Annotated in this window: 145 protein-coding genes and 6 pseudogenes; 72 read left to right on the forward strand and 79 right to left on the reverse strand. The window is 67.8% G+C overall.

Features of this window, described 5'->3' with window-relative positions:
* The first annotated feature begins 513 nt into the window (after nucleotides 1–513).
* Together WS69_RS05420 and WS69_RS32980 are read left to right on the forward strand one after the other, a co-directional pair.
* Nucleotides 514–822: an H-NS histone family protein gene (locus tag WS69_RS05420; protein ID WP_059469901.1), complete on the forward strand. Its 309-nt coding sequence runs from the start codon at nucleotides 514–516 to the stop codon at nucleotides 820–822.
* A gap of 119 nt (nucleotides 823–941) precedes the next feature.
* Nucleotides 942–1623, forward strand: a pseudogene (locus WS69_RS32980) (transposase); the annotation flags it as partial.
* A 212-nt stretch (nucleotides 1624–1835) separates the two neighbouring features.
* On the opposite strand, the gene WS69_RS05430 reads toward WS69_RS32980, so the two are convergent.
* On the reverse strand, nucleotides 1836–3230 hold the full coding sequence (locus WS69_RS05430; protein ID WP_059469779.1) for an amidase: 1395 nt from the start codon (nucleotides 3228–3230) through the stop codon (nucleotides 1836–1838).
* Nucleotides 3231–3644: 414 nt separating this feature from the next.
* Nucleotides 3645–4616: a LysR family transcriptional regulator gene (locus WS69_RS05435; RefSeq protein WP_059469780.1), complete on the reverse strand. Its 972-nt coding sequence runs from the start codon at nucleotides 4614–4616 to the stop codon at nucleotides 3645–3647.
* A gap of 158 nt (nucleotides 4617–4774) precedes the next feature.
* Between WS69_RS05435 and WS69_RS05440 the strand changes: the two genes are divergently transcribed.
* From WS69_RS05440 to WS69_RS05460, 4 genes and pseudogenes are all read left to right on the forward strand, one after another.
* On the forward strand, nucleotides 4775–6283 hold the full coding sequence (locus tag WS69_RS05440; RefSeq protein ID WP_059469781.1) for a M81 family metallopeptidase: 1509 nt from the start codon (nucleotides 4775–4777) through the stop codon (nucleotides 6281–6283).
* A 280-nt stretch (nucleotides 6284–6563) separates the two neighbouring features.
* Nucleotides 6564–7593: pseudogene (locus WS69_RS05450) on the forward strand (alpha/beta hydrolase).
* Between the two features lie 287 nt (nucleotides 7594–7880).
* Nucleotides 7881–9959, forward strand: coding sequence for a carbon starvation CstA family protein (locus WS69_RS05455; RefSeq protein WP_059469783.1), 2079 nt, complete (start codon nucleotides 7881–7883; stop codon nucleotides 9957–9959).
* 10 nt (nucleotides 9960–9969) lie between these two features.
* A complete protein-coding gene (locus WS69_RS05460) occupies nucleotides 9970–10176 on the forward strand; it encodes a YbdD/YjiX family protein (protein ID WP_059469902.1) in 207 nt (68 codons plus the stop codon).
* A gap of 133 nt (nucleotides 10177–10309) precedes the next feature.
* Here WS69_RS05460 and WS69_RS05465 read toward each other — a convergent pair whose 3' ends face one another.
* The 12 genes from WS69_RS05465 to ispH all read right to left on the reverse strand — a co-directional run bounded on the left by WS69_RS05465 (nucleotide 10310) and on the right by ispH (nucleotide 22519).
* Nucleotides 10310–10735: a transcriptional regulator gene (locus WS69_RS05465; RefSeq protein WP_059469903.1), complete on the reverse strand. Its 426-nt coding sequence runs from the start codon at nucleotides 10733–10735 to the stop codon at nucleotides 10310–10312.
* A gap of 173 nt (nucleotides 10736–10908) precedes the next feature.
* Entirely contained in the window at nucleotides 10909–11403 is a 495-nt protein-coding gene (locus WS69_RS32985) for a hypothetical protein (protein ID WP_156437953.1), read from the reverse strand.
* Nucleotides 11400–12758, reverse strand: a complete 1359-nt coding sequence (locus WS69_RS05470; RefSeq protein WP_059469784.1) for an aspartate aminotransferase family protein — start codon at nucleotides 12756–12758, stop codon at nucleotides 11400–11402. Before WS69_RS05470 ends, WS69_RS32985 begins: the two co-directional genes overlap by 4 nt.
* 332 nt (nucleotides 12759–13090) lie before the next feature.
* Entirely contained in the window at nucleotides 13091–13528 is a 438-nt protein-coding gene (locus tag WS69_RS05475) for a hypothetical protein (protein WP_059469785.1), read from the reverse strand.
* Nucleotides 13529–13601: 73 nt separating this feature from the next.
* Entirely contained in the window at nucleotides 13602–15080 is a 1479-nt protein-coding gene (locus tag WS69_RS05480; protein WP_059469786.1) for an efflux transporter outer membrane subunit, read from the reverse strand.
* Nucleotides 15081–15089: 9 nt separating this feature from the next.
* Nucleotides 15090–16004: a biotin/lipoyl-binding protein gene (locus tag WS69_RS05485; RefSeq protein WP_059469787.1), complete on the reverse strand. Its 915-nt coding sequence runs from the start codon at nucleotides 16002–16004 to the stop codon at nucleotides 15090–15092.
* A gap of 16 nt (nucleotides 16005–16020) precedes the next feature.
* Nucleotides 16021–16215, reverse strand: coding sequence for a DUF1656 domain-containing protein (locus tag WS69_RS05490; RefSeq protein WP_059469788.1), 195 nt, complete (start codon nucleotides 16213–16215; stop codon nucleotides 16021–16023).
* Nucleotides 16205–18259, reverse strand: coding sequence for an FUSC family protein (locus tag WS69_RS05495; protein WP_231747079.1), 2055 nt, complete (start codon nucleotides 18257–18259; stop codon nucleotides 16205–16207). The genes WS69_RS05490 and WS69_RS05495 overlap by 11 nt, the downstream gene beginning before the upstream one ends.
* Before the next feature lie 162 nt (nucleotides 18260–18421).
* Nucleotides 18422–19345 carry a LysR family transcriptional regulator gene (locus WS69_RS05500; RefSeq protein ID WP_059469904.1) on the reverse strand — a complete coding sequence of 308 codons (924 nt, stop codon included), beginning with the start codon at nucleotides 19343–19345 and terminating at the stop codon, nucleotides 18422–18424.
* 186 nt (nucleotides 19346–19531) lie between these two features.
* Nucleotides 19532–19885 carry a DOPA 4,5-dioxygenase family protein gene (locus tag WS69_RS05505; protein WP_059469790.1) on the reverse strand — a complete coding sequence of 118 codons (354 nt, stop codon included), beginning with the start codon at nucleotides 19883–19885 and terminating at the stop codon, nucleotides 19532–19534.
* Between the two features lie 519 nt (nucleotides 19886–20404).
* Nucleotides 20405–21565 carry an adenosyl-hopene transferase HpnH gene (gene hpnH, locus WS69_RS05510; protein WP_059469791.1) on the reverse strand — a complete coding sequence of 387 codons (1161 nt, stop codon included), beginning with the start codon at nucleotides 21563–21565 and terminating at the stop codon, nucleotides 20405–20407.
* 12 nt (nucleotides 21566–21577) lie between these two features.
* The gene (ispH, locus tag WS69_RS05515) at nucleotides 21578–22519 is read right to left on the reverse strand and encodes a 4-hydroxy-3-methylbut-2-enyl diphosphate reductase (protein ID WP_059469792.1); all 942 of its coding nucleotides are present in this window, start codon (nucleotides 22517–22519) and stop codon (nucleotides 21578–21580) included.
* A gap of 381 nt (nucleotides 22520–22900) precedes the next feature.
* Here ispH and WS69_RS05520 point away from each other — a divergent pair, with 381 nt between their 5' ends.
* Nucleotides 22901–24091, forward strand: coding sequence for a glycosyltransferase (locus WS69_RS05520; RefSeq protein WP_059469793.1), 1191 nt, complete (start codon nucleotides 22901–22903; stop codon nucleotides 24089–24091).
* Nucleotides 24092–24555: 464 nt separating this feature from the next.
* On the opposite strand, the gene WS69_RS05525 is transcribed toward WS69_RS05520, so the two are convergent.
* The 3 genes from WS69_RS05525 to hpnA all read right to left on the reverse strand — a co-directional run bounded on the left by WS69_RS05525 (nucleotide 24556) and on the right by hpnA (nucleotide 27797).
* Complete coding sequence (locus WS69_RS05525; protein WP_059469794.1) at nucleotides 24556–25914, reverse strand: hypothetical protein; 1359 nt, start codon at nucleotides 25912–25914, stop codon at nucleotides 24556–24558.
* 263 nt (nucleotides 25915–26177) lie between these two features.
* On the reverse strand, nucleotides 26178–26519 hold the full coding sequence (locus WS69_RS33995; protein ID WP_197419208.1) for a hypothetical protein: 342 nt from the start codon (nucleotides 26517–26519) through the stop codon (nucleotides 26178–26180).
* 270 nt (nucleotides 26520–26789) lie between these two features.
* Nucleotides 26790–27797, reverse strand: a complete 1008-nt coding sequence (hpnA, locus tag WS69_RS05530) for a hopanoid-associated sugar epimerase (protein ID WP_059469795.1) — start codon at nucleotides 27795–27797, stop codon at nucleotides 26790–26792.
* A 162-nt stretch (nucleotides 27798–27959) separates the two neighbouring features.
* Between hpnA and WS69_RS05535 the strand changes: the two genes are divergently transcribed.
* From WS69_RS05535 to WS69_RS05545, 3 genes are all read left to right on the forward strand, one after another.
* A complete protein-coding gene (locus WS69_RS05535; protein ID WP_059469796.1) occupies nucleotides 27960–28256 on the forward strand; it encodes an acylphosphatase in 297 nt (98 codons plus the stop codon).
* 437 nt (nucleotides 28257–28693) lie between these two features.
* Complete coding sequence (locus WS69_RS05540) at nucleotides 28694–29809, forward strand: OpgC domain-containing protein (RefSeq protein ID WP_059469797.1); 1116 nt, start codon at nucleotides 28694–28696, stop codon at nucleotides 29807–29809.
* Nucleotides 29810–30222: 413 nt separating this feature from the next.
* Nucleotides 30223–31902, forward strand: coding sequence for a phosphodiester glycosidase family protein (locus WS69_RS05545; RefSeq protein ID WP_059469798.1), 1680 nt, complete (start codon nucleotides 30223–30225; stop codon nucleotides 31900–31902).
* Between the two features lie 41 nt (nucleotides 31903–31943).
* On the opposite strand, the gene WS69_RS34000 is transcribed toward WS69_RS05545, so the two are convergent.
* The 3 genes from WS69_RS34000 to WS69_RS34005 all read right to left on the reverse strand — a co-directional run bounded on the left by WS69_RS34000 (nucleotide 31944) and on the right by WS69_RS34005 (nucleotide 34189).
* The gene (locus WS69_RS34000; protein ID WP_059469799.1) at nucleotides 31944–32147 is read right to left on the reverse strand and encodes a hypothetical protein; all 204 of its coding nucleotides are present in this window, start codon (nucleotides 32145–32147) and stop codon (nucleotides 31944–31946) included.
* A 111-nt stretch (nucleotides 32148–32258) separates the two neighbouring features.
* Nucleotides 32259–33761, reverse strand: a complete 1503-nt coding sequence (locus WS69_RS05555) for a peptide MFS transporter (protein WP_059469800.1) — start codon at nucleotides 33759–33761, stop codon at nucleotides 32259–32261.
* The gene (locus tag WS69_RS34005) at nucleotides 33758–34189 is read right to left on the reverse strand and encodes a hypothetical protein (protein WP_197419209.1); all 432 of its coding nucleotides are present in this window, start codon (nucleotides 34187–34189) and stop codon (nucleotides 33758–33760) included. The genes WS69_RS05555 and WS69_RS34005 overlap by 4 nt, the downstream gene beginning before the upstream one ends.
* Here WS69_RS34005 and WS69_RS35455 point away from each other — a divergent pair.
* The 8 genes from WS69_RS35455 (at nucleotide 34169) to WS69_RS05590 (ending at nucleotide 42393) form a co-directional block, all read left to right on the forward strand.
* Complete coding sequence (locus WS69_RS35455; RefSeq protein ID WP_082715967.1) at nucleotides 34169–34414, forward strand: hypothetical protein; 246 nt, start codon at nucleotides 34169–34171, stop codon at nucleotides 34412–34414. The two genes, WS69_RS34005 and WS69_RS35455, sit on opposite strands and share 21 nt — an antisense overlap.
* Entirely contained in the window at nucleotides 34398–34979 is a 582-nt protein-coding gene (locus WS69_RS05560; protein WP_059469801.1) for a cupin domain-containing protein, read from the forward strand. Before WS69_RS35455 ends, WS69_RS05560 begins: the two co-directional genes overlap by 17 nt.
* Nucleotides 34980–35168: 189 nt before the next feature.
* Nucleotides 35169–36788, forward strand: coding sequence for a peptide ABC transporter substrate-binding protein (locus WS69_RS05565; RefSeq protein ID WP_059469802.1), 1620 nt, complete (start codon nucleotides 35169–35171; stop codon nucleotides 36786–36788).
* Nucleotides 36789–36800: 12 nt separating this feature from the next.
* Complete coding sequence (locus WS69_RS05570) at nucleotides 36801–37739, forward strand: ABC transporter permease subunit (protein WP_059469803.1); 939 nt, start codon at nucleotides 36801–36803, stop codon at nucleotides 37737–37739.
* A 12-nt stretch (nucleotides 37740–37751) separates the two neighbouring features.
* Nucleotides 37752–38654 (forward strand): ABC transporter permease, encoded by a 903-nt coding sequence (locus WS69_RS05575; protein ID WP_059469804.1) that lies wholly within the window; start codon nucleotides 37752–37754, stop codon nucleotides 38652–38654.
* 1 nt (nucleotide 38655) lies between these two features.
* Nucleotides 38656–39645, forward strand: a complete 990-nt coding sequence (locus WS69_RS05580) for an ABC transporter ATP-binding protein (RefSeq protein WP_059469805.1) — start codon at nucleotides 38656–38658, stop codon at nucleotides 39643–39645.
* On the forward strand, nucleotides 39642–40775 hold the full coding sequence (locus WS69_RS05585; protein ID WP_059469806.1) for an ABC transporter ATP-binding protein: 1134 nt from the start codon (nucleotides 39642–39644) through the stop codon (nucleotides 40773–40775). The genes WS69_RS05580 and WS69_RS05585 overlap by 4 nt, the downstream gene beginning before the upstream one ends.
* Before the next feature lie 157 nt (nucleotides 40776–40932).
* The gene (locus tag WS69_RS05590; RefSeq protein ID WP_059469807.1) at nucleotides 40933–42393 is read left to right on the forward strand and encodes an OprD family porin; all 1461 of its coding nucleotides are present in this window, start codon (nucleotides 40933–40935) and stop codon (nucleotides 42391–42393) included.
* 154 nt (nucleotides 42394–42547) lie between these two features.
* On the opposite strand, the gene WS69_RS05595 is transcribed toward WS69_RS05590, so the two are convergent.
* From WS69_RS05595 to WS69_RS05605, 3 genes are all read right to left on the reverse strand, one after another.
* Nucleotides 42548–43537 carry a DedA family protein/thiosulfate sulfurtransferase GlpE gene (locus WS69_RS05595; RefSeq protein ID WP_059469808.1) on the reverse strand — a complete coding sequence of 330 codons (990 nt, stop codon included), beginning with the start codon at nucleotides 43535–43537 and terminating at the stop codon, nucleotides 42548–42550.
* A 158-nt stretch (nucleotides 43538–43695) separates the two neighbouring features.
* Nucleotides 43696–43968, reverse strand: a complete 273-nt coding sequence (locus tag WS69_RS34010) for a hypothetical protein (RefSeq protein WP_059469809.1) — start codon at nucleotides 43966–43968, stop codon at nucleotides 43696–43698.
* Between the two features lie 338 nt (nucleotides 43969–44306).
* Nucleotides 44307–45710 carry a GntP family permease gene (locus WS69_RS05605; protein WP_059469810.1) on the reverse strand — a complete coding sequence of 468 codons (1404 nt, stop codon included), beginning with the start codon at nucleotides 45708–45710 and terminating at the stop codon, nucleotides 44307–44309.
* 285 nt (nucleotides 45711–45995) lie between these two features.
* On the opposite strand from WS69_RS05605, the gene WS69_RS05610 reads away from it, so the two are divergent.
* From WS69_RS05610 to WS69_RS05625, 6 genes are all read left to right on the forward strand, one after another.
* The gene (locus WS69_RS05610) at nucleotides 45996–47537 is read left to right on the forward strand and encodes a sigma-54 interaction domain-containing protein (RefSeq protein WP_059469811.1); all 1542 of its coding nucleotides are present in this window, start codon (nucleotides 45996–45998) and stop codon (nucleotides 47535–47537) included.
* Nucleotides 47538–47616: 79 nt separating this feature from the next.
* A complete protein-coding gene (locus WS69_RS05615) occupies nucleotides 47617–48249 on the forward strand; it encodes a BON domain-containing protein (RefSeq protein ID WP_231747080.1) in 633 nt (210 codons plus the stop codon).
* 55 nt (nucleotides 48250–48304) lie between these two features.
* Complete coding sequence (locus tag WS69_RS34525) at nucleotides 48305–48604, forward strand: hypothetical protein (protein ID WP_226382988.1); 300 nt, start codon at nucleotides 48305–48307, stop codon at nucleotides 48602–48604.
* 102 nt (nucleotides 48605–48706) lie between these two features.
* Nucleotides 48707–48997 (forward strand): H-NS histone family protein, encoded by a 291-nt coding sequence (locus tag WS69_RS05620; RefSeq protein ID WP_059469812.1) that lies wholly within the window; start codon nucleotides 48707–48709, stop codon nucleotides 48995–48997.
* Nucleotides 48955–49356 carry a hypothetical protein gene (locus WS69_RS33000; RefSeq protein ID WP_156437955.1) on the forward strand — a complete coding sequence of 134 codons (402 nt, stop codon included), beginning with the start codon at nucleotides 48955–48957 and terminating at the stop codon, nucleotides 49354–49356. Before WS69_RS05620 ends, WS69_RS33000 begins: the two co-directional genes overlap by 43 nt.
* 1157 nt (nucleotides 49357–50513) lie before the next feature.
* Complete coding sequence (locus WS69_RS05625) at nucleotides 50514–52868, forward strand: bifunctional acetate--CoA ligase family protein/GNAT family N-acetyltransferase (RefSeq protein ID WP_059469813.1); 2355 nt, start codon at nucleotides 50514–50516, stop codon at nucleotides 52866–52868.
* A 596-nt stretch (nucleotides 52869–53464) separates the two neighbouring features.
* Here WS69_RS05625 and WS69_RS05630 read toward each other — a convergent pair.
* The 3 genes from WS69_RS05630 to WS69_RS05640 all read right to left on the reverse strand — a co-directional run bounded on the left by WS69_RS05630 (nucleotide 53465) and on the right by WS69_RS05640 (nucleotide 56478).
* A complete protein-coding gene (locus tag WS69_RS05630) occupies nucleotides 53465–54016 on the reverse strand; it encodes a hypothetical protein (RefSeq protein ID WP_059469814.1) in 552 nt (183 codons plus the stop codon).
* A gap of 131 nt (nucleotides 54017–54147) precedes the next feature.
* On the reverse strand, nucleotides 54148–55551 hold the full coding sequence (gene iaaH, locus WS69_RS05635; protein WP_059469815.1) for an indoleacetamide hydrolase: 1404 nt from the start codon (nucleotides 55549–55551) through the stop codon (nucleotides 54148–54150).
* Between the two features lie 102 nt (nucleotides 55552–55653).
* On the reverse strand, nucleotides 55654–56478 hold the full coding sequence (locus WS69_RS05640; RefSeq protein ID WP_059469906.1) for an IclR family transcriptional regulator: 825 nt from the start codon (nucleotides 56476–56478) through the stop codon (nucleotides 55654–55656).
* Between the two features lie 564 nt (nucleotides 56479–57042).
* Here WS69_RS05640 and WS69_RS05645 point away from each other — a divergent pair.
* Nucleotides 57043–57891: an ureidoglycolate lyase gene (locus tag WS69_RS05645; RefSeq protein WP_059469816.1), complete on the forward strand. Its 849-nt coding sequence runs from the start codon at nucleotides 57043–57045 to the stop codon at nucleotides 57889–57891.
* A 163-nt stretch (nucleotides 57892–58054) separates the two neighbouring features.
* Here WS69_RS05645 and WS69_RS05650 read toward each other — a convergent pair whose 3' ends face one another.
* From WS69_RS05650 to WS69_RS05690, 9 genes are all read right to left on the reverse strand, one after another.
* On the reverse strand, nucleotides 58055–59362 hold the full coding sequence (locus WS69_RS05650) for an O-acetylhomoserine aminocarboxypropyltransferase/cysteine synthase family protein (RefSeq protein ID WP_059469817.1): 1308 nt from the start codon (nucleotides 59360–59362) through the stop codon (nucleotides 58055–58057).
* A gap of 231 nt (nucleotides 59363–59593) precedes the next feature.
* On the reverse strand, nucleotides 59594–59986 hold the full coding sequence (locus WS69_RS05655) for a VOC family protein (RefSeq protein WP_059469818.1): 393 nt from the start codon (nucleotides 59984–59986) through the stop codon (nucleotides 59594–59596).
* A gap of 593 nt (nucleotides 59987–60579) precedes the next feature.
* Nucleotides 60580–63543 carry a salicylate synthase gene (locus tag WS69_RS05660; RefSeq protein WP_059469819.1) on the reverse strand — a complete coding sequence of 988 codons (2964 nt, stop codon included), beginning with the start codon at nucleotides 63541–63543 and terminating at the stop codon, nucleotides 60580–60582.
* A 15-nt stretch (nucleotides 63544–63558) separates the two neighbouring features.
* Nucleotides 63559–64326, reverse strand: coding sequence for a thioesterase II family protein (locus tag WS69_RS05665; protein ID WP_059469820.1), 768 nt, complete (start codon nucleotides 64324–64326; stop codon nucleotides 63559–63561).
* Complete coding sequence (locus WS69_RS05670; RefSeq protein WP_059469821.1) at nucleotides 64323–65441, reverse strand: Gfo/Idh/MocA family oxidoreductase; 1119 nt, start codon at nucleotides 65439–65441, stop codon at nucleotides 64323–64325. The genes WS69_RS05665 and WS69_RS05670 overlap by 4 nt, the downstream gene beginning before the upstream one ends.
* On the reverse strand, nucleotides 65438–75193 hold the full coding sequence (locus WS69_RS05675; protein ID WP_059469822.1) for a type I polyketide synthase: 9756 nt from the start codon (nucleotides 75191–75193) through the stop codon (nucleotides 65438–65440). Before WS69_RS05675 ends, WS69_RS05670 begins: the two co-directional genes overlap by 4 nt.
* Nucleotides 75186–76418 (reverse strand): MFS transporter, encoded by a 1233-nt coding sequence (locus tag WS69_RS05680; protein WP_059469823.1) that lies wholly within the window; start codon nucleotides 76416–76418, stop codon nucleotides 75186–75188. Before WS69_RS05680 ends, WS69_RS05675 begins: the two co-directional genes overlap by 8 nt.
* The gene (locus WS69_RS05685; RefSeq protein ID WP_059469824.1) at nucleotides 76415–82798 is read right to left on the reverse strand and encodes a non-ribosomal peptide synthetase; all 6384 of its coding nucleotides are present in this window, start codon (nucleotides 82796–82798) and stop codon (nucleotides 76415–76417) included. Before WS69_RS05685 ends, WS69_RS05680 begins: the two co-directional genes overlap by 4 nt.
* Nucleotides 82799–83029: 231 nt before the next feature.
* On the reverse strand, nucleotides 83030–83473 hold the full coding sequence (locus WS69_RS05690; RefSeq protein WP_059469907.1) for a hypothetical protein: 444 nt from the start codon (nucleotides 83471–83473) through the stop codon (nucleotides 83030–83032).
* Nucleotides 83474–83666: 193 nt separating this feature from the next.
* Here WS69_RS05690 and WS69_RS33005 point away from each other — a divergent pair, with 193 nt between their 5' ends.
* On the forward strand, nucleotides 83667–83930 hold the full coding sequence (locus WS69_RS33005) for a hypothetical protein (RefSeq protein WP_156437957.1): 264 nt from the start codon (nucleotides 83667–83669) through the stop codon (nucleotides 83928–83930).
* Here WS69_RS33005 and WS69_RS05695 read toward each other — a convergent pair.
* On the reverse strand, nucleotides 83914–84873 hold the full coding sequence (locus tag WS69_RS05695) for a helix-turn-helix transcriptional regulator (protein WP_059469825.1): 960 nt from the start codon (nucleotides 84871–84873) through the stop codon (nucleotides 83914–83916). The genes WS69_RS33005 and WS69_RS05695 overlap by 17 nt on opposite strands.
* A gap of 342 nt (nucleotides 84874–85215) precedes the next feature.
* Between WS69_RS05695 and WS69_RS05700 the strand changes: the two genes are divergently transcribed.
* From WS69_RS05700 to WS69_RS05715, 3 genes are all read left to right on the forward strand, one after another.
* On the forward strand, nucleotides 85216–87336 hold the full coding sequence (locus tag WS69_RS05700; RefSeq protein ID WP_082715974.1) for a TonB-dependent receptor: 2121 nt from the start codon (nucleotides 85216–85218) through the stop codon (nucleotides 87334–87336).
* A 386-nt stretch (nucleotides 87337–87722) separates the two neighbouring features.
* Nucleotides 87723–89558 (forward strand): ABC transporter ATP-binding protein, encoded by a 1836-nt coding sequence (locus WS69_RS05710; RefSeq protein WP_059469827.1) that lies wholly within the window; start codon nucleotides 87723–87725, stop codon nucleotides 89556–89558.
* The gene (locus WS69_RS05715) at nucleotides 89555–91405 is read left to right on the forward strand and encodes an ABC transporter ATP-binding protein (protein WP_059469828.1); all 1851 of its coding nucleotides are present in this window, start codon (nucleotides 89555–89557) and stop codon (nucleotides 91403–91405) included. The genes WS69_RS05710 and WS69_RS05715 overlap by 4 nt, the downstream gene beginning before the upstream one ends.
* Before the next feature lie 129 nt (nucleotides 91406–91534).
* On the opposite strand, the gene WS69_RS05720 is transcribed toward WS69_RS05715, so the two are convergent.
* The 7 genes from WS69_RS05720 to WS69_RS05750 form a co-directional block, all read right to left on the reverse strand.
* Nucleotides 91535–92674 (reverse strand): hypothetical protein, encoded by a 1140-nt coding sequence (locus WS69_RS05720; protein ID WP_082715975.1) that lies wholly within the window; start codon nucleotides 92672–92674, stop codon nucleotides 91535–91537.
* A gap of 319 nt (nucleotides 92675–92993) precedes the next feature.
* Nucleotides 92994–94349, reverse strand: a complete 1356-nt coding sequence (locus WS69_RS05725; RefSeq protein WP_059469830.1) for a purine-cytosine permease family protein — start codon at nucleotides 94347–94349, stop codon at nucleotides 92994–92996.
* Nucleotides 94350–94552: 203 nt separating this feature from the next.
* Nucleotides 94553–95557 carry a biotin-dependent carboxyltransferase family protein gene (locus WS69_RS05730; protein WP_059469831.1) on the reverse strand — a complete coding sequence of 335 codons (1005 nt, stop codon included), beginning with the start codon at nucleotides 95555–95557 and terminating at the stop codon, nucleotides 94553–94555.
* On the reverse strand, nucleotides 95547–96422 hold the full coding sequence (locus WS69_RS05735; protein ID WP_059469832.1) for a 5-oxoprolinase subunit B family protein: 876 nt from the start codon (nucleotides 96420–96422) through the stop codon (nucleotides 95547–95549). Before WS69_RS05735 ends, WS69_RS05730 begins: the two co-directional genes overlap by 11 nt.
* Nucleotides 96419–97864 (reverse strand): acetyl-CoA carboxylase biotin carboxylase subunit, encoded by a 1446-nt coding sequence (locus WS69_RS05740; protein WP_059469909.1) that lies wholly within the window; start codon nucleotides 97862–97864, stop codon nucleotides 96419–96421. Before WS69_RS05740 ends, WS69_RS05735 begins: the two co-directional genes overlap by 4 nt.
* Before the next feature lie 5 nt (nucleotides 97865–97869).
* A complete protein-coding gene (locus WS69_RS05745) occupies nucleotides 97870–98112 on the reverse strand; it encodes an acetyl-CoA carboxylase (RefSeq protein ID WP_059469833.1) in 243 nt (80 codons plus the stop codon).
* A 13-nt stretch (nucleotides 98113–98125) separates the two neighbouring features.
* On the reverse strand, nucleotides 98126–98917 hold the full coding sequence (locus WS69_RS05750) for a 5-oxoprolinase subunit PxpA (protein ID WP_059469908.1): 792 nt from the start codon (nucleotides 98915–98917) through the stop codon (nucleotides 98126–98128).
* 264 nt (nucleotides 98918–99181) lie between these two features.
* Between WS69_RS05750 and WS69_RS05755 the strand changes: the two genes are divergently transcribed.
* The 3 genes from WS69_RS05755 to WS69_RS05765 all read left to right on the forward strand — a co-directional run bounded on the left by WS69_RS05755 (nucleotide 99182) and on the right by WS69_RS05765 (nucleotide 102234).
* Nucleotides 99182–100096 carry a LysR family transcriptional regulator gene (locus tag WS69_RS05755; RefSeq protein ID WP_059469834.1) on the forward strand — a complete coding sequence of 305 codons (915 nt, stop codon included), beginning with the start codon at nucleotides 99182–99184 and terminating at the stop codon, nucleotides 100094–100096.
* 170 nt (nucleotides 100097–100266) lie between these two features.
* Nucleotides 100267–101202, forward strand: a complete 936-nt coding sequence (gene pip / locus WS69_RS05760) for a prolyl aminopeptidase (protein ID WP_059469835.1) — start codon at nucleotides 100267–100269, stop codon at nucleotides 101200–101202.
* 207 nt (nucleotides 101203–101409) lie between these two features.
* Nucleotides 101410–102234, forward strand: coding sequence for a class I SAM-dependent methyltransferase (locus tag WS69_RS05765; RefSeq protein ID WP_059469836.1), 825 nt, complete (start codon nucleotides 101410–101412; stop codon nucleotides 102232–102234).
* Nucleotides 102235–102529: 295 nt separating this feature from the next.
* Here WS69_RS05765 and WS69_RS05770 read toward each other — a convergent pair whose 3' ends face one another.
* Both WS69_RS05770 and prpR read right to left on the reverse strand, forming a co-directional pair.
* Nucleotides 102530–104149, reverse strand: coding sequence for a methyl-accepting chemotaxis protein (locus WS69_RS05770; protein WP_059469837.1), 1620 nt, complete (start codon nucleotides 104147–104149; stop codon nucleotides 102530–102532).
* Nucleotides 104150–104420: 271 nt separating this feature from the next.
* Nucleotides 104421–106454, reverse strand: coding sequence for a propionate catabolism operon regulatory protein PrpR (gene prpR / locus WS69_RS05775; protein ID WP_059469838.1), 2034 nt, complete (start codon nucleotides 106452–106454; stop codon nucleotides 104421–104423).
* 217 nt (nucleotides 106455–106671) lie between these two features.
* Between prpR and prpB the strand changes: the two genes are divergently transcribed.
* The 4 genes from prpB to prpF all read left to right on the forward strand — a co-directional run bounded on the left by prpB (nucleotide 106672) and on the right by prpF (nucleotide 112824).
* Nucleotides 106672–107565 carry a methylisocitrate lyase gene (prpB, locus tag WS69_RS05780; RefSeq protein WP_059469839.1) on the forward strand — a complete coding sequence of 298 codons (894 nt, stop codon included), beginning with the start codon at nucleotides 106672–106674 and terminating at the stop codon, nucleotides 107563–107565.
* Between the two features lie 47 nt (nucleotides 107566–107612).
* Nucleotides 107613–108785: a bifunctional 2-methylcitrate synthase/citrate synthase gene (gene prpC / locus WS69_RS05785; RefSeq protein WP_059469840.1), complete on the forward strand. Its 1173-nt coding sequence runs from the start codon at nucleotides 107613–107615 to the stop codon at nucleotides 108783–108785.
* 73 nt (nucleotides 108786–108858) lie between these two features.
* Nucleotides 108859–111453: a Fe/S-dependent 2-methylisocitrate dehydratase AcnD gene (acnD, locus tag WS69_RS05790; RefSeq protein ID WP_059469841.1), complete on the forward strand. Its 2595-nt coding sequence runs from the start codon at nucleotides 108859–108861 to the stop codon at nucleotides 111451–111453.
* A gap of 180 nt (nucleotides 111454–111633) precedes the next feature.
* Nucleotides 111634–112824: a 2-methylaconitate cis-trans isomerase PrpF gene (prpF, locus tag WS69_RS05795; protein ID WP_059469910.1), complete on the forward strand. Its 1191-nt coding sequence runs from the start codon at nucleotides 111634–111636 to the stop codon at nucleotides 112822–112824.
* A 478-nt stretch (nucleotides 112825–113302) separates the two neighbouring features.
* Here the strand turns inward: prpF and WS69_RS05800 are convergent, their stop codons facing one another.
* Complete coding sequence (locus tag WS69_RS05800; protein ID WP_059469842.1) at nucleotides 113303–113746, reverse strand: PaaI family thioesterase; 444 nt, start codon at nucleotides 113744–113746, stop codon at nucleotides 113303–113305.
* Nucleotides 113747–114490: 744 nt separating this feature from the next.
* Between WS69_RS05800 and WS69_RS05805 the strand changes: the two genes are divergently transcribed.
* From WS69_RS05805 to WS69_RS05825, 5 genes are all read left to right on the forward strand, one after another.
* Nucleotides 114491–114682 carry a DUF1843 domain-containing protein gene (locus WS69_RS05805; RefSeq protein ID WP_010117815.1) on the forward strand — a complete coding sequence of 64 codons (192 nt, stop codon included), beginning with the start codon at nucleotides 114491–114493 and terminating at the stop codon, nucleotides 114680–114682.
* A gap of 90 nt (nucleotides 114683–114772) precedes the next feature.
* A complete protein-coding gene (locus WS69_RS05810; protein ID WP_059469843.1) occupies nucleotides 114773–115408 on the forward strand; it encodes a DUF1842 domain-containing protein in 636 nt (211 codons plus the stop codon).
* 52 nt (nucleotides 115409–115460) lie between these two features.
* Nucleotides 115461–116051, forward strand: coding sequence for a DUF1842 domain-containing protein (locus tag WS69_RS05815; protein WP_059469844.1), 591 nt, complete (start codon nucleotides 115461–115463; stop codon nucleotides 116049–116051).
* A 75-nt stretch (nucleotides 116052–116126) separates the two neighbouring features.
* Nucleotides 116127–117602 carry a GDL motif peptide-associated radical SAM/SPASM maturase gene (locus tag WS69_RS05820; protein WP_059469845.1) on the forward strand — a complete coding sequence of 492 codons (1476 nt, stop codon included), beginning with the start codon at nucleotides 116127–116129 and terminating at the stop codon, nucleotides 117600–117602.
* 144 nt (nucleotides 117603–117746) lie between these two features.
* Nucleotides 117747–119360: a methyl-accepting chemotaxis protein gene (locus tag WS69_RS05825; RefSeq protein WP_059469846.1), complete on the forward strand. Its 1614-nt coding sequence runs from the start codon at nucleotides 117747–117749 to the stop codon at nucleotides 119358–119360.
* Between the two features lie 83 nt (nucleotides 119361–119443).
* On the opposite strand, the pseudogene WS69_RS05830 reads toward WS69_RS05825, so the two are convergent.
* Nucleotides 119444–119950: pseudogene (locus WS69_RS05830) on the reverse strand (hypothetical protein); the annotation flags it as partial.
* Between WS69_RS05830 and WS69_RS30230 the strand changes: the two are divergent.
* Nucleotides 119938–120150, forward strand: a pseudogene (locus WS69_RS30230) (LysR substrate-binding domain-containing protein); the annotation flags it as partial. The pseudogenes WS69_RS05830 and WS69_RS30230 overlap by 13 nt on opposite strands.
* A 39-nt stretch (nucleotides 120151–120189) precedes the next feature.
* Here the strand turns inward: WS69_RS30230 and WS69_RS05835 are convergent.
* Nucleotides 120190–121293: an AGE family epimerase/isomerase gene (locus WS69_RS05835; protein WP_059469848.1), complete on the reverse strand. Its 1104-nt coding sequence runs from the start codon at nucleotides 121291–121293 to the stop codon at nucleotides 120190–120192.
* Between the two features lie 108 nt (nucleotides 121294–121401).
* Between WS69_RS05835 and WS69_RS05840 the strand changes: the two genes are divergently transcribed.
* The 3 genes from WS69_RS05840 (at nucleotide 121402) to WS69_RS34015 (ending at nucleotide 124023) form a co-directional block, all read left to right on the forward strand.
* Nucleotides 121402–122097 (forward strand): MgtC/SapB family protein, encoded by a 696-nt coding sequence (locus tag WS69_RS05840; RefSeq protein ID WP_059469849.1) that lies wholly within the window; start codon nucleotides 121402–121404, stop codon nucleotides 122095–122097.
* Nucleotides 122098–122169: 72 nt separating this feature from the next.
* Complete coding sequence (locus tag WS69_RS05845; protein WP_082715978.1) at nucleotides 122170–123675, forward strand: hypothetical protein; 1506 nt, start codon at nucleotides 122170–122172, stop codon at nucleotides 123673–123675.
* Nucleotides 123676–123867: 192 nt separating this feature from the next.
* A complete protein-coding gene (locus WS69_RS34015) occupies nucleotides 123868–124023 on the forward strand; it encodes a hypothetical protein (protein WP_197419210.1) in 156 nt (51 codons plus the stop codon).
* Between the two features lie 332 nt (nucleotides 124024–124355).
* Here the strand turns inward: WS69_RS34015 and WS69_RS05850 are convergent, their stop codons facing one another.
* A complete protein-coding gene (locus tag WS69_RS05850) occupies nucleotides 124356–125558 on the reverse strand; it encodes an MFS transporter (RefSeq protein ID WP_059469851.1) in 1203 nt (400 codons plus the stop codon).
* A 520-nt stretch (nucleotides 125559–126078) separates the two neighbouring features.
* Between WS69_RS05850 and WS69_RS05855 the strand changes: the two genes are divergently transcribed.
* On the forward strand, nucleotides 126079–126558 hold the full coding sequence (locus tag WS69_RS05855) for a GNAT family N-acetyltransferase (RefSeq protein ID WP_059469852.1): 480 nt from the start codon (nucleotides 126079–126081) through the stop codon (nucleotides 126556–126558).
* A 149-nt stretch (nucleotides 126559–126707) separates the two neighbouring features.
* On the opposite strand, the gene WS69_RS05860 is transcribed toward WS69_RS05855, so the two are convergent.
* Together WS69_RS05860 and WS69_RS05865 are read right to left on the reverse strand one after the other, a co-directional pair.
* Nucleotides 126708–127136, reverse strand: a complete 429-nt coding sequence (locus tag WS69_RS05860; protein WP_059469853.1) for a DUF4087 domain-containing protein — start codon at nucleotides 127134–127136, stop codon at nucleotides 126708–126710.
* Nucleotides 127137–127341: 205 nt separating this feature from the next.
* A complete protein-coding gene (locus tag WS69_RS05865) occupies nucleotides 127342–130284 on the reverse strand; it encodes a heavy metal translocating P-type ATPase (RefSeq protein ID WP_082715980.1) in 2943 nt (980 codons plus the stop codon).
* Nucleotides 130285–130838: 554 nt separating this feature from the next.
* On the opposite strand from WS69_RS05865, the gene WS69_RS05870 reads away from it, so the two are divergent.
* The 3 genes and pseudogenes from WS69_RS05870 to WS69_RS05875 all read left to right on the forward strand — a co-directional run bounded on the left by WS69_RS05870 (nucleotide 130839) and on the right by WS69_RS05875 (nucleotide 136313).
* Nucleotides 130839–132260 carry a DUF1254 domain-containing protein gene (locus tag WS69_RS05870; RefSeq protein ID WP_059469854.1) on the forward strand — a complete coding sequence of 474 codons (1422 nt, stop codon included), beginning with the start codon at nucleotides 130839–130841 and terminating at the stop codon, nucleotides 132258–132260.
* Nucleotides 132257–132414 (forward strand): annotated as a pseudogene (locus WS69_RS34530) (transcriptional regulator). Before WS69_RS05870 ends, WS69_RS34530 begins: the two are co-directional and overlap by 4 nt.
* The gene (locus tag WS69_RS05875; RefSeq protein WP_059469855.1) at nucleotides 132414–136313 is read left to right on the forward strand and encodes a DUF748 domain-containing protein; all 3900 of its coding nucleotides are present in this window, start codon (nucleotides 132414–132416) and stop codon (nucleotides 136311–136313) included. Before WS69_RS34530 ends, WS69_RS05875 begins: the two are co-directional and overlap by 1 nt.
* 118 nt (nucleotides 136314–136431) lie before the next feature.
* Here the strand turns inward: WS69_RS05875 and WS69_RS05880 are convergent, their stop codons facing one another.
* The 4 genes from WS69_RS05880 to WS69_RS05895 form a co-directional block, all read right to left on the reverse strand.
* Entirely contained in the window at nucleotides 136432–136653 is a 222-nt protein-coding gene (locus WS69_RS05880; protein WP_059469856.1) for a hypothetical protein, read from the reverse strand.
* Between the two features lie 263 nt (nucleotides 136654–136916).
* Nucleotides 136917–138578: an alkaline phosphatase family protein gene (locus tag WS69_RS05885; protein ID WP_059469857.1), complete on the reverse strand. Its 1662-nt coding sequence runs from the start codon at nucleotides 138576–138578 to the stop codon at nucleotides 136917–136919.
* 395 nt (nucleotides 138579–138973) lie between these two features.
* On the reverse strand, nucleotides 138974–139363 hold the full coding sequence (locus WS69_RS05890) for a VOC family protein (RefSeq protein WP_059469858.1): 390 nt from the start codon (nucleotides 139361–139363) through the stop codon (nucleotides 138974–138976).
* A gap of 128 nt (nucleotides 139364–139491) precedes the next feature.
* On the reverse strand, nucleotides 139492–139785 hold the full coding sequence (locus WS69_RS05895) for a hypothetical protein (protein ID WP_197419211.1): 294 nt from the start codon (nucleotides 139783–139785) through the stop codon (nucleotides 139492–139494).
* Between the two features lie 189 nt (nucleotides 139786–139974).
* On the opposite strand from WS69_RS05895, the gene WS69_RS05900 reads away from it, so the two are divergent.
* On the forward strand, nucleotides 139975–141024 hold the full coding sequence (locus WS69_RS05900) for a phytoene/squalene synthase family protein (RefSeq protein ID WP_059469860.1): 1050 nt from the start codon (nucleotides 139975–139977) through the stop codon (nucleotides 141022–141024).
* A 271-nt stretch (nucleotides 141025–141295) separates the two neighbouring features.
* A complete protein-coding gene (locus WS69_RS05905) occupies nucleotides 141296–141490 on the forward strand; it encodes a YqaE/Pmp3 family membrane protein (RefSeq protein ID WP_059469912.1) in 195 nt (64 codons plus the stop codon).
* A gap of 305 nt (nucleotides 141491–141795) precedes the next feature.
* Here WS69_RS05905 and WS69_RS30250 read toward each other — a convergent pair whose 3' ends face one another.
* The 3 genes from WS69_RS30250 to WS69_RS05915 are packed head-to-tail and all read right to left on the reverse strand — an operon-like array spanning nucleotide 141796 to nucleotide 144390.
* Nucleotides 141796–141966, reverse strand: a complete 171-nt coding sequence (locus tag WS69_RS30250) for a hypothetical protein (RefSeq protein ID WP_197419212.1) — start codon at nucleotides 141964–141966, stop codon at nucleotides 141796–141798.
* Complete coding sequence (gene cydB, locus WS69_RS05910; RefSeq protein ID WP_059469861.1) at nucleotides 141938–142945, reverse strand: cytochrome d ubiquinol oxidase subunit II; 1008 nt, start codon at nucleotides 142943–142945, stop codon at nucleotides 141938–141940. Before cydB ends, WS69_RS30250 begins: the two co-directional genes overlap by 29 nt.
* A gap of 32 nt (nucleotides 142946–142977) precedes the next feature.
* Nucleotides 142978–144390, reverse strand: coding sequence for a cytochrome ubiquinol oxidase subunit I (locus WS69_RS05915; protein ID WP_059469862.1), 1413 nt, complete (start codon nucleotides 144388–144390; stop codon nucleotides 142978–142980).
* 498 nt (nucleotides 144391–144888) lie between these two features.
* Between WS69_RS05915 and WS69_RS05920 the strand changes: the two genes are divergently transcribed.
* From WS69_RS05920 to ltaE, 3 genes are all read left to right on the forward strand, one after another.
* Nucleotides 144889–145233, forward strand: coding sequence for a hypothetical protein (locus tag WS69_RS05920; RefSeq protein ID WP_059469913.1), 345 nt, complete (start codon nucleotides 144889–144891; stop codon nucleotides 145231–145233).
* Nucleotides 145234–145248: 15 nt separating this feature from the next.
* The gene (locus WS69_RS05925; protein ID WP_059469863.1) at nucleotides 145249–145803 is read left to right on the forward strand and encodes a glycine zipper family protein; all 555 of its coding nucleotides are present in this window, start codon (nucleotides 145249–145251) and stop codon (nucleotides 145801–145803) included.
* A gap of 182 nt (nucleotides 145804–145985) precedes the next feature.
* Nucleotides 145986–146987, forward strand: coding sequence for a low-specificity L-threonine aldolase (ltaE, locus tag WS69_RS05930; protein WP_059469864.1), 1002 nt, complete (start codon nucleotides 145986–145988; stop codon nucleotides 146985–146987).
* 316 nt (nucleotides 146988–147303) lie between these two features.
* Here ltaE and WS69_RS05935 read toward each other — a convergent pair whose 3' ends face one another.
* Both WS69_RS05935 and WS69_RS35625 read right to left on the reverse strand, forming a co-directional pair.
* Nucleotides 147304–148200, reverse strand: coding sequence for an HTH-type transcriptional regulator ArgP (locus WS69_RS05935; protein WP_059469865.1), 897 nt, complete (start codon nucleotides 148198–148200; stop codon nucleotides 147304–147306).
* Nucleotides 148197–148392, reverse strand: a pseudogene (locus WS69_RS35625) (hypothetical protein). Before WS69_RS35625 ends, WS69_RS05935 begins: the two are co-directional and overlap by 4 nt.
* On the opposite strand from WS69_RS35625, the gene WS69_RS05940 reads away from it, so the two are divergent.
* Nucleotides 148381–150513 (forward strand): penicillin-binding protein 1A, encoded by a 2133-nt coding sequence (locus WS69_RS05940; protein WP_059469866.1) that lies wholly within the window; start codon nucleotides 148381–148383, stop codon nucleotides 150511–150513. The pseudogene WS69_RS35625 and the gene WS69_RS05940 overlap by 12 nt on opposite strands.
* A 12-nt stretch (nucleotides 150514–150525) precedes the next feature.
* Nucleotides 150526–151134: a trimeric intracellular cation channel family protein gene (locus WS69_RS05945; RefSeq protein WP_059469867.1), complete on the forward strand. Its 609-nt coding sequence runs from the start codon at nucleotides 150526–150528 to the stop codon at nucleotides 151132–151134.
* Between the two features lie 27 nt (nucleotides 151135–151161).
* On the opposite strand, the gene WS69_RS05950 is transcribed toward WS69_RS05945, so the two are convergent.
* From WS69_RS05950 to WS69_RS05980, 7 genes are all read right to left on the reverse strand, one after another.
* Nucleotides 151162–151980: a heme ABC transporter ATP-binding protein gene (locus WS69_RS05950; protein WP_059469868.1), complete on the reverse strand. Its 819-nt coding sequence runs from the start codon at nucleotides 151978–151980 to the stop codon at nucleotides 151162–151164.
* Nucleotides 151981–152128: 148 nt separating this feature from the next.
* Complete coding sequence (locus WS69_RS05955; RefSeq protein ID WP_059469869.1) at nucleotides 152129–153253, reverse strand: FecCD family ABC transporter permease; 1125 nt, start codon at nucleotides 153251–153253, stop codon at nucleotides 152129–152131.
* A gap of 241 nt (nucleotides 153254–153494) precedes the next feature.
* The gene (locus tag WS69_RS05960; protein WP_059469870.1) at nucleotides 153495–154421 is read right to left on the reverse strand and encodes a heme/hemin ABC transporter substrate-binding protein; all 927 of its coding nucleotides are present in this window, start codon (nucleotides 154419–154421) and stop codon (nucleotides 153495–153497) included.
* Nucleotides 154418–155551, reverse strand: a complete 1134-nt coding sequence (locus WS69_RS05965; protein ID WP_059469871.1) for a hemin-degrading factor — start codon at nucleotides 155549–155551, stop codon at nucleotides 154418–154420. The genes WS69_RS05960 and WS69_RS05965 overlap by 4 nt, the downstream gene beginning before the upstream one ends.
* Nucleotides 155552–155607: 56 nt before the next feature.
* Nucleotides 155608–157887 (reverse strand): TonB-dependent hemoglobin/transferrin/lactoferrin family receptor, encoded by a 2280-nt coding sequence (locus WS69_RS05970; RefSeq protein WP_059469872.1) that lies wholly within the window; start codon nucleotides 157885–157887, stop codon nucleotides 155608–155610.
* A gap of 495 nt (nucleotides 157888–158382) precedes the next feature.
* Nucleotides 158383–158610 carry a hypothetical protein gene (locus WS69_RS05975; protein WP_059469873.1) on the reverse strand — a complete coding sequence of 76 codons (228 nt, stop codon included), beginning with the start codon at nucleotides 158608–158610 and terminating at the stop codon, nucleotides 158383–158385.
* Between the two features lie 152 nt (nucleotides 158611–158762).
* The gene (locus tag WS69_RS05980; protein ID WP_059469874.1) at nucleotides 158763–159659 is read right to left on the reverse strand and encodes a LysR substrate-binding domain-containing protein; all 897 of its coding nucleotides are present in this window, start codon (nucleotides 159657–159659) and stop codon (nucleotides 158763–158765) included.
* 166 nt (nucleotides 159660–159825) lie between these two features.
* On the opposite strand from WS69_RS05980, the gene WS69_RS05985 reads away from it, so the two are divergent.
* The 6 genes from WS69_RS05985 (at nucleotide 159826) to WS69_RS06010 (ending at nucleotide 165475) form a co-directional block, all read left to right on the forward strand.
* Complete coding sequence (locus tag WS69_RS05985) at nucleotides 159826–160677, forward strand: ABC transporter permease (RefSeq protein ID WP_059469875.1); 852 nt, start codon at nucleotides 159826–159828, stop codon at nucleotides 160675–160677.
* A 4-nt stretch (nucleotides 160678–160681) separates the two neighbouring features.
* On the forward strand, nucleotides 160682–161725 hold the full coding sequence (locus WS69_RS05990) for an ABC transporter ATP-binding protein (protein WP_059469876.1): 1044 nt from the start codon (nucleotides 160682–160684) through the stop codon (nucleotides 161723–161725).
* A gap of 25 nt (nucleotides 161726–161750) precedes the next feature.
* Nucleotides 161751–162845 carry an extracellular solute-binding protein gene (locus WS69_RS05995; protein ID WP_059469877.1) on the forward strand — a complete coding sequence of 365 codons (1095 nt, stop codon included), beginning with the start codon at nucleotides 161751–161753 and terminating at the stop codon, nucleotides 162843–162845.
* Nucleotides 162846–162855: 10 nt separating this feature from the next.
* Nucleotides 162856–163683, forward strand: a complete 828-nt coding sequence (locus tag WS69_RS06000; RefSeq protein WP_059469878.1) for an ABC transporter permease — start codon at nucleotides 162856–162858, stop codon at nucleotides 163681–163683.
* A gap of 16 nt (nucleotides 163684–163699) precedes the next feature.
* Complete coding sequence (locus tag WS69_RS06005; RefSeq protein ID WP_059469879.1) at nucleotides 163700–164209, forward strand: TIGR00725 family protein; 510 nt, start codon at nucleotides 163700–163702, stop codon at nucleotides 164207–164209.
* A 66-nt stretch (nucleotides 164210–164275) separates the two neighbouring features.
* A complete protein-coding gene (locus tag WS69_RS06010; protein WP_059469880.1) occupies nucleotides 164276–165475 on the forward strand; it encodes a porin in 1200 nt (399 codons plus the stop codon).
* Nucleotides 165476–165544: 69 nt separating this feature from the next.
* Here WS69_RS06010 and WS69_RS06015 read toward each other — a convergent pair whose 3' ends face one another.
* From WS69_RS06015 to rpiB, 3 genes are all read right to left on the reverse strand, one after another.
* Nucleotides 165545–167746: a S46 family peptidase gene (locus tag WS69_RS06015; RefSeq protein WP_059469881.1), complete on the reverse strand. Its 2202-nt coding sequence runs from the start codon at nucleotides 167744–167746 to the stop codon at nucleotides 165545–165547.
* Between the two features lie 272 nt (nucleotides 167747–168018).
* Nucleotides 168019–168981 carry a sugar-binding transcriptional regulator gene (locus WS69_RS06020; protein ID WP_059469882.1) on the reverse strand — a complete coding sequence of 321 codons (963 nt, stop codon included), beginning with the start codon at nucleotides 168979–168981 and terminating at the stop codon, nucleotides 168019–168021.
* 32 nt (nucleotides 168982–169013) lie between these two features.
* Nucleotides 169014–169508: a ribose 5-phosphate isomerase B gene (gene rpiB / locus WS69_RS06025; RefSeq protein WP_059469883.1), complete on the reverse strand. Its 495-nt coding sequence runs from the start codon at nucleotides 169506–169508 to the stop codon at nucleotides 169014–169016.
* 238 nt (nucleotides 169509–169746) lie between these two features.
* Here rpiB and WS69_RS06030 point away from each other — a divergent pair, with 238 nt between their 5' ends.
* The 7 genes from WS69_RS06030 (at nucleotide 169747) to dhaL (ending at nucleotide 176967) form a co-directional block, all read left to right on the forward strand.
* On the forward strand, nucleotides 169747–171264 hold the full coding sequence (locus WS69_RS06030; RefSeq protein ID WP_059469884.1) for a sugar ABC transporter ATP-binding protein: 1518 nt from the start codon (nucleotides 169747–169749) through the stop codon (nucleotides 171262–171264).
* Nucleotides 171261–172250 carry an ABC transporter permease gene (locus WS69_RS06035; protein WP_197419213.1) on the forward strand — a complete coding sequence of 330 codons (990 nt, stop codon included), beginning with the start codon at nucleotides 171261–171263 and terminating at the stop codon, nucleotides 172248–172250. Before WS69_RS06030 ends, WS69_RS06035 begins: the two co-directional genes overlap by 4 nt.
* A gap of 31 nt (nucleotides 172251–172281) precedes the next feature.
* Nucleotides 172282–173310 (forward strand): substrate-binding domain-containing protein, encoded by a 1029-nt coding sequence (locus tag WS69_RS06040; protein ID WP_059469885.1) that lies wholly within the window; start codon nucleotides 172282–172284, stop codon nucleotides 173308–173310.
* A gap of 11 nt (nucleotides 173311–173321) precedes the next feature.
* On the forward strand, nucleotides 173322–174092 hold the full coding sequence (locus tag WS69_RS06045) for an SDR family oxidoreductase (protein ID WP_059469886.1): 771 nt from the start codon (nucleotides 173322–173324) through the stop codon (nucleotides 174090–174092).
* A 73-nt stretch (nucleotides 174093–174165) separates the two neighbouring features.
* The gene (locus WS69_RS06050; RefSeq protein WP_059469887.1) at nucleotides 174166–175302 is read left to right on the forward strand and encodes an MDR/zinc-dependent alcohol dehydrogenase-like family protein; all 1137 of its coding nucleotides are present in this window, start codon (nucleotides 174166–174168) and stop codon (nucleotides 175300–175302) included.
* A 4-nt stretch (nucleotides 175303–175306) separates the two neighbouring features.
* Nucleotides 175307–176311 (forward strand): dihydroxyacetone kinase subunit DhaK, encoded by a 1005-nt coding sequence (locus WS69_RS06055; RefSeq protein WP_059469888.1) that lies wholly within the window; start codon nucleotides 175307–175309, stop codon nucleotides 176309–176311.
* Nucleotides 176308–176967 (forward strand): dihydroxyacetone kinase subunit DhaL, encoded by a 660-nt coding sequence (dhaL, locus tag WS69_RS06060; RefSeq protein WP_059469889.1) that lies wholly within the window; start codon nucleotides 176308–176310, stop codon nucleotides 176965–176967. Before WS69_RS06055 ends, dhaL begins: the two co-directional genes overlap by 4 nt.
* 241 nt (nucleotides 176968–177208) lie before the next feature.
* On the opposite strand, the gene aac(6')-III is transcribed toward dhaL, so the two are convergent.
* The 4 genes from aac(6')-III to WS69_RS06080 all read right to left on the reverse strand — a co-directional run bounded on the left by aac(6')-III (nucleotide 177209) and on the right by WS69_RS06080 (nucleotide 180052).
* Nucleotides 177209–177679, reverse strand: a complete 471-nt coding sequence (gene aac(6')-III, locus WS69_RS06065) for a tobramycin N-acetyltransferase AAC(6')-III (RefSeq protein ID WP_059469890.1) — start codon at nucleotides 177677–177679, stop codon at nucleotides 177209–177211.
* Complete coding sequence (locus WS69_RS06070; protein WP_059469891.1) at nucleotides 177676–178059, reverse strand: DUF6232 family protein; 384 nt, start codon at nucleotides 178057–178059, stop codon at nucleotides 177676–177678. The genes aac(6')-III and WS69_RS06070 overlap by 4 nt, the downstream gene beginning before the upstream one ends.
* 376 nt (nucleotides 178060–178435) lie before the next feature.
* Nucleotides 178436–178696: a DUF2866 domain-containing protein gene (locus tag WS69_RS06075; protein WP_059469892.1), complete on the reverse strand. Its 261-nt coding sequence runs from the start codon at nucleotides 178694–178696 to the stop codon at nucleotides 178436–178438.
* A 207-nt stretch (nucleotides 178697–178903) separates the two neighbouring features.
* Complete coding sequence (locus tag WS69_RS06080) at nucleotides 178904–180052, reverse strand: porin (RefSeq protein WP_059469893.1); 1149 nt, start codon at nucleotides 180050–180052, stop codon at nucleotides 178904–178906.
* Nucleotides 180053–180353: 301 nt separating this feature from the next.
* Here WS69_RS06080 and WS69_RS06085 point away from each other — a divergent pair, with 301 nt between their 5' ends.
* Complete coding sequence (locus WS69_RS06085) at nucleotides 180354–181163, forward strand: MetQ/NlpA family ABC transporter substrate-binding protein (RefSeq protein ID WP_059469894.1); 810 nt, start codon at nucleotides 180354–180356, stop codon at nucleotides 181161–181163.
* Between the two features lie 122 nt (nucleotides 181164–181285).
* Here the strand turns inward: WS69_RS06085 and WS69_RS06090 are convergent, their stop codons facing one another.
* Nucleotides 181286–182401: a succinylglutamate desuccinylase/aspartoacylase family protein gene (locus WS69_RS06090; protein ID WP_059469895.1), complete on the reverse strand. Its 1116-nt coding sequence runs from the start codon at nucleotides 182399–182401 to the stop codon at nucleotides 181286–181288.
* Nucleotides 182402–182671: 270 nt separating this feature from the next.
* On the opposite strand from WS69_RS06090, the gene WS69_RS06095 reads away from it, so the two are divergent.
* On the forward strand, nucleotides 182672–184792 hold the full coding sequence (locus WS69_RS06095; protein WP_082715986.1) for an acyltransferase family protein: 2121 nt from the start codon (nucleotides 182672–182674) through the stop codon (nucleotides 184790–184792).
* A gap of 207 nt (nucleotides 184793–184999) precedes the next feature.
* On the opposite strand, the gene WS69_RS06100 is transcribed toward WS69_RS06095, so the two are convergent.
* The gene (locus WS69_RS06100; protein WP_059469897.1) at nucleotides 185000–185782 is read right to left on the reverse strand and encodes an ABC transporter substrate-binding protein; all 783 of its coding nucleotides are present in this window, start codon (nucleotides 185780–185782) and stop codon (nucleotides 185000–185002) included.
* 234 nt (nucleotides 185783–186016) lie between these two features.
* Entirely contained in the window at nucleotides 186017–186916 is a 900-nt protein-coding gene (locus WS69_RS06105) for a LysR family transcriptional regulator (RefSeq protein WP_059469898.1), read from the reverse strand.
* A 134-nt stretch (nucleotides 186917–187050) separates the two neighbouring features.
* Between WS69_RS06105 and WS69_RS06110 the strand changes: the two genes are divergently transcribed.
* A complete protein-coding gene (locus WS69_RS06110) occupies nucleotides 187051–188241 on the forward strand; it encodes a M20 aminoacylase family protein (protein ID WP_059469915.1) in 1191 nt (396 codons plus the stop codon).
* A gap of 321 nt (nucleotides 188242–188562) precedes the next feature.
* Here WS69_RS06110 and WS69_RS06115 read toward each other — a convergent pair whose 3' ends face one another.
* On the reverse strand, nucleotides 188563–189279 hold the full coding sequence (locus tag WS69_RS06115; protein WP_059469899.1) for a TetR/AcrR family transcriptional regulator: 717 nt from the start codon (nucleotides 189277–189279) through the stop codon (nucleotides 188563–188565).
* Nucleotides 189280–189587: 308 nt separating this feature from the next.
* Nucleotides 189588–190373 carry an IclR family transcriptional regulator gene (locus WS69_RS06120; RefSeq protein WP_059469900.1) on the reverse strand — a complete coding sequence of 262 codons (786 nt, stop codon included), beginning with the start codon at nucleotides 190371–190373 and terminating at the stop codon, nucleotides 189588–189590.
* Nucleotides 190374–190697: the final 324 nt, after the last annotated feature.

The following is a 190697-nucleotide window of genomic DNA, read 5'->3' on the forward strand; positions in this document are numbered from 1 at the left end:
ACGCCGGCTTGCCGCCCCCGCCAACATGCGGACATTTCATTTGCTACAAAACCGGACATTTCTATTTGTCCGCGACAGTTCACAACGGTGACGATTACCTATGAGCACAAGCGATCCACCCAACGTGTCCGATCTTCGACAAGGGCGCTTCGTTGCGCGATCACGCTGTCCCGACGAAATAGAGCAGTGCTCATGGACCGTTCACACCAAGTGCGTCGAGCGCCGTCGCTTCGCGACCGCCGGTTCAGCGAGATTTCGATTCTCCACTCCAGATGCACTCACGTCTGGGCGTTCGCCCGTACCGTGTAAGCGATTCATAACCACATCGCTTGCGTAGGTCACCGCCTGCTGCTCTCCGATCTGCCTCGGAGCAGGCGGTTTTGCGATCGTCGGTCTCGACGATCGCCTTTTTATTCCTATCGTGCGGACCGGAGCCGTCCGCCCGGAATTGCTCGGCCAGTGCGTCTCGCGACGAGTGCGCATGCCGGGACGACTGCCTATTGGAGATTGACCGTGGCAACCTATGAAGAACTGAAGGTGAAACTCGATGCACTCAATAAGGAAGCCGAAGCAGCCAGGCAGCGAGAGATTTCAACGGTCCTGTCGGATATTCGAGAGGCAGTGTTGAGATATGAGATCCGACCTGAGCAGATTTTCCCGACGTGGACGAGATTGCGTTCGCCCGAAAGGAGACGTGGCCCGCTCCCCCCAAAATATCGAAACCCGATGACGGGACAGACGTGGAGCGGCCGAGGCCGAGTGCCGAAATGGCTTGCCGGTCCGTCGCGCGATGATTTCCTCGTCGATCGGCCGACGCCGTAAGCCACTGGGCCTCGGCGCGAATTTCGGGCCGCAGAAATGGCTGCGCAAATTCGGACAGCCGGATAAGTGGAACGCCCGGGGCCTGAGCCAGCGATAATGCGGGTGAGGGAACCCAGAGGATGACGAAGAGAAACCGGCGGACGCATTCGGCGGCGTTCAAAGCAAAAGTTGTACTGGCAACGATCAAATGTGAGCGGACACTGGCCGAATTGGCGCAGCAGTTCGATGTACATCCGAACCAGATCACAGAATGGAAACGGCAGCTGCAAGAGTGGGCGGCGGACGTGTTCGGTGCAGCCGGCACGTCCGCGAATGAGCCGCCGGTAGATCTGAAGGCGTTGCACGCGAAAATCGGGGCAGTAGTCGCTGGAGAAAGTTTTTTTAGAAGGTGCGCTCACCAAGGCGGGATTGCTGAGCGCAAAGCGATGATCGGCCATACGCGTGCGCTGCCTGTTTCGCAGCAGGCCCGGCTCGTCGGCATCGCGAGATCGAGCGTATATTGCCGGCCGCGGCCGGTGAGCGAGGCGGATCAGTTGTTGATGCGGCGGATCGACGAGCCGCACATGGAGTCCGTTTGCCGGCGCGCGGACGCCGGTGCGTCTCTTGCGCCGCGAGCGCCATGAGGTCGGCAGTCGGCGCGTGCGCATGCTGATGAAGCGCGCGGGCGTGGAAGCGCTGTGCTGCAGGCCGGACACGCGCCATCGCAATGCAGAGCACAAGATCTGGTCGTACCTGCTGCGCGGTATGAAGATCGACCGAACCAATCAGGCGTGGGCACCGGACAAAACTTACATTCCGATAAGCTGTACAACCGGAAACGGTCCCATTCGAGCCCGGCGGATCAGACGCCGGATGACGCATACTTCAGGACGCTGCCTGCGATCAAATCGGCGGCATGATTGCCTCGGACGTTTCACTTAAAAATCTCAGAAAACTACCCGAGCGAGCGACGCTACATTTTGATGAGTGTGCACTTCGTCAAAATCTTTTGTGGATCCGCATTGAGAATGCCATTAATACGCCACGTCGACGGGATGATTTGCATGCCAGCTGGTCGCCGATTGGTATGCAATGGACGCGTTCACCAATGCCGCTTCAGTAAAGGGCGCGCCGATCAACTGGAAAACAAGAGGCATATTGTTAGCGGAGATTCCACACGGCAAGACCACCGACGGCACGCTCGCCATATTGAACGGGCACGTGAAACGGTGGATGTCGGCAATAAGCTCGTCGTCGATTTTCGACATGCGCTCAATCGTGGGCACACCGGCGGGCAATACGGGCAGCGCCACGACATCGACTCGATCAAACAGCGCGAGCAGCCTTCTACGGAACCCCCGACGGCGCAGCAACAGTCGCTGGTACTGGGTGCCCGACAGCGCGCGCCCTTGCTCGATCAGTGCGGCGAGACTCGGACCGTATTCATTGCTGCGGGATGGGTAGGTTACTTCATGCGCGACCGCCGTTTGCACCGCGCAAACCGGAAACCAGTCCCAGATCATCTCCTCGACGCTTGGCAGGGCAATCTCGACGATCGTGGCGCCAAGGTCGGAGAGTGTCGCAATGGCATCGGATATGGCCGCAGACGTCGCATTGTCAAGGCGCGCGCCGAGCCACGTCGTGTCAACGCCGAGTCGAACGCCTTCGATGTGGCGGCAAGGTTCGACGGGGAATTGAGGCACGGGCCGGGTCGACGTAGTGGGATCGGCAGGGTCCGTGCCGGCGACGGTCTGAAGGACGGCCGCAGCATCGGCGGCCGAGCGTGCGATCACGCCGACGTGGTCAAGCGTCGAGGCCAGCTCGAATGTTCGATGGCGGGATACGCGGCCCCATGTCGGCTTGATGCCCGTGACGCCGTTGGCCGCGGCGGGCAGGCGGATCGAGCCGCCAGTTTCGGACGCGAGCGACGCGTAACAAAGGCCGGCAGATACGGCAACCGCGCTGCCACTCGACGATGCCCCCGGCCAATGGCCCGCATGCCAGGGGTTGCGTGGCGTCGGAAAAGGCGGCCGATGCTCGGCATAAGCGCCTTCCGTCATAGCCAGCTTGCCAAGAATCACAGCGCCCGCCTCGCGCAGACGCCGGATGACTGTGGCGTCTTCTGTTGCGACGGCATCGGCGTGAATACGCATGCCGGCCGTTGTTGGAACGCCTTTCATGTCGAAGATGTCTTTCACGGCGATGGGCACGCCATGCAACGGTCCGCGATTGATTCCCCGCGCGATTTCCTGGTCGGCGCGGTCAGCCTCGGTGAGCGCCGAAGCTGACGTCACCTGGATGTATGCGTGCAGGAATGGGTCGAGCGCGTCGATACGCGAGAGCATGGTCCGCGTAAGCTCAGTCGCGGAAAGTAGTCGGCTCTTCAGCATCGACGAGATCTCGGTCAGGCCTAAGTGTGCGATTTCCATGATGATATTAATTCTATTTATACAGGGGGATTTATAAATTACATTGAGGAGGATGAGTTGGCGGGTCGCTCGATTCATTTGGCGCGATCTTGGGTTGCAAATCGGATCGACGAATACTCTCAAGCATGCTACCGCATTTCTTAAGCATTCGTGTTGAAGTTGCTCGTCTTTCGCAGGTGCTTATTTGGGTTGAAAAATTCTGCGGATATGATGCCGGCTATTGGATATCTATCACTATTCCGTGTGAGATTTAACAATCATGATCGAACGGATCGATACTATTGGAAAGGTTAAATGTGAGCATGCGATATATTGGCAGGATGTTATTCGCCGAATATATTGCCGATCAGAATCAATCATACAACCAGACGCGTCGAGAGATTTTCAGGCATCGTTGATTCAACAAGTTTTTGGTCAAGTCGGCGTAGGCTTGCCGTGTCGACCCGTTCGTCTCCCATCGCCGCCGCCGGCAGCCGGCGCCGAAAACACCGCCAACCGAGTCTCGATCCATTTGAGCAATTCGAGCGGACCGGGCGCGAGCGGCCGTCCCGACTTGACGAGCACTCTCGCATGCGTCTCCTCGAATAGCGGATGCGCGATCGGCACCGTCGTCAGCTCGCCGTTCGCGATCTCCCGATAGGCGGCGAATTCGCCGATCAGCGTGATGAAGTTCTCCGCGGTGACGATGCGCTTCAAGGCCGTCAGCGAATTCGTCGTCAACGTCGGCCGGATCGCGACGTTCTCGGCCAGCTCCAGCATCTTCACCACGTGACCGATGCCGAACGTCGGCGGCATCAGCGCGAGCGGGTACGCGCGAAGATCGTCGATGGTCGCCGGCCGCTTGCGCCGCGCGAGCGGGTGATCGCGCCGCAGCAACAGCACGACCGGCTGCGGCGAGCTCGCGCGATACGCGATCTGCGGATGGGGCGGCGGATTGTACGCGAGCCCGATGTGTGCGCGGCTATGCGCGACCTCTTCGAGAATCGAATCGACCGCCAGCATGTCCACGCCGATCGCGAGCTTCGGGTATGTCGCGCAGAACGGCGCCAGCACGTCGTCGACGAGCGTGTCGACGAAGCCTTCGCTGACGACGATCCGGACGTGCCCCTGCTGAAGGTCCTTCAGCGCGTGAAGCTGGTCTTCGAGCTTTTCCTGTTGCGACCGGTAGCCCCGCCAGAACTCGAGCAGATGCGCGGCGGCCTCCGTCGGCCGCACGCCGCGCGCCTGCCGCTCGAACAGCGCGGTGCCGAGCTCTTCCTCGAGCAGCCTGATCTGCCGCGTGATGACGGACGGCGACGTGTTGATGTGCTCCGCTGCGCCGCGAATGGCGCCGTGCGTCAGCACTCCATGAAAGTACCGGAGACGCTGATGGTCGATGTCTCGCATCGGGGGCTCCCGTGTCGATCTGTCGTGGCTCACGAGTCAACGATATGTGAACTGAGTTGCTCTTGCCAGTGGCGCCACGCGCTGCCAACATGAACGCCATGCAGCGATCGTCCGACGAAGGCAAGCACGAGATGCCGTCTTCCATACGGAAAAGCGAAATGAACATTCTGATTGCAGGCTTCCAGCACGAGACCAATACGTTCGCGCCGACGCGGGCGTCGTATCAGAGCTTCGTTCGCGGCGAAGGCTTTCCGCCGCTGGCGCGCGGCGCGGACGTGCTGTCGCTGCGCGACGTCAACGTTCCGGTCGGCGGCTTCATCCGGGCCGCTCAGGCGAGCGGACACGTGCTGCTGCCCGCGATCTGGGCGGGCGCGTGCCCGTCCGCGCACGTCACGGCCGACGCGTTCGAGCGGATTGGCGGCGAGATCGTCGCCGCGGTCGAGGCGGGCGGGTTCGACGCGATCTATCTCGACCTGCACGGCGCGATGGTCACCGAGCAGCACGACGACGGCGAAGGCGAGATCCTCGCGCGCGTGCGGCGGATCGTCGGCGGCCGGATGCCGATCGTCGCGTCGCTCGATCTGCACGCGAACGTCACCGCGCGGATGGCCGCGCACGCGAGCGCGCTCGTCGCGTATCGCACCTATCCTCACGTCGACATGGCGGCAACCGGCGAGCGCGCCGCGCAGGTGCTTGAGCGAATCGTGTCCGAGCGCCGGCCGCTGCATTGCGCGATGCGCCGGCTGCCGTTCCTGATCCCGATCAACGCCATGTGCACGCACGCGGAGCCTGCATGCGGCGCGTATCGATTGCTCGCGCAACTCGAAAAGGATGGCGTCGTATCGATGTCGTTCGCTCCGGGCTTTCCGGCAGCCGATTTTCCGGAATGCGGGCCCACGGTGTGGGCGCACGCGTTCGACGGCGATGCGGCCGAGCGCGCGGTCGACGCGCTGTGTGCGAAACTCGTCGACGACGAAGCGCGCTGGAGCGTGCCGTTCCTGATGACCGACGCCGCAGCAGCCGAAGCGATTCGCCTGAGCCGCGGCGCGACGAAGCCCATCGTCATCGCCGACACGCAGGACAACCCCGGCGCGGGTGGCGACGCCGACACGATGGGCATGGTGCGGGCGCTGCTTCGCCACGCGGCGACGGACGCGGCGGTGGGCGTGATCTGGGATCCCGACGCCGCGGCCGCCGCGCACCGCGCGGGCGTCGGCGCGCGCATCCGCCTGCGCCTCGGCGGCCGCTCTGGCGTGCGCGACGATGCGCCGCTCGCGGCCGATTTCGAGGTCGAGCATCTGTCCGACGGGTGTTTTCGTTTCGACGGCCCGATGTTCAACGGCGCGCGCGGCGATCTCGGTGCGGTGGCCTGCCTGCGCATCGACGGCGTCAGGATCGCGGTGAGCACGAACAAGATGCAGACCTTCGAGCGCAACCAGTTCCGTGTCGCGGGCATCGAGCCCGAGCGGATGCGGATCGTCGTGAACAAGAGCTCGGTTCATTTTCGTGCGGACTTCGAAGCGATCGCCGAGGCGATCCTCGTCGCGAAAGCACCGGGGCCGATGGCCGCCGATCCCGCAGACCTCGCGTGGACGCGCCTCGATCCGAACATTCGCCTCCGGCCGAACGGGCAGACCTTCGCGGCGTTTCGCGCGGCGATGCGTTAGTTCGTTTCTGCTTCCATTCGATTGCACGTCACCGGCGCGCGCGACGTTCGCCTGTCGGCCCGGTTCGCGCCTGCCGTTCCGCGAATGCGGGCGCGGCCCGCGTGTCCGGTGACGCCGATGGTTCGCAGTCCGTCGATTCGATGCATTGCTTCGTTCCGGGAGACCGGGCGATGCCGCGCAATGCCGATCGATCGCCTGTTTACGCGGCGCGCCATGCGCCGCGCATTTTGCCGCCGCGTGCGATTCGGCATGTTCCGGCAACCTTGAAGGAGGACTGATCATGTCCAATGCGATAAACGTCCGGCGCCGTCGGCTGATGGGAACCGCGCTCGCGGGCGTCAGCGTGATGAACCTCGGTCTCGACGGGCTCGCCCGCGCGCAGTCCGCGCTGCGATCGACGGGCGCGAACGGCGCAATGGGCGTTTCAAGCGCCCCGAACACCCCGAGCGCCGCGACGTTCGACACGATCGATCAGATCCGCCGGCCCGCTCAACGTCGGCTACGCGCAAGCCGGGCCGAAGGACGGTCCGGTCGTTATCCTGCTGCACGGATGGCCGTACGACATTCACAGCTTCGTCGATGTGGCGCCGTTCCTCGCATCGACCGGCTATCGCGTCGTCGTGCCGTACCTGCCGGTTACGGCTCGACGCGCTTCCTGTCGGACGGCACGCCGCGCAACGGCCAGCAGGCGGTCATCGCCGCCGCCGTCGTCGCGCTGATGGATGCGCTGAAGATCGATCAGGCCGTGCTCGGCGGCTTCGACTGGGGCGCGCACGGCGGCCATCGTCGCGGCGTTGCGGCCGCAGCGATGCAAGGCGCTCGTATCGGTGAGCGGCTATCTGATCGGCAGCCAGGAGGCGAACCGCAAGCCGTTGCCGCCGAAAGCCGAGCTTGCATGGTGGTATCAGTTTTACTTCACGACCGAGCGTGGCGCGGCCGGGTATGCAGCGAACCGCGACGATTTCAACCGGCTGATCTGGCGGCTCGCGTCGTCGAAGTGGCAATTCGACGACGCGACGTACGAACGCTTCGCGCAGTCGTTTCGAAATCCGGATCACGTGGCGGTCGTCATCCGCAATTACCGATGGCGTCTGGGGCTCGCGCAGGGCGCGCGTCGATACGACGCGCTCGAGAAGCGTCTCGCGGCCGCGCCGGCGATCTCGGTGCCGACGATCACGCTCGAAGCCGACGCCAATGGCGCGCCGCACCCTGAGCCCGCCGCTTACGCGAAGAAGTTCACCGGCAAGTATCTGCATCGCGACGTCGCGGGCGGCATTGGACCCGCTTCGCCTGCCATCAGGCCCGGGTGAAGGACCGCGATTTCATCTTCACGCGGTTCGCGTCGTAGCGCGTCCGTGCGCGGGCGGTTTTCTTTGTCGCCGTTCGGCTTTATATTCTGATGAATCGAACGGCGCTCGCCCCCTCGCAAACCCGTACGCAATGCTACGTAGCCGCCGTACGTAGTCATGCGCTTGTTAGGTTTGTTCCGAAGGCGAACAATATGGCCCCATCGCTACGTCCCGACGGAGCGTGACGCTTGCCGTCGTTGCGCGCGGCCGCCCGCCGCGCATATTTCGAAAAATAGACAGGAGACGCCATGAATCGGGCTTCCAGTTATCTGCTCTGGATTGCAGTCGCGCTGCTCGGCGCGTTCGCGTTCGGCACGATCGCGCTTGCGCACGGCGAGCGGGTCAGCGCGCTGTGGATCGTGATCGCCGCCGTTTGCGTGTATTTGATCGCGTACCGTTTCTACAGCCGTTTCATCGCGAGCAAGGTCGTCCAGCTCGATGGCCTGCGGATGACGCCCGCCGTCAAGTTCAACGACGGCCTCGACTACGTGCCGACCAACAAGTATGTGCTGTTCGGCCATCACTTCGCCGCGATCGCCGGCGCCGGGCCGCTCGTCGGCCCCGTGCTCGCCGCGCAGATGGGCTACACGCCGGGGATGCTGTGGATTCTCGCGGGCGTCGTGTTCGCAGGCGCGGTGCAGGATTTCATCGTGCTGTTCATCTCGACGCGCCGCGACGGCCGTTCGCTCGGCGATCTCGTCAAGATGGAGCTCGGCACGGTGCCCGGCGTGATCGCGCTGTTCGGTGCGTTCCTGATCATGGTGATCATCCTCGCGGTGCTCGCGCTGATCGTCGTGAAGGCGCTGACGAACTCGCCGTGGGGCACGTTCACCGTCGCCGCGACGATTCCGATCGCGCTCTTCATGGGCGTCTACACGCGCTACATCCGGCCCGGCCGGATCGGCGAAGTGTCGATCATCGGCTTCGTACTGCTGATGGCGTCGATCGCGTACGGCCAGCACGTGCACGATTCGCCGGCGCTCGCCGCGTGGTTCACGTTCAGCGGCACGGAGCTCACGTGGATTCTGATCGGCTACGGCTTCGTCGCATCGGTGTTGCCGGTGTGGCTGCTGCTCGCGCCGCGCGATTACCTGTCGACGTTCCTGAAGATCGGCACGATCGTCGGTCTTGCGATCGGCATCCTGATCGTCGCGCCCGAGCTGAAAATGCCGGCGCTGACGAGGTTCGTCGACGGCACGGGCCCGGTGTGGTCGGGCAATCTGTTCCCGTTCCTGTTCATCACGATCGCGTGCGGCGCGGTGTCGGGCTTCCATTCGCTGATCGCGTCGGGCACGACGCCGAAGCTGCTCGACAACGAAACCAACGCGCGCTTCATCGGTTACGGCGCGATGCTGATGGAATCGTTCGTCGCGATCATGGCGCTCGTCGCCGCGTGCGTAATCGAGCCGGGCGTCTACTTCGCGATGAACGCGCCCGCGGCCGTGCTCGGCGCGACGCCGGAGGCGGTCGCGCAGACCGTCACGCAATGGGGCTTCATGCTGACGCCCGACATGCTGACCGAAACCGCGAAGGCGGTCGGCGAGACGACGATCATTGCACGCGCTGGCGGCGCGCCGACGCTCGCGGTCGGCATGGCGCAGATCCTGCATCAGGTGATCGGCGGCCAGGCGATGATGGCGTTCTGGTATCACTTCGCGATCCTGTTCGAAGCGCTCTTCATCCTGACCGCGGTCGACGCGGGCACGCGCGCGGGCCGCTTCATGCTGCAGGATCTGCTCGGCACGTTCCATCCGGCGTTGAAGCGCACCGAATCGCTGCCCGCGAACCTGATCGCGACGGCGCTCTGCGTCGCCGCGTGGGGCTACTTCCTGTATCAGGGCGTGGTCGACCCGCTCGGCGGCATCAACACGCTGTGGCCGCTGTTTGGCATCTCGAACCAGATGCTCGCCGCGATCGCGCTCGTGCTCGGCACGGTCGTGCTGTTCAAGATGAAGCGCGAACGCTATGCGTGGGTGACGATCGCGCCGACCGCGTGGCTGCTGATCTGCACGCTGACGGCCGGCTGGCAGAAGGTGTTCGACACGAATCCGAAGGTCGGCTTCCTCGCGCACGCGGCGAAGCTGCAGGCGGCCGCGGCCGAAGGCAAGGTGCTCGCGCCCGCGAAGTCGCTCGCGCAGATGCAGCGGATCATCTTCAACGACTACGTCGACGCGGCGCTCGCGGGGCTCTTCATACTCGTCGTCGTGAGCATCGCGGTGTACGGCGTGATTGCGGTCGTGCGCGCGCGGCGCGTCGAGCATCCGACGTCGCGCGAGACGCCGTATGAGCCGATGCCGGCCGCGCCAGCGCTCGGCAGCGGGCGATAAGGAGGTTGCGATGTTCTCCGATCTCGGCGGCGAATTGCGCACGGCGGGCCGTTATCTGGGGCAGGCGTTGCGGCTGATGGTCGGCCTGCCCGATTACGACGGCTACGTCGCGCACATGCGCGCGACGCATCCCGATCGTCCGGTGATGTCGTACGAGGCGTTTTTCCGCGAACGGCAGAACGCGCGGTACGGTTCGGGGGCGGGGAAGTGCTGCTGACGGCATAGCTCGCGGGCGGTAGTGCTTTCGCGATTTCCCCGATAAAGGAAAAGCGTCATGGCGTAGGCCGTGGCGCTTTTTTGCGGTTTTGCTTTGCGGAACCGAATCGATCGAGACGCACGGCTGCGGCCGCTCAGCGGCGTTTCGGCGGATCGCCGTAAAAATGCTCGATCAATTCCTGCATCAAATAACGCTGATGCGGCGACAGCGCCTCGATTTTCGACGCGAGTTCGATCGTTTCCGGCGTCGGCGCGTATTTCTCGTTGCGCCGCAGCGGTTCCGACGTCTTGCTGCCGGGCGCGCCGGGCGGCGGGCCGTAATGGAGCCAATGCAGGTCGACGCGCAGCCAGTCGGCGAGCGTGCGCAACTTGTCCGGCGTCGGGATCGTGCGGCCCGTCAGCCATTTGTGCGCGGTCTGCGGCGAAATCGGCAACGCGCCGCGATGCCGCAGGTTGAAGTGCAGCGCGAGGGCGGTCGCACCGGGGATTTTCTCCGGATTGCGCTTCAAGGCGAATTTGAGGCGTTCTGCGAACGCCGCTTTTTCTTCGAGCGTCGGCATGGCCGCATTGTGCGGCTGCATACCCTCGATGCGGACAACCAAATAAGATATTAATATCTAATATAAGGTAAATTTGGCTTGGCGCTGAAAGGTCGTCCAGGTGTTTTTTTGTCACCAGATTGTTTGTTTGAATGGTGTTTATTCTTTTTTGAGGCGTGTTGTGTTTTCGAGTGTCAGGTTTTAATTAACTCACGCGAGATAATCGATGCGCCGTTTAGGCGTTCGCGCAAACCGGCATCTCGTTTTATACCGCCCCATTTTTCTACGGCATTGCGCGACCGCACCGCGCGTATTGATCGCTGTCGGCGCGGCTTTCGCACGTTCCGACGCGGATTCGGAATCGAATTGCCGATCTTGCCATAGTTGCCAGCCTCGAAGGGGCCACGCAACAATGTGGCGAGTGTTTGTGGCAGCGGATTGCTTGCGTGGCTTCGTTGCCGGGAGGCAGGGCGTTTGCGACGCGTGTACATGCGGCCGCGCGCCGCCGTGGAGTGACCGGTCTGCGGCAAGAACGGCCCGCGCAACGGCGGCTTGATCGTCGCACGCCGACGCGCACCTCGATGCCCGTCCGCCGGACGGCCGCCGAGTCGGCCGATCGCGACGCAACGCATGTCCGGTGCGCGTTCCCGCAACGCGCACGCACGCGCCACTCGCGCAACGCCGCTCAAGTCATCTCGCCGACGCACGCGTCGAACGCCGCGATTAGCCGATCGACGTCGTCCTTCGTCGTTTCCGGGCACACCAGCATCATGTTGTGGAACGGCGTGATCAGCACGCCGCGGTTCAGCAGATACAAATGCACGATGTGCTCGAGTTCGCTGTCGAGCTGCTTCCCGGCGTCCGTGCCATTGCGCGGCGGCGTCGGCGCGAACTGGAATTCGGTGCGCGCGCCGATCCGCGTCACGCACCACGGCAGCCCGCGTCGCGCGATCACGTGTTCGAGGCCGGCCGCGAGCCGCTCGGCGAGATCGAACATGTGCGCGTAGGCGGCGTCCGTCATCACGCCGGCGAGCGTCGCGCGGATCGCGCGCATCGCGAGCATGTTCGCGGTCAGCGTCGTGCCGATCCCGGAGTGGCCAGGCGGCGCGCTCGCCTTCGCATGCTGCGCGCGCTCGGCGAACGACGCGCTGAAGCCGTACACCGCGCACGGCACGCCGCCGCCGATCGGCTTGCCGACGACGAGCAGATCCGGCTCGAGCCCGTGCGCGGCCGCATAGCCGCCGGGGCCGCTGCTGATCGTGTGGGTTTCGTCGATCGCGAGCAGCGTGCCGTAGCGGCGCGTCAGCTCGCGGGCTGCGCGCCAGTAGTCGGGATCGGGCAGCACCATGCCGATGTTCGTCATCGCCGGCTCGGCGAGCACGCACGCGACGTCGCCGTCCTCCAGCGCGGCTTCGAGCGCAGCAAGATCGTTGAATTCGACGACGCGCGTGTACGCGAGCAGATCGTGCGCCTGGCCGAGCAGGCTGTCGCGCTGCACCGGCTTTCCGTCGACGAGATCGACGAATATGTCGTCGACGGTGCCGTGATAGCAGCCGTTGAAGACGACGATGTGCTTGCGGCTCGTCGCCGCACGCGCCCAGCGCAGCACGAAGCGGTTCGCATCGCTCGCGCTCAGCGCGAACTGCCAGTACGGCAGCCGGAAGCGGCGCGCGAGCTCCGCGCCGACCCACGCGGCATCCTCGCCCGGCAGCATCGTCGTGTAGCCGCGCGTCGCCTGCTCGGCGAGCGCGCGCGCGACGGGCTCGGGCGCGTGGCCGAACATCGCGCCCGTGTCGCCGAGGCAGAAGTCGACGTAGCGATGACCGTCGATGTCGGTGAAATGCGCGCCGCGCGCGTGATCGACATGCAGCGGGAATGGCGTCGACCAGTCGCGCATCCAGTGCAGCGGCACGCCGAACAGCAGGTGTTGCGCCGCTTCGGCGGAGCGTGCGCGCGACTTCGGCATCGCCCGTTCGAAGGCGTCGCGTTCGCGTGCGAGGAGCGTGCGGGCGCGCGCCAGGCTGACTCCGTGGCGGATCTCCAAGTTTGGCTCCTAGTGCGGGGGGAAATGGAATCGCGAAACATTGACGAAAGCTTCGCATATTCGTTCGGGTTGGTCGATCCGGGCGGGATGGGGTTGGGCGGGTGCGGGTGGGGTCGGCGAACGCCGACGCGCGTCGCATTTTCGCCGGCTTCGGGCGAATGGCGGCGACAATGACAAGCGCGACGAGAAACGCCAATGCCGGGCGGACGGATGCCGGATGCGTCAGTGCGGCGTCGACGCCGGCATGCGTCGGCGGCGTGCAGCCGGCGCGCGCTCGCGCCGTCGACGCCGGCCGAGCGTCGCAACCTCCGCCCGGATCGCCGCCGCGCGCATCACGTCTGTCGTGCGTGCGTCGCGACGCCGGTCGTGTCGCTCATGCGCGTGAGCCGTGCCGCGAGCGCCGTCGCCTCGTCGAGCGTCGCAACGGCCTCGTGCGGAATCCCGAACGCCTTGACGGCAGTCTTCCCCTGGTCGGCGACCGCCGCGCGCCGAGCAGGATCGGGCTCGACGCTGATGAGCGCCTTGCACACCACGCCGAGCTCGGTCTTGTTCTGCTTGAGCCACATCGCGCGGTGCTTGCGGTCATCGTGGCTCTCGCCGGCTTCGAGCGATGCGTACACGACGACGAACGGCGCGCCGTGGCGCATCAGCGCGTCGATTTCCTTCTCCCATTGCAGCGCGTAGCCGGGCGTCGCGGCGCTCGCGCGGAACACGCACATCGGAAACCGGCTGACGTCGTGTACGACGAAATCCTGCGGATCGAGATTCATGGCAATTCTCCCGGGACAGATGAAAAAAGGCGACGAAAACGGCGAGGCGGGAAGCGGCGCGCATCAACTCGCATCAACGCGCGCGCGCCTGCGGCGGGCCGTCGGCTTGCGCGACCGGCGCGTCTTGCCGCCAGCCCGCGCCGAGCGCCTTGTATAGCGCGATCACGCCTTGCACCTGCGCGAGCCGGCTCAACGCGAGCGCGTCGCGAGCGCGGTAGGTCGCGCGCTGCGCGATGAGCACCGACAGGTATTCGTTCAGGCCGTTGCGGTAGAGGCGCGTCGCGCGCGACTGCGCGTCCTGGCTGCTGCCGACCGCCGCAACGAGCGCCGCCTGACGGTCGCGCTCGGCATAGATCACAGTCAGCGCGTCTTCGACCTCGCGGAACGCGGCGCGGACGCGTTGCGCATAAGCGATTCGCGCCGCTTCGGCCGCGGCCCGCGCGGCGCTGACGCCCGCCTTCGCGCGGCCGCCGTCGTAGAGCGTTTGCGTGCCTTCGAGCGCGACGGACCACGCGATGCTCGCGCTCTTGAACAGGTCCTGCATGAGGCTCGCGGTCGTGCCGAGGCTCAACGGAATCGCGAAACGCGGGAATTGCGCGGCGCGCGCGAGGCCGATCTGCGCGGTCGCGGCCGCGAAGCGCCGTTCGGCGGCGCGGACGTCCGGCCGTTCACTGATCATGTCCGACGGCAGCGTGACGGGCAACTGCGGTGCGACGGGCAGCGTCGCGCCGGGCGCGTTCAGCGCGTCGCGCAGCTCGCCGGGAAAGCCGCCCGTCAGCACGCCGATCGCGTGCGTGAGCCGCGCGACGTTCGCCCGCAGCGGCGGCAGCGCGGCCTGCGCGAGCTCGCGCTCGGCGCGCGCCTGCGCGACCTCGAACGACGCGCCGAGACCGCGCCGCTCCGAGCGCTCGGTCAGTCGCCGCGTCGCATCGAGGCTCGCGACGTTGTCGGTCGCGATCTGCAGCCGCGCCTGGCTCGCGCGCAGCTCCGCGTAATCCGACGCGAGCTCGGCGAGCAGGCTCACGAGAATCGCGTGGCGGTCTTCGTCGATCGCCTCGACCTGCGCATCCGCCGATTCGATCGCGCGCCGCGTGCCGCCGAAGATGTCGAGTTCCCACGACGCGTCGAAGCCGAGCCGGTACGTGCGCGATTGCCCGATGCCCGGCGGCCAGTCGAGCGCGCGCGACGAGCGCAGCGCTTCGATGGCGCCGCCCGCGGAGACGGTCGGGCCAAGCCGGCTCGCGATCTGGTCGCGCTCGGCGCGCGCCTGCAGCAGCCGCTGGCGCGCGATCGCGAGATCCTGATTGCCTTCGATCGACTGTGCGATCAGCTTGTCGAGCAGCGGATCGCGGAACGCTCGCCACCAGTCCTGCAATTGCGCGGGATCGGTTTGCACAGCGCCGTCGCCGCGCTCGATCCAGCCGGACGGATGCGACGGCTGCGGCGGCCGGTAGTCGGGGCCGACCGTCGTGCACGCGGTGAGCGCGATCGCGCAGGCGCCGGCTGCGAGCGCGGCGGCGAATCGTGCCGGACGAAAAGGACTGAATCGCATCGCAGCCGCCTACATCAACGTGTGCAGCCAGGACGCGAGCCGGCCGCGCGGCGTCGCGCGGCGACCGGTCTCGCCGATCTCGACGCTGCAGGTCATGCCGGCCGCGAGCAGCACGCCGGCCGGCACGTGATCGAGCTCGATGCGCACCGGAATCCGCTGCGCGAGCCGCACCCAGCTGAACGTCGGATTGACGGTCGGCAGCCCGAGCGCGTCGAGGTTGCCGTTCGCGTCGGCGATGCCGCGGCCGATGCTCGTCACGTGGCCGCTCAGCAGCGGATCGAAGCCCATCAGCTTGATCTGCGCGGGCGCATCCGTGGCGATGCGGCGCAGCTTCGTCTCCTCGAAGTAGCCGGTGATCCAGAAGCTGTGCGCATCGAGCACCGAGATGTCCGGCTTGCCCGCGACCGCGTAATCGCCGTGACGCATGCGTAGATGCGTGACGTAGCCGTCGACCGGCGAGCGCAGTGTTGCGCGTTCGAGGTCGAGCTTCGCGATTTCGCGCGCGGCGAGCGCCTTCCGATACTCGGCCTGTGCGATCGACACCGCGCGGCTCGAACGCTGGATGTCCTCTTTCGGCACGAGATCGTCGAGGCCGGCGCGGCGGCGCGCCTCGTCGTTCTTTTGCCGCATCGCCTCGGCGGTTGCGGCGACCTGCGCGTCGGCCTGCTCGATTGCGAGCGCGAAGCGCCGCGGATCGATCCGGTACAGCACGTCGCCTTTCGACACGCGCTGATTGTCGACGACCGCGACTTCGATCACGGTCCCCGACACTTCCGGCGCGATCCGCACGACATGCGCGCTGACGCGGCCGTCGCGGGTCCAGGGGGCGAGCACGTACGCGCGCCAGAGCGCGGCGACGAGCGCGATCGCGAGGCCGACCGCGACGAGCGTCAACAGGGAACGGGTCAAGGGTTTGAGCGACATGACGCAACTCGGTGAACTAGAGATAAAGAACCAGGGCGGCCGCGAGCACGAGCGAGACGGCGAACTCGAACAGCGCCGGGTGCCACACGCGGCGCAGCAGGCCGGCGCGGGCGAGCGCGGCCCGCACGGCCATGTAGAGCGGCACGGTCACGCATGCGTAGACGAAGAACGGCGGCAGGTAGATGCCGGCCACGGCGAATTCACTGAGCACGGCGAGGCGTCTCCGGAGCGGGGGTGAAATACGCGGCGTGCGTGTGCAGCAGCACGTGCACGTCAGCGAACGCGGCCATCAGCCGCTTCAGCTCGGCGTCGTGGCCGGGATGCGCCGTGACGAGCCGGGCGATCGCGCGTGCGGCGCGGCGTGCGTGCATCGCGGCACGCGCGGGTTCGGCGGCGCGGCGAGCGAGCCGTGCGAGACCGGCGCGCGCGCAGTCGAGCGCGGGCGCGGGCAGATCGCCGCGCGCGACGAAGCGCCGGATGCGCCGCAGTTCCTTGCCGACGTGCAGCGCGGCGAGCCCTTCGACGCTCGCCTGCGTCATTGCGGCCGGCTGGCTCTTCAAGAGCGCGCCGAGCTGCGCGATCCGGTGCTGCTGCCGCTGCTGCCACTCGGACGCCGCAGGACGCTTGTCGACGAGAAGCGCGAGCGCGTCGTCGCGGATCGTGCGGCGCAGCCGCGCGATGTCGGCGGTGAGATTGCGCGGCAGGATGAGCTGGAATGTGAGCAGCGTGATGAACGTTGCGAGCACCCACGCGACCGATTGATTGAGGAACAGGCCGACGTCCGGACGGAACGGATTGGCCGCCGCGTTCAGCGTGTTGAACGCGACGAGATAGGCGAGGCCTGCGAGCGCCGTCTTCGGCACGCTCGTCGCGTAGATGCCGGGCAGCCAGAACAGGGCGAGCGCGACGACGAGGAGCGGAAAACCTTCGATGCGCGGCAGGACGCCGAACGCGCAGACGAACGCGGCAGGCACCGCGACGACCGTGCCCTTGATGAATTCCTTCGCGCCCGCGGCGGGATTGCCGGCCGTCGCGAGCAGCGCGCAATACGGCGCGACGACGAGCAGCATCATGTCGCCCTGATCCCAGCCGGTCGCGATCCAGATCGCGCCGGTGATCACGATCGCGCACATCGAGCGCACGCCGTTCCGCACGGCCGAGCGCACGTCGCGATGAAAGCGCACCGGCGCGGGCTTGCCGTACGGCCGCGGTCTTTGCAATTCGGCGAGGCCGCGCAGCGCGGCGAGATAGTCGTCGATCTGCTCGAGCAGGCGCTCGCCCGCGATCAGCAGCGCGGCTTCGTCGCGCGGATCGGCGAACGCGATCTCGGCGAGCGCGGCCTGAAAGCGCGTGCGCGCATCGCCGAGCAGCGTGACTGCGCGCGCGGTGCCGTCGGGGCCGAGGGCGAGCGCGTCGGCGGCGGCTTGCCACGCCGCTTCGAGCCGCGGCTGCAGGCTCGCGATCGCGCGCGCGCTCGGACTGTCGGCGGGCAGCGGCGGCGTGCCGCCAGCCAGCGCGCCGAACAGCGACGCCATTCCGTGCCGCACGGCCATCGCGCGCTGCGCGAGATCTTCGGATTCGGCCTTGCCGAGCGCGAGCAGATCGTCGATCCCGTAGATGTCGGCAAGCAGTGCGAGCCGTTTGTCGTCGCCGGGCGCGGCCGCGATGCCGCCGCGCTGCACGGCGACCGCGCGCGCGACGGCGGCGGCGAGCCGCGTCACCAGCGCTTCGAGTTTCGCGCTGACGTCGCGCGTGCTGACCAGCATCGACACGAGGCTCAGGCACAGCACGCCGATCACGACCGTCGAGCCGCGGCCGATCACGTGCTCGAAGGTCAGCGCGGGGCGCTGCATCGCGCCGTACGTCGCGAGCCCGATCGTATAGCCGGCGACCACGGTGCCCGACGCGCGGAAGTGCCGCAAGAGCGTCATGCCGGCAACGCACAGACCGAGCCAGAAGCCGAAACCGAGCATGAACAGCAGCGGCTTCTGCGCGAACAGTTCCATCAGCACGAACGCGACGAGCATCCCGGCGATCGTGCCGACGATGCGCCACACGCCCTTGCCGATCACCGCGCCTTGGACCGGATTGATCACGAGCAGTACGGTCGACGCAGCCGAATACGGCGTTTCCAGCTCCAGCCGATACGCGACGCCGAGCGCGAGCGCGGCCGCGACGGTCGAGCGTGCGAGATAGGCGCTGCGCGGCGTGAAGAGGTCGATGCGCGCGAGCAGCGCCGCCGTCGCTCGGCTCATGCGTCCGGGCGCCGCCGCGACGGCGGCCGTCTGATCTGCTGCGTCACGCACTGCTTCCGCTCCATGATGAATGACGAAAGCAGTCTATGGGCGTCGCTCGTGCTCAGAAAAGTGAAGTCTTTGCAATCGACGAGTGCGTAGGACGCACGGATCGAGCGCGCGTTACGCGTGCGCAGGCTGCAACGCTGTCTGCCCGGTGCACAGCGCGCGCACGACGCGGCGCAGCCATTGGTGCGCGGCGTCGCTCTGAAAGCGCGGATGCCACGCCTGCGTGATCAGCACGGTCTCGAGCGGCACCGGCAGCTCGAACGCGCGCACGCCGAGTCCCGCCTGTACCGCGCCGCGCGCGAGATGCTCGGGCAGCGGCAGGATCAGGTCCGACGCCTGCAGTGCGAAGACCGCCGCGTACGGTGTCGGCACGACGAGCGACACGTGGCGCTTCAGCCCGCGCTCGGCGAGCGCGGTGTCGACCGGCCCGGACGACTTGCCGCGCCGCGACACGCCGATGTGCGGCCAGCGCGCGAAGCGCTCGGGCGTGATGTCGTCGTCGAAGATCGGATGATCGCTTCGCGCGAGCCCGACGAACGTCGTCGTGAAGAGCGGCTGCACGCGGATTTCGGGCCCGAGGCGCCGCGCCGCGCTGATGAACAGGTCGATGCGGCCGCTGCGCAGCGCGTCGTCGTCGACGTCGTCTTCCTCGGGCGTGAAGCGCAGCATCGCGCGTGGCATCCCGCGCTCCATCTCCTCGAGCAGCCGGCCGCTGTGCATGCCGACGAAGATGTCGTTCGCGCGCACGTTGAACTGTTTGTCGAGCGTGCGCAAATCGACTTCGGCGCTCGGCGCGAGCAACTGCGACGCGCGCTCGACCGTCTCGCGCACGACGCCCCGCAGCGCGAGCGCGCGCGGCGTCGGCACCATCTTGCGGCCGGCCTGGACGAAGATCGGGTCGCCGACGGTTTCGCGAATGCGCGCGAGGGTGCGGCTCATCGCGGGCGGACTGAGATTCATGCGGCGCGCGGCGCCGGCGACGCTGCCTTCTTCGAGCAGCGCGTCGAGCGCAATCAGCAGATTCAGGTCAGGTGCCATCGGCTCCTCCGTGTCGTAGCGTGCATGCCATGCAATGGTAGTGCGAGAGCCGATCGTCTGGCGATCCGCATAATTGCATGTCACGCATGCGACGCGTGTGCGCGACGGCATTGACGATCCGGCTTCGCGGACGCGCGCTGCTTGTCGCCGGAACGCTGCGCGCGGCGTACGGCGGCGCGCCGTCTGTCAGCCGCCGAGCGCGTCGAGATTCAGCGTGTACGAACGGCCGATCCAGACCGCGGCGTCGCGATGATCGCGCAGTTCGTCGCCCGTGTTCGGATGCAGGAACACGTCTAGCGCGTCGTGATGAAGCACGAGCCACGGAACGACTTCGGCGAATTGCGATGGTTCGAACGCGATCTGATACGACCACGCCGGATGCGGCCCGACCAGGCGTTCGTGAAAGCGGCCGAGCTGCACGGTCGCGCCGAAGCGCCGCTCGATGATTTCGCGAAGCGCCCACGCTGCGTCGCGGCTCGCTGCGTCGAAATACACGTGGGCATGCCAGCCGGTGACGGCGGCTACGTTGGATGAAGTCATGGCGGTTCTCGAAATGTCTGCGCGTGCATGGCGGTGTCGGGCGGTTGCACGCGGCGTTGTCGATGGCGGCGCGTGATCGGGCGCCGGTTCGAGAGGATCGTAACGCGACGCGGGCTAGCGCGCTCGCCGACGGGCAACGTCTTCGTTGCCGATCGATGTGCGACGGGCGTCGCGCGTCGCGCTGATCGTCGTGCCGGAAAGCGAGGCGCTGCGCGAAGCCGAAGGGCGCGCGCCACGGATTCCGGGTCGCACGCGCTCGCGATGGACGACGCAGTGGGCAGCGCTCGGACGCGTCGACCGTCGCGAGCGGCGCTGCCTGTCGTCGGACACGCGACACACGACAACACGCCACGTACCGCGAAACGCGCGACACATCGACCGACGCATCGCAAAGCGCGATGAAAACGCCGGCCCAAACCGTAAAAAAAATACGCCCAAAACAAAAGGCGCCCCGGATTCCATCCGGGGCGCCCTCGTCGACGACGGCGGACGCTGCCGCGTCCGCATCGCCTGCGGCCGTCAGGCAGTCGCGGCCGGCTTCACCGACTTCTGCAGCTTGCCCTTGCCCGCGCGCTGGATCTCTTCGAGCTTGATCTCGACGTGGCGCGAGAACACGTACTCGGCCGGACGCTGCTTGTCGATCGAGATGTCCGGCGCGAACTTGCCTTCCGTCTTGATGCCGCTCATCGACACCTTCAGCGCCTTCAGCGGATGCGCGATGGTGTCCATCACGGCCGTCGCCTCGAAGCCGCAGTGGACCATGCAGTCCGCGCACTTTTCGTAGTTGCCGACGCCGTAGTTGTCCCACTCGGTCGTTTCCATCAGCTCCTTGAAGGTCTTCACGTAGCCTTCGCCGACCAGATAGCACGGCTTCTGCCAGCCGAACACCGTGCGCGCCGGGTTGCCCCACGGCGTGCACTTGTAGGTCTGGTTGCCGGCGAGGAAGTCGAGGAACAGCGACGACTGGCTGAACGACCAGCGCTTGCCGCCTTCGCCGCGCTTCAGGATTTCGCGGAACAGGTTCTTCGTCTTGTCGCGGTTCAGGAAGTGCTGCTGGTCAGGCGCGCGCTCGTACGCGTAGCCCGGCGACACCGTGATGCCGTCGACGCCGATCGGCTTGAGCGTGTCGAAGAACTTCGCGACGCGCTCGGGGATCGCGTCGTTGAACAGCGTGCAGTTGATGTTCACGCGGAAGCCGCGGCGCTTCGCTTCCTTGATCGCCGCGACGGCCTTCTCGTACACGCCTTCCTGCGACACCGAGTGATCGTGCATCTGCTCGTCGCCATCGAGGTGGACTGACCAGACGAAGTACGGGCTCGGCTGATAGTCGTCCATCTTTTTTTCCATCAGGAGCGCGTTCGTGCACAGGTACACGAACTTCTTGCGCTTCATGATGCCCTTGACGATTTCCGGCATTTCCTTGTGCAGCAGCGGCTCGCCGCCCGCGATCGAAACGACGGGCGCGCCGCACTCGTCCACGGCCTGCAGGCATTCCTCGATCGACAGCCGCTGGTTCAGGATCGGATCCGGGTAATCGATCTTGCCGCAACCGTTGCACGCGAGGTTGCAGCGGAACAGCGGCTCGAGCATCAGCGCGAGCGGATAGCGTTTGTTGCCGGACAGATGTTGGCGCACGATGTATGCGCCGACGCGGGCTTGCTGGAGCAGCGGAATAGACAAGAGATGTCCTCCTTAAACTTCGCGGGCGACAGCTTGCGTGAGCTTCGCCGGCAACTTGAATTCGACTTTTTCCTCGCGGCCCGACATCGTCGCGACCTCGACCGGACCGAGCGCGCGCAGGGCGGCGATCACGTCCTCGACCATCTCTTCAGGCGCTGACGCGCCGGCCGTGAGACCGACCGCGTGTGCGCCGGCGAACCATTCGGCGCGGATTTCCGAGCCGTCCGCGACGAGATAGCTAGGCACGCCGCTTTCGGCGCCGATCTCGCGCAGCCGGTTCGAGTTCGAACTGTTCGTCGCGCCGACGACGAGCAGCACATCGACCTGTTCGCTCAGCTCGCGCACGGCCGCCTGGCGGTTCTGCGTCGCGTAGCAGATGTCGCGCGTGTCCGGGCCGACGATGTCGGTGAACCGGCGTTGCAGCGCCTCGATGATGCCGCGCGTGTCGTCGACCGACAGTGTCGTCTGCGTGACGTACGCGACGGGCGTATCGGCGGGCAGCGTCAGCGTGTCGGCCTCGGCTTCGCTCTGGACGAGGATCACCTCGCCCGGAATCTGGCCGATCGTGCCTTCGACTTCCGGATGGCCGGCATGGCCGATCAGAATCAGCCGGCGGCCGGCCGCAACGTACTGGCGCCCCTGCACGTGCACTTTCGTGACGAGCGGGCAGGTCGCGTCGAGGACGTCGAGGCCCCGGGTCTCGGCATCCTTTTCGACAGTCTGGGCGACGCCATGCGCACTGAAGATCGCGACAGCGCCGTGCGGCACTTCGTCGAGTTCCTCAACGAATCGCGCCCCTTTATTTCTCAGGTTTTCAACGACGTGCCGATTATGAACGATTTCGTGACGTACATAGACCGGTGCGCCGTGCTGTTGCAGCGCGCGCTCGACGATCTCGATCGCGCGGACAACCCCCGCACAAAAGCCGCGAGGCTGGGCAAGGATGACTCGCATATTTGGGCGAACTCCGACGACTGACGCGGGGTGCGAGCGGCCGGCAGGCCGGCCCGATCGCCCCAACTTGGATGTTATGAATGCAGGAACGGGCCCGGCACCCCGAAGTAATCGCGCATTTTAACCCTATCGGCTTTTGCGTGCTTTACCGTTCCTGACGTTGTGGCAATTGGAGCAACCCCGGAGGTCCGGCGCTTGCGCGCGTCAAACCCAGTAAACTAGGTAGTTTTCACCGATCCTTTCGGTTCGCTGACGCCGGAAGGCACTTAAAGGGCTGATTTGCATGGAAGTCGATCGTAACGAAACGGGCGCGGCGGCGCGCCGGGCCGCCTGCGCGGGCCGCGCGCCGGGGCGCCGCGGCGCACGGGCGGAGGGCCGCGCATGACGCTGATCGTCGTGTTTCTGCTGTCGTGCCTGTCGCTCGTGATCTGGCTCGTGCTGTTGTTCGTGCGCGGCGGCTTCTGGCGCGCGCGCCCCGCGCGGCGGCTGCCGCCCGACGCGCGCGGCGCGGCCGCCGACGCCGGCTGGCCCGCGGTCGCGGCCGTCGTGCCCGCCCGCAACGAGGCCGACGTGATCGGCGAGGCCGTCAAATCGCTCGTCGAGCAGGACTATGCAGGCCCGTTCCATCTGATCGTCGTCGACGACCACAGCGCCGACGGCACCGCCGACGCCGCACGCGCGGCCGCGGCGGCCGTCGGCCGCGCCGGCCGGTTGACCGTGCTGACCGCCGAGGCGCTGCCTGCCGGCTGGTCGGGCAAGGTGTGGGCGCAGTCGCAGGGGATTGCCGCGGTGCGCTCGCTCGGGCTGCCCGCCGACTATCTGCTGCTGACGGATGCCGACATCGGCCATCCGGCGGACGCGGTCGCGCAGCTCGTCACGCGCGCGCAGGCCGAGAAGCGCGATCTCGTGTCGCTGATGGTGCGGCTGCGGTGCGATTCGTTCTGGGAAAAGGCGCTGATCCCGGCATTCGTGTTCTTCTTCGCGAAGCTCTACCCGTTCTCGTGGGTCAACGATCCGCGCAACAAGACGGCGGGCGCGGCGGGCGGCTGCATGCTCGTGCGCCGCGACGCGCTCGAGGAGGCGGGCGGCATCGAATCGATCCGCGGCGCGCTGATCGACGATTGCAGCCTCGCCGCGCAGATCAAGCATCGCGGCGCCGGGCATCATCCGATCCGGCTCGACCTGGCCGAGCGCAGCGTGTCGTTGCGCCCGTACGATAGCTGGCGCGACATCTGGAACATGATCGCGCGGACCGCGTTCACGCAGCTCCGCTACTCGCCGGTGCTGCTGCTGGGCACGCTCGTCGGAATGACGATCATCTATCTGGCGCCGCCCGTCGCCGCGCTCGCGTATGGCGCGCGCGCGTGGCCGGCGTGGCTCGCGTGGGCGTCGATGTGCACCGCGTACGCGCCGATGCTGAGCTATTACCGCCGCTCGCCGTGGTGGGCGCCTGCGCTGCCGCTCGTCGCGCTGTTCTACGTCGGCGCGACGGTCGCGTCGGCGATGCGCTACTGGCGCGGCAAGGGCGGGCAGTGGAAGGCGCGCGTGCAGGCGCCGGTGCAGGATCGTTGACGCGTCGTGACGGCGGCGCGGTCGTTATGCGCCGCCATTCGGCTGCAGCCGCTTCGCCCGGTTCGGCGTGCGCGTTGGCGTGTGAAGCAAGCGTTTCCGCTATCTCCGGGCGATGCGTTGTCTCGATCAGTCCGTCCGTCTCGGGGCGATTCGGCGGCCGAAGGCATTCGCATTCGGCGATCTCCGGCTGTCACGGTCGTACCCGATTTTTCCTGCAACCGCCGTTTGCGCCGTCGCGCCGGCCGCTCGATCGCCTCGGACGCCTCGATCGCCTCGGACGCACCGGCCAATCCGGGGCACGCGGCGTGGACACGCCGTTCGCCACATTCATTCCCGTGTTTTCGGGGTGACGGTTTTCGCCGTTGTCCCAGTCGCTCGATCGGTCCGGACGCTCTGGCCGATACGCGCCATGCGGCCGCCGTTAGCGGTTCGGCGCGCCGTCAACGAGCCGTCGCGCCGTCGCCTCACTTCTGCGTGAGCAGCATGTATAGCTGGATCACGACGTCCGGCGAGAACGTGAACGGCACCCAGCCGTAGCCGCTGTGCCGCGCGACGAGCAGGCGGTCGCCGTTCACCTGTTTCTGCACAGCCATCAGTGGATTGCGTGTCGACACGAAGCGCCAGCCGTTCGGCAGACCGGTCGGCTGCTCGATCGTCATCGACGCACGCGCGTGCGCCAATTCCTCGATCAGTTGACTGAGCTGCTGCGGCGGCAGCGACACCGAGCGCTCGCCGAGCGCGAGCGTGATTTCGTCCTGAGACGGCCGTGCGACATGCAGCGACGGCTGGCCCGGCTGGCCGTTCGTCGCTCGAATCGTCGCGACCGGCGCAGCGGCTGCGGCGACCGCGCGGTTCTGCTCGGCCTGCGACGCGAGCGATTCGGCCGTCGCCTTGTAGTTCGCGGCGCGCGCGGCAGCGGCTTCCGCGGCCGAGCGTTCGGTCATGGCCTGCGCGAACAGCGACTCCGCCGCCTCCTTGTCGGCCGCCGCCTGGGCGGCGGCCTGCTCGGCAGTAGCGCGGTCCGCCGCCGCTTGGGCGGCGAGCGACTCGGCTGCGGTTTTGTCGGCTGCTGCCTGAGCGGCGGCTTGTTCGGTCGCTGCGCGATCCGCCGTCGCTTGGGCGGCGAGCGATTCGGCGGTGGCCTTGTCGGTCGTGGCCTGGCTTGCGGCTTGTTCGGCTGCGGCCCGGTCGGCGGCTGCTTGCGTGACCGCGTGCTCGGCGGTCGCGCGCTCCGATGCCGCCTGTGCGACGAGCGATTCGGCAGAGCGCCTGTCGGTGGCGGCTTGAGCCGCCGCGTGTTCCGCGGCTGCGCGAGCCGCGGCCGCTTGCGCAGCAAGCGCTTCTGCAGTGGCCTTGTCGGTCGCGGCCTGTTCCGCTGTCTCGCGTTCGGTTGCGGCTTGTGCGACGAGCGACTCGGCGGCTGATTTGTCCGCCGCCGCTTGCGCCGCGGCGTGCTCGGCGGCTGCGCGATCCGCTGCCGCCTGGGTGGCGAGCACTTCGGCCGCGGCCTTGTCGGTGACCGCCTGCGCAGCGGCGGCTTCGGCCGCGGCCCGGACGGCGGCAGCCTGTGTCGCGAGCGACTCGGCGGCGTGCTTGTCGGCGGCCGCCTGAGCGGCGAGGGCTTCGAGCGTCGATTGTTCGACGGACATTTCGGCCGCTTCCGCGTGCATCGCGGCGGCTTCTTCGGCGGCGGCCTGCGCGGCGGCCTTGTCCGCGGCGGCAGCGGCGGCGGCTTCCTGGGCTGCGCTCGCTACCACACACACCGTATGGATGAGCTGATCGACGCGGCTGTCGAGCGTATCGATCTGATCGTTCAAGTTCATGCGTGCATTCTCTAGTAAGACCCGCGATTTTACCCGCAGGCCCTGCGTAGGTTCGAACGTTGCATGTAACAAAATGCTGGTAGTGCCGCTGCGACGGTTGCCGGGCGCGTTGGTTTGCGTCGTTGGAGGCGGCTCGGCACGATTCGCGCCAGCATCGGACAAGATGTCGATAGATGGCGGCATGAAGGTCGATGCAAGCACGCTTCGCCGCCTTTGGCGGTCATCCGATTGCCATTTTCTACGCCGGCATGTGGCGGCGCGCTTCACGCCGGTTGCGATCGGATGGCGCTGGCAGACGCTGCCGGCGACAGGCCGACGATATTCGTCGCCGTGTCGGCCGGGATATGTACAAATAGCGACAAGAATGTCGATGCAGGTGGGGCTGCGTCGTGTTTGGCGATCTCGAATCGCGTGTAATTCTCCTGTCGTCGGCCGCACGAGGTTGCCGGCATGGCTTCCGCAGCCGGATGCTCCGGTCGGCCCGTTGACGACATGGCAGCATCGATCGCGTCCGTCTTGCGCGAGATGCGGGCGGATGGCTGTGCGAAGAGCGGCGATGCGCGCATGGCCGCATGTCGCTCGTGCACCCCCATACCGCGCGACATGCCTTCGATCGTCGATTGCCGCGTCGGCGAGCGGGCGCCGGACTTCGCGCTTTCCGCAAGGAGAAGGCGACGTGCAGAAGGCGACGTGCCGATATCCTGCTGCGAGCCGCGAAAGAACCGGAATGTCGCAAGGGCCGTGAGAAGCGCGTGCCAAAGCGCCGCCTGGTCGCCGCCCGTTCGACTCCGAAGCGCGTCTTCAAAGCGCTCCCAAAGAGCGCCTCCGAATCGCCTCCGAATCGCTGCGGCGATCCGCCCACGCTCGCGCGCCGCTCAGCGCAAGTAGCCTGCCTGCCGGAACCAGTCGAGCGCGTCGCGGATGCCTTCGCGATACGGTCGCGCGCGATAGCCGAGCTCGCGTTCCGCCTTCGTCGACGTGAAATACATCTTGTTCTTCGACATCCTGAGCGCGTCGACCGTCACGAACGGTTCGCGCTTCGTCACCTTCGCGACCGCCTCCGCGCCGAGCGCGATCGGATACAGCGGCCAGCGCGGCAGCGCGAGCGTCGGCGTCTTGCGGCCCGTCAATTGCGCGATGTCGGCGAGCATCGTCTGCAGCGGCAGGTTCTCGCCGCCGAGGATGTAGCGTTCGCCGATCCGCCCGCGCTCGAGCGCGAGCAGGTGGCCAAGCGCGACGTCGTCGACGTGCACGAGGTTCAGCCCCGTGTCGACGAACGCCGGGATCTTGCCGAGCGCGGCTTCGACGATGATCCGGCCGGTCGGCGTCGGCTTCACGTCGCGCGGGCCGATCGGCGTCGACGGATTGACAATCACTGCAGGCAGCCTGTCGTCGGCGATCATCCGCTCGACCGCGCGCTCCGCGAGCACCTTGCTGCGCTTGTATACGCCGATTGCCTGCTCGGCCGCGAGCGGCAACGATTCGTCGGCCGATGCGCCCGACGGCGTCACCTTCAGCGTCGCGACGCTGCTCGTGTAGACGATCCGCTCGACGCCCTCGGCGAGCGCCGCGCGCATCGTCGCGACCGCGCCTTCGAGATTCGCGCGCTCGATCTCGAGCGGGTCGGGCGCCCACAGCCGGTAATCGGCCGCGACGTGCAGCAGGTAGCGCACGCCGCGCAGGGCGGCGCGCATCGACGCCTCGTCGCGCATGTCGCCCGTCGCGATCTCGGCGTCGAGATCCGCGACGTTCGTGCGCGGGCTCGTCGGCCGCACGAGTACACGCACCCGATAGCCTTGCTGCCGCGCGGCGCGCGCGACGGCAGAGCCGACAAAACCGGAAGCGCCGGTCACCAGAACGAGATCGCGTTGTATGTCAGTCATAGTCCTCATGGCCGCGCGGTCGTGCGGCGCGGCTGGCTTGTTGTGCGTCGTGCGAGATTGTACGTGGTCGCCTCGCATGGGCGGCGCGCCGTCCGTCGAGCGCCGTTCACGGCGCGCGACTACAATGCCGGGCTTGATCGATTGGATGACACGGGGGATGCGATGAACGGCGACGATCTGGACGAACGGATCGAAACCTATTACGTGCGGGTGCGCGGCGTGGTGCAGGGCGTGGGCTTCCGGCACGCGACCGTGCGCGAGGCGCATGCGCTTCGTCTGCGCGGCTGGGTTGCGAATCTCGACGACGGCTCGGTCGAGGCGATGCTGCAAGGCACGGCGCCGCAGATCGACCGGATGCTCGCGTGGCTGCGGCACGGGCCGCCCGCCGCGCACGTGACCGAGGTGACGTTCGAGGAGCGCCGGACCGACAAGCGCTTCGAGCGCTTCCAGCAGCATTGACCGCCGCGTCCGAGTATTCGCGGGCGGGGCGGGGGATCGCGCTGTCGGTGGCGGCGTCGGCGCGCATCGATCGCGCGACACGCATGTGAATCCCGCTCATCGCCACAGCGGGCACGCCGCATGCCCATTCGCATCCGCATCCGCATCCGCGACGAGCGGTCCGTCTTGTAATCTGTCTAAAGATTTCGTTTCATTTTGTTACTTAGGGCATGCCCTTAGCGGCGATTAGAATTTTTTGAACGAATTCTTGCGCCTACGGGCCCGCCCATGAACGGTCATGTTTTCACGTCGCAGGGGCGCTGCTCCTTCACGTCGGCGCATCGCCGGACAATCCCCCGGTACTCGCTTCCGATCGCGGCCGAACGGCTCGCGAGCCTGATTGTTCCGCTCCTCGCCGCCGACGCCGCGCTCGCCACACGCATCGGCCCGGCCGTGCGATGAGTTTTCCCGCCACGTCTCCCCAAGCGGCCGCCGGACGCTCGATCGAGGTCGACTTCTTTCGCGGCCTCGTGTTGCTGACGATCGTCGTCGATCACATCGGCGCGAGCGTGCTGTCGCGCGTGACGCTGCACGCATTCGCGCTGTGCGACGCGGCCGAGGTGTTCGTGTTCCTCGGCGGCTTCGCGACCGCGAGCGCGTATCTCGCCGTTAGCGCGCGGCACGGCGCGGGTGCCGCGCGGCGGCGTTTCGTGCGGCGCGCCGCGCAGATCTATCGCGCGTTTCTCGCGACGTCGACGCTGATGCTCGTCGTGTCGGCCGTGCTCGACCATTACGGGATCGACGCGCCGAACATGGCGCTCGACGACATCAGCGTGCTGCTCGCGTCGCCGCTCGCGGGGCTTATCGAACTGCTGACGTTCAAGCGCCAGCCGTATCTCGCGTCGGTGTTGCCGATGTACGTGCTGTTCGCGCTCGCGACGCCCGTCGTCGTGCCGCTCGCGCGGGCGAAGCCATGGCGGCTGCTGTTCGGCAGCGTGCTGCTGTGGAGTTGCGCGGGCTGGCTCGCGGCCGAGCTCCTCGACACCGATTCGTTCCGTTGGAATTTCAATCCGTTCGCGTGGCAGCTGATGTTCGTGCTCGGCGTGCTCGTGCGCTGCTGGCCGCTGCATCGCGATGTCGCGGCGGGGCCGGGTGGCGCCGCGATCACCGCAGTCGCGCTCACGGTCGTACTCGCGTGCGCGTACTACAAGCTGTTTTCCGGATTGCCGCTGCCGGAAGGCGAGCTCAAGCGCAATCTCGCGTGGCCGCGCGTGATGAACTTCATCGCATTCGCGTGGCTGATGGCCGAACTCGTTCGCTACGGCTGGATCGCGCGGATCGCGCGCGCGGCGTGGCCTGTCGTGGCGGTCGGGCGGCGCGGGATGCTGTGCTTCGTCGTCGGCGCGGCAATATCGCTGACGCTCGATTCGGTGCTGCACGGGATGAACGGCAACGCGCGGATGCTGCAGGTCGGAGTCGGTCTTGCCGCGGATGCGTGCGCGCTCGCGCTGATGCTGACCGTCGCGAGCTCGGGACAATTGTTCCAGCGCATTCGCAGGAGCGTGGCCGCGTAACGCAAGCAGGTGATGCGCACTGCCAATCTTTTTCACGTGCGCTTGCTGTCCGCGTCGTCGTATGCGCCGCACGTATCGCTCATTGCGCGATGAGCATCGGCGGCACCGCCGCGACGTCCTGCCGGTCGTCGAGCCGCCACGGCCCGCCGCACGCTTGCGTTCGGCGCTTGAGCGCGTGTCGCCACGCTTCGCGCATATCGCTTCGAAATCCTCGCGTTGCATCGGCCGGAGCGGGGCGAGCCGTTCAGCGCCGCGTTGCGTGCCCGGGATTCGGCGTCGGCTGAGCGCTGTTCGGCGCGCGGCCGCTCGCTCACGCAGGTCGCCTCGCCTTTAACCGCGCCGTCATGGGCAGTTCGTATACTCGGTCCCCGCCGCGTTGCCTTGCAGCGGACGAAATCGATCGAGGAAAAATCGTGCGGACAACGAAATCAATCAGAATCTTCGCGGCACGTCTGCTGCCCGTCGTCGCGTTGACGCTCACGCTCGCGAGCTGCGGCGGGGACGATCTGACGCCGGCTGCGCAGCGCTGGGCAATGCCCGCGAACGAGATGCCGCTCGGTCCGCAAGGCCTTGCGCAGGGCGTGTCGTCGCAGTCCGTCGCGACGGGCGTCACTTATTACCAGATCAAGCGCGGCGCACCGAGCGCGGCCGACTTCTGGACTGTCAACATCGGCTTCTATGCGACGCAGGCCGCGACGCAAACCGATGCGGCGAATCTCGCCGCCGCCGGCTTCACGGCGCGCGTCGACGCGTCGGCGGGCACCGACCTGCAGGGCAACGTGCTCGGCTACTGGCTGTCGGTCGGCCGCTACGCGGCGCAGGCCGACGCGACGGCGGCGGCCGTGCAGATCGCGCAGGCGACGCAGAATCGCTACAAGCCCGGCACGCGGCATACGTCGCTCGCCGGCAATCCGACGACGGGGCCATGGATCGTCAACGTGCTCGCGATCGATCCGTCGCGGGCCGGCGCGGCGCTGTCGGTCGCGCTGCCGGGCGGCAACGATCTCGGCGCGGGCGGCGAGACGGTATCGGCGGCGCAGGCGCGCGTCAACGCGCTCGCCGGCATCAACGGCGGCTTCTTCACGAACATCAATCCGTTCGGCGCGCCGCTGCCGCCGCGATCGCCCGTCGGCGCGACGGTCGTCGACGGACGCCTTGCCGCCGCGGCGATCGGCAAGCGTCCCGGCCTGCTGCTCGCGCGCGACGCGAACGGCCGCCAGCGCGCGACGATCGTGCGCAACCTCGCGACGACGATCACGCTGACCGACGCACAGGGCAGCGCGATCGCGGTCCAGACGCTGAACCGGCCGATCCTCGGCACGGTCGTCAATTGCGGCGTGCAGGCGCAGACGCCGACGCGCGAGCCGGCGCAGGACACGGTCTGCACGAACTACGACGACCTGGTGATGTACGACGCGCTATATCTGCGCGGCGGCGCGTCGAACACGCTCGTCGACGCCGGCTATCAGGGCGCGCGCTACGAGCTCGTGGTCGATGCGAACGGCGCGGTGGTGTCGGGCCACGCGACGCTCGGCGCGGCGCCGCCGCCGAACGGCTACGTGCTGCAGGGGCTCGGCGCGAGCGCCGCGTGGCTGCAGGCGCACGCGACGCCCGGCACGCGCCTTGCCGTATCGCAACGGCTGTCGGCGAACGGCGCGGACCTGGCGCTCGCATCGGGCACGTCGCTCGTCGAGGCGGGGCCGACGCTATCGGTATCGAATCTCGCGCAGAGCGCCGCGCAGGAGGGATTCGCGCCGACGGTGGGCGGCGTCGACGCAGGCGAAGGCGGCACCGCGAACGGCAACTGGTACAACGGCTGGTATGTTGCGCGCAACGGGCGCACGGCGGTCGGCGTCGCGGCCGACGGCACGATCCTGCTCGTCGAGATCGACGGCCGGCAGCCGGCGCTGAGCGTCGGCACGAGCATTCCGGAGACGGCGGCGGTGATGGCGTGGCTCGGCGCGACGTCCGCAGTCAATCTCGACGGCGGCGGCTCGAGCAACATGGTGATTGGCGGAAAGACGGTCGGACATCCGTCCGACACGACGGGCGAGCGAGGCGTCGGCGACACACTGATGCTGTTGCCGAGCTGACGAAGAAGCCGCGCGCAAGCGGGGCACGCGGCGCGGCGGCATCAATGGCGCAGATCCGTCCTCGTTTGCCTTGCGCTCGCCGCATCGTCCTGCGACGCGTCGTCCGCGTCGGGGGGATCGTCGTCGCGCTCGGTCAGCAGCGCATCCACGTCGGTTGCCGCAGCCGACGCGCGCAGCGCCGTGCAGCGTTGCGCGCGGCGGATATCCGACAGCATCCGCCAAAGCCTCGTTGTCTTGTTTTTCATCGTTCTCTCCCTGCCGATGTCGCCCGTGCCGGCGAGTTGTTTCAGTGTAGGACGCTTACGGGCGAACCGTAGGGAGAATGTTGCGCGCAAGTCACATGTCGAGGGATTTCACTAGTGCGCGGCGACCGCCTGCGCGTTGCGGCGCTCCGCTTCGCAGCGAAGATGCTCGCGCGACAGCTTGTTCATCAGCGGCAGTAGCAGCAGGCCGATCGCCATGCCGCCCGCTGCGAGCCAGCCGAGGCCCGTGAACAGCTTGATGTAGAGCGGCAGCGACGCGGTCGCGGGGAGATCGTGCGACGGCATCTGCGCGAAGTTCGCGATGACGCTGCCGAGATATTGCGATACGCCCGTCGCGACGAAGTACGCGCCCATCATGAAGCCGCCCATCCGGGCCGGCACGTAGCGCGCGATCATCGCGAGGCCGAGGCCGCTCACGAGCAGTTCGCCGAGCGAGTAGAAGCCGTAGCCCGCCACCATGAACCACGACGACACGCGGCCGTCGACCGCGAAGCGTCCGCTCATCGCGAACGCCAGGTAGCCGAGCGCGACGACGCCGAAGCCGAGCGCGTACTTCCCGGCGACGGGCAGATCGCGGCCGCGCTTCGCGAGACCGTTGTAGATCACGACGAGCAAGGGGCTGAGCAGCATGATCCAGATCGGATTGAGCGCCTGGAACTGCGCGGCGCTCCACGTGAAGAGCGTCGTGCCGAACAGGATGAAACGCGGATCGACGTTGCGCAGCGCGAACAGCGTAAGCGACGTCGACATCTGCACATAGAAGACGAAGAACAGGATCACCTGCGCGATCAGCAGCAGCGCGGCGATGAGGCCCGCGCGCTCGGAGCGGTTCGACTTCACGATCATGTACACGAAGATCGCGAGGATCGCGAATGCGGCGGTCCACACGCTCGCGACCGCGAGCTGCTTGTGGCCCAGCACGTACATCGTGACGAGGCCGAGCGCGACGCCGCCCGCCGCGACCGCCGCGAGGCGCCGCCAGTGGACGCGCTCCGCGTCGGGCTGCGAGCCGATGTGCGCGAGCGTGCGATGCATCAGCACGAAGTTGAGGATGCCGAGCGCCATCCCGGCGCAGCAGACGGCGAACGCCGCGTGCCAGCCCCAGTGATCCTTGATCCACGGCGTCGCGAGCATCGACGCGGTGGAGCCGATGTTGACCGCCATGTAGTAGATCGTGAACGCGCTGTCGATTCGTGCGTCGTCGCCTTCATAGATGCGGCGTACGAGGTTCGCGGCGTTCGACTTGAAGAGCCCGTTGCCGACGACGATCACGCCGAGCGACGCATACATGAACGCGAGATGATCGTTCGGAATCGCAAGCATCAGGTAGCCTGCGCACAGCACGAACGCGCCGGCGATCATCGAGCGGCGCGCGCCGAGCACCTTGTCGCCGATCCAGCCGCCGATCGACGGCGACGCGTAGACGAGCGCGGTGAACGCCCCCCAGGTCAGGTTCGCATGGCCGTCGGTGAAGCCGAGCTTGTCGACCATGAAGAGGACGAGCAGGGCCGCCATCCCGTAATAGCCGAAACGTTCCCACATTTCGATCAGAAAGACCGTGGTAAACGAGCGGGTCTGTGACACGCGAGTATTCATTGTGCACCTCCGGATTGAGCAGACGAAACGCCGCGCGCGACGACGCGGCGGATAGCGGGCGAGACGCCGGCCGCGACGCGGCGGCTAGCCGGGCCCGGCGGATCGGCGCTGGCGCGAGGGCGGTGCAGTGCGGGTGACGAGATGCGAAAACGTGCGTGCGCGGCGCGCGAGAAAGAGGAAAGGGAAGTCATGTCGATAGGCAGGCAAGCACCCGGATCGGGGCGCACGACGAGGCGCCGCGCGCAGCGGATGGGCTGCGCGCCGTCGCCGGTGAAAAACGAGCGGTCCGCGAGATCGTCGCGGTTCGCGAGGCGGCCGCGATTCTCGCGGCCTGTCGGATCTTCGTCACTCAGGGTAATCCCCGAAAAAGAGGGCTGTCTTCTTTGCTGCTCATGGTCGTGGGCTGATTGAAAGCCGATTGCCGTCATTTGTCGCGATACGCGCAAACCCGCGTGGAGCTTGCCTGTGAAGGCGGCGAGTCTGGCAAGATAGCGTGCCGTCTCGAACTCGGCGCTGCGGCTCGCGGCATCCGATTCGGGCTGGCGGCGCTGCTCGAGACGACGAAGAGTAAGTCATATCTATCAAACTTCGTTATTTTCCATCAAACATTTTTTGACGATAAGATTTCGGCCTGCTATGGTTCCTTCCACTGAAAACACGCGGCCTGCCAATGTCGGCATCGCGCTCGGCAGCAAGATTCGGGCGCTGCGGCAGCGGTTGAAGCGCACGCTCGACGAAACAGCGACCGCAGCGGGCATTTCCAAGCCGTTTTTGTCGCAGGTCGAACGCGGGCTCGCGTCGCCGTCCATCACGTCGCTGGCCGGCATCGCGCATGCACTGGGTGTCACGGTGCAGTATTTCGTCGAGACGCCGAGCGAAGAGCGTTCGGTTTGCCGCGGGGATCAGTTGCGCTTCTTCAGCTTCGCCGATTCGGCGAATCTGTTCGCGCGGATGACGAACGTGATGGAAGGGCGTCAGCTCGAGGCGATTCTCGTGCGGATGCCGCCGGGGCAGAAGCGGTCCGAGGTCACGACGCATGCAGGCGAGGAATTCCTGTATGTGATCGAAGGTGAAGTGTCGTTGACGCTGGAGGGCAAGACGTTCGTCCTGCACGCCGGCGACAGCGCGCATTACCAGTCGACAGTTCCGCATAGCTGGGTCAACACCGCGAAGATCGAGTCGGTGGTGGTCTGGGTCGGGACACCGAGGTTGTTCTAAGGCGGGGCATTCCTTCGTTTCTTCGAACGGGGTGCCTGTCGAAAGCAACGTAAGGAGGACTAACATGAAATACAGGCACCAGGGGCCCCCCGTTTCTTCGCAGCCTTAAGCGTTCTTCGCGCCGCGCACGGCCTCCTTGTACCGCGCCGCGCGTCGCTTTCCCGCTACCACTACTACCTATCGCACACGATGAAACACACGCATGCCTTCGCGGCCGTGCTGGCCGCGCTCGCCCTGACCACGGCGCAGTTCGCCTCGGCCGTCTCCGTTCCCTCGAATGTCGTTCTTGCCGATCAGCAGGATCTGACGCGGCAAGTGCCCGCCGAAGTCGAATCGCTCGATCCCGCGTACATCGAATCCTGGACCGCCAATACGATCGGTTTGGATCTGTTCGAAGGGCTCGCGCGCATCGCCGCGGACGGGAGCGTGGTGCCGGGTGTCGCGCAGTCGTGGGAGCACAAGGCGCCGGATACGTGGATCTTCAAGCTGCGCCGCGACGCGAAGTGGAGCAACGGCCAGCCGGTGACCGCCGCCGATTTCGTGTATTCATGGCAGCGCCTCGCCGATCCGAAGACGAGCTCGAAATACACGATTCTCGTCGAGTTCGTGAAGAACGCGTCGGCGATCATCGCGGGCAAGCAGCCGCCGACGAATCTCGGCATTCGCGCGGTCGACCCGTATACGGTCGAAGTGAAGACCGAGGTGCCGGTATCGTACTTCCCGGAGCTGACCGCGATGGCGCCGCTTGCGCCCGTCAACAAGGACACGGTGACGAAGTTCGGCGGCGCATGGACGCAGCCGAAGAACATCGTGAGCAATGGACCGTACACGCTCGTCGACTGGCAGCCGAACAACCGCATCGTGATGGCGAAGAGCGGCAAATACTGGAACGCGCGCAACGTCGTGATCCGCAAGGTCACCTATCTGCCGATCGAGAACGACGAGACCGCGCTACGGATGTACCAGGCGGGTCAGATCGATTACACGTATTCGATTCCCGCGGGCGCCTTCGGCCAGGTCAGCAAGCAGTTCGGCAAGGAGCTGCGGCCGGGGTTGCAGCTTGCGACGTACTATTACTACCTGAAGAACAGCGCCCCGGCGCTGAAGGACAAGCGCGTGCGTGAGGCGCTTGCGATGGTGCTCGATCGCGAGATCCTGACGTCGAAGATCACGCAGGCGGGCGAAGTGCCGATGTACGGGCTGATGCCGAAAGGCGTGAAGGGCGTGCAGCGGCCGTTCACGCCGGACTGGGCGTCGTGGCCGATGGGCAAGCGCGTCGAGTATGCGAAGAACCTCCTGAAGCAGGCGGGCTACGGCGACTCGAATCCGCTCACGTTCACGCTGACCTACAACACGAACGACCTGCACAAGAAGGTCGCGCTCTTCGCGGCATCCGAATGGCGCACGAAGCTCGGCGTGACGGCGAAGCTCGAGAACGTCGAGTTCAAGGTGCTGATGAAGCAACGTCATGACGGCAAGGTGCAGGTCGCGCGCGACGGCTGGTTCGCCGACTACAACGACGCGATGACGTTCTTCGACCTGATCCGCTGCGGCAGCCCGCAGAACACGGTCGGCTATTGCAATCCGAAGGTCGACGCGCTCGTCGCCGAAGCGAACCAGAAGCTCGACGAGGGCTCGCGCACGACGCTCCTCACGCAGGCGCACGATCTCGCGATGAGCGACTATCCGATGGTGTCGCTCTTCCAGTATTCGGCGGACCGTCTCGTGAAGCCGTATGTCGCCGGCTACACGCTGACGAACTACATCGACATGCGCGCGTCGCAGGACATGTATCTGACCAAGCACTGAGCGGAGCCGATCATGCTGGCCTATGCATTGCGGCGCACGCTTTGGGCGGTGCCGACGATTCTCGCCGTCATCACCGTCTGCTATCTGCTGCTGCACTTCACGCCCGGCGGGCCGTTCGACAGCGAGAAGCAGCTGTCCGCCGCGACGCTCGCGAACCTGAACGCGAAGTACCACCTCGACGAGCCGCTGTGGAAGCAGTACTTGCTGTATCTCGGCTCGCTGCTGCACGGCGATCTGGGTCCGTCGTTCCGTTATACGGACTGGACCGTCAACGATCTCGTGCGCAAGGCGCTGCCCGTGAGTCTCGGCGTCGGCGGCGTGTCGATTCCGCTGTCGATCGTGCTCGGCGTGCTGCTCGGCACGATCGCGGCCGTGCGGCGCGACAGCATCGTCGATCGCGTCGTGATGCTGATCGGCAACTTCGGCAACGTGATTCCGCCGTTCGTGCTCGGCCCCGTGCTCGTGCTGATCTTCGCGATCCTGATGAAGACGTCCGAGGGCGCCGGCTGGCTGCCCGCGGGCGGCTGGGGTGACGGCGGCTGGCGCTATCGCGTGCTGCCCGTCGCGCTGCTCACGCTGATCAACGTGTCGTTGCTCGCGCGCGTGATGCGCGGGTCGATGATCGAGACGCTGTCGAGCAACTTCATCCGCACCGCGCGCGCGAAAGGCCTGCCCGGCCGCACGATCGTGATGCGCCATGCGCTGAAGCCCGCGCTGATGCCTGTCGTGTCGCTGTTCGGCACGGTCTGCATCTCGTCCATCACCGCAGCCGTCGTGACGGAATCGGTGTTCGCGCTGCCGGGCCTCGGACAGCTCGTCGTCAACGGCGCGATCAATCGCGACTACACGCTCGTACTCGGTCTCGTCGTGCTGACGACCGTCTGCGCGGTGCTGTTCAACCTGCTGGTCGACCTCGCATACGCGTGGCTCGATCCGCGCATCCGTTATTGAGAGGGCGATGCGATGACGCCTGTTTCTCCTTCGATCGAGCTGTCGCAGCCGGCCGATGCGCCGCTGCGCTCGCGCACGCCGCTCGAGCTTGCCGCACGGCGCTTCGTGCGCAACCGCGCTGCGCTCGCGAGCCTCGCCGTGCTCGTGCTGATCGCGCTCGCGTGCTTCGTCGGGCCGCTTCTTTCTCCTAACGATCCGGCCACGAGTGACTGGTCGTCGATCAGCCTTGCGCCGAGACTCGCGAACATGCACTGGTTCGGCACCGACGAGCTCGGCCGCGATCTGCTCGTGCGCACGCTGGTCGGCGGGCGCGTGTCGCTCGAAGTCGGCCTGCTCGGCACGTTCGTGTCGGGACTCTTCGGCGTTGCGTGGGGCGCAATCGCGGGCTTCGCCGGCGGACGCGTCGACGCGACGATGATGCGAATCGTCGACATGATGTATGCGATTCCGTATCTGCTGATCGCGATCCTGATGATGACGCTGTTCGGCCGCTCGTTCATCCTTGTCGTGCTGACGATCAGCGCGTTCTCGTGGCTCGACATGGCGCGCGTCGTGCGCGGCCAGACGCTGTCGCTGCGCACGCGCGAGTTCGTCGACGCGGCGCGCGCGATCGGCGTCGCGCCCGCGACCATCGTCCGGCGCCACATCGTGCCGAATCTGCTCGGCGTCGTGGTCGTCTACGCGACCGTCAGCGTGCCGACGATCGTGCTGACCGAATCGGTGCTGTCGTTCCTCGGACTCGGTGTGCAGGAGCCGATGACGAGCTGGGGCGTCCTGATCCAGGACGGCGCGCAGAAGCTCGAGGCGATGCCGTGGCTGCTCCTCGCGCCCGCGGTGATGCTGTGCGTGACGCTCTACTGCGTGAACTTCGTCGGCGACGGTCTGCGCGACGCACTCGACCCGAAGGACCGCTGAGATGGCGCTACTCGAAGTCAAGAATCTCGGTGTGCGCTTCACGCGCCGGGAAGGCGAGCCGGTCGATGCGGTGTCGGGAGTGTCGTTCTCGCTCGAAGCGGGCAAGACGCTCGGCATCGTCGGCGAATCGGGCTCCGGCAAGAGCCAGACGGTGATGGCGCTGCTGGGCCTGCTCGCGGGCAACGGCTCGACGTCAGGCGAAGCGCTGTTCGACGGCGAGAATCTGCTCGACATGAGCATGCGGCAGTTGAACGAAGTGCGCGGCAACCGGATCGGGATGATCTTCCAGGATCCGATGACGTCGCTCAATCCGTTCCTGACGATCGAGCGGCAGATGACAGAGAGCCTGCAACTGCATCGGAAGATGTCGCGCAAGGATGCGATCAGGCGCGCGATCGAAGCGCTCGAAGCGGTCAGGATTCCTGACGCCGCGCGCCGGATCCGGATGTACCCGCACGAGTTCTCGGGCGGCATGCGTCAGCGCGTGATGATCGCGATGGCGCTGCTGCTCGAGCCCGAGATCCTGATCGCCGACGAGCCGACGACCGCGCTCGACGTCACCGTGCAGGCGCAGATCATCGAGCTGCTGCGCGAGCTGAACCGCGAGCACGGCACGTCGATCGTGCTGATCACGCACGACATGGGCGTCGTTGCGGGGCTCGCGGACGACGTGATGGTGATGTATGCGGGCCGTACGGTCGAATACGCGAGCGCCGACGCGATCTTCGCCGCGCCGTCGCATCCGTACACGATCGGCCTGCTGAACGCGCTGCCGCGACTCGACGCGCCCGACGACACGCCGCTTGTCGCGATTCCCGGCAACCCGCCGCTACCCGGCCAAGGCATGCTCGGCTGCGCGTTCGCGAAGCGCTGTTCGCATGCATCGGATCGGTGCGGCGCCGAGCGCCCCGAGCTGATCGCCTATTCGGACACGGGCGCCGTGCGCGCGTGTCATCGGCCCATTGTGGAAATCATGGGAGGGCTGCGATGAGCGCCGCGACCGATCTCGTTTCTTCTGTTTCCTCGTTCGTTTCCGCTTCGCCGGACGCGCCGAGCGGCGTCGGAACCTCCAGTTCCGGCGCGCCGGACGCCGTTGCGCGAGGCAACGACACGTCGCACGACGCCGAAGCGCTGCTGTCGGTGCGCGATCTCAAGGTGCATTTCCGCGTGCCACTCGGCGGCTACCCGTGGTCGCCCAAGGGCACGCTGCGCGCGGTCGACGGCGTGTCGTTCGACGTGAAGCGCGGCGAGACCGTCGGGCTCGTCGGCGAATCGGGTTGCGGCAAGTCGACGCTCGCACGCGCGCTGATCGGCCTCGCGCCGGTCACGGCGGGCACCGTGCAATGGCGCGGCGAGCCGATCGTGAGCGGCGCGCGCCGCGACGCGCGCAAGATCCGCCGTGAGATGCAGATGATCTTTCAGGATCCGCTCGCGTCGCTCGATCCGCGGATGACGATCGAGCAGGTCGTCGCCGAGCCGCTCGTCACGCATCGGCCGGGCATCGGCCGCGAAGAAGTGCGCCGTCGCGTGCTGACGATGCTCGAGCGCGTCGGCCTGAACGTCCATCATCTGCTTCGTTATCCGCATGAATTTTCCGGCGGCCAGTGCCAGCGCGTCGGCATTGCGCGCGCGTTGATCGCCGAGCCGCATCTCGTGATCTGCGACGAGCCCGTGTCCGCGCTCGACGTGTCGATCCAGGCGCAGATCGTCAACTTGCTGCGCGATCTGCAGCGAGAGCTGTCGTTGTCCTATCTGTTCGTCGCGCACGATCTCGCGGTCGTCAAGGCGATCAGCCAGCGCGTGCTCGTGATGTATCTCGGCCGCGTGATGGAATTCGGCACGCGCCGCGACGTGTACGGCGCGCCTCAGCATCCGTACACGCGCGCGCTGCTCGCCGCCGCGCCGACGCCGGAGCCCGCGCGCGAGCGCGCGCGGCGGCCGCTGTTGCTCGCGAGCGAGATGCCGTCTCCGCTCGATCCGCCTTCGGGCTGCGCGTTCCGCACGCGGTGTCCGGACGCGATCGACGCCTGCGCGCGCGAGGTGCCGCAGCCCGAGGTGCGCGGCGGATCGGCCGCGCGCGTCGCTTGCATTCGGGCCGGCGTCGCAGGCGCGCAGCGCTGAGCAGTACCGACAAAGACACAACAAGCCAACAGGGGTGTGGACGGCGCGGATGATCTTCGCGTCGTGGGAAGGCGCGTCGTCACGGCGGCGCGCCGGGGTGTCGCCGGCCGCGATGCGCGGCCGGCGAGTGGGTAGTCAACATAAAAAGAGAAGCGCAATGACACAACATCAATCGATGAAGAGGGTCGCGCGAGCAGTCCTGCTCGCGTGGGGACTGCCGATGCTCGCCGGCGTGTCGATCGCAGGCGCGGCGCGTGCGGATGACGCGGCGCCGGCCGCGCCGGCCCGGGCGGCGCCCGCCGCGACGCTTGCGCAGCAGGCGACGACGCCGAACGCGATCATCAACGCCGACGCCACGCAGGAGATCATGCCGCCGGAGCCGGTGTCGAGCCAGTCGACGTCGAAGGGCTTCATTGCCGACAGTCATTTCGACGTGCTGTTCCGCAACTACGCGGACGTGCTTGATTCGAAGGGCGGACCGCATCGCCACGCGTGGGTCCAGGGTGTGATGGCGAACTTCGAGTCCGGCTATACGGGCGGGCTGATCGGCTTCGGCGTCGACGCGTCGATTTACGCCGCGCTGAAGCTCGACGGCGGCGCGGGCGCGAGCAACATGGTGCACATCGCGAAGGGCGGCGGCGGCTCGAACCAGTTCGCATGGGCGTTTCCCGGCATTTATGACGTGAAGGCGCGCATTTCGAACACGGTGATCAAGTACGGTCTGCAGGCGGTCGACAATCCGTTCATGGAGCAGCACGACAACCGCGCATTGCCGCCGACGTTCCTCGGCGCGACGATCGTCAGCAACGAATTCAAGAACGTGATGCTCGAAGCGGGCAGCTTCACGAAGACGGACGCGCGCGGCTACGCGACGCTCACGAACCTGACGACCCAATACGGCGGCACGCGCGTCGATCGCTTCACGTACCTGGGCGGCACCTGGGATTACTCGTCGACGGGCTCGGCGTCGTTCTACGCGGGTCAGGCCGACGACGTATGGCGTCAGTACTACGGCTCGGTCAAGCAGAGCTACGGCTCGCCGCAGGCGATCAAGTGGACGGGCTTCGGCAACTTCTATTCGACGCACGACACGGGCGACGCGCGCCAGGGCAAGATCGACAACAATGCGTACAGCTTGTCGCTCGCCGCGCAGCACGGTCCGCACGAGCTGCTGCTCGGCTATCAGCAGGTGCTCGGCGACCAATTCTTCGATTACCTGAACGAAACGAACGGCATCTTCCTCGTCGATTCGATGGATGTCGACTACAACGCGCCGCACGAAAAATCGCTGCAGTTGCGCTACACGTTCTACGGCAAGGAGGCGGGGCTGCCCGGCTTCAAGGCGATGGTGTGGGGCGTGACGGGCTGGGGCGCGGACGGCTCCGCGGGCGCGGCGCTCGATCCGACGCGCTCGAGCATCTACTGGAAGGACGGCGCGCCGGTGCAGGGCCGCCACCACGAGTTCGGCTTCATCCCGTCGTACACGATCCAGAGCGGCAAGTTCAAGGACACGAAGATCACGTTCATCGCGATGTGGCACGTCGGCTCGACGCACTACTCGGACAGCACCAACCAGGAATACCGGCTGGTCGTGAACGTGCCGGTGAAGGTGTTCTGAGCATTCCGAAACGATTCGCGCGGCGGCGCAAGCTCGGCTGCCGCCCGACATCGGCATTTCTGCGGCGGCATGCGGCTCGCGTCCGAATGCAAAAGCCGCCGCCGTTCTCCGCGCCCCGGACGATGCGCGTGCACGCTGCTGCGCGTCCGTTCGATCAGGCGGTTTTCGGTGCGGGTGCAAGCACCGCTTCGCTCGCTGCCTGCGGATCGAGCTCGATCAATTGCCGGCCCGTGTCGCGCCATGCGTCGAGGCCGCCGCGCAGCGCGAGCGCGTCGGCGAAGCCGGCTTGCTTGAGGCGCTGAGCCATCAGCGCCGCCGTCACTTCGTTCGGGCACGAGCAATAGATCACGAATTTCTGCGTCGCCGGATAGTGCGCGACGATGGCGTGCAGATCGCGTTCGTCGGCGAACTGCGCGCCCGGGATCGCGTACGGATCGAGCTTGCGGTGCTCGGGCGAGCGCGCGTCGACGATGACTGGCGAGGGATCGGCTTGCAGCAACTGGTCGAGTTCGTCGACATCGATCCGCGCGTTCGCGAGCTGGCGAATCAGCGCGCGGCGGCGCATCCAGCGCACGGCCGTATAGAGCGCGAGCAGCACGACGATCACGGCGAGCACCGCGCGGCCGAGCCGGTTCGCGCCGGTGAAAAGCCAATCGATCTGTTTCGCGAACACGAACCCGACGGCGATGCCGCAGCCCGCCCACAGCAGCGCGCCCAAGCCGTCGTAGCCGACGAACGTCCGATAGCGCGTGCCGAGCGCGCCCGCCATCGGCACCGAGATCAGCGACAGGCCGGGGATGAAGCGCGCGACGGCGAGCACGCGCACGCCCCAGCGGCCGAAGAAGCGTTCGGTTTTTTTCACGCAGCTGTCACGCGACAGCGAAAGCTTGCATAAGGTTTTCAGCGCGCGGCCGCCGAAATGCCGGCCGGCGACGTACCACGCGGTGTCGCCGATCAGCGCCGCGAGCACCGCGAGTGCGAGCACGGGCGCGAGCTGCGCGCCGATCGCGTCCGGATGCAGCGTCGCCATTGCGCCGAACAGCACGAGCGTCGGCATGGCGGGCACGGGCAGGCCGATCGCGGCCGCGAGCACGTTGGCGAACACGATGAGCGGCCCGAAACGGGCGACGAGATCATGAAGCATGACGAAACGATGGAGGGTCGCCGCGAGAAGCGCGCGGCATGGAGCGCGTGGATGTGCCGATTATCGGCTATTTTCGGGAAGGGGATCACAGCGCGCATCGGCGCGCGGCGGAGACGGTGAGGGCGCGGGCCGGCCGCGGCCTCACCATGGCGGCGGGATCAGGGTGTCGTGCTGCGGACGAGCGGGGTGGCGCCGTGCGTTTCGCCCGGCAGCTCCGCGCCGTGCGAACGAATCGCGGCGATCAACTCGGCGGGCGTGATTTCGTAGCGTACTTCCCGATGGATGCCGGGCTTGCGTTCGTCGATTTCGATGAGCAGTACGCTTTTGCCGTCTTCGGTGGCCGCGAGACGCAGCGAGCGAAGCTCGCGGCCGTCGGCCGGATCGAATTCGGTCAGCAGGGTCATGGCCCCGGAAGAACCGGTCGTGCGCATTGAACGTGTCCTCGTGTCGTGAAATAGGAAATGTTGCTTTGCGGACTGCTTGAATGCAGTTTAACCGAAGCGGGCGGCCGCAATGAGAATTTCGCGAGGCGTTCGATCGGTATGGTCGGGCGGCTTGCCGGAGCGTTGCCGCGCGTTGCGCGGCGGGCCCGCCGGCGTTCGCACAAATCCGCATGTTGCAGCGGCGCGTCACGATAAAAGTATGAGAGAAAACGGAATCGGCCCGGCGCGCCGTCGAGCGGCGGGCGCCGGGCCGATTTGTTCGCCGGCGCTTCGTCGAAGCCGGCCGGCGGCGGTCGCGAGACGGGCGCGTTGCGCCTGTCGTCAGATCATACGAGCCCTGTCAGATAATAGACGGCGATCACGAAGAACACCGCGAGCGTCTTGATGACGGTCACCGCGAAGATGTCGCGATACGACTCGCGGTGCGTGAGGCCCGTCACCGCGAGCAGCGTGATCACCGCGCCGTTGTGCGGCAGCGTATCCATGCCGCCGCTCGCCATCGCGACGACCCGGTGCAGCACTTCCATCGGAATCTGCGCGGCCTGCGCGCCCTTGACGAAGAGATCCGACATCGCCGCGAGCGCGATGCTCATGCCGCCCGACGCCGAGCCCGTGATACCCGCGAGCGAGCTGACCGACACGGCGGCGTTGACGAGCGGATTCGGGATGTGCTTCAGCGCATCGCCGACGACGATGAAGCCCGGCAGCGCGGCGATCACGCCGCCGAAGCCGTATTCGGATGCGGTGTTCATCGCGGCGAGGAGCGCGCCGCCGACTGCCGCCTTGGTACCGGTCGCAAAGCGCTCGTGCACGCGCTTGAACGCGGTGATGACGACGAGCAGGATGCCGAGCAGCAGCGCCGCTTCGACCGACCAGATCGCGACGACGGTCTTGATCGGCGTCGTGATCGGCGCGTGGACGCCGGGCAGCACGTCGGGCGGGACCGTGTACGATGCGCCGCCGTACCACACTGGAATCAGTTTCGTCAGCGTGAAGTTCGCGACGCCGACGAGCACGAGCGGCGACACCGCGAGGATCGGATGCGGCAGCGACTGCGTTTCGACGCGCTCGGGCTCGTTGATGAGCGAGGTGCCGTAGCCTTCGCCGCGCGCGAGCGCCGAGCGGCGGCGCCATTCGAGATACGACAGGCCGACGACGATGATGAACACCGACCCGATCGTGCCGAGCGCGGGCGCGGCCCACGCGGTGGTCTTGAAGAACGTCGTCGGGATGATGTTCTGGATCTGCGGCGTGCCCGGCAGCGAGTCCATCGTGAACGAGAACGCGCCGAGCGCGATCGCGCCTGGCATCAGCCGCTTCGGAATGTTGCTCTGACGATAGAGCTCGGCCGCAAACGGATAGACGGCGAACACCACGACGAACAGCGACACGCCGCCATAGGTGAGGAGCGCGCAGACCGCGACGATCACCGCATTCGCGCGCGAGCGGCCGATGTAGCGGATCGCGGCCGCGACGATCGCCTCGGAGAAGCCGGACAGCTCGATGACCTTGCCGAACACCGCGCCGAGCAGGAACACCGGGAAGTAGAGTTTGACGAAGCCGACCATCTTTTCCATGAAGATGCCGGAGAAGACGGGGGCGACGGCGGCGGGATCGGTCAGCAGCACCGCGCCCAGCGCGGCGACGGGCGCGAACAGGATCACGCTGTAGCCGCGGTACGCGGCGAACATCAGGAAGGCCAGCGCAGCGAGGACGATCAAGAATGACAAGAGAGTCTCCTAAATCTTGGTTGTTGTGCGGGCGGGCGCGCCAGACAGACGGCGCGACGCTCCGGCAGCACTTCCGCAGGATTCGTGCCATCGGCCGTGCGGCGGGCCGCAGCCGCGCCGGCAGCGGGGCGTGCTGCGCCGCCGGCTGCCGGCTGCGTCCGATTCTACAGAAAACGTCTCTATATGTAGACGAATGCGGCGCGGCCGGCGTCTCGATCGGCCCGTCAGGCTTGCGTGACGGCCTCTTGCTGTCTGTCTCCTGCATGAGATAATCCGTCTCGCTTTGTGGACAAGAAAGAAATAGTGGAGACGAACGCACAGATTTCGAACGGCTGGGCCGCGCTGCCCGTCGATTACGGCGACGTGCTGCGGCGCGCGGCGGAGTCCCTTTTCAAGACCTTCGAGCATTCGAGTGTCGGCACGCTGATCGTCGACAAGGATGCGCGCGTCGTCTGGATCAATCAGCGCTATGCCGCGCGCTTCGGCTTTGCCGATCCGCAGCAGGCGATCGGCCGCGATTGCGAGGCGGTGATTCCGCACAGCCTGATGCGCGAGGTGGTCGCGACTGGCCGCCCGATCCTGCTCGACATCATGGAGACCGGCCGCGAGCCGCTCATCGTCACGCGCCTGCCGCTCACGGGCGAGGCGGGCGAAACCGTCGGCGCGATCGGCTTCGCGTTGTTCGACGAGCTGAAGACGCTGACGCCGCTCTTTTCCCGCTATATGCAGGTCCAGCAGGAGCTGATTGCGACGCAGCGCTCGCTCGCGCAGGCGCGGCGTCCGAAATACACGTTCGCGAGCTTCGTCGGCACGAGCGCGGTGAGCCTCGAAACGAAGCGGCAGGGGCGGCGCGCCGCGCAGGTCGATTCGCCCGTCTTGCTGCTCGGCGAGACGGGCACTGGCAAGGAGCTGCTCGCCCATGCGATTCACGCCGCGTCCGCGCGCGCGCTGAAGCCGCTCGTGACGGTCAACGTCGCGGCGATTCCCGACGCGCTGCTCGAAACCGAGTTCTTCGGCGCGGCACCGGGCGCGTATACGGGCGCGGACCGCAAGGGCCGCGTCGGCAAGTTCGAGCTCGCCGACGGCGGCACGCTCTTTCTCGACGAAATCGGCGACATGCCGCTGCCGCTGCAGGGCAAGCTGCTGCGCGTGCTGCAGGACAAGGAGTTCGAGCCCGTCGGCTCGAACCGGATCGTGCGCGCGAACGTGCGGATCATCGCGGCGACGTCGGCCGAGCTGCCGGCGCTCGTCGCCGAGGGGCGCTTTCGCGCGGACCTTTATTACCGGCTGAACGTGCTGACGATCCATGCGCCGCCGCTGCGCGAGCGCGCATCGGATATCGAGGCGCTCGTCTATACGATGCTCGAGGAGCTTGCCGCGCAGCACGGACTTGCCGAGCACTGCGAACTGACCGACGATGCGCTGCGTCTGCTGTGTGCCTATCCATGGCCCGGCAACGTGCGCGAACTACGCAACACGCTCGAGCGTGCGCTGATGCTGTCCGATCGCGCGCTGATCGATGCGCGCGCGCTCGCGCCGTTCATCGGGCCCGGGCGTGGGGCGGCCGCGGTTTTCGGCGCCGCGCCCGCTGCCGGCGCAAGTGCGACGGCCGGTGCGGGTTCGGTTTCCGGCGCGGTATCGACGGTTGCGTCCGATGCGCGCGCCGCATCTTTGTCCTATGCGTCCGCGTACGCCGCGTGGGAGCGCCAGTTCCTGATGGACGCCCTGGCCGCATGCAACGGCAAGGTGACGGAGGCGGCCGCGCGCATCGGCATCGGGCGCGCGACGTTCTACAAGAAGCTCGCGGCGCTCGGCATCGACACATAGCAGACCGACGCGCGGGATGCATTCGCCGTGCAGGTGTCGACGCTCGCGCATGAGCGGGCGTATCCGCATGGAGGTTGCGATGAAGCGCATCGAGATCGCCGCATCGTGCGTGACGCTCGCGGCCGCCGCGCATGTGTTCGCGCAGGACGGCGTGCCGCCTGCGTCGTCCGTATCGACTGCGGCGTCGATATCTGCGACGTCGAACACTTCGGTGTCGGCGGCATCTGAGTCGCCTGCGTCATCGACGTCGTTCGCATCGTCGGGATCGCCTGCTTTGGTCGAGCGACGCAATTGGTACGGCGATCCTTTTTTTGCATTGTCGAATGCGATTGCCGAATGCCCGGTTCCGCTCGGTCCGTTGATGACGCGTGCGCAAATGGAGGACGATGCGCATTACCGCGTCGAGCGCGGAACGACTTGCTGGCTCGCGCATCGCTGCAGCAAACCGAATTCATATTTATACGACAAGCCGATTGCCGGAGAACTAAAAAAGGAATTTGCCGGCGGCGATGCGGCTTTGGCAGGCACGAGCATCTGGATCACGATTCAGCGCCGCTTCATTTATGCCGAGGGATGCGCGCCCGCATCGTTCGATCGCGATGCGTTGCGACGCAGGCTCGAGGCGCTGCCCGACGTCGAGCAAGTATTCATTCGGCTTAACGACGATCCACGCGGCCGTGCGCCCTATAAGACACTCGTTGCACCCGATTGACCCTTTGTCGCGTGGCTTGGCATATACTCGCGTCGTCCAAGAAGAAAGCGGAGCGATAGGCAGATTCATGAAACAGACGGGTGCGCCGGCGCCGGGGCAATGCGGCGCGTTCTTGCGGACAGGATTTTTGATTGCTTTAATAGCGGGGCTTTCAGGCTGCGGAGGTAGCGCGCCGCTGTTTACGTCCGACGGGCGTTCGACCACGATGGTCCAATGCCCCGCCGGCGGTCCTTGGGACACCTGCATTCAGAATGCGCGCGGCATTTGCGGCGGCGATTTCGACACGATCAGGCAATCGGTCGATAACGGCGTGCGGTACCTTCTCTTCGCATGCAAGGCTGGAAATGGCTTTTGAGCATCGCTTGCGGGATATGAAAGCAATGCGAAAAATGTTCGATTGATTTGGAATTGATTCATATACTTCCATCTATAAATAACGAGACGGAGCTTCATCCATATGGCGACCTATAGGCAACTGACTGCACAGCTCGAAAAACTTCAACAGAAAATCGACAAGGAACGCGAAAAAGCGATCGCGGACGCCATTGCCGATATCAAGGCGAAGATCGAAGAATACGACATCACACCGGACGAATTGGGATTCAGGAGTATCAAGACGACGGCGAAGCCGAAGCGCCCGCTGCCGCCGAAGTACCTCAATCCGAAGACGGGCGAGACCTGGAGCGGCCGCGGCCGTGCTCCGGCTTGGCTCGGCAAGAATCGCAACCGCTTCCTGATCAAGGACTGATCCCGGAAACTCTCACCTTTGGCGCCTTGAACGACGGTGCGAACGGCAAACTGGCCATTCGCACCATTTTGTTTTTGGCACGCTGTTCGTTTGTTTCACGGCGGCCGCGCGATTTCATGCCGCAGGTGGTTGTGCGTAGATTTGACGTTGAAGCGAGCGGATTTAGCCAGATATTGCGTTATTCCATGTTCGACTCGAACTTGCCGATTCGGCGAAGTTGTTTCACGCTGCATCGTGCAGACGGGACGCCGTATGCGTTTTTTTCGTTTCGATTTGCGATATTTGCGCAGCCCGGCGCGCAATCCCGAATATCCTCACCTTGGCTCCCGAAAACGCTCACCTTTGGCGACGAGACGTGAGTCCTGTTTTCGTACCATCTGTGTTTCGCCTTACGCTCGGATCGGGAGCGCGAAACGCGATTCGATTGCGATGCCAATAAAGCGGCGGCGCGCCGACACGTTGATTCGTCTGTCCAATCCCGCCATGCGATGTGCGGGAATGGACAACGTGTCCGAACCGTGGACCCGCGCAGACGACCTTCTTGAGACGGGGTTCTCAATCGAACGGCATTCCGCTTGATGCATGTCGTAGTCGGTGCGAATGGAAAACGATCGTTATTCACGGAAGAAGCGTTTTTCGATGCCTCGCAGCGCCGGTTAGCGCACATTTGCGTTCGTCGTGAAGCGCGAGCACATGCGTATCGCGAGCGGCGCATCGTTTGCGAGACCGCGAACGAAGGGCCGTTCGACGGTGCGATACGCGATGCGGCGGCTGTTCTTGCACCTGGCTGCGCCACGATTTCGACTCCACTCGAACTTCGAACTGTGTCGTTCGATTGCTCGCGTAGCGGGCCTGCGCAATGCGCGAAGATTGTCTGCTATTCGGCAACGCATCAATTTTTCTAGCCTGGCTTTTCCGATTCTTCATTCGGTGCGATCGAATTTTCGAGACGGCAGTTTCAAAACGAATGCGCGTGCCTTTTTAATGCCGTGCGGCGAGGCACGGCGAGAGGCGAGTCTGGACGCAGACGCGTAAGCAGTTTCGAATTTCGACTGCTGGAATCGAAACCGCGAGGGCGGCGGCCATTCGAGCGGACCGTGGTTGGCCGCGTTGTCGGTAGCCGTGTCGCCGGCCGAGTCGGCGGGGCAAGCGAGTCGAGCATCGCGCGCAGCGTGCCGGCGACGGCGTGTTTGCGGTGCGAGCAACACGCAATTTCGTCAAAGAGGCGGGGCGTCGTCGCCGGGAGCGCGGTTTGCCCGATGCATCCGTTCATTCTCGTTTTACTCCATTTCGAAAGACCGGTATTCCCGACCCGCGTTTTCGGCGGAGAAGGGCTTGTTCGACACCGACGGGGCGGCGTCGGTATTGATGATGCCGATGCTTGCGCGAATCGGCGATTCGGCCGAATGGCATATAGGCGTCGCCCGGCGCTTCGCCTATCCTATGGACTCGCAGGCTCGGTCCGGCAGGGCTGCGCCTTCGATCGTCGTCGCTCATTCCTTTCAGCGGAGCTGCCGTGACCGTTCGCAATCTCGATGCGTTGTTCCAGCCGACCTCCGTCGCCGTGGTCGGCGCGTCGCCGCGTCCCGGCAGCGTCGGCGCGATGGTCTGGGCGTGCGTGCTCGATGGCCGGTTCGGCGGCGCGATCTGGCCCGTCAATCCTAAATACGGCGAACTGAACGGGCACAAGGTGTACCCGTACGTCGATCAGCTACCGAGCGCGCCGTCGGTCGCGCTCGTCTGCACGCCGCCCGCGACGTGGCCCGGCATCGTGCGCAAGCTCGGCGGCCTGGGTGTCCGTGCGGCGATCATCGTCGGCGAGGCCCGTTCGAGCACGGACCGGGCCGCGCTCGAACGCACGCTCGCCGCGGCGAAGCCGTACCTGCTGCGCATCGTCGGGCCGGGCAGCCTCGGTGTCGCCTCGCCCGTGCTGAACGCGCATTTCGGCGCGCCGGCGTGCATCGTCAAGGCGGGCGGGGTCGCGTGGGTATCGCAGTCGAACGCATTGACGAACGCGGTGCTCGGCTGGGCGCATGCGCGCGGACTCGGTTTCTCGCACGCCGTCGCGCTCGGCAGCGAGGCGGACGTCGACGCGGCCGACGTGCTCGATTACCTGGCGAGCGATGCCGCGACGCGCGCGATCCTGCTCGAGCTCGATACGGTGAAGTCGGCGCGCAAGTTCATGTCGGCCGCGCGCGCGGCGGCGCGCAACAAGCCGGTGCTCGCGCTCCGCACCGGACGCGGCGATTCGGGCGATCTGCTCTATACGGCCGCGTTTCAGCGCGCCGGGATGGTTCGCGTCGAGGCGCTCGACGATCTCCTCGACGAAATCGAAACGCTCGGCGTCGGCCGGGCGGCGGCGAGCGGCGCGGCGACGCTCGTGACGAGCGACAAAGGCGTCGCCAAGCTGGCGGTCGATGCGCTCGCGGCGGCGGGCGAGACGCTCGCGCAATGGCCGCAGGCTGCCCTCGACGAGGTCGCCGGCGCGCTGCCTGCCGGAATCGCCGCCGGCAATCCGTTGCTGCTCGGCGACGATGCGCGTCCCGAGCATTTCGGCGCGGCATTGAAGGCCCTCGCGCAGCATCCGCCGACGGGCACCGTGTTCGTCGTTCACGCGACGTCGCATAGCGCGCCTGCTGGCGACGTCGCGCGCGCGCTGATCGAATCGCGCAAGTTCGCGCGCCGCGGCATGCTTGCGTGCTTCTTCGGCGGCGTCGACGCCGCCACGCGCGATGCGTTGCACGAGCACGGCATTCCCGTGCACACGACGCCGCAGCGTCTCGCGCGCGCACATGCGCGTCTCGTCGACTATCAACTGGGCCGCGAGTTGTTGATGCAGACGCCGGAGGGCTCGCCGCCGCAACCTGCGGCGTCGATCTCGGCTGCGCAAGAGGTCGCGCGCACGGCGCTCGCGCAGGGGCGCGACGCATTCGAAGGCGATGCGGCGCTCGGCTGGCTCGCCGGCTTCGGCGTCGAGCGCACAACCGATACGGACGTCGGCGATGCGATCGTCGACATCACGGTCGACATGTTCGACGACCAGAACTTCGGTCCGGTATTTCGTTATTCGGTGCCGCCGGCGGATGGCGTTTCGGCGCCGTTCGTCGTCTACGGGCTGCCGCCCTTCAATACCGTGCTGGCGCGAGCGGTTGTCGCGCGGTCGCCGTATGCGCGCCGCGCGCCGCCCGAGCCGCTGCTGCATGCGCTGACCGCGCTTTCGCAAGCCGTGTGCGAGGTGCGCGAAGTCGTGCAGATGTCGCTCGTGTTGCGCGTGCGGGCCGAGCGCGTCGTCGCGGTCGCGCCGCACATCCGGCTCGCGACGGGGCGCAGCCGGCTTGCGATCGTCCCGTATCCCCGCTACCTGGAGCAGAAGATCGACTGGCGCGGCGAGCACGTCACGGTGCGCCCGATTCGTCCCGAGGACGAGGATGCGCATCGGGAGTTGCTGAGCGCGATGACGCCGGATGATTTGCGGATGCGTTTCTTCGGCGCGATACGCAACTTCGATCATTCGCAGATCGCGCGGATGACGCAGATCGATTACGACCGCGAGATGGCGTTGATTGCGACGGTCGACGACGCCGAAGGCCGCGCGCATACGCTCGGCGCTGTACGCGCGGTGACCGATCCGGACAATGAAGCAACGGAATTTGCGATCGCAGTGCGGCCCGATCAGAAGGGCAAGGGACTCGGACGACTGCTGATGGGACGCATCATCGAATACGCACGTTCGCGCGGAACGGGTTGGATGATCGGCGAGGCGCTGCGCGAGAACACGGCGATGATCTCACTTGCGAAAGACAGCGGCTTCGCCGTGTCGGCGACGCAAGAGCCGGGGGTGGTCGGTTTCAGATTGAAGCTGCAGCAATGATGCGGCCGTACGGCGTGCGTCGTTGCACGCGTGCATCCAGTGGGCGAGTCGGGTTGTCGTCGCGGCGGTATGCGGTCGGTGTAGTCGGCGCTTCTTAATCCAGTGCTGCAAGGGCTGCCGACGAGTTGGATGTTGCCGAAGCCGTCGGGGCTGCCAACATCCCTGACGGCTGACGGCTGACGGCTGACGGCTGACGGCCTCGACGCCCCACGCGTTCCACGCGTTCCACGCGATTCACGCGATTCACGCGATTCACGCGATTCACACGATTCACACGATTCACACGATTCACACGATTCACACGATTCACACGATTCACACGATTCACACGATTCACACGACCAACACGACCAACACGACCAACACGACCAACACGACCAACACGACCAACACGACCAACACGACCAACACGATTTCTCGACGGTGAGATCTTACGGGATATGAAATCGGGAGAGAGGTGAGGTTTTCCGGGAGAAGACTCGACCGACGCGCATCGCGCAGCGCTTTTCATCGACCGCATCGGGCGGCGACGCACCGGTGGCATGCACGAACGCGCATCCGCCAATCCATCACGCCCGAATGCGTGAGGAAAAGAATCAAGCCGCGAGCTTCGCCGCCGCCTCGTCCACCTGCACGCGAGAGATCGCGAGCTCTTCGAGCAGCGCTTCCGCGTAGACGGCGCCCGTCTCACGCTCGAGACGCGCGACCGTCAGCGCGCAGCGGGCAGTGTCCTTCGGCATCGCGATGAAGCGCTTGATCGATTCGCCCGCCTTGAACGCGTCGAAGAGCGGCAGCCGCACTTCATCCGGCAGCGTCTTCGTCCATTGATACGGCTTGCCGTTGACCGTCAGCGACGGCGGCAGCGAGCGCTCCTTCTTGCCCGCCGCAATGAGGCCGTACGTGCGCGCGGCTTCGCCGATCTGCTCGGGGGAGAAGAGCTCGTCGGGCGTGATTTCGAATTGCGCGACGTAGTTTTCGATCGCATGCATCGCGGCCGCGCGGTCGTCGCGCTTCTGCTGCGCGCGCGCGACGATGTCGCGCAGTTCGTCCGCTTCCCCGGGCGTGATCGTGAAGCTTGCCTGCTTCTGCTGAAGTTCGGAGAAACGTTGGAATTCGAGATCGGTCAGAAGTTTGGCCATGACGTCCATAAGGCGCCCGCCGTCAGTGACGACAGCGGGCGGTATTTTGAAGGGGGCGCTATTTTAGCGTAGCGCCGCGCGCACGGCGGATTCGCGCGCCCGATCCGCATCAGTACGCCGGCTCGTGCGCCAGCCTTGCGTCACGCCGTACGCGTGAGCAGCCGCTCCACTTCACGCGCGATCGCGAGCAAGCGCCGGTCGCTGCCCGCCGGTCCTTCGAGCATCAGCCCGACGGGCATGCCGGTGTGCTTCGACAGCCCCGCGGGAATCGACACCGACGGCACGCCGCCGAGCGTCGCCGGCCCCGTCTGACGGATCACGCGCGCAAACAGCACATGCGCGGCGTCGGGCGGCAGGTCGTGGCCGCTGTCGGCGACGAGCGGCGCTTCGCATTGAACGGTCGGCAGCACGATGCAATCGACGCCCGTCCGGTGGAACGCCTGGTCGTACCAGCGCACGATGTCCTGCAGCACGCCCAGCGCCGCCGCGTACGCGTCGCTCGACGGCGGCGCGTCGAGCAGCATCTGGAAGATGTGCCGCACGTCGTCGCTGCCGAGCCGTGCAACGAACTCCGCGAACGGCAGATCGAGTTGCTCGGCGCTGAAGCGCCGCCAGTACGCGAGCGCCTCGAACCCGGCGATCGCGAAGCCGCACGCGTCGTCCGTTTCATACAGCGCGCGGGCGGCGAGCGGGATCAGGCGCGCGCCCGCGCCCGTCAGTGCGGCGAGCGCGCGCTCAGTCAGTTCGGCGACGGCCGGGTCGAGTCCGTCGAAGTACGGCGCATCCGGCACGCCGATCGTCAGTCCCGTAAGCGCGAGCGGCGCGGGTTCGCTTGCGTCGCGCGTCAGTACGGCATCGAGCAACAGCAGATCGTCGATGCCGTGCGTGATCGGGCCGACCGTATCGCGTGTCGGCGACAGCGCGAGCACGCCTTCCGTCGAATAGCGGCGCAGCGTCGGTCGCAGCCCGGCGACGCCGCAGAACGCCGCCGGAATCCGTACCGAGCCGCCTGTGTCAGTGCCGAGGCCGAACGGAATGCCCGCCGCGACCACGGACGCCGTGCCGCCGCTCGAGCCGCCCGCGATGCGCGCCGGGTCGTGCGGGTTGCGGACCGCGCCGAAATGGCCGTTCGCGCTCGTGACGCCGAACGCGAGCTCATGCATGTTCGCCTTGCCGAGCGGCACGGCGCCCGCGTCGAGCAACTGCTGGACGGCCGTCGCGTTGCGCGTCGCGTCGAAGCCGAGCAGCGCGGGGCTCGCGGCGTGCGTCGGCATGTCGGCGGTGAAGAGGTTGTCCTTGATGACGAACGGCACGCCCGCGAGCGGCAGCTTGCGGCCGCTCGCGATCTGCGCGTCGACGTGCGCGGCGGCTTGCCGCGCGATCTCCGGCGCGACGTGCGTCATCGCGTCGAGCGGCTCGATGAGCGCGAGGCGCTCGAGCGCCGCCTCGGCATGCTGGACCGCGCGCGTCCGCCCGCTGTTCACGGAATCCGCGACGTCCCGCACGCCGGCGGACTGAGCGAAGGTTTCACGATGTGACGTCATTGGCCTGTCTCCATGTGATGTGCGCCGCCGGAGGCAGCGCTCGTGATCGGCATGATCGGAACGACGAGGCCTCGATGATTTCACATTTTCGTCAGATCGATGTCAGGCGGACGTCTCCTTGAACATCGACAGATGCTTCGCGGTGTCGCGCAGCTGCGTGGCGACTTCGTCGATCGGCGGCGCGACGTATGCGTCGATCCGGCGCATGTGCGGACACGTGAGCGCGGCGATCGCGTGGCCGGCCGGCCCGAGAACCGGATAGGCGATGTCCGTGACGCCGAACGCCTGGCGGCTCTCCTGCTTGAGCCAGCCCGTCGCGCGGATCTCGCGCAACTGCGCGTCGAACCCGTGCATGTCGAGCGCGCTCTCGCCTTCGACCTTCGTATGCTCGGCGAGCATCTGCGTGCGCAGCTCGGGCGTCTGGAACGCGAGCATCACGGGGCCCGACGCGGTGTCGACGAGCCCGACGCGCGAGCCGAGCCGCACCGAGATTCCCCATGCGCCGGGTCCGTCGACCTGCGCGATCACGAGCAGGTTGCCGCGATCGAAGACGGACAGATGGCACGACTGCTCGGCCGCCTCGGCGAAGCGCTGCATCAGCGGCAGCGCCTCGGCGATCAGCCGCTTGAGCGGCGGATGGCGATGCGCGAGCGCGTAGAGCTTCAGGCTGAGCGTGTAGCGGTCGCCGGCCGGCGAGCGGATCACGTAGCGGCGCGCGACGAGCCGTTCGAGCATCCGGTAGATCTCGCTCGCGTTGCGGCCGAGCTCCTTCGTGATCTCGGTGCGCGTCAGGCCTTCCTTCTGCTCGGCGAGCAGCTCGAGAATGTCGAGCCCCTTGTCGAGCGCGGGCGCGCGATAGCGCTCGATCTCTTCGCAATCCTGCGGCTCGTCGACGTCGTCGGCCGGCCGGTCTTTCGTGGGTTTCATCGGTGGGTTGATCTTGTGGGACGCGACGCATCGATTGCCGGTGCTGCGCATGCTTCGCGGCCGCGCGGCGTGTGTCGATGGACCGTTGATTCGTAAATCAATTAAGCAACTGCTCCAACAGCAATGATAATCAACAAATGCAAAACCAATGCTAGATTTGTATGCATTTGTTGAATAAAAAACGCCGCCGGAGCATCGATGCGGTCAAAGTGTGCGTTGGAACGGCGCGCCGGCCGCGTACCGGCAGTCGGCGCGGAATGTGGAGTCGAAGCCGAGCTGACGTCAGACGCGCACGCGCACGCGCGTCGCGCCTGTCGGCCGCCGGCACGGGCGGCAGACGCAGGCGGCGACTCGCCCGTGGCCACGAACGCCGCCGGCTGCCGTCGCCACCGCCGAGCATGCGCGTCGCCAGTGTCTGCTCCAATAGTCGTTATCCGCGATGCAGCGTTTCTTCTCGCGCCGCGGATGGTACAAATTCCGCAACGGGCCCACGCGACGCCGCTGCGCCGCCTGAATTGAGCTCGCTGGGTTTTCGTCCGTCCTGAACTGAAGAGGTCGCTTGCCATGAAACTGCTTCGATACGGCCCCGTGGGCCAGGAAAAGCCCGGTCTGCTCGACGCCGACGGCCGCATCCGCGATCTGTCGGCACTGATCGGCGACGTCGCGGGCGATGTGCTGTCCGATGCGAGTCTCGCGCGGCTCGCGGGCGTCGATCCCGCGTCGCTGCCGCTCGTCGCGGGCGAGCCGCGAATCGGCGCGTGCGTCGGCCGGATCGGCAAGTTCGTCTGCATCGGTCTGAACTACGCGGACCACGCGGCGGAAGCAGGCCTTGCGGTGCCGGCCGAGCCCGTCGTGTTCGGCAAGTGGACGAGCGCGGTGAGCGGCCCGCACGACGGCATCGAGATTCCGCGCGGGTCGGTGAAGACCGATTGGGAAGTCGAGCTCGGTGTCGTGATCGGCCGCGCGTGCAAGAACGTCGACGAAGCCGACGCGCTGTCGTACGTCGCCGGCTATTGCGTCGTCAACGACGTGTCCGAGCGCGAATGGCAGATCGAGCGCGGCGGCCAGTGGGACAAGGGCAAGGGCTTCGACACGTTCGGGCCGCTCGGTCCTTGGCTCGTCACGCGCGACGAAGTTGCCGATCCGCAGGCGCTCGATCTGTGGCTCGACGTGGACGGCCGGCGTTATCAGAACGGCAACACGCGCACGATGGTGTTCACGGTCGCGCAGTTGATCGCGTATCTGTCGCGCTGCATGAGCCTGCAGCCCGGCGACGTGATCTCGACCGGCACGCCGCCCGGCGTCGGGATGGGCGCGAAGCCGTCGCCCGTCTATCTGAAGCCGGGGCAGACGGTGCGCTGCGGGGTCGCGGGTCTCGGCGAGCAGCGGCAGACGACGCGCGCGGCGGAGTGACGCCGCCGCGCGTCGGTGCGCGGCAGCCGATGTGCCGGCAGCGGTTCGCGTTGCACGGCCTCGTCCGCTGCTTCGCGTGACGGACGGCGTGTGTGCGACGAGGCGTCGATCGTCGCCGTTGCGCGCGTTGTGTCGCGTCGTGATCGAACGCGCGGACGTTCGATCACGATGTCGTTCGCACCTTCGCCAGCGCCTGATCGAGATCGGCGAGCAGATCGTCGATGTGCTCGATGCCGATCGACAGCCGCACCGTCTCTTCCTTCACGCCCGCCTTCGCGAGCTCTTCCGGCGATAGCTGACGATGCGTCGTCGAAGCGGGATGCGTCGCGAGCGACTTCGCGTCGCCGATGTTGACGAGCCGCGTGAAGAGCTTCAGCGCATCCTGGAACGCGGCGCCGCCCGCGCGCCCGCCCTTCACGCCGAACGTGAGGATGCCCGGCGCGCGGCCCGACAGATAGCGGTCGACGAGCGCGTGATCCGGATGATTCGGCAATCCGGAATAATCGACCCATTCGACCTTCTCGTGCCCCGCGAGATGCTGCGCGATCCTCAGCGCGTTCTCGCTGATGCGGTCGATGCGCAGCGCGAGCGTCTCGATGCCTTGCAGGATCTGGAACGCGTTGAACGGCGAGAGCGCCGCGCCGGTGTTGCGCAGCGGGACGACGCGTGCGCGGCCGATATACGCGGCGTCGCCGAACGCTTCGGTGTAGACGACGCCGTGATAGCTGACGTCCGGTTCGTTCAGCCGCTTGAAACGGTCGGCGTGCTTCGCCCACGGGAACGTGCCCGAATCGACGATCGCGCCGCCGAGGCTCGTGCCGTGTCCGCCGAGATACTTCGTCAGCGAATGGACGACGATGTCCGCGCCGTGCTCGAACGGACGCAGCAGATACGGCGTCGGCACCGTGTTGTCGACGATGAGCGGCAGGCCATGGCGATGCGCGACGTCGGCGAGCGCGGCGATGTCGGTGATGTTGCCGAGCGGATTGCCGACCGACTCCGCGAAGATCGCTTTCGTGCGCGAATCGATCAGCGCTTCGAATGCCGCCGGGTTGCGCGGATCGGCGAAGCGCGTCGTGATCCCGTACTGCGGCAGCGTATGCGCGAAGAGGTTGTAGGTGCCGCCGTACAGCGTGCTCGACGAGACGATGTTGTCGCCCGCCTCGGCGATCGTCAGGATCGAATAGGTGACGGCCGCCTGGCCCGATGCGAGCGCCAGCGCGCCGACGCCGCCTTCGAGCGCCGCGACGCGCTGTTCGAGCACGTCGTTGGTCGGATTCATGATCCGCGAATAGATGTTGCCCTGGACCTTCAGGTCGAACAGGTCGGCGCCGTGCTGCGTGTCGTCGAACGCGAACGCGACCGTCTGATAGATCGGCACCGCGGCGGCGCGCGTCGTCGGATCGGGGCGATAGCCGCCGTGCACGGCGATGGTCTCGAGGCGCCAGTCGGCGGATGCGGGTTCGGTCATGACGAGTCTCCGATCGGTCTGCTTTTGTGAAGGTGTCGGCCGATTATAGGAGCCGCGGCCGCGCGCTTTTAGCTTGTTTGGTGCCAAGCTTATTCGCGGACAGGACAAAATGCCGGGGCGGTGTGCGCAGGCGTGCGGACGACGGGCGACGAGCCGGGCGCGGACGTATCGTGCGTGCGCTTTCGTCGCTCGTTTGCTTCGCGTGCTCGTTTGCCGGCTCGTGCGCGAGCGTTAGCCGTCGGCGTCCGCCATGAAATTCAATTCGACGCCGTTTCCCGCCGGATCGTCGAAGAACAATTGATGCTGACGCGTCAGCGGCACGTCGGCGCTCGTGTATCGGATGTCGAATTGCTGCAGACGGGCAATCGTTCCCGGCAGATCGCTGCAGGAGAACGCGACGTGGTCGAACGTGTTCGTGACATTCGGCGCACGCGATTCACCGGGCCCGGCTTCCGACAGATGCAGCACCGCTCGCGCGCCGGCATACAGCCAATAGCCGTGGCTCCGGAACGGCGGGCGATCGCCGAGCCGCAAGCCGACCGCGTTCACGTAGAAATCGCGCAGCGTGTCGAGGAGCGGACGAGGCGCGCGGAGGTTGTAGTGATCGAGGCCGGTGACGGGCATGGCGGGCGGTCGGGGAGGGAACCGGAGCGGTCATTCTAGCGCGTGTCGAAGGCGATGTGATGGGGCGCGTCGAATGGCCGGCGCGGTGTTTCGACGGTTGATTCGCCGCATGCAACAGAGACGAGGCCAATTGCTCGGGACGTGCGAACAGGGCTGCGGATTCGCCAGGCGACGGGCGTCCGTCCGCCGCCCGCCGCGATGTTCGGATCGTTCGCCGCTGTCGCCGTGTGAAGCGCCGGTTGCGGAACGATATCGAGCTTCGTCGAGGGGGCGCAGGCGCATCGTTGCGACGCGCGATTCGTCCCGAGGGCGGCGGACGGCCGCAGCGCCCGCGTCCGGGCGGGCGATTGTCGGAACAGCTTCGACGGCAGACGTTGCTTGCTCCCGAAGGCCGGCGTCGCGATGTCGATGCGTGCGAAGCCGCTTGCGCAAGTTTCCGGCGCTGCGCGACTGCCGCGCTCGCCCGCCGCGTCATCGACTGGTTCCGACCAATCGCACGGCCAGGTATCGTGTCGCGCGGTGCGGCTTCATGGACGCTTCCGCCACGTCACGTCACGCCGTGGTCACGCCGCCCCGCCCCGCGGCTTCCGCGCCTAGCCGCCCGCCCGCCCCTGCAAATGACGCGCGACCGAAGCGAGCTTTTCGCAAGTCTCCGTCCATTCGCGATCGGGCGTCGACAGCGGAACGAGCCCCGCACCGGCCTGTAGCCAGCAGCGTTCGCCGTCGCGATACACGGAGCGCAGCACGAGCGCGGCATCCATCGCGCCTTCGCTGTCGACGACGAATACGCAGCCGCTGTACAAGCCGCGCAAGCGCTGCTCGTGGCGTCGAATGCTGTCGAGCGCCTCGCGCTTCGGAATGCCCGAAGCGGTGACGGCGGGGAACAACTTTTCGAACGCATGCCATGCGTGGCGGCCCGCCGCGAGCCGCCCGCGCACGCGCGATGCGAGATGCTGGACGGTGCCGCGCCGATAGACGCTCATGAATTCGCTGACGCCGAGCGTATCTGCGTCGCAGACCGACGACATTTCGTCCATCGCCAATTGCACCGACACCGCGTGTTCGGCGATTTCCTTCGCATCCCGCAGCAGTTCGCGCCGCAGACGCGCGTCTTCGGCGTCGTCGCCCGTCAATGCGCGCGTGCCGGCGAGCGGTTGCGTGCTGACGAAGCCGTCGGCGCTCACTTCGACCACCGTTTCGGGGCTGAAGCCATATGCTTCGAAATCGCCGTCGCGGAGCAGGAACGAGCGGGCCGGCGTGTTCGTCCGCCGGCCCGCGACGTAGCTCGACACCGTGTCGAGCGACGCCGGAACCTCGACCGCGCGCGACAGAATCACTTTCTGATACGCGTCGGCCTGCATTTCGCGCACCGCGGACGCGACCTGCTCCTTGTACGCGCGCGCGTCGCGTTCGCCGTCGATTGTTTCGAGACGCGCGCCGGGCTCGGTCTGCTGCGCGGCGTCCTGTGCGTCGACCAATTCGACGAGTGTCGCGAGCGCGCCGGGGTCCAGGCTGCGGATCAGCGCGCGGCCGCTCGATACGCGAATCTCGCTTTGCGGAATCGCGAGCCGCAGCAACGGCTCGTCGCCGCGCGCGCCGTCGATGCCGTACGTCAGATGAGAAAACTCGAAATGGGCGCGCCCGTATGCGCGCCAAGCGTCGATCTTCACGTCCGCGAGCGCGTGTGCGATCGCGTCGCACGGCCGCGCGTCGCGCCAGCATGCGCCGTCGCTGCGGCGCACTGTTCCGTCCGGCTCGACGATCACGCTCAGCGCCGAATCGATGCCGATGCTCCATTCGCCGCCGCGCTCGTAGAGCATGCAGTGCCGGCTCGGCAGTGCGCGCATGATGCGCGACGCCAGATCCAGCGGGTCGCTTCGCACGCTCAGATGGCGTTCGACGTAGCGTCGCGCCGGGGCGGCGTCGCGCGCCTTGGCGATCGCGATCAATCGTTGCTTGTCGATCTTGCCGACCGACGTCAACGGCCAATGCGCGGCGATTTCGATCTGATCAGGCAGCTTGAATTCGCTGAGCCCGCGTGCGCGCAGCGCCTGCTTGAGCGTCGCTGCATCGAGCGCGTCGCGTCGCGGCCGCACGAATGCGCAGATGCGTTCGCCGAGCAGCGTGTCGGGAACCGCGACGACGGCCGAGTCCTGCACGTCCGGCAACGCGTCGATCAGCAGCTCGATTTCCGCGGCGGAGATTTTTTCGCCGCCGCGATTGATCTGCTCTTTGATGCGCCCTTCGACGATCAGATTGCCGGCCGCGTCGCGGCGCACGAGATCGCCCGTGCGGTAGTAGCCGTCACCCGTGAAGCTGCGCGCGTTGTGCTCCGGCGCGCGGTAGTAGCCTCGAATCGTGTACGGCCCGCGAGTCAGCAGCTCGCCGACGTCGCCAGCGGCGACGTCGCGGCCGTGCGCGTCGACGATGCGGACTTCGTCGCGCGGCGACAGCGGCCGCCCCTGTGTATGCGCGATCGTGTCGGGCGGATCGTCGAGCCGCGTGTAGCACAGCAGTCCTTCAGCCATCCCGAATACCTGCTGCAGACGGCAGCCGAGCACGTCGGGCAGGCGGCGCGCGAGCGCCGGGTCCAGCCGCGCGCCGCCGACCTGGACGAGCCGCAGGCTCGACAGATCGCTGCGTTCCCATTCGCGCGCTTGCACCCAGAGCTGCGCGAGCGGCGGCACGAGCGCGACTTGCGTGACCCGCTCGCGCGCGATCAGCGGCATCGCTTCGTCGCAGCTCGCCGTGTCGGACAACACGACCGTGCCGCCGCTCGCGAGCGTGCCGAGTATGCCGGGGCATGCGAGCGTGAAGTTGTGCGCGGCGGGCAGCACCGCCAGATAGACGCTCGTATCGTCGAGTCCGCAGAGCGCGGCCGACGCGCTGAAGTTATACGCGTAGTCCGCGTGCGTGCGCGGAATCAGCTTCGGCGTGCCGGTCGTGCCGCCCGACAGGAGCAGCAGCGCGACGTCGTTCGGCGCGGGCGGCGTCAGTGCGCGCGGCGGCGCGTCGAGCGACGCGAGCGGCACGACGCGCTCGTCGGCATCGTCATCATCGTCGCGACGGCCGGGCTCGCCGTCGACGACGAGCCGGCGCAGCGACGGATGCGCGTCGAGCATGTCGGCGGCGAGCGATCGGGCGTCGAAGCCGTCCATTCCGTCCGCGATGAAATAAGCGGCGGGCTCGGCGATGCGGCAGAGTGCGTCGATGTCATGCGAGCGTTGGGCCGGCATCGCGAGTACGGGCACCACGCCGAGACGGAACAGCGCGAAGCAGACGGTGACGAACGCGATGCCGTTCGGCAACTGCACCATCGCACGGTCGCCGGGGCGCAGGCCCAGCTCGTGCAGTGCGGCCGCGAGCCGGTCGACCCGGCGATCGAGCGCGACGAACGGTACGCGTTCGCCGCCGGCGACGAGCGCGGTGCGCGTCGCATGGTCGGCCGCCCAGCGGCGCAAATGCTCGCCGAGCGGCAGCGCGGCGGACGAGATGTCGGGTTCGGCGGCCACGGCGTCGGCCGTTTCGTTCGGATTCGGATGAAGAAGAGTTTCCATGAGCTTCTCTGAGGGTCATACACACGCGGAGGTCGACTCGAGCCGGCGCAGGATCTGTTGCAGAAAGGCGCGCGGTCTGCGGGTCACGTAGAAGTGGTCGCCGGGCATCGCGATTGGTTCGTCCGCGCGACGCAGCCAGTCGCGCCACGCGGCGACTTCTTCGCGCGACGCTTCGATGTCGCGGCTGCCGTGGACGAGCAGCGTCGGCGTGTCGATGCGGCGCCGGTCGGCGCGCGGCATGCGGCGATAGGCTTCGGTGATCCGGAAATCGGCGCGCAGCATCGGCAGGAAGATCGCGAGCAGCGATGGATCGGACAGCAGGGTGGCGTCGCTGCCGCCGATCTCGACGAGCTGATCGACGAACGCGCGGTCGTCGAGATGGCTGAGCAGGCGACGTCCTTTCAGGTGCGGCGCGTGGCAGCCGGACAGCACGAGCGCGAACGGCGGCGCGCCGCGCCGCTCGAGACGCTCGCAGGTCTCGAACGCCACTTGCGCGCCCATGCTGTGGCCGGCGAGGATCAGCTTGCCGGGCGACGCCTGCGCATCGACCAGCTCGTCGGCGAGCTGATCGGCGAGCCAGCCGATGTCGTCCGCGCCCGGCTCGCGCATCCGGTGGTCGCGGCCCGGATAGATCGCGAGCGAGACGTCGAGGCCGAAGTCGTCGACGTTGCGCCAATCGCGGAATGCACTGCTGCTGCCGCCCGCGAACGGGCACATGACGAGCCGCCACGCAGCCGGCTCCGGCGCCATGATCCACGGGCGCAGCATCCGCCGCTCGTTCATGCCGCCACCTGTTCGTCGGGCGCGGCGTCGACGAGCGTGCGCGGGTCGATCGCCGGCGGCGGCGCGACGCGGCGCTCGCGCGCGGGACCCGCGCATTGCAGTGTCTTTTGCCAGACGCGGGCGAGCGTGAGCTGATAGGCGGGATCGAACGCGGCGGGCGCCGCCGCGCCGTCGAGATGCTGGCGCAGCGCGTGCAGCACGTGCGCGACGCCCGCGGGGCCGTCGACTTCGAGCGCGTCGCGCCAGCTTGCCGGCGCGGGATGCAGCGGCAGGGCGGGCGGCCGGTCGAGATGCGCGCTTTCGGCGCCCGTCGTCCGGTACGCGCTGCGATTGCCGTCGCGATGCTGCGGATCGTATAGCGCGGCGGTCCAGACGACCGGGCCGTAGCTCGCGTCGAGCGACAGATAGCCGGAAGGCCAGCCGAGCGTGAGCTGATGCATCGCGAGGCTGTGCAGATCGGGATCGTCGGGATCGAGATAGGTCTGCAGACGCAGCGTCGCGCGGCAGCCTGGCAGGCCGACTCGCAGCGCGTGGAACGCGGGATCGTCGTCGTCCGCGGCGTCGACCGTCGCGTCGACGGCGCCGCTCGCCTGCAGCAGCAGATCGAGCGACGAGTAGAGCAACTGTCGGCTCGTCGCGAGATGCGCGAAGTGCGCGTGCTCGCCGCCGAGCGCGCGCCGCACGCGCCGAGCGCGATCGATCCAGCAGCGGCCGGCCGGCGTGTGCGCATAGAAGCTGTTGACCCAATAGGCGCGCTCGCGTTGCGCGGCGAGCCGCTGCAGGCGGGCGACGTCGTCCGGATGCAGCGGATGCTCCTGCACGACGTGCGCGCCGCGTTCGAGAAATGCCTGCGCGAGCGACGTGCCGGCGCCGCCGACGACCGTCGAGCGGACGACCACGCATGCGATGTCGATGTCGCCGGGCACGTCGTCGATCGACGTGTAGAGCGGAATGCCGAACGCGTGAGCGAGTTGCCGCGCGCGCGGGCTGCCGTTCGCGAGGAGTCCCGCGAGCTCGAGCCCCGGCTGCGGCGCGAGGAACGCATTCAGATAGATTTCGCCGAATTTTGCGCCGGCGACGAGCACGCGCCTGTTGCGCGGGTTGAGCGGTTTCATGCGACTTTCTCCTGCGGGCGGCGAGGGTTGTCGCGCCACTGCCGGAACAGGGCGGCGACGTTCTGTGCTCGTGCGTCGTCCATCACGAGCGTCCAGTGGTCTGCGTCGAGCGTGTGGCGTTCCGCATGCGTGTCCCAGCCTTGCCAGTCGAGTTCGGCCGATCGCCAGCGGGACGGGCGGTGCGCGGCGGCGATCCACAGACAGCGGATCGGCAGCGGGGCGGGCGCGTGGTGGCGCGCGAGCAGGCCGAGCAGGTCGCCGATGCGCGTCAGCCAGCGCTGCGCATCGGCGGCGCTCGTGCGCTCCGGCAGCAGCCCGGCCGTTTGCGCGGCGCGGACGAAGCACGCGGTCTGCTCGTCGGCGTCGAGCTGTTCGAGGTCGTCGGGCAGCGGCACGACGGCGCGCCCTTGTGCTAGCAGACGCAGCAGCGACGCGCGATCGGCATGATCGAAATCGGCGCGGCAGACGGGATCGAGCAGCGCGAGTTCGACCGTCTCGCCGCGCTCGTGCAGCAAGCGCGCGGCCTCGGCGGCGACGGACGCGCCATAGGACCACCCGATCAACGTATACGGCCCGTGCGGCTGCGACGCGCGGATGGCTTGCACGTAGCGATCGGCGAGCGCGCCGAGATCGTCGGGCAGCGTCGCGTCCGTCGCGCGCAAGCCGTGAACGCGGCAGTCCAGATGCCGCGCGAGCGGCACGTACGCGGCGAGCTCGCCGTCGGACGCGTGGAACATGAACACACGCGCCGGATCGCGCCCTTCGGCGAGCGCCACCAGGCAGCCGCCCGCATCCGCTGCCACGGCCGCTTCGGACGCGGGCGGCGCGTTCAGCGTCGCGCAGAACGCGCCGAGCGTCGGTTCGGCGAAGAGCGCTTGCAGACTCGCGTTGCGCATGCCGTCGCGATTGAGCTGCGCGATCATTCGCGTCGCGATCAGACTGTCGCCGCCGGATTGGAAGAAATCGCTGTCGCGATGGACCGGGCACTTCAGCAGCGCCTGCCACACCGCGCCGACGCTGCGTTCGAGCGCGGCTTGCGCTTGCGGATCGCGCGGCGGCGCGACGGCCGCGGTCGACGTGTGCGACGCGCGAGCCGCGCGGCTCGGCGCGCCTTCGTTCGCTTCGTCGCGCTGCGCCGCGTGGCGGTCCGCATGTCGATCGATGCGCTCGCATTGCCGGATGCGCACCGGCGGCAGCGCGTCGCCGCAGCGTGCGCGCAGGCCGCGTTCGAGCGCCCCGAGATCGAGCCGGCCGACGTGCGTCGCGCGTGCGAGCACCAGGTGCTGACGCAGCGGGCTGGATTCCTGCTCCGGCCACGCGAGTTCGACCGAAAAGCCCGCTTGCCCGAGCGCGTCGCGCCACGTCGGCAGATCGAGCATCGGCTTGTCGTCGGCCGTGCGGAAATCGTCGTAGCCGTTCAGGCCTTCGATGAAGCCGATGCTCGCCATCTGCAGCGCGCTGTCGCGCTCGGTCGCCTCGATCATCAACAGGCGGCCGCCCGGTCTCAGCAATTGCCCGAGGCGGCGCAGCGACCGCACGACGTCGCTCGCGTCGTGCAGCACGTTGACCGCGACGACGACGTCGTAGCCTGCTTCCGGATGCGTATCGAAATCGACCGGCGCGTTGATGTCGAAGCGCGCGTAGTCGAGCTTCGCGTGGCCGGCGAAGCGTTCGCGGGCGGCGTCGAGGAACAGCGTCGACACGTCGGTGAAGCGGTAGCTGTGCAGCCGGCCGTCGAGCGCCGGCACGAGGTGGCGCGTCGTCGCGGCGGTGCCGGCGCCGACTTCGAGCACGCGCAGCCCGCCCGAGCGCTCGCCGAGCGCGCGCGCGATCTGCGCGGCGCCGCGATTCAGGCAGTCGATCGCCGGATTGTCGCTGTACAACGCGCGGGTGACCGCATCGTCGTCGTCGAACAGCAGCGCGAGCGGCGCTTGCGTGCCGTCGAACAGCGCATCGTGACGTGCGATGCACGTATCCAGATACGCGCCGAGCGCGCGGCTCCAGCCGGCTTGCGGTAGCGCCTCGGCCGGGCCGGGAACGGTATCGAGCGCACGTTCGCCGACGAACGCGTCGCCTTCGCGGCGCAGCCAGCCGCGCTCGGCCAGCGCGAGCAGCCATTGCCGCGCGAGCCGGCGGTACTGCGGTTGCGCGCGCAGGCGCGACTGCACTTCATCGAGATCGTGGCGTTGCCCGGCCTGCGCGAACAGGCCGTGGCGATGCAGCGTCCGGGCGATGCCGCGCAGCGCGCGCGCTTCGAGCCAGTGCCATGTCGCATCGATTTCCGCGAGCTGCGACGCGTCGAGCATCGGCAGCGCAGACGTCAGGGTCAGCGGCGCGTCGATCTCGGGCGGCGGCGCGACCTGCGCGCCGGCAGCCGACACGACGATGTCGAGCGTGCGACCGTCTTCGGCGAGCGCCGCGTCGGCATCGGATACGCCGTCCTGCGCGCGCAGCAGGTCTTCGATGTCGCGCAGATCCATGCCCGCATCGTCGGCACGCAGCGGCCAGCGGCGACGCGCGAAATCCGCCCATGCGCCGTCGTCGCGCAGCTGCGCGAGCCCGGACTGCGTCATCCGTTCCGGTTGCGCGGCGATTCCGCGCAGCAGGCATCGATAATCGTCGAACATCGCCTGCGCGGCGCCGTGTGCGAGCACGTCATCCATGCAGTACCAACTGAACACGAGATCGCCGTCGACTTCCATCACCTGATGATCGAGCCAGACCTGCGGCGTTTGAGTGAACACATGGACCGGCTCGCCGAACAGGCCCGTCATCGCCTGATCGATGCTCAGGCCGTCGAGCGACATCCCCAGCATGCTCGTGAACACGACCGGCATCAGCGGCCGGCGAGGATCGTGCGCGCGGCCGCGCGACAGCTCGCGCATCAGCTCGACGCCGTTGACCTGGCTGTGCGCGAGGCGCTGCCAGAGCCGTTCCTGCGTGCGCTCGATCGTGTCGCGCAGCGTCGGTGCGCCGTTCAGCGCGAAATCGATCAGCAGCACCGACGTGAAATCGCCGATCAATTGAGAGACCTGCGGGTGATCGGGACGCCGGTTGAAGAACGTCAGGTTCAGCGTGAAATCCGGATGCCGGCTCCAGCGTTCGAGCGTGTGCGCGAAGAGCGCGAGCAGCGCGGCCGACGGCGTCGCGCCCCAGCGCTGCCATTCGCGTTTGAGCTTGTCCCAGTCCGCGCGTTCGAGGCGCGCCTGATATGTGGTGAAGCGGGGCCGCGCGCGGTCGGCGCGTTCGGGGTCGAGCGGCAGCGCGGGCGCGGGCGGCAGTTGCGGGAGCGTGCGCTGCCAGTAGCGCCACGATGCCTGCCAGTCGGGCGCGTCGCGGCGCGCCTGATCGGCGAGCACGTAGTCGCGGAACGTGATCTGCAGCGGTTCGAGCGTCGCGCCGCGATAGGCGCGCGCGAGGTCGTCCATCATCACCTTGAAGCTCTGCACGTCGAACAGCAGCAGGTCGAGGTTCATGTGGAGCCGGTAGCGCGCATCGTCGAGCTCGGTCACGACGAGCTCGAACAGCGGCCAGCGGTCGGCGGGCAGCACGCGGTACGACAGTTCGTCGCGGATGTGTTCGAGCGCGCGCGCCTGCTCGTCGGCGGCGAGGCGCTTCAGGTCGTGCCGCCGCGGCCGGTAGGCGGGCACGTCGCGCAGGATGCGCTGGCGGCCGTCCGAATCGACGATCATCCGCAGCATGTCGTGACGCGCGACGAGCGCGTTCCAGGCGGCCTCGAAGCGTGCGAGGTCGAACGTGTCGCGCCGCATGTCCCATTCGAACAGCACGTGACACGCGACGCCGCCATAGGCGATCAGATCGGTGCGGCCGAGCCAGTACGCGTGCTGGATCGGCGTCAACGGGAACGGCTCGAAGCGGTTCGCGGGATCGTGGATGAGCGCGCCGGCGTCCGAAGCGGGCGCGCTGGCGTCGGCGGGCGCGGATTCGACGATCAGCCGGCCGATTCCGGCGACCGTCATGTCGCGATACGCGCGCTCGGCGTCGAGCTTGACGCCGAGCTGTGATTCGACGGCGCTCCGCAATTCGAGGAACAGCAGCGAATCGAGGCCGAGCTTCAGCAGATCGCGTTTCGGCGTGAGTTGAGCGAGATCGTCGAGCTTCAGCTGCGCGGCGATGCGCGCCGTCAACCATTGGCAGACGGCATCGGCATCGCGCGGATCGGGGCGTGCGGCGGCGGGTGCCATAGCGGCTGCCGCTGACGCCGAAGCGGCGCGGGAGGCCGCCGCCGGCGAGCGCGCGAGCCGGGCGGATGGCGTATCGGCGCCGGCGTTGATGTCGGCGTCGAACAGCGCGCGGCGGCCGGCGTCGAGCCGCTCGCGCAGCACGCGCATCGCGAGCCGGTATGGCGCGCCGCGCATCACGGCCTGTTCCAGATGCCACAGGCCTTCCGCGCTCGACAGCGCGCCCATCCCGCTTTCCGCGAGCTTGTGTTGCAATGCGGGCTCGGCAGCGCGTCCGGCTTCGCTCCACGCGCCCCACGCGATGGAGATCACCGCCGGTGTTTCGCCGCTTGCGCGCGCTTCGGCGAGCCCGTCGAGATAGGCGCTCGCGAACGCGTGCGCGCCTTGTCCCGGCGCGCCGAGCGCGGCGGCCGCCGACGAATAGAAGAGCAGATAGCGCGCGTCGTGTGCGCCGAGCCAGTCGCGCAGCACGCGCGCCGCGTCGGCCTTCACAGCGAGCACGGGTGCGATGCGTTCGGCGTCGAGCGTGGCGAGCGGCGCGTCGTCGAGGACGCCGGCCGCATGGATCGCGCCCGCGACGCCGCCATCCGCGTGCAGCGCTTGCAGCGCCGCCGTCAACTGCGCGGGCTCGGCGACGTCGCAGCGCACCCAGCGCAATTCGCATGCATGGTGCGCTTCGACTTCATGCTGGAACGCAGACCAGTCGTCATGCGCGCGAGGCGCGACGAGCGCGATGCGGCGCGCGCCGTGGCGCGCGAGCCAGCGCACGCTCAGCCGGCCGAGACCGCCGAACGCGCCGGTGACGACGTGCCAGCGTTCGCCGACGAGCGCGCCGGCGGGCAGCGCGGGCGCGACGTAGGGTTCCGCCGCGAGCGATGGCGCGTGCGCGCGGCCGTCGCGGACCGCGAGCCAGCGAGCGCCGCTGCCGAGCGCATCGAGCGCCGGCAGCAGATCGCGCCACGCGGCGGCCGGATGCAGGTCGATCGCGGCGAGCACGCGGTCCGGCCGTTCGGCGGCCGCGACGCGCAGCAGCCCCCAGGCGGCGCGATGCGCGGCGTCGACGAAATCGTCGGCGTGGACCTTCCATGCGCCGCGGGTCACCACGACGAGCGGCGCGCGGCTTGCTTCGGACAGCGCGGCGAGCAATGCCGACGCGATCGCCTGTAGCGGCTTCTCATCCGGATCGAGGATGAACAATCGGCGATCCGCGTGCGGCGCGATCGGCATGCCCGCGTCGCGCAGCGCGTCGGCGAACGACGCCGACTCGGTGTGCAACGCGATGCCGTTCGCATCCGGCGACGCATCGGACACGGGCCGCCACTGCCAGCCGTAATGCGTATCGCGCGCAGGCAGCGGCGCGGGCAGGCCGTCTTCGGGGGAGTCGGCGTCGAGCGGCCGCCACGCGCCGGATTCGTCGCGCGCGTCGAGCGCGATCCGCGCCGCGCCGAACGGACTGGCGCACCAGCGCAGGCGCACGAGCGTCAGCCACGCTGGCGCGCGCTCGGGCGCGCGAATCGTCGGCGCCGCCTGGCCGCCGCCGTGGCGGCCCGCCAGTTCCGCGCCGCCGCGCGCGAGCCGTTGCTGCCAAGCCTCGCGCCGGCCCGCGCAATCGGACCAGTCGGCGAGATACACGCCGTCGTCGGTGAGCGGCTGGCCGAGCAGCGGATCGGCGTCGTCGGCGAGCCACGGCGCGACGCCCGCCGAGCGGCCCGGCGCGGACGCGAGCACGATGTGCTCGCTGATGCCCGACGTCGGCGCGCCGTCGTCCGGCAGCCAGTCGATGCGCTCGAAGCCCGCCGCGATGCATTGTTCCTTCCAGCGCGCGGTCGACAGGAACAGCTCGCCGCCGCGCGCGTCCTCGTCGTGCAGCGGCAGCACGAGCGGGCCGAATACGAAATCGAAGAGGCGCATCGGCCGCGTGATCTCGCGCATCAGCAGACGGCCGCCCGGCTTCAGCAGCGGCGCGAGGTTCGCGAGCGCGCGGCCGACGTGCTGCGTCGCATGGATCACGTTGGCCGCGACGATCAGGTCGTATGCGCCCGCTTCGAAGCCTTGCGCTTGCGCGTCTTTTTGCAGATCGAACACGCGATAGTCGACGCATTCGTGAGCGGCGAATTTCTGCTCGGCGCGCCGCGTGAAGATCGGCGAGATGTCGGTGAAGTCGTAGCGGACGTTCGGCTCGCCGTCGAGTTCCGGCAGCAGCCACGCGGTCGTGCCGCCGGTGCCGCCGCCGACTTCGAGAATCCGGAACGGGCGGTGCCGGCGACGGTTCGTCTGCCGCTCGCGGACGAGCCCCGCGACGACGCCCGCGGCGATCTGGTTGAAATAGCGCCCGAAGCTGAATTCCTGATACAGCACTTCGACGCCGCTCGACGCGCTGTCCGGGAAGATCACCGCGACCGGCTCGATGTCGCCGCTCATCATCGCGTGCAGGCTGTCTCCCGCGCGCGCGACGGTGTCGGCGATCACGTCGAAGCCTTCGCAGCAGTCGCGCAGGATCTGCAGCAGCGCGTCGCGCTCCGCGTGGGGCGCCGCGAGCGCGGGTGCGTAGCGGTCGTCGTCGCGGCGGTAGTAGCCGTCTTCGACGCATGCATTCAGGAGACGCACGAGCAGCTGGCGATGGCGCGGCAGCAGACGGCCCGCGCGCAGGATGTCGAGCGCGGTCGCGCCCTCGTCGAAGCGCTCGCCGATGCAGCGGCGCACGAGCCGATCGACGTAGATCGCATGCAACTGCGTGACACAGTCGTAGAGTCGTTGCAGGCGCGGCAGATCGAGCGATGCGGCGGCTGCGGCCGCGACCCGGCGGCCTTCGGCGAGCGCCGGGTCGATATCGCCGCCGTGCGCCGCGGGCGGTGTGACGGCCGCCGGCTGCGCATCGCGCCAATAGCGTTCGGCATCGAACGGATAGCGCGGCGCGTGCAGCTTGCGGCCGGACGAAGGCAGCACGTTCGCCCACGGCAGCGCGACGCCCGCCGCATAGAGTTCGAGCGTCGCTTGCCGCGTTTGCGCGAGCGCGGGCTGTTGCCGGCGCGCGCTCGCGATCCAGCGCGCGCGTTGAGGCGACTCGCGCAGGCCGATCCCCGTCAGCTGCGCATCGGGCCCGAGTTCGAGAAACACGCCCGCGCCCTGTGCGATCGCGTGACGGACCGCGTCGGCGTAACGGACCGGTTCGCGCATGTGCCGGCGCCAGTAGCCGTGCGCGTTGAGCCCATCGGCGTCGATCGGCTCGCCGACCAGCGTCGATACGAGCTGCACACGGCCGGGCGTCGCATGCAGCTGCGCGGCCGCGCGTTCGAACGCGTCGAGCACCGGATCGAGCAGCGCCGAATGCGCGGCGCCCGGGACCGTAAGCCGCGCGTGGCGGATGTCTTTCGCGGCGAGCGCGGCGGCGAGCGCGTCGACTGCATCGCGACGGCCGGAGAACACGAGATGACGCTCGCCGTTATGCGCGGCGACGTCGACGCCCGCTTGCCTGGCGAGCGGCAGCAATTCGTCGGCGCACGCGAACGCGGCGAGCATCGCGCCCTCCGCGCAGCGCTGCATCAGCGCGCCGCGCAGCCGGACGAGCGGCATCGCCTGCTCGATCTCGTAGTGTCCGGCGACGACCGCGGCCGCGTATTCGCCGACCGAATGACCGATCACGATCTGCGGCTCGAGACCGAGTGCGCGCCAGTGCGCGGCCATCGCGAGTTCGAATGCGACGATCGCGGGTTGCGCGTAGTCCATCCGTTCGAGCAGATCGCCGCGCTCGCCGAACATCGCGTCGCGCAGCGGGACGTCGAGCTCGCCGTCGCAGGCCGCGAAGCAGCGGTCGAGACACGCGGCGAACGCGGGCGATTGCCGATAGAGCGCCTGTCCCATGCCGGGCCAGTGCGAGCCCTGGCCCGTGAAAAGCCAGGCCATTTGTCCGGCTTCGCCGCTGCCGCGATGGACGAGCGCATCGTCTTCGCCCAGCGCGAACGCGTCGAGTGCCGCGACGGTTTCTTCGCAGAACGGCACCGCGAGCCGGTGCGGCAGGTCGAGCTGCCGTCCGCGCAGCGCGGTATGGAGCAAGTCGCGCGCGCTCGCATGCTGCAGCGCGTCCGCGTAGCCGCGCGCGAGGCGTTGCAGCGCGGGCTCGCTCGCCGCGCTCAGCAGCAGCGCCGCGCCCGCGTCCGGCTGCGCACGGTCGTCGCCGCCAACCGCCGCGCGCAACGCGTCCGGCAGCGACGCGACGACCACATGGCAGTTCGTGCCGCCGATGCCGAACGACGACACGCCCGCGACGCGCGATGCGTCGTCCCAGGGCTGCGCTTCGGTGGGCACGTAAAACGGGCTGTCGTCGAGGCCGAGCGCCGGATTCGGCTTGCGGAAGTGCAGGCTCGGCGGAATCGCGCGCCGCTCGACGGCGAGCACGGCTTTCAGCAGGCTCGCGATGCCGGCCGCCGTATCGAGGTGCCCGATGTTGCTCTTGACCGAGCCGAGCGCGCAGCGCGGTCCTTCGCCCGCCCGATGAAAGACGCCGCGCAGCGCTTCGAGCTCGATCGGATCGCCGAGCGGCGTGCCGGTGCCGTGCGCCTCGACGAGGCCGATCTGCGTGCTGTCGACGCCCGCGAGCATCAGCGCGTCGCGGATCGCGTCGCGCTGTCCGGCCGCCGACGGCGCGGTGTAGCCGACCTTGCGGTCGCCGTCGTTGTTGATCGCGCTGCCGAGCAGCACCGCGATGACGGGGTCGCCGTCGCGCAGCGCGTCGCCGAGCCGCCGCAGCACGACCGCGCCGACGCCGTTGCCGGCGAACGTGCCTTGCGCGTCGGCGTCGAACGGCCGGCAGCGGCCGTCCGGCGAGAAGATCATGCCCGGCTGATGCAGATAGCCCGCGTGCTGCGGAAACGATACGGCCGCGCCGCCCGCGACGGCCATGTCGCATTCGCCGGCGCGCAGGCTTTCGCAAGCCAGGTGCGCGGCGACGAGCGAGCTCGAGCACGCGGTCTGCACGGCGAGCGCCGGTCCGCGCAGGTTCAGCTTGTACGCGACGCGCGTCGCGACATAGTCCTTGTCGTTGCCCATCAGCGACTGCAGGCCCTTGACCTGCGCGACTTCGGCGATACGCAGCGGCTCCCTGCCCGGATACGTGCTGATGCGCGCGGACCCGAACACGCCGGTGCGGTGCGGGACGTCGCGCGGCGCGTAGCCCGCGTGCTCGAGCGCGTGCCAGACGATCTGCAGGAAGAGGCGCTGCTGCGGGTCGATCGATTCGGCTTCCTGACGGGAATAGCCGAACAGCGCGGCGTCGAACGCATCGGCGTCGCGCACGACGGTGCCGACGTTGACGAAGTTCGGCGCGTCGATCGTCGCGGCGTCGAGGCCCGCGTCGAGCAACGCCTGCCGCGTGAAGCGGCGGCTGCATTCGGCGCCGGCGAGCAGGTTGCGCCAGAACGCGTCGCTGTCGTCCGCTTCCGGAAAGCGGCATGCGTGGCCGATCACGGCGATCGGCTCGCCGTTCGGGTAATGCGTCGCGAGCAGCGCGTCGAGGTCCGCGGCCGGGCGAGCGGACGAAGTGGCTTTATCCATGACTGGTTTCGAGAGAGGGTTCGTGGGCGGCGGGAGAAGGCGCGGGTGCGGCCGGCCGCGCGAGCCGGCGGCACAGCCGGATCGCGGGCCACAGGCTCGCGACGGCCAGCGCGGCGAGCAACGCGAGCACCGGGCGATAGCCGACGGCGTGGCTGACGCGCAGGACGGCCATCGACATCAGCATGGCGACGGCCATGTCGGTCGACTGGAACAGCGCGTAGTCGGATGCCGGCTGGTGAGGGCGGGTGAGTCCCATCAGCACGTTGTAGAGCGTGACGAAGCCGATCGCCGCCGCGACGTTGACGAAGCCGAACGCGAGCGTCCATTCGCGTATGCCGAAGCGGGGATAGCCGATGGCGAGCACGCCCGCGAGCAGCGGGAACGACAGCATGACGGGCAGCACGCACCGCCACGCGCCGAAACGGCGCATGGCCCAGCCACCGAGCGCGATGCCGACGCCGCTCGCGACCGTGCTGTAGATCGTGACGACTTCGCCGAGCGCGCTCAGGCCGAGCCCCGCATCGACGAGCAGCACGGTCTGCAGCGCCATCAGCCCGCGCATCGCGACGAGGTAGATCGCGGTCAGCGCGAGCGCGGGCCCGATCCCGCGCAGATCGCGCCAGTGCAGGCGCGGGCGCGCCGAGCCGACGGGCGCGGCCTGCATCGGCTGGCGGATCAGCAGCGACGGAATCAGCAGCAGCAGCGACAGCGCGGCGATGCCCGCGAAGCCGTAGCGCCAGCCGGCGCGCTCGGCGATCGCGAGGAACACGAACGAACCGAGCGGAATCCCCAGATAGCTGCCGCCGACTTGCGCGACGTTCGCGAACGGGCGGCTGCGGGCGTCGGTCGTGCAGATCGCGATGCCGTTCGCGTAGATGCCGTGGCTCGCGGACAGCAGCGACAGCAGTGTCAGCGACACGACGATCGCGCCCGCCGCGTGCGCCGGCGGCAGCAAGCCGATGCACGCGATGAGGGCCGCCATGCCGAGTTGCAGCAGCGCGAGGCTGCCCTGATAGCGGTTGCCGCGCAGCGGCAGCGCGTGACGCTCGCACCACGGCGCCCACAGGAATTTGCCGACCCAGGGCAGCATCGCGAGCGACAGCCAGCTCAACTGAGCGAGGTCGGCGCCCGCGTGCCGGAAGTAGCCGACGACGCCCTGCATCGTCAGCGCGCTGACCATGCCCTGGTGCGCGTAGTACGACCAGTACGGCAGATAGCGCTTCATGCGGCGGCTCCTCGCCGGCGCTGCAGCTTCGCTCTGCGTTGGTCGAGGAGCGTGCGCCGGTTCGCGTCGTCGGCCTGGGCCGGCGCGTGCGCGCCGCCGAGATGCGCGGCGAGCGCGTGCGGCGACGCATGCGTGAAGAGATCCGTCACCGCGAGCGACGCGTAGCCCGCGTGCCGAAGTTTGACGTGCCATTGAACGAGTTCGAGCGACGACGCGCCGGCTTCGAAGAAGCTCTGTCGCGCGGCGATCGGCAGGCCGAGCGTCTGTTCGAAATGCTGGCGCAGCCGGCCGACGAGCGCGGCGTCGACCGGTGCGTCGTCGCGAAGCGCGGTGATCGGCGCCGCAGGCGCGGCGGTGGCGGAGCCGACGGCGCGCGCGTCGCGCATCGACCGCGCGCCGGCCTGGCCGACACGCGGCACGAGGACGTCGAGCGGCAGCCGCCACGCCGATGCGTCGGTCGCGAGCCGCTGCAGCAGCGCGACGTACTGATCGAACATCGCGCGCAACCGGTCGGGCTCGAACAGCGCTTCGACCGCATCCCAGTTGAAGCGCAGCTCGCCTTCCGATTCGTAGACCTGGTGATCGAGCCATACCTGCGGCGTCTGCGAGATGCCCGAGCGCGGTTCGAGCCACGACGCGTGGGCGAGGAAGCGGTCGTGATCGAAGCCGAGCGCGCTCGTGAACACGACCGGCATTTCGGCGGCGGCCCGGCCGTGCCGCTGCGCGAGCTGGCGCATCACCCAGAGCGCCGACACGTCGCGGTGCGCGAGGTCTTGCCACAGCCGCTGTTGCAGCCGCTGCGCGCTCGCGAGCCAGTCATTCGCGGGCTGCCACGCGAGCAACAGCAGCGACGTGAAGTCGCCGAGCACCTGCTCGATCTGCGGATGCACCGGCTGCCGATCGAACAGCGTCAGGTTCACGCACAGCTCGCGCTGCGCGCTCCACGCGGACAGCACGGCCGAATACGCGGCGAGCAGCAGGGCCGACGGCGTCAGGCTCGCCGCGCCGGCGCTCGCCTTCAGCGCGTGCCATTGCGCGCGCGACAGGCGCGCCGACAGCCGCACGAAGCGCGGCGTCCCGATTTCCGCGGGCGTGCGGCGAAGCGGCAGTTGCGGCGCGGAGGGCAGGCCGTCGAGCCGGCGCTGCCAGTAGGCGAGCGACGCTTCGCTGGCGCGCCGGCCGGCGACGTGCGTCACGTAATCGCGAAAGCCGATGTCGAGCGGCGGCAGCGCGCGATCGGGCGCGACATACAGCTGTTCGAGCTCGGCGAGCAGGATCTGCATGCTGAGACCGTCGAGCATCAGATTGTCGAGACACACGTAGAGCCGGCTGCGCTCGCCGCCGTCTTCGGCCGCTTGCACGTCGAACACGGGCCAGCGCGCGGGATCGAGGACCTGATGCGCGAGCCGCTCGCGCAGCGCGGCGGCGTCAGGACCGTCGAGGCTCGCGACGCGATGGCGCGTCAACGTGAACGGCGGCGCTTCGGCGAGCACCTGCTGTCGGCCGTCGCGGACGACCGCGCGCAGCATGTCGTGGCGCGCGATCAGGCGGTTCCACGCCGCTTCGAAACGCACGACGTCGAGCCGCTCGACTTCGAATTCGACGAAGAAGTGCGAGCCGACGCCGCCCAGCGCGAAGCCGGCCTGGCGGCCGACGAGATACGCCTGCTGGACGTCGGTGAGCGGGAACGGCTGGAAGCGCGACGCGGCGTCGGGCCGCAGTGCGTCCGCTGCCGGCTCGATGCGCGGGCGCAGCGTCGCGGCGAAGGCGGCGAGCGTCGGGTAGTCGAACAGATCGCCGAGCCGCGCCGTGTAGCCCGCCCGATCGAGTTCGCCGATCAGGCGCGTCGCGAGCAGGCTGTCGCCGCCGAGCTGCAGGAAGTGGCTGTGCCGATGCACCGCATCGACTTGCAGCAGGCGTCGCCACAGCGCGGCGACGGCCGTTTCGGCGTCGCCCTGCGGCGCTTGCCGCTCGGTGTCGGCATCGGCATCGGCATCGGCATCGGCGACAGCGGCGGCGGGCGCGCAGCGGGCCAGCAGCGCCTTGTGGTCGATCTTGCCGTTCGCGGTGAGCGGCAGGGCGTCGATGAAGTAGAGGCGCTGCGGCAGCATGTAGGACGGCAGGTGCGCGGCGAGCGCTGCGCCCAGCTTTCGCGGATCGGGCGTGCGCACGATGGCGGGCGCGCGCAGCACGAAGCGCCGGTGCGCGCCGACGTCGTCCGACTGCTCGCATGCGAGCGCGCGATCGTCGAATGTGCGCCGCCAGTCTTCCGCGCGGCGCAGGCTGTGCTGCGCGGCGGCGCCGCCCGCGAGCAGGTCGGCGCTGACGAGCGCGAGCGCCGACGCATCGCGCAGCTCGGTCACATAGATGAGCGCCGACGGCGCGGCCAGCTCGACGAGTTCGTCGAGCGCCGCATCGCCGAGGCGGTGCAGCGCGTTGTTGGCCCAGACCACGTCAGCGCCGTGCGCGAGATCGTTCAGCGACGCGGGGGCCGCGCGCCGCGCTTGCGCATGCGGGAACGCGGCGAGGCGCGCCTGCGCGCGCAGCACCATGTCCTGCGACGCGTCGATGGCCGTGTAGATCAGCCGTTGCGCGTCGAGGCGGCGCAGCAGCGCTTCGCCGCACAGGCCGCTGCGCGCGCCGATCTCGACGAGCCGTGCGGGCCGCCCCAGCGAGCGGGATAGCGCCGCGACCGCGGCGGCGAGCGCATCGATCGCTTGCCCGGCGCCGTCGCTGCGCAGCAGCAGCGATTCCGGCGACCAGAACGGATGGTCGAGCAGCGTGTGCGCCGGGCGCAGCCCGCGCAGGATCGCGCCGAGCGCGTCGTGGTGAGTGAGCAACGCGTCGGCGGTCGTGAAGAGCGGGTCGTCGGCGCGCGGCCGGCGGCGCGCGTGGTCGTAGCGCGGGCCGCGGCGATACGCGCCGTCCTGTTCGACGAGGCGGCCGTGCGCGGCCAGCAGCGCGAGCCAGCGCGCGAACAGCGCACGCCACGCCGGCTGCGCGCGATAACGCGCGAGCGCCGCGTCGACGTCGAGCGGCGCGTCGAAGGTCACGCCCTCGCGTTGCAGATGGTCGTGCAGGAAATCGGCGATGAGACGTTCGATAGCCGCGTCGGACTTCGCGATGGTGTAGGCATCGGCATCGGCATCGACATCGCGGCTGGCGTCCGCGATTGCGCTCGCGTTGCCGATGGCGTCGATGGCGTCGATGGCGCGGCCGGCGTGTGCGTCCGCATCCGCATCCGGATCGGCTTCCCGAGCGGCGCCGCAATCGCCCATGGGCGCGAACAGCGCGCGAAAGTCGGACGGCCATGCCGGATCCGCGCGCCGTTCGTCGAACAGCGCGTCGCCCGATGGCACGACGAACGCCGCAAGGGATTTGTCGCGTTCGCCGACCGCGAGCGCGATGCCGGTCTTGACGCCGTCGATGCGATTGAGCGCCGCGTCGATCTCGCCGAGCTCGATCCGGTAGCCGCCGATCTTCACCTGCTTGTCGCGCCGGCCGAGAAACTCGAGTGTGCCGTCGGGCCAGTAGCAGCCGTGATCGCCTGTTCGATACCAGCGGCCGCTCGCGTCGTCGACGAATTGCCGCGCGGTGCGTTCGGCGTCGTTGAAGTAGCCGAGCGCGACGCCTTCGCCGCCGATCCACAGTTCGCCCGGCACCCAGTCCGGGCAATCGCGGCCCTGCTCGTCGACGACGCGATAGCGCTGGTTCGCGAGCGGATAGCCATAAGGGATCGAGCGCCAGGGCGGCGGCACGTCGCCGACATCGTAAGCGTTCGACCAGATCGACGCCTCGGTCGCGCCGCCCATGGCGACGAGCTCGCCGTCCGCGCGAAACGCGCGGTAGCGCGCAGGCAGATCCAGACCGATCCAGTCGCCGGACAACATCGCGACGCGCAGCGTCGACGGCGCGCGCAGCTCGAAGCCTTCGGCGTACGTGACGAGCATGTCGAACAGCGCGGGCACGCTGTTCCATATGGTCACGCGATGGCGGTCGAGCAGTTCGCACCAGACGGCCGGATCGCGCCGCTGTGCTTCGTCGACCAGCACGAGCGCGCCGCCCGCCGCGAGCACGCCGAAGATGTCGTAGACCGACAGATCGAAGTGCAGCGCGGACAGCGCGAGCACGCGATCATCGGAGCCGACGCGGTAGCGCCGGTTCAGCTCCGCGCACGTGTTGAGCGCGCCGCGATGCGAGATCACGACGCCCTTCGGCGTGCCGGTCGAGCCGGACGTGTAGATCACGTACGCCGACGTGCGCGGATCGACCGCGACGGGATCGCGCAGCGCGTCGGCCGCGACGGCGTCCTGCCACGCGAGATAGCGCGCCGGATCGTCCGGCGCCGCGATCGCCGCCGGATCGTCGCGGCAGACGAGCACCCGCTTCACGCGCGCGTCGTCGTAGATCTTGCGGCGGCGTTCTTCCGGCTGGTCGAGCGGCACGGGGACGTAGACCGCGCCCGCGTGCAGCACGCCGAGCACCGCGACGATCTGCCCGATGCCCTTCGACATGCTGACGGCGACGGTGTCGCCCGCTCCCACGCCGCGCGCCGCGAGCGCGCCCGCGCAGCGGCGCGCCTGTTCGGCGAGCGTCGCGTAGCTGATTCGCGCGTCGCGATGGATCAGCGCGACGGCGTCGGGCGCGCGCCCGGCCGCGTGGAAGAAGCCGTCGTGCAGGCAACCGTCCGGCACCGGCCGGGCGGTGTCGTTGATGCGCGCGCGGACCGCGCGCTGCGCGTCGGGCATCGGATCGGGCAGCGGCTTGCGCCAGGCGCCGGCGTCACGCACGAGATGCCGCACGAGCGCGACGTACGCATCGAACAGCGCATCGACGAGGCTTGCCGGAAAGAGCGCGTCGACGCTGTCCCACTGCAGCCATACCGACGCGCCGTGTTCGAACGCGAGATGGTCGATCCATACTTGCGGCGTTTGCGAGATGCCCCACGCGGGCTCGCCGAGCGCGGCGGCGGTGTCGCGGCCGTACAGCGGGCGGCCGAGATTGCTCGTGAACACGACGGGCGCGCCGTGCGGATGACGTTGTTCCTTGCGCAGCTCGCGCAGCAGCTCGACGCCCGACCAGTGGCGATGCTCGTATGCGTCGGCGAACGTCGCCTGGTTCGCGCGCGCGAGCGTGTCGAACGGCGCGCCTTCGGCGGCGAGATCGATCAGCAGGATGTTCGTGAAGTCGGCGATCATCCGCTCGACCGCCGGATCGAGCGGCTGTCGATCGAACAGCGTCAGGTTCAGCAGCAGGCGCGGCTCGCCGCTCCAGCGCGCGAGCACCGCGCCGAAGCACGTCGCGAGCGCCATCGTCGGCGTGACGCCGCACGCGCTCGCCTGCGTCTTGAACGCGCGCCAGTCGGCCTCGCCGAGCGCCGCGCGGCGGCGGCTGAAGCGCACCGGCGCGACGCGCTCGGGCTCCTGGGCGAGCGGCAGACGCGGCGCGGCCGGCAGTTCGGGCAGCTTCGCGCGCCAGTAATGCTGCGCCGTTTCGCGCGCGGCCGCGCTGTCGTGCTGCAGATGCGCGACGTAGCTGCGAAAGTCGTAACCGCTGCCGATGGCCGGCAACGCGCGGCCGCCGGCGAGCGCCGCGAGCTCGTCGAACACCAGCGTGAAGCTCGCCGCGTCGAGCACGAGCAGATCGAGGTCGACGTGCAGACGATGCCGCCCGCCGGGAAGCAGCGACAACTGGAAGTCGAACGTCTCGCCGTGCTCGACGTCGAGCACGCGATGGCCGAGGCGTTCGCGCAATGCGGCGAGCGCGTGCTCGCGTTCCGCATCGCCGCAGGCGCGCAAATCGTGCACGGCGACGCCGGGCCAGCTCGAACCCGCACGCCATTGCTGGCGGCCGTCCGCGCGGAACGCGACGCTCAGCATCGGATGGCGGGCGATCAGCGCGCGGACGGCGGATTCGAGCCTGTCCGGCGTGAGTCCCGCGCCGTCGAACTCCTGATACAGATGGCAGCCGACGCCGCCGAGCGGCTGCTGCGCGGCGCGACCGACGAGATACGCGTGCTGGACGGGCGTGAGCGCGAACGCTTCGCCGTCGCGCATCGTCGGCCATGCCCGCGGCGCGGCGGGCCGCTCGGCGACGCGCGCGGGGCTGTGCCGCATCAGCGCGAGCCAGCCGGCGAGCGTCGGCTCGCGGTACAGCTCGCGCAGCGTCAGCGTGTGGCCGCGCGAACGCAGCCGGTTCAGCCAGGCCATCAGGCGCATCGAGTCGAGGCCCAGTTGCAGCAGGTTGGCGTCGGCGTCCAGCCGTTCGGGATCGACGGACAGATCGGCGGCAAGCTCGCCGCGCAGCGATGCGCCGTCGAGCGCGATGCAACCGGCTTCGACGGCTGGATCGGGGGCGAGGCTCGTATGAAGGTCGGACATGAATGAAGATCTCGAGTCGGTTGTGATGCGAAACCCTGAACGCAAAGACACCCCGTCGACGTGTACGCCGCCGCCCGTTTGCGGGCGATGGCGCGATGCGTCGTGCGGTCGTCGGTCATTGGATGAGTGGCGGCGGCATGCGCACGCGACGCGGAGCGACGGCGGCAGCGGCGTGTGCGATGCGCGACGCCGCGTGCCGGTTCGATCGGCGCAGCGTTCCCGCGCGCGTTGCTAAGGACTTCGGCGCGCGCCGCGTGTCGCGGCCGACGTGCGTGCGCGGCCGCTGCGCTGCTCGAGCCAGGCTTGCGCCTGCGTGCGCGCTTCGATGTGCGTCGCGGCGATGCGGAACGGATAGGGCGCGTGCTCGGCGCGATCCCACGCGCGGGCTTTCTCTGCGTAGGCGCGCCGCCGCGCGACGTCCGCCTCGATGCGGATCGCGCCGGCGCAAAGCCGCTGCTGCGCGACGTTGTCGCGACTCCATTGAACGTAGGCGGATACGAAGCGCGGCGAATGACGCGGCAATTCCTCGCCGTCCATCAGCAGCACGAACGGCTCGGCGCGCGTGTACAGCGCCTTGAACTGCGCGAGCCGCGCGTCCGCTTCCGTATCGGGAACCTGCGCAGGCATGTGCAGGTACACGAGCGGCCAGGAGCGGGTGTCGATGAAGTCGTTCATGAGTCCCTCGTCGGTAACGCCACGCAAGCGGCAAGACTCGGGACAGACGATGCGTCGAACGGTTTCGGGCGAGACGCGCAATCGATTCGCGGTTGCCTGAAAGAACCGTTGACGGATCTGCGATCCGTCATCTGCCTGCCCCGAGTGCAACGGCGCTGTGCGACGCACGCTGCCTCGATTTGCGGTGCCTCTTATGACTGTGAACGATAAGCATTGTTGTTTAGAAGCTCTACCCGAAACGGATTTATTTCCGCTCGCATCGGTATCTTGCCGCCGCTCCAATAGGGCTCGCCCGGCACGGATGGCGATGCATCCGCGCCGGGCGAGCAAGGCGGGCAAGGGCGGCGAAAAGCGCGTGCGGGCGCGGACGGGCCGCGCCGCGAAAGAGAACGTCGCGAAAGAGAACGTCGCGAAAAGCCCGAACGCCGCCGAACCGATCGTCAGCGACGCTGCTTGAACGCCGAGGGATTGACGCCGAACTGCTTCTGGAACGCCGCCGTGAAGTGGCTCGCGTTCGCGTAGCCCATGTCGGCGGCGACGGTCATCACCGGCATGTCGGCGCTCGACAGCCGGCGGCGCGCTTCGTGCATTCGCTCTTGCTGGAAGAGACCGTAGACGCTGTGATCGAACAACTGCCGGAACCCGCGCTTGAGCTTGAGCACGCTGAGCCCCGTTTCCTTCGCGAGCATCGCGATCGTCGGCGCGCGGCTCAGGTCCGCGAGCAGAAGATCCCGCGCGCGCAGCAGTTTCTGCCGCTCCGCCGCCGGCAGCGGCCACGCATGCGGCGCGGCGTCGCCGTGCGCTTCGATCACGAGGCTCGCGAGCGCGAGGCTCTGTCCGAGCAGCCACATCGACGGGCGGCCCGCGCGGCCGTGCGCGCACCGATGCCTGTCCTGCAGCGCGTGGCTCAACGATTGCGCGGTCGCGCGCATCTCCGCGTCGCACCGGCACGGCGCGCAGCAGCGCGCCGAATCGAGCTTGCGCTCGAGCGCCGCGTCGAGATCGGGTGCGAGCTCACGCACGAGATCCGGCCGGATCGACACAGTCACGCTTTCGATCTGGCCCGAATGCATTGCGCGGCCGCTGCAATCCGGTGTGTAGCTGATGCATCCCGTGCCCGCCGACAGCACGTGCTCGGTTTCGCTGCTGCCGGCGTCGATCGAGAAGCGCGAGCGACCTTGCAGCGCGCAGCAGAAATGAACGCGGCCCCAGTCGTCGCGGATATTCATCGAGATCGGCTGCCGCAGCGCGCCTTGCCAGACGAGCACATCGATGCCGTCTTGCAGCGCGACTCTGAGCAGCCGGCAATCGGGCGCGGACTCGGCGGGCGGCGTCGGATCGGCGAGCAGCGTCGATATCGCGACTTCGGGTTTCGCAAGCGTAGAACTGGAAGAAGGCATCGGTGATCGTCTCCGCGCGGCATACCGATTGGGGTAGAAGTCGACCCGATCGGGGTAGAAATGTAAATGAGAATTGTTATCATTATTGCAATTCCAGTCGCCGCCGTCGAGACAATCTGCTCGTTCCGGAGAGTCAGTCTGTCTCGGCGGCTTCTCGCGCCCTTCGGGCGCGCGACGGTCTCGTCTCGCCATGGCGCGCGCCCACGGCGAGACAGGATTTCTTCGTGACGCACGATTGCACGATGAGTCCGCCCGGCCGTCTTTCGAGATCAACAAGGAGTGTGTGTGATGCGGTATCAGCGAGCCTGGCGGGGCAGGCTCCCGGCGTCGAACGCCTTTGCGATGGCAGTCGCGATTTCCCTCATTCCTTTGTCGAGCGTCGCTCATGCAAGCGCCGCCGGCACGCCGTCGGCGAAGCCGTCGGGCAGCGGTCCGGCCGGGGCCGGCGCGGCGTCCGGCGTGACGGCGGCCGGCGAGCTGTCCGCCGTGACCGTCACCGCGAGCAAACGCGATCAGCCGCTCGCGACGCTCAACGGCGCGGCGGTCGTCGTCGAACAGCCGGCGCTCGACGATGCGCAGGTCGCGAACACACTCGATCTCGCGCGGGTGCTGCCCGGCGTGCAGATCACGAGCGGCGGCTCGATGCTGTTTCCGATGATCGGCCTGCGCGGCATCTCGTCCGCACAGGATTTCTACAACCCGGCGTTGACCGTGTATGTCGACGGCGTGCCGCAATTGCCGACGTTTTCGTCGCAGACGCTCCTCAGCGTCGATCGCGTCGAGTTGCTCAAGGGTCCGCAAGGCACGCTGTATGGCAAGAGCGCGGAAGGCGGCGTGCTGAACATCGTCACGCTGCCGCCCGACAACACGCCGCGCGTGCATCTGCGGGCGGGCGTCTCGAGCCGCGGCGGCAACGTCGAGCAGGCGGAGGTCGCGGGGCCGATCGTCAAGGACTTGCTGTACGGCGCGGTGTCGCTCGCGCACGTCGACGCGCCCGGCGACCTGCGCAATCCGGCCAGCGGCGCGAATCATCAGGGCGGATCACGCTCGTTCGCCGGCAGCGCGAAGCTGCGACTCGCGCCTTCCGGCGCACCTTGGGAAGTGAACGTGTCGGTCGGGCGCGATTGCGCGAAGGCGACGCAGGACATCTATGTGCCCTTCGACGACATCGGCAGCCGCACCGCTGACATCGATCCGCGGCTGCCCGCGCAATATGCGGAGTCGTACATGCGCCGCTGCGGGAACAGCTATGCGCTGTCCGGGCGCTACGATTTCGGCCAGTGGCGTCTGTCCGCGATTTCCGCCTGGCAGACGGTCGACATCGAGCGGCGCTTTCCGTTTCTCCAGTATTTCACGCAGCAGCCGGAGGACTGGCGGCAGAACGTGCAGGAACTGCGGCTCGCGACGCACGCGCCCGGCCGGCGCTGGGACGCGGTGTTCGGCCTCTATCGGCAGGACGTGCATCAGTCGCGCACGTACGTCAACGACATGGTGATTCCGTCGGTCGTCAATCTGTCGACGACCGCATCGAGCAACGAGAGCAAGTCGCTCGCCGCGTACGGCGACGTCACCTGGCACGTGACGGACGCGCTCGATCTGTCGGCCGGCCTGCGGGCGTCACGCGATCAGGCGTGGACGCAGTTCGCCGGCGCCGCGATGGCGTCCGCGTCGACGTATGCGCCTTTCGCCGGCGTGAACGGCGCGGCCGGCAACCGGATTCTCGGCAAAGTGTCCGCCGGCTATCAGATCGATCCGGCGTGGCGCGTCTATGCGAACGTGTCGCAAGGCTATAAGCCGGGCGGCTTCAATCTCGCGCCGTCGAGCCTCGCGGATGCGCAGGGCTACGGTCCGGAGCGTGCGGTCAGCTATGAGCTCGGCGCGCGCTATGACGGGCGGTCACTGCGCGGCAGCGTCGCGCTCTATCGGATCGACATCCGCAATGCCCAGCTCTACAGCAGCGATTCACTCGGCTATCAGTCGCTGCGCAACGTTGGCGACACGCGCTCGACGGGCGTCGAGTTCGGCGTCGAATGGGGTATCGCGCGAGGCTGGAAGGCCGGGCTCGACGGCTTCGTCAACCACGCGACGTTCCGCAGCTACACCGATCCGTTCGGCTGCGCCACGTGCTCGGGCAACGACGTTCCGTTCGCGCCTCGCTACGGCTTCACGCTGAACGTCGGCGGCGAAGTGCCGACGCTGGCCGGCACGGTCCGGCCGCGTGTCGCGGTGCGCTGGCTCGGCGCGCAGTACTTCGACGTCGCGAACAAATTGCGCCAGGGCGGCTATGCGCTGGTCGACGCGTCACTCGGCTGGCGTCCGCGCCGCGACGTCGAGCTTACGCTCTATGCGCAGAACCTGACGAACCGCGACTACCGCACGTATGCGTTCCGTGCGCCGACAGGCAATCTCGCGCAGGTCGGACTCGGACGCACGGTCGGCGTGACGGTTGCGTTCGATTATTGACCGTGCGCGACGCGGCCGGCCGTATGGCTCGCCGCGTCGCAAGCGATGAGCGCGGCTGCGTGCCGCGCGTAGTGTGTTTCGTCGGCGCAGGCCGCGTGCGTCGTTGCGTGTTGTCGTGGCGTGCCGTGCGTTGTCGCGCGTTCATCGCGCGCCGTCGCGCATCGCCTGCGTCGGCGTTCGTCATCGTGCGGCACTGCGCCGATCGCCGTGCGTCGTCGCATGCCGTTGCAAATCGTCGCGCGCGCACGTGGGCGCGCCGCTTCGATGCCACTTAGCTCCGCCCGCTGCCGGGCTCACGAGGAATTGCCATGTCCGAACCACCGACCGAAGCCGTCCATTCAGAGCGCCGAAGACGCGCGGATGCCCGCCCAAACCCGTGGAGCATCATGCGCCCGGTGCGGGCGCAAATCCGTTTCGCGATGGTCGTCTCGTCGCTCGCGACGCTGCTGAACGTCGCATTCCTGCTGTCGCTCGCATGGACGGTCCGGCAGCTCGTCGAGCGGCCGCATGTCTGGCCGGCGTGGCCGGTCGCAGGCGCCGTCCTGTGCCTCGTCGGCAGCTATTTTCTGCGGCTGGGCGCGTTCAGCCAATCGCACTACGCGGCATTCCGCCTCGAAAAGATCCTGCGCAGCGATCTGGCGGATCGCCTGACGCGCGTGTCGCTCGGCACGCTGCAGCAGGTCGGTGCGGGCGCGCTGTCGAAGGTCATCCACGACGACGTGAAGGCGCTTCACATTTTCGTCGCCGACAGCACGCCGCTCTATGCGCGCGCGTTCGTCGGGCCGGCGTGCACGCTCGTCGTGCTGCTGTGGCTCGACTGGCGGCTCGCCGCCGGTGCGGCCGCGGTGATGGCGATCGGATTCGGCGTGCTGACGCTCGCGATGCGCAACGCCGTCGAGATGAGCCGGCTGTACAACGACGCGCGCGAGCGAGTGAGCGCGGCCGTCATCGAGTTCGTGCAGGCGATGCCTGTCGTGCGGACGTTCGACGCCGGCTATTCGACGTTCGGCCGTTTTCAGCACGCGCTCGACGCATATCTCGACGTGTTGACGCGCTGGTATCGGCAGGCGGGTTTCTCCGCGCGTTTCTCGTTCGCGGTGCTCAATCCGCTGCCGACGCTGCTCGTGCTACTGTGGCTCGGCGCGTGGCTGATTGCGCGCGATGCCTCGGATTTCGGCGCGTGGATCGCCGTGCTGCTCGTCGGCACCGGGATGGCGGAAGCGATGATGCCGATGATGATGCTCAATCACATGGTCGACAAGGCGAAGCTGAGCGTCGCGCGGATTCAGCAGACGATGGCGCTGCCGACGCTGCCGATGCCCGTCGATGGGCGCGCGCCGGCCGATGCGAGCGTGACGTTCGAGAACGTCGGCTTCGGCTATGGCGCGCCCGCGGATGCGAAGCCGGGAACCGTGCCCGCCCGCCGCCATGCCGGCCATGACGATGATGGAGACAGCGACAGCGACAGCGACAACGCGCGCGTGCTGCGCAACGTGAGCTTCCACGTCCCGCAGGGCTCGACGACCGCGCTCGTCGGCCCGTCGGGCGCGGGCAAGACGACCGTCGCGCGGCTGATTCCGCGCTTCTGGGACGTCGATGCGGGGCGCGTGCTCGTCGGCGGCGTCGACGTGCGCGACATGACGGCCGACGTGCTGATGTCGCAGCTCGCGTTCGTGTTCCAGGACACGTTCCTGTTCGCCGACACGATCGCGAACAACATCCGCCTCGGCTCGCCGAACCGCACGATGGACGACGTGATCGCGGCAGCGAAGGCCGCGCAGGCGCACGACTTCATCATGTGCTTGCCGAACGGGTACGACACGCTCGCGGGCGAGCGCGGCGCATTCCTGTCGGGCGGGCAGCGGCAGCGCATCACGATCGCGCGTGCGATCCTGCAGAACCGTCCGATCCTCGTGCTCGACGAGGCGACCGCGTTTTCCGATCCGGAGAACGAGGCCGAGCTGATGCGCGCGCTGTCCGAGCTGATGCGCGGCAAGACGGTGATCATGGTCGCGCATCGCCTGTCGACGATTCGTCATGCCGATCAGATTCTCGTGTTCGATCGGGGCGCGCTCGTCGAAGCGGGCCGCCACGACGCGCTGTTGTCGATGCGAGGCGTTTACGCGCGGCTGTGGGACAGCCATGAACGCGCGCAGCGCTGGGCGCTGCGCGGCGGCGCGCAAGAGAATCGGACCGGCGTCGAACTGGAGCGCACGCGATGAAACACGAATCGACCGAAACCCGGCGTCCCGCATCGTGGCGCCTGACGTATCGACGACTGACGAGCGTCGCGGGCCCGAACGCAGGCGCGCTGCGCGCGAGCATCGTCGGCCTGTGCATCGCCGCGGCCGCGCAGGGACTCGCGCTTGCCTGCCTGTTTCCGCTGTTCGCCGCGATCGTCGACGAGCGGCCGGCCGCGTCGGCGTTCGGCTGGCTGATTGCGATGACGCTGATCGCGGCGTTCGCGACGTGCGCGCGCTGGCGCGCGCAAGGCTTCGAATACAACGGGCGAATGGCGTACACGACGCACGCGCTGCGCATGCGGATCGGCGAGCAACTGCGCCACATGCCGCTCGACCTGCTGCAGGACAAGCGCTCGGGCGAGATGAACGCGCTGCTGCTCGGCAACGTCGACGAGAACCTCAACTACACGCTCGCGATCGTCAACATGATCGCGCTCGCGACCATTACGCCTTGCGTCGTCGCGCTCGCCACGCTGTTCGTCGACTGGCGCATGGGCCTGATCCTGCTGCTCGTGTTCCCCGCGATCGTGCCGCTTTACCGCTGGCGCCGGCCGGCGCTCGGGCGCGGGATGCGCGCGCTCGCGGACGCGCACAGTCGATTGAACGCCGACATCGTCGAATTCACGCAAGGGCTGCCGGTGCTGCGCGCGGCATGCAGCGACGCGGCGAAAGCGTCGACGCTCGCCCACGGCTGCGCGAAACTGCTCGATATGCAGACGGCCGCGCATCGCAGGAGTGCGAAGCCGAATCTCATCGTCGCGAGCGTCGTCGAGCTCGGCCTGCAACTCGTCGTCGCGGCGGCCGTCACGTGGGTGGTGATGGGCACGCTCGAACTGCCGGTCGTCGCGGCTGTGATGGTGATCGTCGTGCGTTTCTCCGAGCCGATGGCGACGTTGATCGGCTATACGGCGGTCGTCGAGATGATCGAGGCCGCGCTGGAACGCATCGAGGCGCTGCTCGCGATCGAGCCGCTGCCGTCGCGGCAGCCGCCGTGCGTGCCGACCCGCTTCGAGCTGCGTTTCGACGACGTGTCGTTCCGTTACGCGCGTGCGACGGGCGACGCGCTCGGCGGCTTCAGCGCAACGCTGCCGGCGAACGGGATGACGGCGCTCGTCGGTCCGTCGGGTTCAGGCAAGTCGACGATCGCGCGCTTGCTGCTGCGTCATGCCGATCCGCAGCGTGGCTCGATCGAGATCGGCGGCGTCGACATCCGGCAGATTCCGGAAACGGCGCTGAATGCGTTGATTTCAGTCGTGTTTCAGGACGTCTATCTGTTCGACGACACGGTGCTCGCGAACATCCGCATGGCGCGGCCGGACGCGACCGACGAGGAAGTCGAAGCCGCGGCGCGCGCCGCGCAGTGCCACGAATTCATCGAACGCCTGCCACAGCGCTGGCAGACGCGGCTCGGCGAGATCGGCGGCAGGCTGTCGGGCGGCGAACGCCAGCGCATCTCGATCGCGCGCGCATTGCTGAAGGACGCGCCGATCGTGATTCTCGACGAGCCGACCGCGGCGCTCGACGTCGAAAGCGAGCTGGCGGTGCAGCGTGCGATCGATGCGCTCGTGCGGGACAAGACCGTCGTCGTGATCGCGCATCGCCTGTCGACGATCGTCGGCGCGGACCGGATTCTCGTGATCGAAGGCGGGCGGCTCGTGCAGCAGGGGCGGCACGACGAGCTGATCGCGGTCGATGGACGCTATCGAGCCATGTGGGAGGCGCAGTATCGGGCGAAGGCGGCGTTCGACGGGTTCGGCGCCGGGCCGGGCGATTGTCGCGCACCGTCGCCGGCGACGACGGATGGCGCGGTGGCGCCAAGCCGCTGACAAAGGCAAGGGCGATTGGAATGCATGCGGCTTCGTTCGGGCGAAATCGCGTGCGATCCGATTGCTGCGATTCGGCGTGACGGCGCGCGCGCCCGTGCTCGCGCTCGCGCCCGGCCGCGAGTGGCCACGTCAATCCGCGGTGTCGCCGCCCTTCGGCACTTTCGCATGCGCCTTCCTGCCCGGCGCGGGCGACCATGCGGGACGCGTCTTGCGCTCCGAATCGACGACGACGAGATAGCGGCCCGCCCAGGGCGTGATTTGCCGATGCGCGCGCAGCACCCACGGCGCTTCGCCGCCGGCGGCGCGCGCTTCGTACTCGGCGTCGAGGATGCCGTGCTGATCGATGAAGACATTCAGCGACGCCGGAATCCGCACGCATCCCTTCGAGTGGCGAATGCCGAGCAGCGGCTCGAGAAATTCCGGGTCCGTCGCATGCATCTGGAAGCGCATCTGCGACACGCCGCCCTTGCCCCAGCCACGCTCCGCGTTCGCCCAGCCGAAATCGTAGATGCGCATGTCGTGCTGCCCGTAGCCGCGGATGCCGTTGTCGTTCATCGTGCCTTCCGCGCGGAAATCCATGTTCGCCGGCGTGTGCTCGAACACGCCGAGCGGTGTCACGAAATGGTCGTACTGGCCGGGCAGCCCGGTCGCGACGGGCGACGCGCCGATCATCTGCCATGCGTTGTTCCGCGTCGTGCGGAAGTAGATGAACGCTGCCTGCACGTTCCGGGCGCGATCGACGAGCACGACGTATTCACGAGCCAGTTCGCCCAGACCGTTCGCATCGAGCATCTGCTGCAGGCGCTCGCCATACGCGCGCTGCTCGGCGAGCGGCACTTTCAGGCGTCGCGTGACTTCCTGCGCGAACGCCGTGCGCAGCGCGAGCGCGCGGCGTGTCACGTCCGCGGATTCGGCTTCGGACAGCGGCGGCACGGGTGGGACGGTGAGCGCTCGGGGCTGTGTGGCCTGCGCGCCCGATCCTTGCGCGGGCGCGGATGCGGCGGGCGTTTCGGATGTGGCCGATGCGTTCGATGCAGCCGATGCGCCGGACGATTCGGATGTCCTCGATGCGCTCGCACGAGTGTGAGGCGTCGATGAAGCGGAGGATAAAGACGAAGAAGGCGCGGCGGATGCGTCATGGACCGATTGCGCGGCCCCGGCGGGTTGCATGATGGACGCCGCGATGCTCGCGAGCGCGACGCATATGATCGCGCAGAGCGTACGAACACGTTCAAACGAGCGTTGCCGTGTGTCGCCAGGCTGATTCATCAAAGCAGTGCCCCGGGTCGTTCCAGCCAATGAGACATCGGTTCGGCGCGAGTCGGTATCGTGGGTCGCAAGCGTCGAATCATTTATCTACTTGGTTCGCATTTTCGATGCCGAAGTTCCGGCTTTTTCCCGCTCGCATTCACGAATGCGTACTGTCCACGCAATGACGCTCGATATCGTGTCGATGCTTATTTTACGTATCCCGGTGAGCGTTTTTTTGATCGAGATCTGAATTCGAGCATTCAATCTTCAGACATGAAAGGCGGCGGCATCTCGTTTCAGGCGCGGCCTGGCCGCGCCGCCGCCGCTCGGCGCAGCATCACATCTCCCGCACGAACCACGCCCGCTTCGCCGACACGAGCATGCCGCGATAGACGATCCACGATACGGCGAACGTCGCCGGCGCGGATAGCGATTGCACGAAGCCCGACGCCATCGTCAGCATCATCCCGGCGAATACGCCGGCGAACCACGCGGTCAGCCCGCCCGGATTGAACGCGGGCACATGCGTGTCGCGGCATTCGATGTCGCCGCCGAGCAGTTCTTCGTAGCGCGTCGACAGGATGTGCGTGAGCGCGACGCCGACCCACGCGACAATGAACACGCCCTGCCACGCGAGCGCCTGCAGCAGCTTCGAGAAGACGTCGGCCATCATCAGCGCGTAGACGACAGCGCCGACGACGAGCGCCCACACGTATTTCGGCGCGCGCAGCCCGGCGGCTTTCTGGAAGAACGCCTGCATGTTGACGGTCGCGAGATAGTAGTTCGCGGTGTTGATTCGCGATTGCGTGACCCAGACGAACAGCAGCCCCCAGACGCCCATCAGCTTGAGCAGCGCGGTGACGACCGATACTTCGGATAGCGTACCGAGCCCTGGAATCGTGCTGACGAGATAGATACCGGCCGCGCCGTTGACGACGAACGTGACGAGATAGAACGGCATCCCGAAGTTCCAGCGGCCGTGATAGGTCGTGTCTTCCCGGCGGCCGAAGCGCGCGTAGTCGAACGTGAACATCATCAGCACCCACACGCCCATGTAATAGACGAAGCATTTCCACCAGCCGTCGGCGGGCACGCTGCCCTTGGGGCCGAAATCGAGCCATGCGGCGTTGTAGCCGTAGCGATGCGTCGCGAGCACGACGGCTGCGAGCAGTCCGAACAGATAGAACGGCAGCAGCACGCCATTGAACTTGTCGAGCCAGTGCTGCACGCTGCCGAAGATCAGCGGCACGCTGTAGCAGACGACGATCAACGCGGCCCATTTATAGTCGAGCGACGGCATCAGGCCGTGCGCGGCGACCGCGATCACCGAGCCTTCGAACACCGCGTAGTAGATCGCGGTCGCAAAGAAGATCAGCGTCGCGAGCGCGGCGCCCGCGCTGCCGAACAGCACGCGCGAGAACAGTGCGACGGACAGGCCGGTGCGAATCGCATAGCGGCTCATCGCCGCGTTGATCAATCCGTACGAGACGACCGACAGCACCATCCCGATCAGCGCGTTGCGCGCGCCGTAGTCGAGTGCGAGCGTCGCGCCGACGACGATGTAGAACACCGCGCTGCATACCGCCCACCACGCCATTGTCAGCGGAAACGCCTGCATTCGCGCGCCGTCCGGCATCGCGACCGTCGAAAGATCCAGCTCGCCTTCGGCGGCTGCTTGAGTGGTATCGGCCATGATCCTGCTCCGTTGGCACTTGCATTCGGGAAATGCGCCGCGTCCGCCGCGACGAGCGGCGGCGACACGGCGCACGCGTCACAACGTCAAGGCATCCAAAACAAAGGATGCAGGCCCTCGCACGCGGCGCGATGCGCCGCGCGATTCGTTATCGACATCGACGGGAAGAGCGGGGCGGCGTCAGCCGCCTCGAGCGGCAATCATCAGCCGCCGTGCGGCCACAACGCGTCGCGCAGACGCGCGAGCCGGCGCTGCGCGTCTCGCCGGGCGGCGAGCGCATCGGTCATCGTCACCGCGACGAAGCGCGCGTGATGGTTCGGCTGCATCTGACCGATCAGATCCATGTCGGCGCTGATGACCGTGCCGATCGTCGCGTAGCCGCCGCCCGACACCGCGTCGCGATGCAGGATGATCGGCTCGATGCCGGCCGGCACCTGAATCGAGCCGATCGGATAGCACGCGTCGACGATGTTCGACGGATCGGCGCCCGCGCCGAACGGCTGCTCGCGCTCGCAAAAGCGCAGCGCGCGGCCTTGCCGGTAGCGATAGCCGATGCGGTCGGCCTCCGGCGCGACGACCCACGTGTCCTCGAAGAACGTGCGTGCCGATTCGTCGGTCAGCCGGTGGTGGTAGAGGCCCGGCAGCACGCGCAATTCGACTTCGCGCGCGAGCGGCGTGCGCAGCGTGTCGGGCAATGTCGCGCCTTCGCGTCCGGCGCGCTTCGCCGCGCCGATCGGCAGCGTGTCGCCTTTCTGAAGACGCCGTCCTTCGTGTCCGCCGATCGCGCCGAGCGCATACGTCGAGCGGCTGCCGAGCACGACCGGCACGTCGATGCCGCCCGCGACCGCGAGATACGCGCGCGCGCCTTGCTTCACGTAGTCGAACGTCAGCGTGCTGCCCGCGCGGATGCGCAGCGCGACGTTGCACGGCTGCGCGGCGCCGTCGATTCGCGGCGCCATCTCCGCGCCCGTCACAGCGATCAGCGCGTCGCGACGAAACAGCAACTGCGGGCCGAGCAGCGTGCATTCGAGCACTGCGGCGTCTTCGTCGTTGCCGACGAGCAGGTTCGCCGCGCGCAGCGAGAATTGATCGAGCGCGCCGGACGGCGGAATGCCGACGTGGTAGTAGCCCTGTCGGCCGGCGTCCTGCACTGACGTCGCGAGACCCGGCTTCACGACCTCGATCACGTTGAGCGAATCAGTTGGCATCCAGCACCTCGACGAGAGAACGGTTGTACGCGTCCGGATCGCGCAGGAACGCATCGAGCGCGAACTTCACCGGCTTCACGCGCAACGTGAACGTGCCCGCTTCGACCTCGGCGATCGCCGCGTCGTATGCGGCGCGATCGATCGGCTTGAACTTCACGATGTCGCCGGGGCGGAAGAACACCATGAAGTCGCGCAGGTAATCGAGCCGCTGCGCCGGATCGAAAATCGGCGCGGGCGTCACGCCGAACATCTGATAGCCGCCCGCGCCGCGCACCGAATAGATGCAGCCGAAGCAGCCGCCGTGGCCGACGGTGAGTTTCGGCGTATCGGTGCGCGGCCGCAGATATTTCGGCACCTGAAGCTGCCGTCCGCGCTCGACCATCTGGTACATGAACGGCAGGCCCGCGACGAAGCCGACCATCGACACGAACCACGGCGAGCCGGAATGCGCGGCGATGAATGCGTCGACGTCCCGCTTGCCGTTGATTCGCGCCGCGTATTCGAGGTCGGTCGAGTCCGGGTCCTGATGCCGTTCGCGAAAGCGCATCAGCGTCTCGTGCGTCCACGGATCGTCGTAGAGCACGGGCACTTCGACGATCCGCGTATCGAGGTTCAATTCCGCATCGCCGACGTCGGCTTCGATGTCTTTCAATAGCGCGAGCAGCGCGTCCGGCGCGATCACGTCGGGATCGTAACGAACCTGGTAGGACGCATTCGCCGGGCAAATCTCGCTCACGCCCGGCATCTTGCGGCGCTGCAGCTCGCGCGTGATCGCGGTGCCCTTGAAGAATGCGTCGAGCGACATCGATTCGCTGATCTCGACGAAGATGAATTCGTCGCCGCCGAACGTGTATCGGATCGTCATGCTGCCTCTCCCAGCCTCGGCGATGCGCCCGCGTCGGCGTTGAGCCGCGCGCGCCATGCGCTCATCCAGGCTTCCAGGTAATTCGTGTGATAGCGGCCCGCGCGGACGTCGTCGTCTTCGAGCAGCGCACGGTGCAGCGGCGCGGTCGTCTTCACGCCGCCGATGCGCAGTTCGCGCAGCGCACGTGCGAGCCGCGCCAGCGCGGCCGCACGGCTCTCGTCGTGCACGATCAGCTTCGCGAGCAGCGAATCGTAGAACGGCGGCACCGTGTAGCCCGGATAGAGCAGCGTATCGATCCGCACGCCGGGGCCGGCCGGCCATACCAGCTCGTCGATGCGGCCGGGATTCGGCCGGAAATCGTGCACCGGGTCTTCCGCGTTGATCCGGCATTCGAGCGCGGCGCCGCGCAGCACGATGTCGTCCTGCGCGAAGCGCAGCGGCTCACCGTCCGCGATGCGCAGCATCTCGCGCACGAGATCGACGCCCGTGATCGCCTCCGTCACCGGATGTTCGACCTGGATCCGCGTGTTCATTTCGATGAAGTAGAACTCGCTGCGCGATTCGTCGAACAGATATTCGAGCGTGCCCGCGCTGCGATAGCCGACCTGCCGCGCGAGACGCGTCGCCGATGCGCACAGCGCGTCGCGCAGTGCGTGCGTCAGCGAAGGCGACGGCGCCTCTTCGAGGATCTTCTGACGCCGCCGCTGCAACGAGCATTCACGTTCGAACAGATGAATCGCGTTCGTCCCGTCGCCGAGCACCTGCACTTCGATGTGCCGTGCGCGTGCGATGAAACGTTCGAGATAGACGCCGCCGTCGCCGAACGCGGCCTGCGCTTCGCGCTGCGCGAGCGGCAGCTCGGCGTCGAGCCGCGCGTCGTCGTGCGCGACGCGGATGCCGCGCCCGCCGCCGCCCGCGGCCGCCTTGATCATCACCGGGTAGCCGATGCGCTCGGCCACCGCGCGCGCTTCGTCGAGCGATGTCACGACGCCGTCGCTGCCCGGCACCGTCGGTACGTTCGCGCGCTGCGCAGTCTCGCGTGCGCGGGCCTTGTCGCCCATCGTCGCGATCACGTGCGCCGACGGACCGACGAAGATCAAGCCCGCCGCCTCGACCTGCGCGGCGAAGCCCGCGTTCTCCGACAGAAAGCCGTAGCCCGGATGAATCGCGTCGGCGTTGCACTGCCGCGCGGCGGCGAGAATCGCGGCCGGGTTCAGATAGCTCTTCGCCGCATGCGATGGGCCGATGTGCACCGCTTCGTCGGCCATCCGTGCGGCGAGGCTGTCGCGATCCGCGTCGCTGACCGCCGCGATCGCGCGCATGCCGAGTTCCTGCGCGGCGCGGATCACGCGCACCGCGATCTCGCCGCGATTCGCGACGAACACCGTCCTGATCCGCGATGGTCGGTAGAACGAATCGTGCGTCGAATTCATGTCGTTCATCGCGTTCACGCCTCGATTCGCATCAGCACTTGCCCGGCGTCGACGGGCTCGCCGTCGTCGACGAGCACCTCCGTGATGCGGCCCGCAGTCGCGGTTTCGATCTCGGTGAACTGCTTCATCACTTCGACGAGCCCGACGACCGCGCCGAGTCCGACCGTCGAGCCGACTTCGACGTAATGGTCCGCGTCGGGCGACGGACGCCGATAGAACGTCCCAGGCAGGGGACTGACGATATCGTGTAATGCCATCTTGGTACGCTCCTCAAGCCTGATCGATGCGGATTGCGGCCGCGGCGGGCGCGGCGATGCGGATGTCGTGCGCGACGAGCGCGTCGCGGGTCGCCCGGACGAGCTGCAGCGCGCCCGGCGTATCGCTGTGAATGCAGATCGAATCGAAATCGATGTCGATGTCTTCGCCGTCGACGGTCGCGACGCGGCCGTCGACGCACGCGCGCAGCACTTTGTCCGCGACCTGTCGCGGATCGAGCTTGCCGACGCGGCGCGTGAACACGATCGAGCCGCTGCGGTCGTAGTCGCGGTCCGCGTAGAACTCGCGAACGACCGGCTGGCCGAGCTCGCGCGCGATCCGGTGCGTGACCGACGCTTCCATGCAGAAAAGCAGCAGCGTCGGATCGAGTTGCTGCAGCGTCTCGACGAGGAGCCGCGACAGCGCCTCGTCGCGTGCGGCGCGCATGTAGAGCGCGCCGTGCGGCTTCACGTGCTGAACGCTCACGCCGTGAAAGCGTGCGAACTCGCGCAGCGCGCCGAGCTGATACAGGATGTCGTTGACGAGCGCTTGCGGCGCTTCGTTGACGTCGCGGCGGCCGAAGCCCACGAGATCGCGAAAGCCGGGATGCGCGCCGATGCCGACGCCCGTGTTCTTCGCGAGCTGCACGGTGCGCGCCATGATGTTGGGATCGCCCGCATGAAAACCCGTCGCGATGTTCGCCGAGCTGATGAGCGGCATGATCTCGTCGTCGACCCCGTCGCCGATCTTCCACGGACCGAAGCCTTCGCCCATGTCGGAGTTCAGGTCGACGCTGTGTTTTCGCATGCTGAATGCCTCCTTCGTCGCCGGCCCGCGCACCGGAAAGGGCGCGTCGACCGTGTTCGAAGCTAGGTTAGTCGGGCTGCGGTCTCCAAAATAGTTCTATTTTTATATGTCTCGATATCGATTTTTTCGATATCGGCCGATATGCATGGATTCGTCAGATCGTTGTGGGCCGCGTGCCGGCGGCATTTTTGGCGGATGCGCACGCGATGAAGATCGACTGATAAGATACCGCCGGCTGCGTTATCGATTTTTCAGGTGGTCGCCATGGCGTTAACCCTCAGGCAACTGAAGTATTTCGTTGCGACCGCGGAGCTCGGACAGATCTCACAGGCGGCGATCCAGTTGACGATTTCGCAATCGGCCGTCACGAGCGCGATCCGCGAACTCGAAGACAGCCTCGGCACGCAGCTCTTCATGCGCACGGCGACAGGCGTCACGCTGACCCACACGGGCCGGCGCTTCCTGAATCAGGCGTACACGATCCTGTCGTCGGTCGACGAGGCGATGCGCATCCCGAACCTCGAAAGCACGCTGACGGGCACGCTCGCGATCGCCGCGAGCTACACGGTGCTCGGCTACTTCCTGCCGCATCATCTGCTGCGTCTGAACACGCAGTATCCGCGGCTGACGATCCAGCTTCACGAGCTGAATCGCGAATCGATCGAAGAAGGCTTGATCGCCGGGCGCTACGACATGGCGGTGCTGCTGACGTCGAACGTGTCGAATCCCGAGCTCGTGCTCGAGCCCGTCATTCATTCGGCGCGCCGGCTGTGGGTCGGTGCGCATCATCCGCTGCTCAAGCGCGAGAGCGTGACGTTCGCCGACGTCGCGCCGGAACCGTTCGTGATGCTGACGGTCGACGAAGCCGCGTACACCGCGTTGCGCTACTGGAACGAGACGCCGTACCGGCCGAACGTGATCCTGCGAACGTCGTCGGTCGAGGCGGTGCGCAGCATGGTCGCGAACGGCAGCGGCGTCGCGATTCTGTCGGACATGGTCTATCGGCCGTGGTCGCTCGAAGGGCGGCGGATCGAGACGGTGCTGTTGCGCGATCCGGTGCCGCCGATGAGCGTCGGGCTCGCGTGGCGCAGGAACACCGAATTCAGTCCGGCGATGCATGCGGTGCGCGAGTATTTCCGGCACACGTTCATGGAGCCGCGCGCGGGCGGCGGCGTTTGACGCGCACGGACGCCGATCGCGAGTGCACCGTTTTTCCGGCGACTCGGCATAATGAGGCGTCGCTTTCGACGTCGAGCCGAACCGGAGCCGTCGGCGGCCAGCGCGCACGTGCGCGGGCTGGCCGCGCCCGATCGCTCCGGTCGTTTTCTTCCATTTATCCGGAGCGTCTCTTGTATCCACCGATCGAACCCTATGCACAAGGCTTCCTCGACACCGGCGACGGCCATCGCGTGTACTGGGAGCTTTGCGGCAATCCCGACGGCAAGCCGGCCGTCTTCCTGCACGGCGGCCCGGGCGGCGGCTGCAACGCCGATCACCGCCGCCTTTTCGATCCCGCGCGCTACAACGTGCTGCTGTTCGACCAGCGCGGCTGCGGCCGCTCGACGCCGCACGCGAGCCTCGACAACAACACGACCTGGCATCTCGTCGACGACATCGAGCGGCTGCGCGAGATGGCCGGCGTCGAGCGCTGGCTCGTGTTCGGCGGCTCGTGGGGCAGCACGCTCGCGCTCGCCTATGCGGAAACGCATCCGGCGCGCGTCAGCGAGCTCGTCGTGCGCGGCATCTTCACGGTGCGCCAGTCGGAGCTGCTCTGGTATTACCAGGAAGGCGCGTCGTGGCTGTTCCCGGACCTCTGGGAAGCATTCGTCGCCCCCATTCCGCTTTCCGAGCGCTCGGACCTGATGGCCGCCTATCGCCGCCGCCTGACGGGCGACGACGAAGCCGCGAAGCTCGAAGCCGCGCGCGCGTGGAGCGTCTGGGAAGGCCGGACGATCACGCTGCTGCCGAATCCCGCGCACGAAGCGCATTTCGGCGACGCGCACTACGCGCTCGCGTTCGCCCGCATCGAAAATCACTATTTCGTTCATCAAGGTTTCATCGAAGAAGGGCAGTTGCTGCGCGACGCGCATCGTCTCGCGGACATCCCGGGCGTGATCGTGCAGGGGCGCTACGACGTCGCCACGCCCGCCCGCACCGCATGGGAGCTGGCGAAGGCGTGGCCGAGGGCGTCGTTCGAGATCGTGCCCGACGCGGGCCACGCGTACGACGAGCCGGGCATCCTGCGTGCACTGATCGCGGCGACCGATCGCTTCGCGCGAGAGTGATGATCCTGCATCGAACGCAGGCGCGCGGCGGACGTTGCCGCCGAACGAAGGAGCGGCGCGCTCGATGCGCGCCGCGTCGAAGCTTCCTTCGAAATCTCCCCCAATGTAAGCCGTAGAACAGAGACGCGTCCCGGCCGGTGACGATACTCGAAGTGAGTTCAACGAAGTGCGGCGATTCGCCGGGACCGTCGGCGAAGAGGGGGAGTCGTGAACGAGGGTTTCATGCAGGACCGCATCAATCAGGCCGTCTGGCGCAGCCGCAGCGCGCTTCGCGGATACGGGAGCGCGACCGGCTGGACCGATCCGGGCGAGGCCGCTGCGCTTGCGTGGATCGCCGAGCGCGTGCGCGCCGAGCCGATTCTCGACGTCGGCGTCGGCGGCGGACGCACCGTGCCGATGCTGAAGGCGATCAGCGCCGATTACACGGCCGTCGATTACACGCCCGAGCTCGTCGAGATCTGCCGGCGCAATCATCCGGGCACGCGCGTCTATCAGATGGATGCGCGCGACATGTCGACGTTCGCGGACGAAAGCTTCTCGCTCGTCGTGTTCAGCTACAACGGCATCGACGCCGTCGATCACGACGGCCGGATGTCGATCCTGAAGGAATTCGCGCGCGTGCTGAGGCCGGGCGGCTTCACGCTGTTCTCGACGCATAATCTCGCGGGGCCGAGCTATCGCGAAGGGCCGTCGCGGCTCGTTCGGTTGCCGCGGCGCTCGGCGAATCCGTTTTCGATCGCGCTCGACGCGGCGCGCATCACGTATTCGCTGCCGATCGGCGTGTTCAACTATTTCCGCAATTCGCGTTTCAACCGAGCGTTCGATGGTTATGCGATGCGCGTGTGCGCTGCGCACAAGTTCGGGATACTCATCATGTATACCGATTTCGCGACGCAGCAGCGGCAACTCGCCGACGCCGGCCTTCGGCTGCGCGCGGCGTTCGGCGGTTCGACCGGCAAGCCTTTGCGGCGCGAGCAGGATTTCGGCGATGAAGCGTGGTTTCACTTCGTCGCGAGCAAGCCGTGCATGTAGGGTCGGAGTGATGCGTAGGAGCGGCGCGTCGGCGAACGCCACGCCGGATTCGAGGCATCGGCGTGCGTTTCGTGCGCAAATCCAAACGCAGCGACAGCGCGTGCATGTGGGTTCGCATCGGCGTCGAGTCGCGGTTGTCGACGCACGCATCGTTAGAAGGCCGATGGAGCGGCAGCCAATGACGCTTTACCGAAATGCTTCCCGCTGACGTAGCGGCAATGCGCGGCCGTTTCGCCGCGCACGATCCGGTCAGGTTGCGCCTAACCGGCGCTTTGCCGCTCCGCTCGCTTAGCCTTCAAGCGAATGCGTCCACTGGCCGCGGATCGCGCTCGGCGGGCCGCCGCGTATCGCGCGCGCCGCGTACAGCGTCGCGCTCGGCGGCGCGGTCGCCATGCAGCTTGAACACCGCCACCGCGCCGTGCAGCGCGCGCGCCTGTTCGGCGAGCGCATGCGCGGCCGCGGACGCCTCTTCGACGAGCGCCGCGTTCTGCTGCGTCACGTTGTCCATTTGCGCGACCGCGTGGTTGACCTGCTCGATGCCGACGCTCTGCTCGTTCGACGCCGACGCGATCTCGCTGACGATGTCCGTCACCTGCCGCACCGAACCGACGATCTCGCCGATGATCCGCCCCGCGTCGCCGACGAGCGCGGAGCCCGCGCCGACGCGCTCGGTCGACTGCTCGATCAGCGTCTTGATTTCGCGCGCGGCCGTCGCGCTGCGCTGCGCGAGCGTGCGCACTTCACCCGCGACGACCGCGAAGCCGCACCCTTGCTCGCCCGCGCGCGCGGCCTCGACGGCCGCATTCAGCGCGAGGATGTTGGTCTGGAACGCGATGCCGTCGATGACCGCGATGATTTCGGCGACCTTGCTCGAGCTGTCCGCGATTCCGTGCATCGTGTCGACGACTTGGCGCATCACGTCGCCGCCGCGTATCGCGGTCGTCGACGCCGCGCCCGCGACCGCGCACGCATGCTGCGCATGCTCGGCATTGCGGCGCACGGTCGACGTGAGCTCGTCCATGCTCGCGGCCGTTTCTTCGAGCGACGCCGCCTGCTCCTCGGTGCGCGACGACAGATCGAGATTGCCCGACGCGATCTGCGCGCTCGCGGTCGCGACGCCGTCGGCGTTGTGCCGCACGTCGCGGACGACGTGCGACAGGCTCGCCTGCATGTCCTTCAGCGCGGCGAGCAGTTCGGCGATCTCGTCGTCGCCGCGCGCGTCGATCGGCGTCGACAGATCGCCTGTCGCGATCCGGCGCACGCACGCGAGCGCGTGTGCAAGCGGACGCGCCACCGTGCCGCTGAACCACACGCCGCCGCCGAGCGCGAGCGCGAACACGACGAGCGTCGCGACGATGCCGACCGTCGTCGCGCGCACGGCGTCGCTTGCGGCATCGGCCGATACGCGCGCGCTGTCGGCGGCAATGTCCTGCGCGGCCTTTTCGAGCAGCGCGGCGGGCGCACGATCGACGCCCGCGACTGCCTGATCGCCGGCGGACGGATCGAAGCCCGATGCCTTGAATGCTTCGAAGCCCTTACGATAGCCTTGCCCCATTTCCGCGTGCGCCGACGCAAATTGCTCGATCAGCCGGCGGCTCTCGCTGTCGGGCAGCTTCGACTTCAATTCGGCGGCGAGCGCATCGACTGTCTGTTCGCGCTGCCGGAACGCGCTCCAGTACTTGTCGAGTTTCGCCGGATCCTTGCCGCGCAGCAGCGTGTCCTTCCACTCCTGAACTTGCAGCTTGAATGCAACGAGCGTCGCGGACACCATCCGCTCGTTCGCGACGTTTTGCTGGACCGTCGTGCCGTATGTGTCGAGCGAGCGATTGAGCGCGTGGATGCCGTAGAACGCGCCGGCGGACGTCAGGACGAGCGCTGCCGCGAAGGCAAGGGGGATTTTGCGGCGGAGCTTCATCTGACCTCGGGAATGGCTGGGGAATGCGGTGTCGCCTGCTGGCGATGGCTGGTTATCGGCGCGACCGCGCGTTCCTTAAATAAGAAGAATGGCTGCGTATCGATGTAAATCGTAAACGCCGAAAAGGGCTGGAACGTGCGTTCCGTCGCGCGATGCGCGCGCGTCGCCGCTCGCGTTTCGCGCGACGCGAACGGCGAATGGCGAGCGGAAATCAGAATGACTCAAAAGCCGGAGTGAAAGAACGCCGCCATGAAACCGCGATTCGCGAGCGTCACGCGCCGCCGCCGCGCTTCCGGTCGCCCCGAACGCCGCGCGCTTTCCCTTCGTCTGCGGCGAGCTTGCGCCACAGTGTCGTCTTGCTGATGCCGAGCATCGCGCACGCGCGATCGCGATCGCCGCCGCATGCGTCGAGCGCGGCGCGGATTTCGTCCGCCTCCGCGCGCCGGCGACGCTGCACGAGCGTTGGACCTTGCGCGGCGCGATCGTTGCCGCCCGCATCGACGTCGCCGTCACCGCCCGTTGCGAACGCATCGGCCGCGAGCACTTCGGGCGCTATCGCACGCAACGTGTCGACGCTCACGGCCACATGGCCGCGCTCGTCCGCATCGGCGAGCTCCACCGCGATCCGCTCGATCACGTTCTGCAATTCGCGCACGTTGCCGGGCCACCGATAGCGCATCAGCGCCGCGTTCGCCGCTTCGAGCGCACGCGCCGCGTCGCGTGCGTCGCGCAATCGCTCGGCGAGCCGCGGCTCGCGGCGCGCGGCTTGCGCCAACAGCGTCGCGGCGAGCGCGGGAATGTCGGCCGCGCGCTTGCGCAGCGGCGGCAGCCCGATGTTCAGGATGTTCAGCCGGTAATACAGATCCGCGCGGAACGCGCCCGCTTCGACGGCCGCGAGGAGCGGCCGGTGCGTCGCCGCGACGACGCGGATGTCGATCGGAATCGGCTCGGTCGAGCCGACGCGCACGACTTCGCGTTCCTGCAGCACGCGCAGCAGCCGGCTTTGCAGCGACGGCGGCATTTCGCCGATCTCGTCGAGGAACAGCGTGCCGCGGTGCGCGGCTTCGAAGAGCCCCGCCTTGCCGCCGCGCCGCGCGCCGGTGAACGCGCCTTCCTCGTAGCCGAACAGCTCACTTTCGAGCAGCGCTTCCGGAAACGCGCCGCAGTTCACCGCGACGAACGGATACTTGCGGCGCGCGGACAGCGCATGCAGGCTCTGCGCGATCATCTCCTTGCCGGTGCCGCTTTCGCCGAGGATCAGCACGGTCGCGTCCGATTTCGCGTAGCGCCGCGCGAGATCGCGCGCGTGCGCGATCGCGGGCGATGCGCCGACGACGTCGTCGAGCCGGTAGCGCGCGGTGAACTGCTGCGCATGCTGATGCGAGCGCAGCGTGCGGTCGAGCCGCTCGACCGCGCGCGATTCCTGGAACGTCAGCACGCTGCCCGGCGCGCCGGCGCTCGCGGCGAGCGGGCCGCGATGAACGACGTAGCGCACGCCGCGCACGGTCGCGAGCGTGTCGCCGTCGGCCGCGCGCAGCGTGCGCAGCTCGGGCGTCAGGTCGTGCAGCGCGCGGCCGACCGCGGTCGACGGCTCAATGCCGAGCGCGAGCGCGAGCCGCTCGTTGATCGCCTCGACGCGGCCCTCGCCGTCGAGCGCGACGACGCCGTCGCGCAGATGCTGCAGCAGGTTGTCGAGGCGCTCGCGGCGCAGCGCTTCGCCGTGCGTCGCGTGCGCGACTTCGAGCGCGGTGTTGACGGCTGCGCGCACCGACGCGTGCGAGTAGAGGAACACCGCGCCCATCCCGACGTTCGCGGCGAGATCGGTGACGAGCCCCGGCCCGACGACGGTCTCGATGCCGCGATCGCGCATCTCGAGCACGCGCGTCTCCGCTTCCTGCGCGGTCTGGTACGACGCGAACGCGACGTCGAGCCCATACGCGGCCGCGAAGCTGCGCACCTCGGGCGGCGTCTCGCCGTAGCTGACGAGCGCGATTCGCGTCGCGTCGCGCCGCGCGCGGGCGAGCGCATGCATCACGTCGAAGCCGGTCGGATTGACGAGCACGACAGGCACGCGCACGCGCGCCTTCAGATAGGTGCCGTTCGAGCCGGCGGCGACGATCGCGTCGGGGCGCCCGGCGCCCGCCGTCGCGAGCGCGGTGATCGCCTCCTCGTAGCCGCGCGCGACGATCCGCAGGTCGGCGCGCTCTTCGTATTCGTCGGCGATGTCGCGAAACAACGCGCGCAGCCGGCTGATGCCGACCGCCCAGACGCGTGGCCGCACGCCGGTTTCAGGCAGGGTGCTCATGCTGAGGGCCGAAAGGCTGAACGAGCGTGGCGCTCGGACGGATGGATGACGATCCGCATTATCGCGCTTGAATTTCAAATATGGAATTTCAATTTCGATATTGCAATCATCCGATGTGAGCGCCGAGCATGGAATGCGCGCAGAATCAGCAAGTTAGCGGCCGGCGAACGACTTGGCCCGGACCTTGCTACTTACGAGCATCTTTCAGGAGGAGTCGATGGGCAACCCACAACTGATCAGCGCCGGCGCGAAATTCCGCGCGGCGGTCGCGGCCGAGCAGCCGCTGCAGGTGGTCGGCGCGATCACCGCGTACGCCGCGAAGATGGCCGAGGCGGTCGGCTTCAAGGCGGTCTATCTGTCGGGCGGCGGCGTCGCCGCGAACTCGCTCGGCATTCCCGATCTCGGCATCAGCACGATGGACGACGTGCTCGTCGATGCGAACCGCATCACCAACGCGACGAACCTGCCGCTTCTCGTCGACATCGATACCGGCTGGGGCGGCGCGTTCAACATCGCGCGCACGATCCGCTCGTTCATCAAGGCGGGCGTCGGCGCGGTGCACCTCGAGGACCAGGTCGGCCAGAAGCGCTGCGGCCACCGTCCGGGCAAGGAATGCGTGCCGACTGGCGAGATGGTCGACCGGATCAAGGCGGCCGTCGACGCGCGCACCGACGAGACCTTCGTGATCATGGCGCGCACCGACGCCGCGGCGGCCGAGGGCATCGATGCGGCGATCGAGCGCGCGATCGCGTACGTCGAGGCGGGCGCGGACATGATCTTCCCCGAAGCGATGAAGACGCTCGATGACTACCGCCGCTTCAAGGAAGCGGTGAAGGTGCCGATCCTCGCGAACCTGACCGAGTTCGGCTCGACGCCGCTCTTCACGATCGACGAGCTGAAGGGCGCGAACGTCGACATCGCGCTGTATTGCTGCGGCGCGTATCGCGCGATGAACAAGGCCGCGCTGAATTTCTACGAGACGGTGCGCCGCGACGGCACGCAGAAGGCCGCCGTGCCGACGATGCAGACGCGCGCGGAGCTTTACGAATATCTCGGCTATTACGCATACGAAGACAAGCTGGACCAGCTTTTCAGCCAAGGCCGGAACTGAAGCACGGATACAAGGATTCAAGGATTCGAACCCAGGAGAGTGTAAGGATGAGCGAGACAAAGGAAGCAACAGCAACGAGCGCCGCGGGCGGTTTCAAGCCGAAGAAGTCGGTCGCGCTGTCGGGCGTCGCGGCGGGCAATACGGCGCTGTGCACGGTCGGCAAGACCGGTAACGATCTGCATTACCGCGGCTACGACATTCTCGATATCGCCGGCTCGAGCGAATTCGAGGAGATCGCGCATCTGCTCGTGCACGAGACGCTGCCGAACGTCACCGAGCTGGCCGCGTACAAGACGAAGCTGCGCGCGATGCGCGGACTGCCCGCGAACGTGAAGGCGGCGCTCGAATGGGTGCCGGCGTCCGCGCATCCGATGGACGTGATGCGCACGGGCGTGTCGGTGCTCGGCACCGTGCTGCCGGAAAAGGACGACCACAACCTGCCGGGCGCGCGCGACATCGCGGACCGGCTGATGGCGTCGCTCGGCTCGATGCTGCTGTACTGGTATCACTATTCGCACAACGGCAAGCGGATCGAGACCGAAACCGACGACGACTCGATCGGCGGCCATTTCCTGCATCTGCTGCACGGCAAGACGCCGTCGAAGTCGTGGGTCGACGCGATGCACACGTCGCTGATCCTGTACGCGGAGCACGAGTTCAACGCGTCGACGTTCGCGGGCCGCGTGATCGCCGGCACGGGCTCCGACATCTACTCGTCGATCACGGGCGCGATCGGCGCGCTGCGCGGGCCGAAGCACGGCGGCGCGAACGAAGTCGCGTACGAGATCCAGAACCGCTACCGGACGCCCGACGAAGCGGAAGCCGACATCCGCCGCCGCGTCGAGAACAAGGAAGTGGTGATCGGCTTCGGCCACCCGGTCTACACGATTTCCGATCCGCGCAACAAGGTGATCAAGGAAGTCGCGCGCAAGCTGTCGAAGGAAGCGGGCGACCCGAAGCTCTTCAACATCGCCGAGCGGCTCGAATCGGTGATGTGGGAGATCAAGAAGATGTTCCCGAACCTCGACTGGTTCAGCGCGGTGTCGTATCACATGATGGGCGTGCCGACCGCGATGTTCACGCCGCTCTTCGTGATCGCGCGGACGTCCGGCTGGAGCGCGCACATCATCGAGCAGCGGATCGACAACAAGATCATCCGCCCGAGCGCGAACTACACCGGCCCGGAAGACCTGAAGTTCGTGCCGATCGAGAAGCGCTGATCGGCGGCATGCGACGGCCGGGCTCGACGCCCGGCCGTTTCGCGACGATCGTTACCCAGTCTGTCCCCACGCAATGAACACTGCCAACCGCAAACCCCTGCCCGGCACGTCGCTCGATTTCTTCGACGCGCGCGCCGCCGTCGACGCGATCAGCCCGGGCGCCTACGATACCCTGCCGTACACGTCGCGCGTGCTCGCCGAGAACCTCGTGCGCCGCTGCGACCCGGCGATCCTCGCCGATTCCCTGAAACAGCTCGTCGAGCGCAAGCGCGAACGCGATTTTCCGTGGTTCCCGGCGCGCGTCGTGTGCCACGACATCCTCGGCCAGACGGCGCTCGTCGATCTCGCCGGCTTGCGCGACGCGATCGCGGAGCGGGGCGGCGATCCGGCGAAGGTGAATCCGGTCGTGCCGGTGCAACTGATCGTCGATCACTCGCTCGCCGTCGAGTGCGGCGGCTTCGATCCGGACGCGTTCAAGAAGAACCGCGCGATCGAGGATCGCCGCAACGAGGACCGCTTTCACTTCATCGAGTGGACGAAGAAGGCGTTCGAGAACGTCGACGTGATCCCGCCCGGCAACGGCATCATGCACCAGATCAATCTGGAGAAGATGTCACCCGTGATCCAGGCGCACGACGGCGTCGCGTATCCGGACACCTGCGTCGGCACCGACAGCCACACGCCGCACGTCGACGCGCTCGGCGTGATCGCGATCGGCGTCGGCGGCCTGGAGGCGGAGAACGTGATGCTCGGCCGCGCGTCGTGGATGCGTCTGCCGGACATCGTCGGCGTCGAGCTGACCGGCAAGCGTCAGCCCGGCATCACCGCGACCGACGTCGTGCTCGCGCTCACGGAATGCCTGCGCCGCGAGAAGGTGGTCGGCGCGTATCTCGAATTCCGCGGCGAGGGTGCGAAGAGCCTCACGCTCGGCGATCGTGCGACGATCTCGAACATGGCGCCCGAATACGGCGCGACGGCCGCGATGTTCTTCATCGACGAGCAGACGATCGGCTACCTGCGCCTGACCGGCCGCAGCGACGAGCAGGTGACGCTCGTCGAGACGTATGCGAAGGCGGCCGGCCTGTGGGCGGACAGCCTGACGCACGCGCAATACGAGCGCACGCTGACGTTCGATCTGTCGTCCGTCGTGCGCAACATGGCCGGCCCGTCGAACCCGCACAAGCGGCTGCCGACCGCCGAGCTCGCCGCGCGCGGCATCGCCGGCCAGTGGGAAGAAACGCCCGGCCGGATGCCGGACGGCGCGGTGATCATCGCCGCGATCACGAGCTGCACGAACACGAGCAACCCGCGCAACGTGATCGCCGCAGCGCTGCTCGCGCGCAACGCGAACGCGCGCGGCCTCGTGCGCAAGCCGTGGGTGAAGAGTTCGCTCGCGCCCGGCTCGAAGGCGGTCGAGCTCTATCTGAAGGAAGCGAACCTGCTGCCCGATCTCGAGAAGCTCGGCTTCGGCATCGTCGCGTTCGCGTGCACGACCTGCAACGGCATGTCCGGCGCGCTCGATCCGGCGATCCAGCAGGAAATCGTCGATCGCGACCTGTACGCGACCGCCGTGCTGTCCGGCAACCGCAACTTCGACGGCCGCATCCACCCGTATGCGAAGCAGGCGTTCCTCGCGTCGCCGCCGCTCGTCGTCGCGTACGCGATCGCGGGCACGATCCGCTTCGACATCGAGAAAGACGCGCTCGGCCACGACCAGGACGGCAAGCCCGTCACGCTGAAGGACATCTGGCCGACCGACGAGGAAATCGATGCGATCGTCGCGTCGAGCGTGAAGCCCGCGCAGTTCCGCGCGGTCTACGAGCCGATGTTCGCGCGCGCGGCCGACGCCGGCGAGCGCGCCGCGCCGCTGTACGACTGGCGGCCGCAGAGCACGTACATCCGCCGTCCGCCGTACTGGGAAGGCGCGCTCGCGGGCGAGCGCACGCTGCAGGGCATGCGTCCGCTCGCCGTGCTCGGCGACAACATCACGACCGATCACCTGTCGCCGTCGAACGCGATCATGGCCAACAGCGCCGCGGGCGAATATCTCGCGAAGATGGGCCTGCCCGAAGAGGACTTCAATTCGTACGCGACGCACCGGGGCGACCATCTGACCGCGCAGCGCGCGACGTTCGCGAACCCGACGCTCGTCAACGAGATGGCGGTCGTCGACGGCGCGGTGAAGAAGGGCTCGCTCGCGCGCGTCGAGCCGGACGGCTTGGTGACGCGGATGTGGGAAGCGATCGAGACCTACATGAACCGCAAGCAGCCGCTGATCGTGATCGCGGGCGCGGACTACGGCCAGGGCTCGTCGCGCGACTGGGCGGCGAAGGGCGTGCGGCTTGCGGGCGTCGAGGCGATCGTCGCCGAAGGGTTCGAGCGGATCCACCGGACGAACCTGATCGGGATGGGCGTGCTGCCGCTCGAGTTCAAGCCGGGCACGAATCGCACGACGCTCGGCATCGACGGCGCCGAGACGTTCGACGTGATCGGCGAGCGCACGCCGCGCGCGGATCTCACGCTCGTGATCCATCGGAAAAACGGCGAGCGCGTCGAGGTGCCGGTCACGTGCCGGCTCGATACGGCAGAGGAAGTGTCGATCTACGACGCGGGCGGCGTGCTGCAGCGCTTTGCGCAGGATTTCCTCGAATCGTCGCAGGCGGCATGACGGCGCGGTGACGCGTCTTTATCGGGCGATGCGGTGACGCATCGCTTCACGGGTCCGTTCGCCGCGCGGGTGATCGGACCCGGGTCACGCGCTTTGCATGGGACCTGAGTGCTTCAGCACTTACTCAGGTCGACATAAGCGCTAAAGCGCCAACTCTGGTCGATACAGGACAACATGAAGATGGCTCACATCCCTCAAATCAAGATTCCCGCGACCTACCTGCGCGGCGGCACCAGCAAGGGCGTGTTCTTCCGGCTGCAGGACTTGCCCGAGGCCGCGCAAGCACCGGGCGCCGCGCGCGACGCGCTGCTCTCGCGCGTGATCGGCAGCCCCGATCCGTACGGCAAGCAGATCGACGGGATGGGCGGCGCGACGTCGAGCACCAGCAAGACGGTGATCGTCGCGAAGAGCGCGCGGCCCGGCCACGACGTCGATTACCTGTTCGGCCAGGTGTCGATAGACAAGCCGTTCGTCGACTGGAGCGGCAATTGCGGCAACCTGTCGGCGGCGGTCGGCCCGTTCGCGATCTCGGGCGGCCTGATCGATCCGGCGCGCGTGCCGGAAAACGGCGTCGCGACCGTGCGGATCTGGCAGGCGAACATCGGCAAGACGATCGTCGCGCACGTTCCGATCACGAGCGGCGCGGTGCAGGAGACGGGCGACTTCGAGCTCGACGGCGTCACGTTCCCGGCGGCCGAAGTGCAGCTCGAATTCATGGATCCGGCTGCCGACGAGGACGGCGCGGGCGGCGCGATGTTCCCGACGGGGAACCTCGTCGACGATCTCGACGTGCCGGGCGTCGGCACGCTGAAGGCGACGATGATCAACGCGGGGATTCCAACGATCTTCGTCGAGGCCGAGGCGATCGGCTATTCCGGCACCGAGCTGCAGGACGCGATCAACGGCGACGCGAAGGCGCTCGCGATGTTCGAGACGATCCGCGCGCACGGCGCGCTGCGGATGGGGCTCATCCAGTCGCTCGACGAGATCGAGACGCGTCAGCACACGCCGAAGGTCGCGTTCGTCGCCAAGCCGGCCGATTATGTCGCGTCGAGCGGCAAGCGCGTCGCGGCCGCCGACGTCGACCTGCTCGTGCGCGCGCTGTCGATGGGCAAGCTGCATCACGCGATGATGGGCACGGCCGCCGTCGCGATCGGCACCGCGGCCGCGATTCCGGGCACGCTCGTGAATCTCGCGGCGGGCGGCGGCGCGCGCGACGCGGTGCGCTTCGGTCATCCGTCGGGCACGCTGCGCGTCGGCGCTCAGGCGAAGCAGGAAGGCGGCGAGTGGGTCGTCACGAAGGCGATCATGAGCCGCAGCGCGCGCGTGCTGATGGAAGGCTGGGTGCGCGTGCCGGGCGACGCGTTCTGACGTTTCGGCGCTTGGACAGGGCGGTGATCGGGCGTTCGGGTGTTTTATCGTGGCGGCATTTCGATAATCCGGCGCTTCGGCGTTTCAACATTCCGACGCCTTGACGCTCCAGGGCTCCAGGGCTCCAAGGCCCAAAGCTCGAAGGCCCAAAGCTCGAAGGCCCCGAAGCTCGAAGGCCCCGAAGCTCCGTGAATCTAGCCGCTCCAAAGCCTCGGCGCGCGGGCGGCCTGCTGTCCGGGCGCCGCAGTGATCTGATGTCTCCGTGATCGGGCATCCCGACGATCGCGCACGGCGGCGATCCGGGATGCCGCCATGCCGCGATGCCGATATCCGGCGCGACCGCTTTGCAATGGCGGATTCGCTGCCGCATCGCGCGACCCGCGCCGCTCACGTCTGCCGAGTCTCCCCCGCTTGCGCCGCCGCGTCATGCGGCCGATGCACGCGTTCCGCCTTCCCGCAAGCGCGGCTTGCCGGCACGCTACGCGTTCTCTTCGACGGCGCCTGTCTCGCGCCCGTCTCCGACCCGATTGATCGTGCCCTGCGCGACCGCGACGAGCCGTTCGTGATCGCCGTCGATCACGAATACGTGGCACTGGCAGGTCGCCTGATTCCGTCCCGCATAAACCAGCTTCGCGCGCGCGATCAGCGTGCCGACGACGGCCGGGCGCAGGTAATTGATCTTGTATTCGGCCGTGACGACGCGCGGCCCGAGCGCAAGCGCGCCGGCGAACGTCAGTGCGTTGTCGGCGAGATAGCTGATGACGCCGCCGTGGACGAAGCCGTACTGCTGCCTGAGCTCGTCGCGGATCGGCAGGCGCAGCGACGCCTCGTCGCCACCGATGTGCACGAGCTCGGTGCCGAGCAGCATGCTGAAGGGTTGCGCGCGCAGGGCGCCGCGCGCGTGATCCACGATGTCGGTCATCGACGTTCCTTCGCTATCGATTGAATTGATACGTTGAACAATGCGGCGCGACGCGCGCGCCGCCGATGCAATCCGGCTCTTTGCGCTCCACTCTAGGAAGGGGGCGCGCGATACGCAAGGAAATTCGTCGTGCCGGCGCACTAGCGGAGGGGTTTGTTCGCCGAATTGCGTCGAAGCTCGGTTTCGGGGGCGACGCGGATGCGCGTTCGAATTCGGCGGCGCCTGACGATGCCGCCGGCGCATCAGGCGCGGCGCGCGGGCGTCGATCGTGGGTCGAGCGGTCGCCACCGGCGCGCCGGCCGTGAGGCAATCGTGAGCCAGTCGTGAGCCAATCGTGACGGGGCATCGAGCGAACGGCGGATCGTCGCCACGCGATCGGCGAGTCGCGCGGCGGGCCGGCGGACCACTACCAGTTTTGGTAGATAGCGAAAGCGCGCAGGCGACCTAACCTTAGTACGCAGACCATTCGACGCATAGCGGAAGCGTCCCGCCGAGCCGGCGGACGCACGGAGACGACCGCGTTACCGCCGTAGAACAACGGCGCGCCGGTTCACAAGGATAACTAATGGCAAATCACGGGCGGCAAGCGGCACGGTGCGTGACACCGTGCCGCCGCATCGCGGAGAACGCGTCGTCCATCGACGAAATTCCCGATCCTGCAGATCCATGACAGCCAGACGCACATCGCCGTTGCAGGAGAGGTCACGGGGCTGTCGGCCGTCGTCCTTTTTCAGGAGGAACAACATGAATCAAGCATCCGGCCATCCGATCACGCCCTACGGCGTCGCGATCCACCAGGCGATCGCCGGCGGCGATCTCGCGCAAATGAAGACGCTGCGCGCGCAGGCACAGGCGCTGCTGAGCCAGCAGGGCAACCTGTCCACCGCGCTCGAGCTGCTCGAGGTCGAGATCGCCAGGCTCGAACAGAAGAAGTAGCCGCGAGTCCGCCGCCGCCGTTCGTCGCTTCGTCATGGCGGCGTTTCAGCGTTTCGTCGTCGTTCAACCACTTGCATCAAGGAGGCTCACATGTCCGAAGATCTTCGCGTCGGTCTTTTTCCGGTTCGCTACAACGTCGGCACCGGGCTGCCCGGCGCGCCGCAGCTCGCGCTCAACCTGGTGGTCGATACGACGGAGCGCAGCGTCGTCGGCACCGCGACCATCTCGCAGGCCGTGAACCCGCCGCTCAACTTCCGCGCCGAAGTCTGGGGCACCTACGTATTCCGGCTCGGCCCGCCGCCGCGCCGCGACGGCCGCGGCGCGATCGTGCAGATTTCGCTGCAGGGCGGCCAGGTCGGCCACGACGCACCGTTCATCACGTTCTATGCCGAGCTGCTGTTGCGCGGCGACGGCAAGTCGGGCGTCGCGTCGTATCGCTACTACTCGAACGGCACCTGGCACGAAGTCGAGAACGTGCCGGTCAAGGCCGATCCGGAAGTCGTGCCGCTCGAGCCCGGACCGGTCATCCTCGAAACGGCGCGAAGCGCGTACGGACCGATGCCGATGTATGCGGCGACGATCCAGTATGCGACCGCGTCCGGCGATCTCGCGCACATGAGGACGCTCGCTTCCTATGCGCGGCAGCAACTGGAAAGCCGCGACGACATCGCGTCCGCGCTGAAGGCGCTCAAGGCGGAAATCGCCAAGCTCGAAAGCCGGCAGTGAGCGGCGCGGCCTTGCATCGACATCGTTCGTTCATCTTCGTGGAGCTAACGCCATGGCTACTACCGGTCTCTTTCCTGTCCAACTCCGTGTCTCGACGCCCAATCTCGGCGCGCCGGTCCTCTGGCTGTATCTGCTCGTGAATGCGGTCGAGAAGACCGTCTCGGGCTTCGCACGCATCACCCAGCCGATCTATCCGCCACCGCATTTCCGTGCGCGCGTCACCGGACAGTTCCATCAAGTGAGGCTGGATCCGCAGTCGCCGCCGTCGATCGCGCTGAGCATCACGGGCAGCCCGACGGGGCCCATCGCGCCGCAGGTGGTGATACTGGAATTCAACGGCCTGCTGAACGACGACTGGCAATCGGGAACGGCGAACTACCGGTACCTGGACGACGGTCGCTGGCATTTGATCGAGCACGCGATCGTGACGAAGGACAACTCGCTGATCCCGCTCGAGCCCGCGCATGAGCACGTGGTGCCGCTGTACGGCGTCGGTCTGCAGGAAGCGCGGGCGTCCGGCGACCTGAGCCGGATGAAGGCGCTCGTGCAGCAGGCGGAGCAGCAGCTTGCCGATCATGACGCGATCGCCGCCGAGCTGTCGAAGCTCGAAGCGGAAATCGCGCGTCTGGAACCGCGCGGCTGAGCCGGAACGGCCGGCGCCGCACGCGTGGGCGCGCCCGTGCGTGCGGCGCCGACTGCGCGACGAGGAGACATCGACATGAGCACAATGGACGCGCGCCCGGCCCGCTACCTGAGCGACAGCGACTATCAACGTTTCGTCCCGGTTCATGCCGTTTGGGAAATCACGCTGGCCTGCGATCTCAAATGCCTGCACTGCGGCTCGCGGGCCGGCCATCGGCGGACGAACGAGCTGAACACCGAGGAATGCCTCGAAGTCATCGAATCGCTCGCGCGGCTCGGTACGCGCGAGGTTTCGCTGATCGGCGGCGAAGCGTACTTGCGCAAGGACTGGACGCAGCTGATTCGCGCGATCCGCTCGCACGGCATGTATTGCGCGATCCAGACGGGCGGCCGCAACCTGACGCCGAAGCGCCTCGCGGAAGCGATCGACGCCGGCCTGAACGGCGTCGGCGTGTCGCTCGACGGGCTCGCGCCGCTGCACGACAAGGTGCGCAACGTGCCGGGCGCGTTCGACCGGGCCGTCGACACGCTGCGGCGCGCGCACGACGCGGGCCTCGCGGTGAGCGTCAACACGCAGATCGGCGCGCAGACGATGGCGGATCTGCCCGCGCTGATGGACACGATCATCGAGCTCGGCGCGACGCATTGGCAGATCCAGCTGACGGTCGCGATGGGCAACGCGGTCGACAACGACGAACTGCTGCTGCAGCCGTATCGGCTGACCGAGCTGATGCCGCTGCTCGCGAAGCTGTATACGGATGGCCTGAGCCGTGGCCTGCTGATGAACGTCGGCAACAACATCGGCTATTACGGCCCGTATGAGCATCTGTGGCGCGGCTTCGGCGACGAACGGGTGCACTGGACGGGCTGCGCGGCCGGCCAGACCGTGATCGCGCTCGAAGCGGACGGCACCGTGAAGGGCTGCCCGTCGCTCGCGACGGTCGGCTTCTCGGGCGGCAACGTGCGCGACTTGTCGCTCGAAGACATCTGGCGCACGAGCGACGGGATCCATTTCGGCCGGCTGCGGTCGGTCGACGATCTGTGGGGCTTCTGCCGGAGCTGCTATTACGCGGACGTGTGCCGCGGCGGCTGCACGTGGACGTCGCACTCGCTGCTCGGCAAGCCGGGCAACAATCCGTACTGCCATTACCGCGTGCTCGAGTTGCAGAAGCAGGGGTTGCGCGAGCGGATCGTGAAGGTCGAGGAGGCCGGTCCCGCGTCGTTCGCGGTGGGCCGCTTCGATCTCGTGACCGAGCGCATCGCGGACGGCGAGCCGGTGTCGAGCATCGTCCGCTCGGGGCAGGTGATCGAGCTCGCGTGGAAGAACAAGGGCAAGCGTTCGCCGGACGTCGGACGCGTGCCGCCGAAGCTGAAGCTCTGCCGCAACTGCGACGGCTACGTGCATGCGAGCGAGCAGACCTGTCCGCACTGCGGCGGCGATATCGACGCGTCGGCGCGGATGCACGAGCAGGAGACGAAACGCCGGCACACGTTGATGAACGATCTCGAGCGCCTGCTGGGCCTGCCGGCGTCGACGTTCGACGGCGCATGACGCGTGCAGGCGCGCCCGGTTTTGTTAGTCGGCGGGCCGCGAGCGACCGGAGAGTCCACACGCCGCGTGCGTGATCGCTCAAGTCCGCCGCCGAAATGCCGCTAAAGCCAAGGTAGTACTTTTTCTTGGCTCTAACGGAAATTCATGTTCAGCAAAATCAAGCTCGCATCCGGCCTGCTCGGCGTGCTCGTCGTGTTCTGCCTGTTTCTGATCGCGGTCGAAGGGCTCGGCTTCTGGTCGCTGTCCGAGTCGCGCCGCAACGTTGACGATCTGTCCAACGTCGCGATCAAGCAGGTCGATGCCGCCTCCTTCGCGACCCAGTACATGCTCGACGCCCGCACCAACCTGTCCCGCGCCAGCACGCGGATGGTGAAGGGCGATCCGATGCCCACCGAGATGCTCCAGCACGTGCGCGACCAGCTCGCGCTCGCCGATCGCGCATACGCCGGCTTCACGGCCGCGCCGACGATCAGCGCCGAGAACACCGATCGCGCGGCCGCGCTCACCGATCGCTACCGCAAGTACCACGCGGCGCTCGTCGATCTCGTGCGATTCCTCGAAACCAACGATATGCAGGCGTTTCTCGATCAGCCGACGCAGGAGATCCAGGACACTTATCTCGGCGAGCTGCGTACGTTCTCGGAATTCAGCAACAAGACGAGCCAGCACGCGCTCGCGATGATCGACACCGGGATGCGGTGGTTCGAGACGGTCGGCGCCGTGCTGCTCGTGCTGATGCTCGCGTGCATCGCGGGGATCTACGTCGTCGCGCGGCGCGCGGTCGTCGCGCCGCTCGCGCAGGCGGGCGTGCACTTCGAACGGATGGCGCAAGGCCGCCTCGACGGGAAGGTGACGCCGCGCGGCGTCCACGAAATCGAGCGCTTGCTGCGCGGGCTCGCCGAGATGCAGGCGAGCGTCGCGGGAACCGTGCGCACCGTGCGCAACGCGTCGAACGCGATCCACCTCGGTGCGGCGGAGATCGCGAGCGGCAACGCGGACCTGTCCGCGCGCACGTCGAGCCAGGCCGCGTCGCTCGAAGAGACGGCGGCGAGCATGGAGGAGCTGACGGCGACCGTGCGGCAGAACAGCGACGGCGCGCGCGCGGCGAGCACGCTTGCCGACGAGGCGCTGCTGGCGACGAAGAACGGCGGCGCGATCGTCGACGACGTGATCGACAAGATGCACGGGATCGCGCGCAGCTCGGGCCGGATCGCCGAGATCATCGCGGTGATCGACGGAATCGCGTTCCAGACCAACATCCTCGCGTTGAACGCGGCCGTCGAGGCGGCGCGCGCGGGCGAGGAAGGGCGCGGCTTCGCGGTCGTCGCGGGCGAAGTCCGCGCGCTTGCGCAGCGCAGCGCGCAGTCGGCGAAGGAGATCAAGGCGCTGATCGAGGAATCGGTCGCGCAGATCGACGGCGGCTCGGAGCTCGTTGAGCGTGCGGGCGAGGCGATGCGCTCGGTGTCGGCGTCGATCGAGCGGGTCGCGCAGACGATGACCGAGATCACGGCCGCGTCGATCGAGCAGAGCGCGGGGATCGAGCAGGTCAACCAGGCCGTCACGCAGATGGAGCAGTTGACGCAGCAGAACGCGGCGCTCGTCGAGGAAGTCGCGGCGGCGGCCGGGTCGCTCAACGAACAGACCGAGCAATTGCAGCAGTCGGTCTCGGTGTTCGAGCTCGGCGACGCGCGCGAACGCCGGCCGGCCGGCGGCGCAGTGCGCGGCGACGCCGCCGAGCCGCAGCTCGCGCGCGCGTAGTCTCGAATGCGCCGGGCGCGCGGCATCGGCAGAACGGGCCGCGCGTCACCCAGCGTCCCGCGCTCGCCTCGCCGTGGCCGCGCTCATGCGGCGCGCTTCGACGTTGCGCCGACGAGCAGCCGCACCGCGACGGCCGCGATGAGCGCGAATGCGCCGCTCACGCACAGCGCGACCGAAAAGCCGCTTGCAAAGCCCGCCGGCGCGAGCCGCGCGAGCGCCGCGCCGATCTGCGGCGGGTGGCCGCGCGTCGCCTGCGCGAGGTCGCCCGCGAGCAGGCTCGACACGAAGTGCGGGGCGAGCGCGCCGAGCAGGTCCGGCGCGTCCGCGACGCGCCGCACGAGCGCTGCGTGGGTTCGCGCGGCGAGCACGGCGCCGAGCACGCCGGCCGCGAGCGCCGAGCCGAACAGCACGCTGCCCGGCGCGTCGATGCGCTTCGCGTGCGGATCGCGCGATTCGTCGATCGTCGCGCAAACGGCCGCGGCAAGCGCGATGCACACCGGCAGGTTCAGCAGGAAGATCCAGCGCCAGCCGACCCATTGCGCGATCCCCATGCACATCCCCCAGATCGCCCATGCGCGCGCGGCCGGGCGCGCTCGTCGCGGTGCTCGCGTATCTGTCGGTCAGCGGATTCGTCGCGGTCGTGCCGCAGGCGCTCGTCGGCTGCATCGCACTGCCGGGCGTCGCATATCGGCCGATCGAAGGCAAGCCGATTCCGTCGGAAGTGGCGCTCGCGTATCGCAAGCACGAGAAGGCGCCCGCCGTGCGCGCGTTCGTGCGGTACGTGCGGCAGGTTACGCGCTTTAGAGGGCGGCCGCGCACGCATTGTGCGTCACGCGTCCGCTGGCAACGACGCGTACGCGGTCGCGAGGTGATACGGCGTCGTCGACGGCATGTCCGCGCGCGCCACGCCGCCCTGCGCGGTCTTGCATTCGTACCAGCCGCGCGGATGCAGGAACCGTTCGCTGAAGCGCGCGATCTGCCGGGCGAGCGCGTCCGGCTCGCCGCCGTGCGTCGCGAGCGCGCGCAGATATTCGGTTTGCGCCCAGATCCGCTGCGTGCCGTCGATGCATGCGCCGTGCGCGTCGGTCGCCGCGCAGACGCCGCCCGTGTCCGGATCGATGCCGTGCCGCTGCGCGAACGCATAGGCGCGTGCGAGCGCGTCGGGCAGGCCCGTCGCCGCGAGCCGTGCGCCCGCTGCGCTGACGAGATAGAACCATTCGAACTGATGCCCCGGCTCGAAGCGGTTGTCGGCGCTGCCGAGCGGCAGCTCCGCGACGCAGCCGATGCGCGTATCGACGAACGTGCGCTCGACCGCCTGTGCGGTGCGCAGCAGCGCGTCGTCGAACGCGGTGTCGCCGAACGCGCGGCTCGCCGCGAGCCAGCCTTCCGTCAGGTGCATCAGCGGATTCTGCAGCGGGCCGCCGGCCGTCGCGGCGAAGTCCTCACTGCGGGCCGAGTCGAGGAGCGCGTTGCCGGGCTGCGGCGCGAAGCGCTCGCCGATCAGCGCCGCCGTGCGTTGCGCGACGTCGCGCGCGTCGCGATTGCCGAACGCCGCGAAATATTCCGCGCACGCGAACACGACGAACGCGTGCGTATACAGATCCTTCGTGCGGTCGAGCGGCGCGCCTTGCGCGTCGACGCTGTAAAACCAGCCGTCGTGGCGAAGATCGCGGAAGTGGCGGCACAATGCGGCAAAGAGCGCGTGCGCGTGGTCGGCGTCGCCCGCCTGCGAGAACACGAATAGCTGGCGCGCGCACGCCATCGCGCGATAGCGGGTGACGGGCAACGGCGCGTACGTGTCCGGCGCGACGGCCTCGAACGGCAGTTGCAGCGCCTGGTTGAAGCCGGGTCCGCGCCAGAGCGGCAAGACGATATGCGCGAAATGGCGGCGCAATTGAGCGGCCTGATCGGAAACGGAGACGTGGGCGGACATGACGAATGACGACGCGGTTGGCATTGAAATGACGCGGCACCGGACGCGCGGGCCGAGCGGCAAGGATAAAGCATGCGGCCCGCCGCCGTCGAAAAAAGGAGAGTACGGATGCTGAACAACGTCGAACTCATCATGCGGCTGATTCTCGCGGCGGCGCTCGGCAGCGTCATCGGCGTCGAGCGCGAGCGCCTGTCGTGGGCGGCGGGGCTGCGCACGCACATGCTCGTGTGCGTCGGCTCGGCGCTCATCATGATCGTGTCGGCGTTCGGCTTCGCGGACGTGCTCGGCCAGGCGCACGTCGATCTCGATCCGTCGCGGATGGCCGCGCAGGTCGTGTCGGGCATCGGCTTTCTCGGCGCGGGGTCGATCCTGCTGCGCGGCGAGATCGTCCGCGGGCTGACGACGGCGGCGAGCCTGTGGTCGGTCGCGGCCGTCGGGCTCGCGGTGGGCGGCGGGCTGTACGCGGCGGCGATCGCGGCGACGATCATCATCCTCGTCATCCTCGCCGGCATCAAGCCGCTCGAGCGCCGCTATCTGACCGTGCGCCAGCGCCGCCGTCTCGTGCTGCTGGTCGAGCGCGGCACGCTGACGTTCGATTCGGCGCACGCGGCGCTCGGCGTCGACAGTGCGCGCATCAAGCGCTTCATCGTCCAGCAGAGCGAGGACGCGGAAGACAGCGACGAAGTGACGATCGCGCTCGGCCGCGTGTCGGACGTCGAATACGAGAGCATTTGCGCTCGGCTGCGGCAATTGCCGGGCGTGAAGGGTTTTACCGAGCAGAAGAGCGGCTTGCCGGACGATTAAGCTACGGGATCGCCGGGCGGGCATGAGACAATGCCGCCTTCCCGAAATTGTTCGCCGCATTGTCCGGCGCGCGTGCGGCGCGCCGCAGCACGACCTATGACCGATTCCGCAGCATTCCCACGTACTCGTTCTTCCCGATCGTCCCTGTCCAAGCGCCGGTCGCGCGCCGCGGCGGCGGGCGGCGGCCGTGTGCAGTCGCGCGCCGCGGCCGGGCCCGGCCGCGATGCGACGGTGAGCGAAGCGTCCCGCGACGAGCACACGCTCGATCTGTTCGGCGGCAGCGCCGCGAGAGAAGCGAAGCCGACCGCCAAGGCGGAAAGCGCGCGCAGCGCGCGTGCGACGGCGCGCGGCGGCGAACTGGTGGGCGAACAGGCCGATCTGCTGAGCGGATTCGCGGAAGATTCGGCCGCGCGCGCACAAGGCGGGGCCGACGAGCGTTCTGCTGCCGACGCGGCTGGCATGCGCGCGCAAGATACGGCTTCGGTGGGTGAATCCGCGAGCGCGCCGGCGAGTTCCGTCGAGTCCGCATCGGCCGATGCGGGTTCGGGGCGGCGCGATACATCTGCCGTCCAGGCCGCCGAGCCGGCGACGGCGAAGTCCGGCGCCGACGATGCGACGGCAGCCAGTCCGACCGATTCGCGCCGTTCGTCTTCGCGTCGCGCGGAGAGCAAGAAGCAGGCGGCCCAGCGCGGCGCGCATCGAGGTTCGGCATCGCAGGGCGATGCAACGCGGGGCCAAGCGGCTCGAGGTCAAACCGCCCAGGGCGAAGCGGCGCACGACCAAACGCCCGAGAACCCGGCGCGTCAAAGTTCCGCCGACGAAGCTCGCTCGGCCGAAGCTCCAGCAGCCCAGGATACGGCGAACATCGGGCCGACGAACTCGACTCGAGCCGATCCGAATCAAGCGAATCCGGAGTCGACATCGCCGGTCGCGATTCGCGCAGCGGCCGTCCCGGAGCGCCGCGACGCTGGCGCGTCGGCCGACACGCCAGCGGAATCGCCGAAAACGCCGCACACGAGCGGCAACGCGACGCCGGGCGCGGTCTTGTCCTCGACGCCCAGCGGCACCGGCGGCGGTAACGTTACCGCCGCGCCGGCTCAGTCGACGCCATCCGCCGCGTCACCGACGTCGTTCCCGGCGTCGGCATCCCCTGCCCACGAGCGTCAGGCGGCGGCGCCGTCGAATGCGCCCGCAGCGCTGGTCGAACTCGACGCCCACCTGCGTCCGCTCGCCGACCGAATCCGCGCGCTGCAATCCGAAACGGTCGATCTGCGCCGGGCGGCCGATACGGAAATGCGCCGCGTCAACCGCTTGCTGCTCGCGCTCGGGGTGGTCGTGCTGATGGCGATCGTCGCGCTGGTCGTGCAGGCGATGCAGTTGTCGCGACAGCGAGACGAATCTGCTGCACTGCAACAACGCATCGACCGGCTCGTCGCCGTGCAGGCGACCCAGGAGGCGACCGTCGCGACGCTGTCTCAGCGCCAGGACGAACTCGGTGCGCAGGTGGATCGTTTGACGAGCCGTCTCTCCAGCCCCGCGACGTCTGTCAAACGGCCGCGCAGGGGCCGCGGGCACTGAGAAAAAAGGGACGGTTGGCGGCTGCGGCGAGAGGTTGCACATGTGTTGCCGAGCCGCAACGAACCGGTTCCATTCGCGCCTGAAAAGCTCGGTCCGCGAAGATATTGTTGCGACGCACTATCTGTGTTTAGGGAAAACCCTTAGAATGCGTTTTAGGTGAAAACCCTAATCCTTCGCTGACAGGAGTCGCAAATGAGCCTCATCTTCGCGCTGCTTCAAAAGATCGAAGATCTCTTCACGTCGCCGCATCTGCCGCTCGACGCCGAATATTCGTACGAAGCCCGCCACGCCGAAGCGGAGCGTGTGCGCAAGTCGCACGTCGCGCAGGTCGGCCTGATCCGTCGCTGATGCGTTCCGCCCGGTGCGGGTGCGCCGGGAGCGTCGCGGTTTCGTTCGTCTGCCGGCGAATGAGTAGCCGTATCTGACGGAACGACGGACCGCCGCTGCAAGCTCGACGAGCGCGGGCAGTTGCAACAAATTCGGAACACCGCCGACAGGCCGAGAGCCGTCGGCACCGCGCGCGATTGCGCCGGTCGGCATCGACGAGCATCGTTCGCCGCGGCCGTTGCCGATTGGATGGCGCGTTGCGCTATCGCGCGAGGTGATCGAGCGGCCGTGCGGCGGCGACCGCCGCCAGGGCGCAAAGGCAGTGGCGGCCCGTTTTGTCGCGCGCCGCTTCGTCAGTCGCGACAAGGGTGGAGCGCCGCTTCGCCGCGATAGACGCTGATCGCCATGACGATCGAAGCCAGGCTGCACACCACGCCGGAGACGAACACGGCCGACGTACCGGCGAATTTCGCAATGACGCCGGCGAGCGGCGCCGACAGGCCGATCGCGATGTCGAAGCATGCATCGTAGAAGCCGATCGCCATGCCGAAGTCGTGCTGCGAAATGCCGCGAATCGCAACGAGCGCGAGCAGCGGATAGATCATCGACACGCCGAAGCCGCTCAGCGCGGCGCCGAGAATCGACATTGACGGACTCGTCGACTGCCAGATCAGCAACTGTCCGACTGCTTCGATCGACAGCATCCACACCGCCATCGCTGGCGAGTTGTTCCTGTCCGCGCCAGAGCCGAGCAGCAGGCGCGCGCTCACGAAGCCGACCCCGAATGCGGACAGCGCATATTCCGCGCCCGACCAGCCTTTTTCCATATACGCGATCGCGACGAAAGACGTGACCGTCACGTATCCGACGGTCGCGAGCCCGAATACCAGGCCCGGCCGCCAGATCTCCCTGATCGTCTCCAGCGCGCTGCCCTTGTGATCGGCGGGCGCGGCCAGATGCGCGTTCTGCAGCCGCATCGCGATGAACAGGCCGACTAGCGGGACGATCGCGGTCGCGAGCGCGACGATCCTGAAGCCGAACATTTCATTGAGCGCGGCGGCGAGCGCTGCTCCGGCCGAAATGCCGGCGAACATCGCGATGCCGATCCACGACAGCGCCTTGCCCGCGTTGTCCGCGCCGAATAGGCCGATCGGCCAGGTGCTGCCGCCCGTGAACAGCAGGCCTTGCGCGAAGCCCATCGCGATCCGGCCGACGACGATGAGCGCGAGGCCGAGTGCCGGAACCGACGCGAATTCGCTGCCGACGAAGTAAAACGCACCGGATGCGAAGCTGCCGAGCAGACCGATCAGCATGGCGATCTTCGGGCCTTTGCGGTCGGCGGTGACGCCGGCGAAGTGTCGCGTGAGCAGCGTCGCGACGGATTCGACGCCCATCACGAGCCCGACGACCGTCATTCCGTATCCTAATTTCGCGTTGACGAAGGCGGGGACCGAGCCGAGCGGCATGCCCATCGCCATCAGGCCGAGAAAGACGACGACTGCTATCGGAACGAAGCGGCCCGCGCGGGCCGATTGCACTGCAACACGCTTGATCATCGATGTTTCTGTCAAAAAAGCGTCAAGAAAAGACTCGCGGTAAGCGATTGCTTTCTCCAAACGGACGTGTTGCGCAATGTCATTGTTTTCGATCCGGAGCTCGGCATCCGGCTCCCGACGGATTCTATTCGCGGCGCCGAATTTCTTCAGACGGTCGATGCGCTTGAGCGAATGCGGTCAGCGCGGCGGCCGATTCTTCGTTCTCGAGGCCGCCGGACGGGGGGCGAGCGCGATGACGCGGAACCGAGCGAGAAGCGAGTCGAGCACGGAGAGCGGGACAGGACGGACGACCGGATGGCGTGCGGCGGCCGGCGAAACCGTCGTCGTCGCAATGGGCGCCAAATGATCGGAAGCGGACCGTGAGCCGGCCGCGCACGAATATGGATGCGATTCCCGGAACCGCTCGAACCGCCGAGCACGAACCTCGGCATCCGGCGATCCGCAAGCGAATTCCGATTCGCGCAACCGCGCGTCGCCCACTACACTGGGTGATATCCCGGCTGCTTCGAACAGGTGTGGCATGCTACAGATGCGTCCGATGACCCAGACGGAATTCCGCGAATACCGCGCGCACGCCGCGCGCAGCTATGCGCGCGATCTGATCGAGTCCGGCCAGAGCGAGCCGGACGAAGCCGACGAGCGCGCGCTCGCCTGCATCGACACGCTGCTGCCCGACGGGCTCCTCACCGACGATCAGGTGCTGCTGACGCTGAGCGAATCCGGCGACGGCGTCGTGCTCGGCCACCTCTGGTACGGCGTCGTCGCGGAAGGACCGCATCGGACGCTCTTCATCTACGACCTCGAAATCGAGCCCGCCTTTCGCCGCCAGGGCTGGGCGACGCGCGTGCTGCAGGCACTCGAGGACGACGCGCGGCAACTGCACGTGAGCGAGATCGGCTTGTCGGTGTTCAATCACAACGCGGCTGCGCTCGCGCTGTATCTCGAGCTGGGTTTCGTCGCTGCGACGACGACGCTCGTCAAGTCGATCGAGCCGCTTTGATCTTGCGGTCGTGCTGCCGCTGCGAGCACGGCGGTGCGTCGCGGCTGCGACAGGCGGTCTTCACATCGATGCGGATTTGCGTATCGTTGCGACGCGCACGACGAAGACACGCGGTGTCGCACGTGTTCAAGCCTGTCCGTTATTCGCGTTCATTCTGGCTCTTTGAGCCGCTTGTCGCGCTGACATCGCGATAGCGGGAGCTGTTTCGCCTTCAGCACCTTCACGATCCGCCGTTCCTGCTTGTCGGTGATCACGGTGAGGCAAGCGCATCCGTAGCCGTGCGGGCCGTTGGTTTCGACATATTGCTTGCCCGACATGTCGGGAATCAGGTCCATCCCGTCGGCCTCGGGGCCGCCCATCGTGCTGAGCGTCCATGAGCCGGTGCGGTCGGTGAGCCACCAGTTCGCGGGCGTCGGGTTCTCGAGCCAGCCGCATCGGATTTCGGCCGCGTGCGCGTGCTGGACCCCGAATGCGAGGGCGAGCGCGGCGAGCAGATGGCTTCCGCTGCGGCGTGAGGGCGAAGCCGTTGCGGTCGCTCGCGCGCGCTTTGCGTGGCGGCGGGTGAGGGATAGGGTCATGCTGCGTGATGGGCGGCGCGTTCGTCCGTCGCTGTCGTCCTGTCGATGCGGGCAGTCTAACGCAGTCGAGCACGCGGGCGTGTCGCGATTTGTCGCGCACCGTCGTCGCGCACGGCCCGCAGCCCGCGGCGTGCGATGCGCTCACGAGCCGCGGGCCGCTTGCTTCATGCGCAGCGCAGGCTGTCGCGACCTTGCTTGTTGCCGCTCAGCGCGCTTCACCCTTCCAGCGCCGCAGCAGCAACGCGTTGGTCACGACGCTCACGCTCGAAAACGCCATCGCCGCGCCCGCGATCATCGGATTCAGCCAGCCGAGCGCGGCGAGCGGAATCCCGACCAGGTTGTACGCGAACGCCCAGAACAGGTTCTGCTGGATCTTCCGATATGTGCGGCGCGAGATGTCGACCGCGTCCGCGACGAGCGCCGGGTCGCCGCGCATCAGCGTGATGCCGGCCGTGTGCATCGCGACGTCGGTGCCCGTCGCCATCGCAATGCCGACGTCAGCGGCGGCGAGCGCGGGCGCGTCGTTGATGCCGTCGCCGACCATCGCGACGACGCCGTCGCCCGCCGTCCGCTTCATCTGTGCGACGACGCGCGCCTTGTCGTCCGGCAGCACTTGCGCGTGAACCTCGTCGATGCCGAGCGTCGCGGCGACGGCCGCCGCGCTGCCGTGGTTGTCGCCCGTCACGAGCGCGCTCTTGATGCCGCGCGCCGCGAGCCGTTCGATCGCGCGCCGCGCATGCGGCTTCACGGTATCGCCGAACGCGACGAGCGCGAGCGCTTCGCGCGGCGCGTCGGCGCGCATCAGCCACGATACCGTGTTGCCTGCAGCTTCCAGCTCCGTCGCGCGGCGCGCGAGGCCGGCCGGCGCGGCGATGCCGAGCTCGTCGCGCCAGCGCGTGCTGCCGAGCGCGAGCAGGCGGCCGTCGACATGCGCCTCGACGCCGCGGCCCGCGACCGCGCGCGGCGTGCCGGCGCGCGCGGCGGCGAACGGTGAATGGCGCGCGTCGGCATCGGCGTCGAACGCAAAGACGACCGCGCGTGCGAGCGGATGCGCGCTGTCGCGCTGGACGGCGGCGGCGAGCGCGAGTGCGCCGGCGCGCGGAATGCCGATCGCGTCGAACGCGGTGACGGTCGGCTTGCCTTCCGTCAGCGTGCCGGTCTTGTCGAACGCGACGATGCGCGCGCGCTGCGCGAGCTCGAGCGCCTGCGCATCCTTGATCAGCACGCCGTGCCGCGCGGCGACGCCCGTGCCCGCCATGATCGCGGCGGGCGTCGCGAGGCCGAGCGCGCACGGGCACGCGATCACGAGCACCGCGACCGCGTTGAGGATCGCCGTCTCGACGCCCGCGCCCGCGACGAGCCAGCCGGCGAACGTGACGAACGCGATCGCGACGATCGCGGGCACGAACACGGCGCTCACGCGATCGACGAGACGCTGGATCGGCGCTTTCTCGGCCTGTGCGGATTCGACGAGGCGGATGATGCGCGCGAGCGTCGTCTCGGCGCCGATCGCGGTCGTCGCGACGGTCAGTGCGCCTTCGCCGTTGATCGAGCCGGCGGTCACGCGGTCGCCCGGCTCTTTCGGCACGGGCAGGCTTTCGCCGGTGATCAGCGATTCGTCGATGTGCGTGACGCCCGCTTCGATCCGGCCGTCGACGGGCACGCGCTCGCCCGGCAGCACGCGCACGACCGTGCCGACGCGCACCTGCGCGAGCGGGACGTCGCGCTCGACGCCGTGCTCGACGATGCGCGCGCGATCGGGGCGCAGCGCGTTGAGCGCGCGAATCGCGTCGGTGGTCTGCCGCTTCGCGCGCGCTTCGAGCCATTTGCCGAAGCGCACGAGCGTGACGATCACCGCGGACGCCTCGAAGTACAGATGCGCGGGGTGGCCGGGGTCGCGCAGCATCAGCCAGATGCTGAGGCCGTATGCGGCCGACGTGCCGAGCGCGACGAGCAGGTCCATGTTGCCGGCGCGCGCCTTGAGCGCGTGCCACGCGGCGCGGTAGAAGCGTGCGCCGAAGCCGAACTGCACGATCGACGCGAGCACGAGTTGCAGCCACGCGGGCAACGCGGCGTCGATACCGAACGGCGTGGCGAACATCGGCAGTGCGAGCGGGACGGTCAGCACCGCGGATGCGATCACGAGCCGGCGTTCGCGGCGGGCTTCGGCGAGCTTGCGGTCGTCGGCGGTGGGCGGCGCGGGGAGGGCAGGGGTGGCCGGCGCGGTTGCGGTGGAGGCGGTGGAGGCTGCGGAAGCTGCGGAAGCTGCGGAAGCTGCGCTTACCGGTGAGGCGCGATAGCCGGCTTGCCTCACCGCATCGACGAGACGGGCGGCTTCGAGGCTCGCGTCGGCTTCGATCGTCGCTTTTTCGGTCGCGAGGTTGACCGTCGCGCGAGCGACGCCGGGCACTTGCGACAGCGCCTTTTCCACGCGGCCGGCGCACGACGCGCAGGTCATGCCGTCGATGTCGAGTTCGAGCGTCTTCGTCGCCGCGGCGTGCATGGGCGGCGCAACAGTCGTTTCGTTTGCCGCGGGCGCCGTCCGCGACACACGCGACTGCGCCGCGACATTGAGCGCGCACGCATCGGGCGGCGGTAACGCGCCGACGCGCGCGTCGCGCACCACATCGGCCCGGTAACCGGCCTGCTTCGCGGCCGCGACGAGCGTCCGCGCATCGACGTCGCGCTCGACATCGACCGCCGCACTCGCCGTCGCGAGATCGACCTTCGCGCCCGTCACGCCGGGCACTGTCGCGAGCGCCTGCTCGACGCGTCGCGCGCAGCCGCCGCAGGTCATCCCGCCGACGGCCAGCGTGACGGTGGCCGCACGCGTCACGACGGCATCGCCGTCGTCGTTTGCTTTACCGGCGCCGTCGTGCCGTGCGTCGCCATCCCGGTGCGCGGCGGGCTCCGCCGCGACCGTCGCGCGGTATCCGGCGGCGCCGAGCGCGTCGACGAGGCGGGCCGCGTCGACGGCGGGCGTCGCATCGACGGTCGCCGTGCCGGCGTCGAGATTCACGGCCGCGCCGGTCACGCCCGGCACCTCGGCGAGCGCCTTCTCGGCGCGCGCCTTGCAGCCGCCGCAATGCATGCCTTCGACGAACAGCTTCGTCGTGACCGATGTGGCAGGAACGAACAGCTTTGTCATCTGCAATCCGATTCGATAAGGCGGGCGATGCCGCCGACAACTGCAAGTATCAACTTTCCCATGATGGGAAGGTCAAGCGGACGATGCAGCACCGATGCCGATCGTCGGGGCGTGGGCAGCGCGGGGCCGCCGTGGTCGCGGGCGGCCGCACAAGGCTTCGCCGGGCGTTCGGGCGGCGGTCCAGCGCCAGGGGCATGCGCACGGCGCGGCGTTTGGTCGCGCATCGGCGGCGGTTTCTCACGAATCGCGAGACGGCGAGCGCACCGGGCGTTCGTCGCAATGCGCCGCCGTCCGTCTGCTTCTCGTGTTCGCCATCCCAAATATTGACGATCCGTCGGCACGCCGAGGCGCTCCACTCGGATCCGAATCGCCTTTTCGCGCGATCGGGCATTGTTTTTGCCGGGGCGACGAGAGTACGATACTGCCGATCCAAAAATAACGATCTGATCAAGCAACAGCCGGCCGGCACGCACGCTACGAGGAAGACCCCGCGCCCTACGGGCCGGCCGCCGATCAACACGCGCGGCCCTGCCGCGCGTTCGCCGTGCCACCGAATGATAAAAAACCGACGAGAATCCACTGTTTCTCTGCGGCGCGCTGGCGCGTCGCTTGCCGCGCTGGCGCTGCTTGCGGCCTGCACGTCGACGCCCGAGGCGATCCAGCGCAAGACGGGCTGGATGCGCAGCGAGGTCGCAGATTCCTACATCTACGCTTATCCGCTCGTGCTGATGGACGCCGCGAAGGAGGCCGCGGCGGCCGACGGCGCGCCCGTCAACACGCTGCGCCACGCGCAGGCGCTGCCCGCGCCGGGCGCCGCGAACCCGCCGCTCGCGAGCGTCGACATGCTCGATTCGACCGCGTGGCTCGACGTTGCCGACGAGCCGGTGATCGTCGCGCTGCCCGACGGGCGCGGCCGCTATCTCGACGCGCGCGCGCTCGACATGTGGACCAACGTGCTGTGGTCGACCGGCCCGTCGGCGAATCCGCGCTCGGGCGCGAGCCGCGCGCGCACGCTCGCGTTCGTCGGCGCGGGCTGGGAGGGCACGCTGCCGGAAGGCGTGACGCGCGTCGACGTGCCCGCGCGCAACGTGTGGCTCGACGTGCGGATCCAGACGAGCGGCGGGCGCGATCTCGCCGCCGCGAGGAAACTGCAGCGCGCGATTCGCGTCGAGCCGCTGTCCGTCTATACGGGCGACGCCCGCGGCGCGCGTGCGGATGCGGGCGCAGCGTCGGCCGAGCCCGCATCGGGCGCCGCCGCGTCGCCTGTCGCGCAGGTCGCGGCGCTCGATCCGCCGGCGTTCTTCTCGCGCGTCGCGCGCGCGCTGCAGGACAACCCGCCGTCCGCCGCCGATGCGCACGCGCAGGAAATCCTCGCCGACATCGGCGTGACGGCGGGCGCGCCGGTGCAATGGAAGGGCGACAAGCTGATCGGCGCCGAGAACGGCGCGGCCGAGGCGCGCGAGCGGCTCACCGCGCTGCCGCCGAACGCGCTTTCCGCGAACGGCTGGAGCTGGCTCGGCGACAGCGTCGGCAACTACGGGCAGGATTACGCGTTGCGCGCGTACGCGGCGTCGACGCAATTCGGCGCGGCGACGCGCGACGACGAAACCGTCGCCGTCGTCAAGACCGACAGCGCGGGCCGGCCGCTCAACGGCGCGCACCGCTACGTGATCCGCTTCGCGCCGAACGCGCTGCCGCCCGCGCGCGCGTTCTGGTCGCTCGCGCCGTACACGCCGGACGGCGCGCTGCCCGACCTGGGCCGTGCGCGCCGCTCGATCGGCGAGCGCGACCGGCTGCACCGCAACCGCGACGGCTCGCTTGAGATCGTCGTGTCCGCAACGCCGCCCGGCAAGGGCTACGCGTCGAACTGGCTGCCCGCGCCGCGCGCCGACTTCGCGCTCGCACTGCGGCTCTATGCGCCGAAGCGGCAAGCCGCCGACGGCACCTGGCAGCCTCCCGCCGTCATCCGCAAGTGAACGTTCGCGCGCGCCACCCGGTCATAAGGCCGGGTGCGGCGCGCGCCGACGCCCGCATCCTCGCTGCGTCACGAAAGGCGCAGCGCCTATACTGGCGAAAGCCGGACCTTCCCGTCCCGATTTACTCGCTGCCGTTCCGACGGCGATTCAGTAATGGCATTCAATAAAGAAACCATCCAATCGACCTTGCAAAAGCTTGGCGTCGCCGCCCGGTCGCGCCGCGCGAAGCGCACTGGCATCGGCGTCGCGATCTTCCTCGCGGTGTTCGGACTGCTCGGCTTTTTCGCGGCGCCGCCGCTGATCCGACACATCGCCGAGCAGCAACTGAGCCAGCAGCTCGACCGTCCCGCGACGATCTCGCGGATCGCATTCAATCCTTACACGCTGCGGCTCGAGGCCGACGGCGTGCACGTCGGCGAGCGCGGCGGTCAGGGCGATTTCGTCGACATCGGCAAGCTCGTCGTGCGCGCGTCGTGGACGTCGCTCGCGCGTTTCGCGCCGATCGTAGACGAAGTGCGACTGGATCAGCCGCGCTTCCGCGTCGTCCGCTACGACGCGCAGCGCTTCAACTTCACCGACCTGGTCGACAAATTCTCCAAGCCGTCGCCGCAGCCTTCGACGAAGCCGGCGCGCTTCTCGGTATCGAACATCCAGGTCAACGACGGCCGCATCGAGTTCGACGACCAGCTGCTGAACACGAAGCACGTCGTCGACCAATGGTCGGTCGGCATTCCGTTCATCGCGACGCTGCCGTCGAAGACCGACATCTTCGTCACGCCGAAGCTGCGCGCGCGCCTCGACGGCAGCGGAATCGCGATCGACGGCAAGACGAAGCCGTTCGCGCAGTCGCGCGAATCGTCGATCAACCTGAAGTTCGACGGTCTCGACGTGCCGCGTCTTCTGTCCTACGCGCCGACGAAGCTGCCCATCGACATGCGCTCGGGCAAGCTGTCGAGCGATCTCAACTTGAATTTCGCGATGTCGGGCGATACGCCCGCCCTGCGCGTGTCGGGCGCCGTCGATCTGAACGACGCGCAGGTGACGGGCCCGGCGAACGAGCCGCTCTTCGCCGCGCACGCGGTGCACGTCGCGGCCGCGCAGATCGAGCCGCTGCGCAACGTGCTGCATTTCGACGACATCCGGATCGATCAGCCGGTCGTGTCGCTCACGCGCGACAAGGCAGGCGTACTGAACGTCATGAAGCTGGCGGGCGGGGCGGAGGGGACGCCGGCCGCGGCAAAGGCCGCCGCTTCAACGCCGGCGTCGGCCAAATCCGCTGCTGCTTCGGGCGACCCGGCCGTCGCGGCAGCGTCCGCGTCCGGAGCGGTCGAATCGCCGCTGGCCAGCGGCGCGTCGGCCGCGGCCGCCGAGAAAGAGAAGACCCAGCCGCTCGACCTGACGATCAAGCGTTTCTCGATCAACGACGGCACGCTCGACATGAACGATGCGTCGCTCGCGACGCCCGCAGCGATCTCGCTCAAGCACGTCGCGACGACGCTCGCCGATTTCACGCTGACGGGCAAGACGCCCGCGCGCTATACGCTCGCGACCGACGTCGCGAGCGGCGGCTCGCTGAAGGCCGAAGGCGCGTTCAACCTCGCGGCGCGGCAGGCGGACACGAAGCTCGTCGTCGACGCGCTCGCGCTGCCCGTCGTGCAGCCGTATCTCTCCGGCGCGACGTCCGCGCGGGTGCTCGACGGTGCGCTCAGCACGTCGGTCAACGCGAAGGCGGACTGGTCGAAGACGCCGCTCGACGCGCAGGTGAGCGACAGCGAGCTCGGCCTGAAGTCGCTGAAGATCGCGCTGCCGAACGCGAAAACGCCGGCGGTCGCGCTGCCCGACGCGCGCGTGAAGGTGACGAAGATCGACTTGGCCGCGCGCACCGCCGAGATCGCGAGCATCGATGCGACGGGCCTCGCGCTCGACGTCGCGCGTTTGCAGAACGGCAGGATCGATCTCGCGTCCCTCGCCGGCGCGCACGAAGCGGCGCCCTCGCGCGCTGCCGCACCCGCGTGGCGCTACAAGATCGACGAACTGAACGTGAAGGACGCGAAGGCGAACTTCACCGACCGCTCGACGCCGCTGCCGGTGAAGCTCGCGTTCTCGCCGCTGCAACTGAACGTCAAGCAGATCAGCGAAGACCTGTCGAAGCCGCTGCCTGTCAAGCTGACGACGACGCTGAACCGCAAGGGCTCGCTCAACGTGTCGGGCAACGTCACGGCGACGCCGCTCAAGGTCGGCCTGAAGCTGAACGGCAACCGGCTCGACGCGGCTGCGTTCGAGCCTTACTTCGGCAGCATGCTGAACGCGACGGTTGCGAGCGCGCTGCTGAACGCGAAGGGCGAGCTGAATGTCGAGCAGGCGAAGCAGTCGATGAAGGCGTCGTATCGCGGCGACGCGGCGCTCGTCGACGTGCGGATGCTCGACAAGGCGACGTCCGATCCGTTCGCCGGCTGGCGCTCGCTCGCGCTCACGAACCTGAAGGCGAATTACGACAACGTGCGCGGCACCGATGTCGACGCGTCGCGCGTGACGTTTTCGAATTTCTACGGCCGCGTGCTGCTCGACGCACAGGGGCGGCTGAACTTGCGCGAGGTCGTCGCGAAGGAAAGCGGTCCCGCGCAGTCGTTGACGCGCGATGCGAGCGGCAAGGAGCCGGTGCCGCTGACGCCGCAGGCGGCGTCGCAAGCGAGGGCGGCCGCCGCGGCGTCGGTCGCGGCGCCGGCGTCGGCGCCGGTGCTCGCGTCGGCGGCCGCGGCGTCGGCTGAGAGCGCGTCGGCGTCGGCCGTATCCACGTCGGCCGCATCCACGTCGGCCGCATCCGGCGCCGCCGTCGTGCGCGCGGCCGCGCCGCCTCAGCACCCGGTGCGGCTGCATTTCGGCCAACTGCTGCTGCAAAGCGGCCGCGTCACGTACACCGACAACTTCATCAAGCCGAACTACACGGCGAACCTCGTCGCGATCAACGGCACGGTCGGCGCGTTCGGCACCGACTCGACGACGCCCGCGCCCGTCGACGTCGGCGCGAAGCTCGCGGCGAACGGCCCGATTACGATCAAGGGGACGGTGAACCCGCTGATCGAGAAGCCGGCGCTCGACTTGACCGCGACCGCGCACGACATCGAGCTGACGAACCTGACGCCGTATTCGGCGAAGTACGCGGGCTATCCGATCACGAAGGGCAAGCTGAACGTCGATCTGCACTACAAGCTCGACAACGATCAACTGAGCGCGAACAACCACATCTTCATCGATCAGTTGACGTTCGGCGACCACGTCGAGAACGACACCGCGACGAAGCTGCCGGTGCGGCTCGCGATCGCGCTGCTGAAGAACTCGCGCGGCGAGATCGACGTGAATCTTCCGGTGTCCGGATCATTGTCGAATCCGGAGTTCAGCGTCGGCGGCCTGATCTGGCGCGCGGTGCTGAACCTGATCGCGAAGGCGGTCACGTCGCCGTTCACGCTGCTCGCGCACGCGTTCGGCGGCGACGGCGAGGAGCTCGGCTACGTCGAGTTCGAGCCGGGCCTCGCGAAGCTGTCCGACGCGTCGGACAAGAAGCTCGACACGATCTCGAAGATGCTCGCGGAGAAGCCGGCGATCCGCCTCGACCTGATTGGTCGCGTCGATCCGGTCAAGGACCTGCCGGGCCTGCGCGACGCGTACGTCGACCGGCTCGTCCGGCAGCAGAAGCTGAAGGACGTGGTCGGCCAGGGCGAGAGTGTCGATCCGATGACGGTAAAGGTCGATCCCGCCGAGTACACGAAGTATCTGACGAAGGCGTACAAGGCCGCCGACTTCAAGAAGCCGCGCAACGTGATCGGCTTGACGAAGACGCTGCCCGACGACGACATGAAGCAGGCGCTCGCCGATCATGCGCCCGTCGACGATTCGAGCCTGCGCGCACTCGCGCAGAGCCGCGCGCAAGCGGTCCGCCAGTATCTGGAGGGCAAGGTCGATCCGAGCCGGATGTTCATTGTCGCGCCGAAGCTCGATGCGAAGGGCATTGAGGACAAGGGGGCGACGACGCGCGTCGACTTCGGTCTGAAGTGACGCCGGGGGACGTCGCATGACGTCGGCTCGACGAAGGCGGCGCGGCTCGGTCCGCGCCGCTTTTTTTGTTCCCGTGCCCGCGCGCGGCCCTCGTGCGCGGCAGAGGCGGCGCGCCGCGTCAGCGCGCCGCGACGGCCGGGGCGCGCTTCTCGAGCTCCTTGCGCGCGGCGAGTGGAATGCGCGGATCGTCCCACGCGGCCAGCCATTCGACTTCCTTCGCGGTGAACACCTGACCGTAATTGCGCAGCGCGTATTGCAGCGAATCGATGATGTGATGACGGATGATCTCGGGCGTGCGCGCGTCGTCGAGCACGCATCGGAAGGCTTCCAGCGTGGCCATCGTGATGCTCCGGATAAGGACGATTTCCTTATCGCATGACAATAGTCCTTCGCCAACCCTGAAAAAAACGCCCGGCGGGCCGGACGTGCGGGCGTCGCGGCATGCGCCGGGCGGCAAGTCGCCGCAGTGGGCGGGCGGCGAACGCGCCGATGTGCGCGGCGCGCGATCTTGTTTAGACGAACCGGATGGTTCGGATGTCCGGACCGGCTGGAAGCGCCGGCCGCCGCCGATATGCAGGGGCGGCCGGCGCTTCCCTTGCGTCTTCAGCGGTCGAGACCAAGGCCCGGCAGCACGCGCGTGCCTTCGAGCGCGACGGCGTGCAGCAGGCGCGGCTCGAGGCCGAGCGAGCGCAGGATCGTCGGCGCGACTTGCGTCGTCACGACCGGCGCGTCGATCGTGCGGCCTTGATGGAAGCCCGCGTACGACACGACGAGGCCGAGGTGGTTGTCGTCCGGCGCGTTGCCGCCGTGCTCTTCGTCCTTCTTCTTGCTCGACGTGTAGATCACGCCCGGATTCGGCTGCACGACGATGTCCGGCGTGCGGCCGAGTGCGGGACTGCCGAAGCGCTCGGCGACGCTCGGGCCGGACAGGATGTAGGCTTGCGGGCCGTCCGCGCAGATGCCGGGCGCGTTGCAGCCGAGGTTCGCCTTCAGTTTCGCCACGACCGCGTTCAACTGACTCTGGTCGCGCAGCCAGACGAGGCCGACGTCGTCGGTCTGCACGAAGCCCGTGCCGACGAGGCCCGTGCCGTCGTTCAGGTTGCCCGACGCCGTGTTGTTCTGGCCGAAGTTGCCGTTCGGATCGAGGAAGTTGTTCGCTTCGAGGAGCGCCGTCAGCGTGTCGCCGTTCTTTACGAGCTTCGTGTGATCGGTCGGCGACTGGCCGTGTTTCGCGGTCACGATCACGACGGTCGAGTCGTACAGGCCGCGCTGCTTGAGCTCGGCGACGATGCGGCCGAGCGCGCCGTCGACGTACGCGATCGCGTTCGTGACTTCCGGCCCCGGCGTGAAGCTCGCGTCGAGATAGCCGCCGCCCGATGCGACGGTCGCCTTCTGCGCGACGGAAAGCGTCTGGAAGTTCGTGCCGAACACGGTCGGCACGGGCGCGGCCGCGGCGCCCGTCGAGTTCTTGCCGTCGATCTGATTGACGATCGCCTGCACGTGATAGTTGTCGAACTTCTCGGTGTGCGTGTAGAGGTCGGTGTAGTTGGTGTTCGTCGCCGGATCGATCGAGTTGATCTCGGTGCGCGCGAGGTCGTCGACGCCCTTGCCCGACGGGCCGTTCACCCAGTCGTAGCCCCACGCGTGCTTGTCCGCCCACGCGGTGTGCGAGCCGCGGATGTGTTCCTTGACGACTTCGAACAGCGTGTTCGTCTTCACGTAGTCGTGCGGATAGACGCTCACGCACTGACCGTTCACGCGCGCGTGCGGGATCGCCTGCGGGTTGAACGCGCCGCCGCCGTCGAGATGCGTGAGCGCGCCGCCGTTCTGCGCGTCGATGCCGGTCGTTTCGTCGAACACGACGTTCCAGCCTTGCTTGCCCGAGCACGTCGTATCCGACGGTGCATACAGCGTGCGGTCGTACGACACGTCGTAGAAGAGACCTGCGCTCTTCGGCGAGCCGCCCGTCACGAGCGCGGCGAGACCCGGGAACGAGTCCGACAGGCCCGGCGTGTGCGCGTTCGTGTACGTGACGCCCGATTTCGCGAGCAGCGCGAGGTTCGGACACGTGTTCGCGCCGACGCAGCGCGCGACGTCCTGCTCGTGCAGTCCGTCGACGCTGATCAGGAGCACGTGCTTCGCGTCGACGGGACGGTGATCGTGATCCCGATCCTGCGCGGTGGCGGCCGACGCCACGCTCGCGAATGCGAGCGCGCCGGCGCCGAGCCATGCGCTGATTTCGAACTGTTTGCTGTTGCGTTTCATCGTTGACCTCGTCAGTTGAACAGTCATACCACCCACACCCGGGGCTGCAATCTGCACGCGGATTGCGAACGTGTCGTGACGTGCCGCTTTCGTTTGTCTGTCGATACGCGGGGCGGTGCGCGGTGCAAGCGCGGCGGGCGGTGCGGCGAAGTTGTGAGAATTTGTATCGCGGCGGGTCGGCGGAAGGGCGGTGGATGCGAGGGGGGGCGGGATCGGTCGTAGTGTGTTCGTCATGGCGCGCGCGAGCGCGGTGCGCCGATGCGCGCAGCAAGGCGGAACGACGGGCCGCTCAATTTGCGCGACGAGCGGGCTGCCGCGCTGTGCGGAACGGCGACCGAGGCATCACATGTCGCGCGGCGCTTTCGCCACTCGCGAGCGCAAGCGCGCGCGGACGCTCAGCTCGGCTGCGAGTTCTGCAGGACGATCCGATAGCCGTCCGGGTCTTCGAAAGTCACGCCTTGGCGATCCCAGTACGGATTCTCCGAACGGTGCGGCACCGCACCATATGCGCGCATGCGCTCGACGGCCTCGGTCCACGCGCCGCGGTCCGGCAGATAGAACACGAGCAGATGCTCGGCGGTCGGCGCGCGCGCGACCGTCACGCCGTGCTGGCGCGTGAACTCGATTTGCCACGGATAGCCGGCATGGCCGACGATCGCGCCGTCGAAACCTTCGTGATTCTCGAAGCGCGCGACGATGTCGAAGCCCAGCGCCTCCGTGTAGAAGCGGATGAGCGCATCGATGTCGTTGGTCGGGCGGGCGACACGCAGGACGGGTGGATTCATCAGGTCACTCCTGTTTTCGAAGAGTCGATGAGAGGGGTTATGCGGAGCTCCGTCTTTCAGCATAGGCCGAAAATGCGGCATGGACCCTGCATGACCTCACCCGGCGCGCCGTGCGGCGCTTGCAGTATTTACTCGGTGGTTTCGTCGAGGCCGCGCTGCAACAGTTCGGTCAACAATCCGGTCATCCCGTCGGGGCGCGACGCCGCCCGTTCGTTCAGGCGCGCGACGAGCTCGATGTTGAGCTTGCACGCGAACGGCACGAGACCTTGCGCCTGTTCGAGCTTGCGCCGCTCGCGACGATCGGGCGCCGTGTCTTCGGCGCCCTTGCCGAAGCGGGCGGACGTCGTGTGCTTCATCGCTTGCGTCAGCTTCAACGCCTTGTTCTTCTCGAGATCGGTTTTCTTCATGGCCATCGCGTTCACCTCATGCGGGAAAGGATGCGATTGTACGCATTGCGGCGCGGCGCGGATATCGATCGCGGCATTGCCGGACGCCGCGCGCGGCTCGACGGCGCTTGCCGGAGGCGTGCGCCGCCCATAATCGCCCGGCGGCCCGCGCGCGTTTGCCGATACAATGCGGCAGCAAATCGTATGACCGACCTGATCCGATCCATGGGCAATCCCTCCCGGGCCTTCCTGCTGGGCCCCCTGCTGAAGGGCGTCTCCCGCTCCTTCTATTTGACGCTGCGCGTGCTTCCCGAAGGGATGCGCGACCCGATCGGCCTCGCGTATCTGCTCGCGCGCGCGGCCGACACGATCGCGGACACGTCGCTGATCCCGCCCGCGCAGCGGCTCGAACTGCTGCTGTCGTTGCGCGCGCAGGTCAACGGCACGCCCGAACCCGACGCGCTCGCGCGAATTGCGGGCGAAGTCGCGGGGCAGCAGATGCTGTCGGACGAGAAGACGCTGCTCGAATCGCTCGGCCCCGCGCTCGCGGTGCTGTCGCAACTGAGCGCATCCGATCGCGACGCCGTGCGCGACGTCGTGACGACGCTCACCGAAGGGATGGAATTCGATCTGCTCACGTTCCCCGACGAATCGTCGGGCCGGATCGCCGCGCTGCGCGAATGGCCGGAGCTCGATCGCTACACGTACCTCGTCGCCGGCTGCGTCGGCGAATTCTGGACGAAGATGACGTGCGCGCATCTGCCCGGCCTGCTGACCGAGCATCCGGACACGATGGCCGGGCGCGGGATTCGTTTCGGCAAGGCGCTGCAAATGACCAACGTGCTGCGCGATTGCGGGAAGGATCTGCGGATCGGCCGCTGCTATCTGCCGCAGGCGATGCTCGACGAGTACGGCCTGCGCGCCGACGATCTGCTGCGGCCGGACGCGTCGCTGCGCGCGCGGCCGCTGCTGCATGCGCTCGTGCGCCAGACGCTCGAACATTTCCGCGCGGGCATCGACTACACGTTCGCGATTCCGCGCCGCGCGCCGCGCTTGCGGCTCGCGTGCCTGTGGCCGATCGTGATTGGCCTGAAGACGCTCGCGCTGCTCGTATCGAACGACGCGTGGCTCGACCCGGCACGCGCGTCGAAGGTGCGGCGCGGCGACGTGTATCGGATCATCGCGTATTCGTTGCCGCTCGCGATGTCGAACGGCGCGCTGCGTGCATGGCTCGATCGCTTGATCGCGGACGTCGAAGCGCGGCTCGCGGCTTGATGCGCTGCGCTTGCCCGCTTGCTCGTTTGCTCGCGCGTCGCGTCGCGTCGCGTGGTGGAATGGGGAACCGGAACGCGCTTTCCCATTTTTAAGGACCGTTTAATTTCAGGTCTGCTATAACGATCGCGTGGCCGGCCGGCGCGCCAGCCGGCGCGCGAACGGTGGAATATTCGACGCACCGTCGCGCGCGCCGCTTGAAATTCGGCGCCGAGCCGCCATCCATGCGCCGATCGACTACGATCATCGGCAATCCGACAAAGAGGAAATCACGATGCGTCTTCTGCTCGCCTTGCTGCTGCCCTGGCTGCAGTTCTTCACGATCGGCCGCCCGTTCGCGGGCATCATCTGCCTGATCCTGCAAATCACGCTGATCGGCTGGCTGCCCGCCGCGATCTGGTCGGTGTACGCGCTCAGCCAATACAACACCGACAGGAAGATCGAAGAGGCGCTCGGCCGGCGTTCGTAATCACGCGTCGTCGCGCGGCGCGCGCGGCACACGAGGCGGATGCGCCGCGCGGCTTTCCGATGCGTCGTCCCGTCCGCATCGGCGCTTCGATGTGGCTCTGTGAGATCGCCGTGGCGAAGAAACGTCGCCAAGCGATTTCATCGTGGCGACGCCCGTTGCAATGCCGCTCGGCGCTGCGTCGTCGCACTACGGCAACGCATTGCGACAAGCGGGGCTGTCGCCGCGCCACGCCGTGTCGTGGCTCAAGGGCGAGCCGTTTCCCGCACGACGCCGCGTCGCGCGGCGTCGTCCCATCCCGATTGACTTTACTTCACGGCGAACAGCGTCGCGTACATGAACAGCTTGAACGCGTAGCCGAGCGTCACGGCTCCCGCGACGCCGCCCATCCACAGCAGTCCGAACCAGATCCAGCCCGGCAGCCGCACGCCGCGCGCCGCGGCGCGCGGCTCAGTGGTGATAGTAATGCTGGTCTTCATGACGCACCTTTCCACGGAACACCCAATAACCCAGCGTCGTGTACGCGAGGATGATCGGGAGGATGACGGCCGCGCCGATCAGCGTGAACGTCTGGCTCGAACGCGGCGCGGCGGCTTCCCACAGCGTCACGCTTTGCGGAATCGCGTACGGCCACAGGCTCACGAGCAGCCCGACGTAGCCGAGGAACACGAGTGCGAGCGCGAGCATGAACGGCACGGTGTCGTGACGGTCGCGCACTGCGCGGCGCATCAGCACCGCGCACGCGGCGACGAGGAACGGCACCGGCAGCAGGCGCCAGAAGAGTCCCGACGCGAACCAGCGCTGCGCGATGTTCGGATCCTGCAGCGGCGTCCACAGGCTCACGATCGCGATGAAGCCGAGCAGCACGACGGTGAGCGGCCACACGACGCGATGCAGGCGGCGCTGCAGATCGCCTTCCGTCTTCGCGACGAGCCAGCAGCAGCCGAGCAGCGCGTAGGTCGCGACGAGGCCGAGGCCCGTCAGCAGGCTGAACGGCGTGAGCCAGCCGAACGCGTCGCCGGCGAAGCGGCCGTTGTCGACCGGGATGCCTTGCAGGAACGCGCCGAGCGCAACGCCCTGGAAAAACGTCGCGCCCGTCGAGCCGCCGATGAACGCGAGATCCCACAGGTGCTTCGTGCGACGGGATTTCGCGCGAATCTCGAATGACACGCCGCGGAAGATCAGGCACACGAGCATGAAGACGAGCGGCAGGTAGAGCGCCGACAGCACGGTCGAATAGACGATCGGGAACACTGCAAAGAGTCCCGCGCCGCCGAGCACGAGCCACGTCTCGTTGCCGTCCCACACGGGCGCGACGGTGTTCATCATCAGATCCCGCTCCTGCTCGGCGGGGAAGAACGGAAACATGATGCCGATGCCCAGATCGAAGCCGTCGAGCACGACGTACATGAAGAGGCCGAGTGCGATGATCGCGGCCCAGACTACGGTGACATCCATTTGCTAACCTCGCTTGCTTTGGCTCGCCGGCTTCACGCGGCGTCGATCAACTGGTTCGCGGCCGACAGCGGCCGGCGGGCGGTGCGGTCGGGGCGCGCATCGTGCGCATCGTCGGGCGTGTCGCCCGGCAGCGCGGGGCCCTTCCTCATCAGCTTCAGCATGTAATAGGCGCCCGTGCCGAACACGAGGAAGTAGACGACCACGAACGTCATCAGCGATACGCTGACCTGCTGCATCGACAGCGGCGACGCCGCGTGCGCGGTGCGCATCACGCCGTAGACGACCCACGGCTGGCGGCCCACTTCGGTCGTCACCCAGCCGGTGAGCAGCGAGATGAAGCCTGTCGGACCCATCGCCAGCGCGAACCTGTGGAACCACTTCGCTTCATAGAGGCGCCCGCGCCGACGCAGCAGCCATGCGATGGCGGCGAGGCCGATCATCGCGAAGCCGAGCCCGACCATCACGCGGAAGCTCCAGAACACGATGGTCGAGTTCGGACGGTCTTCCGGCGGGAACGATTTCAGGCCGCGAATTTCGCCGTCCCAGCTATGCGTGAGGATCAGGCTGCCGAGATGCGGAATCGACACCGCGTAGCGCGTGGTTTCCGCCTTCATGTCGGGGATGCCGAACAGGTTGAGCGCGGTGCCGCCTTGCTCGGTTTCCCACAAGCCTTCGATCGCGGCGAGCTTCGCGGGCTGATGCTCGAGCGTGTTGAGGCCGTGCTGGTCGCCGATCACGGCCTGCAGCGGCGCGAGCGCGAGCAAGAGCCACAGCGACATCGAGAACATCTTCTTCACGGCCTTGTCGCGGCGGCCCTTCAGCAGGTGCCATGCGGCGGTCGCGGCGACGACGAGCGCGGCGACGATGAACGCAGCGATCGCCATGTGCGCGAGCCGGTACGGGAACGACGGATTGAAGATGATCGCGAACCAGTCAGTCGGCACGACCTGGCCGTCGACGATCTCGAAGCCCTGCGGCGTCTGCATCCAGCTGTTCGACGCGAGAATCCAGAACGTCGAGATCAGCGTGCCGATCGCGACCATCAGCGTCGCGCCGAAGTGCGCACGCGGGCTCACGCGATTCCAGCCGAACAGCATGATGCCGAGGAAGCCCGCTTCGAGGAAGAACGCGGTCATCACTTCGTACATCAGCAGCGGGCCGGTGACGGAGCCGGCGAAGCTCGAGAAGCCAGACCAGTTCGTGCCGAACTGATAGGCCATCACGACGCCGGACACGACGCCCATGCCGAACGCGACGGCGAAGATCTTCGACCAGAAGAGACAGAGATTCTTGTAGTACGCCTTGCCGGTCTTGAGCCAGCGATATTCGAGCACGGCGATGAAGCTCGCGAGCCCGATGCTCAGCGCGGGAAAGACGATATGGAAGGAGACGGTGAATGCGAACTGCACGCGGGCCAGATCGAGGGCCGTAATAGCGGTTTCCATGCGAGTAGACCGAAGCTGACGACACCCGCCGGCGGGCTGCCGGCGGCCCCTGCGCCGCATGTGCAAGGCTGCGGCTGAAGAGTCGGATCGGAGTATGGGCCGCCGTGTTGCGGTGCGAAATGTGCCAACTCGTCGCAGATGTCCAGCGCACGGGCGCGGTTTGTCGATCTAAATCGTTGATTGGCATCAAGTTTGGCGCGCTTTTGTGTGATAGCGCCCGGCGCGGCGGGTTGACGCGCCTGCGGCAATTCACCGCGCCGCAAGCGCGCCGCGTCCGGAACGGCAGCGGGCGCATCGCGTGCATCTTCGTTGCCGGACATTACCGCGTAACGAAAGCCAGTGTCGCGAGACGGTTCGAGCGGCCCGTTTCGTCACATATGTAACGTACGGCAAGACCGCTCGCCGCCGTGTGCGTTGAAATCGCCGCGCATTCGGCATAGCTTGCTCATGTCGAAATCCGGCGCGGGACGATCCTGCGTCGAAGTGGCGGAGAGACATGTGAGCAAATTGAAGATTGTGTTCGGCGTCGCGGTCGCGGCGGCCGCGTGCGCGAGCGGCGCCGCGCAGGCGGCGCGGGTCGGCGTCTACATCGGGCCCGGTTACCCGTATTACTACGCGCCCGTTCCGTACTACTACTATCCGCCGCCCGTCGTGGTGGTGCCGGTCGAGCCCGCGCCGCCGCCGGAGTATATCGAGCAAGGACAGGGCGAAGGCCGGGCGGGCGCGGCCGCCCCTGGGCGCGGCGACGGCTTCTGGTACTACTGCGACGCGTCGAACGCCTATTACCCGAACGTGAAGCAGTGCGCGTCCGGCTGGCGCAAGGTGCCGGCCCGGCCGCAATAAAAGGATGCGACGAAGATGACCAATCCGATCGATCACTATGCGAGGCGGGCGCTGCTCGTCGCATCGGCGAGCCTGTTGAGTGCGTGCGCGGTCGTGCCGACGGGGCCGAGCGTGATGGCGCTGCCGGGCACCGGCAAGACATTCGACCAGTTCCGCGCCGACGACGCGAATTGCCGGCAGTTCGCGTTCGGGCAGGTGGGCGGCGTGAGTGCGAACCAGGCATCGACGGCGAGCGCGCTCGGTAGTGCGGCCGTCGGCACCGCCCTCGGCGCGGCGGCGGGCGCGGCGTTCGACGGCGGCCGCGGCGCGGCGGTCGGCGCAGGGGCGGGGCTGCTCGCGGGCAGCGTGCTCGGCGTGGGCGCGGCTCAGGGTTCCGCCTACGACGTGCAGCGCCGGTACGACTACGCGTACCTGCAGTGCATGTATGCAGCGGGCGACCGCGTGCCGGTGCCGGGGCGTGTCAGTCGCGGCTATGACGGTTACGGCGGCTACGAAGGCGGCGGCTACGCGCCGAACACGCCGCCGCCGCCGCCCGGTTCGCCGCCGCCTCCGCCGCCCGGCGCGTATTGAGCGTGCGCGGCGCGCGCCCCGAGGCGGCGCGTCGAGCCGCGATCGCTCGATTCGCCGGATCGGCGTGCGCTCCGTCGCATGGCACGCGCTGCGGCCGGGAGCCGGATTGCGTACACTCGGGTTTCCGCCGCCCCGCGTCGGGGCGGCGTTTCTTCGACCTGACGACTCGGACGGAACCTCGAATGATCGATTTACGCAGCGATACCGTGACGCGCCCGAGCGCGCCGATGCTGGCCGCAATGACGGCCGCCGAAGTGGGCGACGACGTATGGGGCGACGATCCGACCGTCGCGCGCCTGCAAGCCGTCGTCGCCGAGCGCGCGGGCAAGGAGGCGGCGCTGTTCTTTCCGAGCGGCACGCAGAGCAATCTCGCCGCGCTGATGTCGCATTGCGAGCGCGGCGACGAGTACATCGTCGGCCAGGCCGCGCACACGTACAAGTACGAAGGCGGCGGAGCGGCGGTGCTCGGCAGCATCCAGCCGCAGCCGATCGAGAACGCCGCGGACGGCACGCTGCCGCTCGACAAGATCGCGGCCGCGATCAAGCCGATCGACGATCACTTCGCGCGCTCGCGCCTCCTCGCGCTCGAGAACACGATCGGCGGCAAGGTGCTGCCCGAAGGCTACGTCGACGAAGCGGTCGCCCTCGCGCGCGGCCGCGGGCTCGCGACGCATCTCGACGGCGCGCGCGTGTGCAACGCGGCGGTCGCGTCGGGCCGCACGATCGCCGAGCTGTGCGCGCCGTTCGATTCGATCTCGATCTGTTTTTCGAAGGGACTCGGCGCGCCGGTCGGCTCGGTGCTCGTCGGCAGCCGCGCGCTGATCGACCGCGCGCACCGCTGGCGCAAGGTGCTGGGTGGCGGGATGCGGCAGGCGGGCGTGCTCGCGGCGGCGTGCCTGTACGCGCTCGAGCACAACGTCGAGCGCCTGGCCGACGATCACGCGAACGCCGAGCGCCTCGCCCGAGGGCTCGCGCAGATCGGGCCGGTGAAGGTGCTGTCGCAGGCGACGAACATGGTGTTCGCGCAGATTCCCGAAGCCGATTGCGCGCCGCTCGAAGCGTGGCTCGAGGCGCGCGGGATTCTCACGCAGATGCTGTATTCGACGCGCTTCGTCACGCACTGCGACGTGTCGCGCGACGACATCGATACGTTCGTCGACGCGGTGAAGGCGTACTTCGCATAGCGGGCTGGAGCCGCTCGGCGAAGCGGGGCGCTCGGGTGGGCTGGCGGTCCGTTGTCGACAGGAGCGGCCGATGGCGCGTCGCGCCCCGCTGCTTGTTGGTAAGCCAACGCCAACGCCCGGACCCGGCGCGCACGTGCCGGCCACGGCGTTCACCGCGACGCCCTCGACACGCCCGCATTCGTCGCGATGCCGCCGCCGGTCGCCCCGCCTGCAAGCGCTCGACATCGGCCTGGCGAGGTTTCCGAAACCCGTTCCTGCACGTTCGCGCAGTCAAGCCGACGGCGCGCGTGCCGTCACGTTCGCCGCGCGCGCACGCTCAAGCGGATCGCAGCAGATCACGCGCGGCGTCGACGACGCGCGCCGACAGCGACTGCATGCTCGGCGACTGCACTTTCCACGCATGCCAGTAGAGTGCGACATCCTGCGGATGCGCCGGTGCGAGGTCGACCAGGCCCTGCTGGTCGAGCGGCCTGCCGCCTGCGAGCAGCTCGGGCACCATCGCGTAGCCGAGCCCGTGCCGCACGGCGGCGAAGTGCGCATGCGTGCCCGGCACGTAGTGGCACGGAAACGCGCCTTCCGGCAGGCCGAGCTTGCCCTTCAGGAACGACAGCTGAAGCGCGTCGCGCCGGCTGTGCGCGATGACGGGCGCCTGCCGGGCGCTCGTGCGCGTGAGGCCGCGCGGAAACCAGCGTGCGGCGAATTCCTTCGACGCGAGCAGGCGATAGCGCATCGTGCCGAGCGGCGCCACGACGCAGCCGCGCATCGGCTTGCTCTCGGTCGTCACGCAGCCGATCACCATCCCGTTTTCGAGCAGCGCGAACGTGTGATCCTGATCCTCGACGAGCAGCTCGAACAGCATGCGCTCGCCCGCGAGCACCGACGTCAGCGCTGGCAGGAACCACGAGCCCAGGCTGTCCGAATTGAGCGCGATCGCGACCGCGATCGCCGAGCCGCGTTCGTCGGCGAGATCGGCTTGCAGATCCGCTTGCAGGAGCGCCATGCGGCGCAGGTGCTGCAGCACGCGCTGGCCGGCGGCGGTCGGCCGGCACGGCCGGGTGCGCAGCAAGAGCGGCGCGCCGAGGCTCGTCTCGAGCGCGCGAACGCGCTGCGTGACGGCCGAAGCGGTCACGTGCAGCCGCGACGCCGCCTGCTCGAAGCTGCCGGTATCGGCGACGGCGAGCAGCGCCGCCGCTTGTTTCGGATCGATCGTCATCTGTCGCTCGCGTCGTGCCGCCGGGAGAAGCGGCTTCCTGAATAAAATTTAGCGTAATCAACTTAGGCTAAATATTGTACCGACATCGAGATCCTCCCCGGACAATGCGCGCGTGCGCTTCGTGCACTGCAACATCCGCGCGATGCCCGCATGCCGCATCTGTAAAGGAAGGATTTCGAAATGATCGATCACACGCCGAATTCGACGCCGGAGACCACGCCGACGCCACCGCAAGGGTCCGCGACGCGGCGCCGCCGCTATTTCCGCACGCTGGCGGGCCTGCTGGTCGGCGCGGCGATCGCGGTCGGCGCGGTCGGCACGTGGACGCTGCAGCGCATCTGGACGCAGTTGCCGTCCGTCGAACCGCTCGCCGTCTATCGGCCGGCGCTGCCGCTGCGGATCTTCTCGCGCGACGGCGAGCTGCTCGCCGAATACGGCGTCGAGCGCCGCGAGTTCGTGCCGCTCGAACGCATGCCGCTGCTCGTTCGGCACGCGCTGCTCGCCGCCGAGGATGCGCAGTTCTATACGCATGGCGCGGTCGACGTCGGCGGTCTCGCGCGCGCGACGTTCGCGAACGTCGTCACCGGCCAGCCGGGGCAGGGCGGCAGCACGATCACGATGCAGGTCGCACGCAACTTCTTCCTCACGCGCGACAAGGTGCTGAGCCGCAAGCTCGCCGAGATCCTGATGTCGTACAAGCTCGAACGCGCATACAGCAAGGACAAGCTGCTCGAGCTGTACATGAACGAGATCTATCTCGGCGAGCGCGCGTATGGGTTCGCGGCTGCCGCGTCCGTCTACTTCGGCAAGCCGCTCGATGCGCTGACGCCGGGCGAGGTGGCGGTGCTCGCCGGCTTGCCGAAGGCGCCGTCGGCGTTCAATCCGGTCGTCAATCCGGCGCGCGCGACCACGCGCCGCAATTACGTGCTCGGCCGCATGCGCGCGCTCGGTTATCTCGATGAAGCCGCGTACCGGCAGGCCGCGGGCGCGCCGATCGCGCTCGCGACCACGCCGCCGCCCGGCATCGTCGCCGCGCCGTATGTCGCCGAGCGCGCGCGCCGGATGATGGTCGAGCGTTTCCACGACGACGCCTACACGCTCGGCCTCGACGTGACGACGACGATCGCGATGCGCGATCAGCGCGCGGCCGAGGCAGTGCTCGCGCGCGGCCTCACACGCGGCGGCCGGCGTGACGCGAAGGACGCGCTCGAAGGCGCGCTCGTGTCGGTCGACGCGGCGACGGGCGACATCCTTGCGCTCGCGGGCGGCGCGGATTTCGCGCGCAATGCGTTCGACCATGCGCTGCAGGCATATCGGCAGCCCGGCTCGAGCTTCAAGCCGTTCGTCTATTCGGCCGCGCTGGAAAAGGGCATGTTCCCCGGGGTGCTCATCGACGATACGCAGCGCACGCTGTCGCGCGACGAAACCGGCGCGAATCCGTGGCGGCCGCGCAACTTCGGCAACAACTACGAAGGCTTCATTCCGGTGCGGCGCGGGTTGATGCGCTCGAAAAACCTCGTCGCGGTCAGCCTGATGCAGGCGGCGCAGCCGGACTTCGTCCAGCAGCACGCGGTTCGCTTCGGCTTCGAGCCGCAGCGCAATCCCGCGTCGCTGCCGCTCGCGCTCGGCGCGGGCGCGGCGACGCCGCTTCAGGTCGCGAGCGCGTATGCGGTGTTCGCGAACCAGGGCGTGCGGATGGAGCCGCGACTCGTCGAATCGGTCCGACAGCGGCACGGCGGCGTGCTGTTCGACGCGCAGCCGACGGCGGGCGTGCGCGTCGTGTCCGAGCGCAACGCGTTCGTGATGGACAGCATGCTGCGCGACGTCGTGCGCCACGGCACCGCGCGCCGCGCGCTCGCGCTGAATCGTTCCGATGCCGCAGGCAAGACCGGCACGTCGAACGGCTCGAAGGACGTCTGGTTCGGCGGCTACTCGTCGGGCGTCGTATCGGTCGTCTGGATGGGCTACGATGCGCCGCGCAGCCTCGGGCGCGCGACGGGCGCGTCGCTTGCGCTACCCGTGTGGGTCGACTACATGAAGGGGGCGATCGACGGCCGCCAGGCGATCGAGCGCACGCCCCCCGCGGACGTCGCGCTCGTCGACGGTGATTACGTCTACGCCGAATACGCGGGCGGCAAGTGCACGCCGGCGCTGCCGCCGTTCGTGCGCAGCCCGTTCGCATGCGACGCGGCGCGACGCGCGTCGGCGGACGGCGACGCACCGGCCGGCGTGGCGGCGGGCGCGCCGGCGCCGCCCGCCGTCGACGCGGCCGAGCGCGCGCGCGTGCTCGAACTGTTCCGTACGGAAGATTGAGCGAGGACACGCATGCATACGCTCTACTTGATCGCGATCGTCGCGGAAGCGATGTCGGGCGCGCTGATGGGCATGCAGCGCGGGATGGACCGGTTCGGCCTCGCGCTCGTCGGCGCGGTGACCGCGCTGGGCGGCGGCACCGTGCGCGACGTGCTGCTCGGCCGCTATCCGCTGACCTGGGTCGCACACCCCGAATACCTGCTGCTGACGCTCGCCGCGGCGACGTTCGCGTCGATGACGGCGACGCACGTCGCGCGGCTGAAGTCGCTGTTCACGACGGTCGACGCGCTCGGACTCGCGGCGTTCTCGATCATCGGCTGCGACGTCGCGGCGACGGTGAACGATAGCCCGACCGTGATCGTGCTCGCGGGCGCGATCACCGGCGTCTGCGGCGGGATGCTGCGCGACCTGCTTTGCAATGAGATGCCGCTCGTGCTGCGCAGGGAGCTGTACGCGAGCATCGCGTTGCTGACGGGCGCGCTGTATGTCGGGCTGAAAGCGCTCGGCGCGGCGGGTGGCGTCGCGACCGTCGTCGCGCTGGTCGTAGGGTTCGCGGTCCGGATGCTTGCGGTGCGGCGCGGCTGGCGCTTGAAGGCATTCCATACGGCCGACGCCGGCTGACGCCGGCGCCGCATGCGCGGCGGCCGCTCATGCTGGCACGATGACGGGCGCCGTGCCGTCGCCCGCATCGACGAGCCGCACGCGAAATCCGTGACAGCGTTCGATCAGGTCCGGACGCAGCACGTCGGCGGGTGTGCCGTCGGCGACGATCGCACCGTCCGCGAGCATCGCGATGCGATCCGCGTGACGTGCGGCGAGATTCGGATCGTGGACGATCGTCAGCACGCCGATTCCCCAGTCGCGCGACAGGCGTCGAACCGTGTCGAGCAATTGATGCTGATGCGCGAGATCGAGCGCGGCGGTCGGCTCGTCGAGCAGCAGGTAGCGGGGCGCGCTCGCCGATTCGCCGGATGGCCAGAGCTGCGCGAGCACGCGCGCGAACTGCACGCGTGCGAGCTCGCCGCCCGACAGTGTCGTGACGTCGCGCGCGCCGAGCGTCGACGCGCCCGCGAGCGCCAGCGCCTGCGACGCGATTTCGCTGTCTTCAAGCGCGAGCGCGCCGGTGCGGCGCGTATGCGGATAGCGGCCGAGCAGCACGATTTCGAGCGAGCTGAACGGAAATGCGGGCTGCGACGCTTGAGGAAGCACCGCGCGCAACCGCGCGAGGCGCGGTGCGTCGATCCGGTGGACGGGCTCGCTGTTCAGCGTGACGTCGCCGCGGACGGTCGCGCCGCGCGCCGCGCCGCCGATCCGCAAGTCGCCCGAGAGCACCTTGAGCAGCGTGCTCTTGCCAGCGCCGTTGCGCCCGAGCAGTGCGGTGACGCAGCCGGGCGCGATCCGGATCGACAGGTCGCGAAGGATGACGCCGCCTGCGCGTGCGACGTGAAGACGATCGGCAATCAGCATGGCATTCGATTCGGTGTCGGTGCGCGGCTCGGCATGGCCGTTCGCGAAGCAGCGTGCGCGCCCGCGATCGAGATCGTTTCGTTGCGGCCGAACGAGCGGCGTGTGCGCAGGCCTGCGAAATTTCGATGATGAGATTCGGCTCGCAACGTCATGCTCCCAGTGCGCCGCGCCGCTTCCACAGCAGTGCGAGAAAGAACGGTGCGCCGATCAGCGCGGTCAGGATGCCGAGCGGAATCTCGGCAGGCGCGGCGAGCGTTCTTGCGGCGAGATCGGCGGCGACCGCGAGGAGCGCGCCGAGCAGCGCCGCGCCCGGCATCATGATCCGCTGATCGGGGCCGGCTGCGAGCCGCACGCAATGCGGCGCGACGAGCCCGATGAAGCCGATCACGCCGGTGCACGACACGAGCGCGCCGACGCACATCGCCGTTCCGACGAGCACGCGCCGCTTCACGCGCTGCACCGGCACGCCGAGATGCAGCGCCTCCGTTTCGCCGAGCTGCAGCGCGTTCAGCGCGTGCCGCTCGCCCGCGAGCAGCGCGCAGCCGACGAGTGCGAATGGTGCGACGGCGGCGATCATGCGCCACTGCGCGCCGCCGACGCTGCCGAGGCTCCAGAACGTCAGCGACCGCAACTGCGTATCGTCGGCGACGTAAGTGAGGAGGCCGATCGCCGCGCCCGCGAGCGCGTTGATCGCAATGCCGGCGAGCAGCAGCAGCGGCAGTGCGAGGCGGTCGCGCGTGATAGCGAGCCGATAGACGATCGCCGCGACCGCGAGTGCGCTGGCGAATGCGGCGACCGGCAGGAAGCCGAGCGCGACCGGCGCGGCGGCGACGAGCGGGCCGAGCACGATCAGCGCCGACGCGCCGAGCGCCGCGCCGCTCGACACGCCGATCAGGCCCGGATCGGCGAGCGGGTTGCGAAAGAGCGCCTGCATCGCGGCACCCGCTGCGCCGAAGCCGGCGCCGACGAGCAGCGCCAGCATGACGCGCGGCGCGCGGATATCCAGCAGCACCGCGCGCGCCTGACGCAGCGCGGGATCGCTCGCGAGCCGTGCGTCGGGCGCGGCGAGCGCGTCGAACAATTGCGCGGGCGCGAGCCGGAATGCGCCGACACAGAGCGCGGCGATCGATGCGACGGCGAGTGCGGCGATCAGGATGGCGAGTGTCCACACGGCGCGCCGTCGGCGGAAGGCGGCGACGGTCGATGGCGCGAATGCCGGGCGGAGCGCGGCAGGCGTCGGATCGACCGACGGAGAACGGGTGGCGATGTTCATCGTGGAGGATCGAATGGGATAGATTGCGATTCTGTCGACGCACGTGCGAAGTGGCCGATAGGCATCGCGTGCCGTACGGCGGCGGCTGCTTCGCAGCGCGCGAAACAGCGCGAACCGATTGCGTCGGATCGGACGGCGGCAGGCATGGCGACGAATTCAGGAAACCGAACGATCGCGAGCGATCGCCGCGCGACGCGGCTCGTCGCGGCGAATCGATGCGAGCATCGTCGATCTCGCATGCTCAAGCCAGCACGCGATTCAACCGGCGCTGCAACGCGGCGACCGCCTGCGGCAGACGCGGTCCGAAGCCGAGCAGGAACAGCGCGTCGAGCGAGACGACGCGCCGCGCGCGTCCGGCCGGCGTCGCCGCGAAGCCGGGCGTCGCGAGGAGCGCATCGCGTCCGCCGACCGCCTGCAGACCCTCGTCCGAGATCAGCACGACATCGGGCGCCGACGCGACGAGCGATTCGGCGGTCAGCGGCTTGTAGCGATCGAATCCCTGCATCGCGTTGTGCGCGCCCGCGTAGCGGATCATCGCGTCGGCGGCCGTCTGCTGGCCGGCGACGAGCGCCTGGTTGCCTGTGTGATTGAGCACGAACAGCACGCGCGCAGGCGTGCGCTGCGACGCGCGGGGCGGTGTGGCGTCGACCGCCGCGCGCGCCGCGAGCCAGTCGCGATCAAAGCGTGCGAGCAGCATGTCGCCCGCGCTCTGTAGCGAAAGTGCCTGCGCGATTCCACGAATCTTGCGGCGCACGGATTCGACGTCGTGCGCCTCGTCGAATGTCGTGACGGCCACGCCGGCGCTCTTCAGTTGCGAGAGCGCGGCGGGCGGTCCGGCCTCCGCCGAAGCGAGCACGAGATCGGGCCGAAGCGACAGCAATCCTTCCGCGGACAACGTGCGTTGATAGCCGATCTTCGGCAAGCGCCGCGCGGCGTCCGGGTACGTGCAGGTGGTGTCCGTGCCGACGAGCTCGTAGCGCGTGGTTCGCGCGCCGCCCAGCGCGTAGATCGTTTCGGCGAGCGCGCCGCCGACCGCGACGACGCGCTTCGGCGGCACACTCGCCGGCGAGCGCGCGAACGCGCCCGGATGCGCGGCCGCGAACACGAGCGCGCCCGTGCCCGCGAGCCATGCGCGACGGCGTGCATCGATGCGCGACGACTGGCTCATCGCGCGACCTCGGTATCGGTCACGCCGGGGACGTTCGCCGCGCCCGTCGCGCTTGCGGCATCGATCGTCGGCAGCGCGCCCACCAGTTCGCGCCAGCCTGCCAGCTCCGGCTGTCCCGGCTTGCGTGCGCCGAACAGCATCGCGATGTTGTCGCCCGCTGCGTCGAACAGCTCGATCGACGTGACGATGCCGTCGCTCGTCGGCTTTCTCACGGCCCACGCGGACGCGACGAGATCCTCGCGCAGATGCAGGTTGAAATCCCCGTCGAGCACGTTGATCCACGCACCCATCCGGCGGATGTTCGTGACGGGACCGGTATGGATTTGGATCATCCCGCGATTGCCGACGAACACCATGATCGGCAGCCGCGTCTGCACGGCGCGTTCGAGCACGCGCCGCATTGCGTCGGTCGCGACGCGATGCGCGCGCGTCGTGCCGGCGAGCCGCAGCGCCTGCGTGCGCGCGACACCGAAGCGGCGCACGACGCCATGGAACTGGTGCGTGTCGGTCATCGCGTCCCACGCGTCGCGCAGGGCCGCCGCGTCGATCTCGCCGTCGGGCCGCTCGACGAACGCAGGGGGCGCGGGCTCGACCGCGAACGCAGGCGATTGCACCGGCATCCGCCAGCGCGACACGAACGCGTCGAACGCGTCGTGATCGCTGTGCTTGCGCAGATAGACCTTGTGCACCGCGTCGCCTTGCGCGTCGAAGAACTGCAGGCTCTTCATCACGCCGTGCGCGGTCGGCTCGTAGACGGCGAAGCCCGCCGCCCAGTTGCGGTAGAAGATCCGCAGATCGATCGCGCCGAGCGCGAGCCCAACCGGGCCGTCATGGCTCATCTGCTCGAACACGCCGTCCTTCTCGTGCACGGCGGCCGCGTTGCGCGTGAGCGCCATCACGCCGCCCAGGCGCGGCATCTCTTCGAACAATTCGACGAAGCTCGGCTCGAGCCGCACGACGCGCTCGCCCGCGAACGCCGCGAGCGCCTCGCCTTCGCTGATGCCGAGCAATTGCGCGACGTCGCGGTTGCGCAGCTTGCGGGTTTCCTTCAGGTGCAGGAACGCGTCGCGCAGTTCGTCCGGCGCGAGCGCGCGGTTCGACGAAGAGGCGGGAGCGGCGGTGTTCATCATGTCGGAGATCCTCGATTGGCGGATTGGCCGGAAGGGAAAAAGGCGTGCGGGCCGCATCAGAAATCCACCTTCATGCTGACCGCGACGCTGCGGCCCGGAGCGGTGTATGCGTCGAGCACGTTCGAATCGGCGGCGATGCCGCGCACGTCCGACCAGTTCCAGTACTTGCGGTCGAACAGGTTGTGAATGCCGAGATAGGCGCTCACGTGCTTGTTGAAGCGATAGCCGCCGCGCAGGTCGACGACGAACGACGACGGCGGCGTGAAGCAGCTCTTCTTCTGGCACGCGTCCGAAGCCACGTCGCGGCCGCGCTTGCCCGCCTGGAACAGCAGGTCGGCCTGTGCGAACCAGCGCTCGCTCGGCTCGTAGCGCACGCCGAACACGGCGGAAAACGGATTGACCGTGTCGAGCGGCTCGCTCGCCGCGCCGTTGTCCTGCGTCGTGCCCTTCGTGAACGCCATCGCGGTCTTCAGCGTGAAGCCGTTCGGCATCACCCATTCCGCGCGTCCTTCGAAGCCGTGAATGCGCGCGTTCGCGAAGTTCACGTACTGGAACACGAGCGGATCGTTTGGCCGGGCGCTGCCGCCGATCGTGCGCTGCGAGATGAAGTTGCGATAGCGGCCGGTGAAGGCGGCGACGCTGTAGCGCATCGGCCCATAGCCCGTGCCGAGCGTGCCGCGCAGGCCCGCTTCGAACGTGTCGCTCGTCTCGGGCTTCAAGTTCGGATTCCCGATCGAAGTGTAGCCGTACAACGGATTCGAGAAGCTGTTGTTGACCTGATCGGGCGTCGGCGTGCGGAAGCCGTGCGCGTATTGCACGTACGGAATCAGCGCGGGCGTCACCTGGTACAGCACCGACACGCGCGGCGACAGCTCGTGATCGCTCGAGCTGACCGTCTTGCCGGTAAAGAGCGGATCGCCCGTCGTCGGGCTCAGCCGATACGCGTCGAAGCGCAGGCCCGGCGTGACGAGCAGCTTGCCGAAGCCGATCTGATCCTGCACGAACGCGCCGAACAGCGTGTAGTCGGTATCCGGAAACGCCTTGTTCGGGAACGATTCGCCGGGACTCGCGACGGTGCCGTCGCGCAGGCTCTTGATGCGGTCGATGCTGCCGTCGACGCCGTACAGCAGCTTGTGCGCGAACGGTCCGGTCGAGAAGCCGCTCTCGGCGAACGCGGAGCCGCCGAACGCGCGCTCGCTGTAGTGGTTCGAGCGCGAACGCGACGACAGGCTGCCGCCGCGCGTCTCGAACGAGTCCTGATCCTGTTTCGACTCCTGATAGTAGAACTGCACGTGCGCGGTCTGGAACCAGCGCGCGGCGTCGTCGCGGAAGTCGTAATCGATACTGAAGCGGTTGCGCTCGAGCTTGTCGTGCGCGGCGAGACCGAGCGTCGTCGGCGGGTTGATCGCCGACAGCACGTTCGTGTCGATCCGGCGCCGCACCGTCTCGGCGGTGAACTTGAACGTGTCCCGCGACGTCGGCGTGATCGTCAGCTTGCCGAGCAGCGATTCCGTGTAGACATCCTGAGGATTCGCGGTCGTGCGTTTCGTGCTTGCGGAGTTGTCGCCGCCGCGCGTGTCGACCTCGTGGCCGCGGCGGCCGGACGCGATCAGCATCCCCTGGACGCGATCGTTGCCGCCCGCCGCCGCCACGGCCGCGCCGACGCTGCGGTCGACCGAGTCGTAGCTCGGCCGGAACGAGAAGTAGGTCTTCTTCCGATAGATCGACAGCAGATCGGACGGATCTTTCGTGATGAAGTTGACGGCGCCCGTCAGGCCGTCGCTGCCGTATAGCGACGATGCCGGGCCGCGCAGGATCTCGATGCGCTTCAGCGTATCGAGATCGGCGTAGTCGCCGCGGCCCGCTTCGAGCGGACCGAACGAGAACGCGCTCGGCAGCCGGATGCCGTCTTCCATCAGCAGCACGCGGTTGCCCTCGAGGCCGCGAATGTTGATGCTCGAATCGCCGTCGCGGCCGCCGCCGAGCGCGGCGGTCGCCGGGCGGTACGCGGTGCGGCGCACGGTGACGCCCGGCTCGTAGCGCAGCGCGTCCTTGATGTTGTCGGATTGCTGCTCTTCGAGGTCCGAATCGGTGATCACCGATACGCTCGCCGCGGTGCGGCTCGCCGCCGACGCGGTGCGCGTCGCGGTGACGGTGATCGGATCGAGCGATTGCGCGTCGATGCGCGCGGCCGCGATCGCTGCATGCGATGCGGATGCCGCGGACGGCGGTGCGGAGACGGCAGCAGGTTCGGAAGCGGCGCTTGCGGCGCGCGCGGCTGCCGCATAGATGCCGAAAGCGCCGAACAGCACGGCGCGAAGCGGCCGCCGCGCCAACAGAGGTTGATGCACGGTTGGGTCTCCCAGTGACGAATTAGCCCGGAGGCTGGCTGGGTGACGCGTGCACCTGGCTGGCGCCCGCGCGCCGTTCACGGCGCGGGCAGGATGAAAGGAAATGTTCGTTGAAACGAATGTGAATTGTAATTGAGAATCATTCGCAATTCAATTGGAGAAAGCGAGTTGTGCGCCGCACGGGAAATCGGCGGATGTGACGTGCATGGCCGTACCGCTCGTCTCGGTGGCGATGTTATACGCAACTAACGGTCTGTCTCGGTAGGCAGCTTCGAGGTTGAGCGCGCGCGGGGCCGCATGTAGCGCGGGCCGGAACGGCATCCGTCTGCGGCGGGAGAGCAAGGATCGCGATACGGCTATCCGGCGTGATTTCGCGCGGACGGCAGGGGAGTCGAGCGTCGACGATCGGCGTGTGCCCGCTCGTCGTCCGCGCGCACCGACGCGGCGCGCGACGGTGCGGCTAGCGCGCGTTTTCGCGTCTTACGCCATCGACTCGAGCCGAATCAGCAGCTTGCGCACGTGCGCCAAAAACGCCTCGTGCGCTTCCCGATCGCGGGGGGCGTCGAGATGCGACGTTTCCGCGAGCTGGATCTGCCGGTCGAATTCGTCGGCGAGTATTTGGCGCGTTTCGAGCGGAAGCGCGCGAATCAACGAGACGAGCAGCAATTCCTGAGCGTGAAGCATGCCGGACAGCGCCTGGACGTTCATGCCGACCTCCGTCGAAGAAGGGAAAGCGGCGCCGCGGGATCGCGGGCCGCCCATCTCTTCATACTAGGTCCGTCGCGCGCAAAAGCCGAGTTCCGCGCCCATTCGTCTCGTCCGGACGTCCTTGCGCTCGAGGCGACCCTGCGCGCGTCGCGTCAAGCACGCCCGCACTCGCTCAGCATCCACGCGCGCAGACGCCGCAGCGACTCGCTCGTCTCCAGCCGTTCCGGCGCACAGCACAGATAGTGGCCTTGCTCGTCGACGTCGACAGGCGCGTCGAGCGGCTGCGCGAGCGTGCCGGACGCAAGCTGATCGCGAATCAGGAATGCCGGAACGAGCGCGATCCCGAGCCCCGCCAGCGCGGCCTGGATCAGCACCGAGTACTGCTCGAAGCGTGGGCCGGCGAGCGCGTTCATGTGTGCGACGCGATGTCGGTTCGCCCACGCGACCCACGCGCATTCGGCTTGCTCATGCACGAGCCGCGGCGCGGCCGCAACGTCCGCAGGCGCGCGCAGCGCGTAGCGCTCGGCGAATTCCGGCGCGCACACTGGCACAAACGTGCGGCCGTCGAGATAGTCGCACTGGACGCCTTCCCAGCGGCCGTCGCCATAGCGGATCGCCGCGTCGAGCCCGAACGGAAACGGGTCGCCTGGCGCGAGATGGCGGCGAAAGCTCAGCGTGACGTCGGGCGCGGTCTCGAGAAAGCGCGTCAGACGCGGCACGAGCCATTTCGTCGTGAACGTCGGCACGCTCGCGATCGTCAGCAGATCGCTGTCCTCGCGCGCGCTCAGCAATTCGAGCGATGCGTTGCCGATCTCGCGCAGCGGTCCGCCGACGCGCGCCTGATAGACCTGGCCCGCGCGCGTGAGCGTGAGGTTGCGGCCTTCGCGGACGAACAGCTTCACGCCGAGCAGCGCCTCGAGGCTCGCGATCTGCCGGCTGACCGCGCTCGGCGTCAAGCCGAGCTCGCGCGCCGCGTACGAAAAGTTCAGATGTTTCGCAGAACTGGCGAATGCGTGCAGCTCGGCGACGTTCGGATACAGATGCTTCATCGCGAAGTGTTCCGTCGATGCAAAGAGCGATGCGGAGTTTGTACGTTTTTTTCATGACGATGCCATGTCGCGCGGACAAACTGGCGGCCGTCACGACGATGCGCGAAACGCCTGTTCCGACGGGCTTCCCGCGTATCGCAACCTTTCGTCGCCAATGGGAGCAGCCATGCGCTCACCTACCGCCCCGGTGCTCGCCGGCGGTATTCCGATTCGTCGCAGCAGCAAAGGCCGCCCGTCGTTCGGCGCCGTCGTCGTCAACGGCATCGTCGCGCTGTTCGCGCTGTATCTGCTGATGCCGATCGTGCTGCTGCTGATCGGCTCGGTCGGGCAGAGCTGGACGAATACGCTGCTGCCGGTAGGCTTCACGTGGCGCTGGTTCGCCGAGCTGGCCGCCGATTCGAGCTTTCGGCGCGCGTTCGGCGTGAGCTTCGCCGTCGCGCTCGCGTGCTGTGGGCTCAACGCGATCGTCGGCGTGCCGCTCGCCTACGCGCTGCATCACCGCGCGCAAGCGGGACGCGGCATCGCCGCACGCGTCATGATGCTGACGCCGATCGGCGTGCCGGCGCTCACGCTCGGCTTCGGCTACATCGTGATCTTCGGCGGCGACGCGCTGCCGTGGCTCGGCACGCTGCCGCTGATGATCGCCGCGCACGCGGTGCTGACGTTGCCGTATCTGCTGCAGACGCTGCTGAGCGACCTGCGCCATCTCGATCTCGCGAAGCTCGAAGCCTGTGCGGCGACCCTCGGCGCACCGCCGCTGCGACAGTTCTTCACGATCGTGGTGCCCAATTTGCGACAGAGCCTGTTTTCCGGGCTCGTGATGGTCGCCGCACTGTCGATCGGCGAATTCCAGGTATCGAACCTGATCGCGGGCTTTCGCTATCGCAATTTCCCCGTCGTGCTGCTGCAGGCGTTCTACGGCGCGTCCGGCATCGCCTGCGCGGCGACTGTCGTGCTGCTCCTGCTCGCCGTGCTCGCGACGCTCGCATCGATCCACACCGTGCAACGACTGAAGTGAAGCCATGAGCCTCGAATTCGACAACGTCAGTTTCAGCTACCCCGGCGCGGCGCACGGCGTCGACGCCGTCACGCTGCACGCGCAGCCCGGCGAGCTGCTCGCCGTGATCGGGCGCAGCGGTTCCGGAAAATCGACGCTGCTGCGCCTGAGCGCGGGCCTGCTGAACGGCTACAGCGGCCGCATCGCGATCGGCGGCGCCGACGTGGCCGGCGTGCCGGTATGGCGACGCGAAGTCGGCATGGTATTTCAGCAGTACGCATTGTTTCCGCATCTGTCCGTCGTCGACAACGTCGCGTACGGCCTGCGCATGCGCGGCGTCACGGCCGCAGAGCGCAGGCGGCGCGCGCTCGAGATGCTCGAGCGCGTGGGCCTGGCCGCGCATGCGGCGCGCAGCACGACGCAACTGTCGGGCGGCCAGCAACAGCGCGTCGCGCTCGCGCGCGCACTCGTGATCGAGCCCGCCGTGCTGCTGCTCGACGAGCCGCTCGCCGCGCTCGATGCCGGCATCCGGCATCAGCTTCGCGACGAGATCCGCGCATTGCAGCGCGCGTGCCGCGCGACGACGCTGTTCGTCACGCACGATCAGGACGAGGCGCTCAGCATGGCGGACCGCGTCGCGATCGTCGACGGCGGGCGCGTGCTGCAGGTCGGCACGCCGCGCAGCCTGTACGAGCGTCCGGTGTCGACGCAGGTCGCGCGCTTCATCGGCCACTCGACGATCGTGCGCGGCCGCGTGCGGTCGAGCGGCACGGTCGACGTGCGCTTCGCGACGCTATGCGCGGACACGGGCGCGCATCGGCCGGGCGCCGACGTCGACGTGCTCGTGCGTCCCGAGCACGTGGAGCCCGATCCGCCCGAGCACTGCGTGAACCGCATCGGCGGCGCGCTCGGCGAGGTCCGCTACTTCGGCGCGACGCATCGCTACGACTTCGTGCCGCACGGCGCGGCCGAGCCGCTCCTGTGCGAAGGCCGCGTGCTCGCCGCGCGCGGCATCGCGATCGAGCCGCGCCATCTGCTCGTACTGCCCGCGGCGACGGCCGCGCAATGATTGATTCGTTCAACGGAGATTCACGATGTTTGCAGGCCGACAATTTCTGACGGCGATGCGCCGCATCGCGCTCGTGTTCGCATTCGGCGCTTGCGCAACGCTCACCGCGAACGGTGCGCATGCCGCGCCGCTCTATGCGGGCGAAGACGCACTCTATGCGAAGGCCGCCGACGAAGGGCTCGTCGTGTCATTCGACACCGGCCCCGAATGGGCGAACTGGAAGGCGCTGTTCGCGGCGTTCCGCAAGCGCTATCCGAAGGTCGAGCTCACGTACAACGACATCGGCTCGGCCGCGACCGTCGTCGCGCTCGACAAGTCGCGCCGCCGTCCGCAGGCGGACACCGCGTACTACTTCGCGGCGTCGGCGCTCGAAGCGGCGGGCAAGGACGTCGTCGCGCCGTTCAAGCCGATCAACTTCGATCGATTGCCGTCCGTGTTCCGCGACGCTGACGGCCGCTGGTTCACCGTGCATTCGCTGAACGTCGCGTTTCTCGTCAACAGGAAGCTCGTGAAGAACGTGCCGCAGCACTGGTCTGATCTGCTGAAGCCCGAGTATAGGAATGCGGTCGTCTATCTCGATCCGCGCTCGACGGGGCAAGGGCAGGTCGTCGTATTCGCGGCGGCGTCCGCGCTCGGCGGCGGCGTCGACAATCCGAAGCCCGGCGCCGATTTCTTCGGCAAGCTGAAGAATGCGGGCAACGTGCTGCGCGTCGAAGGCACGACGCCCTACGCGAAGTTCGTCAAGGGCGAGATTCCGATCCTGATCGGATACGAGAACGACGGCCTGAAGGCGAAGTACGCGGACGGCATGGGCGACGCGGTCGACGTCGTGATTCCGCAGGACGGCAGCGTGTCCGCGCCGTATGCGATGAGCCTCGTGAAGAACGGCCCGAACCCCGCAGCCGCGCAGCTCTGGCTCAACTTCGTGATGAGCGAGGCCGGCCAGGCGCTCTTCGCGCGCGGCTACGTGCGGCCTGCGGTGCCGGGCGTCGCGCTCGCGCCGGACGTCGCGGCGAAGATGCCGAACGCGCTGCAGGTGCACCCGCTCGATGTCGCGAAGGCCGCCGCGCGCAAGGCCGAAGTCGACAGGCTGTGGTCGCAAGCGACGCTCGGACAGTAAGGAGCGCGACGTGCAACGATCGTCTCTCGACCACGGCTTATTGCGCCGCTTCGGCGCGGCGCCGGCGGGCGGGCTGCTCGTGCTGTTCTTCGTGCTGCCGCTCGCCGCGCTCCTGAGCGCGGCGTTCGCGGAAGGCGGCCGTGCGTTCGCCGCGGTGCTGCGCGATCCGCTCGTCGCCGACGCGATCGGCCGCTCGCTTGCGCTCGCGGTCGGCACGGGCACGCTGTCGACGTGCGTCGGCGTGCCGCTCGCGCTGGCGCTCACCGATCAGACGCCCGCGCAGCGCCGCTGGTCGCTCGCGCTGCTCGGCGTGCCGCTCGCGTTCTCCGGGCTCGTGATCGCATACGGCTTCATCCTGACGTTCGGCCGCGCCGGTTTCGTGACGACGCTGCTCGCCGGCCTCGGCGCGGATGCGGCGAAGGTGGGCGGCGTGATCTACACGACGTTCGGCCTCGTCGTCGCGTACGCGTACTACCTGATTCCGCGCGTCGCGTTGATGCTGTTCCCCGCGTTCGCGAATCTCGACCGGCGTCCGCTCGAAGCGGCGATGACGCTCGGCGCGAAGCCGTGGCGCGCGTGGCTCGACGTCGCGTGGCGCGAGCTGTGGCCGTCGATCGCCGCCGCGTGGTGCCTCGTGACCGCGATCGCGCTCGGCACGTACGGCACCGCGCTCGCGCTCGCCGGCACGCAGATCAACATCCTGCCGCTCCTGATGTACCTGAAGCTGTCCGACGGACAGACCGATTTCTCGCAGGCCGCGGTGCTGTCGATCGTGCTGACGGCGCTGTGCACCTGCGTGCTCGCGATGGGGGAATACGTTGCGCGACGACATCGTTGAACGCCCATCGGAGGCGATGGCCGCGCTCGCGCGCGTCGCGCTGCGCCAGCAAGGGTCTCGGCGTCATCTGATGCCGGTCGGCCTGATCGGTCCGCGCGTCGCGACCGACGAGCAGATGCGCATCGCCGAGACGATCGCGCACGCGCTCGCCGCGACGGGCATCGTGATCGTCGGCGGCGGCAAGTGCGGCGTGATGGAAGCGGCCGCGCGCGGCGCGCGCCGCGCGGACGGCTTCGTGATCGGCCTGCTGCCCGAGGACGATGCCGAAGGCGCGAATCCGCATCTGAGCGTCGCGCTGCCGACGGGGCTCGGCATTACGCGCAATGCGCTGATCGCGCGCGCGTCGCTGTGCCTGATCGCGGTCGGCGGCGGGCTCGGCACGCTGTCCGAGATCGCGCTCGGCTTGCAGTGGGGCAAGCCGGTTTTCACGATTTGCGATGCGCCGCAAGTGACCGGCGTCGAGAACTTCGACGCGCCGGATCCGCTGCTCGCGCGCGTCGCGCAATGGCTCGTCGATTCGGCTTAGCCGCGTCGAGGGTTTGGAGATGAAGCGCGTCATTCGTTTTGATTCAATCTGGCAGGAATCCTATCCATGAAAAAAGCGGCAGTGGCATTGTTGGTGACGGGGAGCGCGTGCGTCGGCGCGCATGCGCAGGGCACGGTGACGCTCTACGGGATCGTCGACGCGGGGCTCGGCTATACGAGCAACCAGCGTGTCGCGCAGAGCAAGGGCGCGCTCGGCGCGCCCGTCAGCTACCGGAACGAGTCGAGCTACAGCTTCGCGAGCGGCACCTGGTCGGGCAGCCGTTGGGGGTTGAAGGGCAAAGAGGATCTGGGCGATGGCCTCGCGGCGGTGTTCCAGCTCGAGAACGGCTTCAACATCGGCACGGGGCAGGCCGGACAGGGTGGGCGGATGTTCGGGCGGCAGGCGTGGATGGGGTTGTCGAGCACGCGCTTCGGGACGCTCACGATGGGCCGCCAGTACGATCCGATCGTCGACTTCGTCGGCACGATCAGCGCGGGTACGTTCCTGACCGGCATGGGCGCGCATCCGGGCGACCTCGACAACATCGACAATCAGTCGCGCGAGAACAACTCGATCAAGTACGTGAGCCCCAAGTTCGGCGGCCTCACGCTGGGCGCGCTATACGGCTTCGGCAATCAGGCCGGCAGCGTGAAGAACCAGAACACGTGGAGCGTCGGCGGACAGTACGTGAACGGGCCATTCTCGATCGGCGCCGCGTACCTGTATGCGACGAACGCGTATGGTGCGAACGGCGGCGCGTGGACGGGCTCGTACGACGGCACGTTCGGTTCGTCGATCAACGAGGGCTTCGCATCGTCGAAGAGCATGCAGATCGTCGCGGCGGCGAGCACCTATCAGATCGGCGCGGTGACGCTCGGGCTGTCGTACAGCAACACGCAGTACAAGTCCGGCGCGTTCTCGACGTTCAACGGCACCGCGACGTACAACTCGATCGGCGGCACCGTGTCGTGGCAGGCGACGCCCGAGCTGCGCGTCGCGGCGGGCTACGACTTCACGCGCGGCAGCTCGATCGACGGGCAGTCCGCGCCGAAATATCATCAGGTAAACGTCGCATCGTACTACTACCTGTCCAAGCGCACTGCGCTGTACGGCCTCGTCGGCTATCAGAAGGCGAGCGGCAAGACGCTCGACCCGTACGGCAACGTCGTGAATGCGACGGCGTCGGTCGGCGACGTCGGCAACGGCATCTCGTCGGCGGGCGACACGCAGACGCTCGTGCGCATCGGCGTGCGTCACACGTTCTGACGCGTGGCGCGTCCGCGCGCCGGCCGCCGGGCGCAGGCGGCCGGCGCGATGCGTGCACACGCAGCGCGTTCAGTGCGTCACGTTCACCCGCATCTCGTTCAGCAGGTTGTCCGCGCGATCGAGATGATGCATTACCCACAGCATGTACCGGACGTCGACATGGATCGAGCGATCCATGTCCGGCTTGTAGCGCCAGCCCGAGCTCACGCCTTCCCAGGTGCCGTCGAACGCGAGGCCGACGAGCCGGCCATTCTTGTCGAGTGTCGGCGAGCCCGAATTGCCGCCCGTGATGTCGAGATTCGCGAGAAAGTCGACGGGCAGCGTGCCGAGCGCCGGCGATGCGAAGCCGTCGAAAGCGCGCGCGTGGATCGCAGCCAGTTGCGCGGCGCTCGCGTTGAACGGCTCGACGCCCGTCTGCTTCTGGACGATGCCCTCCACGGTCGTGAACGGCGCATAGCGGACCGCGTCGCGCGGCGCATAGCCCTGGACCGTGCCGAACGTCACGCGCAGCGAGCTGTTCGCGTCGTGATAGACGGGATGGCCGCGCGACTGCTCGAACGCGATCAGCGCGGTCATGTAGCGGGCCCGCAGCCGCGAATCGTCGGCGGCGATCGCCTTCTGTTCGCGCTCGTATGCGAGCAGGTCCGGCATCAGCGCATGCATCAGCACGAGCCAGCTATCGCCGCTCGCGGCGATTTGCGCGGGCGTCGCGTCCAGCCAGTGCATCCGCGTCGCGGTATCGGCGAGCTTCGTGCCGCGATAGAGATCGGCGGCCTTGCGCGCGAGCGCCGTATCGTCGGATGCGCCGTCGAGCCAGCGGTCGAGCGCGGCGAGCCGCAGGTCGGCCGGCAGCTTCACGTAGCGCTCGAGCGCGTAGACGAAGACCTGCTGATCGACGGCCGGATCCATCGTGCGATCGAGCCGCTGTTCCTCGCCGGCGATGCGAATCTCGTCGCGCTTCTGATAGCCTGTTTCGCGTTCGATGTCGTCGGTTTTTTGCTTTTCGTCGGCGAGCCGGACGATCTTGTAGGATGCCTGATAAAGCCCGGAATTCGACAGGAGTTCGCCGACGAAATTGCGCTCGCGCAGCCGCTTCTGCTGTTCGACGAGCTGCCGGAGCGCATCGAAATCGGCCTTCAGGCCCGCGCCGTCGAGCTTGCCGCCCGCCGGCCGCGCAGCGAGCCAGCGATCGAGCGCGGCCTCGTCGGCGCGCTTGTCCGCGAGTGCGGAGCTGTGCGCGAGCCCGTCGAGATTGCCCTCGAAGTTCTTCATCATGTTGTCGAGCCCGGCGACGCGGTTTGCGTAGCGCACGCCGATCGCCGGGTCTTTCCTGCTTGCCGCGGCGATGATCGCGACTTCGTCCTTCGCCATCCAGATTTCGGTCGGATAGCGCCACTCGATCGCGTTCTGCAACTCGTCGGCAAGCCGATAGCGCTCGGTGCGCCCCGGATAGCCGGCGACCATCACGAAATCGCCCGCGTTCACGCCGCCCGGATTGACCGTCAGCCAATGCGCGGGACGATACGGCACGTTGTCCTTCGAATACGATGCGGCGCTGCCGTCCTTCGCGACGTACGCGCGCAGGAAGCTGAAGTCGCCGGTATGGCGCGGCCACATCCAATTGTCGATCTCGCCGCCGAACTTGCCGATCGACACCGGCGGCGCGTAGACGAGCCGCACGTCGCGGATTTCGCGCTGCCGGATCAACTGATAGCTGTAGCCGCCGCTGAACGTGTAGACGTCGCAGCGATAGCCGGGCTGTTCGCAGTCCCGAACGAGGCGCTTCTTCGCGGTGTCGATGGCGGCGTAGCGCGCGTAGCCCGCGATGCCGGGCGTGAGCGCCGCATCGATCTTGTCGGTGACGTCGCGGATCTGCTCGGTCACGTACACGCGCTGCGTCGGATCGGCGGGCAGTTCCTCGCCGCGCTGCCGCGCGAGAAAGCCGTTTTCGATCAGATTGTTCTGCGGCGTCGAATTGTATTGCAGCGCGCCGTAGCCGCAATGGTGGTTCGTGACGATCAGGCCGTCCGGCGACACGAACGACGCGGTGCAAAAGCCCAGGCTGACGACGGCGTCCATCGGCCACGCGGTCAGCGTCGACAGCGTGTGCGGGTCGAGCGTGAGGCCGCGTTGTTCGAGCGTATTGGCGAGACCGGGCAGTTGGGGCGGCTGCCACATGCCTTCGTCGGCATGGGCGGCGCTCGTGGCGAGCGCGCAGGCGAACAGCAGGGAGCGTGCGGCGAACGATGCGGGTGACGCGGATGATCGCATGTATTTCTCGGATTGTTCCTGGCATGCGGGCGCCGGCGCGCGGGCGGGCGCGCCGGCGGACGGTGCCGCGCGATCGGGTATGTCGCGACGGCGAAAGCTGACGAAACGAATGCCGGGTGAAGCGCACGGCGAAACGCCGCGCGACAGTGTAGCGGCTGTGGCGGCGTTTTCAATTCTCGCTCGTCGATCGAGCGACGCGCCGGCGCGGCTGCGTTTCGGGCGATCCGGGACGCCGCGCCCGTTCGCCGGGGCGCGCCGACGCGACTTCCTTCCTATTCCGCCGTCGCCGTCTCGGTCGCTTGCGCGAGGCTCAGCACCGTCTGCGCGATCGATTGCGTCGTCGCCAGCGTGTTGATCACGCCGGAGCGCAGCGCGCCGAGGATGCCCGTCGCCTTCGTCGGCTCGCTCGCCGTCGCGATCACGTTGGGAATCCGCTTCAGGTCTTCGAGCGTGAGGCCGATCACGCGGCCGCGCAGCATCGTCGTCGCCGGGCGGCCGTGGATGTCGATGAAGTCGTAGCCCATGATGTCGCCGACCGCGCCCGCGCGCTTCGCCTCCGCCATCTCCTCGGGCGTGAACCAGCCCATCCGGACCATGTTGCTGTCCTCGAGAATGTCGCCGATCCCGACGAGCGCAATCGACGCGCGGCGCGCCTTGTCGAGCGACTGGCGCACGACTTCGTTCTCGAGCAGCGCGGTGAAGAGCTGAGGATCGTTGACGAGCGCCGGTGCATACAGCGTCTCGCTCTCGCCGCCGAAGCGCGCGGCGAGGCGCCGGCAGACGTGGTCGGCGTTCATCGTCTCGCCGCCGCGATACGAGCCGCCGATCGCGGACACGAACGAGCAGTTGCGCTGCGTCGTCGACACCGCGTGCCGCGACACCGCGCTCACGTTGCGGCCCATGCCGACCGCGACGATCGCGCCGTCGGCGAGCACGCGGTCGAGATAGCTCGCGACGAGGCCCGCGAGCAGCTCGCGCTGGCTGTCCTGATCCTTGTGGTCGACCGAGATGATCGCGCGCTGGATCCCGAAGCGCGCGACCAGTTCCTGCTCGAGATCCTGCACGGCGCGCGGATGATGGCGCACGCGGATCTCGACGATGCCCTCTTCGATCGCGCGCTTCAGCAGCCGGCCCACCTTCGGGCGCGAGATCGCGAACTTCTGCGCGAGTTCTTCCTGGGTCGACCCGTCGACGTAATAGCACTTCGCGAGTTGCGTGAGTTCTTCGTTCGTCATGTCGTAGTGGAGAGGAGCGGCGCGCCGCGGCGTCATGAACCGCAGTGCGCGTCGTTCGGACCGGCCTGGGTGAGGCCCGTCCGGTGTTCGTAATCGGCGATCCGCTGCACCTTCGGCTGCGAGCGGCCGCCGTCGAATTCTGCCTTGAGCCACGCGTCGACGATGCTGTTCGCGAGCTCGGTGCCGATCACGCGCGCGCCCATCGTGATGATCTGCGCATCGTTGCTGCGCCGCGCGCGCTCGGCCGAATAGGTGTCGTGGCACTGCGCGGCGCGGATGCCCGGCACCTTGTTCGCGGAGATCGCGACGCCGATGCCCGTGCCGCACAGCAGGATCGCGCGCGGGAACTCGCCCGCCGCGACTCGCTGCGCGACTTCGATCGCGATGTCGGGATACAGCACGGCCTCATCCGCGCTGTGCGTGCCGAAGTCGAGCAACTCGACATCGGGATGCTTCGCGCGGAGGTGCCGCTTGATCGACTCCTTGAGCGCGTAGGCCGCTTCGTCGCAACCGATCGCCACTTTCATGGTGAACCTCCGGAGGGCAAGTTGAGTGCGCAAATGTGCAATGTTGAGCAATTATAACGACCTGCCTGAACATTTGGCAAAGGGTGAAATTTTGCTCAAACGCTTGCTCGACCTAATAAATTCTTTATAAATCAAAGTTTCGATGATGATTTGGCGGTGGCGATCAGCGTTTACCAGTAATTGACACACCAAAAAACCGATGATTACCATGCGGTCACGCTGTATCAAATAATCGTGAATGAACAAAAGTTCATTCATCATTCGGGATACGACAGTGACTCCTGTTCTGCTCGAAGCAAGCCAGGTAGCGAAGCGGTTCAACGGCGTGAGCGCGTTGCGCGACGGACGCTTGAGCCTCATGGCCGGACGCGTGCACGCGCTGTGCGACGGCAACGGCACCGGAAAATCCACGTTCCTGAACATCCTGATGGGGCTCCTGCGCCGCGACGAGGGCGCGATCCGGCTGAACGGCCGCGACGTCGACTTCGCGTCGCCCGCCGAAGCGCTCGCGAACCGGATGGCGATCATCACGCAGGAGCTGTCGCCGGTGCCCGGGATGACGGTCGCCGAAAACCTGTATCTCGGCCGCGAGCCGACCCGTGCGCGCGTCGTCGTCGATTTCCGGACGTTGAAGCGCCGCGCGCAGGACCTGCTCGACCGCCTCGGCTTCGCGATCGACGCGGGCGTGCCGATGCATCGCCTGAGTCTCGCGCAGACGCAGCTCGTCGAGATCGCGAAGGCGTTCAGCCGCGATTGCGAGGTGATGATCATGGACGAGCCGACGTCCGCGATCGGCGAGCGCGAGACCGAGACGCTCTTTGCCGCGATCCGCAACGTCACCGCGCACGGCGCCGGGATCATCTACGTGTCGCATCGCCTGAGCGAGCTGTTCGAGATCGCCGACGACTACACGGTGTTTCGCGACGGCGCGTACGTCGAGAGCGGCTGCATCGCCGACATCGATCGTGCGCATCTCGTACGCGCGATCGTCGGCCGCGAGATGCCCGTCGTCGACAAGGCGCGCCGGCCCGCGCACGGCGAGCCGTGCCTCGCGGTCGGCGGACTCACGCGCGCGGACGAGTTCGAAGCGGTGACTCTCGACGTGCGGCGCGGCGAGATTCTCGGCATTTACGGGCTGATGGGCTCGGGCCGCAGCGAATTCCTCAATTGCGTGTACGGCCTCACGCGGCCCGATGCGGGCACGGCGACGCTCGGCGGCGAGCCGCTGCCGCAAGGCGATCCCGCGCAGGCGATCCGCGCCGGCATCGCGCTCGTCACCGAAGACCGCAAGGACTCGGGCCTCGTGCTGTCCGGCAGCGTGCAGGAGAACATCGCGATGGCCGCGTACCGGCGCCTGTCGCGCGGCGGCGTGATCCGGCGCGCGCTCGTGCGCCGCCTCGCGCAATCGATGGTCGAGCGGCTGCGGATCAAGGCCGCGTCGCTGCGAATGCCGGTGGCCGCGATGAGCGGCGGCAACCAGCAGAAGGTTGTGCTTGCGAAATGCCTGTCGACGGAGCCTGTGCTGCTGTTGTGCGACGAGCCGACGCGCGGGATCGACGAAGGCGCGAAACAGGAAATCTATCGGCTGCTCGATACGTTCGCGCGCAACGGCGGCGCGGTGATCGTCGTGTCGTCGGAGGCGTCCGAGCTGCTGTATCTGAGCGACCGCATCGCCGTGTTCAAGGGCGGCCGCGTCGCCGCCGTCTGCCCGGGCGACGGCGCCACCCAGGAATCCCTGCTCCACCTCGCTTCATGAACAAGACCATGAACACTCAGACCCTGACCCGTCTCGAAGCGACGCCGAAGCGCGTGAACGTCGCGGAGTTCGCGAGCCGCTTCGGCATCCCGATCATTTTCGTCGTGCTGTGCGTCGTGCTCGCATTCGCGAGTCCGTACTTCCTCACGTGGCGCAACTGGAGCGACATCCTGCGGCAGACGTCGATCAACGGGGTTCTCGCGATCGGCATGACGTACGTGATCCTGACGAAGGGGATCGACCTGTCGGTCGGCTCCGTGCTTGCGCTCGCGGGAATCGTGAGCGGCCTCGCCGGCGCGGCGGGGCACGGGCTCGCGGCGTCGCTCGCGGTCGGCGTCGCGTGCGGCGCGGCGCTCGGCGCGATCAACGGCGTGACGATCGCGCGCTTCAACGTGCCGCCGTTCGTCGCGACGCTCGGCATGTTGAGCATCGCGCGCGGCGTCACGTACATCGTCAACGACGGCAGCCCGGTCGCCAACCTGCCCGACGATTATCTTTCGCTCGGCGTCGGCAGGCTCGGCCCGCTCGGCATGCCGGTGCTGATCTTCGCGGCGGTCGCGCTCGCGTGCTGGTGGGTGCTGCGCTACACGACGTACGGCCGCTATCTGTACGCGGTCGGCGGTAACGAGAAGAGCGCGCGGACTTCCGGCATCGGCGTGCGCAAGATCGTGTTCTCGGTGTACGTCGTGTCGGGCGCGCTCGCCGGTCTCGCCGGGATGATTCTCGCCGCGCGCACGACGTCCGCACTGCCGCAGGCGGGGGTGTCGTACGAGCTCGATGCGATCGCGGCGGTCGTGATCGGCGGCACGAGCCTGTCGGGCGGGCAGGGCGGCGTGGTCGGCACGCTGTTCGGCGCGCTTTTGATCGGCGTGATCAATAACGGGCTGAATCTGCTCGGCGTGTCGTCGTATTACCAGCAGATCGCCAAGGGACTCATCATCGTGCTGGCCGTGCTCATCGACGTGGCCCGCAAACAGCCGCGCTGACGCAGCGCATTCCCATCCGGAGGAGACGACAATGCAAACACGAAACACCTGGCTCGGCCGCTTCGCGGCCGCAACCGTGCTCGGCGCGACGCTCGCGATCGCGGCGGCGGGCGGCGCGGCGCACGCGGCGAGCGGGCCATACCGCGTCGGCGCGGCGGTGTACGGCATGAAAGGCCAGTTCATGCAGAACTGGGTGCGCGAGATCAAGGCGCATCCGGCCGTGAAGAGCGGCACCGTGCAGCTCACGGTGTTCGACGGCAACTACGACGCGCTCACGCAGAACAATCAGATCGAGACGATGCTCACGCAGCAGTACAGCGGCATCCTGTTCGTGCCGATCGACACGAAGGCGGGCATCGGCGTCGCGACGCGCGCGGCCGCATCCGACACGCCGCTCATCGCATCGAACACGATGCTCGCGACGCCGAAGGTGCCGTACATCGGCAACGACGACGTCGAGGGCGGCCGTCTGCAGGCCGAAGCGCTCGCGAAGCAGATCGGCGGCAAGGGCAGCATCGTCATCATCCAGGGGCCGATCGGCCAATCCGCGCAGATCGATCGCGAGAAGGGCGAGATGGAAGTGCTCGCGAAATATCCGGGCATCAAGGTGATCGAGAAGAAGACCGCGAACTGGTCGCGCGCGGAAGCGATGAACCTGATGGAGGACTGGCTCAATGCGCATCCGAAGCAGATCAACGGCGTGATCGCACAGAACGACGACATGGCGCTCGGCGCGCTGCAGGCGATCAAGAACCGCGGGCTCACGCCGAAGGACATTCCGATTACGTCGATCGACGGGATGCCCGACGCGATCCAGGCCGCGAAGCGCGGCGAGATCACGACGTTCCTGCAGGACGCGCAGGCGCAGTCGCAGGGCGCGCTCGATCTGGTGCTGCGGCAGCTCGTCGGCGCGAGCTACAAGCCGCAGTCGGTGATCTGGCAGCGCTACGCGAAGGATCTGAAGTGGGACGGCGGCACCGCGAAGCGCTACGTTCTGCCGTGGGTGCCCGTCACGCCGGCGAATGCCGATCAGCTCTACAGGCAGGTCACGGGCGGTTGAGCGAGGCGGCCATGACGAATCTCTGGGACAGGGCGTTCGATCTGACGGGCCGCGTCGCGCTCGTGACGGGCGGCGCGGCGGGCATCGGGCATGCGTGCGCGCAACTGCTCGCGCAGCGCGGCGCGAGCGTCGCGCTCGTCGATCTGCATCCCGAAACGATGCGGATTGCCGCGACGCTGGAAGGCGGCGCCGCGCGCCACGCCGGCATGTCGCTCGACCTGCGCGACTGCTCGGCCGCGCAGGCGGCGGTCGAGCGCGTCGCGTCGCGCTTCGGCGGCGTCGACCTGCTCGTCAACAGCGCCGGCGTCGCGCTGCTCGACAAGGCGCTCGACGTTGGCGAGGCCGCGTGGGACGCGACGATGGCGATCAACGTGAAAGCGTCGTTCTTCATCGCACAGGCGGTCGCGCGGCAGATGATCGCGGGCGGCAGAGGCGGGCGGATCGTCAATCTCGCGTCGCAGGCGAGCGTGGTCGGCCTCGACCGGCATGTCGCGTATTGCGCGAGCAAGGCCGCGATCGTCGGGATGACGAAGGTGCTCGCGCTCGAATGGGCGCCGCATGGGATCACCGTCAACGCGGTGTCGCCGACGATCGTCGAAACCGAGCTCGGCAAGAAGGCGTGGGCGGGCGAAGCCGGCGAGCGCGCGAAGCGCGAGATTCCGTCCGGCCGCTTCGCGCGGCCGGACGAGATCGCCGCACTCGTGCTTTATCTGCTGAGCGACGCAGCCGCGATGATGACAGGCGAGAACGTCGTGATCGACGGCGGTTATACCGTGCGTTGAAGCGGCGGCGGGCCGCGCGGCGGCCACGCCGTCATCGTCGGGACAACCGACAGAAGATATAAGGAGACGTTGCATGTCGTCGATAGCCGAAGCGCCGCCGCAACGCGCGGCCGCGCACAGCGACGCGGGCGCTCTGCCCGCCACGATGCGCGCCGTGGTATGCCACGGTCCGGAGGACTACCGCCTCGAACAGGTGCCCGTGCCGAAGCCGGGACCCGACGAGATCCTGACCGAAGTCGAGCTCGTCGGCATCTGCATGGGCGACATCAAGACGTTCCGCGGCGCGCCGTCGTTCTGGGGCGACGCGGTGCAGCCGCGCTACGTGAAGCCGCCGATGATCCCGGGCCACGAGTTCGTGTGCCGCGTCGTCGCGCTCGGACTGGGCGCCGAGCGGCGCGGCGTGAAGGTCGGCGATCGCGTGATCTCCGAGCAGATCGTCCCGTGCTGGGGCTGCCGCTTCTGCGGCCACGGCCAGTACTGGATGTGCCAGAAGCACGATCTGTATGGATTCCAGAAGAACGTGCACGGCGCGATGGCCGAGTACATGATCTTCACGAAGGAGGCGATCGTCCACCAGGTGCCCGATTCGATTCCATCCGACGAGGCGATCCTGATCGAGCCGCTGTCGTGCTCGCTGCATGCGGCCGATCGCGCGAACGTCGGCTTCGACGACGTGGTCGTCGTCGCGGGCGCGGGCACGCTCGGGCTCGGCATCGTCGGCGCGGTTCGGCTGCGCCATCCGAAGAAGCTGATCGTGCTCGACATGAAGCCTGAGCGCGCGGCGCTCGCGCTCAGGATGGGCGCGGACGAAGTATGGAATCCGGGTGAAGAGAACGTGATCGAGAAGATCCGGTCGATCACGGACGGCTATGGCTGCGACGTCTATATCGAGGCGACCGGCCACCATCGCGCGGTCGGTCAGGGGCTCGCGATGCTGCGCAAGCTCGGCCGTTTCGTCGAATTCAGCGTGTTCAACGACGACGCGACCGTCGACTGGTCGATCATCGGCGACCGCAAGGAGCTCGACGTGCTCGGCTCGCATCTCGGCCCGTACATGTATCCGCGCGCGATCGAGTTCATCGGATCGCGCAAGATCGACGTGCGCGGCATCGTCACGCACACGTTTCCGCTGTCGCGCTTCGCGGAGGCGTTCGCGGTGATGGAGCGCGGCGAGCAATCGTTGAAGGTCGTACTGGATCCGCGAGGTTAATTGCATGAATCGTGTCATCAATCATCCCGACTACGTCGTCGAGGACATGCTGCGCGGTATCGTCGCCGCGCATCTGCAGCTCACGCTCGACGCGGACAATCCGCGCGTGATCGGCGTCGCGCAGCCGGCGCCGGGCAAGGTCGGCGTTGTCACGGGCGGCGGCTCGGGCCACGAGCCGGCGTTTCTCGGCTACACGGGGCCGGGGCTCGTCGATGCGGTCGCGGTCGGCGAGGTCTTTTCGTCGCCGACCGCGAAAAGCTTCGTCGACGCGTTCAAGCGCGCCGATCGCGGCGCGGGCGTCGCGTGCCTGTACGGCAACTACGCGGGCGACAACATGAACGTGAAGATGGCCGTCAAGATGGCGGCCGCGCAGGGCATCGACGTGAAGACCGTCGTCGCGAACGACGACGTCGCATCGGCTTCGCGCGACGAACGCGCGAAGCGGCGCGGCGTCGCGGGCGAGATCCTGATGTGGAAGGCGGGCGGCGCGCGCGCGGCGGCGGGCGGCAATCTCGATGCGGTGATCGCGAGCGCGCGGAAGGCGATCGACAACACGCGCTCCGTCGGCATCGGCCTGTCCGCGTGCACGATTCCGGCGAACGGCAAGGCGAACTTCCACATCGCCGACGGCGAGATGGAGGTCGGCATCGGCCATCACGGCGAGCATGGCGTGCGCGTGATGCGCACGGTGCCCGCGAAGGACATGGCGGAAATGATGCTCGACATCGTGCTGCCGGATTTCCCGCTCGAACGCGGCGAGGAAGTCGCGGTGCTCGTGTCGGGGCTCGGCGCGACGCCGCTGATGGAGCAATATATTCTGTATGCCGAAGTAGCGGAGCGGCTCGCGGCGGCCGGATTGAAGATCGGCTTTCGTCTCGTCGGCAATCTGTTCACGTCGCTCGAGATGATGGGCGTCACGCTGACGATCACCCGGCTCGACGACGAGCTGAAGCAATTGTTCGCCGCGCCGTGCAGCAGCATCGGCCTCACCGTGGGAGAACGCGCATGAACACCGCCGCCATTCAGCGCTTGCCGCTCGCCGACGCCGGTTTCGTCGTGCGCGAGCTCGTCGACGTGATCCAGCGCAACCGCGATCCTCTGTCGGAGATCGACGCGGCGATCGGCGACGGCGATCACGGCATCAACATGAGCAAGGGCTTCGGCCAGTGCGGCGCGCGGCTCGACGCGCGCGGCGCGACGAGCCTGCCGGATGCGCTCGACGTATTGTCGACGTCGCTCATGGACGGAATCGGCGGATCGATGGGGCCGCTTTACGGCAGCTTCTTCATGGATTTTGCGGCGGCGCTGAAGGGGCGCGACACGCTCGATGCGGCGCTGTTCGGCGAAGCGCTGTCGGCGGGGCTTGCGGGATTGCGGACGATCAGCGATGCGAAGGTCGGCGACAAGACGTTGATCGACACGCTCGCGCCCGCCGACGCCGCATTTCACGAAGCGCTACGCGCCGGCGACGATTTCCGGCACGCGCTCGCGGCGATGAGCGCGGCCGCCGAGCGCGGCAAGGAATCGACGCGCTGGCTGCAGGCGAAGATCGGTCGGGCGTCGCGGCTCGGCGAGCGGTCGGTCGGCACGCTCGATGCGGGTGCGGTGTCGTGCTGCCTGATTCTGTGCAGCGTCGCGAGTTCGATCGGCGCGCGGCTGAACTGACCGGATAGGCGGCTGCGACGATACGGCGGCGGGTGGGGCGAGCATGGAGTCGAGCATAAACGGCGATCGGATCGGCGATCGACAGTCGACGGTATCGCGCAAGCGGGCCGCGCCGCGCGGCTCGATAGCTTTGGCTCTCGATTCGACTCGTTGCAATTCGCGCGCAGCGTTCGACATGCGGCATGCGATTCGCCGTCCGAAGTCTGCAATCCGCGCCGCGATGCGCGCGCCCGCCGTCGCGTCAACGTGCGAGCGTCTTCCGAAAGAAGACCACCCGCTCGGTTTCGTCGAAGCCGAGTGCGCGATGCAGCGCGTGCGACGCGGCGTTGCCGAGCGGCGCGTCCGATGCGAATTCGGCGCAGCCGCATGTCGCGCCCCAGACAGCGGCGGCCGAGCATAGCGCGCGGGCGACGCCGCGGCGGCGCGCGGCCGGATCCACGAAGATGCCTTCGAGAAACAGCGCGGGCGACGTGTTGCAGCCGTTCACGTAGTCGCGCCGGACGGCGACCTCGGCGAAGCCGAGCGGCGCGTCGTCCGGCGTCCACGCGATGAAGCACGCATGGCGGTTCGGCGCGTCGAGTTGCTGCGCGACATCGCGCGCGTGCTCGGCATCGTCCGCATGCGGCCACAGCGCACGGCGAAGCTGCCGCCACGCGGGGGCGTCGGACGCCGTGGCGGCGCGGATCGTGAAGAGCGAAGCGGGGTGCGTCAAGTTGACGCGGTCGCCGAGCGGGCCGCGTTCACCGCGTGCGCGACGCGCTCGACGAATTCGCGGTCGATGCTCATCACCGCCTCGCGCTTGCCGTCCGGCATGTCGACGATGAGCCGATGCGTGACGTCCTGCGTGGTCCACGCGAGGTAGCCGACGACGATGAGCATCACGCCCACGACGAGCAGCGCGCTCGTGCCGAGCGTGCCGCCCGCGATCGCGGCGGCGGTGCCGATGAGCGAAATCGACCACGGGACGATCTTGTTTTTCCTGACGGTGAGAACTTCGACGCCGCGGATCTCTCGCAGCGCGAAAATTTGCCCTGCGGCGGACAGGCTGTTGCGCGTGACCATGACGCCGCGTTCGTTGAAGGCGTTTTCCATCAAAGGGGTGCGAATCGGAAAACGCGCAGCGTAGCAGATTTGACGGGAGCGTCAACGAGGTCCGATGACGCATGGCGTCGAAATCGGGGAAGACCGGGGAAGACCGATACGGGTGAACGGCAGGGAAAATCGGTAAGGACTGCCGGCACGACGGCCGGACAGGATGATCGGGGCGGGATGACCTACGGAGGCGGCTGCGCGACGTTGCTTGCGACCGCAGCCGGCAACTCCGGCCAATCGGCGAAAGAGAACGGAGAGAACGGACAAAAAACGACAGGAACGATCAGAAGCGGCTCGTCCTGCGTGGGAACGCATCGCCGCGCCGCGCGTGCGCAAGCCTTGCCGAGCGCGGCGGCGAATCGCGCCGGAGCGCCCGTCAGAACAGCGCGGCGCCGCCTTCGTACAGGCGCCCGGGCACGTGCGACGCGACTGCCTCGGCGATTTCCGCCTCGGTGCTCTCGGCCGGCACGATCCGACGGCGCGCGGGCGCGTCGAGGTGCATCGTCCATTCGACGAGCCGGTACGGGCGTCCCCACGGGCGCTGCATCGCGATCGACACGCGGCAGCTTTGCACCGGGAACGCGTGTTCGTGCGTGAGTATCGTGCGCAGGCCGCTGAAAACGGTATCTTCGACCATCGTTTCCTCCGATCCTGTCTTGCGTTGGACGGTCTGCGCCGCCGCAATCGGGATAAAAAAATGCCGCCGATGCTCAGGCGGCCAACAGGGGGGGTGTGAGCATCCTCTCAACCCAGAATTAAGCGAAACTTAAAAGCAGCAAAAAAAGCGCCCCGCACGAGGCGGGGCGCTTTTGCCGTAGTGTGCCGCGAGTTGTCGAGCGAATGCTCAGAACTTGTGGCGGATACCGACGCGCGCGGCGAACTGGTTCTTCGAACCCGTGCCCGACGTGTTGAAGTAGCTCGTGCTCGAACCGATCTGCGCCTGCAGGTTGTTGCCCGACGCTTCCTGGTAGATCGCGAGCAGGTACACGTCGGTGCGCTTGCTGAGCGCGTAGTCGAGCGCGCCGTTGACCTGGTTCCAGTGGCCCGAGTTCGCACCCGACACACGCGAGTACGTGTAGCCGACGCCCGCCGACAGCGCCGTCGTGAATGCATACTTGCCGCCCGCTTCGTACGCGTTGTACGTCGTGCTGCCGCCCGTGATCGGCTCGAGGCGCGTGTTCGTCCACAGCGCCCAGAGGGTCGCCGGGCCCCAGATGTAGCGGCCGCCGACGCCGAAGCTGCGCAGGTCGCGAACGTTGTTGATCGTCAGGTTCGCGATGTTGGTCGTGATCGCCGGCGTCGACTGGCCCGGATAGCGGATGTCGGTGTACGCGGCGCCGAGGCCGATCGGGCCGTTCGCGTAGTTCAGGCCGAAGCTGTATGCGCGCGACGAGCCCGCCGTCGTCGTCGTGCCCGTCGTCGTCGCCGGTGCGCCCGCAAACGACGTCGAGTTCGAGAAGCCGTACAACGCGCCGAACGTGAAGCCCGAATAGTTCGCGCTCTGGAACTTCACCGCGTTGTTGATGCGGCTCGACGTCAGTTGGTCGATGTCGTTCACGTGGTACGCGTAGTTGCCCGCGACCGTGTTGCCGCCCGTCGAGTAGTTCGAGCCGAGGATGTCGGTCGAGAACGAGTATTGACGGCCGAACGTCAGCGTGCCGGCTTCCTTGTGCGACAGGCCGACATACGCTTGGCGGCCGAAGATCGCGCCGCCCTGGCCGATCGTGCCGTTGCCGCTGTTGAAGCCGTTTTCGAGCACGAAGATCGCCTTCAGGCCGCCGCCGAGGTCTTCTGCGCCGCGCAGGCCCCAACGGCTGCCCTGGGCGATGCCGTCGTCGTACTTGAAGAGCTTGCTGCTGCCGCTGGCGCTCTTGCTATGGTTCACATAGCTGACGCCGGCGTCGATGAGGCCGTACAGCGTGACGCTGCTTTGTGCATGTGCCGCGCTCGCGGTCGCGGCGAGGATAGCGGTGGTCAACAGTTTCTTGTTCAAGGCAAATCTCCGAGCAGTAAGAATGTTTGCAGTTCCGCTGCGCTCTTAAGGCGGTTGGAAGGGGAACGGAAGCGCACTGTATCGACGGGGCGCTTAATGAATATGACAATTGCTGTCATGTTCACGTCTGTAGCGCCCGCGCCACACGTGATGATGGAGGCTTGCATTCGTCGCGTTATGTCGATTCCGCCGGATGATTGACCGGGCGCAGGAATATATGTATGAAAATTGCTTGGTTTGTCCCTTTGCCGCCACATGCGACGATTCGCGCTTTCATGAAAACAGGATGCGAGGACAAGCCATGCGACGATTTGCTTCGATCTTGCGCCGGGCGGCCGGCGGCGCGGCGTTCGTGATCGCGGCGACGCTCGCGCACGCGGGCGGCCCGGCGCTGAAGATCGGCACGATGAGCGGCCCGGACGCGCAGATCTGGGCCGAGGTGACGAAGGTCGCCGCGCGCGACGGGCTCGCGATCAAGGTGATCGAATTCAACGACTACGTGCAGCCGAACGCGGCGCTCGATGCGGGCGACCTCGATGCGAACGGCTTCCAGCACCAGCCGTTTCTCGACAGCCAGATCAAGCAGCGCGGCTACAGGATCGTGAACGTCGGGCTTACGTATACGTCGCCGATGGGCTTCTATTCGAAGAAGCTCAAGTCGCTGAAGGATCTGCCAGTCGGCGCGAAAGTCGGGATTCAGAACGATCCGTCGAACGGCAATCGCGCGCTCCTGCTGCTGCAGAAGTACGGGGTCGTCAAGCTGAAGCCGGGCGCCGGCACGAACGGCGTGAATGCGACGCCGCTCGACGTCGCCGAGAATCCGAAGAAGATCAAGCTTGTCGAGCTCGACGCCGCGCAGCTGCCGCGCGCGCTGCCGGACCTCGACGCGGGGTCGGTCAACACCGACTATGCGGTGAAGGCGGGGCTGTCGCCGGTGAAGGACGCGATCGCGATCGAGGATCTGAAGGGACCGTACGCGAACCTGATCGCGGTGCGCGCGCAGGACAAGGACAAGCCGTGGGTGAAGAAGCTCGTCGCCGCGTATGAATCGGACGACGTGCGCAAGTTCATCGAGACGAAATTCAACGGCGCGATCATTCCGGCGTTCTGACGAGGCCGGCAGGGGCGGGTGGCGCGCTGCGCGTGCGCCCGGACGCATCGCCGGGCGCGATGCTCATGCAAGCACGAGCACGATGCTTGCACGGACATGAGTTTGGACAGCGACTCGCCCGCTCAGGCCGTCAGCAGCGACCCGGTGCGGATCGGCTTCGCGCCGGCGATCCGCGCGACTTCCATCCCGGCCGTCGCGAAGCGCGCGATCTGGCGCGCGTACAGCACGCCGGACACGCTGCTCTTCAACGTGACGACGCGGTCGGTCAGCGGATCGACGATGTCGGCCACTTCGTCGCCCGCCTCGATCCACACGCCGACGGGCGTACGGAACACGATCACGCCCGATACCGGCGCGACGAGCGGATCGGTGCCCGCGAGCGGCGTCGCCGCGAATTCGAGCGGCGGCTGCGGCGCGGGCGCGCCTTCGATCGCGCCGCGCAGCGTCAGGTATTCGATCAGCGCTTGCGCGTCGTGCTCGGCGAATTCATACGATACGTCGCGTTCGCTGCGCAGCTCGACCGTCACCGAAATCGCGCCGTTCGGGATCGGATGGCGTTCGCCGAAGCGGTTGCGCAGCTCGGACCAGCAGAAGCTGTGAATCTCGTCGAACGGGTTGCCGACCGAGTTCAGCGCGAGCAGCGACGCCTTCGCGCCCAGGTAGCGCGCGAGCGGCTCGACGTCGTCCCACAGATCCGGATTCGTGTAGACGTGCATCACCGCATCGCAGTCGCAGTGCAGGTCGAGCACGATATCGGCGTCGAACGACAACTGCTGCAGCGCGAGCCGCTGCGATTCGAGCTCGGTGCGCGGCTTCTGCTCGCCGAGCGCTTCGCGCATCGCGTCGCGCACGATGGCGAGGTTCGCGGCCGCGTCTTTCGTGAGGCGGCCTTCGATGCGCGGGATCACGAGCGCGGCGAGATCGTGGAAGTTGCGGTTGAAGTTCTGCATCGACCCGAGCTCGAAGCGGCCGAGATGATCGCCGAACACGTGCTGCGCGAGGCCGATCGGATTCGCGACCGGCACGACGACGATCTCGTCGCGCAGCTTGCCTGCCGTCTCGAGCGCCGCGAGCTTGCGGCGCAGCAGCGTCGCGACCAGCATGCCCGGCAGCTCGTCCGCATGCAGCGACGCCTGGATGTAGATTTTTTTCCCGCTGCGCGGGCCGTAGTGGAAGCTCGTGATGTGGCGCGCCGTGCCGACGGCCGGCGAGATCAGCGGATGGGTCTGCGTTTGCATGATGGGAATGAGCGGCGCAACCGCCGCGCGCCTTCTGTCGATGTCGGTGAGACAACGATTGTACGTGGATCGTCATCGACGCACCAAACCTGTGCCGGAGGTTCACCGTTTTTCTGTCCGATCAATGACTTGCGTCGAACGCAGCGTGCTCGCCGGATCAAAATTATGACGATTTTTTAATCGATACACTGTCTGCCGCAGCGCGTGCGGGGCGTCGATTTTTTTATCGTTCGAATGCGGGCGGCGAAGGCTCGGCCAAGGATCGATCCTATGACAGTGAGCGAGATGCAGTTGACGGGCAGCCGGACCGGCGAGCCGAGGACACGCGAGAAAACCGCGTACCTTCCGTACATCGACGGCCTGCGAGCGTGGGCGGTGCTGTCCGTCATGCTGTATCACATGGATGCGCGCTGGCTTCCGGGCGGTTTTTCCGGCGTCGACATTTTCTTCGTGATTTCGGGCTTCGTCGTGAGTTCGTCCGTCGCGAACCTCGGGCCGATATCGTTCGGGCAATTTCTTTTGTTTTTCTATGCCCGGCGCATGCGGCGGATTCTGCCGGCGCTGGTCGTTGTCCTGCTCGTGACCGGCTTGATCGCGACGCTCTTCATTCCGGCGTCCTACCTGAGCGACAGAAATCAGAAAACCGGACTGCTCGCATTTTTTGGCTTGAGCAATTTCATCCTCGGCGCGACGGGCAGCGATTATTTTTCTCCGAAGGTTGAGTTCAATCCGTACACGCACACGTGGTCGCTCGGCGTCGAGGAACAGTTTTATTTGATCTTTCCGTTTCTGTTCTGGGCATGGCTCGCTCGCAAGAACCGGAAATATCTGTCGACGGCGCTGATTGCCGTCGGGCTGTGCACGTCGCTGTCGTGGGCTGGCTGGGTGGGACCCGCGAAGCACACGCAAGCGTTCTATTTCATCTTCGGTCGATTCTGGGAGCTTGCGGCGGGTGCGCTGCTCTATCAGCGCGTCGCGTTTTCCGGATTTTCCGCGGCCGAGCCGGCGCGATCTTCCGCCGCCGCCGGAATCAAGGCGGGCGCCTGGGCGTCCGTGTCGGCGGTGCTGGCCGGATTCGTCATGTCGAAGCCGGATCTCTATCCCTTCCCCGGCGCGATCGTTCCTGTCGCCGGCACGCTGGGGCTGCTCGGCTTGCTATACGGGCGCGGGCATGCGGGCCTGATTTCCACGATTCTGGAGAGCCGGGCTTTTCGATTCGTGGGCAGGATTTCTTATTCGCTATATCTGTGGCATTGGCCGATCTTCGTCGTGTTTCGCTGGACGATCGGGCTCGACTCGACGAGCAGCAGAGCCTGCGCGCTGGTTCTCGCGTTCGCGCTTGCGGTTGCTTCGCACCGTTTTGTCGAGACGCCGTTTCGTCGCGGTTCGTCGGCGCGCAGGGTGCCTCGCGTCGTCGTGGCCGCGTGTGGGTTGGGCTTGATGGCGGGCGGCGCGGGACTTTCGTCGATGCTGGCCGTCGCTCAGCCGGCGCTGTCGCTCAGTACGGTCGCGCGAAACCGGCTGGATTGGTATCCGTACGGCGCCGACACGAACCCCGCCTATCCGGGCTGTCTTGCGGACGTCGACAATCGGGACGTCCACGGCGGGAGGTTGTGGATCTATTCGCGCAAGCATTGCGACTTGCCGCCGGAAAGCCGCCATCGTGTCTTCGTGATCGGCGATTCGCACGCGATGGCCTATGCCGGCATGTTCAAGCAATTCGTCGTTCGGACAGGCATCACGGTCTATTCCTACAACAATGCGGGGTGTCCGTTCGTCAGCCTTCAGCCGTGGCGCGAGGGCGGCGATCCCGGATGCCGTCGATACGGCGACGCGGCGTTGACGGACATGCTGTCGAAACTCGCGCCGGGAGACGTCGTTTTCCTGCCGTCTCTTCGCCTGCCGCGCATGATCACCCAGTGGGCGTTCGTGGGCGACGAGGCCGCGCGGCAGCTGCTGTTCGGCGGCGCAGCGGCCGCTCAGCGAAACCGGGCCGTCGCCGATGCCATTCCGGTGTTGCGGGACATCGAGCGGAGAGGGGCCAGCATCGTGCTGGAAGCGCCGACGCCGATATTCAGAATGGTCCCGTACCGTTGCTCGGACTGGTTCAATCGACACAACGCGATTTGCGAACGCGGCCCGCTTGTCAGCAGGCGCGAGATCGACGAGCTGAGGGCGCCGGTTCTTGAATCGTACGCGCGGATCGCGGCCCAGGTGCCGAACGTTCATACTTGGGATCCGCTGCCGCTCCTGTGTCCGGAGAAAACGTGCTCGGCGTACGACGGCAAGAGGCCGTTGTTTTTCGACGGCGATCACATCAGCGGTTATGGAAATTTGCGGGTCCTGCCCGGCTTCGAGGCGTTCGTACGCAAGTTGATCGGCGTCGCGTAGCGCCGGTTTGCCGACGCCGGGCGGCAACCGGCGGACGACTGCCGAATGAAGGCGCGGGCGTGCATGCATGTTCGGCGGGCGCTGCCCGATCCTGCCGTCCGGTTGCGCGAGTCGATGCCGGGCGCAAAAAAACGGGCTTCGCTCTTCAGCGAAGCCCGTTTTTCGCCGCGCAGGGCGCCGCGCCGGTCGCGCCGCCCGCGGGCCGGCTTACTTGCCGTACACGTCGAAGTCGAAGTACTTCTTCGCGATCTTGTCGTACGTGCCGTCCTTGTGCATGTCGGCGATCGCCTTGTCGATCTTCGCCTTCAGATCGGTGTCTTCCTTGCGCAGGCCGATGCCGGCGCCTTCGCCGAGCGTCTTCGGATCGTCGAGATCCGAGCCGGCGAACGCGAAATCCTTGCCGCGCGGCGTCTTCAGGAAGCCGATGTCGGCCTGCACGGCGTCTTGCAGCGCCGCGTCGAGGCGGCCGGCGAGCAAGTCGGCGTAGACCTGGTCCTGGTTCTGGTACGGCTGGACCTTCACGCCCTTCGGCGCCCAGTAGGTCTTCGCGTACGTTTCCTGGATCGTGCCCTGCTCGACGCCGACCGTCTTGCCCTTCAGCGAGTCGGCCGTCGGCATCAGATTCGCGCCCTTCTTCGTGACGAGGCGCGTCGGCGTGTTGAACAGCTTCGACGAGAACGCGATCTGCTCTTCACGCTGCGGCGTCATCGACATCGACGACAGCACGCCGTCGAACTTGCGCGCCTTCAGCGCGGGAATCATGCCGTCGAAGTCATTCTCGATCCACACGCACTTTGCTTTCACACGCTTACAGATCTCGTTGCCGAGATCGACGTCGAAGCCGACCACCTTGCCGTCCGGACCTTTCGATTCGAAAGGCGGATAGCTCGCATCGACGCCGAAACGGATCGTCGACCAATCCTTCGCATAGGCGCCGCCTGCCGACACTGCGAGCAGGGCCACGGTCAAAGCCGCCAAGAATTTTTTCACTGTTGTTCCTCGTGTAGTTCGATGATTGCGCGCGGTTGTGCCGCAAGTGCGCTTCGGCCCGGCGCGGCTGCGGGCCGGGCTGACTGGTGCCCTCGTCCGGTGCGGGACGAACGGTGCGCCAAGATTACCAAGACAAAATAGCGCGGCGCTTCCTAGTGGAAGCCCCGATAGCGGTTCGGCGCGCGTCGAGGCGGTTTGTGCGGCGCGGTGCGGCGTTGCCCGCCCGGGAATGATCTATGTCAACGTTTCGTCGGCCGCGTGCCGGAGACAGGCGATGAATTGCGTGACGGCGGGCGTCGGCAGCAGGTCGCGGCGCGACAGGATCGACAGGTCGTAGCTCGGCAGCGTGTCGTCGAGCCGCGCGGCGCGGATGCCGAGCGGCTCGACCATCGCGGCGAGCGGCTTCGTGAAGCAGCCGATCACGTCCGAGCGCGCGACGAGGCCGAGCGTCACCGCGAACGACGACGGCGCGCGCAGCAGCCGCTGCGGCAGCGGCAGCCCGTGTGCGTTGAACATCGACATCATCACGCTGTGCGGGAAATGATCGGCGCCGACCGTGACGATCCATTCGGCGTCGAGCAGCTCGGCTAGCCGCCGCGCGCCCGCGAGCGGATGGCCTTCGCGCATCGCGACGACGAATTCCGTCGAGCACAGCGGCAATTGCGCGAAGTCGCGCTCGAGCGCGGGGATGTGATGGATCGCCGCGATGTCGAGTTCGCCGTTGCGCAGCCGCGCGAGCGCGTCGGGCACCGTCACTTCCTCGAGCGACAGGTTCACGCGCGGCATCGTCGCGCGGAACTTCATCACCGCGCGCGGCAGCGCGGTCAGCGCGATCGACGGCATCGTGCCGACCGCGATGCGCCCGGACATCTCGCCCCTGACCTGCTCGACCGCCTCGACGGTGCGGCGCATGTCGCCGAGCAACTGCTCGGCGCGCGGCAAGAGCGCGTGGCCGCACGCGGTCAGCTCGACGCCGCGCACGCTGCGCACGAGCAGCTCCGCGTTGAGCGCGCTCTCGAGCTCGCGGATCGTGTGCGTGATCGCGGGCTGCGTGACGCCGAGCTCGCGCGCGGCGGCGCGCAGGCTCTTGTGATGGGCGGCGGAGACGAACGCCTGCAGTTGCTGGAGCTTCATGGCGGCGAAGGAGGGTGATAAACGCAGTTTATCGCGGTGAAAAAAACAGCATCTTATTGAATCGTTACGGCGTCGATATAGTGGCCCGCTTCTGCGCGTCCGATTGCACGGACGCCGCCGCCACGGAGCCTTCGATGAACGACGCACGCTTGACCGAGGTCGACGACCTTGCCCCCCTCGCCGACGCGCTGCGCGAGATCCGCCATCGCATCCACCGTCATCCGGAGCTCGCGTACGAAGAGATCGAGACGGCCGCGCTCGTGGCCGACAAGCTCGAGGCGTGGGGCTGGCAGGTGACGCGCGGCGTCGGCGAGACGGGCGTCGTCGGCACGCTGCGCGCGGGCGACGGCGCGCGCGGCGTCGGCGTGCGCGCGGACATGGACGCGCTGCCGATCGTCGAGGCGACCGGGCTGCCGTACGCGAGCGCCGTGCCCGGCAAGATGCACGCGTGCGGCCACGACGGCCACACGACGATGCTGCTCGGCGCCGCGTGGCGGCTCGCGCGGACGCGCAATTTCTCCGGCACCGTCCATCTGTATTTCCAGCCGGCGGAAGAGCACGGCGTCGACAGCGGCGCGAAGAAGATGATCGACGACGGCCTCTTCGAGCGCTTCCCGTGCGACGCGGTGTTCGGGATGCACAACCATCCGGGCGTCGAGCCGGGCGTGTTCCTGATGCGGCGCGGGCCGTTCATGTCGGCGGGCGACAAGGCGGTGATCGAGATTCACGGCGTCGGCGGCCACGCGGCGCGGCCGCATCTCGCGGTCGATCCGATCGTCGTGGCGGCGAGCATCGTGATGGCGCTGCAGACGATCGTCGCGCGCAACGTCGATCCCGCGCAGCCCGCCGTCGTCACGGTCGGCTCGCTGCACGCGGGCACCGCGAACAACATCATTCCGAACCGCGCGCGGCTCGAGCTCTCCGTGCGCTCGTTTGACCTGGCGGTGCGCGCGCTGCTCAAGCGCCGCATCGCCGAGCTCGTCGAATCGCAGGCGGCGAGCTACGGCGCGAAGGCGAGCGTCGAGTACATCGAAGGCTATCCGGTCGTCGTCAATTCGGATGCCGAAACCGACTTCGCCGCGCAGGTCGCGAAGGAGCTGGTCGGCGAGCGGAACGTCGTCGAACAGGCCGACATCCTGATGGGCAGCGAGGACTTCGCGTTCATGCTGCAGCGGCGACCGGGCGCGTTCGTGCGGCTCGGCAACGGCGCGGGCGCGGACGACGGCTGCATGCTGCACAACCCCGATTACGACTTCAACGACCGCAATCTGGCGATCGGCGCGGCGTTCTGGGCGCGGCTCGTCGAGCGGTATCTCGGGCGGTAGGCGGGCGGTGGACTGGCGGTGGGCTGGCTCTGCGATGGGCGCCGCGGTTGGCGGCGGGGTGTGAGCCGTCCACCTGTGTGTCGATGTTGCCGGCCCGGCGCCCGGCGGTAGCGTTGGCGCGGGACGTCAGGCGGAGAGCGGCAAGCAGCTTGGGGAGCAAAACGAAGCTGCCAAGCGACGAGCAACGAGCGACGAGCAACGGGCAACGAGCAACGGGCAACGGGCAACGGGCAACGGGCAACGGGCAACGGGCAACGGGCAACGGGCAACGGGCAACGGGCAACGGGCGCAAAAATCCGCGCCGTCCGCCCCGCCCCCGGCCTAAGCCTGTTCCAGCGCCCCCGGCGAACGCGCGCCGCAAGCGCGCAGAATCAGCCGCACGACCTCTTCCGTCGTCTTGTCGAACGCCTTCGCCGACAACGCGCGCTTGCCGGACAGCGCGACGATCTGCGCGTCGAAGTCCGCGTAGTGCTGCGTGGCCGCCCAGATCATGTAGAGCAGCGTTTTCGGCTCGACCGGCTCGACGAGCCCGCGCGCGATCCAGCGCTCGATCAGCGCAATTCGCGTATCCATCCACGGCTTCACGCGCTCGAGCAGCAGATCCTGCATGTGTTCCGCGCCGCTGATGATCTCGTTCGCCCACACCTTCGAGCCGAGTGGCCGCTTGTACGACAGCGCCATCTTCGCGCGCACGTATCCGCCGAGCGCGGCGACCGGATCGTCGCCGACGTCGAAGCTGTCCGCGGCGCTGTGCCAGTCCTCGAGCAGGTCGTCGAGCACGCGCCGGTACAGCGCGAGCTTCGTCGGGAAGTAATAGTGCAGGTTCGCCTTCGGCAGCCCGGCGCGCTCGGCGATCAGCGCGGTGCTCGCGCCCTCGAAGCCGCGCTCGGCGAACACGGCCTCCGCGCATGCGAGCAGGTGCGCTTCGTTCAGCTCGCGGATGTGCGCCTTGCGCGCGCGGCTCGGCGTGCGCGCCGCGTTCGTCCGGGCGCGCGGCGCGGGCGCGTCGGGGGGCGTCGTCGGATCGTCGTGTTGCATGGCGTGCGCTCGGTGGATGGCGGCAACCGGAGGCCGTCATTGTAGACGCCGCGGCCGCCGGCCGACGCATCGCGGATCGCTGGCGGCCGTTCCGCCGCGCATAAACGACACGTTTTTTTTAATCCATTGAATTCACGGCGCCAATGCGCTATAACCTGACCATTCGGACAGGATTCGATCGGCGAGCGGCGCTGCTTGATAAAGCAAAACAAAGATAGGGCCGTGCAGGCGCCGCCGCACCGTTCTGGCCGAAGATGACGTCGGAGAGTGCGCGCTTGGGGGCAGGGGCGGTCCCCAAGCGCGCCATGTCATCCGCGTCGCGCGACGAGTTGCGACACGGTCTGCGCGGCTTCCAGCAGCGGGTCGAGGAACGTCTTCACCATCTGTTTCGCGGAGTGCCGCTGCGCATTGCCGCTGATGTTCATCGCGGCGATCACGTGCCCGCGCCGGTTGCGGATCGGCGCCGACAGCGAAATCAACCCGGCTTCCAGTTCCTGATCGACGATCGCCCAGCCCTGGCTGCGCACCTGCGCGATTGCATCCTTCAATGCGGCAGGGTCGATGAGCGTGCGGGGCGTGTACGCGCGCAGCGTGCTCTGCGCGAGCGTGTCGTCGAGCGCGGCGTCGTCGAGCGACGCCAGCAGCACGCGGCCCATCGACGTGCAGTACGCCGGCAGCCGGCTGCCGATCGACAAATTGATCGTCATGATCTTGTGCGTCGGCACGCGCAGCACGTAGACGATCTCGGTGCGGTCGAGCACGGCCGCCGAGCAGCTTTCGTGGATGCGCGCGGATAGCTGCTCCATCACCGGTTCCGCGAGATTCCAGAACGGCATCGATGTCAGATACGCGAACCCGAGATCGAGGATCTTCGGGGTGAGGCGGAACAGGCGGCCGTCGGCTTCGACGTAGCCGAGCGTCTGCAGCGTCAGCAGGATGCGCCGCGCGCCCGCGCGGGTCAGGCCGGTCGCCGCCGCGACCTCGGTGAGCGTCTGCTCGGGATGTTCCGCGTCGAACGCGCGAATGACTGCGAGTCCCCGCGCGAAAGACTGGACGTAGGAGTCGCCTGGTTTTGCCTGAAATTCTGTGCTCATGGCCGCTTGGAATAATGTGCAGCGGAGAAGATTAGCGCATGGGGTCGGGTTGCGCCAACCCGTGTCCCGCGTGGGCCGCGTGCTTGACGGGAGCCGGTGCGCTCCCTATGATCGCACGGAAACGTTCGATTAACGATCTTAAGTTCTATTATCGAACAAATTTCGAGGCGAGCGGCGACGGCGGTTTCCGTCGCGTCGGCTCGCGTGATCAGATTGACCGGAGACGACGATGACCGAAGCTTTTCTGTGCGACGCAATCCGCACGCCCATCGGCCGCTATGGCGGCGCCCTGGCCCCGGTGCGGGCCGACGACCTCGGCGCGGT

It is taken from the genome of Burkholderia sp. BDU5, assembly GCF_001522845.1.
Classification (GTDB): Bacteria; Pseudomonadota; Gammaproteobacteria; order Burkholderiales; family Burkholderiaceae; genus Burkholderia; species Burkholderia mayonis.

What these genes read in the sequence shown, in the direction of transcription:
- WS69_RS05980 (WP_059469874.1), bottom strand. Translation starts at nt 159,659, where the DNA reads ATGAAGCATCTGTATCCGAACGTCGCCGAGCTGCACGCATTCGCCAGT.
- prpR (WP_059469838.1), bottom strand. Translation starts at nt 106,454, where the DNA reads ATGAGCACCCTGCCTGAAACCGGCGTGCGGCCACGCGTCTGGGCGGTC.
- WS69_RS05560 (WP_059469801.1), top strand. Translation starts at nt 34,398, where the DNA reads ATGGTTCCTTCCACTGAAAACACGCGGCCTGCCAATGTCGGCATCGCG.
- WS69_RS05465 (WP_059469903.1), bottom strand. Translation starts at nt 10,735, where the DNA reads ATGCCGACGCTCGAAGAAAAAGCGGCGTTCGCAGAACGCCTCAAATTC.
- WS69_RS05825 (WP_059469846.1), top strand. Translation starts at nt 117,747, where the DNA reads ATGTTCAGCAAAATCAAGCTCGCATCCGGCCTGCTCGGCGTGCTCGTC.
- WS69_RS05945 (WP_059469867.1), top strand. Translation starts at nt 150,526, where the DNA reads ATGCATACGCTCTACTTGATCGCGATCGTCGCGGAAGCGATGTCGGGC.
- acnD (WP_059469841.1), top strand. Translation starts at nt 108,859, where the DNA reads ATGAACACTGCCAACCGCAAACCCCTGCCCGGCACGTCGCTCGATTTC.
- WS69_RS05995 (WP_059469877.1), top strand. Translation starts at nt 161,751, where the DNA reads ATGTTTGCAGGCCGACAATTTCTGACGGCGATGCGCCGCATCGCGCTC.
- WS69_RS05505 (WP_059469790.1), bottom strand. Translation starts at nt 19,885, where the DNA reads ATGACTTCATCCAACGTAGCCGCCGTCACCGGCTGGCATGCCCACGTG.
- WS69_RS05940 (WP_059469866.1), top strand. Translation starts at nt 148,381, where the DNA reads ATGATCGATCACACGCCGAATTCGACGCCGGAGACCACGCCGACGCCA.
- WS69_RS05435 (WP_059469780.1), bottom strand. Translation starts at nt 4,616, where the DNA reads ATGCGAGACATCGACCATCAGCGTCTCCGGTACTTTCATGGAGTGCTG.
- WS69_RS05480 (WP_059469786.1), bottom strand. Translation starts at nt 15,080, where the DNA reads ATGCGATTCAGTCCTTTTCGTCCGGCACGATTCGCCGCCGCGCTCGCA.
- prpF (WP_059469910.1), top strand. Translation starts at nt 111,634, where the DNA reads ATGGCTCACATCCCTCAAATCAAGATTCCCGCGACCTACCTGCGCGGC.
- WS69_RS06020 (WP_059469882.1), bottom strand. Translation starts at nt 168,981, where the DNA reads ATGACGAACGAAGAACTCACGCAACTCGCGAAGTGCTATTACGTCGAC.
- WS69_RS34005 (WP_197419209.1), bottom strand. Translation starts at nt 34,189, where the DNA reads ATGACGGCAATCGGCTTTCAATCAGCCCACGACCATGAGCAGCAAAGA.
- WS69_RS05880 (WP_059469856.1), bottom strand. Translation starts at nt 136,653, where the DNA reads ATGGCCACGCTGGAAGCCTTCCGATGCGTGCTCGACGACGCGCGCACG.
- WS69_RS05460 (WP_059469902.1), top strand. Translation starts at nt 9,970, where the DNA reads ATGTTCTCCGATCTCGGCGGCGAATTGCGCACGGCGGGCCGTTATCTG.
- WS69_RS06040 (WP_059469885.1), top strand. Translation starts at nt 172,282, where the DNA reads ATGCAAACACGAAACACCTGGCTCGGCCGCTTCGCGGCCGCAACCGTG.
- WS69_RS05870 (WP_059469854.1), top strand. Translation starts at nt 130,839, where the DNA reads ATGATAAAAAACCGACGAGAATCCACTGTTTCTCTGCGGCGCGCTGGC.
- WS69_RS05500 (WP_059469904.1), bottom strand. Translation starts at nt 19,345, where the DNA reads ATGGCACCTGACCTGAATCTGCTGATTGCGCTCGACGCGCTGCTCGAA.
- WS69_RS34015 (WP_197419210.1), top strand. Translation starts at nt 123,868, where the DNA reads ATGAGCCTCATCTTCGCGCTGCTTCAAAAGATCGAAGATCTCTTCACG.
- WS69_RS05710 (WP_059469827.1), top strand. Translation starts at nt 87,723, where the DNA reads ATGCGCCCGGTGCGGGCGCAAATCCGTTTCGCGATGGTCGTCTCGTCG.
- WS69_RS06005 (WP_059469879.1), top strand. Translation starts at nt 163,700, where the DNA reads ATGGCCGCGCTCGCGCGCGTCGCGCTGCGCCAGCAAGGGTCTCGGCGT.
- WS69_RS06120 (WP_059469900.1), bottom strand. Translation starts at nt 190,373, where the DNA reads ATGAGCACAGAATTTCAGGCAAAACCAGGCGACTCCTACGTCCAGTCT.
- WS69_RS05745 (WP_059469833.1), bottom strand. Translation starts at nt 98,112, where the DNA reads ATGGCATTACACGATATCGTCAGTCCCCTGCCTGGGACGTTCTATCGG.
- WS69_RS05935 (WP_059469865.1), bottom strand. Translation starts at nt 148,200, where the DNA reads ATGACGATCGATCCGAAACAAGCGGCGGCGCTGCTCGCCGTCGCCGAT.
- WS69_RS05800 (WP_059469842.1), bottom strand. Translation starts at nt 113,746, where the DNA reads ATGACCGACATCGTGGATCACGCGCGCGGCGCCCTGCGCGCGCAACCC.
- WS69_RS05905 (WP_059469912.1), top strand. Translation starts at nt 141,296, where the DNA reads ATGCGTCTTCTGCTCGCCTTGCTGCTGCCCTGGCTGCAGTTCTTCACG.
- WS69_RS33005 (WP_156437957.1), top strand. Translation starts at nt 83,667, where the DNA reads ATGACTGTGAACGATAAGCATTGTTGTTTAGAAGCTCTACCCGAAACG.
- WS69_RS05540 (WP_059469797.1), top strand. Translation starts at nt 28,694, where the DNA reads ATGAGTTTTCCCGCCACGTCTCCCCAAGCGGCCGCCGGACGCTCGATC.
- hpnA (WP_059469795.1), bottom strand. Translation starts at nt 27,797, where the DNA reads ATGACTGACATACAACGCGATCTCGTTCTGGTGACCGGCGCTTCCGGT.
- WS69_RS06055 (WP_059469888.1), top strand. Translation starts at nt 175,307, where the DNA reads ATGAATCGTGTCATCAATCATCCCGACTACGTCGTCGAGGACATGCTG.
- WS69_RS05620 (WP_059469812.1), top strand. Translation starts at nt 48,707, where the DNA reads ATGGCGACCTATAGGCAACTGACTGCACAGCTCGAAAAACTTCAACAG.
- WS69_RS06010 (WP_059469880.1), top strand. Translation starts at nt 164,276, where the DNA reads ATGAAAAAAGCGGCAGTGGCATTGTTGGTGACGGGGAGCGCGTGCGTC.
- dhaL (WP_059469889.1), top strand. Translation starts at nt 176,308, where the DNA reads ATGAACACCGCCGCCATTCAGCGCTTGCCGCTCGCCGACGCCGGTTTC.
- WS69_RS05675 (WP_059469822.1), bottom strand. Translation starts at nt 75,193, where the DNA reads ATGGATAAAGCCACTTCGTCCGCTCGCCCGGCCGCGGACCTCGACGCG.
- WS69_RS06035 (WP_197419213.1), top strand. Translation starts at nt 171,261, where the DNA reads ATGAACAAGACCATGAACACTCAGACCCTGACCCGTCTCGAAGCGACG.
- WS69_RS05835 (WP_059469848.1), bottom strand. Translation starts at nt 121,293, where the DNA reads ATGTCCGCCCACGTCTCCGTTTCCGATCAGGCCGCTCAATTGCGCCGC.
- WS69_RS05960 (WP_059469870.1), bottom strand. Translation starts at nt 154,421, where the DNA reads ATGAGCCAGTCGTCGCGCATCGATGCACGCCGTCGCGCATGGCTCGCG.
- WS69_RS05475 (WP_059469785.1), bottom strand. Translation starts at nt 13,528, where the DNA reads ATGAATCTCGATCCGCAGGATTTCGTCGTACACGACGTCAGCCGGTTT.
- WS69_RS34010 (WP_059469809.1), bottom strand. Translation starts at nt 43,968, where the DNA reads ATGCGCACGACCGGTTCTTCCGGGGCCATGACCCTGCTGACCGAATTC.
- WS69_RS06115 (WP_059469899.1), bottom strand. Translation starts at nt 189,279, where the DNA reads ATGCAACACGACGATCCGACGACGCCCCCCGACGCGCCCGCGCCGCGC.
- WS69_RS06090 (WP_059469895.1), bottom strand. Translation starts at nt 182,401, where the DNA reads ATGCAAACGCAGACCCATCCGCTGATCTCGCCGGCCGTCGGCACGGCG.
- WS69_RS05990 (WP_059469876.1), top strand. Translation starts at nt 160,682, where the DNA reads ATGAGCCTCGAATTCGACAACGTCAGTTTCAGCTACCCCGGCGCGGCG.
- WS69_RS05665 (WP_059469820.1), bottom strand. Translation starts at nt 64,326, where the DNA reads ATGAACGAGCGGCGGATGCTGCGCCCGTGGATCATGGCGCCGGAGCCG.
- WS69_RS30250 (WP_197419212.1), bottom strand. Translation starts at nt 141,966, where the DNA reads ATGAAGACCAGCATTACTATCACCACTGAGCCGCGCGCCGCGGCGCGC.
- WS69_RS05975 (WP_059469873.1), bottom strand. Translation starts at nt 158,610, where the DNA reads ATGAACGTCCAGGCGCTGTCCGGCATGCTTCACGCTCAGGAATTGCTG.
- WS69_RS05680 (WP_059469823.1), bottom strand. Translation starts at nt 76,418, where the DNA reads ATGAAGCGCTATCTGCCGTACTGGTCGTACTACGCGCACCAGGGCATG.
- WS69_RS05925 (WP_059469863.1), top strand. Translation starts at nt 145,249, where the DNA reads ATGACCAATCCGATCGATCACTATGCGAGGCGGGCGCTGCTCGTCGCA.
- WS69_RS06105 (WP_059469898.1), bottom strand. Translation starts at nt 186,916, where the DNA reads ATGAAGCTCCAGCAACTGCAGGCGTTCGTCTCCGCCGCCCATCACAAG.
- WS69_RS05955 (WP_059469869.1), bottom strand. Translation starts at nt 153,253, where the DNA reads ATGAACATCGCCACCCGTTCTCCGTCGGTCGATCCGACGCCTGCCGCG.
- WS69_RS06110 (WP_059469915.1), top strand. Translation starts at nt 187,051, where the DNA reads ATGAACGACGCACGCTTGACCGAGGTCGACGACCTTGCCCCCCTCGCC.
- WS69_RS05595 (WP_059469808.1), bottom strand. Translation starts at nt 43,537, where the DNA reads ATGCTTCATGATCTCGTCGCCCGTTTCGGGCCGCTCATCGTGTTCGCC.
- WS69_RS05695 (WP_059469825.1), bottom strand. Translation starts at nt 84,873, where the DNA reads ATGCCTTCTTCCAGTTCTACGCTTGCGAAACCCGAAGTCGCGATATCG.
- WS69_RS05700 (WP_082715974.1), top strand. Translation starts at nt 85,216, where the DNA reads ATGGCAGTCGCGATTTCCCTCATTCCTTTGTCGAGCGTCGCTCATGCA.
- WS69_RS05720 (WP_082715975.1), bottom strand. Translation starts at nt 92,674, where the DNA reads ATGAATCAGCCTGGCGACACACGGCAACGCTCGTTTGAACGTGTTCGT.
- WS69_RS05570 (WP_059469803.1), top strand. Translation starts at nt 36,801, where the DNA reads ATGCTGGCCTATGCATTGCGGCGCACGCTTTGGGCGGTGCCGACGATT.
- WS69_RS05810 (WP_059469843.1), top strand. Translation starts at nt 114,773, where the DNA reads ATGTCCGAAGATCTTCGCGTCGGTCTTTTTCCGGTTCGCTACAACGTC.
- WS69_RS05525 (WP_059469794.1), bottom strand. Translation starts at nt 25,914, where the DNA reads ATGAACTTGAACGATCAGATCGATACGCTCGACAGCCGCGTCGATCAG.
- WS69_RS05455 (WP_059469783.1), top strand. Translation starts at nt 7,881, where the DNA reads ATGAATCGGGCTTCCAGTTATCTGCTCTGGATTGCAGTCGCGCTGCTC.
- WS69_RS05590 (WP_059469807.1), top strand. Translation starts at nt 40,933, where the DNA reads ATGACACAACATCAATCGATGAAGAGGGTCGCGCGAGCAGTCCTGCTC.
- WS69_RS05965 (WP_059469871.1), bottom strand. Translation starts at nt 155,551, where the DNA reads ATGATGAACACCGCCGCTCCCGCCTCTTCGTCGAACCGCGCGCTCGCG.
- WS69_RS05735 (WP_059469832.1), bottom strand. Translation starts at nt 96,422, where the DNA reads ATGACGATCCGATACACGTTCGGCGGCGACGAATTCATCTTCGTCGAG.
- WS69_RS05580 (WP_059469805.1), top strand. Translation starts at nt 38,656, where the DNA reads ATGGCGCTACTCGAAGTCAAGAATCTCGGTGTGCGCTTCACGCGCCGG.
- WS69_RS06045 (WP_059469886.1), top strand. Translation starts at nt 173,322, where the DNA reads ATGACGAATCTCTGGGACAGGGCGTTCGATCTGACGGGCCGCGTCGCG.
- WS69_RS06070 (WP_059469891.1), bottom strand. Translation starts at nt 178,059, where the DNA reads ATGGAAAACGCCTTCAACGAACGCGGCGTCATGGTCACGCGCAACAGC.
- WS69_RS05820 (WP_059469845.1), top strand. Translation starts at nt 116,127, where the DNA reads ATGAGCACAATGGACGCGCGCCCGGCCCGCTACCTGAGCGACAGCGAC.
- WS69_RS05805 (WP_010117815.1), top strand. Translation starts at nt 114,491, where the DNA reads ATGAATCAAGCATCCGGCCATCCGATCACGCCCTACGGCGTCGCGATC.
- WS69_RS05915 (WP_059469862.1), bottom strand. Translation starts at nt 144,390, where the DNA reads ATGGAAACCGCTATTACGGCCCTCGATCTGGCCCGCGTGCAGTTCGCA.
- WS69_RS05815 (WP_059469844.1), top strand. Translation starts at nt 115,461, where the DNA reads ATGGCTACTACCGGTCTCTTTCCTGTCCAACTCCGTGTCTCGACGCCC.
- WS69_RS05630 (WP_059469814.1), bottom strand. Translation starts at nt 54,016, where the DNA reads ATGGACGTCATGGCCAAACTTCTGACCGATCTCGAATTCCAACGTTTC.
- WS69_RS06015 (WP_059469881.1), bottom strand. Translation starts at nt 167,746, where the DNA reads ATGCGATCATCCGCGTCACCCGCATCGTTCGCCGCACGCTCCCTGCTG.
- ispH (WP_059469792.1), bottom strand. Translation starts at nt 22,519, where the DNA reads ATGCGAGTCATCCTTGCCCAGCCTCGCGGCTTTTGTGCGGGGGTTGTC.
- WS69_RS05565 (WP_059469802.1), top strand. Translation starts at nt 35,169, where the DNA reads ATGAAACACACGCATGCCTTCGCGGCCGTGCTGGCCGCGCTCGCCCTG.
- WS69_RS06075 (WP_059469892.1), bottom strand. Translation starts at nt 178,696, where the DNA reads ATGGTCGAAGATACCGTTTTCAGCGGCCTGCGCACGATACTCACGCAC.
- WS69_RS05740 (WP_059469909.1), bottom strand. Translation starts at nt 97,864, where the DNA reads ATGAACGACATGAATTCGACGCACGATTCGTTCTACCGACCATCGCGG.
- WS69_RS06050 (WP_059469887.1), top strand. Translation starts at nt 174,166, where the DNA reads ATGTCGTCGATAGCCGAAGCGCCGCCGCAACGCGCGGCCGCGCACAGC.
- WS69_RS05875 (WP_059469855.1), top strand. Translation starts at nt 132,414, where the DNA reads ATGGCATTCAATAAAGAAACCATCCAATCGACCTTGCAAAAGCTTGGC.
- WS69_RS06085 (WP_059469894.1), top strand. Translation starts at nt 180,354, where the DNA reads ATGCGACGATTTGCTTCGATCTTGCGCCGGGCGGCCGGCGGCGCGGCG.
- WS69_RS34000 (WP_059469799.1), bottom strand. Translation starts at nt 32,147, where the DNA reads ATGAAAAACAAGACAACGAGGCTTTGGCGGATGCTGTCGGATATCCGC.
- WS69_RS05575 (WP_059469804.1), top strand. Translation starts at nt 37,752, where the DNA reads ATGACGCCTGTTTCTCCTTCGATCGAGCTGTCGCAGCCGGCCGATGCG.
- WS69_RS05655 (WP_059469818.1), bottom strand. Translation starts at nt 59,986, where the DNA reads ATGCCCGTCACCGGCCTCGATCACTACAACCTCCGCGCGCCTCGTCCG.
- WS69_RS05585 (WP_059469806.1), top strand. Translation starts at nt 39,642, where the DNA reads ATGAGCGCCGCGACCGATCTCGTTTCTTCTGTTTCCTCGTTCGTTTCC.
- WS69_RS05670 (WP_059469821.1), bottom strand. Translation starts at nt 65,441, where the DNA reads ATGAAACCGCTCAACCCGCGCAACAGGCGCGTGCTCGTCGCCGGCGCA.
- WS69_RS05660 (WP_059469819.1), bottom strand. Translation starts at nt 63,543, where the DNA reads ATGGAAACTCTTCTTCATCCGAATCCGAACGAAACGGCCGACGCCGTG.
- WS69_RS05520 (WP_059469793.1), top strand. Translation starts at nt 22,901, where the DNA reads ATGACGCTGATCGTCGTGTTTCTGCTGTCGTGCCTGTCGCTCGTGATC.
- WS69_RS05615 (WP_231747080.1), top strand. Translation starts at nt 47,617, where the DNA reads ATGAAGCGCATCGAGATCGCCGCATCGTGCGTGACGCTCGCGGCCGCC.
- WS69_RS05535 (WP_059469796.1), top strand. Translation starts at nt 27,960, where the DNA reads ATGAACGGCGACGATCTGGACGAACGGATCGAAACCTATTACGTGCGG.
- WS69_RS05725 (WP_059469830.1), bottom strand. Translation starts at nt 94,349, where the DNA reads ATGGCCGATACCACTCAAGCAGCCGCCGAAGGCGAGCTGGATCTTTCG.
- WS69_RS05440 (WP_059469781.1), top strand. Translation starts at nt 4,775, where the DNA reads ATGAACATTCTGATTGCAGGCTTCCAGCACGAGACCAATACGTTCGCG.
- WS69_RS05890 (WP_059469858.1), bottom strand. Translation starts at nt 139,363, where the DNA reads ATGAATCCACCCGTCCTGCGTGTCGCCCGCCCGACCAACGACATCGAT.
- WS69_RS05900 (WP_059469860.1), top strand. Translation starts at nt 139,975, where the DNA reads ATGGGCAATCCCTCCCGGGCCTTCCTGCTGGGCCCCCTGCTGAAGGGC.
- WS69_RS05755 (WP_059469834.1), top strand. Translation starts at nt 99,182, where the DNA reads ATGGCGTTAACCCTCAGGCAACTGAAGTATTTCGTTGCGACCGCGGAG.
- WS69_RS05495 (WP_231747079.1), bottom strand. Translation starts at nt 18,259, where the DNA reads ATGAGCCGAGCGACGGCGGCGCTGCTCGCGCGCATCGACCTCTTCACG.
- WS69_RS05730 (WP_059469831.1), bottom strand. Translation starts at nt 95,557, where the DNA reads ATGCCAACTGATTCGCTCAACGTGATCGAGGTCGTGAAGCCGGGTCTC.
- WS69_RS05885 (WP_059469857.1), bottom strand. Translation starts at nt 138,578, where the DNA reads ATGAAACGCAACAGCAAACAGTTCGAAATCAGCGCATGGCTCGGCGCC.
- WS69_RS06095 (WP_082715986.1), top strand. Translation starts at nt 182,672, where the DNA reads ATGACAGTGAGCGAGATGCAGTTGACGGGCAGCCGGACCGGCGAGCCG.
- WS69_RS05950 (WP_059469868.1), bottom strand. Translation starts at nt 151,980, where the DNA reads ATGCTGATTGCCGATCGTCTTCACGTCGCACGCGCAGGCGGCGTCATC.
- WS69_RS05860 (WP_059469853.1), bottom strand. Translation starts at nt 127,136, where the DNA reads ATGACCCTATCCCTCACCCGCCGCCACGCAAAGCGCGCGCGAGCGACC.
- WS69_RS05770 (WP_059469837.1), bottom strand. Translation starts at nt 104,149, where the DNA reads ATGAAGCTCCGCCGCAAAATCCCCCTTGCCTTCGCGGCAGCGCTCGTC.
- ltaE (WP_059469864.1), top strand. Translation starts at nt 145,986, where the DNA reads ATGATCGATTTACGCAGCGATACCGTGACGCGCCCGAGCGCGCCGATG.
- WS69_RS06030 (WP_059469884.1), top strand. Translation starts at nt 169,747, where the DNA reads ATGAACAAAAGTTCATTCATCATTCGGGATACGACAGTGACTCCTGTT.
- WS69_RS05715 (WP_059469828.1), top strand. Translation starts at nt 89,555, where the DNA reads ATGAAACACGAATCGACCGAAACCCGGCGTCCCGCATCGTGGCGCCTG.
- WS69_RS05985 (WP_059469875.1), top strand. Translation starts at nt 159,826, where the DNA reads ATGCGCTCACCTACCGCCCCGGTGCTCGCCGGCGGTATTCCGATTCGT.
- WS69_RS05690 (WP_059469907.1), bottom strand. Translation starts at nt 83,473, where the DNA reads ATGAACGACTTCATCGACACCCGCTCCTGGCCGCTCGTGTACCTGCAC.
- prpC (WP_059469840.1), top strand. Translation starts at nt 107,613, where the DNA reads ATGAGCGAGACAAAGGAAGCAACAGCAACGAGCGCCGCGGGCGGTTTC.
- WS69_RS05850 (WP_059469851.1), bottom strand. Translation starts at nt 125,558, where the DNA reads ATGATCAAGCGTGTTGCAGTGCAATCGGCCCGCGCGGGCCGCTTCGTT.
- WS69_RS05430 (WP_059469779.1), bottom strand. Translation starts at nt 3,230, where the DNA reads ATGGAAATCGCACACTTAGGCCTGACCGAGATCTCGTCGATGCTGAAG.
- rpiB (WP_059469883.1), bottom strand. Translation starts at nt 169,508, where the DNA reads ATGAAAGTGGCGATCGGTTGCGACGAAGCGGCCTACGCGCTCAAGGAG.
- WS69_RS05640 (WP_059469906.1), bottom strand. Translation starts at nt 56,478, where the DNA reads ATGAAACCCACGAAAGACCGGCCGGCCGACGACGTCGACGAGCCGCAG.
- WS69_RS05855 (WP_059469852.1), top strand. Translation starts at nt 126,079, where the DNA reads ATGCTACAGATGCGTCCGATGACCCAGACGGAATTCCGCGAATACCGC.
- WS69_RS05865 (WP_082715980.1), bottom strand. Translation starts at nt 130,284, where the DNA reads ATGACAAAGCTGTTCGTTCCTGCCACATCGGTCACGACGAAGCTGTTC.
- cydB (WP_059469861.1), bottom strand. Translation starts at nt 142,945, where the DNA reads ATGGATGTCACCGTAGTCTGGGCCGCGATCATCGCACTCGGCCTCTTC.
- iaaH (WP_059469815.1), bottom strand. Translation starts at nt 55,551, where the DNA reads ATGACGTCACATCGTGAAACCTTCGCTCAGTCCGCCGGCGTGCGGGAC.
- WS69_RS05645 (WP_059469816.1), top strand. Translation starts at nt 57,043, where the DNA reads ATGAAACTGCTTCGATACGGCCCCGTGGGCCAGGAAAAGCCCGGTCTG.
- WS69_RS05750 (WP_059469908.1), bottom strand. Translation starts at nt 98,917, where the DNA reads ATGCGAAAACACAGCGTCGACCTGAACTCCGACATGGGCGAAGGCTTC.
- prpB (WP_059469839.1), top strand. Translation starts at nt 106,672, where the DNA reads ATGGGCAACCCACAACTGATCAGCGCCGGCGCGAAATTCCGCGCGGCG.
- WS69_RS05555 (WP_059469800.1), bottom strand. Translation starts at nt 33,761, where the DNA reads ATGAATACTCGCGTGTCACAGACCCGCTCGTTTACCACGGTCTTTCTG.
- WS69_RS05650 (WP_059469817.1), bottom strand. Translation starts at nt 59,362, where the DNA reads ATGACCGAACCCGCATCCGCCGACTGGCGCCTCGAGACCATCGCCGTG.
- WS69_RS33995 (WP_197419208.1), bottom strand. Translation starts at nt 26,519, where the DNA reads ATGTCGCGCGGTATGGGGGTGCACGAGCGACATGCGGCCATGCGCGCA.
- WS69_RS05685 (WP_059469824.1), bottom strand. Translation starts at nt 82,798, where the DNA reads ATGTCCGACCTTCATACGAGCCTCGCCCCCGATCCAGCCGTCGAAGCC.
- WS69_RS05840 (WP_059469849.1), top strand. Translation starts at nt 121,402, where the DNA reads ATGCTGAACAACGTCGAACTCATCATGCGGCTGATTCTCGCGGCGGCG.
- WS69_RS05485 (WP_059469787.1), bottom strand. Translation starts at nt 16,004, where the DNA reads ATGTCGCTCAAACCCTTGACCCGTTCCCTGTTGACGCTCGTCGCGGTC.